We start from the raw sequence: 230,686 nt of genomic DNA, 5'->3' as shown, positions 1-230,686 counted from the left end.
ATACGGATAACCCTGCGTCGCAAGGCTACCGGAACGTTGCCCGGCGCTTAGAAGGGGAAACCGTGCCGTTGATGAAGTTAGAGGACCAAGAGGAACCCGGATACTGGCATCGCGTCAGCAACTGGTTCCACCGTGGATAAAAATTAAACGGAAGGCCGGGACCGTACGGGTGCCGGCCTTTTTGCGTGGTTGGTGACGGTTAGTCTGGGTGCGGTTCGCCGGTGATTTTTAAAATGGGGCTTGACGCTGTTCGCAAAAAATCGTAGTATATTGGCAATGAAACAAAACGTTGAGCGGAAGAGTAGCAGACCAGTTAGACGACAGAAAGCCCGGATGATGGAAGCGGGTGTCGCTGGTGATGTGAAACACATCTGTGAGTTGGTCGTCTGAAGATTGAGTAGGATGATTCGGGTTAGCCCGTTATCGCTGGAGTTGCTTGCAACTCACTGAGGTTGGTTTAGTGATAGATCAACGAACAGAGGTGGAACCACGATGTGATCGTCCTCTTAGGCCTACGGGTCTAGGAGGGCGATTTTTTAATTCGGGGGTCCGTCAGTGCGAGCAACTCCCTGAGTCGGCGTGGTGTGAGCCCGTCGAAAATTGAGGTGGCACCGCGGTCAAACGTCCTCTTGGATTAAGTTCCAAGTGGGCGTTTTTTAGTAGAGAAGGAGGAATAGGCATGCACTACGTTAGCGAAATTTTACCCTCACTGATTTCCGGTACCGGAATGACGTTATCGATATTCTTTTGGACCATTATCATTTCCATTCCCTTGGGGATCTTGGTGGGACTTGGGATGATTACCAAGTTTAAGCCCTTAACTTGGGTGATTAACATTTACGTCTGGTTGATGCGGGGAACCCCATTGTTACTGCAATTAATTTTTGTTTTTTATGGATTACCGATTATTGGGGTGGTCTTTCCCCGTTACGAGGCGGCGTTGTTCGCCTTTATCCTGAACTACACGGCCTATTTCGCCGAAATCTTCCGGGGCGGCCTTCAAGCCATTCCCGTGGGTCAATACGAAAGTGCGCGGGTGCTGCGGTTAACCAACTGGCAGACGTTACGTAAAATTGTGATCCCGCAAGTGGTCAAGATCGTGTTACCGTCGATCGGTAACGAAGTCATTAACCTGGTTAAGGATTCTTCATTGGTGTACGTCATCGGTCTCGGCGACCTGCTACGAGCGGGCAACGTGGCCATGGCACGGGACGTCACGCTGCTACCGATGGTCTTAGTGGCCATTATCTACTTGCTGTTAACGGCGGTTTGCACGTTGGTTCTGCGGCGGTTGGAAAAACACTACAGCTATTGGCGTTAGAGAAAGGATGGTCAGCATATGCTGGAATTAAAAAATATTTCTAAAAAATTTGATGGCAAGGTCATCCTGGACAACGTGAATTTAACCGTGAAGGATGGTCAGATCCTAACCATCGTGGGGCCGTCCGGGGCCGGGAAAACCACGCTACTTCGGTGTATCAGTGGCCTGGCCACGGTTGACGATGGGCAATTTTTGCTCGATGGTCAGGCTTTTGATCCCGCCACTAACCGGGACAACGATGCCGTGATTGGGGTGGTTTTTCAGGACTTTCAATTGTTCCCAAATTTAACGGTCTTACAAAACGTGACCTTGGCGCCGACCATGGTGTTGAAGAAGGACGCCCAGACCGTGACCACCGAGGCCCGTAACCTGTTAAAGCGGTTGAACTTGGATGGTAAGGCGGACCTCTATCCCTACGAATTATCCGGGGGTCAGAAGCAGCGGGTGGCCATCGTGCGGGCACTGGCCATGCACCCTAAACTGCTGTGCTACGACGAACCCACGTCGGCATTGGATCCGGACTTACGGCACGAAGTGGAACAGATTATTTTAAACTTGAAGCAGGAAGGCATGACCCAGATCGTGGTGACTCACGATATTCCGTTTGCGGAAAACATCGCCGATCAGATGCTGCGGGTGGAACCCAAGCAAAACTAAGGAGGACGCCATATGAAGATGAAACGATTAATTCGCTTGGTCTTAAGTCTCGGCCTCCTGATCGGGTTGAGCTTGAGCCTAGCGGGGTGTAGCAACGTGACCCAGCGCGCCAACACCCAAGATACCTGGTCGAAGCTGCAAAAGCGCGGTCACGTGGTGGTCGGTCTTGACGACACCTTCGTGCCCATGGGCTTTCGGCAAAAAAGCGGTAAGCTAGTGGGGTACGATATCGACCTCGCCCGAGCCGTGTTTAAGCTGTACCACATCAAGGTCGATTTTCAGTCCATCGATTGGTCGATGAACGCGACCGAGTTGCACAACGGGACGATTGATTTGATCTGGAACGGCTTTTCTATCACGCCGGAACGGGCCAAAAAGGTGGCCTTCTCCGATGTTTATCTGAATAACGACCAGGTCTTGGTCACCTTGAAGAAGGATCACATCACCTCGTTTGCCGGGATGACGGGTAAGGTCTTAGGAGCCCAGAGTGGCTCGTCCGGATATAATGATATCGATACCTACCCGCAGGTCTTGAAAAACCGGATTAAGAACCACAGTGCGATTCAGTACGATTCCTTTACCAACGCCTTTATCGACCTGAACTCGGGCCGGATCCAGGGGTTACTGATCGACAGCACCTACGCGAACTACTACGTTAAGCACCAAGCTCATCCCGAAGACTACCGGGTCATTCAGGGGAGTTTTCCCAAGGAACAGTTTGCGGTGGGGTTACGAAAGGGTGACGTGACCATGCGCCGAAAGATTAACCAAGGTCTGCAGCGCTTAGCTGAGAACGGCACGCTCGAACAAATCAACGAAAAATGGTTTGGGAGTCACGTTGATACGCCACTCTTGAAAAATACCGAAAAGTAATTTAAAACCGGGTGAGACCGTGCGTCTCCCCGGTTTTGTATTGGGGAGATTGCTTGTATTTACGGGAGGCTTCCCTTATCATTAAACACCGTTAGGCTTTTTGCGAAGGAGGCAATTGCGCGTGCATTTACGCATTAAAGACGGGGTAACCTTGGACTTGTTACCCACTAAACAATTTAAAACCGTTGGGATTAAGGTGGATTTTGTGACCCCCTTACGCGCCACGGCGATTACGGCGCGAGCCTTACTGGCCCAAGTCTTAGAAACTAGTACGGCCGCGTATCCCACCCAGACGGCCTTGGCACGACAACTGTCTGCCATGTACGGGGCTAACTTTGGCATTACCGTCTTGAAGGCTGGGACGCAGCACATTGTACGGCTGACCTGTTCGGTGGTTGACGAACAGTACCTGACCAGCTATGCGGATCAACAACCGTTGTTTGAACGGGGGATGGCGCTACTTAAGGCCGTCTTATTTGCACCGTTGTTACCGCAGGGGCATTTCGACCCAACGACTTTCACCCAGCAACGGCAGAACTTACTGACGGCCATCAAGTCGTTAGACGACGATAAACAATATCTGGCCAACCGCCGACTTCAAGAACTGCTCTTTGCCGGGCAACCCACCCAGGCCATGAGTGCCTTGGGTGATGTGACCACGTTAGGAGAACTGACGGCGGATGATATCTTGGCGACGTACCACGAAATGTTGGCACACGACGCCGTCCATATTGCCGTCATTGGCGATGTCACGGTTGAACGGGCCCAAGCGGCGCTCGCCACTTGGCCGTTAGTTGACCGAACGGTACCGGACACCTTACCGTATTACCATTGGACGGCTAAGACGACCGTTCAAACGGGGGACGACGTGGCCCCGGTTACCCAAGCGAAGTTGAACCTGGCTTACCGGGTACCGGTCTACCGCAATGACAAGGATTTCATGGCCACGGTGGTCTTTAACGCGGTCTTTGGCGGAACACCGTTATCGTTACTCTTTACGAACGTGCGGGAAAAGGCTAGCTTGGCCTATTATGCCAGCAGCAGTTATAGCTCGTACACGGGAACCATCAGTGTCCAAACGGGCATCCAAGCGCAGAATCAAACTCGGGTCTTAGCCATTATTGCCGATCAATTAGCGACTTTACAGCGCGGTGAAGTTCAACCGGAATTGTTGGCCGAAATCAAGGCTAGCTTGTTGAATGCGCGGCTGACGGTCTTGGATAGCCCGCAACGCTTATTGGCCGGTCGGTTGAATGCGCAATTAACCCACGTCACCACGTCACTTACAGACTGGCAGGCCGCACTGAACGCCGTCACGGTGGCCGACATTCAACGAGTGGCCCAACAGGTCACCTTGCAGGCCACGTATTGTTTACACGGAGGTGAGCACTAATGTTGACGCAGCAAGCTTACGATCGCCTTGGCGAAACGGTCTATCGGACCACTTTGGCTAACGGGTTACAGGTTGTGTTAGTCCCTAAGGCGGGATTTCATAAGACGTTTGCCATTATGACCACCGATTACGGCTCCATTGATAACCACTTCGTTCCCCGGGGACAAACGCAGCCCGTGCGGTTCCCGGATGGCATTGCGCACTTTCTGGAGCACAAGCTCTTCGAAAAAGAGGACCACGATGCTTTCGATTTATTCGGTAAGTATGGGGCTAGTTCTAACGCCTTTACCAGTTTTACGCAGACCAGTTACCTCTTTGCCACGACCAGCCAGTTACACGCCAACCTAGATATCCTGCTGGATTTCGTGCAGGAACCGTATTTTACGCCGGCAACGGTCACTAAAGAAAAGGGAATCATCGGTCAAGAAATTCAGATGTATGACGACGATCCCGGTTGGCAGAGTTACTTCGGGATGATCGGAAATCTGTACCCCAAAGAACCACTGAGTATTGACATTGCCGGCACTGTTGCGTCCATCGATCAGATTACCGCCGCCGACCTTTATGCGGCTTATCGGACCTTCTACCATCCTAGTAATATGAGTCTCGTGTTGGTGGGAAAGCTCGATCCAACCGAGACGTTGGATTGGATTAGTGCTAATCAGGCCAAGAAAACCTTTACGCCGGCTAGCCCCTTACAGCGGATTGCCAGTCCGGTCACGGCACCGGACCAGGTGATTGCGCACACCACACGGTACTTAGCCGTAACGCGTCCCAAGGTTAGCTTGGGAATCCGGGGGTACGATGCAGTTCCCGCGGGCCGTGCGGGATTACGGTATGATGTGTCCCTTTCGTTGGTTTTTGACCTATTATTCAATGACACCAGCGATAACTATTTGCGCTTGTATAACGCGAATGTGATCGACGATAGTTTTGGGTATGATTTCTTAGTCCAGCGGGGGGCTCACTTTGGTCAGCTAGCTAGTGATACGGACAATCCGGAGCTCTTTATTGGGGAAATGCAGGCCATCTTAGCGGATGTACCGGCGCAGTTGCGAACGGCCCAACCTCAGTTTGAATTGGTCAAGCGTGAAGCCATTGGGCGGTTGATTGGGGCCGTAAATTCGGTCGAAGCCATTGCCAACCAATACTCGGGTCCGCTATTTGCGGGATCCACATTATTTGATGAACTAACTATTTTGGAGGCTCTCCAGTTTGACGACCTCTTACCACTGGCCCAGAGCTTCTTTGGGGCGGGCCGCCAGACCGTGGCAACCATCCTGCCGGAAGGTTTAAGAAACCGTTAAATCCAGAATTCTGGGCGCTGACGCTGAAAATGACGCGGTGCCTATGCTATACTGCAATAGAGAAAACTGAAATCAGATGGAGAGTTTACAACATGAGTGAGAACAGTAAAATTACACTGGGAAAGACGTTAAAGGACGCGCGGATTGCGAAGGGCTACACGCTGGATGACCTCCAACAGGCCACGAAGATTCAAAAGCGCTACCTGATTGCGATTGAAGACCAGCAATTTGATGAATTACCGGGGGATTTTTACGTCCGGGCGTTCATCAAGCAATACGCCGATATGGTCGATTTGGATGGGGCCGAACTGTTAAAGCAGTTTGATAGTGCGCTTCCCAGCACGCAGACGCAAGAATACGTCGATAAGGTCAACGAAAATAATCCGGAGACCCGGTCACAACAACGGAAAGTGGACGATCGGTCGTTACGCTTACGGCGCTTGATTCCGATTACCGGGATCGTGGTCGTGGTACTGGCGGTTTTGATTGGGATTTGGGTGGCGGCTGCCAAGAGCGGACACTCAACGGCCAAGCAGAACGTGGATAGCAGTTCGGTGAGCGTTTCGGGCAGCAGCTCGTCAAGTTCGTCGAGTAGCTCGTCGTCGGCGAAGAAGAAATCGTCGTCTAAGAAGAAAACGACGGCCACGTTTAAGCAGTTAAGTGCAACCACGTCCGGCTCGACTTGGGAAATGAAGAACGCCCCCAGCAAACGGACGGTCAAATTAGCCGCCACTGGTAGCAGTTGGATGTCTGTGACGGTGGGAGGCTCAACGACTTGGCAAGGGACTTTGTCGGCTAACACGTCGCACACCTTGACGATTCCGAGTTCCGCGACGAGTGTGACCTTTAGATTTGGGAACGCGCCCGTGACGACGGTGACCGTGAACGGCAAGAAGTTTGACTTTGGTTCGGCAACGGCAACGAGTACGACCACTAGCAGTAGTTCTAGCACTACGACGGGAACCACCACGACTAGTAGTTCCAGTACGAATACCACGCAGGTTCAAGAAGTCACGTTGGAATTTAAGTAACCATTAAAAAGCGGGTCGGTCCGTCACGATCGGCGCGCTTTTTTTGTGAGTGAGTTGTTTGAAGGAGGAAGAAGTTTTGAACGTACCCAATCGTTTAACCATCATGCGAATCATCCTGATTCCCATCTTTTTATTGGTGTTAGTGTTGCCCCTGAATTGGGGGACGGTCACCTGGTTAGGGACCCCAATTCCCGTCACTCAGGTCTGGGGGGCGTTAATCTTTGCGATTGCGTCAATTACCGACTTTTTGGACGGTCAGATTGCCCGGCGACAACACCTGGTCACCAACTTTGGTAAGTTTGCCGATCCGTTGGCCGATAAGATGATTGTGATGACGGCATTTATTTTGCTGGTCGCGATGAATGCCGTGCCGGCTTGGGGCGTGGCCATCATCGTCTGTCGGGAGCTCGCCGTTACGGGCCTGCGCCTGATTGTGGTGGAAACTGGGGGCCGGGTTCTGGCTGCCGCCTGGCCGGGGAAAATTAAGACCACGACCCAGATGATCGGGATTATTTTGTTATTGTTGAATAACGTCGGTTTTGGGACCATCCACGTCCCGATGGCGTTAATCTTCTTCTATATCTGCCTATTCTTTACGATTTATTCGGGTATCGATTACTTTGTCCAAAATCGGCAAGTCTTTGCGGATTCGTCGGCAGAATAACCGGTATTAATGGGGCCTTCTCAGGTTGTGAGTGACTTGAGAAGGCTTTTTTAACGGTCGGTGAAAAAATAATGGTATGCTTGACGGAGTTACTTAAGATTGCTGAGGAGGGGTGACCATGCAAGCGGAAATTATTGCAGTGGGAACGGAAATTTTATTGGGGCAGGTCGTCGATACGAACTCGGCCTTTATCGCCCAAGAGTTGGCGAGTGCGGGGATTGAAGTGTATTACCATTCGCTCGTGGGCGATAATGCTGATCGCTTGACCACCGTCGTGGAACAGGCCCGTTCTCGTAGTGATTTGGTGGTCATCAGTGGCGGCCTGGGGCCTACTAAAGACGATCTGACCAAGCAGACGGTTGCTCAGCTCTTAGGGGTCAAGCTGGTCGAAGATGCGGCGGCCATGACCAAGATTCAGGCCCATTTTGCCACGACGGGCCGGCCACTAACGCCCAATAACCGGCTCCAGGCGTTGTATTTGGCCGGGAGCCAACCGTTGAAGAACCTGACGGGGATGGCGGTCGGGGCCTTCTATCAGGACCCCCACGGCGCGGATATGATGTTATTACCCGGGCCGCCGAGTGAACTAGAACCAATGTTTATTCACGAAGCGTTACCGGCCTTAAAGCACGCCTACGAACGGCACGAATACCTCACGTCGCGTGTGCTGCGGTTCTTTGGCATCGGGGAGAGTCAACTGGTGACCCAGTTAAGCGACCTGATCGATGGGCAGACCAACCCGACGATTGCCCCGTACGCTAAACGCAATGAGGTGACCTTGCGGTTAACGGCTCAGACCACGGCGGCGGACTCGGCAGAAGCGTTATTAGATCGACTGACGGCGACCATTAAAGAACGCGTCGGCGACTACCTCTACGGCTACGGCGACGACAATAGCTTGGCTAACGTGGTGGTCCATCAATTGATTGCGCAGCACCTGACGATTACGGGGGCCGAGAGCTTAACGGCCGGTGAATTTCAGAGCACGATTGGGAGTGTGCCGGGCGTTTCAGCCGTCTTTCCCGGCGGCTTCGTGACTTACGCGAATCGCGCTAAACACCAATTACTCGGGATTCCGCAACACATCATCGACACCCAGGGCGTGGTCAGTGAGGCCACGGCCAAGGAAATGGCCGAACGCGCCCGGCAATTGCTGGATACCGATCTGGCGTTGAGCTTCACGGGAGCGGCCGGGCCGGATAGTTTGGAAGGCCACCCCGCTGGGACCGTTTGGTTAGGCTTAGCCCAACGGGGACAAGCCCCCCAGGCGAAGCTAATGCACTTTGCGGGCACCCGCAGCGACGTGCGCATGCGGTCCGTTTTGAGTGGCTTGGATTGGTTACGGCGAACGCTCCCAACCGAAAAATAAGGGGAACTTTTGTTCTCTTTTCACTTGCATTCTGGGAACAAAATCGGTATAGTATTACTTGAATATTTAAGAGCAACTAAAGGAGGATTTGGATGGCTGACGAACGACAAGCGGCGTTAGATAAAGCGCTGAAAAAGATCGAAAAGGACTTCGGTAAGGGGTCCATCATGCGGATGGGCGACGATACCAAGATGCAAATCTTGACCGTCCCATCTGGCTCGTTGGCTTTAGACGTAGCCTTAGGAGTCGGCGGTTACCCCCGGGGACGGATCGTAGAAATCTATGGTCCCGAATCGTCTGGGAAAACCACGGTGGCTTTACACGCGGTTGCCGAAGTGCAAAAGCGAGGCGGCACGGCAGCCTATATTGATGCCGAAAACGCCTTGGACCCTGCCTATGCGACGGCGCTGGGTGTCGATATCGATAATCTGCTACTGTCCCAACCGGATACCGGTGAACAGGGACTACAGATTACGGATGCCCTGGTGTCTTCCGGTGCCGTAGACATCGTGGTGGTCGATTCTGTGGCGGCCTTAGTACCACGGGCCGAAATCGAAGGCGAAATGGGTGACGCCCACGTGGGGTTGCAGGCTCGGTTAATGTCGCAAGCTTTGCGGAAATTATCGGGGACCATTAACAAAACCAAGACCATTGCCCTGTTTATTAACCAGATTCGGGAAAAGGTCGGCGTGATGTTCGGAAATCCTGAAGTAACGCCTGGTGGCCGGGCTCTGAAGTTCTACTCGACGATTCGGTTGGAAGTTCGTCGGGCCGAACAAATCAAGAACGGCACGGACGTCATTGGGAACCGCACCCGGATCAAGGTCGTGAAGAACAAGGTTGCGCCGCCGTTTAAGAAGGCCGAAGTGGACATCATGTACGGTCACGGGATTTCCCAAACCGGTGAACTGCTCGACATGGCGGTGGAAAAAGACATCGTTGATAAGAGTGGCGCCTGGTACTCGTACGGTGAAGACCGGATCGGCCAAGGCCGGGAGAATGCCAAGCAATACCTGGCGGATCACCCGGACATGATGGCGGAAGTCAATCAACGGGTTCGCGCTGCGTATGGGGTGGCCGATGAGGACGCGTCAACAGCCGACCCGAAGGATGCTAAGGCGGATAAGTCCAAGGACGGTGCTAAAGCCGATGCCAAGGCAACGCCTAAGGATGCCGCGACGAAACCGGCGTCCAAGGTGGATACCACGCCCGGGACACCCGGCAACTCCGGTGCCACGGTGATTCAGCCGAACCATCATAAATAACGTAAGAATTGGTTTGAGCCGGTGAGCTCAAGCCTTTTTTATTGGAAAAATTGCCCCCATGGGTTGATCATGAGTCAGATTCGGGAGATTCAGTCGTAGAATCGCGAACTAGCGGTGAACTTCGTGCGGCTTTCTGGTGAGTTTAGTTGACAGGCTTGGTGGCAACTATTAAAATTGAATTTGTGTCAGTTATCATACAAACATCTTAAAAAGTCTGATTTTTAATTAGTCATTTTTGATGATGCGGAGGTGGAATCATGAGTGTTCCAAGCATAATCCTCGCAATCATCGCTATCGTTGTTGGTGTCGTGGGTGGTTATTATCTACGGAAATCCGTCCATGAACGTAAGTTAGATGCTGCTAAGTACACGGCCAAGGGTGTATTGGCAGAGGCTCACAAGCAGGCCGAGACGGCTACCAAAGAAGCGCTATTAAGTGCTAAAGAGGACAGTCATCAGTATCGTGCGGAAGTTGAACAGGAGCTCAAGCAACGCCGAGCCGAAGTTCAGAAGCAAGAGGATCGGTTGATTCAGCGGGAAGAAACGCTGGATCGCAAAGACAACTCGTTGGAGAAGCGTGAGAACGCCTTGAATCGACGGGATAAAAAGTTAAGCGCTGAAGAGCAGAATTTGACTAAAAAGCAACAACAAGCAGACTCACTGATTGAAAAACGGCAAACGGCGGTTGAATCCGTCGTTGCTCTCTCCCAGGAAGATGCACGAGACCTGATTATTTCCGAAGCCAAAACGGCTTTGGCCGGGGAACGGGCAAAAATGATTAAGGAAAGCGAAGAAACTGCGCGCAAGACGGCCCAGGCCAACGCTAAGGACCTGATTGTGTCGGCCATTCAACGGAGTGCCGCCGACATGGTGACCGAAACGACGATTACCGTGGTGACGCTCCCGAACGACGATATGAAGGGACGAATTATTGGTCGGGAAGGCCGGAATATTCGGACCCTAGAAACGTTGACCGGTATCGATTTAATTATCGATGATACACCGGAAGCGGTCGTCTTGAGTGGGTTTGATCCGTTACGACGTGAAGTCGCGAAGATCGCGCTAGAGAAGTTAATTCAAGACGGTCGGATTCATCCGGCGCGGATTGAAGAAATGGTGGCTAAGGCGAAGAAGGAGCTGGGCGAACACGTCCGCGAACTTGGAGAACAGGCGACCTTTGATTTGGGAATTCATTCCATGCACCCCGAGCTGATTAAGCTGGTCGGGCGGTTGAATTTCCGAATTTCTCATGGGCAAAATGCGTTAGCCCATTCCATTGAAGTGGCGAAGATCACTGGGGTCTTAGCCGCCGAACTCGGTGAGGATGTTACGTTAGCAAAACGTGCAGGATTACTACATGATATTGGCCGCGCTGCAGAGCACGAGGATGACAGTTCGTACATCACGCTTGGAACGGACCTGGCGAAGAAGTACCGGGAAAGTTCGACCGTGGTGAACGCCATCGCCGCTCAAGCAGACCAGACGGCGCCGCAATCCGTGATTGCGGAACTGGTCAGTACCGCGGATACGATTTCCGCGACCCGACCAGGCGCACGGTCGGATTCCCTGGAAAGTTACATTCACCGCTTAGACAAGCTAGAAACGATTGCCAACCAGTTTGATGGCGTCGATCATAGTTTTGCCATCCAAGCGGGCCGGGAAGTTCGCGTGATTGTGCGGCCGGAGAAAATTTCCGATACGGATGCCGTGGTCTTGGCCCGCGACATCAAGAAACAAATTGAGGGTGACTTGGATTATCCAGGTCACGTCAAGGTTTCCGTGATTCGGGAAGTACGGTCAGTTGAATATGCAAAATAAGTCAGAGAAGCTAGGCCAATTGGTCCTAGCTTTTTTACGTCATGGACGAAAAAAGCATGGTAAAATAGACAATATTTATAACGACGGGGGTCGCCGCTAGAGTGGCCCGTCAAGATAGGGGTACAAAGATGCGTATTTTGTTTGTTGGTGACGTGGTTGGAAACGTTGGCCAGGCCATGATTCACGAGTATTTACCACAACTCAAGCGGGATTTGAAGCCGCAGGTCACCATCGTTAACGGTGAAAATTCAACTGCGGTCGGTCGGGGGATTAGCTACAAGATTTATAAACAACTTTTAAAGGACGGGGCCGACGTGGTCACCATGGGGAACCACACCTGGGATAACGCCGAACTGTTCGACTTCATCGATGACGCCAACCGCTTGGTCCGACCCGCTAACTTTCCGGGACCAACGCCCGGTCAAGGGTGGACCAAGATCAAGGTCAACCAACAGACGCTCGCCGTGGTCAACTTACAGGGCCGGGTCTTCATGAACCAGCTGGTCGATGACCCGTTCGCCATGATGGCGGAGCTGGTGGATGACCTCGACACGCCGTTTGTCTTCGTCGATTTTCACGGCGAGGTCACCAGCGAAAAGCGGGCCTTTGCCATGCGCTTTACCGGCGACGTGTCGGCGGTGGTTGGCACCCACACCCACGTGCAGACTAGTGACGCCCAGGTCTTGGACCACCAGACGGCCTTTCTGACCGAGGTGGGGATGACTGGTCCGGCCGATAGCATCTTAGGCATGCAGGCCGATAGCGTCATTACTAAATTCGAAAACCAGCGCCCGGCGCGGTATACGGTCCAAGAACAGGGGCCCGGGCTCCTCTCCGGTTGTGTGATCGACCTTAACGATAAAACGGGCCACGCGACCGCCATTCACGAGATTCTAATCGGCCCCCAACACCCGTATCAAGGTTAAGCGCTAAAAATGGAAGGATGACACATTTTTCATGAGTAGTACACCAAAACAAACGCCAATGATGGCCCAGTACCAGAAAATCAAGGATCAATATCCCGACGCCTTTCTGTTTTACCGGCTGGGAGACTTTTACGAAATGTTTAACGAGGACGCCGTCAAGGGCTCCCAACTCCTGGAACTGACTCTGACCACCCGGAGCCATAGCGCGAAGAATCCGATCCCCATGTGCGGGGTGCCGCACAAGGCCGTGCAAAACTACATCGATATCCTGGTAGACCAGGGGTATAAGGTCGCCATCTGCGAACAGATGGAGGACCCGAAGCTGGCCAAGGGGATGGTCAAGCGCGAGGTTATTCAACTGGTCACCCCCGGAACCCAGACCGATACCGGGGCGGCCGGCGCCAAGCGCAACAACTATTTAACGGCGCTGATCATGCCCCAGCCCGACCATTACGGGTTGGCCTACACCGACCTGTCGACCGGGGAACTGAAAGTGGCCGCCATCGACAATCTGACCACGGTGATGAACGAACTCATGAGCCTGCAGACCAAGGAAGTCGTGGTGGACGCCAGCATCCCGACCGACCTCACGGAGCGGCTGAAAAAGCTGGGCCTGTTGGTCTCCCAACAGTTGGCCGTGCAACCGAGTTCGGAAGTCAGCTACGTGGAACAGGACCTGACCGACCCGCGGCTCATCCAGGTTGTGGGCTTGCTGGTGACCTACGTGACCGTGACGCAAAAGCGCAGCCTCGCGCACCTGCAACGGGCCGTGGCTTACCGCCCGACGGCGTTTTTAAAGTTCGACCACTCGTCGCAGGTCAATCTGGAACTGACCCAGAACTTGCGGACCAAGAAAAAGTCCGGGACGTTGTTGTGGTTATTAGACGAGACCAAGACCGCGATGGGCGGCCGGCTGCTCAAGCAATGGTTGGACCGTCCTCTGATCGACCGGGCCCAGATCGAAGACCGTCAAGCCAAGGTCGGGGCGTTACTCGACCACTATTTCGAACGTAACAGCCTCCAAGACGAACTGGTCAAGGTCTATGACCTGGAACGGTTAGCCGGGCGGGTGGCCTTCGGTAGCGTCAACGGTCGCGACCTGATCCAACTGCAAACGTCGCTGGAACAGGTTCCTCAAATCAAACACACCCTAGAAGAACTCGACGAAGCCGTCTTTGACCCGATGCTCGACCAACTCGACCCGGTCAGTGACGTGGCCGCGGCGATTCGTGCGGCCATCGTGCCGGAACCGCCACTGTCGGTGACCGACGGTGGGGTGATTCGCGACGGGTATAATGACCAGCTCGACACCTACCGCGACGCCATGCGGAACGGTAAGAAGTGGCTGGCCGAGATGGAGGCCCACGAACGCGAGGTCACGGGCATTAATAACCTGAAGATCGGATACAATCACGTTTTCGGTTACTACATCGAAGTCACCAAGGTTAACCTGAATAAGCTACCGGCCGACCGTTACGAACGTAAACAAACGTTGGCCAACGCCGAGCGGTTCTCCACGCCGGAACTCAAGGACAAGGAACGCCTGATCTTAGAGGCCGAGGAAAAGTCGGTTGCCTTAGAATACCAGCTGTTCGTGGACCTGCGCGAACAGGTCAAGCAGGCGATCACCCGGCTACAAACGCTGGCCGCCGCGATTGCCAGCTTAGACGTGCTCCAAAGTTTTGCGGTGGTCAGCGAAGACTACCACTTCGTGAAGCCGACCTTTACGCCGGACCACGTTTTGGATATCCAGCAGGGCCGGCATCCCGTGGTCGAAAAGGTACTGGGCCGTCAATCCTACGTGCCCAACGACGTGACCATGCCCGACGATACCAATATTTTACTGATTACCGGGCCCAACATGTCCGGGAAGAGTACCTACATGCGGCAGCTGGCCTTGACCGTGATCATCGCGCAAATGGGGTGTTTCGTGCCCGCCGAAAAGGCGCAAATGCCGATTTTTGACCAAATCTTTACGCGCATCGGGGCGGCCGACGACCTGATTTCGGGCCAGAGTACCTTCATGGTCGAAATGCAGGAAGCCAACCGAGCGTTAAGCCAGGCCACGGCCAATAGTCTGATCCTGTTCGACGAGATTGGGCGGGGAACGGCGACCTACGATGGGATGGCGTTAGCCCAGGCCATCGTGGAATACGTCCACAATAAGGTCCACGCCAAGACCCTGTTTTCGACCCACTACCACGAACTAACGGCGCTGGACACGGTCCTCCCGCAATTGAAAAACGTGCACGTGGGGGCCGTGGAACAAGATGGCGACCTGGTCTTCTTGCACCAAGTACAGCCCGGCCCGGCCGACAAGTCCTACGGGATCCACGTGGCCAAGTTGGCGGGGATGCCGGATTCGCTCCTGCACCGCGCTGACGTGATCTTACAAGAGCTCGAACAACAGGCGGCCGCGGCGCCGACCGTGACCAAAGCTGTGATTACGGGACAGGAGACTGCGGCCATTGCCCCGGCAACATCGCCGGTAAAGCCGCCGGCCGTCTCGAGTTCGGCGGCGCCAGAACCAGTGGCCACCGCTCCTGAACCGGCTGCTCCAACCGCCGGGGCCGACCAACAGTTGTCGCTATTTACGGACGAACCGGAACTCAACCCCACGCAGGCCAAGGTCTTGGACCAATTGAAGGACCTGAACCTGATGGGGATGACGCCGATGGCCATTATGAACCAGGTTTATCAGTGGCAACAGAAGCTCAATAAATAAAGTTTAACGACACGAAAGGAAGGGTCACAATGGCGAAAATTCATGAATTAGCCTCGGTGTTAGCCGATCAGATTGCGGCGGGTGAAGTGGTGGAACGCCCCGCCTCCGTGGTCAAGGAATTAGTGGAAAACGCCATTGACGCCCACAGTACCCAGATTGACATCACGGTCGAAGAGGCCGGTCTCAAACGCATCTCGGTGGTCGACGACGGCGACGGGATCGCCGATGACGACACCGAAATGGCGTTCAAGCGGCACGCGACCAGCAAAATCACCGACCGGCGCGACCTGTTTAAGATCCAGTCTCTGGGCTTTCGAGGCGAAGCGTTACCCAGTATCGCTTCCGTGGCGGACGTGACGCTGACCACCTCGACCGGCGGCGTGGGGACCCTAATCCACAACGTGGGCGGCCACATCGTCGCCCACGAACCCGCGGCGGCGCGGAAGGGGACCGACATCACGGTCACCGACCTGTTCGGCAACGTGCCGGCGCGGTTGAAATACCTGAAGTCGCCGACTACCGAACTGTCGAAGATCACCGATATCGTTAACCGCATCGCGCTGAGTTATCCCAACATCGCGTTTTCACTGGTGCACAACGGCCGGGAGCTGACCCGGACCAGTGGGCGCGGCGATCTCCAACAGGTGATCGCCGGTATCTACGGGGTGCAGAGTGCCCGGAAGATGGTGGCAATTGCTGGGGAAAATCCCGATTTTAAGGTGACCGGTTACGTCAGCTTACCCGAATTGACGCGGGCCAGTCGCCAGTACATCTCCATCCTGCTCAACGGCCGCTACATCCACAACTACCAGCTCAGTAAGGCCTTGGTGGCGGGGTACGGGTCGAAACTCATGGTTGGGCGTTACCCACTAGCGGTGCTCGCTATCACCATGGACCCGCTATTGGTCGACGTGAACGTGCACCCGACCAAGCAGGAGGTTCGGATCAGTCAGGAACCCGAGTTGACCCAGTTGATTCAAGAAACGGTCTTCGATCGGTTATCCCAGGAGAATTTGATTCCGGACGTCTTCAACGAGTTGCCGCAGACCAAGGCGCACGAAGCGGCTAGCGACCAGCTGACCATGGCGTTAAACGATGCGTCGCAGAAATACACGCCGACCACGGGACCGACTCTGACACACCGCGAGTCGGCGCCGCTATCGGCCGCAACGCCCAGGTCTCAGCCGGCCCCCGCAACCGCACAACCGACGCCATTAGCACCGACTGCGGCGGGACCGGCCCCGTTGAGTACCCCGGCGACCAGCCCGGTGGAACCCGTGATGGTGCAGAAGAAGGCGGAACTAAGCTTACCGCTGGTGCAGCAATTTGACGCCAAGTACCAACACGAGGGGAAGGTCTGGGCGTTGGGCGCGCCGGATCAGGCGCCGACTGCTCCGACGAAGAGCACGGCCGCATCAACTTCGGCGACCCCACGCTTTCCGCAGTTGCGTTATCTGGGACAGGTCCACGGCACCTACCTGTTGGCCGAGGCCGACGATGGGTTGTATCTGATCGACCAACACGCCGCGCAAGAACGGGTGAACTACGAGTTCTACCGGCAGGCGATTGGGGAGGTCAGCGACGACGAACAGAAGCTGTTAGTGCCCATCGTGCTGGATTACCCCACTACCGACGTTTTGGCCTTAAACGACCACCTAGACACCTTAGCCAGCGTGGGAGTTAACCTCGAATCGTTTGGTCCGAACAGCTTTATCGTTCACGAACATCCGACCTGGTTTAAGGCGGGGCAGGAGACCGACACCATCAAGGAAATGATCGACTGGGTCTTACGTGACGGTAAATTAACCGTGGCGGCCTTTCGGGAGAAGACGGCCATCATGATGAGCTGTAAACGCGCCATCAAGGCCAACCACCACTTAGACGATCAGCAGGCCCGGGCCTTACTGGTCAAGCTGGCCACGGCCGAAAACCCGTTTAATTGCCCGCACGGTCGGCCCGTGTTGGTCCACCTAACCGACCAGGACCTGGAACGTCTGTTCAAACGCATCCAAGATCCGCACCACAGCGGAGATGACTGGGGCGAGTAGTCCCTCTTAATTTTTTCTAGAGTTATGGTACAATTTAAATGCAAACATACGTTTTCTTAAAGGAGCGAAACTGGCATGTATGAATACCTGCGGGGAACCGTGGCGGCGGTGACGCCCGACCATATCGTGGTGGACGTTCAAGGCGTCGGCTACCTGGTCAACACGGCCAACCCTTACCGCTACACGGTCGATGACCAAGTGACCATTTACGTTTATCAGGCTGTTAGCGATTCGGCCCAGACCCTTTACGGGTTTAGTGACTACGCGGAGAAACAGCTCTTCTTGAAATTAATTGCGGTCAGCGGGATTGGACCGAAGAGTGCCCTGGCAATTCTTGCTAATCCGGATCATCAAGGGTTGATGCTGGCCATCAAGACCAACGACGTCAGTTTCTTGACCAAGTTTCCCGGGGTGGGGAAGAAGACGGCCGGCCAGCTGGTCTTGGATCTGCAAGGCAAGCTCGATGACTTGGCCCCGGCCGCTACGCCGGAGCTCTTCGAACCGGAGACCGTCACAACCGGTGAGGGCAACGCTCAACTCGACGACGCCTTAGCCGCGTTACTGGCGTTAGGGTACCGTGAAACGGCCATCAAGAAGGTGACCCCCAAGTTGCGGCAGTTTGCGGGGCACGATACCAACGATTATCTCAGTGAAGGTTTACGTTTATTGACCAAGTAAGGTCAGAAAGGAGGGGTCGGTCATGGCAGACGACGACCGGATAGTGTCACCAGAACCGGAGGACGCCAGAGAAGATTCCGTGGAGAAATCCTTACGACCCCAAACACTGGGGCAATACATCGGGCAAGCACCGATCAAACACGAATTAAACGTCTACATCCAAGCGGCGAAGCAACGGGAAGAGTCCCTGGATCACGTGTTGCTCTATGGCCCGCCTGGCTTAGGGAAGACCACCCTGGCGTGGGTGATTGCCAACGAAATGGGGGTCCAGATTCGGACCACCAGTGGCCCGGCCATTGAAAAGCCGGGGGACCTGGTGGCGTTATTAAACGAGCTACAACCCGGAGACATTTTGTTTATCGACGAGATTCATCGGCTACCCAAGGTGGTCGAGGAAATGCTGTACTCGGCAATGGAAGACTTCTACATCGATATCGTGGTGGGCCAAGGGCCGACCGCTCATCCGGTGCACTTCCCGTTGCCGCCATTTACGTTGATTGGGGCCACAACCCGGGCGGGACTGTTATCGGCACCGTTACGGGATCGGTTCGGCATTGTCGAACACATGGCCTACTACAACGCCGACGACCTGGAAGAGATTGTCCTGCGATCGGCCGACATCTTCCAGACACCGATCGCCCCGGCCGGTGCGCACGCCATCGCACTGCGTTCTCGCGGAACGCCGCGAATCGCCAACCGGTTATTGAAGCGGGTTCGTGACTTTGCGGAGGTTTCTCCGGATCACGATACCATTGATCCGGAAATCGTGGAGCACGCGTTGACCCTGTTACGGGTGGATTCCGCGGGCTTAGACTCGACGGATATCAAGCTGCTGACGACCATGATCGACTACTATAACGGCGGTCCGGTGGGGCTCAACACCCTGGCGGCCAACATCGGTGAAGAAACCGAAACGGTGGCGGCCATGTACGAACCCTATCTGTTACAACGCGGATTTCTGAAGCGCACGGCCAAGGGGCGCGTCGTCACCGAGGCCGGTTATCGTCACTTAGGTCGGTCGTTACCAACTGACGATTAAGTCATTTTAAAAGGAGCGAAAGCCATGGCTTACACCTTAGAGGATTTTGACTATGAGTTACCACCCGAGTTAATTGCTCAGACGCCGATTAAGCAACGGGACACGTCCCGCTTACTGGTGCTTGACCACCAGACCGGTGAGTTGGCCGATAAGCATTTTTACGATATTTTAGATGAACTGCATCCCGGGGATGCCGTCGTGATGAACAATTCGCGTGTGATGCCCGCCCGGTTGTACGGCGTGAAACCCGAGACTGGGGGCCACGTAGAAGTGCTCCTCTTACACAACGTCGAAGGTGACGTGTGGGAAACGCTGATGAAGCCCGCTAAGCGACTGCGGGTAGGCACCACGGTCAGCTTTGGCGATGGGCAACTCACGGCGACGATTACCGAAGAGCGCGAAGACGGGATTCGCTTGATTGAATTTCACTACGACGGAATTTTTATGGAAATCCTGGAACGCTTGGGGGAAACACCGTTACCACCCTACATTAAGGCTAAGCTCGACGATCCGGACCGCTACCAGACGATTTATGCCAAGGAAAATGGGTCGGCCGCCGCACCCACGGCCGGCCTGCATTGGACGCAAGAGCTGCTCGATAAGGTAGCCGCCAAGGGCGTAAAGCTGGTTTACCTAACGCTGCACGTGGGGTTAGGAACGTTTCGGCCCGTGGAAGAGCGTAACATCGAGGACCATAAGATGCACAGTGAATTCTACCGTCTCGATGCGCAAGCTGCTCAGACGTTAAACGACGTCCGGGCCCACGGTGGCCGGATCGTGGCGACTGGAACCACGTCGATTCGCACGTTGGAAACCATCGGGACCAAGTTTCACGGTCAGCTACAGGCCGATTCCGGCTGGACCGATATTTTTATCAAACCAGGGTATCAGTGGCAGGTGGTTGATGCGTTTATCACTAACTTCCACTTACCCAAGTCCACGTTGGTGATGTTGGTTGCCGCTTTTACCGGGCGGGAGCGCATCTTAAACGCTTACCAACACGCCATTAATGAGAAGTACCGCTTCTTTAGCTTTGGCGATGCCATGTTTATCAAGTAATTGGAGGAAGTTATGGAACCCGCGATTAAGTATCATTTGATTAAAACCGAAAAGCACACGGGCGCCCGGTTAGGAGAGGTCATTACCCCCCACGGGACTTTCCAAACGCCGATGTTTATGCCGGTGGGCACTCAGGCGGCAATGAAGGGGGCCATCAGTCCCGAAGAGCTCGAGGAGATGGGCTCTCAGGTGGTTTTAGCCAACACTTACCACCTTTGGCTCCAACCGGGTCCTGACCTGGTCGAAGAAGCAGGAGGGTTACACCAGTTCATGAACTGGCCCAAGGGCATTCTCACCGATTCCGGTGGCTTTCAGGTCTTTTCGTTAGCCAAGCACCGAAAGCTAACCGAAGAAGGCGTGCATTTCCGTAACGAAATCAATGGCGATAGGCTCTTCTTGTCGCCCGAAAAGGCCATTAACATTCAAAATAAACTGGGGCCGGATATTATGATGAGTCTCGACGAATGCCCGCCGTTTTTTGAAAGCTACGACTACGTTAAACGCTCCGTGGAACGCACGTCGCGCTGGGCGGAACGGGGACTTAAGGCCCACGCCCATCCCGATTATCAAGGCTTATTTGGGATCGTTCAGGGGGCCGGTTACGAAGACTTGCGGCGGCAATCGGCCCACGACTTGGTGAGCTTGGACTTTCCGGGTTACTCGATTGGGGGCTTGTCGGTGGGAGAATCCAAGCCGGAGATGAACCGGATCTTGGAATTAACGACGCCACTATTGCCGACCAACAAACCCCGGTATCTGATGGGCGTAGGCACCGCCGATTCCTTGATTGACGGGGTAATTCGTGGCGTCGATATGTTCGACTGTGTCTTACCGACGCGCATTGGCCGCAAGGGGACCTGCATGACTAGCCACGGTCGGTTGGTGGTTAAAAATGCCGCTTACGCGCACGATTTTCGGCCGATCGATCCCGAGTGTGATTGTTACACCTGTCGGCACTACACGCGGGCCTACCTTCGGCACCTGTTTAAAGCGGACGAAGACTTTGGCCGTCGCTTGACTAGCTATCATAATCTGTACTTCTTACACCACCTGATGAAGCGGGTTCGGCAAGCAATTCTGGATGATAATTTGTTAGATTTGCGAGCAGAAGTTTTTGAAAAGTACGGCTACAATGCCGAACATCCCAAGAACTTCTAGAAATAATTGGACGGATTCCCTGGAGTCTGGTAAAGTTGTTCATTAGAGTAAGTTACAGAAGGAGTGAACAAATGTGTTAAGTAATTTGGTAGTTGCTGCGGCCAGCCAATACTCCACGTTGATCATCTTAGTGGTCTTCTTGGCGTTGATGTATTTCTTGATGTTACGGCCACAACAAAAGCAACAAAAGAAACACCGGGACATGATGAGCGAACTGAAGAAGGGTGACCACGTGATCACCATTGGTCGCTTACACGGTGTGATTGACGAAATCAACCAAGCCGACAAAACGGTGACCCTGGATTGTGACGGCATTTACTTAGTCTTCGACTTACGGGCGATTGCCCAGGTCACGGCGCAAGCTCCACAAGCAGTCACGGCGCCAGCCGCTGAAGACGTGAAGGATCAAGACGATGCAGCTAAACCAGCTGATGATGCTCAGACCGACACGAACGATGCCGCTGCGCCAGCCGATTCAGCTAAGGCGGATGACACCAAAGCAGACGACGCTAAATAAGTTGGCTACGTAACGACTCCCTTGGGGGGTCGTTTTTTTTTCGGTATCGGGGGGATGCAAACGAACAAACGTTCCGTTATAATGGAGCTAATTACCATGAGCGACCTGAAGGGGGCGGGGGATGTGCCACAACCGGCGGCAAAATTTACACAACGGAAAATCATCCATGTGGACATGGACGCCTTTTATGCGTCCATTGAGATGCGGGACCACCCCGAGTTTCGGCATCATCCGTTAATTATTGCCAAGGATCCGCGCACGACCGGCGGCAGAGGGGTGGTCACGACCGCCAACTATCTGGCCCGGCAACACGGGGTCCACTCGGCCATGAGTGCTAACGAAGCGCTGAAACTGTGTCCGCAAGCCATCTTTCAGACCCCGAACTTTCCCCATTACCGGGAAATCTCCGAGCAGATTCACCGGATTTTTCACGAGTACACCGATAAGATTGAGCCGGTGGCCTTCGATGAAGCTTACCTGGACGTCACTGAAAATAAGCACCACCTCCACTCGGCGGTCCAGGTGGCCCACGAACTACAGGCCGAAATTTACGATCAGACCCACCTGACTTGTTCGACGGGGATTTCCTACAGCAAGTTCTTGGCCAAGGAGGCCTCGGATTTCCGCAAACCGGTGGGCGTGAGCGTAATTCTGCCCGAAGACGCCCACGATTTCTTGATGGCACTGCCCATTGAACGGTTCCGGGGCGTGGGGAAGAAAACCGTCCCCAAGATGCACGACCTGGGGATTCAGACCGGTGCCGACCTGTACCAACGGTCGCAACTGGAGCTGATCCACGACTTTGGCAAGTTCGGTTACGTCTTGTACCAGCGGGTCCGCGGCATCGACGAGCGCCCCGTCGAGTACCAACGGGAGCGTAAGTCGATCGGTAAGGAGCGGACGTACGGGCCGCCGCTGACCACGGCGGGCGAGGTAGAAAATCAGTTGCGCCGCCTAGCAACCATGGTGGCGCAGACGGTCGCCCAGAAGCAACGTCACGGCAAAACATTGGTGTTGAAACTGCGGACCAGCGACTTCACCACGGTCACTAAGCGCATCACCCAGGAGGACTTTTTGGCCAACGAAGCGGCGAACTATTACGAATTGGCCCTCCAGTTGTACCACGAGGTGGCCACGGCCGACGAACAGATTCGCCTGCTGGGCATCACCATCACGGGGCTAGCCGCCCAGAGCTTTGAAAACGTCCGGCTACCTTTATGGGGCGATTAGACAGACTTTCTTTGAAATTACCCCCCAAAACTTGTATACTGAAACGCAGTATTGCGGCGGGTTATCCCGCCAATCGGAAAGAACGGGTGAGCAGCATGGCCATTGAACACGCCATTTTAGAAGAAATTAAACACTACCAAACCATTATTATTCACCGACACCAGCATCCAGACCCGGACTGCGTGGGGGCCCAACTGGGTCTGCGCGAAATCTTGCGGGCCAGTTTTCCCGATAAGACCATCTTAGCGGTCGGCAAACACTACGCCGGCTTTGATTGGCTGGGCCAGGCCGATACCGACGTGGCCGACGACCAGTACGCCAACGCGTTGGTAATCGTGGTCGACACGGCCAACCAACCCCGCGTCGATGACGACCGCTGGCACACCGGGAAGGCCGTCGTGAAGATCGACCACCATCCTAACGACGATGCCTTCGGGGATTTGCAATGGGTCTTAGACCAGGCGTCGAGTACCTCGGAAATGCTGTACGACTTTTACGCAGCCAACGCTAGCGAGTTAACGTTGCCGCAAGAAGCCGCCCGGCTATTTTACGCCGGCATCGTGGGTGACACGGGCCGCTTCATGTACCCAGCCACCTCGGCCCACACCATGGCCGTGGCGGGGAAATTGATGGCGACCGGTTTTTCGGCCAGCGACGTCAACCAAGCCGAAGACGAGGTCTCACCAGCGATGGCCCGGCTGTCGGCCTACGTTTACCAGAACTTGACGATTTTACCCAGTGGGGCCGCTTACCTGAAATTAAGCGACGCCGACCTCGAACCGTTCGAGCTGGGCGAGACCGACTCGACTTCCGCGGTCGTGCCGTTACCCGGTAAGATCACCACGGTCGTGGCCTGGGCCTTCTTCGTGGAAGCCAAGGATCACACCTACCGCATCCGGTTACGGTCGAAGGGCCCGTCGATCAACGGTCTCGCCAAGGCTCACGGTGGGGGCGGCCACGCCTTAGCCAGTGGTGCCACGGCCCACGACCAAGCAGAAATTGACCAGGTGATCCACGAGTTGGACGCCCTGGTCGCGCAAGACAAAGGAGAATAGCATGACCGCAACATTTAACGAGTTTCATTTGCAGCCATATTTAATGACGGCGTTACAGAAGATTGGGTTCAAACAACCTACGCCCGTTCAAGAAAAACTGATTCCCATCATCGCCGCCGGCAAGGACGTCGTGGGTCAGTCCCAGACGGGGAGTGGGAAGACCCACACCTTTTTACTGCCAATTTTTAACCAATTGACCAGCGACAACCAGGTTCAGGCCGTGATCACCACGCCTAGCCGGGAACTGGCCTACCAGATTCACAGTGCGGCCGAACAGTTAGCCGCCGAAGCGCCGTTTGAGATTCGCATCGGTAACTACGTCGGGGGAACCGACAAACAACGGCAGTTAAATAAGCTGCGTAATTTCCAACCGCAACTGGTTATCGGGACGCCCGGGCGGGTCATGGATTTGATCCAGTCCGACGCCTTAGACGTCCACACGGCGCGGCAATTTGTGGTGGACGAAGCCGACATGACGTTGGACCTCGGGTTCTTGGACCAGGTCGACAAGATTGCCAGTCGGATGCCGAAGAAGCTCCAAATGATGGTCTTTTCGGCAACGATTCCGCAAAAACTCAACCCGTTCTTACGGAAGTATCTGAACCATCCCGTGATTGAAGAGATTCCGGCGTCGGCCATTATTAGTGACAGCATCGATAACTGGTTGATTTCGACCAAGGGTCAGGACCGCAACCGGTTGATCTACCAACTGATTACCATGGGCGAACCCTACCTGGTCTTGATCTTTGCCAACACCAAGACCCGGGTCGAAGAATTACACGACTACCTGAAGAATCAGGGCTTAAAGGTCGCCATGATTCACGGGGGTATCAAGCCGCGGGAACGGAAGCGGGTTATGCGTGAGGTCAAAAATCTGCAATATCAGTACGTCGTGGCGACCGATTTGGCCGCGCGGGGAATCGATATTGAAGGGGTCTCGCACGTGATCAACGACGATATTCCCGAAGATCTCGACTTCTTCATTCACCGGGTCGGTCGGACGGGCCGGCAGGGGATGCCGGGCACGGCCATCACCCTGTACTCGCCGGGCGAAGAAAAGCTGGTCTCCGAGATTGAAGCGTTGGGGATTCACTTTGAACCTAAGCGCATCAGTAACGGTGAGATCGTCGATTCGTACGACCGAAACCGCCGGACCAAGCGGCGCAAGTCCACGCAACATCTGGACCCGACGCTGATTGGGATGGTCAAGAAGAAGAAAAAGAAGATTAAGCCAGGGTACAAACACCAAATCAAGCAGGCCATCCACGCCAAGAAGGACCAGGACAAGCGGATTGCTGCCAGAGCGGCCGCCAGAGCGGAACGCAAGCGGCGCAAGCGCGATTCGGATCGCTATCAATAAGAATTGACAACCGGTAGCGTCCCACCTATAATTTTAAGTGGACAATTAAATATTAGTAGAGGATATGCCGGTCGTTGTCGACTTTCAGAAACGTTTTGGTCGCTGTGAAAAACGAATCGTGGTGATCGGTGCTCCCTCGTGAAACATCGCGACTCAGCGTTATGAGTTTAAGAGGTTAACGACTAAACATCGTTGCAAGTAAAGTGGTACCGCGCTTCGGCGTCTTTACGGGCAACGGTGTTTTTATCTTTTTTTGGAGGTTTTTAGAGATGAAAGAGCTCAGTAGTAGTCAAATTCGACAGATGTACCTCGACTTTTTCCAGTCAAAGGGTCACACCATCGAACCCAGTGCATCCTTAGTGCCTAAGGACGACCCGTCCTTACTGTGGATCAACTCCGGGGTTGCCACGATGAAGAAGTACTTTAGCGGCCAGGTGGTTCCCGAGAACCCGCGCTTGACCAGCTCACAAAAGAGTATTCGGACCAACGATATTGAAAACGTGGGTCGGACGGCACGGCACCACACGTTATTTGAAATGCTCGGGAATTTCTCGGTCGGCGATTACTTCAAGAAGGAAGCCATCACCTGGGCCTGGGAACTGTTAACGTCGCCCGACTGGTTCGGTTGGGATCCCGACAAGCTGTACATGACGGTCTACCCTAAAGATACCGACGCCAAGATGTACTGGGAAAAGGCCGGCGTGGCGCCGGACCACATCATCCCGGTCGAGGACAACTTCTGGGATATCGGTGAAGGGCCTTCGGGTCCCGATTCCGAAATCTTCTACGACCGGGGCGAAAGCTTCAACAACCTGGCCGCCGATGATCCCGAAAATTACCCGGGGGGCGAAAACGAACGCTACCTCGAAGTCTGGAACATTGTGTTCTCCCAGTTCAACCATGAACCAGACGGCAGCTACAAGCCGCTGCCCCGGAAGAACATTGATACGGGGATGGGCCTCGAACGGGTGGTTTCCATCTTCCAAAACGCCAAGACGAACTTTGAAACCGACCTGTTCTTGCCGTTGATCGAAAAGACACAGGCCTTAAGTGACGGAAAAAAGTACGGTGCCGACGCGGAAGACGACATTTCCTTTAAGGTGATTGCCGACCACGCGCGGGCGATTACCTTTGCCATCGGCGACGGGGCCTTACCAGGCAACGAAGGTCGGGGCTACGTCATCCGCCGGTTGATTCGGCGGGCGGTCGTCAACGGCCAAAAGCTGGGTATCCAGGGCGCCTTTTTGGACCAACTGGTCCCCATCGTGGGCGAAATCATGCAGTCCTACTACCCAGAAGTGCTCAAGCAAAAGGACTACATTGCAAAGATCGTTCGTTCCGAAGAAGATCGGTTCGGCGAAACCTTGACCGGTGGGTTGGACCTGTTGAACGGTCTGATTGCCGATCTGAAGAAGACTGGCGGCAAGCAGATTGCGGGTCCCGACGCCTTCAAGCTCTACGACACCTACGGCTTCCCGGTTGAATTGACGCAAGAATACGCCATCGACCAAGGCGTCACGGTCGACCAGGACGGGTTCAAGGCTGAAATGCAAAAGCAAAAGGACCGGGCTCGTAACGCCCGGGGGAAACAAAAGGCCATGGGCTTACAACACGACCTTTTGATCAACGTCAAGACGCCTAGCGAATACGTGGGTTACACCCAACTGGAAACGCATAGCAAGTTGACCGAATTGGTCGTCGACGATCAACTGGCGGACGAAGCCGTTAGCGGCACCGCCGAAGCCATGTTCGACACCACGCCGTTCTACGCCGAAATGGGGGGCCAAGTGGCCGATCACGGGGACATCTACGACCTGGAAGGTCACGTGGTGGCCCACGTCAAGGACGTGCAACACGCCCCGAACGGCCAAAATCTGCACACCTTAGACGTGGTTTCGCCGTTGAAGAAGGGCGTCACCTACGACTTGAAGGTCGACCAAGTCTTCCACAGCAAGGTCGAAAAGAACCATACCGCAACCCACCTGTTGGACAAGGCCTTACGCGAAGTCTTCGGTGAACACACCCAACAGGCTGGTTCCCTAGTCGAAGGCGACTACCTGCGGTTTGACTTCACCCACTTTGGTCAAGTTGACCCGGCAGACCTGGAGAAGGCCGAAGCCATTGTCAACCAACAGATCTTTGCGGAACTTCCCGTCAAGACCGTGGTGACCGACATCGAAAGTGCCAAGAAGATGGGCGCCATTGCACTGTTTAGCGAGAAGTACGGGAAGACCGTGCGGGTCGTCAGTGCGGGCGATTTCGTTACCGAATTCTGTGGGGGGAACCACGTCAAGAACACCAACGAGATTGGCTTGTTCAAGATTACCTCCGAATCCGGGGTCGGTGCCGGGGTCCGGCGGATCGAAGCCGTAACCTCCGCGGCGGCGTACAAGTACCTGAACGACCGTAGCGCCATCTTAGACGCCGTGGCCGCCGACTTGAAGGTTACCCAGACCAACGATATCGAAACGCGGGTCCAGGCCTTACAAGCCCAGGTCAAGGAGCTGCAACAGAAGCAGTCGGCCTTGGAAGGCAAGTTGGCCGGACAACAGGCCGGGGCCGTCTTTGACCACGTGGCAACGGCAGGCAATTACACGCTGATCAGTGGGACCGTGCAAGTCTCAAAGATGGATCAGCTGCGGGCCTTAGCCGACACCTGGCGGGACCAGGCGTTATCCGACGTCTTGGTCCTAGGGGCGGAAGTCAACGGCAAGGCCAACCTGATCGTTGCGGTCAGTGCGGACAAGCAAAAGCAGGTTAAGGCTGGCGACTTGATCAAAGCCATTGCGCCTAAGATCAACGGGGGCGGCGGTGGCCGACCAAACCTGGCACAAGCCGGTGGGAAGAACCCCGCTGGTTTGCCGGACGCCATGAGTGCGGCCAGTGCTTGGCTGCAGGAACAAGACTAACGGGATGAGCCGTTGGTTTGGTTGCAGGCAAGTCACTAACTCGAGTCATTAATTAAATGAAGCGCGATCCCGCTGGGGGGTCGCGCTTTTTGGATTGGTTCGGTTCGAGTAGATTAGCAAATGCCTATAAAAAACCAAATGGTTGGATTATTGGTCCGTTAATGGTATAGTAGGCTTTCCTAAAAGTAAATGACCTGACAGAAACGGCGAAACCAGTCGCTGATTTGTATTACGAAAAGATTACATTGGGGGCCGGTCGTTGTAGTTTGTGAGGCAATCGAGTAAAATTAACACTAAGTGAGGAAGTGCGGGGGTGTTATATAGTGAGTTCATTAGACAAAACGATGTATTTTGACTTTGGCGCTAATCAACCGAAGGATGTCCACGATACGCTGGTCACGGTTTATCGGGCACTAGAAGAAAAGGGTTATAACCCAATTAATCAGATTGTCGGGTACCTGCTATCGGGCGATCCTGCGTACATCCCGCGAATCAATGATGCGCGGAATTTAATTCGCAAACACGAACGTGACGAGATTATTGAAGAACTCGTGCGTTTCTATCTTAATCAGAATGGACCGGTGAAACCTTCATGAAGTTAATGGGATTAGATGTCGGATCTCGCACTGTCGGGATCGCAATTAGTGATGCGCTGGGCTGGACGGCTCAGGGAATCGAAATCATTCCGATTGACGAAGAAAATGAAGTGTTTGGCCTAGACCGAGTCGCTGAATTAGTGAAGGCCCATGACGTTGAAGGCTTTGTGGTCGGGTTGCCTAAGAATATGAATAATACTTCGGGGCCCCGGGTTGCGGCGTCACAACGTTACGGTCAAATGCTGACGGATCGGTTTCATTTACCGGTTGACTATGAAGATGAGCGGTTGACAACGGTTGAAGCAGAGCGTATGTTAGTGGAACAAGCTGACACGTCACGGCGGAAACGCAAGCGCGTCATTGATAAATTAGCAGCTGGGTTAATTTTGCAGAACTACTTGGATCGCAAGGGCAAGTTAACCCGAGAAAAGTGAGGTTTCCCATGAACGAAGACCAAGAACAAATTACGTTAGTTGATGAAAATGGCAACGAAGAATTATACGACGTGTTATTCACGTTTGAATCCGACGACTTTGGTAAGTCTTACATCCTGATTTACCCGGCTGGCAAGAGTGACGACGAAGAAGTCGACATTCAGGCCTACGCCTTACCAGCAGACGATGATCCGGCGAACCCTTCCGGTGGCGATCTACAATTGATCGAATCCGATGAGGAATGGGATATGGTTGAATCTGTTTTGAACACGTTCTTAGCAGACGGAACGATCGATCCTAACGCGGGCAAAAAGTAAGCAAGCACCAAGGGCGGATTTCCGCCCTTTTTGTTTGCCCTAGTTTTCAAGCGGGCCTAAAATTAGGCCGGCCCTGGGATTAATGGTAAAATAAGACGTTGTGAAAATTAGGGGGAATGATGAGATGACGGAACAAACCCACCGTTTCAAGGCGGTTATTGCGGGTAAGTCGTACACGATTGTGGGCCAAGCGACCGATGATCACATGCGTGCCGTAACGACCCTATTAAACGAACAATTTAAGCAATTAAAACAAGTGTCACCAGACATGAGTAAGGAAGACGCCGCCGTGTTGATGGCGTTTAACGCGATTTCAGATCAACTGAAGATGGCGGCCGCTGCGGATGCTGCGGAAAGCAGTTTGTCGGCAGAACAGCCGCAGACACCCACTAAGGAAACGGGGGAGTAGCGTTTGCTGCTAAGCATCGGTATCGTGTTAATCCTGACCTGGGGATTCTACCGCGGTTTTCACCGGGGACTAGTCTTACAACTGCTCCTAACCGTGGGGTACCTGGTGGTCTGGATTGCTGCCCGTTTCGGGGCCCGACCCTTAGCCAGTGGGTTAGGGCAATTTTTCGGTAATCTGTCGCTTAATAGTTCACTTAGCACGGTCACGGCCAGCCAAAGTAGTAGTTTCTTCTTAAATGGACTGGCCTTCTCTGCCATTTTGACCGTGGGGTACTTCGTGGTGCGCCGCGTGTCCTATGGGTTGAACAAGGTGACTTGGTTACCAGTCATTCACCAGGTAAATTCCTTGGCGGGTGGCTTGATCAATTTAATTATTCGTTACGTTATTATCTTTTTACTACTCAATTTACTCATCCTATTGCCAATTGACAGTTTCCAGGCGACCTACAAAACGTCCACCGTGGCACAGTGGATTGTCAAGGAAACGCCGGTGCTGTCCCATCAGGTCTATAATTGGTGGCTAATCAAGCACTAGGATGGCGTTTTAACAAAGGAGTTCTCCATGAATCAAAAAACACTTACCATCATGGAATATGGGCGCATCAAGCAAGCCATTCAGGGTTACCTGGTCTCAGCGGCTGGGCAACATGAATTAGCACAGTTGCAACCCACAGCCGACAGTCAAAAATTACAACGGTGGTTGGATGAATCACAAGATGGGGCGGACATCTACCGCCTGGAAAGCGGGATTCCGTTACCCAAGCTGGATGATATTCGGCCGCATCTAAAGCGTCTGGCCCTAGAGGCAGTACTGAACGGTCTTGAACTGGCCCAAATCAGTCGGGTACTGTGGACCACCAGCGCCGTAGTCAAGTTTTTCGACCAACTTGCCGAAAAACAGTTGACGTTGCGGTTACTGAATCGCGAAGTCCGGGAACTGGTCACGTTACCGGATGTGACCCGACGGCTCCGGACGTCGCTGGAAGGGGACGGCCACCTTACCGATGACGCGTCACCCGAATTACGCCAGATTCGGCAACACATTGCCCAGACTGCCGCGGCAATCCGCGAAAGTATGGATCAATACACCCGGGGCAAGGATGCCAAGTATCTGAGCGAAACCATCGTGACGATTCGTGATGACCGGTACGTGATCCCCGTACGGGCAGAATACAAGCAACACTTTGGCGGCATTGTCCACGATCAAAGTGCTAGTGGTCAAACGCTGTTTATCGAACCGCAAGCGGTTGTGAGCCTAAACAACCGGTTACGGCAAAACCAGATGGATGAACGGCACGAAGAACAACGCATTCTGGCCGAATTAACGGCCTTACTGGCGCCGTACCAAGATGAAATCTTGCGGAACGCTGAGATTTTAGGCCACTTAGACTTTATCAACGCTAAGGCCCGTTACGCTCACCAGATTAAGGCCACGGAGCCTAAGTTATCGTTGACGAACCAAGTCAACTTGCGCCAGGCCCGGCACCCCTTGATTGACCCCAAGAAGGTTGTGGCCAACGACATTGCCATTGGCAAGGACTACAAGACCATTATCGTGACGGGACCGAACACGGGTGGGAAAACCATCACGTTAAAGACCTTGGCGCTGGTCCAACTGATGGGCCAGTCCGGGCTATTTATCCCGGCCAACGAAAATAGTGTGATTGGGGTCTTCGACGACATCTTTGCCGATATCGGGGACGAACAATCTATTGAACAAAGCCTGAGTACTTTTTCCGGGCACATGGAAAATATTGTCAGTATCTTAAAGCAGGCCGACGAGCGTAGCCTGGTGATTATCGATGAATTGGGTGCCGGAACCGATCCGCAAGAAGGGGCGGCTTTGGCCATCGCCATTTTGGACCAGATGGGGACGTTGGGCAGTTACGTGATGGTCTCGACCCACTACCCAGAACTGAAGGCTTACGGGTATAATCGGCCAGAAACGATCAATGCCAGTATGGAATTCGATGCGGAGAGCTTACAGCCGACGTATCGTTTGCTGATTGGTATTCCAGGGCGAAGTAACGCCTTAGACATCGCCGCTCGGTTGGGAATGCCCAGCCAGGTGGTTGCGGCTGCTCGGGGGCTGACCAATCAGGATAGTCAGGACCTGAACGCCATGATCAGTGACCTGACCGAACAGAAGCGGCGCGCCGATAGTCATGCTGCCAAGCTGGAAAGCCAACTGACCGAAGCGACAGAGCTGCACGACCAGCTCCAAACGCAATTCGATCAGTACCAACACCAAAAAGATCAGTTAATGTTGGACGCTAAACGTGAAGCGAACCGCATTGTGGACGAATCCCGTAAACGGGCCAATCAAATTATTAGTGACCTCCGCAAGAAACAACTGGCCGCTGGTAAGAGTGTCGTCAAGGAAGACGAACTGATTGCCGCTCAGGGCGCGTTGAACGCCTTGCAGCAAGATACTGGCTTGAAGAAGAACAAGGTCTTGCGGCGGGAAAAGGCCAAGCACACCTTTAAGAAGGGGGACAGCGTCCTGGTTAAGTCTTATGGGCAGACCGGGGTGCTGATGCAACAACTCGACGAGCAGCACTGGGAGGTTCAACTGGGGATCTTGAAGATGAAGATCGCCACGACCGACCTCGAGAAGGCCGCCGATCCTGCCAAGTCCAAGCAGCAACCACGGGCGTCGATTCGGCGTACGGGCTCCAATGGTATGTCACCGACCCTGGACTTACGGGGACACCGGTACGAAGAGGCCATGGCCGAGGTCGACCGCTATATTGATTCGGCCTTGCTGGCGGGCTACCCGTCCGTGACCATCATCCACGGAAAGGGAACCGGCGCGTTGCGTAAGGGTGTGACCGACTATCTGAAACGTAGTAAGCGTGTGAAGAGCTTTGGTTTTTCACCAGCCAACGCCGGGGGCGACGGGTCAACCATCGTGCGGTTGCAGTAACCGCACCGAAAAACTGGTTGTGAGCAATTCAGTTGTCATTTGACCCAATTCTGGTAGACTAATGTTTGTAGACATTAACGCGCTACTGGTTATTAATCATGGATTTAAGGAGGCAGCATTATGGTAGCAGAAACAACGGACAAGACCTTCGAACAAGATACGGCGACGGGCGTCACGCTCACCGACTTTTGGGCAACGTGGTGTGGTCCTTGTCGCATGCAATCACCAGTGGTGGAACAATTAGCCGAAGAGATGGGCGATCAGGTGACGTTCAATAAGATGGACGTTGATGCCAACCCGAACACCCCGCAATCCTTTGGTATTATGAGTATTCCAACGTTATTGGTGAAAAAGGACGGCGAAGTGGTGGACTCCATCGTGGGTTACCACTCCAAGGACCAATTAAAAAAGATTTTAGCGCAATACACCGAAGCCTAAGGTGAGCGCAAAAAAGCGGACTCCCTGGTCGGAATCCGCTTTTTTTAATGGTTATTGTGGCTGGTCGGTAGCTGGTGTATCCGGTGTCGTGGGGGAAATGACGGCTAACGGCGTTGGTGCGTCGTAATCAGGAATCACGTCACTCGGGTCCGTATAGACGTCAAACGTGACGGCCTGGTTGCGCAATTTACGGGTGGTTTCGACCAATTCGGCCTCGGCACTGATGCCGAGTTGTTGCGCCATCATTTCGGCTAAGAAGCCCGCCTCCAAAGTGAAATCATTATCGGCCTTCAGTTGTTTGCGGAGCTTAACGGGTTCGCCACTGAGTTGCCAACGGCTCATTTCGGCCGTTTGCTTCAGTAAGGTTAACGTGCCAAAGCCCACTTGTTGGAAGAAGACGGCCGCATCTTTGGGGTTCCCCAACGGGAATTTACGGGCTAAGGACTTACCCGCCCAGTAGCCGATGGCCCCCTTATCGTCGCCCAATAATTCCGGAATAAGGGCGTCCCGAATGATGAGTTGTGGCAGGTAAGGCGCCCCCGCAGCGTCGCTCATGACGGTTTGGTATAAATTTTTCACGATGATTGACTCCTTCGTCCAATAATTTTCTCTACGTGTAATGATACTGTCATTATACCGTAAATCCGTTTTAAAAATCCGTTAACATTGATGCTAATTCGCTGCAATCGTTAAGTGACAATTAAAACCAACTCAAAATCAGGTCGGCCGAAGGGATTCAGTGGGGACGATAACGGGTGGCTTGAAACCGGTTTATAAAAAGGCGATAATATAGGGTCAAGTAAATTTGAGGAGGCGTGGCATTATGCGGAATGCACCAATTGGTTTTATGGATTCGGGAGTGGGCGGCTTAACCATCTTAAAGGAAGTTCAGCGGTTACTGCCCACGGAAAAGACGGTCTACTTGGGTGACCAGCAACGATTACCCTATGGTCCCCGGTCCCCCCGAGAAGTCTTAACGTTTACGCGCCAAATTGCGACGTTTTTGCAACGGCATGATCAGATAAAACTACTCGTACTGGCCTGTAACACGGCCACCGCGGCGGCACTACCGGCGTTACAGCAAAGCCTAACCATCCCGGTCGTGGGTGTCATCGCCCCCGGGGCCCGCGCGGCGGTTCAGACCACCAAAACCCATCAGATTGGGGTGATTGCGACGGCGGGGACCGTCAAGAGTCAGGCCTACCAGCGAACCATTACGGCGCAAGATCCACGTAATACGGTGGTGAGTCTGGCGTGCCCCGAACTGGTTCAGCTCGCTGAAGCCAATGACCTCACATCCCCCCACGCACAACGGGTGGTGGCAGACAAGTTAGCCCCGTTACAGGGAACCCAGATTGATACATTGGTCCTCGGGTGTACGCACTTTCCGCTCTTGCGGCAGGTGATCCAGCGAGTCCTGGGGCCCGGTGTACAACTAGTCGATCCCGGAACAGCAACGGCTAACATGGTCACGGCGCTGTTAGATTATTGGAATCTGGCGAATTCAACGGGGCAGCCGCAACCGCAGGCCACTTATTATACGACGGGGGACGTAACGACTTTCGACCGGGCGGCGAATCTTTGGTTAGACACCGCCCCGGTCCACGCACAAGCGATTTCTCTAGCGACGTTAACACAGCTTGATATGGAGGGTGAATAACACTATGGAAGAAACGTTAGTCATTGCAACGACCAACGCCGGGAAAGCCCGGGAATTTCGAGCCATCTTTGAGCCTAAGGGCATCACGGTCAAAACATTGGCCGATTTTCCGCAGTTACCGGCCGTTCCCGAAACGGGGAAGACCTTTACCGAAAATGCCAAATTAAAGGCAACGGCGGTGGCTCAGGCGACGCAATTGCCCGTATTGGCCGATGATTCTGGATTGATGGTTGATGCGCTAGCCGGTGAACCGGGAATTTACTCGGCGCGGTATGCGGGGGATCACGATGACGAAAAAAATAAAGTAAAATTATTAGCTAAGTTGGAAGGGGTCCCGGCCACCCAACGGACCGCGCATTTCCATACCTCACTGGTCTTGGTTAAGCCTAATGGTCACGAGCTAATCACCACGGGCGAGGTCACCGGGACGATTCTAACTGCCCCGCGGGGAACCGACGGCTTTGGGTATGATCCGCTATTCTACGTGCCCAGTGAGCATCAGACCTTCGCGGAAATGCCCATTGCCAAGAAAAATCAGTTGAGTCACCGGGCTAAGGCGACGGCGGCGATGTTGCAGGAATTTGATGCATGGTGGGAGGCGTAAGCATGGCACGGTGGTTAGTAATTAGCGACAATCATGGCGATCGGACCATCTTAGAAACGTTAAGCGCGCAACTGGCTGTCGACGCAACTTTTCATTGCGGTGACTCGGAGTTAGCCGCCGATGATCCCTGGTTTAATGGCGTGGCAGCCGTACGAGGGAACATGGACAGCGATGAGCGCTTTCCACTAGTTCTGACGCCCGAAGTGAGTGGGTGTCGGGTGCTCCTGACGCATGGGCATCACGATGGCGTGAACTGGGATCTGACCCAGTTAGCCTTACATGCGCAGGCCGTAGGGGCTCAGGCGACCTTCTACGGGCACACCCATCAGTTGGCCGTGGAGATGACGGCGGGGGGCTTGTTTCTGAATCCCGGGAGCATCAGTCAGCCCCGCGGTGAGTTTCGCCAGCTAGGCGGGACCTGTGCCGTGGTGACGGTGACGCCGGACCAATGGCAGGTTCAGTATTACACCCGCGATGCCCAGCCCGTACCCAAATTACACTTTACGTTTGACCGTAAGTAAGAAAGGATGACGGTATGCTAGATCCTGCAGTTGCCACGTTATTGCGTCAAAATCCCAAGAGTTATGTGATTTCGGCGGACAAAGTGGCCAACGTTACGGCCACCAATAATCTGGAACATGCGTTAATGGTGCTCTCCAAGGTGGGGTACACCCGCATTCCGGTGCTCTCACCGGACGATCATTTGCAAGGAATGTTGGCGTTGTCGGCCGTGACGGACCGCCTGTTACAGGTTCCCGGTGCGGCCGTTGACCAATTGAGTGGGGTGCTGGTCTCCGAAGTGATGCAGCCCATTCGGCACTGGGTCGATGATGAAACCAAGTTGGAAACCATTCTCAATTTGTTGGTGGATGACCCCTTTATCCCGCTAGTTGACGACGAGATGACATTTCGGGGCATCATTACACGACGAGAAATCTTAAAACGCGTGAATTACTTAGCCCATAATCTGAACAAACAGTATCAGGTTAGCCCCCGGGCCGATGTGGCCGTGGGTGATTCTGAGTAAGAAAGTGATCCCAAAGGTATTAGTAGGTGAGCTTTAACGTAAAAGTGGTCATTATTCCTGAACTTGGAATAATGACCACTTTTGGATTAGACGGTACCGGCCACCTTAAGCCTTGGGAGTGAGATTATGGGTTGGCAGGTGGATCCCGGCCTGCCGAATTGCCTTGAGGTAGGCGGTTAAGAAGGTTGCCTGGAGATTAAATTGGCTGCCATTTTTAGTCATCAAGACGACTTGGTAGACTAATTCCCCGGTGGGCAAGGTCACAATCCCAATAATGGCCGGTTCCTCGATGATGCTGGGGTGTTGGGGCACCAGCTGGGCATTGACCTTGTCGATGATGGGACGCAGCTCTTCTACCGGTGTGGTGGTGGCGATCGGAATGTTCACTAAGGCCCGCATATTGTTGCGCGAGCGGTTGGAGATAATGGTGATGTTCCGGTTGGGGATGAAGTTAATCGTCCCGTCGGCGCTGGTGACCTGAGTGGTCCGGAGCCCAATCGCGGTGACGGTTCCTTCGATGGTCCCAATCTTCACCGCGTCGCCCACGTCGAGTTGTTGTTCCATCAGAATTGAAATGCCAGTGACCAGATCGCTAACAAACCCTTGGGCCCCTAGTCCTAATGCCAGGCTAAAGATTCCGGCCCCGGCAACCAGAGTGCCTACGGGAACCCCCAGGGTAGAGAGAATGGCGTAGATCCAGAAGAAGAGGATGGTGTAGTGAAAGAGGTTCATGGTTAGCATACTGATGGTCTGGAGCCGGTTGCTGGACTGGTCCTTATTCTGGAGGTAACGCTTGAAGCTACGGTTAAGGATTGCTTTACCGACCAGGTTGATCACCAAGAACAGGATCGTTAGCGACAAGAGGGATAAAAAACGGGTGGTGATGAGGTGGAGAAAGGACTCCCAGTTAAACGATTTTAGGTAGTTTTGGAACCACTGATTCGATTTTAACGCCGTAGTAACGGCTGTTTGGATCGTCAAGAGACGAGCCTCCTTTGGCTAAGTTTTGGCGGTGGGCTTAGAAAATAAATCAAATTCTAGTTTAGCAGATTTTGCGGGAAACGCCTACGGTTAGTGGGGAAATTGCGGCGTTAAGGTAGGGTTTTCATTGCACGCCCGACGCGACAATGCTATTCTATTGGTAAGTAACCAAGTACAAGGAGGGGTTGTCATGACCGGTGGACAAATAGCAGGCTTGATTGCAGCGATTGCGTTGTTGATCTTGGTGCTCTTCATTGGGATGTTCTTAGTGAAGTTGAACAAAACGTTGGGCGAGTTGAATCGTTCAATGAAAACCATGACCAGTGATGTGGATACGTTGAGTCATCAGACGGAAAATATCATGGCCAACGCCAATGAATTATTGGCGGACGTGAACCAGAAGGTGGCCAAGATTGATCCCGTCTTTCAAGCGGCGGCTGACCTGGGAGAAAGCGTGTCCGATCTGAACACGGCGACCCGTAAATTAACGGACCGGGTAGGCGAGACCGCTAAGAAATCTGCCACGAGCTCATTAGCCGCTCGGGTGGGTAAGACGGCCTTTGACCTATACCGGAGCCGGAGTCGTAAGCACCAGACGAACGATTAACACGGAAGGGAAGTCATCAGAATGGCAAAACACAAATTATTAGCAGGCTTAGTTTTAGGTGGCGCGGCCTACGCGGCTTACCACGCGTTAGATTTAGAAAAACGCGAGGCGTTAAAGGATATGGCGCGCGAACAATGTGATGCCTTGAAAGACCGGGCTATCGATTACGCCTTCTACGCCGCCGATGCCCTCGACGATTTCAAGGAAAACCTCAGTGAACACATGGGGGAGAAATCCGCGGATGAGAATGAAGAAGACTGGCGGACGGCGACCGATGAGACGGCCGCGGCCACCGATGACGATATCGTGTTAAGTAGCGATGACGTGCCCACCATGACCGCCGAGTCAACCAGTGAAGCGCCAGCCTCTACCACGGCGACCCCCACGGACGGCCCCACGCCTGCGGCCCCAACCGATACCACTGACTCCGAATCTTCAGAAAAATAGCCACACAAAAAACCGTAGCCGTTGCGCTACGGTTTTTGTATGGTTATTTTAGCCTACGTAAGTTAATTCTTTAGACGTGTGGGTGAACGGTAAGCTCCCGTCGGCCGTGACGTGGACGCAGTCTTCAATCCGGACACCGGCGACCCCTGGGATGTAGATGCCGGGTTCGATGGAGAAGCACATCCCTGGTTCTAAGACCAGGTCGTTGCCCACCATGATGGATGGAAATTCGTGATCACTCATCCCCATCCCGTGACCTAACCGGTGAATGAAGTATTCGCCGTAGCCGGCCTTGGTGATGATGTCACGGGCGACCTTGTCGAGTTCGGCGGCGGTCATGCCCGGTTTCACGGCGGCTTGGGCCGTTAATTGTGCTTCGAGGCAGACGTCGTAGATTTCCTTTTGCTTGGCGGTCGGCGTGCCTAGGGCCACCGTCCGGGAAGCGTCGGAGATGTAGCCGTCGTAGACCGTTCCTAAGTCAAACAAGACCAGTTCGTTGTTTTGGAACTTGGTATCGTTGGTGGCGCCGTGCGGTTCGGCGGCGTGGGCGCCGGCTTGCACCAGGCTCCCGAAGGACATTTCCATGATGCCTTCCTTCATTAAAGCGTATTGCAGTTCGGCCACGGCGGATTGTTCCGTCTTGCCCGCCTTGACGGCCGCAAACCCGTGTTCGAAGGCGAAATCGTCCCACTTACCAGCAATTTCGAGCTTTTTGATTTCGTCAGCCGACTTAATCAGGCGCATGTGGTCGATGAAGCTGGTAATGTCGATATCGAAGGCCGGAGCGGTGAATTGGGCGCCTAGGGCTTCCATGCGGGCGACTTGCAGTTGGCCTTTTTCCAACGCGATGTGCGCCGGGTTAACGTGGCGTTGTTTGATTTGGTCACCAATCATGGCCCAAGGATTCTCGTGATCCAGGTAACCGATGACTGGGAAGGCCCAACCCGTTTCCTTGATGACTTCAACTTCTAAGGCTGGTGCGAAGATGAAGGGATCTTGGTCGGGGAAGACCACTAAAGCTAAGACCCGTTCGATGGGGTCGCTCCCAAAGCCGGTTAAATATTGAATCGTTTTGGGATTACTTAAGTAGGTTAGATCCGCGTGTTGATCAGCAGTCCATTGCTGGATCTGTTCGAGTTTTGTCATGTCATCACCCTTTCAAATGTTAGCCCCATTATAGCATAGCTGACCTCTAGGCTTGAAAATTCCATGAAATTAGGGTATTCTTTGATATGAAAGCGTTTTCAACTTGCGTATGAAACTAACTTTTTGTATACTAGTTCAAGTCGCATGAAAACGGATGAAAACAAATCAAAACAGTAAAGAAAGGGCTATCGTTATGGAAAAACAGACAGTAACAATTTACGATGTGGCACGTGAGGCGGCGGTCTCCATGGCTACCGTATCTCGGGTGGTGAACGGCAATCCCAACGTTAAACCAGCTACGCGGAAGAAAGTATTGGAGGTCATCGACCGCCTTGACTATCGTCCAAACGCCGTTGCACGGGGATTAGCTAGCAAGAAAACAACCACTGTAGGGGTTATTATCCCCGACGTGACTAACGCGTATTTTGCTTCCCTAGCCCGCGGGATTGATGATATCGCGATGATGTATAAGTACAACATCATCTTGACCAATTCCGATGAAAATGGTGGCAAAGAGGTCCAGGTGTTAAACACCCTAATGGCTAAGCAAGTTGACGGCATTATTTTCATGGGTAATCGGGTAACCCCCGAACTCCGTGAAGAATTTAAACGTTCGAAAGCGCCAATCGTTTTGGCGGGATCCGTGGATGCTGAAAAGTCGCAACCCAGCGTGAATATCGATTACGTGGCCGCGGTGGCGGAAGCCGTCAAGAACTTGATTGACCACGGCAACCAAAAGATCGCCTTTGTTTCGGGACCAATGGATGAAGCCATCAACCACGATTACCGGTTGAAGGGGTACAAGAAGGCGTTGAAGGATGCCGGCTTGACCTACGATGACAAGTTGGTTTTTGAAACGGACTACACTTACAAGGCAGGGCAGGCCTTAGAACCAGCCCTGACCGCTGCTGGGGCAACGGCCGCTTTTGTCGGTGACGACGAATTAGCAGCTGGGGTCATGAACGGCCTGACGGATGCCAAAATTGACGTGCCAGGTGAGTTTGAGGTCATCACCAGTAACGACACGAAATAAACCGAATTAGTGCGGCCAAAGATGAGCTCCATCACCCAACCCCTCTATGATATTGGGGCCGTGGCGATGCGCTTATTGACCAAGTTAATGAATAACGAAACGGTTGAGGAAAACACCGTCATTTTACCTTACGGGTTAATGAAGCGTAGCTCAACCAAATAAGCGGTTTGTGGGCGGCGAAATTCGGATAAATTTCGCCGCTTTTTGCGTGAACTTAAGGTCGCCTTAATCCTTTACCCAACTAAGTGTGCTACAATGAAAAACAATTAATTTTGTGATGGAGGTGGCTGGGATGAGTGCTGATAGTCGCATGGCGCGCTACCATTTTGCGGATGAAGAGCCGTCACAACAACAGCCGAAACCCACAACGTATCAACGACGACCGGCGTTAGCGCGCTGGGGAGCCTTCTTAGTGCTGCTGTTAACGGTCACGTTAGGGTTAAAATTGACCGTCTTTAACGCCACGTACACGGCGGGGGTCGTCTCCCGCTCAACGGTGGGAGAAAAGGTCATTAACCGCTTGAATAACGATCTCAACGATTTAGGCGTGACGGGTGACCCCGTTACGACTAGTGTGATCCAGCCGTATTTGGCGCAAGGTGTCACGCAGTTGTACGGTCAGGCAACCACCACGGTGGATGCCACGGAACTGACTAATGCTATTAGCGCGCAGGCCAGTTCGGCGGGCGTTTCCGCCAGCTCCACGCTAACCGCGCAGGTGGCTAAGCAGGCGCAAAAGTTAGTAACCCAAGCGTTTAATACGTCAGCTATGCAGGTGGCGGCCGCGCGGTTACAACGGGCCCGTCAGCTAAACTTTTATGGATTGGTTGCCACGTTACTGCTGCTGGTGGTCACGCTGATCTATGCGTTAAGCATTCATCATTTTCTGGGCAGCTTGGGGCCCAGCTTGGCCTTAGGTGGCATCCTCGCCATTGTCGTCGGGTTGGTAGGCTGGTTAGGGTTACCGCTGATGGTGACCACATCGACCGCCAGCGTCACGGCACTGTTAACGGCCATTGGGCATAGTAGTTTAGGCGTGGTGATTTTTGCCGGCGGCGCGGAACTGATTTTGGGTCTCTTGGTCCTCTTGGGTCATCGAACCTTTCGCCAAGCTTAGTGCGTGAGATCAAAGTGTTTAGTTTATGAAGATTAACGTTAAAGTGGTCATTATTCCTGAAGTTGGAATAATGACCACTTTTGAGGTTCAACGGAATAAGTTTCTCTGGGGCACACGTTTCGGGGGCGGCATCTAGGTTAACCCCTAATTTTATGCGGGGGTTCCTGATTTTTGCTACATTTTTAAGTGGTTTGCAAGCGAACGTCGTTCAGAATGTCCTGTAACGAAATGCGGGCCATTTGGGCCTCGGCAGCGGCTTGAACCTCGCTGTAGTAGTGGGTCAACGTTTGTGGCATGGCCACGCCAACCGGGCAGTGCTCGGAGGTGTGCCGGTCCACGTTCAGTAGGGCGGGGTTACCGGGCAAGGTTCGGTAGACGTCCCGCAGCGTGATGGCTTGAGGATCGCGGGCTAACGCCAAATTCGTGGTCCCGTGGGTCTGCACTAAAAGACCGTGTTGCTTGAGGTTGGCCATGATCTTACGCACCAAGCTGGGAGACGTTGCGAGACTGCTCGCCATTTCCTGACTGGTAATCTTCCGCCCCCCAAAATAGGCCACGTAGGTTAGGACGTGGAGGGTATCGCTGAGTTGGGTATTTGCCATGATTTCCGCTCCTTTAAGGTAATTGTGTATTATATTCTATAACACTTTTCACAAAACGTCATCTTGAAGGACCTAATTAATCTTTTTAAAAGCTAATTATTGACAATTTTTCAGAAATCGGTTAATTTATAAGTGTACTTAAAAATAATACACTTTTTTGGAGGGATTGCGTGATGGCAGAGATTACGATTTTTGGTAAGGGTAACATGGGACAGGCAATTGGTGGGTTGATGACTCAGGGGGGCAACCAAGTGACCTACTTGGGCCATGCCGATGCGGTAACGACGTTAGGGACCATCGTGATCTTGGCGGTGCCGTACCCGGCAGCGTTGGCCATTGCGAAGGCTAATGCCACCCAGTTGGCGGGCAAGGTTGTTGTGGATGTCACGAACCCGTTGGACTTTGACACTTGGGACGGTTTAGTGGTTCCGGCCGACAGTTCCGCGACGGCGCAATTGGCGGAACTATTACCTGAATCACAGGTCATTAAGGCGTTCAACACGACCTTTGCGGGAACGTTAGTGGCCAAGCAGGTTGGTGGCGCGGCACCGACTAAGGTTTTAACGGCCGGGGATTCCACCGAAGCTAAACAAGCGTTAGCCGCCGCCTTAGCGGGCAGTGACGTGGCCGTTATCGATGCGGGTTCACTGAAGCGTGCCCGCGAACTCGAGGCTTACGGGTTCTTGCAAATGACGTTAGCTGCCAGCGAACAGATTTCTTGGAACGGTGGTTTCGCCGTCTTAAAGTAAACTTTTATAATTAACGCCCCACCGGTGATCGTCGGTGAGGCGCTTTTTGTTTGGTTAGATTGGCTACCGTTAGAAGTTGATGGGCTAAGGATGTAACCGAGTTCGAAAATACTTGTGATGGGAATTATTATATAGTATAAAATAAAATAGCATTTAAAACTATCGCGGTATTATAAGAATTACCGGCTATGGTTGTTTCGCTTGTAGATAATAGTTGCATTGGTTGGGTTATCGGTTAATATGTGGGGTGAGCAAGAAGCCAGAGTTGGTTTTAAGCTATCGCTTTGGGGGGAATTTAACATGTCAATCACGCGACACGTAACTAAGAAAACGCAAGAAAGTAAGTATCTCATGGCTGCGGCCATCACCGTGGCGACGTTAGGCGTAGGGGCAACGACTAACATGACGGCTCACGCGGCGACCACTGAACCGCAAACGACCACGACCAGCCAGGCATCATCGGCGGCCAATCCGGCACAAACGGTTAGCTTAACGCCGACCAATTCGGCGGCCACGACAACGGTTAGTGCGGCGTCGTCTACGGCCCAGCTTAATCAGGCGGCCAGTAACGCAAGCTCTGCGGTGACCAGTGCGGCGCCAGCCAGTTTCGTAGCCAGTGTAGCAGCATCGGCGGCCCAAAAGACTACGGTTCAAGCGAGTGTGGCGGCTACGGTACCAGCCAATTCCAGTGCGGCGTCAGTGGCGGCGAGTGTTGCAGAAAGCGCCGGCACCAGTCAGGCGACCGGCACGGTCAGTTCCGCTACCAGTGGTCCGACAACCACGGCATTAGCAGCATCGGCGGCCACCAGTAGTGTGGCGCCGGCGAGTGCCAGCACCAGTACGCCGGTGGCTACGACCAGGGCAGTGGCCACGGCCGCTAGTCTTACACCGACTTATACGGATAGCAGCGTCTTTAATTGGCAGCTAAACACCGATGGAACCGCAACGGTTACCGGGTTAAATCAAAAGGTCAGTGGGGTGATGAGCATTCCACCAACCTACACGGTTAACGGGAAGACTTATACGGTGACTAATATTGGCGCGGGCGCCTTTGCTTCGGATACGGGGATGACAAGTGACTTAACCGGTGTCGTTTTCGCTAATGGGTTAACCACGATTGGTGATTCGGCCTTCGCTTATCTGGGGAATCTCCAAAGTGCCGACTTTTCAGCGGACCAGACACTGACCACCATCGGCAACCTTGCCTTTGTTTCTTCCGGACTCAAGCAATTGGTCTTGCCCGCCAGCGTGACGACGATTGGGAACGAAGCCTTTACCTATAATAAGAACTTGACCAGTATAACTTTGCCTGCCGGCTTAACCAGTCTAGGGGATACGGCGTTTGCCAGCAGTGAAGCGTTAACCTCGGTCGACCTGAGTCAAGCAACGAAGCTCACCACATTGAGCGATCACGCGTTTGAAAATGACCCATTAACCAGTTTGACGATTCCGGCCAACATTCAAACGATTGGCGCCAACACGTTTGCCAACAACCTGGCCTTAACCAGCGTCACCTTTGCACCGGACAGTCAATTGACGGGGATTGGCGATAACGCCTTTATTTATGACGGCCAGATTAAGACCCTGACGCTACCTACGGCCCTGCAAACAATCGGTAATCAAGCCTTTTTGGCTAACGTGGGGTTACAAAGCGTCACGCTCAACGGTAACCTGCAAAGCATCGGTGATAACGCCTTTACCTACGATTCCGAATTGAGCTCATTGAACCTCGCCCAAGCCGCACAGCTAAAAACCATTGGCAATGGGGCGTTCGAGTATAATACGCTAACGGGCAATCTGACCACGCCGGCCAACCTGACCAGTATTGGCAATTACGCCTTTGCGGGGAACCCCATTGATGAGTTGACGCTCAACAATGGGTTAACTAGCGTTGGTAATTCGGCCTTTATCTATAATCACTTGACGGGAACGTTGACCATTCCAACGACGGTCACAAGCGTTGGTAACATGGCGTTTTATGGTAACGAATTGACGGGGGTCACCATTCCAACGGGAACCACCATGGGTCAAGATGCCCTGTCGTATAACCGAATTACTAATTTAACGGGTCCCACTACAACCATTCCGTTGGCCAACGAACAGATGGTTACGGCGTTTGAAACGGCGCCGTCCGTCATTCCCCTCACTAACCTGTTTACCTTGAGCTTGGGTGGCCTGACCACGAGTGATCTACAGCTGACAAATCTGAGTAACGGCGTCACACAACAAAATGGTCAGTTAATCATTCCCGAGGGGGTCAACAGCTTTAGCTTCGATTGGACGCTGCCACTCGCAAACAGTACCGAACCGATTTACAGCGGGCACTATACGGTCGTTCTGGACAATCCAGACATTAAGGTGATGGATTCCACGATTTTTGCCGGGACAACGTGGGCACCGAATGATAACTTTGTCAGTGCGGTGACGCCTAGTGGCACGACGGTTCCGCTGAGTGCGTTGACGGTCGATGGGGCGGTTAATCCCGACGTTGCCGGTCAATACACCGTCACTTATCAGTACGGGACGGATCAATCGACGGCCACCGTTACGGTGGTTAAGCGTTCTGGGACCTACACGGTAACTGGGCCGACGCTGACGCAAGTGTACACGGAAAATCCCGTCACGCTAAACGCTGCCAATTACACCATTGTCTTACCAAATCCGGATGGCACCACGATTCAATTGCGGCCCGGCGATCTGGTGACCCCGACGGCTACCAACGTGGGAACTTACGCCATCACTTTGTCGCAGCAAGGAATCGACTACCTGAATCAGCAGCCGGCTTCGCAGATCTATAATTGGACCAATTCGGCTGATACGGGATTGACCTACACGATTACGCCGGCACCGGTAACTATCACGGTAGCGGATCAAACCAAATATGTGGGGGATGCCGATCCCGTCTTAACGGCCACGGTAACGAATACTGCTATCAATGGTGCTCCCGTAGCCTATACGGTAACGCGAGCAGCGGGTGAAACTGCCGGGACTTACGCGATTCAAGCGACGGCTGGTGAGAATCCTAACTACAATGTGACGGTGCAAAACGGAACGTTAACCATTCTGCCATCCCAACAAAGTCTGATGGGGACGAACTACAGCATGACGGTCGGTGACGCTGAGCCGACGTTAGCGGACTTCAACGCGACGGCGACGAATAATCACGGCACCACAATTCCGGTAATCCTAGATCTGAGTCAAGCTGATTTAACTAAGGCCGGAACGTACGATGTTACGTTGACGACTACTGATGGTCAAAGCAAGACGGTCACCTTGACCGTCAATCCGTCCCAACAGAGCTTAACGGGAACGGATTACAGCATGACGGTCGGTGATGCCGAGCCGACGTTGGCAAACTTCAACGCAACGGCGACGAATAATCACGGTGTCGCAATCCCGGTAACCCTGGATCTGAGTCAAGCTGATTTAACTAAGGCCGGGACGTATAATGTCACGTTGACCACCACTGATGGTCAAAGCAAGACGGTCACCTTAACCGTCAACCCATCCCAACAAAGTCTGACGGGGACGAACTACAGTATGACGGTCGGTAACACCGAGCCGACGTTAGCGGACTTCAACGCGACCGCGACGAATAACCACGGCACCACAATTCCGGTAACCATGAATTTAAGCCAGGCCGATTTAGCCAAGGCTGGGACGTATGATGTCACGTTGACCACCACTGACGGTCAAAGCAAGACGGTCACCTTGACCGTCAGTCCGTCCCAACAGAGCTTAACGGGGACGGATTACAGTATGACGGTCGGTGACGCCGAGCCGACGTTGGCAAACTTCAACGCGACGGCGACGAATAACCATGGCACCACAATTCCGGTAACCATGAATTTAAGCCAGGCTGATTTAACCAAGGCCGGAACGTATAACGTGGTCTTAACTACAAGTGACGGTCAAAGCAAGACGGTCACCTTAACCGTTAACCCGTCGCAACAGAGTTTAACGGGAACGAACTACAGCATGACGGTCGGTGATGCCGAGCCGACGTTAGCGGACTTCAACGCAACGGCGACGAATAATCACGGTGTCGCAATCCCGGTAACTCTAGATCTGAGTCAAGCTGATTTAACTAAGGCCGGGACATATAATGTCACGTTGACCACCACTGATGGTCAAAGCAAGACGGTCACCTTAACCGTTAACCCGTCGCAACAGAGCTTAACGGGGACGAACTACACCATGACGGTTGATGACCCAACGCCGACGGCAACTAGCTTCCACGCACAGGCCACCGACAATCATGGCACGATTATTCCAGTTACGGTCGATTTAACTCAAGTTGACTTTTCACAACCAGGAGACTATGCCGTTCGCTTGAGTACGGCTGACGGCCAGCAGTTGACGGTGACGTTGCACGTGGTTGCCGTAACGACAGGGGGTGGCGTCGCACCAATCGATCCGGTTGAGCCAACCACGCCAATCGATCCGACTGCCCCAACTGACCCAATCACGCCGGTCGACCCCGCAACGCCAACGACACCAGTAACGCCGACACAACCTGTGACGCCAACGAATCCTGAGACGGATCACAAGAAGCCGGTAAATTCTGGTCAGGGTGATTATCCGGTCATCCCAGCTCAACCAACGGCTAGTCACACGATTCCGGCGGCTAGCGAGCAGCCGGCTACTAAAACGCCAACTCGCGATCTAATTATTCGGCAAGGCCACGCGGCTGCCCAAGCGGCACCAACCATGCCGACGCACCAGAGCGTGACGGGGAAGACAGCTAACCCAACGGGAACGGGTACGCCACAACAGCGGCCGGTGACCCCAACGGACCAGAAGACAAAGTTACCGCAAACTAATGAACATCCCGCAACCGGATGGTCGTTACTCGGTCTTATCTTAGGTGCGTTAGGATTGAAGACTTGGCGGCGTCGGGATCACGATTAACTGTCAATAACCAGTGTGATACACGAAAAGCCACCACTAGTTTTTTCTAGTGGCGGCTTTTGCTTGACTCCCCTTAATCCAAAATGACCATTATTCCTGAACTAGGAATAATGGCCATTTTGACGTTAACGTTCACCAATTAAACAACTTGTGACTCACTCTGTCTAAGAGCCTTTGAGACTACATCAGAATTTTAGAAAGAAAGTCCTGCGCCCGGGCGGTTTGGGGATGAGCGAAGAAATCGTCGGGGGTACTGTTTTCCTGAATGTACCCGTCGGCCATGAACCAGATCCGGTCGGCCACGGACTTGGCAAAGCCCATTTCGTGGGTGACCACCACCATGGTCATGCCTTGATTGGCTAAGTCCTTCATAACGTTTAAGACTTCACCGACCATTTCGGGATCCAGTGCGGAGGTGGGTTCATCAAAGAGCATCACCTTCGGGTTCATGGCTAAGGCGCGAGCGATGGCGACCCGTTGCTTTTGGCCCCCGGACAGGCTGCTGGGGAAAGCGTCGGCGTGGTCGTCTAGGTTGACTTGTTGCAGAAGCTCGTGGGCCCGTTTAGTGGCGTCGGTTTCGCTGACACCTTTAACCTTCATCGGGGCCAATTTGATGTTTTCGAGGACGGACATGTTTGGGAAGAGGTTGAAACCTTGGAAGACCATGCCCATCTGTTCACGTAACTCGTTGACCCGCTTGGTGTCTAGCGTGGTCAGGTCTTGTCCGTCAAAGGCAACTTGGCCGTTTGTCGGAGTTTCAAGGAGGTTTAGGCACCGTAAGAAGGTACTTTTCCCGCTCCCGGAAGGCCCGATGACCACGATCACTTGTCCAGGATCGACCTGTTCGGTGATGTCCTTTAAAACGACATTCCCGCCGAAGTTTTTCGCGAGGTTTTTGACCTCAATAATTGGTTTAGTCATGTTGCATTCTCCTCTCGAAGTAGTTCAGAATTCGGGACGCGGTAAAAGTCATGATAAAGTATAGCACCATGATGACGGCGATAGGGGCCACTCCCCGGTAGGTATCGGAACGGACAATGTTGCTTTGGAAGATCAGTTCGGAAACCCCGATGATCGAGACGATGGAACTATCCTTGATTAAGGTAATGAATTCGTTCCCCAGTGATGGCCAGATGTTCTTGAGGGCTTGCGGTAAGACCACGTAACGTAAGGTGGCGGTATTGGACAGTCCCAGGCTCCGTGCGGCCTCGGTTTGCCCGGCGTCTACGGAGTTGATGCCGCCCCGAATATATTCGGCAATGTAGGCCCCGGAGTTTAGAGAAATGGCAATGATCCCGGAAGTCAGGGCAGGGAGGTTGACGATCAAGCCCAGGCCAAAGTAAACGAACATGACTTGGACCATCATTGGCGTTCCCCGAATAAATTCGACGTAAGCCGTGGCTAGCCAACGTACGGCGGTCTTGATGACGCCACCGTGAGCCATCCGAGCGAGGGATAAGAGCACCCCTAAGATGAAACCAAAGAAGACGGAGCAGACCGTAATGATCAGGGTGTATTTAACCCCGGTCAGAAAGGCTTTCCAATAGTGCCACATGCTGGTGTTGACCGTGTTGGTCTTTAAGTATTTCCCAGCAGCGGGCAGGTAGTCCTTGTTAACCAGGTCCTGCTTGCGAATCTGATCGACCGATTTATTAGCGGCGGTCACCAAAGCGGTGGAACCTTTCTTGAAGGCTACGGCGGCACTGGTATCGGAAGCACTTAAGTTGAAGTGACTTGGAATCATGGCCAGCTGCTTGTTGTTCGCCACGTAGGCCTGAGCAGAAGGCTTTTCCATCGCAACTCCGGCTAGTTTGTGACTTTGCAACGCTAAAATCAGGTCGGAAACGGAGGTCATCCCTTTGACCTTAGTGTCGGTCGTTTGTTTCTTAGATTCATTGTACATGGTAGAACCAGTTTGCGCCCCGATGGTTTTGCCCTTGAAGGAATCTTTATCTTTGTACAGGCCCTTTTCACTCTTGTTGACCACGATGCTGTAGCCCCCTTGGTAGTACAGGTGAGTGAAGTCCACGTTTTTCTTCCGGGCCGGCGTGGGGTTCATCCCGGAGATGACCATGTCGACTTTGCCAGTTTGTAACGCGACCAGTAGGGAATCGAAGGACATGGACTTGACCACGAGCTTGACGCCCAGGCCCTTGGCAATCTTTTGCCCGACGGCAACGTCCATCCCGACAATCTTACTCTTGCCGTGAACGGTGGCCTGGAATTCGTAAGGTGGATAGTCGGGGGAGGTCCCCATGACCAGGGTGCCCTTCTTCTGAACCCGGGTCAACGAGTTATCCGTAGCGGCTTGCGCCGTGGTAGTGCTGGTGGCCCCCCAGCCAACCAACAGAGTGACGACGAGTGCGAATAGAAATAATAGTCTCTTTTTCATACCGTATAAAGCTCCTCTTGTTTTAAATGATGTCATTCATTATAACGACAAATGTTTATTTATACAAGTTTTATTTTGAAATAATCGTTTTTATACATAAATTATTCTTGAAGGATATCCTGAAAACGTGGTATATCGGGATTTGACGTTTGAATTCTAATGATAAAAACTGTATAAAGTGTAGCGCTTTCTGCATAGGGAGAACCGTCTAGGGCGAGAAATTATAGTTAATCCCGGTAAGACTGCTAAAAAAGGGTATACTGAAACTGGCACGAGGAGGGCTCAAGTGCCCCCATCAAATGTGGCAAGAAATAAATTTAAATGAGGGGTCGTTGGATGAATCAACTAGCAAAGCAGCATAAAACCTGGGCCAAATTTGGCTGGGGAATAATTGGGGGATTATTAGGGTGGGGGCTCATGATGTCGGGAGCCGCCGCTCAGTCTGTGGGATCATTGGGCCCGACGCATCAAGTGAATTATGGTCGGACACTCAAGCGGGTTAGTGGTCAACTGTATCAGGTTTCGGCTGGTAAACTGCAGCCCCAAAGGTCGTTACGGGGGTTTAATCGAACTTTATGGGTCGTTTCTAAGACGGCTACCGTGACCACTGCGGCAGGAAAAACCAGCACGTACGATTACGTGACGGCCGCTGGTCCGGCTAAGCGAACAACCGTTAAGGGCTGGATTCGTCAGCAAGATTTGACTCACCCCACTCGAGTCGCCTTAAACGCGCCGTATATCAGTCAGCAGGCGGTTAAGGCCTGGATGGGGTGTGAATCGGCAGCGTTACTGGAAGGGCTTCATTATAAAGGCGTTAAAGTACATACCGGATTAGTTGCCTTTATGAAACAGCTACCACGGAGCAAAACCAATAATCCGAATAACGGGTTCGCGGGGAGTCCATACCGGGTCACCCCGGGCGTTTTCCAGTCAATCTTTCCCAAGCCGTTGGCCAAGTGGGGCAACCGGTATCACCGGGTGACAAACATTAGTGGGACGTCGGCAGCTGGTTTGCGAGCCCAGTTACGGTTAAACCGGCCAGTGGTGGTTTACGTGACCCTGCACTTCGCCAAGGCGCAGTGGGGACACTACTTCTGGGGCAAGGGGATCAATAACTCACACGTGATGCTGTTGGATGGCTACAATACCAAGACTCACCAGTATCATGTGGCCGATCCTAACCAGGGGAAGTACTGGGTGAGTGCTCAGAAATTTAGCCGCAGCTATAATTATCGGCATTATGCGGTGGCAATCGATTAAGTTCAGGAGGAAAATTATGATTAAGACGGTTAAATGGGGATTAGGACTGATGCTATTGCTGGGCAGTCTGGGCGGTTTGACCACCGTTCATGCGCAAACTACGGTGAAATCGGCGCGTCATTATAATAGTCGGGTGATTGCCAGTCGGACGGCTAAACGGTGGGCGCAACCGGGCAGTCAAGCCATTGGGAATACGGCGAAGCTGCAAGGCAATCTGGTCCAACTCGACCAGATTGCCCACACCACCAAGGGCACTTACTTTAAGGTTAGCCGCCGTGGTCATCATTATGGATGGTTATCGGCGACCGCGTTAAAACGGACAACCCGTTATGTCTTACCGTACACCTATACCAGTCAGTTATACCCGTTACACGCGCCAAACGCGTGTGAGGCAGCTAGCCTCAAGATGGCGTTGTCCGTGAAGGGGCTGGCTACTAAAACCAGTTTAAAGACTATGATTAAGCGAATGCCTAAAGCTAAAACACCAACGAAGGGCTTTACGGGGAATCCGTATACGGAAAGTCGTCCGGGGGAGACCAGAACTATCTACCCGGCACCGTTGACCAAGTACGCCCAAACTTATGATGCGGCAGCCCGTAACCTGACGGGGGCCAGTAAAAAAACGTTGATTCATGAAATTAAACGGGGCAACGCCGTGATCTTTGCTGGGGCTTGGCGGATGCAAGGGCAACGCCCGTATCATGTTTTGACCTTAGTCGGGTACCGTCCCGGTAAGTTCTTGGTGGCCGATCCGTACATGCAAGCAGCGTGGCCCAACAAGGTTTACTGGACCTCAACCAAAAACTTTATGACGGTTTACCACAGTCGTCATTCGCGTGCCGTGGTCATTCGTTAACCAAAGTGTCAATGACCAGGTTAAATTATAGAAGAAAACAGCCATATTAGATGGGGAACGGAAGGCGCTCCGCCGCGGTCTGGCAAGGTGTACGTTTGTCTTGAAAAGGCTGCTAAGTGGTGCTAAAATTAGCATTGTCTGTTTTATATGGATATATAAATTATTAGAAAAGAGGAGTTACGAGATGTCAGGACACTCTAAATGGCATAACATCCAAGGGCGGAAAAACGCTCAGGATGCAAAACGTGGAAAAATTTTCCAAAAGATCTCACGTGATTTGTACCAAGCTGCAAAAGCAGGTGGTGTTGATCCCGACGGTAACCCTCAACTTCGTTTGGAAATGGACAAGGCCCGGGCAGCTAACATGCCGAAGGAAAACATCAAGCGTGCGCTTGACAAAGCTTCCGGTGTTGGCGGTGCCAAGTTCGAAGAAATCACCTACGAAGGTTACGGTCCTGGCGGGACAGCAATCATGGTTGCTGCGTTGACGGATAACAAGAACCGGACGGCTGCCGCTGTTCGGTCTGCGTTCACGCACCATGGTGGCTCATTAGGCGCTGCTGGTTCTGTTTCCTACATGTTTGATCGTAAGGGCTACATTGTTATCTTACGTGATGGCTTGGATACGGATGAAGATACGATGTTGATGGATGCTTTAGATGCCGGCGCGGACGACATGGAGACGACCGATGATGAATTCACCATCTGGACGGATCCATCGCAAGAAACTGCCGTGCGTGATGCCTTACAGGAAAAGGGCTACAAGTTGGATACTGCTGAAGTTCGGATGTTCCCGCAGAACACCACCGAAGTTCCAGAAGCCAAAGTAACCCAGTACCAAGGCTTAATCGACGAACTGGAAAACAACGACGATGTTTCGGATATTTACGAAGCTGCCGTGTTACCAGAAAGCGTTGAATAAAGGTTAATTTGTTTGATGAAGGGTTCTCCTAATTTTAGGGGAACCCTTTTTCTTTACAGAGTTCGTCCCAAGGGGAGTTGATGAGCCTTAACTTAAAGGTGCAACTCATGGTCTGGGACGTACTTTTTAGCACCATTGTGGAAAAATTAAGGGTAACCGACCGTTTTAGCCACGTCTGCCACGACTAAGGCCTGATCCGATTGGGAATGAGACCATTTTTAACAAAAAAGTGGGCGCCATTGACGGAGTTAGGGGTAATCACGTTGGAGGAGGTGGCGAGGATGCCCATCCAAGCCCTAATCACCGAATTATTGCAAACCGCACAACAGCAACACGTGAGCGATATTTACGTGTTGCCCCATGATGACGGGTATCAGGTGCGCCTGCGTCAGGCCCAGTCGCTGAACATTCGGCGGACCCTAGATCAGCTGCAGGGAAACCAGGTACTGACCTACTTTAAATTTCACGCTAACATGGCGGTTAGTGAACACCGACGATCCCAGGTTGGGGCGTTAACTTGGTCGTTAGCAACGGGACACTTGGAGCTACGATTTTCGACAGTGGGGGATTACGCGGGCCATGAATCGTTAGTCATCCGCTTAATCTATCCCTATCAGGACCTACCATTAGATTATCTTGATCCACCACAACAACGGTGGTTGAGTCAGCTGGCCTTACAACGCGGATTGATGTTATTTGCGGGGCCTACTGGTGCGGGCAAGACCACGACCATGTACACCACGGCCAGGCAACTGGCCGATCAGGCGCTGGTCTTAACCATTGAAGATCCCGTCGAAATCAAGGAACCCCGGTTCGTGCAACTACAGGTTAACGTGCCCGCGGGGATGCCCTATGAAGAACTGATTAAAGTGGGCTTACGGCACCGGCCGGATATCTTTATTATTGGCGAGATTCGCGACGCGGTGACGGCTCAGGCCGCCATAAGAGCGGCGTTGAGTGGTCACCTGGTATTAAGTACGATTCATGCGCGTAGTGCGGCGGGGACCATTGCTCGCTTGGTCGACTTAGGTGTGGCGGGAGAACAACTGCGTCAGGTCTTAACGGCGGCGTGTTACCAGCGGCTGATTCCCCGGCGCACACAGGGACCGGCCGTCCTTTTAGAAATCTTGACGGGTTCAGAGCTATGGAAACCCACGGGTCAGACTCAAGAAAGGTGGCGAATGACGCTTGAAAACGCGCACGCAGCGGGCATCCTTACCGCGCAAACGGTGGCGGCTTACGCGGCGGGCTAGGTGGTCGCTAGCCCAGCAGGCCCGGATCTGCCAACTCCTAGGCGATCAACTCCAAAGTGGATTTTCGCTACGGCAAGCACTGGCTTTTCTCCGAACGACGGCTACCGGCTGGCCCGTAGAGCTCGCGGGTATTGAACAACGGCTTCTGGCGGGTGATCCCTTTTTACCAGGATTGGCGCCATATTTGCAGGAAAATATCTATTTTCAATTAACCCTGACCACCCAATACGGTGATTTGGGAACGGGCTTACAACGAGCCGCTAAGCTCTTACAACTCATGGCGACACAGCGCCAACGCCTTCGTCAACTATTAGCGTACCCACTAGGACTGCTGGGAGGCATGGGCTTGTTATTTGTGACGTTACAGTTTGGCATTTTACCGCAACTTAAAACCAGCTTGGCACCCAGTACGGTAGGGCCCCAGTTGAACTGGCACCAGTTGCTTTGGGGCGGAGGCGTGATCGCGGTATTGGGAGGAAGTGGTCTACTGGGACGTTGGTGGTGGTCCCAATCCAGTCTGCAACGGGCCCAAAGTTATCCGCGTTGGCCCTTGGTCGGCGGCCTCTTTCGGGCGTACTACGCCTATTATCTGGCCGATAACCTCACACAGTTGGTCCAAAGCGGATTGAGTGTTAAACAAATGATTCAAATTTTAGAACGCCTGCCGCCCCGGGCATTGCTTCACCAACTGGCGGTAATTCTAGCCCGCCAGTTGGCTCAGGGAACGTCGCCCGTGACGTGGCTACACCGACAACGGTATATTCCGGATGAGTTGGTCCTCTTGTTACGTAAAGGGAGCACCCAGCCCCAACTGGCGCGTGAGTTGGGGGCCTACAGCCGCTTGCAGTATCGTCAGTTGGTCCAACGAGGGGAACGGGGACTTGCCTGGGTGCAACCCGTCTTGCTAACGTTGGTCGCGGGGCTAATTGTGACGGCCTATCTAAACCTATTATTGCCGCTGTATCACAACTTACAGGGGGTCTATTAAAGTGCAGAACGTTCGACATGGTTTCACGTTGGTGGAAATGACCATCGTTCTCTTTATCATCTCATTGCTAATTCTGATTATTTTACCAAACCTTACGGGCCAACGGGGGCGGGCGCAAAACATTCATCGTGATGCGATGGCCACGTTAGTTGAGGGACAGGCTAATGCCTATCTTGACGAACACAACGATGACCGTCACCCGGAAACTCAGGTAGTTTCGTATGAAGTCTTGCAAGCCGAGGGCTATTTAACGCCCCAGCAGGTGAAGCGCGCTCAGGCCGAAAGATTGGAGTTGGGGAGTCATGGACACGTGTACCGGAAAAAGTTGCCAAAGTAGCGGATTTACGTTGTACGAAACGTTATTAGTTTTATTGCTCACCGCGGGTTTGCTGGGCGTGATGAGTTCGCCACGAGCGCCTGCCGCTAAGCTGCTGACGGAACAGGCTTTTTGGCCCGCTTGGCAGCGCTTTTGGACGGCGGGATGTCAGCTCGCCAGTCACCGGCGTCAAGTTCTCTACGTCGCAGTCGATACGGCCCGTCACCAGGCAATTATTCGGCCGGTGAAGCGCCATGCTGGCCCGGTGCCGGCCACGCTGATGACGTTGCCATTGCCCACCTCCTTGCACGTCGCCGCCGATTTTTGGGCCACGGCAATTAGTGCTCATGGCTGGGCCCCGGCGACTACCTTGGAATGGTACAGCCGGCGAACCGGATTATGGTGGTACCAAACTTTTCAACTTAAAGGAGCCTTAACGTATGTTACCTTTTCGGAAACTCGACGACCAGAAAAGCACCGAACGACGTGAGGGGTGGCTGCTGGCAGATGCCTTGATTGCGTTAAGCATCGTGGCGTTAACGTTATTACTTACCCAACAGGCCCTGCTGGTGACCCGACGCGTGGAACTACAACGCCAATTACGCCTAGAGCGGGCTCGTCACCGGCGCGATCGGCGGTTAGAAGCTTGGTTGGACCGATGATCGGGCATCGGGGATTCACTTTAACGGAGGGCATCTTGGCCTTAGGCATCGCGGCGATTATTCTGGGACTAGTCACGGGGTGGTCACGAGTGATGCTGAACCCGTTACGGACGGATAGTAGCGAGTTCTATACGGCACTGACGGAATTGGAACAGGCCGGACGCTTTACGGTAGCAACGGTTAGTCCCCAGTCGTTGGTGTTGGTGGATCACCTGCCGGCTAAGCCCACGGCCGGGGAAAAGCGGGTCGCCATTACCGTTGACCACCAAGGGGTCTTGAAGCTGACTAACCCACATAATCGAGGCTATTCTCCGCTGCTACGTCACGTTCAACAGCTGCGGTTTGCGCGGACCCGGGTGAGTGGTTTAATTCGACTGAAGATTAAGCGGGAGGGAGAAGCATGGCAAAGTACGCTCTTGGATTTTCGCGAGCCCGGTCCGGCTTCTTAACTGGTTGGGCGTTGGCTTTTTTAGCGGCAATGAGTATGGTTTTGAGTATCGTTTTAGCCGGACAGTACGCGCGGATTCAAACTACGAATCAGTTAGTTCGCCAATATGACCAAATCACGACGCGTCTGCCACCAGGCAAGTCGCGGCACAGCCCAGCTCGTTCCCATTTACCCGTTCGCCGACCATCGTCGCCCTAAAGATGGCTTGAATAAGTCCGCGAAAATCGGTACTATAGAGAACGGATACATTGTGTTAGGGAATTTTCACAAGGAGGCGAAACGTACTGTCACAAGAACAGACAGAGACGCTCTTTAAGGTGATGGACGAGTCAACGACCACCTTACAAGCAGCGCTGGCGACATCCTATATGGATGCCTTTATCGAAACGGGAGATAATCTGCTGAACGGTGAAGTTCAAGTGGAGGACGGTCGTCCGGACGCCGCAACGGTCAAGCAGTTGACTACGCTGTACCAGCAAGCGCCTTGGCAGAGCTATGATGCCGAAACGGTTCGCCGTGCGGTACAATTAGCGATGCTCAAGGCCATTCGTGTTGATGAGGTTCAAGCCAATCACCAATTAACCCCAGATACGATTGCCTATATCATGGGGTATCTGGTGACGCGGCTAGAACATCGCAAGCACCATCTGACGTTGCTCGATCTAACCGTCGGAACCGGGAACTTGTTGACGGCGGTCTTGTCCCAATTAAAGGCTGTCGTGGCCGGGCCCATTGCGGCTTACGGTGTGGATAACGACGATACGATGTTGGCCATTGCGCAGTTATCGAGTGAGTTGCAACAGTTGCCAGTCAATTATGTTCACCAGGATGCTTTAGAGTCGCTCTTAGTACCGGCCAGTGATTTGGTGGTGGCTGATTTACCAATCGGCTACTATCCACTCGACGATAACGCGGCCAATTATCAGACTCACGCGGCTGAGGGACATTCCTTTGTGCATCACTTGCTGCTCGAACAAGCCGTCCATCAGTTAACGCCGGGCGGAATTGGGGTCTTCTTAGTGCCGTCGCAGCTCTTCCAGACGGAAGAAGCGAAGGGGCTTTTGAAGTGGCTACCCCAGAACGCTTACCTTCAGGGACTGTTAAACTTGCCGAGTGAGCTGTTTGTGAATACCAACGCCCAGAAAGCAATTCTGATTTTACAGAAGCCGGCGGCGGGAGCTAAGCAGGTTAAACAAGTGATGCTGGGTGAATTTCCATCATTTAAAGATCAATCAGCGTTTCAAAAGTTTGTCGCGGAAATCGTCCAATGGGAAGAACAGAATCTCATGACGGATCGCGCATAAAGGAGAAAAAGACCACATGGGAAAATCTATTGCAATTAACGCCGGCAGTTCGACGTTGAAGTTCAAATTGTTCCAAATGCCTGCCGAAGAGGTCATCGCCGAAGGGGCCATTGACCGAATTGGGTTAGGGAATTCATTAGTTGAAATCAAGTACGGCGATGGTCAGAAGTACGAAACGCACCAAGACGTTAATGACCACCGTGAAGCCATCCAATTGATGTTGGATCAACTGACCGAATTAAAGATCATCACCGACTTTAATGAAATTACCGGAGTGGGTCACCGAATCGTTGCGGGGGGCGAAGAGTTTAAGGATTCCGCCATTATCGATGATGAGGTGTTGAAGAAGATTGAAGGCTTAGCCGAATATGCACCGCTGCACAACCCAGCCGCGGCCATGGGCATCCGGGCCTTCAAGAAGATTTTGCCTAACGTCTTGAGCGTGGCGGTCTTCGATACGTCTTTCCACACCAGCATGCCCGAAGTTAACTACATGTATGGGATTCCTTATGAATACTATGAAAAGTTTGGCGCCCGGAAGTACGGGGCTCACGGTACAAGTCACCGCTACGTCGCTGGTCGGGCTGCTAAGATGTTGGGCAAGCCATTGGAAGACCTGAAGTTGATCACCATGCACCTCGGTGCCGGTGGCTCAATCACCGCCATTAAGGATGGCAAGTCGTTCGATACGTCCATGGGCTTCACGCCACTGGCCGGGATTGAAATGGCGACCCGTTCTGGGGACATCGATGCTTCGCTGGTCGCTTACCTGATGGAGAAGCTGAACATTGATAAGCCAAACGACATGATTAACATCTTGAACAAGAAGTCTGGTTTGCTGGGGGTTTCCGGGGTTTCCGCCGATATGCGGGACCTGGAAAAGGTTCAGGACAAGAATCACAGAGCGAAGTTAGCCCGGGATATGTTCATTAACCGGATTGTGCGTTACGTGGGGGCTTACCTAGCAGAACTAGGTGGCGCCGACGCCATTGTTTACACGGCCGGTGTGGGTGAAAATGATATCACGATTCGTCAAGAAGTGGCCGATAAATTAGGTTACTTCGGGATTGGCGTGGACCCCGAAAAGAACAACATTCGTGGGGTGGAACGTGACTTGAGTAAGGCCGGGTCAAAGATTAAGACCTTGCTGATTCCGACTAACGAAGAATTAATGATCGTTCGGGATATCGAACGGTTACGCAAATAGGGTTAACCCTTGTGGTGGTTCGGTTCAAGGCGGTTTCGCTTTGGAGCGGACCACCTTTTTCATATATAGTTTAATTATTTTCATGTATTAAAGCCTAAGGTGAATTAAACGTGACTATATCAAGGCGGAGTTCGCTTTAATCTACTGAACTAACCAGAGGTGTTGCTGGCATTGTCCCCTTGACCGTGTATAATATATTTCAACGAGGGGGCAGTAAAATGAAAAATACTCAATCAAATACAGACCAGAGCTTTTCACGAGAGCTTAAAAGTCGCCACGTCCAACTGATCGCCTTGGGGGGGACGATTGGGACCGGGTTGTTCTTAGGGTCCGGCCAGGGAATTCACTTAGCCGGTTCATCGATTGTGTTAGCCTACCTGATCACTGGCGTAATGTGTTTCTTGCTTATGCGGGCGCTGGGCGAACTCTTATTATCGGATTTGAACGTGCATTCGTACATTGACTTTATTCAACGCTACCTGGGGGATAACATGAGTTTTGTCGCCGGGTGGACCTACTGGATTTGCTGGATTACCATTGCCATGGCGGAAATCACGGCGGCGGGACAATACATGCAGTATTGGTTCCCGCACCTCCCGCAATGGGTGACGGGGGTCTTCCTACTGGGGATTTTGCTCTTATTGAACTCCGTGACCGTTAAAGCGTTTGGGGAAACGGAATTTTGGTTTGCAATTATCAAGATTGTTGCGATTGTCGCCCTGATTGTCGCCGGAATCTATATGGTGGCGGTTCGTTTCGCAACACCGGTGGGACACGCTAGCGTCGCCAACCTGGCACAAGGTGGTTTCTTCGCCAACGGCTGGAAGGGCTTCTTCCTATCTTTCCAGATGGTGCTCTTTAGTTTCGTCGGGATCGAAATGGTAGGGATGACCGCTTCCGAAACGGCTAATCCCAAGAAGATCTTGCCAAAGGCCATCAACGAAATTCCCATGCGAATCATCTTGTTCTACGTGGGGTCACTCTTAGCCTTAATGTGCATCTACCCATGGCAAGCCATCTCGGCGACGAGCAGTCCGTTCGTTCAAGTCTTCAAGAACGCCGGAATTCAAGCCGCGGCTTCGGTGATTAACTTCGTGGTCTTGACGGCGGCGGCTTCGGCCTGCAACAGTTCGCTATTTACCACCGGACGGATGCTGTTCTCCTTAACGTATCGGGGCAAGAGCCGTTTTGCCAAGCATATGGGAACCCTATCTAAGGCCCAAGTTCCGGTACACGCCTTACGGTTCTCTACCGTGATTATCGCCATCTCCGTCTTCTTGAACTTGATTATTCCGGGCCACGTTTTCGCGTTTGTGGCCAGTGTTGCCACCACTTGTTTCCTGTTCATCTGGGGAGCCATTGTGGTCGCCCACATCAAGTATCGGCGGCAGCTGCAGGCTAATCACGAGCCAACACACGGGTTTAAGATGCCATTATTCCCAGCTTCCGATTATATGATCCTGATCTTCTTAGGGATGGTCGGGGTAGTCCTCTTATTCCGGACGGACACGTTAATCGCGTTGATTGGGTCCGCCATCTGGTTAGTGGCACTGAGCCTGGGTAAAAAACTACGGGATCGCGAAAGAGTTGGTAGTTTAGCCGACACCTCCGATGATTCCGAAGAATTAAAGTAACCGCGTCGTCCGCGGAACCTAACGGACATTAGCATGAAAAACGACCAGAATTCTCGGTGTGGGAATCCTGGTCGTTTTTAGGTTTCAAGTCAACATGGTGGAGAAAACACTAGCGGCTCACCCGAACCCAACGTCATTAGCGGCATGGACGGTGTGAAAGTGCTAGGATAAAAGGGAAGCTTTAGTTTTTGGGAGGGATAGGCATGAAAACTGTAACGTTAGCCGGTCAGACGGTGCCGGCCATTGGCATCGGGACTTGGCACATGGGCGATGATCCACGTCAACGGTCTGCTGAAATTGCCACTATTCAAGCCGGATTAGCCGCCGGAGCTCGGGTAATCGATACCGCAGAGATGTACGGCTCCGGTCGAGCGGAAACCCTGGTCGGTGAAGCTCTGCAAGGAATCGATCGGCAAGGGGTCTTTTTGATCTCTAAAGTGCTCCCCGAAAATGCGTCTCGTGCGCGCATGCGGGCCAGTGTTGAAGCCAGTCTCAGCCGCTTAGGGACCGATTATCTGGATCTGTACCTCTATCATTGGCGGGGGCGGGTGCCGTTGGCCGAAACGGTCACTGAGCTACAGCACTTGCAAGCTGACGGGATTATCCGGGCTTGGGGTGTTTCCAACTTTGACGTGAGCGACCTCGATGAGCTCTGGGCTTTGCCGCAGGGCGCCAACGCTCAGGCGAATGAGGACCTGTATCACTTGGGAAGTCGGGGCGTTGATTACGCCGTATTGCCCTGGCAACGGCAACATCACCTGCCCTTAATTGCTTATTCGCCGGTTGCTCAGGGGGATGCGTGGGGGCAACATCTGACGACTAATCCCGTCGTGCAGCAGCTGGCGGATAAGTATCAGGTCAGTGTTTATCAGATTTTATTGGCGTGGGTGATTCGTCAGCCACAGGTGTTGGCGATTCCGCAGACGAGTTCGGTAGCCCATATGCGGCAAAACCTGGCTGCGGGGGAGTTAACCCTTAGTCCAGCGGATCTAGACGCTCTTGATCAGCAATATCCGGCGCCCACACATAAGCAACCACTCGACGTCATTTAGGAGGTAGACCATGCAATACTTTACTTCAGATACCCATTTCTTTCATAAAGATTTATTGGGAATGAATGATTTCGCGCCCCGGCCATTTCCGGACGTGGAAACCATGAATCAGACCATCATTGACCATTGGAACGCCCGGGTAGCGCCGACCGATACGGTCTATCATCTGGGCGACATCGCCCTGTACTTTACTCACCCGGCGGTTAAATCCGACGAGGCGGTCGCCAACGTGCTATCGCAGTTGAACGGTCATTTGGAATTGATCAAGGGAAACCATGATAGTCGGGCACTGTTCAAGTACCTGGCGGCGCATAATCCGATCGATCACGGCCAACCTAAGTACGCATTTCATGATGTGGGCGTCCTGATCAAGTACGATCACCGGCAATACTACATGACCCATTACCCCATGATGCTGGGCATCGTTAAGCAGATTATTAACTTACACGGCCATATTCATCATTATGCGGTGCCGGTTAAGGAAAATATTAATGTGGGGGTGGATACGCCCGAGCAGCGCTATCTGGCTCACCCGGTACCGTTTGGGACACCGTTTTCCACCACAGAAATCGAAGCGATGGTGACCGGCAAAGCCCGTGAGTTCAAGGACAAACAATAGCTTGACCGAATTAAGGGGATGCCGTACGATTAAAACCAGTGCAGGGGGCGAGACGGCCATGGAACGACTAACTATGTTACACACCAACGACCTACATTCGCACTTTGAGAATTGGCCGCGGATTCGGCGATACTTGTTGACGACCCGTGCTCAGGTACAAGCGACCGGGGCGACCGTGTTGACCTTTGACTTAGGGGATCATGTGGATACCGCCCATCCGGTGAGCGAGGCCACCAACGGTCAAAAAAACGTGCAATTAATGAACCAAATCGGCTACGACGGCGTTACCATTGGTAATAACGAGGGTTTGGGCTTTCTGCGTGCCAAGCTGGATCATCTCTACGATCAGGCCAATTTCCCGGTCATCTTGGGGAACCTACGGCAGGCAGGAACGACTAAATTACCGGCGTGGGCCAGTGATCACCGAATTGTGGTCACAGCGGCTGGTACGCGAGTGCTCATCTTGGGACTGACCGCGCCGTATGAGTTGACTTACCCGTTGGCGGGGTGGGATCCGGTTCAGGCGGTCCCAGCACTGACGGATTTGTTAGCCCGGTATGCGGCTCAGGCCGACGTATGTGTGTTACTGTCCCACTTGGGCTATAACGTCGATCAGAAGTTGGCCCGCCGTTTCCCACAATTGGACGTCATCATCGGCAGTCACACGCACCACTTACTGGTGCATGGTGAGCGGGTCAACCAGAGTTTGTTAGCCGCGGCTGGTAAGTACGGGCAATACGTCGGTCGGATTGATCTGACGGTGGATGGCCATCATCACGTGGTGGCCGCTCAAGCTGGCGTTGTGCGGACGGCGACACTAACGCCGTTATCGGCCGACGCGGCGGAAATTCATGGGTTGACCGCCCTCGGCGAAGGGATCCTAACCGAACAACGGGTAGCTCAGTTACCCGTAACGTTAGACGCCAACCCGACGGGCCACCCGCAGCTAGTTCGTGAGGGGCTCCACGCCATTGCGGAATATGCGGGGACGCAAGCGGCGGTGCTCAACGCGGGGCTCTTTTTACGTGATCTGCCCCGCGGGGTAATTACTCAGAATCAGATTCATCAGCTTTTGCCGCATAGCATGCACGTCATGACGGTGACCCTAGATGGCTACAATCTGTGGCGGTTAGTCCAGGAGTTTGAACAAGCACGGCTCTTTTTACGGAAGTTTCCTCAGAAGGGCATGGGGTTTCGGGGAAAGATCTTCGGGGAGTTGAATTACCTGGGGATTGCCTACAATGCCACTACCCGGCAGGTGACTTGGCGGGGGGAACCGTTATCGCCGAACCGGCAATACCGTCTAGCGGTCGTGGACCATTACTTATTTATTCCCTTCTTCCCGACGATTGCGATTGTGGGAGAAAATCATATTTTATATCACGATTTATTGCGGGAGGTCTTCGCCGGATATTTAAGCCGACATTACCCCCTAGATTAATTAACGGAAAGGATGAAGATGGTGGATCGAAAGGATTTAGAAGCCCTAGTGGCGCAACAACGTGAGAAACGAGAACCCAGTGCCGAAGTGCTCCGGGTTGACGAGACCCACCTGAAGATTAACGGGCACGCTTACGAGTTGGTGACCGATGTCCGACACGGTTTCGATTTTGCGGAGTTTGCCCAGCGGTACAGCACGATTTTAAGTAAGTACGATTACATTGTGGGCGACTGGGGGTTCGAGCAACTACGGTTGAAGGGCTTTTATGCGGCTGATCGGGCGGGAGCAAAGCAAAACCAGATCGACGCTGTGCAGGACTATCTGTACGAGTCGTGTAACTTTGGGTGTGCCTACTTTATTTTGCATAATCTCGAGGTCAAACCGGCCCCGAAGCCGCGGCGCAATCGGTCCCGACGGCATAATAATGGTAACCATCCAACCGGTGCCCAGGCGACTAAGACTGACCAGGCAGCCACAACGAAGTCTACGGGAAACGGCCACTCGCGGCGGCACCGCTCGCGGCATTCTCGGCGGCATAGTTCCAATACGCCGCGTAACCATAACTTTACGGAAGAGCGCCGGAAGACGCCTGCAGCGCCGAAACCGGCAAAGACGGTTACGGTGGCGTCGGGTGGTCAGGGCCGGCGCCACTTTACCATTCGGCAGAAAAAAGAAGAGTAGGGAGAATTAACGGTGAAAGATTATCAAGCATACATGATTGACCTTGACGGGACGGTCTATGCCGGCTCTCAGCGGTACCCAGCGGCTAAGCGGTTCATCGAACGCCTGCAAGCCGCGCAGGTGCCCTTTAAGTTTGTCACCAATAACACCACTAAATTGCCCCGCGACGTGGTTCGGAATCTGGCGGACAATCATGATATTCACGTGACGCCGGAGAATGTCTATACGGCAGGGCTGGCAACGGCAGACTTTTTAGACCAACGGGCCGGGACGACAGGTAAGCGGACGGTCTACGTCGTGGGTGAGATTGGCCTACGCCAGGCCTTGGCCGCTAAAGGGTTCACGGTTGATGAGGAACATCCCGAGTACGTGGTGGTGGGATTGGATAGCGACGTGACCTACGAGAAGTTTGCCAAGGCCATTCTGGCCATTCGCAGTGGGTCGACGTTTATTGGCACCAATTCGGATTCCAATATTCCGAAGGCCCGCGGGCTGATGCCGGGAGCGGGAGCGTTGGTGGATCTCGTGCGGTACGCGACCCAGACGGCGCCCATTTTTGTGGGCAAGCCCGAACCCATTATTTTAAATAACTCACTGGCCCAATTAGGGGTGAGTGCGGATCAGGCATTGATGGTGGGGGATAATTACCACACGGATATTGAGGCCGGAATTCATGCGGGCGTCGATACGTTACTGGTGTATACCGGAGTATCCACCCCTAAGCAGGTTGCCCAAGAGGCTATTCAGCCGACCTATACGGTGTCGTCGCTAGATCATTGGGATCTGCAGGCGGGCCCGCTTGACTAGGCTAAATCGTTGGGGCGGCCTGACCGCCGTAATTTTAGTGCTGATTAGCCTGAGCGTGACGTTAACCATCAATGCCGTCTGGTTGTATCGGTTGGACATTGGATGGTTGCACATCAGTCAGGATGTCCATCTGTCGGCGTCGGTTTTAATGCATAACTATGGTCAATTGCTGGCTTATCTGGAATTGCCCTGGGTGACGGAGCTGAACATGAGCAACTTTCCCACGTCATTTACGGGGATGATTCACTTTGAGGACGTTAAACGGCTCTTTTTGCTCGACCACGTGGTGCTGATCGTGAGTCTAGTCCCCGCCGGCTGGTATTTGCGACAGTTGGCGCGGCGAGCGGAACAGTGGCGTTTACTCCGGCCGATGCAGGTGGCAGCGGTGGTGCCTGTGGCTTTGGCGGGGTGTATGGCCGTTAATTTTAACGGGTTTTTCATTGCCTTTCACCAGGTCCTGTTTCGCAACAACGATTGGTTATTTGATCCGAACCTCGATCCCGTGATTACGGCGCTACCCGATATCTTTTTTCTACATTGTTTTATTCTCGCGTTTGGGTTGTTTGAGTTGGGCGTCGCTCTCCTGTATGGGTGGGGACGGCGTGCCATTCAGCGAGTTTAACTTTATCCCGGACATTAAAAAACCACATCCTCACGGGGGTGTGGTTTTTAAGTCTAATCATCTTCAGATAAATTCTGGACGGAAGCCTGGTGCCGCTCGGGTTGGTGTGGATGCCGCCGGCCACGTAACCAGCCAACCACTGCGGGGATTAGGGAAATTACGATGATCCCTAAGACCACCGCGGAGAAATGCGCTTTGACAAACGGAATATTGCCGAAGAAATAACCCCCTCCACAGCAGATGATGACCCAAGTGAGTGCTGCACTAACGTTGTATTGAAGGAAGCGGCGGAATGGAAATTGAGACCCGGCCGCGGTAAACGGCACAAATGTCCGGATAATCGGCATGAACCGCCCCAGGAAAATTGCTAGGGGGCCATGTTTGCGGAAGAACTTTTCGGATTGAGCCAATTTATCCTTATTAATCAGACGACCGAACCACGAGTGATTCGAGAGGGCGGCCCCGGCGTGGTGTCCTAGATAGAAGTTTAGACTATCACCGCCGATAGCAGCCAAGAGAAACAGTCCCACGAACACCCAGATGTTCAACCCATAGGCGGGGTTAGCGGCTAAGGCCGCTGCCGCGAAAAGTAACGAGTCTCCCGGGAGAAACGGCAGAATCACCGCCCCGGTTTCAACAAAGACGATCGCAAACAAGATGAGATAGGTTGAATGCCCAAAGGTGTTCACGATGTTGACCAAGTGATCATCAATGTGTAAGACGAAATCGATTAAATAGCCCATTAAGGTACTCCTTATTCTAAAATTTATAGACACCCACATTGTAATGGGTTTTAATCCCACCGTCAGCTGGTATGGGTAAACTTAAGGAAATTATGAAATTTGACTAATCAAATGGCGTATCTTGTTCGCCTTGATCGGCGTGGGCTAACCGGGCCGCGGCAGCTGCGGCGACGGCCCCCACTAGGTCGTCTAGGAAGGTATGGATTTTCCCGGGCTCGTGGGCGTTTAATAATTGTAAGATACCGGGTTTGACGCGGTCGATATAGCCGTAGTTGTTAAATCCGATGGAACCGTATAGGTCGACGATGGAGAGGGCCATCGTTTCATCTACACCGTACAGGCCTTCGTCGCGCTCAACGATGGTTTGCAGGGGCTCTAAGAGACTGTGTTGTTCGGCCGCCATGTCCAACTGAATCCCGGTGATGAGGGCGTTTTGGACCTCGCGTTTACGTAGAACGGTCTGGACGCTGTCGCGAGCCATGGCGAGGGTGAGGTCTTGGATGTAATCCTTTTGCAGAAACACCACAAGATTGGCGATGGCTTCTAGGGAAACGCCACGTTGGGCCAGGAGATCGATCGTCCGTTTGTTCAATGATGTGATTGGTTTAGTCATCAGTTTCCTCCTATAGGTAAGTCTTGTCCCCCAGTATAGCACTGAAGTGTTCAGTTGCATTTTTAGTGGTTGGCGGTGATAATGGATACAGAAGTGTTTTGAAAAGATATGGAGGATAATTATGACAAAGTTTCCACAAATTGATTTGGCGAACGCCAAGGGCCCGCAAGTGACGGTTGAAACGTCAATGGGTACGATTTTGCTGCAGCTCTTTCCCGAACAAGCCCCGAAAACGGTTGAAAACTTTGTAACGCACGCGAAGGCCGGCTACTACGACGGGTTAACGTTCCACCGGGTAATTCCTAACTTTATGATTCAGGGGGGCGATCCCACCGGTACCGGAATGGGTGGCGAAAGTATCTGGGGCCAACCCTTTGAAGACGAGTTTTCACCGGAGCTCTATAACTTGCGGGGGGCTCTTTCCATGGCTAATGCGGGTCCTAACACCAATGGTAGTCAATTCTTTATCGTTCAAGATAAGGATATGACGGAGCAGATGCAAGGTCAGATGAAGGATGCTGGGTTCCCCGAGGAAATTGTGAAGGCTTATCAAAACGGCGGGACGCCGTGGCTAGATTTCCGGCACACGGTCTTTGGTCAAGTGATCAAGGGGATGGACGTGGTCGATGCCATTGCCGGGGTCGAGACGGATGCCAGTGATCAGCCGGCAACACCGGTAACCATGGATAAAGTAACGGTTCAAGAATAACCGAATGATTTGTTTCTATATTATGGAGGAGGAATCCCTATGACGTTTAAGATTGGTCAGCGGGTTTCTGGTCGGGTAACCGGCATTCAACCTTACGGGGCATTTGTGAGCCTGGGGGGACATCGCCAGGGTTTGATTCATATTTCCGAATGCCACTGCGGGTACGTTAAAGATATTCACGATTACCTAAGGGTTAATCAGGAAGTGAATGTTGTGGTGCTGGATATTGACGAGTTCACGGGTAAGATTAGTCTATCCTTACGGTGTCTAGAGCATCTGGAACCCGAAACGGCGCCTAACGAGCATCAGCGGCATCACTACTGGACGAACCATCGAGTCGCCATCGGCTTTAAACCGATTGCCGACCGTTTGGCGGGCTGGAAAGCCGAAGCAACTCAACGTTTAAACGATCAGCAGGCCCCGTTATAGGTGGGCCTGTTTTTTTCTTGAAATTTATTCTTGACCTGATTGACGATGATTGGTATGATATTATCTGTTGTCATCAGAGAAGGCAATTGCATAAAAATTGAATTTGTGGATAGACATACAAATTTGAAATTAGTGCTTGACGTTGCTAAAAACTACTGATACAATGATTTATGTTGTCAATAAGGGCAACGACTAAAAAACAATCAGATTTAAATTTTGAATATATATTCAAAATTGATTGAAAAAAGTTGTTGACAAGAAATTGACGACATGCTATACTTTAAAAGTTGTCACGGAGCAATTGCTTCTTATGATAACTTGGTAGACCTTTGAAAACTGAACATTGTTTCGACGAACCAAATATGTGTAGGGCGGTTTGAACTTAGGTTCAAACCCAAACAATATTTGCGAAGTCAATTCGCTTTAAAAATGTAACAACAATCGATGAGCTATTCGAGCTTATCATCTTTTAAGATGAGAGTTTGATCCTGGCTCAGGACGAACGCTGGCGGCATGCCTAATACATGCAAGTCGAACGAGTTCCCGTTGATTGACGTGCTTGCACTGATTTCAACATTGGAACGAGTGGCGAACTGGTGAGTAACACGTGGAAAACCTGCCCAGAAGCAGGGGATAACACTTGGAAACAGGTGCTAATACCGTATAACAACAAAAACCGCATGGTTTTTGTTTGAAAGGTGGCTTCGGCTATCACTTCTGGATGGTTCCGCGGCGCATTAGCTAGTTGGTGAGGTAAAGGCCCACCAAGGCGATGATGCGTAGCCGACCTGAGAGGGTAATCGGCCACATTGGGACTGAGACACGGCCCAGACTCCTACGGGAGGCAGCAGTAGGGAATCTTCCACAATGGACGAAAGTCTGATGGAGCAATGCCGCGTGAGTGAAGAAGGGTTTCGGCTCGTAAAACTCTGTTGTTGAAGAAGAACGGGTGTCAGAGTAACTGTTGACATCGTGACGGTATTCAACCAGAAAGCCACGGCTAACTACGTGCCAGCAGCCGCGGTAATACGTAGGTGGCAAGCGTTGTCCGGATTTATTGGGCGTAAAGCGAGCGCAGGCGGTTACTTAAGTCTGATGTGAAAGTCTTCGGCTTAACCGAAGAAGTGCATCGGAAACTGGGTAACTTGAGTGCAGAAGAGGACAGTGGAACTCCATGTGTAGCGGTGGAATGCGTAGATATATGGAAGAACACCAGTGGCGAAGGCGGCTGTCTAGTCTGTAACTGACGCTGAGGCTCGAAAGCATGGGTAGCAAACAGGATTAGATACCCTGGTAGTCCATGCCGTAAACGATGAGTGCTAAGTGTTGGAGGGTTTCCGCCCTTCAGTGCTGCAGCTAACGCATTAAGCACTCCGCCTGGGGAGTACGACCGCAAGGTTGAAACTCAAAGGAATTGACGGGGGCCCGCACAAGCGGTGGAGCATGTGGTTTAATTCGAAGCTACGCGAAGAACCTTACCAGGTCTTGACATCTTCTGCCAATCTTAGAGATAAGACGTTCCCCTCGGGGACAGAATGACAGGTGGTGCATGGTTGTCGTCAGCTCGTGTCGTGAGATGTTGGGTTAAGTCCCGCAACGAGCGCAACCCTTATTATCAGTTGCCAGCATTCAGTTGGGCACTCTGGTGAGACTGCCGGTGACAAACCGGAGGAAGGTGGGGATGACGTCAAATCATCATGCCCCTTATGACCTGGGCTACACACGTGCTACAATGGACGGTACAACGAGTTGCGAAGTCGTGAGGCCAAGCTAATCTCTTAAAGCCGTTCTCAGTTCGGATTGTAGGCTGCAACTCGCCTACATGAAGTTGGAATCGCTAGTAATCGCGGATCAGCATGCCGCGGTGAATACGTTCCCGGGCCTTGTACACACCGCCCGTCACACCATGAGAGTTTGTAACACCCAAAGCCGGTGGGGTAACCTTCGGGAGCCAGCCGTCTAAGGTGGGACAGATGATTAGGGTGAAGTCGTAACAAGGTAGCCGTAGGAGAACCTGCGGCTGGATCACCTCCTTTCTAAGGAATATACGGAGGCTACACATACTTTGTCGAAACAATGGTCAGTTTTGAGGGGTCTACCCTCAAACTTGTTCTTTGAAAACTAGATATTATCAATTATTTTCCTTTAATTATTAAAGATAATTAAACCGAGAACACCGCGTTTATTTTGAGTTTTTTAATTAGTTTATTCGCTAATACTCAATTAATCAGCGGTCACGAAGTGACCGTTAGGTTAAGTTATGAAGGGCGCATGGTGAATGCCTTGGTACTAGGAGCCGATGAAGGACGGGACTAACACCGATATGCTTCGGGGAGCTGTACGTAAGCTTTGATCCGGAGATTTCCGAATGGGGAAACCCAATCATCTTTACCGATGATTACAACTTGACGAATACATACTCAAGTTGAGGCAGACGTGGGGAACTGAAACATCTAAGTACCCACAGGAAGAGAAAGAAAAATCGATTCCCTAAGTAGCGGCGAGCGAACGGGGAACAGCCCAAACCATCGAGCTTGCTCGGTGGGGTTGTAGGACTGAACATTTGAGTTACCAAAGTTAAGGATAACCGAAACATCTGGGAAGGTGTGGCAGAGCGGGTGATACCCCCGTAGGTGAAATCGTTAACTCTCAGTTCAGGATCCTGAGTACGGCCAGACACGTGAAACCTGGTCGGAATCCGGGAGGACCATCTCCCAAGGCTAAATACTCCCTAGTGACCGATAGTGAACCAGTACCGTGAGGGAAAGGTGAAAAGCACCCCGGAAGGGGAGTGAAATAGTTCCTGAAACCATGTGCCTACAATTAGTTAGAGCCCGTTAATGGGTGATAGCGTGCCTTTTGTAGAATGAACCGGCGAGTTACGTTAATTTGCAAGGTTAAGGTGTTAAGACCGGAGCCGTAGCGAAAGCGAGTCTGAAACGGGCGTTTCAGTAAGTTGACGTAGACCCGAAACCAGGTGACCTACCCATGTCCAGGTTGAAGGTGCGGTAAAGCGCACTGGAGGACCGAACCCGTGTATGTTGAAAAATGCTGGGATGAGGTGTGGGTAGCGGTGAAATTCCAAACGAACTTGGAGATAGCTGGTTCTCTCCGAAATAGCTTTAGGGTTAGCCTCGGATTTAGAATCGTGGAGGTAGAGCCACTGTTTGGACTAGGGGCCCGTCATGGGTTACTGAATTCAGATAAACTCCGAATGCCACAGATTTATATCCGGGAGTCAGACGATGAGTGATAAGATCCACCGTCGAAAGGGGAACAGCCCAGACCACCAATTAAGGTCCCTAAATATGTGCTAAGTGGAAAAGGATGTGGAATTGCATAGACAGCTAGGATGTTGGCTCAGAAGCAGCCACCATTTAAAGAGTGCGTAATAGCTCACTAGCCGAGTGACTCTGCGCCGAAAATATACCGGGGCTAAGCACATTACCGAAATTGTGGACGCGACTATGTCGCGTGATAGGAGAGCGTTCTAAGGGCGACGAAGCTAGATCGCAAGGACTAGTGGAGCGCTTAGAAGTGAGAATGCCGGTATGAGTAGCGAAAGATCAGTGAGAATCTGATTCACCGAATGACTAAGGTTTCCTGGGGAAGGCTCGTCCTCCCAGGGTTAGTCGGGACCTAAGCTGAGGCCGTAAGGCGTAAGCGATGGATAACAGGTTGATATTCCTGTACTAGTTAATATTGTTTGAACGATGGAGGGACGCAGGAGGCTAAAGCAAGCGCACGATTGGAAATGTGCGTTCAAGCGTCAAGTCTGGTGATGAGTCAAATGCTTATCGCTAAGGACAAGGCGTGATGAGGACCGAATTTTAGTAGGGAAGTGCTCCATGTCACACTGCCGAGAAAAGCTTCTAGTTAGATATTAATTACCCGTACCGCAAACCGACACAGGTAGTCGAGGAGAGTATCCTAAGGTGAGCGAGTGAACTCTCGTTAAGGAACTCGGCAAAATGACCCCGTAACTTCGGGAGAAGGGGTGCTACACGCAAGTGTAGCCGCAGTGAAAAGGCCCAGGCGACTGTTTATCAAAAACACAGGTTTCTGCAAAATCGTAAGATGAAGTATAGGGGCTGACGCCTGCCCGGTGCTGGAAGGTTAAGTGGATGAGTTAGCTTCGGCGAAGCCCAGAAATGAAGCCCCAGTAAACGGCGGCCGTAACTATAACGGTCCTAAGGTAGCGAAATTCCTTGTCGGGTAAGTTCCGACCCGCACGAAAGGCGTAACGATCTGGGCACTGTCTCAACGAGAGACTCGGTGAAATTATATTACCTGTGAAGATGCAGGTTACCCGCGACAGGACGGAAAGACCCCATGGAGCTTTACTGTAGCTTGATATTGGGTGTTGACACAGCTTGTACAGGATAGGTCGGAGCCGTAGATATCGGAACGCTAGTTTCGATGGAGGCGTTGGTGGGATACGACCCTCGCTGTGTGAACACTCTAACCCGCGCCACTTATCGTGGCGGGAGACAGTGTCAGGTGGGCAGTTTGACTGGGGCGGTCGCCTCCTAAAAAGTAACGGAGGCGCCCAAAGGTTCCCTCAGAATGGTTGGAAATCATTCGACGAGTGTAAAGGCAGAAGGGAGCTTGACTGCGAGACAGACAGGTCGAGCAGGGACGAAAGTCGGGCTTAGTGATCCGGTGGTACCGTATGGAAGGGCCATCGCTCAACGGATAAAAGCTACCCTGGGGATAACAGGCTTATCTCCCCCAAGAGTCCACATCGACGGGGAGGTTTGGCACCTCGATGTCGGCTCATCGCATCCTGGGGCTGTAGTCGGTCCCAAGGGTTGGGCTGTTCGCCCATTAAAGCGGTACGCGAGCTGGGTTCAGAACGTCGTGAGACAGTTCGGTCCCTATCCGTCGCGGGCGTAGGAAATTTGAGAGGAGCTGTCCTTAGTACGAGAGGACCGGGATGGACATACCTCTGGTGTACCAGTTGTGCCGCCAGGCGCATCGCTGGGTAGCTATGTATGGATGAGATAAACGCTGAAAGCATCTAAGTGTGAAACTCGCCTCAAGATGAGATTTCCCATTCCTTTATGGAAGTAAGACCCCTGAGAGATGATCAGGTAGATAGGTTGGAAGTGGCAGCACCGTGAGGTGTGCAGCGGACCAATACTAATCGGTCGAGGACTTAACCAAGTAATGGTGTTCTCAAAGAAAATCAATTGGTAATATCTAGTTTTGAGGGAATAAGCTCTCAATAGTGTGGTGGCGATAGCCTGAAGGATACACCTGTTCCCATGCCGAACACAGAAGTTAAGCTTCAGCACGCCGATAGTAGTTGGGGGATCGCCCCCTGCAAGGATAGGACGTTGCCACGCGTATATGGAGGATTAGCTCAGTTGGGAGAGCGTCTGCCTTACAAGCAGAGGGTCACAGGTTCGAGCCCTGTATCCTCCATTGAGCCCTTAGCTCAGTTGGTAGAGCATCTGACTTTTAATCAGAGGGTCGACAGTTCGAGCCTGTCAGGGCTCATTCGCCTTTCGGCGATTGAGATTATTATTGAAGATGATACTGACTATGCCGACTTAGCTCAGTTGGTAGAGCACCTGTCTTGTAAACAGGGGGTCGGAAGTTCGAATCTTCTAGTCGGCATTATTTTGCGGAAGTAGTTCAGTGGTAGAACATCACCTTGCCATGGTGGGGGTCGCGGGTTCGAATCCCGTCTTCCGCTTAGTACCGAAAGGTATTAAGTTAAGTCAACAAAGTTATTTTGCACCCATAGCGCAACTGGATAGAGTGTCTGACTACGAATCAGAAGGTTGTAGGTTCGACTCCTACTGGGTGCATAGTAACGGGAAGTAGCTCAGCTTGGTAGAGCACCTGGTTTGGGACCAGGGGGTCGCAGGTTCGAATCCTGTCTTCCCGATTAAATAAAAATATTTTATTTAACACTTCGCGGTGTAGCTCAGCTGGCTAGAGCGTTCGGTTCATACCCGAGAGGTCGAGGGTTCGATCCCCCCCGCCGCGATTTGGACTTGGACTGGACCTTTAGCTCAGTTGGTTAGAGCAGACGGCTCATAACCGTCCGGTCGTAGGTTCGAGTCCTACAAGGTCCATTCGTGGGCATTGTTACAGTGCGATATGGAGGATTACCCAAGTCTGGCTGAAGGGAACGGTCTTGAAAACCGTCAGGTGGGTAAAACCACGCGAGAGTTCGAATCTCTCATCCTCCTTTTCTAATTATCGCGGGATGGAGCAGTCTGGTAGCTCGTCGGGCTCATAACCCGAAGGTCGTTGGTTCAAATCCAGCTCCCGCAATATTTGGTCCGTTGGTCTAGTTGGTTTAGGACGCCTGCCTGTCACGCAGGAGATCACGAGTTCGAGTCTCGTACGGACCGTTTTAAATGGCTCGGTAGCTCAGTCGGTAGAGCAATGGATTGAAGCTCCATGTGTCGGCGGTTCGATTCCGTCCCGCGCCATTGCTTAACCTCATATAAATTGCGGGTATAGTTTAGTGGTAAAACCACAGCCTTCCAAGCTGTTGTCGCGAGTTCGATTCTCGTTACCCGCTTTATATGGGCCTATAGCTCAGCTGGTTTAGAGCGCACGCCTGATAAGCGTGAGGTCGATGGTTCGAGTCCATTTAGGCCCATTTTGGAGAAGTACTCAAGTGGCTGAAGAGGTGCCCCTGCTAAGGGTATAGGTCGCGCAAGCGGCGCGAGGGTTCAAATCCCTCCTTCTCCGTTATATGACCCGTTGGTCAAGTGGTTTAAGACACCGCCCTTTCACGGCGGTAACATGGGTTCGAATCCCGTACGGGTCATTGTAGAGACTTGTCTGCAAACTTAATTTTATATTTTATTATCGCGGGATGGAGCAGTCTGGTAGCTCGTCGGGCTCATAACCCGAAGGTCGTTGGTTCAAATCCAGCTCCCGCAATATTGGTTCGTTGGTCTAGTTGGTTAGGACGCCTCCCTGTCACGGAGGAGATCACGAGTTCGAGTCTCGTACGGACCGTCCGGTAAAGCCTTCCTGTGAGTGGAAGGCTTTTTTGGTACCATTAATTAAAAACCGTTAGGAACCACTACCAACAACAAGGTGGTAGCGTGGCTCCTAACGGTTTTTAGCTAATGTGCCATGAGGTAGAGGTTAACGGTGCTGTAAAAAATGACGTAAGCGGGGATCATGGGCGTACAGGTACAGCCCGCGGACGCCCCGTTTCATGAGAACGTTCACCGAGTTAAGGACTAACTGTTGCTTAATAGCAGTTAGCTGATCGGTGGCGAGATCGGTGCGCCGCTTAAAGGTTTCCACGTCGGTATACTTGTCAAGATCGACCGTTAGTCCCTGGTCCGTCAAGCAAATGGGAGGACCGAGAATTACCCCTACGTAATTTAGATCAAACCCCTGGCAGGTATAAATGGAACCCACCTCATCAATGGTCCGGGGCAGTTCCGCCCAAGGCGTGGCCGTGTAATTATACTGGTCCCAGGGAAGGTGAAATCGGCCCTCCGTAATATAGTGGCGGCCGCCGTCGAGAGTGGAGGGGTAGCCCGACGTAGAGACAATTCGTGATAATCCCACGGCCTGGTTACGGGCCACAATGGCTTGGCGCATGGCTTCGGCATCATCGAAGACGCGTAAATCGTAATGCGGACCACCCGTTGCGGGGAGGGGGCGTAACTCATGATGCGTAAACGCGTTAATCCACCGGACCAGCGCATCACTCGCCTGCATGCGGAATTGGTGGGTTAGCCGGTAGCTTTGATGGGGGTAAGGGGCTAGGAGCGTCTCTAACCGGTCTTCCGTCCAGAAACTCTTGAAGCGCAAGACCTGAGTTTCGTCAAAGACCAGGATAATGACCTTAGCGCTGGTTAATAGGGAACCAAGTTGGTTGGTCCCGTAGAAGTTGTTGTAATGGTCCGCTTGAGAGAGCAGCAGGTGGGCCTCATCGATCACCAGCACGTCGGCAGTGGTCTTCCCTTGGGCAAGCCGGTTAATTAACGTGGTCGGTCGCTGAAAGTCCTTTTTGAACAGGTGGGCTTGGTGTCCCGCAATCTCGCGGTAGACTTTGAGAATTTCCGGATGATTCACTAAAAAGTAGTTGGTCGTTCCCCACAGTGGAGAGTCCGGTCTGGTTCGTGCCAGAGTTTGCAGCTGAGTGAATAAGTGGGCTAACACCACACTTTTGCCGGTTCCGGCATCCCCGTAGAGGGTGAAAACGGCAGGATGTGGGGTGGTGAGCTGCGTGGTGGTGAAGTCAATTAGCCGTTGCACTAAGTGGGCCTGCTGTGGCGTTAAGGGTAAGTCTGGTGAAATTTTAGCTGTTGCTGCGTTGGAGGTTGGAAAAGTCACTCCATCGCCACCTTTCTAAACGTGATACGTCCATTGTACCGCGTCAACCGGCCAAGAAAAAAGGGCCGCGGCAATGAACCGGACCCTAGTTGATTAATTATTGAACGGCCTTGATAGTTGCTCGCTTGTAGCCGGCTGAGTGGAAGTGGTTGGCACTCGTGGCATACCGGTCAAGTGGTGTGAAGACCGGTGAATGCCGCCACAGCGTGTAAGACTGACTGTTGTCCCATTGGGTCAGTAGAATGTAGCTGCCCCGGTCATTAACCTTGGTGAGTAGGTAGAGTGCCCGTAAACCTGTGGGCAACGGGTTAGCGGCTAAGCGGTTCGCCTTGGCTTCGAAGACGTCGGCGGTGTCTTGATTGAATTCAAAGTAACTAAACTCAAAGAAACCGTGCCAATCGTTGACCCCCTGGTGGCAGTTGACCCGATAGTCAAAGTGCGTAGCAAAAATGCTGGGTTGTCCGGAGACATCCAACAGTTGCAGGCCATCATCATCGCCAGTTGAGTTGGCTAAAAGGACAAATTCACGATCGGGATGAGCGGCCATGAGCTTGGTCAGCACTTCTTCGCTTCCGAACGTTAACGCAATACTTTGTAACATAACGAATCCCTCCTCGTTGACACCTTCATTATACCCCTGTTACGGGTCAGACATGAAACGTTTACACCTTCGTACCGGCGCGCTACACTAAGGAAGAAACGTCTAACGAAAGGGTGAATTTCATGGATTTAACGGTTTTGGGATGTTACGGGGGTTACCCGTACAACGGCATTGGGACCAGTAGTTACCTGATTACCAGCGGACACTATCACCTCTTATTGGATTGCGGGAGTGGGGCGTTAACGGCCTTACAACGGTATTTAGATCCGCTTCAACTGGATGCCGTTTTGTTGACCCACTATCATCATGATCATACGGCGGACGTGGGGGTGTTGCAATATCTGTGGCAACTCGCAGCGGGGAAGAAAAAAGAACCCGTCCTCCCCATTTATGGCCATACCGCTGACGCGGACCACTTTGCGGGACTAACCTGGCCCGGCGCTACGCAGGGGGTAGCCTATGATCCCCAACAGTCACTGGTTTTAGGGCCACTTACCCTCACGTTCGGGGCGACACACCATCCAGTACCCGCTTATGCCCCCATCATTACGGAAAACGCAACGGGGAAGCGCCTAGCCTTTACGGCCGACACGGCGGCCTTTCCGGCTCTTGCCACCTGGGCGCAAGGCGTCGATGTCTTGCTCGCCGACACCAACTTCTACGCCGATCATCAAGGGACCGCCTGGCACTTAACCTCCACGCAAGCGGGGCAGTTGGCCCGTGACGCGCAAGTCAAGCGGCTCCTGTTGACGCACCTACCACAGACGGGTTCGCTAGCTCAACTGCAGGCCGAAGCCCAAGCTGCAGCGGGAGACGAGATTCCGACGGCGGTGGTTCAAGCGGGGGCCACTTACCGTATTTAACGGGCGCCACGATTAAATTTGACACAATGGGTTACTTTTTAACGGTAACCGTGATATAATGGTTATTATAAAATATTAGTTATATAAGGGAGGCTCTCACCATGACTGTGACACTCTATACGACCCCAAGTTGTTCATCTTGCCGCAAAGCGCGCCATTGGCTGGACGCCCACGGTATCGCGTATCGCGAGCAGAATATGTTGACGGCTCCCCTGACGATTGCCGATATTAAGGCCATTTTACGGCTAACCGAAGAGGGAACCGCGGAAATTATTTCCACACGCTCCAAGGCCTATCGGGACCTGGACGTTGCGGTTGATGATCTTCCCCTGCAAGCCCTGTATGAGTTAATCTTACAGAATCCGACGTTGTTGCGGCGACCAATCATCATGGATGATCGACGGCTGCAGGTAGGGTATAATGATGAAGAAATCCGCCGGTTTTTACCCCGTCAGATTCGTGAATTAGCCCGACACCGAGCACGGCAACGGGCTGAGGGGTAAAAGTAAGCTGAATTAGTTGCATCTAACTGGATTTGTGAGAGAATACTACTTGCAGTCCAGTTTTTAGTGAGCATTACTTTACAAGCCATTAAAAACGTTTAGAATGAGTATCAAGGACAATACCCAACCCATGAGAAAGGGGTGTTATTCATGGAAATGGAACGGATCAACGAAAATACGATTCGCGTGGTTATCGGTAACGATGATTTAAGCGAACGTGGGATTACCGTCCTGGATCTCTTGGGTAATCACAAACAAATCGAAAGTTTCTTCTATAGTATTTTGGAAGAAGTCGATGTTGATCACCAATTTCAGGACAACGATGCGGTGACTTTCCAAGTGTTACCAAATCGCAATGGTCTGGAATTGTTCATCAGTAAGAATGTCGACCAAGATGCCGACAACAACGATGATCAGGGGGATGCGAGCGTCGATGTGGACCACCCCGATCAAGTCTCGGATCAGTTGAAGGAACACTTACTCGAAAAAGATGGCCAAAAGGATATTTTCTCGCGGATGAAGATGCCGGCGGCCAGTGAAACGAACGATGTTGCGGATTACCTGAACGATGACGGCCAACCAACGGTGTCGCAAGTCGTTAAGCTACACTCCTTTGAAGACATGGTGAGCCTGGCGCGGGTGTTGCACTTAGATAGTGCTGCATCTAACCTGTACCAGTACAACGGCAACTACTACTTAGAGCTGATTTTCTTCACCAATGAAACTTCGCGGGAGGCCATCAAGGATGATATGGCTGTGGCGTACGAGTACGCAGAGCGGTCGAAATTAGCCGCTGACGTTCTCGCCGAACACGGTGATCTCGTGATGGAGCATAGCGCTTTAGAACTCACGCGGTTTTACTTTTTAGGAGACAGCGCGAAAGCTTAAATGATAATAATTATAAAAACGTTAGGCTGCGGTATTGGCCTGACGTTTTTTGTCGTCTCCAATATTTTAGGACAAATGATGACTGGGTGAAAAAGTCAAGCCGGTTTTACTTCACAAATTCCTTCCCAAACGAATCGTTACTCACTATAATGGTTAATGCTTAATAAATTATCCAATAATTGAAATACCAAGTTAATTTATTGTATAACCACAAAATGGGCCCACAATCGGGCGGAAAGGGGGTCCCCGCATGAGCTTGGACCAGTTGACTCATTGGTTGTTCTGGATTGCCGTCGTTGCAGCGCTCCTATTTACCGGATTGGTCACCTTTTATTTCTGGTATTCGCGGCGGCAGTCGAACAATTATCTGGAGAATCAAGACTTCGATCTGCGGTACTTTATTCAAAAACAGGTCGATTACCGGGGGCGGGTGACCGGTTACGAATGCCTCTTACGGCAACGCCAGGACGATGGCAGTTGGCGGCTCCCTAAAGAGTTAGGCTCATTACCATTACAGCGGGTAATTTTCCTGCTGGAAGACACGTTCAAATCGTTACCCAGCGAGCCTATTACCTTATCCATCAACCTCGAATACGAACAAATCGTGAGTCCCGAGTTTCGCTATTTCGTTCGTTGGGCGTTGTCGAAGATCGAACCCATGAACCTGGCGGTGGAATACACCGCGCGCAAACCCACCCAGGCCTACCAAAAGCCGTTATTTTTGCGGCGTGTCCACGAAGCCCGTCAGTACGGGATGCATTTTGATATCGACAACGTTGGGGCCGATTTGGACAACCTCCGCAACATTGAGTGGTTATTGGACGAGGTGGACACGCTAAAGTGCTCCATGCGGGTCTTTCGCAAGACCGACCCCAACGTCTGGTTGGACCTGAACCTTCAATTCTGGAATCAGCTCTCCCAACGCCGCCACATCAACTTGGTTTTAATGGGAATCGAAGACCAGGCCGACGAACATCTGGCCGAGCAACTAAACATTCGCTTACGGCAGGGGTACCGCTTTGGCCGCCCCGTCGACCCGCAAGCCGCGCACACCAAGGAGGTAACCGCCGATGGCCCAACCCATGCCACCCAAGACTGACGCCGAGCAAACGGAACGTCAGCGGCAACAACTGTATACCGACGACTATTTCGCCAAGGGCCACTGGGTCCGTAAAATCTGGCAGACGTTCGTGGCGCTACTGGGGTGGTTAGCCGTCATCATTCCCTGTGGCGTGACCATCACCGCCTTTTGGGGCGCCTATGACCCACGCGTTTGGCACATCTGGTCGTACCGAGAGGGCATCTTCGAAATCAAATTCATCGGGGCCTTGCTCCTGTTTTCCTTCGTGATGGCCAGCATCTTTGCCGTCAGCATGACCATCATTCAGAACCGCAAACGCGATCGTTTGGTCGAACAATGGCCGACCTTTAATCCCATCAACCAACGCAAGCGCAAGAACGTCCTGGACGACTTCATGGATGAGCGCTTTGGGCCGGCCGAGTTCCGGGAAAACGTGAGAACCTGCCAGGTCCAACCCGACCAGAACCTGGATACCGACCAGATTCACGACCTGTACACCCAGCGGGATCTAAACGACTTAGACAAGGAGTAACGCCATGGGAAATTTGTTTATCGATAGCCTCTTCAAGGCCACTTGGGTGGAGACCCTGGCGAATATCTGTTTACTGATCCTGTGCCTGTACCCGGTAGTTGGATCGTTTTTCTGGTTCGCCGGCTCCCTGTCGTACCGGTTCTTAAAGACCAACAAGCGCGACACCGACTGGCAGAATATCCCGGCCAACCGCCAACCAATGATCACCATCATGATCCCGGCACACAACGAAGAGGTCATGATCGAAGAGACCATCACCTACCTGTTTGAAAAATTAAATTATCAAAACTTCGAGGCCCTGGTGATGAACGACGGGTCGACCGACCACACCGCCGAAATCATCGCCCGGCTACAGGACCGTTACCCGCGGTTACGAACGGTCGAAATCGTCAAGAACAAGGGCAAGGCCCACGCCTTTAACATCGGCATGTACTTCGCCAAGGGGGAGTACATCCTGAGTAACGACGCCGATACGATTCCGGAACCCGACGCGCTGATGAAGTACATGAACTTCTTCACCCACGCGCGCGACATGAACACCTCGGCGGTCACGGCCAACATGGACGTGCAGAACCGCACGACGTTACTGGGGAAGTCCCAGACCGTGGAATTTTCCAGCATCGTGGGGGTCATCAAGCGGAGTCAGACCTCGGTCAACGATTCGATGTACGCCTATAGCGGGGCCAACACGCTGTACCGCAAGCAATTTCTGATCGACGTGGGGGGCTTTCGGCAAAACCGGGCCACCGAGGACATCAGTATCGCCTGGGATCACCAGATGATTGGCGCGGTCCCACGGTTTGCGCCCAATGTGGTCTTTCACATGAACGTCCCCGAGACCTTACGCGACCTGTATCACCAGCGCAAACGCTGGGCGCAGGGGGGCACGGAGGTCTGGCTGACCAACATCAAGAAGTTCCTGCGCCACCCGATTGCCCACCGCTACCAGTTGTCGATGTTCGTGGATTCGACGTTGTCGATCGTCTGGTCGTTTTTCTTCGTGATTACCGGCGTCGCGTTTTTACTGCTCATGGCCTATTTTGCGCTGACCGGCAACGACGAGCGGCTGTTTCACGGGTTCGTGATGTCGTTTATCTTCGTGACCTTTGAACTGTTTGCCGGGTTTATGCAGCTGTTGGCGGCGCTGATTTTAGACCACCACGGTGCCAAATTGAAGTACCTGATCTTTGCGCCGCTGTACATGTTATTTTATTGGATGGTCAATCCCATTACCGTGGTGATGACCTTCATTCCGGCCCTAAAAACCATCCTAGGCTTTGGCTCGGGTACCTGGGTCAGTCCCAAGCGTCGGTCGCTACAGGGCCAGGAGAAAACCAAATAGCCGATTGCTCGGGTGAGCAGTCGGCTATTTTTGAGGCTAAGCAGATTATTTGATAATTTTAGTCTTGATCCGGTCGGCCGGAATTTGGCGGGGCGTAAAGGGCTGCGTGGTTTGGCCCAGGGTCAGGCTAAAGACGGCCGTAAATCCGGCCGGCAACACCGTGTGCGGGATGCTGGCCAGGCCGGCCAGGTTATAATTGGCGCCTAAGCCTAAATCTTCGGCAGCCAGTTCCAGATTGTGGGCGATGATCCCGGCCGATAGTAGGGCCATGTGGTCCGGCTGGCGAGTGGCCACCACGATGACCGTGGGCGCTGCATAGATTTGAGACATTTGTTGTAGAATCTGCGGGTCCTGAATGACGATGAGGCGATAATCGGCATACTGGCCCATGCCGACCGGGGCGGCGTTGCCCGCCGCTAGGATCGTCTGTAGTTGCTCGTCGGTCAGTTGCCCCGTGTATTGGCGGACCGCTTGGCGTGCGTGCAGTAATTTTAACGTTTCCATGGTAAAGACCTCCCACGTTTTAGTTTACGCGTTTGGCACGAAAACGGGTCAAAAGAGCATCGCGGTCTACCGGTAGGTTTGCTGTAGTTGCCGGAACCACTGCAGGTTGACCCGGTGGTGTTTGACCGTGTTGGCCAGAATTCGGGAATAATTATTGGGCAGGTCGGGCGTGGTTTGCAGCGATTCCTCCGTGAGCCGAATCTTCTTTTTGGTCGCAGTGATTTGAAAGGCCAGTAACGCGGGCATCAAGTCGGGTGCCTGGTCGGCGAAGAGTAGGACCGCGTAGAAGGCCATGGCGGTGGTGTCGTTGACCCGACCATATTTTTCGAAAAGTCGGCGAAATTCCGTCTCCCCGGCGGCGGTCAACTGGTAACGCGTCTCCTTGGTCCCCGGCGTGGCGGCGGGCAGTTGTTCCAAGAGGGCCTTGGCCTCCAGTTGCTGGAGGTTGTAATAAAACGACCCCTTGGTGTAGTGGATGACGTAGTCGAAGTGCCGTTCGCGCATGTAGGTCAGTAGTTCGTAGCCGTAGGAGCCGGCTTCTTCTTTTAATAAGCCTAGGATCAAGAAGGGAATCATGCATCGGCCTCCCCGCTGCGACTGGCTTGCACGGCGGCCATGAACTCGTCAAAGGTGGTTTGACCCAGCGCAAAGCGTTTACTCTGCAGGTACAGGGCCTCGGCGGCGGTCAACGGGTGAGCGGTCAACGCTGCCACACGCTGGGTTTCGTCGGCCAATGGCGCTAAGACGTCGGCCCGTTGGTGGAAGGCCTGGTAGTAACGGACCCCAAAGCGCCGTTGCGACGGGGCGTTGAGGTGGATGCCATCCGGGTTAGCGGTCAAATCAGCCGCCGTTACGAAGTAGGCCTGGGGCAGGTCGGCGGCGGTTTGGCGAATCAGGGCATCAATCTGGGGCGCTTCCGTTGCGCTTAACCCGAAGCCGTGCTGGCCCAGAAAAGCGGGAAGCCCGCCTAAAATAATGGGAACGGCAGGTAAGTTGAGCGCCGTCCGAAGATGGGTCAGGGTGTGGGTGAGTTGGGTCTGGTACGTGCGGTAATGTTGATCAAGACTGTCATTTTCGCCCTGGTGCCAGAGAATCGCGATGATCTCGCTGGTTTCTTGCGCAAAGCGGGCTTCGCTAATGGCGTGGCGCATCAGTGGCGCATCCGGCGCCCATTCGGCGAGCGCGCTGCCACCCTCGGCACAGGGAATCAATCCCAGCGTTTCGGTGGGGTGGTCGGCGGACCAGGCTTGCGCAAAGGCGGGGGCGAGTCCCACGCCGGCGACTTCGCGGTCGACGTTGACTGGTTCGGCGAGCTGTTGCCAACGCCCGTTACGCAACATGCGTAGGTGGTCGTTTAAGATGGGGGGAACGGCGGTTAAAAAGCCGCGGCCGGCCATGTTCGATTGGCCGACCATTAAGATGGATTTCATAAATAAAAACTCCTTTAGTCTAATTGGACTAAATCATCATAGTCTAATTAGACTAACATGTCAAACCCCATTTTTAACGCATGACGAACAACGAAAAACCAGGCTCAGCCACTCGGAAATGACGAGTAGTTGGGCCTGGCTTAGTTGAGACAAATTATTCGGCTTGGTGAATTGCGCCAAGAATATCATCTTGGCTGAAGTCGTGAGCCATGTAGGCGGCGCTTTGCGTTGGCAGGTGTTGGGCCAAACTGTCGAACTGTTGCCAGGTGATTTCGCCGTCGACCGTGGCGAAATCCAGGATGTGGCCGCCAAAGTCGTGGTCGGCGGACATAAAGTGGCTGTGGAACCCGCCGACGGCCACGCCATCGAAGATTTGGGGAGAATAGTAGCTAAGCAGGGTTCCGGTGACCGTCTCCCGGGTAAAAATGCGTTGGGTCGCCGCTGTCTTGGCTAACGACTGGTAAGGCTGTGCCGATTTTTGCACGGCTCGCGTTCGCATTTGGGTGAACGTTCCCGTAATCTTCACGGAGAAGAAGGTGTTGGCACTCCGGGTTTCGGCCATGATTTGGGCCGGCAGGTCGGCCTGCCGGGCGTTTTCGACCGTCATCAGTGGCTGATAAGCGGCGAAGTGACTGTTGGCAAAGGGGAGGGTAAAGTCGGCGGAGACCAGGTTAACCTGTCCGTGACTATCGACCTGGTAGGGTGTGCCCTCTAAAATAATGAGCTCGCCGTCCAGACCTTCCCCGGTCCCAATGCCCGTGTCACCATGGGCCAATAGGTCTTGCATGGTGATGGTTCCATCGAGGAGCCCCGGTACCAGTAGGGCCAGGGTCCCGTGTTGGTATAAAGTGGTGGTGTTTGACATGACATAAGCCTTCTTTCGATTAGTTCAAGACGTCTTTGAGTAACGTTGACGCGAATTTGAGATTATCGCGGTAGTCCACGGGGATGTCAATCACGGTCGGCCCGTCCGTGGCAAATGCCTGCTTGAGCGCCGCCGTGACTTGTTCCGGCGTTTCGGCGTGTAACCCGGTAGCCCCGAAGCTTTCGGCGTACTTGGCGAAGTCGACGTTGCCGATGTTGACCCCGGAATCACGCCCGTATTTAGCTTGTTCTTGGAATTGAACCATGTTGTAGTGCCCGTCGTTCCAGATCAATTGCACGATGTTGAGGTGCAGCCGCACGGCCGTTTCCAGTTCCTGACTGGAAAAGAGAAAGCCCCCGTCGCCAGCCACGGAGACGACGTGTTGGTCGGGCCGTTCGAGTGCGGCCGCAATGGCCCAGGGAAGGGCCACGCCTAGCGTTTGCATGCCGTTACTAAAGAGCAAGTGCCGTGGCTTGTAACTGCGGAAGTGCCGGGCCATCCAGATGTAGTGACTACCGACGTCGACCGTGACCGTGGTGTCGTCGTTGACCTGGTCCTGTAAGGCCCGGACGATAGCCAAAGGATGCACCCCGTGACCCGCAGTGGTGGCGGGGACGGCGTCTTGAGAATCGAAGTGATCGCGTAAGTGGTGCAGGTGAGCAACCATCTCGTCACTAAGGGTCATGGCAGGCAGGCTCTGGCTAAGCGCCGTTAGGGTCTTGGCAATGTCGGCCTGGATGACTAGGTCGGGTTGGTAATCGTTAGAAATTTCCGGTGCGATACTATCGAGGTTGATGATGTCGCCGGTCCGATCGAGGTTCCACAGGCGGCCTTCGTATTCGACGGGGTCGTACCCCACGGTGATGACCAGGTCGCTTTCCCTTAAGATGGCATCCCCAATCTGATTACGGAAGAGCCCCACCCGACCAAAGTAGTCTTTTTCCAGGTCACGGGAGATGACCCCGGCGCCCTGGAAGGTCTCAACCACGGGGATGGAAAATTTCTGGAGTAACGCGTGAATCGCCGCGGTCACGGCGGTGCTCGACGAACGCATACCGGCTAAAATCACGGGGAGTTTAGCGGCTTGTAGTTTGGCGGAAACTTGCGCGAGGGTCGCCGCGTCGGCGCTCCCCTGGGCGATGGGGGCCAACGGCTGAATCGCCGGGGTGGTCACCGCATCGTCCAGAACATCCTTGGGAAGGGAAATGAACGTCGCACCAGCCTTGGGGGCCACCGCCGTCTGATAAGCGTTGGCAAAGGTTTCGGAGAGGTTGTTGGCGTCTTGGACCTCGACACTATCCTTGGTCGCGGCGGTCAAGAGTTCTTTGCTAGGGATGCTTTGGTGCGTGAGCCGGGCCACGTCATTGCGGGGCACCTGACCGCCTAAAGCAATCACGGGGTCTCCTTCGGACGTGGCGGTGATGAGACCAGTCGCGAGGTTGGAAACGCCGGGGCCCGAGGTTGTCGCAACCACGCCGGGTTTGCCGGTCAGTCGGCCAATACCGGCGGCCATGAAGGCAGCGTTTTGCTCGTGGTGGGTAATCACGAGTTGGGGGGTCCGGGGATCCTGGCTGTAGGTGAGGAGGTCGAATAGTTGGTCGACCTTGGCCCCGGGGAGGCCAAACACGTATTTAATGCCCTGATTGATCATGGATTGTAGTAGCGCTTCAGCACCGTTAATTGTCATGAGTAAAGTCGTCTCCTTGTTTAAGCAGTGATCACATGTTATGGTTTAAAGATAGAACGCTTATGTTGATTTGTCAACACGCAAGCAGCAAAAGAGGCAAAACGATGAAAAATATCGGCTATTTAGCGCAGGATATTTCGATCCTGCATCGGCAATACTACAAGGATACCAAGCAACAGTTTGACGATCTTAATCTAAATCCGACGGCAGCCTGTATTCTGTTAACGGTGGGCGATTATCCTACTATTACGCAGAATCACGTGGCACGGTTATTGGTCGTTGATAAGGCCCTAGCTACCCGGGAGATTAATAAGATGGAAAAGTTGGGTTATCTGAAAAAAACTAATGGCACGGGGAAGACCAAGTTGTTAACCCTGACGGTTGCGGGGCAACAAGTGGTCACCACTATCCAGCGGATTCGGGTCGGGTGGTGGGAACGGCAATTTGCAACCACGGGGATCACGCCGGAAAGTCCTTTAATTGCGGCAATTGAAACGGTGGTGGGAACCATCGTGGGGCCGGATATCGCGGCGGCCCGGCAGTTAGATGATCAAGATTAGTAGGTCACACTAAATAGGCTGCCACGACCGCTGAGCGGTCTGTGGCAGCCTATTTTTAGGTTAGTTAACGTCGTTCAATGGCCAGGAGATAGGGTGGTTGGTGCACTTGGTTGATGAATCCGTACTGGAGTACCTGGTAGGTTTTCTGCGGCAACGCAGTGCAAAAGTCGCGGACGGCTTGGGCTTCGGCGGCACCCCCGGGATGGCCGGAATACACCACTAACAGCAGGCGTCCGCCCCGCATCAGGTGTGGGAGCAGTGCGTTGATGGCCGTTAACGTGGTCGTTGCCTGGGTAATGCGGTGCTTATCGCCCCCCGGTAAGTAGCCCAAGTTGAAGACGGCGCCCGCTAGTTGGGTATTGGCGAGATATTCGGCGGCGTGTTCGTGGCCGGTTAAATGGAGGTCGACCCTAGCACTCAGACCAGTGAGGGTGAGTTGGGTTTGCGTGTGTTGCAGGGCCACCGCCTGGACGTCAAAGCCAATGACGTGGCCAGCGGGGCCCACCAGTTGGGCGAGAAAAACGGTGTCGTGACCGTTGCCTACCGTGGCATCGACAACGGTGGCTCCCGGATAAACGCATTCTTTGAGGAGAAAATGACTATAGGTTAAGGCGTTGGGTAAATTCATCTAAAGTTCGCTTCCTTTGCGGGTGAGAGCCCACTGTGTCAGGGTCAAACAACAGAACCCCAGTAACCAACCGCCCAGAACGTCGGTGGGATAATGGACACCCACGAAGACGCGGGAAACGCCAATGGCGACAATCCAGAGACTGGCGAGGCTAATGATCACCGATTTCCACACGGGATGATTGGCCAGATAGTAGGCGGTCAACACGATGACGGCACCCCACAGCAGCATGGCGGTAACCGAGTGACCGCTAGGAAAGCTGTAGGAACTGGCGGCCACTAGTCGGTGGACGGTCGGTCGGGGGCGTTGCACTAGGTTCTTAATCACGGTGTTACCTAATCCGGCCCAACCAGCGACGTTGATCAGAATCATTAAGGCCGCTCGGAACCGGCGGGCAATGACCAGAACGGCAAGTAACAATAGGGTGATCCAGACGACGCACCGGGGATTGCCCGCCGAGGTGATCATGATCATCCCTTGGGTTCCAGCTGGGGCTAGGGGCTGACGAATCAGGTGAATGAGGTGAGTATCGACGACAGTCACCCAGGCTTGGTGAGTCGTGACGCCCCATAAATCAATCAAGAAGAGTAAGCCGGCGATCCAGGTGAGACCCCAGCGCCAACGGGAAATTTTCGGCACAATCATCGATCCTTTAGGTTAAATTTGATGAGTCAAGTATAGCATAATCGATTCAAGAAATTTGCCGGGAAAACTACCGGTGTCGTCTTGCTTTTCCCGGGGGGGTTTGCTAAGATTAGGACAATTACCGATTAACACTGAACGTTGACGAGAAGTAGTAGCAATGCCGGGGTATCTAGAGAGCGGATGGGGCTGAGAATCCGTTACCCGGGTGGGCGAACTTATCTCCGAGTGGATCTGCCGTAAGGTGGGCGTCTGGCGCCGTTATCCGCCACTGAGTCCCAGGTATTGGGAAAACGTAGGTGGTACCGCGCTCAAACGCCCTACAGAAATTGGCCAATTGGCGATTTCTGGGGGCTTTTTTTGACACACAACGTTGACTTAGAGGAAAGGAAGCGTCATTTTGGCATACAAACACCAAATTATTGAACGTAAGTGGCAACATTACTGGCGGGTCAACGAAACCTTCAAGGCTTCGGATAACACGACCAAGCCCAAGTATTACGTCTTGGATATGTTCCCTTATCCATCCGGACAAGGCCTGCACGTGGGGCATCCTGAAGGGTACACCGCAACCGACATCATGGCCCGTTACAAGCGGATGCAGGGCTTTAACGTCTTACACCCCATGGGGTGGGACGCGTTTGGTTTACCAGCCGAACAGTACGCGTTAAAGACGGGGCACAACCCCAAGGACTTTACCGCCCACAACATTAAGAACTTCAAACGTCAGATTCGCTCGTTAGGCTTCTCCTACGACTGGAGTCGCGAAGTTAATACCACCGACGAATCCTATTACAAATGGACGCAATGGATTTTCGAACAACTCTATAAGAAGGGTTTAGCCTACGAAGACAAGATCATGGTTAACTGGGCACCCGACTTCATGGGGGGAACCGTCGTGGCCAACGAAGAAGTCGTCGACGGCAAGACTGAACGGGGCGGTTACCCCGTTTACCGCGTGCCAATGCGGCAATGGGTCTTACGGATCACGGCTTACGCCGACCGCTTGTTGACCGACCTAGACGACCTGGATTGGCCGGAAAGCATCAAGGAACAGCAACGTCACTGGATTGGTCGTTCCGAAGGGGCCAGCATCTTCTTTAAGATCGCCGACCACGCCGATGCGCAAATCGAAGTTTACTCGACGCGGCCCGATACGTTGTTTGGGGCGACCTACATGGTCTTAGCGCCGGAACACAAGCTGGTCGATGAGATCACCACGCCGGAACAACACGACGCCGTACAAGCCTACAAGGAAGCCATCGAAAGCAAGTCTGACTTGGAACGGACCGACCTGAACAAGGATAAGTCCGGGGTCTTCACCGGGGCCTACGGGATCAACCCGATCAACGGCAAGAAGTTACCGATCTGGATCGGCGATTACGTCCTGGCATCTTACGGGACCGGGGCCATCATGGCCGTTCCCGCCCACGATGACCGGGACAACGACTTTGCCAAGAAGTTCAAGTTGCCGATCGTTCAGGTCATCGCGCCCGCAGACGGCAGTGACGTGGACGTGCAAACGGCGGCCTACACGGGCGACGGTAAGCACATCAACTCCGACTTCTTAGACGGGATGGACAAGGCCGAAGCCATGACCGCGGCCACCGACTGGTTGGAAGCCCACGATGCGGGCCACAAGCAGGTCAACTTCCGGCTACGGGACTGGATCTTCTCACGGCAACGTTACTGGGGCGAACCGATTCCCGTTATCCACTGGGAAGACGGCGAAACCACGTTGGTTCCGGAAGATGAATTACCGTTACGCCTGCCAGCCGCTAAGCAACTCGAACCTTCGGGAACGGGTGAAAGCCCGCTGGCGAACCTGGATGACTGGGTCAACGTGGTGGATAAGAACGGTCGTAAGGGGAAGCGCGAAACCAACACCATGCCACAATGGGCCGGGAGTTCATGGTACTTCTTACGTTACGTCGATCCGCACAACGACAAGATGATTGCCGATCCGGAGAAATTAAAGTACTGGATGCCCGTTGACCTTTACATTGGGGGCGCCGAACACGCCGTCTTGCATCTGCTGTACGCGCGGTTCTGGCACAAGTTCTTGTACGACCTGGGTGTCGTGCCAACCAAGGAACCGTTCCAGAAGTTGGTCAACCAGGGGATGATTCTGGGGACCAACCACGAAAAGATGTCCAAGTCCAAGGGGAACGTCATCAACCCCGACGAAATCGTGGAACAACACGGGGCCGATACCTTGCGGCTGTACGAAATGTTCATGGGACCGTTGGAAGCTTCCAAACCGTGGAGCACGGAAGGTATCAACGGCTCTCGCCGGTGGTTAGACCGTGTCTGGCGACTGCTGATCGATGACAACAACCACTTACGGGATCGCGTCACCATGATTAACGACGGTCAACTAGATAAGATCTATAACCAAACGGTCAAGACCGTGACCGAAGATATCGAAGCCATGCGCTTCAACGTGGCCATTTCCCAGTTGATGGTCTTCGTCAACGAAGCCTACAAAGTGGACAGTCTGCCATTGATTTACATGGAAGGCTTCGTCAAGTTGATCTCGCCAATTGTACCGCACATCGCCGAAGAGTTGTGGTCCCTGATGGGTCACGACAACACGATCGCCTACGCCAAGTGGCCGACTTATGACCCGAAGCAATTGGTCGAAGATGTCGTGGAGATGGTGGTTCAGGTTAACGGTAAGGTCCGGGCACACCTAAAGGTGGCTAAGGACGCCGATAAGGATACCATTGAACAGGCCGCTTTAGCGGACGACACGGTTAAGACCCACGTGGATGGCAAGACCATCCGCAAGGTCATCGTGGTGCCCGGTAAGCTGGTCAACATCGTTGCTAATTAAAAATTAACGTCAAAAAAACACCACTTTTCGCCGAAGGACGCTTCGGTTAAAAGTGGTGTTTTTAATGATTTTGAGGTTACCGCCGCCGGTGACGAACGAACGTAAAGAAGTGTAGCAATCCGGCGAGTAAGACGTAGAAGATGACGACAAAACTGATGTAGGTCAGCCAGAATTTTCCGGGCGTGAAGACGCCTAACCACCAGGCTTGTAGGCCCATGGTCACTAGCGCCATGGCGGCAATCATCACGAAAAGCAGTATGTAGCGTTTCAAGGTATTATCATCCTTTCGTGGGCGGTGTGCAATCTTGTGCCCCCACCGGGTGCATTCACGCAGCTTCTCCGGACGGGGGGTCGCCGTTCCCCAGGTGCCGGTCCCGACAAACTCACCCACCTTAATCAGCCCGGCGCCGGTCAAAATTCGGTCGATCGTCACGAAAGTTTGATCGGTGATGCCGGTAAAGAAATTGTCTAATGAACTAATGAAGCAGGTGGTCATGCTCAGGTAATGTTTGTTCTGGTACTTACCGGGCAACGTATCGCCCACCGAGTTCATCTTCACTAACCGAAACCGCATACAATCGAAGAATTGCTTCATGACCCCGGGCAATCCACCCCAATAGGTGGGGGTACAGATAATCCAAAAATCGCTGGCTGCCAACTTGGCCTCTAGGGTATCTAAGGCCGGACACGTTTTTTCGGGCGTATCCGGGTAAATCTCGTAGTCTCGTAAGAAGACCGTTTCCACCTGGGCGTCGGCGGGTAAGGCGGCGAGCACGGCCTGTAAGTAACCGGCAGTAATCCCCGTTTCTTCGTGGCTCCCCAGTAAAGCTAGGTAACGCAAGCTCATCCCCCCATTCGTTAAGACTGTAACTAGTCTACTACAAAAACGGTGGCTAGCGCAATGAAGAAGACCCTACAAAGCCAGTGTTATCAAGCGATTAGCGAATCTTTAGTTCCCAAAGGTAGGATGAAAAAAAGACCGAGTCGCCCCGGTCTCTCATCTATTTTTTATTGGAACAGTTCCGTGATGATGGCAAAGAAGCGGTGTCGAACCACGTCGTCTTCACCAGCCTTAGAGAACTGGTAATGTAGCAAGTGACGGTCAAATTCACGGAAGAAAACGTTGGCCATCTTGTGATAGTCGCTATCACTGGTCTGGTCGATCCGCTTAAAGCTCCGCCAAGTTGCGTAGAGTAACTGCTCGTCAGGGACGTCCTTTAATTCCGGGAATCCGCGACGAATTCGCTTAGTCATCTGAATGACTTCATGTGCACGCTCCGGGGACATTTGCATCTTCGGGGACATTTGCATCTTCGGGGTAGCAGTTGCTCCAGATACTATTTGTGCCATACTGGTCTGCCTCCTAAAAAAACGCTCAGTGTGTCTAACAACTAACTTCCTATACTCTAGAATACCACTGTTGACGCGATTCGGTAAATTGAAGGCCGCTGAAGACCGACTTTTCTCGGCGGATTTACTTAAGTATTACATGAAACTTAACCGAAAGCTGAGGCTTGCAAGAAATCCGCTATGGTATAATATTGGTTTGACTACCGCGTCTTTCATGGGGGAGACGTGGTCACTAAACGACGAAATTTTAATTAAGTGAAAGTAGGGTGTCAAATGGCGACAAAGTCTGATAATCCGGGTAACCAGAGCGTGAACGCCCAGGAACAAATGGTGGCGGGTTCGGCGTGGATGACGGCAGGCAGTATTTTTTCACGAATCCTAGGTGCAGTATACATCATTCCCTGGAGTATCTGGTTTGGCACCTTTTTCTTACAAGGTAACGCCCTTTACGGGAAAGGGTATAACATTTACAGTTTCTTCTTAATCGCGGCGATCGCGGGGGTCCCCTCGGCGATTGCTAAGCAGGTCGCCCACTATAATGCTTTGAACGAATACGGTGTCAGTGTCCGCTTGTATCAACGGGGATTGGTGATCGCGTTAGGAACCGGCGTGGGGATTGCGGCGTTGATGTTCTTCGGAGCGCCGCTATTTACCGGGGGCGATCAGAACCTGATCCCGGTCCTTCATTCATTAGCCTGGGCGATTTTGATCATCCCGACCATGAGTCTGACCCGGGGGTACTTCCAGGGATTCCAGCAGATGGCGCCCTCGGCTATTTCCCAGTTCGTCGAACAATTGGCCCGGGTGATCTATATGCTGGTCACGGCCTTTCTGATCATGCGGGTGCTCAAGGGAAACTGGGTTACGGCCGTGGCCCAATCGACTCTAGCGGCGGCCGTGGGGGCGTTGTGTGGGCTATTGATCTTAGGGGTCTACTACTGGCGGCGCCGGGGCTATTTCCGTTCCCTGGTCCGGAACAGTAACAACCAGTTGGTCGTGCCGGCTAACCAGTTGTACCGCGAAATTGTGACCCAGGCGGTGCCGTTTATCGTACTGGGGGCGGGGATCACCATCTTCCAGCTGATTGACCAGTACACCTTTGCGCCGATTATGCATTGGGCGGGGCACTACACCGAGGCCTACTTAAACGACCTGTTCGCGTTATTTGGGGTGAACGCCAACAAAATTATTATGATTACGATTTCGCTGTCCTCAGCGTTGGCCATTACGGTGGTGCCGTTGCTGTCCGAGGCCTATACGCGGGGCCATAAACGCGAAATCTCTAGTCAACTGACCAACGCCTTTTTGATGTTCGAGTTCGTGATGATTCCCAGTGCCTTGGGGATGTCGGCGGTTGCCCGGCCGTTAAACATCGTCTTTTACGGTCACGCCCAAGAAGCCTTGGGCGCGTCGATTCTAGCGTTCTCATCGTATCTGTCCATCATTTTGGGCCTGTACACGGTGGTGTCGGCTTTAATGCAGGGAATTTCGCAGAATAAACGGGCGGTGAAGTACTTTGCGGTGGGGACCGTCGTTAAATTCGTGGTTCAGTGGCCGCTGGTGTACTTTCTGGGTGCGTTCGGCCCGTTGGTGGCAACCGGTATCGGTTTTCTGGTGACCTGTTATCTGATCATCCATTCACTCAATTATCAGTTTGGGATTAACTACGCCACGATTGCCAAACGGACTAACGGGATTTTGCTGTCTTCAATCATTACCTTTGGTTTGGCCAGAGCGGTGGTTTGGGGCGGCACCTGGCTGTTAGGCGATAGCCGGATCATGAGTTTCGTCGTGGTCGCCGTAGCGGCCGTGGTAGGCGGCTACTTCTACGTCTATACCATGTTGCACAATCGGTTGGCCGACGACATCATGGGTCCCCGGGTCGCCGGATTACGCCGCCGGTTGCACATTCGTTAGGAGGAAATCAGCATGAATTTGGAGCGCTACTTAACCGAACATCATCAGGGAACTCGCCGGCAAATTGTCCGGCTGTTGCGTCAGGAACGGGTGACCGTTAACGATGCCGTGGTGGTTACGGGACATACGCCGATTAGCGTCACGGATCAAGTACGCGTTGACGGGCTCACCGTGACGGGGCGCCAGCCACAATACCTAATATTTAACCGACCCTTAGGCTTTCAAGACGACCTGACGCCGACCACGCCACGAAGCCTGGGTAGCTTATTGAACGACTTTGACCGGCAGTGGCAGTTGGCGGCCTTAGCGGATCTGCCGAAAGAGGCCACGGGACTGGTCTTGGCCAGTGATGATGGGCACTTTTTGACGGACCTGCAACGGGTAACGTGGGCCAGTCAACTGACCGCCCAACTTATGGGCCCCGTTGCGCCCGACCTGACAGCGCTGCGAGCGGCAGCAACCTGGCAGGAGCTTACCGTAACCCCGGATGCCGTCCGGCAAACCACCACTATCGTCGGGACGACTAAGGGAGTGGCCGCCGCGGTCATTGCCCTGAACCAGCTGCCAGGCTTGATTGGTCCGGTTGTGCGGACGGGAGTGGGGCCCCTCTTGCTTCCCGGCGACCTACCCGTTGGGACCTACCGGGGCCTACTACCCACGGAAATTGACGCGTTGGTGGCACCGCTGGAAACGACGGCGCGTCAGCAGAATTAGAAAGTTAATCGACGGGGATGGCCATCCAGAAAAACCGCCCATGATTCCTAAAAGTGGAATCATGGGCGGTTTTGGCGTTTAAGACTGGTTAACAATTAGTGGGCCTCGTGAGCCTTCATAAATGCAGGAAGCTGCTCCGTGATCTGGTGAGGCAAGACCACGTATTGGGTGCGAGCCAGTTCCTCGGCAATCGCACTGTGACTGTAGACGGCCGCCAGCACGGCACGAGTGGGATCGCTGAATTGGGCGAGAAAGCCGCCAACCATTCCAGCCAGCGTGTCGCCCATGCCCCCGGTGGCTTGGGCGGGTGTCCCGAGGGGATTTTCGTAAGTCGCGGTTGCCGTGTAGATTTCGGTACGGTGTGACTTGAGGACCACCGTAGCGTGTAGGCGGTCGACGGCCTGGCGGTTAGCCGTCTCGGTCTGATCCGCAATCCGAATCCCACTGATCCGTTGCCATTCCATCTGGTGGGGCGTTAAGACCAGTGGCACGCTGGGAAGGGTTAGCTGGTGTTCGGCTACCAGGGTGATGGCCGAACCGTCCACCACCAGGGTTTGTTGCGGCGTCACCAGGGCGAAGACTCGTTGTAGGGTGGCCAATGCCGGGGCATCCGTCCCCAGCCCGGGGCCAATCACGATGACGTTGGCCCCCGTGACCAGTGAAGTCAGCAGGGCGTTGTCGTGATAGTCGGCAAACATGGCTTCGGGGAGCCGGGCGTGCAAGCTCCCCTGGTTACTCGGATCGGTGAGGGTGGTGACCAATCCTGCACCGGCATACACGGCGGCGGCACTGGCCATGATGATGGCGCCACCGAAGTTAGAATTGCCACCAATTAAGACGATGCGTCCGTAGGTTCCCTTGTAACTATCGGCCGGGCGTTGCCGAATGGTTTGCGATAAAATAGATGCGGTCAGGGTTTGCATCCTGAGGACTCCTTTCGGGTTAAATTAATTTCAGTATAGCATGGTTGAAAAGTTCCGGTGAAAACGTTCTCCCGGTATGCTAGAATGAGGGATAAGAAAACTGCGGCGTAGTCCGCTAGACATTTACGAGGAGGTTCAATCATGGCAATTGATTGGCAAAAATTAGCACAACAATACCGCGACGCTTACCTTGCGGATCTTAAAACGTTGGTGAGCATCGATAGTTCCCGTGACGATTCACAGGCGACGACCGATTATCCGTTAGGCCCGGGGCCAGCCCAGGCGTTGATCGCCTTTTTAGACCTTGCCAAACGCGACGGCTTTACGGTCAAAAACTTAGATAACCTGGTGGGTTATGTCGAATACGGTACCGGAAAAGACACCCTGGCCATCCTGGGACATGCCGATGTGATGCCGGCGGGTAAGGGGTGGTCAACCGATCCCTTCACGTTAACGGCTAAAGACGGTAACCTTTATGGTCGGGGAACGTCCGACGATAAGGGACCGGCATTAGCGGCTTACTACGGGCTGAAGATGCTGAAGGACCAGGGGATTGACCCGAAGATGAAGATTCGGTTTATTATCGGTACCGACGAAGAAAGTGATTGGACGGGGATGAACCACTACCTGGACCTAGAACCGGCGCCAACGTTAGGCTTCTCACCGGACGCGGAATTCCCGTTGATTAACGGGGAAAAGGGAAACGTGACGTTTGAAACCCACTTCGGAGGCACCAATGAAGGGGCCTTTACCTTACAAGCCTTTGACTCCGGTTTACGGATGAACATGGTGCCCCGCGACGCCGAAGCCACGGTTACGGTACCGGATCCAGCCAAGTTACAAGCCAGCTTTGACATGTTCTTAGCCCAGACACCGGTGAGTGGTGATTTGACCCTGGACGGCGCTACGGCGCACCTGCACCTGGTAGGGAAGGCCGCTCACGGGATGGAACCTAAAAACGGGATTAATGCCGGGACCTATCTGGCGACCTTCCTGGGGCAGTTTGAATTTGGCGGCGATGCAGCTAACTTCCTGCACCTAATTGCTAACGACCTGCATGACGATTCACGGGCTCACCGGTTGGGCTTGAATTACACGGATGACGTCATGGGGGATTTGACCATGAACGTCGGCATCATGACCTTCAAAGCCCAAGAAGCGGGCTTGGTCAACACCAACTTCCGTTACCCAACCGGGACGGGGGCTGCCCAAATTCTTTCCGGGTTACAACGGGCGACCGCACAAATGCACGTGACGGTTGAACAGGGGCGCGAGATGGTGCCACACTATGTCGATCCGAGTGACCCGATCGTGGCAACGTTGATGGACGTCTACCGGCAACAGACGGGCGACACGACGGCCCAACCAGAAGTGGTAGGTGGTGGAACGTACGGCCGGCTGATGAAGCGTGGGGTGGCCTTCGGGGCATTATTCCCCGGCACGGCGGACACCATGCATCAAGCTGATGAGTTTCAACCGGAAGCCGACCTTTTGAAGGCCATGGCGATCTACGGCCAGGCCATCTATGAATTGACAAAGTAGGTGTGAAGGGGGAATCAGGATGACACAACCATACCAACGAATTCTCGTGGGGGTTGATGGATCGCGCCCGTCGAAACGGGCGGCTGAAAAGGCTATCGCGGTCGCGCGCCGTAACCATGCTGAGTTGGTCATTGCGGCAGTGATGAGCGGTGGTCGATACGTGGGTCTGGGGACCACCGAGGTCGGGTTTGGCTACGTCGACCAGAAGGTGATGGATGCGGCCCGGCAGGAGTTTAACGACATCGTCGACGGTTATCGGCAAAAGGCGGAGGCGGCGGGCGTTAAAAACGTGACGACGTCGGTCTATTACGGACACGCCAAGGTTGATCTGGCGCGGACCCTTCCACAGGAGTTTGACATTGATTTGATCATGTTGGGCGCAACGGGGGCCAACGTGGTGGAACGGATGATGTTGGGTTCGACGGCCAGTTACGTGGTAGCTAACGCCATTTGCGACGTTTTGGTGGTGCGGACCGATGAGCATAACCGCGCAGCTAAAATCAAGGTTAGCCAATTAAAATAAGCATTAATCGCCAGTAAACGACCACGCTTCGCCATTCGGTGCAACGTGGTCGTTTTTTATCATGGTAGATTTAGAAGCGTTGGCTGAGGGGGCAGAATTAGTGACCATAAGAAAAGCAGCCATCTCGGGTGAGCCCCGACACAGCTGCTGAATTTATCAGTCGATGAAATTAGAGACGGTGGATATCCAAGACGCTACCGGTTTTAGCATCGGCAATGAATTGGTATTGGACCAATTGGTCATCCTCGTAACGGGTGATACCACCATAATAGACGCGGGTCTTCACCGCAAACTTCTGGAAGGGCACCGTTTGCCGCTCGATCCAAGCCCCTTCGATGGGCGATTCTTGCCGGAATTGGTGTTTCACCTGATCCAAGATCGTATCCGGATCCAAGTGGGTGAGACCGCTGAACAAGCGGGTGATGAAAATGCCCATGATGCCGCCGAGTACCCCGCCGAGACTTAATTGATAAAGTTGACCATTTTTAGCAGCCATACGACCGCCTCCTTAAGCAATAGTTTATTGGGCAATGTTACCACCACTTCCATCTTTAGTATAGCAATGATTGGCGGGAAGTTCCCGTAAAAAGCTAGAAAAACGTGAAAAAGTTTGTGGTTCGGTCTTTAGGTTGTCAACGGTACGAGAATTGCGCGGGAGCGGGGGCTCAACAACCTTAAAACCACTAGTTGATGTTATAATCAATTAACAGTGATATTAAAATGGCATAATCTTCAAGGAGGCGACTCGAAATGCATTGGCAAGCACTGAAACGAGCCTTATTAGTTGGTTTGGGGTTCGGTATCGGACTACTGGGGAGTTTAGGTGGGCGGGCAGCCCCGACCTACACGCTGAGTGAGGTCGAAAGCCCTTATATTTTAATGGTGGAGAATGGCCAGGAACGCAAACAGTTTTACCATCAAGCGTTTCCCGAAATTGTGACGAAAGCGCAGTATCAAGATGATCAATTCTGGATCGATTTGCAGGCTCAACAGCCGGAAGAAGTCGACGTGGACAACATGCGGCAGTCCCTAGAACCGTATCTGACGGATCCCCTTGAGATTCCGACAGGGCAGACCCTTTATAGCTTCGTTTACCAGCTGGGGGTGGCACAAGGGGATGAACTGCCGACTTCGGAGGAGGACATGCGCCAGGCGCTGCCCCTTGACGCCTATAACGTGGCGTGGTGCGTGAGTCGAGTTGCCCAGTACCAGGCGGGGACCCGGACGTTTGCGGAGATTGCGGCGGACTATCAGGAAACTTTACGACCGAGCCTGGAGGAAATCGTTCAGTATGTTGCGCTCGAAGGCGTCAGTCCCGAGCTCTTCTTGGCAATGTACGATTACATGTTTTCGACCGAACAGGCCTTCAATAGTCTGTACGTGACCCAATTCTACGACCTATACGTGGCGACCTACCGCTTTGACACCTTGTCATTAAAACAGCGTGGTGAACTCAACCCAACGGCGACTAAGAAACAGTGGGAACAGAAAATGGATCAGCCGATGACGACGATGCTCAAACCGCTGGGGGACGGCACTTACCGGTTAGATGGCCTGGCGTTGACCATTATGGCCTTTGCACTGGGGGAGGACGTTGACCCTGTGCCACCGGTGAATGAATTGGGGCAGCCCATTACCGTCCGGTATCAGACCGAAACCGGGGAAACGCTAGCGGCCGATCAAACGCTGGTTGGTCCGGTGGGGGCCAGTTACCAGACCACGCCTAAAGCCTTTACGGGGTACTGGCTGAGCCGCACGGCTGGTCCCGCAACGGGTCGGTTTACCGCACAACCCCAGACGGTCACCTACGTCTATACGCCCGTTACGACGGGGGGCTCAGGAGACCAGGGCGTCGCGGCTAAGGGGGAAGTGATCTTGGCCACGAAGAAGATTGGCCTGTACCGGCAGGCTACGTTTACGGCCAAGGCTCGCCAGCAGTGGTATCAAGCTAAGGCCCGGGTGCACCAACCCATGTTCGTGGTCACGGGATATGCCCGCTCGACGCAGGGGCGCTTACGCTATCAAGTTAAGGACGTGAATCACCGCAGTCGCACGGCCGGAAAACGGGGCTACGTGACGGCCAAGACGGGCTACGTGACGCCCACCTATTACCACCGACTCGCCAAATCGATTACGGTGATCAATCCCGCCGGAATTAACGCTTACCGGCACCGAAATCTGACGGGGAAAACGGCCCATTATCGTCAGGGACAGATCCTGCGTGTTCGCCGAGTGGAACGGCATAACCTGACGACCCGGTTTGTTTTAACAAACGGCCGGTATGTGACGGCCAATAAAAAGTTGGTGACCTCGGGGCGGGTGTCGCGGCCAACGCGGGTGCAGGCCAGAGGTGCCGTGAATCGGTACGCGGACGTGAATCTGACGCGGCGGGTTCAACATTACCCAGCGGCGGCGCGGGCGCGCTTTACGGTTCGGGGATATGATTACAGCGATCCGCATGACTTTACCCGGGGCAGTCGGTTACGCTACCGCGTTGCCGGTAGCTACGTGACGGCGAATCGCCAGGTGGTGCGTCCCGTGAAATAGGGCGGCGGTGTACGCTTGTAAACATAAAGTTCGACAAGTCGCCTAAAAATGCTATAATGGTGGGCGTATATTTTTAAGCTTAAATAAAGGAGTGTTGCGTCATGGAACAATTACCCAAGATGTCAGCGGCGGACCTACAAGATGTTGTGAAGTCCGGTAAGACCATGTTATTCTTCTCAGCCACTTGGTGCCCCGATTGCACGTTCATTAAGCCAGCGATGCCGGCGATTGAAGCCGAATATCCCGATTTTAAGTTTGTGGCGGTCGATCGTGATGAAAACATCGATTTAGCTGCCGAATTAAACGTCTTTGGGATTCCTAGTTTTATTGCCTACGCCGACGGACAAGAAATTGGTCGGTTGGTAAACAAGGATCGCAAGACCAAGGCGGAAGTGGAAACATTCATCAATTCCTTATCCACGCCTGCCGACTAAAACCCGTTTGAAAGGATCCCGACATGTTAATTGCTAGTTACAATCCCCGTGAGTTAGGGGATACCCTGATTGTCATCGTTGCCCAAGACACCCCAGAACAAGCCCATACGGTTCGCGACGGTATCGCCCGGATTTATGATCCGGCGACCGAAAAGACCCTGGGGTATAACTTCCTGGCGGCTACTGATATCTTACCGAACCTCACAGGGCAGGGCCAGGTGGCCTTGTCTGCTAGTGACGTTGCGGTGTTAAATCAGGCATTGGAAAAGGCCGGTTTCGCCGGTGAATTAGTGGCCGAAACCAGTTCGCGCTTCGTGGTGGGCTACGTTAAGACCGCCACGCCACATCCCGATTCTGATCACTTACTGGTGACCGAAACGGTGGTTGACCACGAGCAAACGTTACAGATTGTGAGTGGTTCTCCCAACATGCAGGCCGATATTAAAGTGGTCGTGGCCAAGGTGGGAGCGATGATGCCTAACGGGTTGATCATTTGGCCCGGAGAACTCCGGGGCGTTCCCAGCAATGGGATGATTTGTTCAGGACGGGAGTTAGGCTTAGCCAACGCGCCACAGCGTCCGGGAGCGTTAATCTTACCGGACGAGTATCAAGTAGGGGACGACTTTGACTTCGAACGGGGCCAAAGCATCTTTGCTGCCAAATAATGTGGCGGGGATGGTTCACCACCAAACTGTCTAAGAAATATTAGGGAAAGCGGGTCAGGCCTTGTCGCCAACCCGTTTTTTTGTGTACAATAGGGAAGATTAGCAATTCAAAATTGCCAATAGAATCGGGGAATGCGTCTTTACGACGCCCGCTCCTCTGGAAAGACAAAACTGACGCGCGTTTGGCGTCAAGGAGGATGCCACATGGAACACTATGATGGGCCGGCGTTTTACCGTAAATTTCCGGTGAAACCAACCCCCGTACAACACGAAGAGCCATTGACCCAGCGGGCGACCTCGCAGGTTAAACACCGGCAGGAGCGAAACGCTCGCACGCAGCGAGAAGCTCAAGCAGCCCATGCTGCGGTAAAAAACTTACAACCCACAACTTCAACGACGGCTAAGTCTCAGCCGAGTCAACCGACTAACGGCAGCTACCGGCCGTTTCAAGTAACCGAGGTTCCCCGGCAATTACACTGGTCATCACAACACGCTACACCGCAACGGCAGCGCTACCAGCGCCTAATTGAGCGGTTACGAAAACCGTTAGCGTCATTCTTGACCCTGGCCCAACCAGGCGCCACCGACTCACCGAAGACGGCCGTAACGGCCCCAACGGTCGTGTTGATGCCTAGTCAGTCGACAACCGCCGCGATGACGTCAGCGACCACCACGACACCCGCTACCAGTCTAGCAACGAGTACCAGTCTGACGACCACACTCACCAGTACCACGGTAACGACGGAGGACATAGATCAGTCGGAGCAAACCAGTACTAGCGCCATCACGGTTGCTAGTCCAGCTGAGTCGCGAGCCGTACCAACTGCGAGTGTCTCGACGAGTACGGTGACCGCCGCCGAATTGGTTGAGCCGGCCCCTACCGAGATTATCTACCCGAGCGCCCAAGCCTCGCAGAGCTTATCAACGGTGACCACGCCGGTTGCCGACGCAACGGCGGCGGATGCTAGTGTGTCGGACGTCTCGGCCAGCACTTTGGCCTACCGACCGGTCGACTACCTACCGGTGGGGACTCCCGTCACGACAAGTGAGTCGCTGAGTGCCGCGACAAGTAGTCAGGTTGATCGTGATGTTCAGCGGTTACTCGACCGGACGTCTGCCGCGAAATCCACGGTTAGCGAACGACCCACGACACCCACGAGTCTTACCGCCCCGACAACCACGACTAGCGCAACTCAGAGTGGTGCCGCCACTAGCAGTGCTACTGCGGCCACTGCAGCCGTTACGTCCGTAACAGCGACGATTGCGACTGCCAGTGCAGCGCCCGTCGCCGCTAAACCCAAAGCAAAGCCCAGTCGGGGATTGGGATTGGCGTTAGGTGACATCATGCAGGAAGAGGGGAACGACCAACGGAATCTGGCCCTCTTTGCCGATGCGCCGACGACACCGACTGAGTCGCAGCCGAGTGCCGCCACCCGGGGCTACCATTTTCCGGAGCTGAGCCTGTTGCCCAAACCAGTGGTGCCAGACGAGGCCGCCCTAGACGAGTGGATTGAACATCAGGCCGAGGTTTTGGACGCGACCCTGAGTGCCTTTCACGTGGACGCCCACGTCACCGACTGGACCATCGGCCCCACGGTCACTCAATTTCAAATCAGCTTAGCGCTAGGCGTCAAGGTCAATAAGATTACGAACTTAAACGACGACTTGAAACTGGCGTTAGCCGCTAAAGATATCCGGATCGAAGCCCCAATTCCGGGGAAGAGTACGGTCGGCATCGAAATTCCGAACCTGAAATCCCGGCCGGTCATGTTGTCCGAAATCCTGAACTCGGCCGCCTTTAAGAATAGCGATTCACCGTTGACCGTGGCACTCGGGGTCGACCTTTTTGGTAAACCCCAGGTTACCGACTTACGGAAGATGCCGCACGGGTTGATTGCCGGGGCCACGGGTTCCGGAAAGAGTGTCTTCATCAATTCTCTGTTGCTCTCGATTCTCTATAAGGCCAATCCGCACCAGGTTAAGCTGCTGTTGATTGACCCGAAGGCCGTAGAAATGGCGCCGTACGACGGCTTGCCACACTTGCTATCGCCGGTGATTTCTGATCCGAAGGCTGCGGCGGCCGCATTGAAGTGGGTCGTCACCGAAATGGATCAACGTTACGAAAAGCTGGCCGCCGCGGGAGTCCGCAACATCGAGCAATTTAACGACCGGGCGGACGCCAACGACGAGCCAAGCTTGAAGATGCCATACATTGTGATCATCATCGACGAATTAGCCGATCTGATGATGATGGCGGCCAGTGAGGTTCAAGATTACATCGTGCGGATTACCCAAAAGGCCCGAGCCGCCGGGATTCATCTATTAGTCGCGACCCAACGGCCGAGTGTCGATATTGTAACCGGGACCATCAAGAACAACATCCCGACGCGGATTGCGTTCATGGTGTCCAGTCAGGTCGACTCCCGGACGATTTTGGACACGACGGGGGCCGAAAGCCTGCTGGGACGCGGCGATATGCTCTACTTGGGTAACGGGGCCAGCCAGCCAATGCGGTTGCAAGGGGCCTACGTCGAAGCCGAGGTGGATCGCGTCACCGACTTCGTGCGCACGCAGGGAAAGCCGCAATACGCTTTCGAGCCGAAAGGTTTGTTACAAAAAGAAACCAACGAAGAGAACCAAGATGAACTGTTACCGGAAGTTCTACAATATATTTCCCAGGAAAAAACCGTTTCGACTTCCAAGCTTCAACGGGTCTTTTCCATCGGGTATAATCGGGCCGCAAACCTCATTGATGACCTGGAACAACGGCATTACGTGTCTCCTCAACACGGGTCCAAACCGCGGGAAGTTTACCTGACACCGGACGATTTGGGGAAGGATCTCCCCGAACCTCATGATCAGGATGCACCCTTTTCATCTTAAAATGAATAGTCCTCACCGCCTTTAAGGGACGAGTTCTTTTATGGGGGTGGGGGATATGCTAAAATATAAGAAGAGCGACTCGTCAGGAACTTTAGGTATTGGAGTTGAACCGAGTTGAGTAGAAAAGAGGATCATTTAATGGATAACGCAACGGTGTACCATTTTGTCGGAATTAAGGGATCAGGGATGAGTGCCCTCGCCTTGATCTTACATGATAAGGGGTTTAAGGTTCAGGGATCAGATATCACGCAATATACGTTTACCCAACGGGGACTGGAACAGGCGAAGATTAAGGTCATGCCTTTTGACGCCGCCAACATTCACGATGGCCTGACGGTGATTGCGGGGAACTCTTTTACGGATGACCATCCCGAAATCAAAAAGGCTCGCGAAATGGGCCTGCCCGTCTACCGTTACCACGAATTCTTAGGTCACCTGATCGAAGGCTACACCAGTATCGGGGTCGCCGGGGCCCACGGGAAGACCAGTACCACGGGTCTGCTATCCCACGTCTTAAGTGGCGTGGCGCCGACGTCATACCTGATTGGTGATGGGACCGGGAAGGGGACGCCGAACGCACGGTTCTTCGTCTACGAAGCCGACGAATACCGGCGGCACTTCCTGGCCACGAAGCCAGACTACGCCATCATGACCAACATCGACTTCGATCACCCCGATTATTACAAGGGCATCGATGACGTCTACAGCGCCTTTGAAACCTGGGCTAACCAGGTCAAGAAGGGCATCTTTGCCTGGGGTGACGATCCCGAATTACGGAAGCTCAAGACCGACGTACCGGTTTACTACTACGGGACCAAGGATCGCGACGACTTTCAGGCCAAGAACATCAAGCGCTCGACCACGGGTTCGAACTTCGACGTTTACCATGACGGTGAACTCTTAGGCAACTTCGAGATTCACCTGTACGGCGAACACAACGTGCTGAACAGCTTGGCCGTGATCGCCGTGGCCTACTTCGAAAAGGTCAACATGGACGAAATCAAGCACGAATTGGCCGATTTCAAGGGGGTCAAGCGCCGGTTCACCGAACGGAAGATGGCCGACATGACCATCATCGACGATTACGCGCACCATCCATCCGAAATCAAGGCTACGTTGGATGCCGCACGGCAAAAGTACCCGGATAAGGAAATCATTGCCGTCTTCCAGCCACACACCTTTAGCCGGACGATTGCTTTGATGGACGACTTTGCCAAGAGCCTGAACTTAGCGGATAAGGTCTACCTGACCAACATCTTCAGTTCGGCGCGGGAAAGTCACGGGGCCGTGTCCAGTAAGGACCTCGCCGCGAAGATCTCTAAGGGTGGCGAAATCTTGACGGTTGACAACATGTCGCCGTTACTGGATTACCACGATGCCGTGGTGGTCTTCATGGGTGCCGGTGACGTGCAAAAGTACGAACGGTCCTACGAAGAATTACTGAGTCATTTATCACTGAAAAACAACTAAAGTTAACTGACGAAGGGGGATGGCTGCGGCCGTCCCTTTTTTGACCAGTGGAACCCGCACCGGGCGTCACGTTGAGAAACCGGCAAGTCCGGTGCCTGGTACCCGGCGCTCAGTAGGTCAACGACCTAACTGGCTGGCCATTTTGTGACTAATCCTGACCAATAATCGCACAATCCAGATAGATTATTGGCCCTTTGCGATTGAATTTGGTAGAATGTATCTTAGTAAATTTAAAGAGTGGCTACTGGTTTACTCAGTAGCTAAGTCGGGAATTGATTTGAAAGAAGGAGCGCTTTTATGAACAATTTTCAACAACAGCCCCGTGAAACGATTAATACCCAAGTCGGCCTGAACGCCTTTTTGACCCGGATGTTCGGTTGGATGGGGGCTTCAGTCTTAGTTTCCGCCTTGACGGCTTACCTGATGGTGGCTAGCAACGTGCGGATGAGCAGTGGCGGCATGTTGATCGCCCTGATTGCTTGGTTTATCTTACCGTTTGTGATCTCGGGTCAGTCCATGAAGCGGCCAACCACCGCTATCGTCGGGTTGATGATTTACGCGGTCTTGACCGGGGCGGTCGTGTCGATGTACGCCTACGTGTACACCGGCGCCGCGATGGCTGGGGCGTTCGTCTCCAGTGCCGCCGTGTTCTTAACCATGGCGACCATCGGGTTGACGACGAAGCGCGACTTATCCCGGATTGGGACGCAAGCCACGGCCGCGTTGATCGGGTTGATCGTGGCCATGATCATCAACATGTTCTTACAGAACAACATGGTTGCGTTGATCTTCTCGTTTATCGCCGTGATTATCTTTGCGGCTTTGACCGCTTGGGACACGCAGAAGATGCAAAAGATGTACTTGCAATACGGGGATCAGGTATCCATGACGGGACTCGCCATTAACGGGGCCTTACAACTGTACCTGGACTTCGTCAACCTGTTCTTACAACTGTTACAAATCTTCGGAATCTTTGGTGGCAGTCGCGACTAAGGCCCGTTGAAATGAAGGATTAAGAGTCTCGGCCGCGGGCCGGGGCTTTTTTTATCGCGCGACACTTAGGTTTTGTTTCGGGTTTGCCCGTTTTTTTGGTAAAATAGACCCAGAATATGCGAACGCGACGGGCGGTTAAGTCGCGTGAAAGGAGCCCATTATGGCGGAGAAACGATTATTATTGATCGACGGGAACAGTGTGGCCTTTAAGGCGTTTTTTGCCTTGTATAATTCCCTGGGCCGGTTTACCAACGGTGAGGGATTACACACCAATGCCATTTACGGCTTCAATACGATGTTGGAGACCATGTTAGACAACGTTAAACCCACGCACGTGCTGGTGGCTTTCGATGCCGGTAAGGTGACGTTTCGAACGAAAATGTATGACAACTATAAGGGCGGCCGAGCCAAGACGGCCCCGGAACTGTCCGAGCAATTTCCGTACCTCAAGAAGCTGTTAACGGCGCGGGGCATCAAGACCTACGAACTGCCTAACTACGAAGCCGACGACATCATCGGGACCACGGCCAAACGCGCCGAGGCGGCCGGTTTTACCACTACGATTGTGACCGGAGACCGGGATTTGACCCAACTGGCCGACGAGCGGACCACGGTGGCGATTTCGAAGAAGGGCGTTAGCGAAATTGAACACTACACGCCAGCCTATGTCAAAGAAAAACTGGGCGTGACGCCCGAACAAATCATTGACATCAAGGGTCTACGGGGCGACACGTCCGACAACTATCCCGGCGTGACCGGGGTGGGGCCGAAACGGGCCGTCGACTTGATTGACAAGTACGGCAGCGTCGAGGGCGTTTACGATCACATTGACGAGATCACCGCCAAGAAGCTCAAGGAACACCTCATCGAAGATCACGATAACGCCGTGCTGTCGAAGCAGTTGGCAACCATCAACCGGGACGCACCGGTCGAACTAACGTTAGACGACCTGGTCTACAACGGCCCTGACATGGACGCGTTAGTGGCCTTTTACCAACAGATGGACTTTCGTAAGTTCTTACAGGGTTTATCCGTGGACGGTGAAACGCCCAGCGCTTTACCCGGGTTACAAGACATCGCCTACACCGAGTTAACAGCCGCGAACCTCAGTAGCGTTCAGCTGGACGGCGAGTGTGCCTTCTACCTGGAAATGGACGGGGATAATTACCACCTGGCCGAGTTTGCCGGGTTCGTGATTGGCGCTCAGGACCACTGGTGGGTCAGCCGCGACGTGCAGTTGTTACAAGAAGACCCCCTGAAGGGCTACCTGGAAGACGCCCAACGGCCTAAGCAGGTCTTTGACGCCAAGCGGACCTACGTGGGCTTAAACCGGCTGAATATCACCTTAGCCGGCGTCGACGGGGACCTCTTGTTGGCTTCGTATCTGCTGAACACCTACGATAACAGTAACGACCTGGGCCGAGTGGCCGCCGAACACGGCTACGATCAGGTCGAGACCGACGAAGACGTCTACGGGCGGGGCGCCAAGCGCGCAATTCCGACCGACGACACCGTTTTCTTCACCCACTTAGCCCGCAAGGCCCGGGCCATCGAACACCTCAAGGCCCAACTCTTCCAGGACCTGGAGACTAACGACCAGGTCAAACTGTACCGGGAGATCGAACTCCCGATGGCCTTCGTGTTGGCCCGGATGGAAATCGCCGGGATCACGGTGGACGCCAGCGAACTCGAGGCCATGGGCAGCAAGTTCAGCGAACAACTCGCCGAGATTGAACAAACGATTTACAACGAGGCCGGCGAAGAATTCAACATCGGTTCACCCAAGCAACTGGGCCACATCTTGTTTGAAAAGATGAGCTTACCGGTGATCAAGAAGACCAAGACCGGATATTCCACGGCCGTGGGCGTCTTGGAGAAGCTGGCGGCCGACGCGCCAATCGCCGAGAATATCTTGAAGTACCGCAAGATTGCGAAGATCCAGTCGACCTACGTGGAAGGCCTGCTGAAGGTGATTCACCCCGACGACCACAAGGTCCACACCCGCTACCTGCAGACGCTGACCCAGACCGGCCGGCTGTCGTCCGTGGACCCGAACTTACAAAACATCCCGGTCCGTAGCGAGGAAGGGAAGGCGATCCGCAAGGCCTTCATTCCGCGGCATCCGGGCTGGCAGATCTTCTCGTCCGACTATTCGCAGATCGAACTACGGGTGTTGGCCCACATGAGTCACGACGCCAACATGCAGGAAGCCTTCCGTGAGGGCCAAGACATTCACGCGGCCACCGCCCGGCGGATCTTTAAGTTGGGTCCCGATGAGGAAGTCACGCCGAACATTCGGCGGCAAGCTAAGGCGGTCAACTTTGGGATCGTCTACGGCATCAGTGATTTTGGGTTGTCCCAAAACATTGGCATTCCCCGCAAACAAGCTAAACAATTTATTGACACCTACTTCGAGGAATATCCGGGCGTCAAGGCCTATACAGAACGGATGGTCCAGCTGGCGCACGAACAAGGCTACGTTGAGACCATCGCGCACCGGCGGCGGTATTTGCCGGATATCAATTCCCGGAACTTTAACCAACGTTCCTTTGCCGAACGGACGGCCATGAACACCCCCATCCAGGGGAGTGCCGCGGACATCATCAAAATTGCGATGATCCGAATGGAAGACGCCATCAAGGATCTTCAGGCCACGATGCTCTTACAGGTCCACGATGAACTGATCTTCGAGGCCCCTGCCGAGGAAATGGCGACGCTGGAAAAGCTGGTTCCGAAGATCATGGATTCGGCCGTGCAACTGGAGATTCCGTTGAAGGTCGACAGCCACTATGGGCCGACCTGGTACGACGTGAAGTAGGCGGAAAGAAGGAAAACGTATGCCAGAATTACCAGAAGTTGAAACGGTTCGGCGCGGGCTGACCCAGTTGGTCGCTGGCGCCACCATTGACCACGTCGAGGTTCTTTACCCCAAGATGGTCACGCCCGAGCCGGAAGTTTTTACGGCCGAGCTGATCGGTCGCCAAATTGAAAAAATTGACCGGCGGGGCAAGTACCTGCTGTTTCGGTTCAGCGGTGAGTTGACCATGGTGTCGCACCTACGGATGGAGGGCAAGTACGACGTCCAACCCGAGGGTAGTCCCGTGACCAAGCACACCCACGTGATCTTTCACCTGACCGACCAGCGGGAGCTGCGCTACACGGACACCCGCAAATTCGGCCGGATGCGGTTAGTCAAGACCGGCACGGAGGCCGAAGCGCTGCCGTCGTTAGCCAAGATGGGCCCCGAGCCCACGGCCGATACCTTGACGTTAGCCTACATGCAAAAGATCTTCGGCAAGTCGCATAAGATCATCAAGCCGTTCTTGTTGGACCAGTCGCGCATTGCGGGGTTGGGCAACATCTACGCCGATGAAGTGCTCTGGTTAGCCAAGATTAATCCGCTGACCCCGGTGGACACGGTCACGACCGACCAACTGGAAACGTTGCGACAGGCCATCATCGCCGAAATCAAGAAGGCCATTGCCGGGCACGGTACCACCGTGCACTCCTTCTCGACGGCTTTCGGGGAAGCCGGACAGTTCCAAAACGATCTGCACGTCTATGGTCGGGAGGGCGAACCCTGCGATCGGTGTGGCACCGAAATCGTGAAAATCAAGGTTGCCCAGCGAGGGACGCACTATTGCCCGCACTGCCAGCCCTTACCACCATCGGCCGAGGGGATGTTTGACGATGACTAGAGTCTGGGGATTGACCGGTGGGATTGCCACCGGAAAGTCGACTGTGAGTGCCTGGCTGAAACAAGCCGGCATTCCCATTATCGATGCGGACCTGATTGCTCGCGACGTGGAAGCCCCCGGGACGTTGGGGCTAGAAGAGATTGCAGCGGCCTTTGGCGACGACTATCTCCAGGCCGATGGGACGTTAGATCGGCACAAGTTGGGCCGGTTGGTCTTTAGCGATCCGGCCCAGTTAGCCCGGCTTACGGCGATCACCACGCCGCGGATCCAAGCCGAGATTCGCCGTCAACTGGCCGAGTACCGTCGGCGCGAAGCCCCGTTAGTGGTGGTCGACGCGCCGACCCTATTTGAGGTGGGGTATCTGCAAGACTGGGTCGATCAAATCATGGTGGTCGTGGCCACGCCCGCGCAACAAAAGCAACGCCTGATGGCCCGTAATGGGTTGTCGGCGGCCGAAGCGCAAGCCCGCATTGACCGGCAATGGCCGCTTGCCCGGAAGGTGGCGGCGGCGGACACGGTGATTGATAATCGCGGGGACATTACCCAAACGCACCAACAAGTGGTAAAATGGCTTGACGCGAATAAATTTTAACCAGTACACTTAAAGTAAAATGAGGTGACCAATTATGCAGTGTCCGCACTGTCATCACAATGGCTCCCGGGTCGTAGATAGTCGTCCCACCGACGACGGCCGGGTGATTCGTCGCCGTCGGGAGTGCGAGAGCTGCGGCTTTCGGTTCACGACGTTCGAACGCGTGGAAGTTACCCCGTTACTTGTGATTAAGAAAAACGGGACGCGCGAAGAGTTTAACCGCGAAAAGATCCTACGGGGCATTATCCGTTCGGCTGAAAAACGACCGGTGGGCATGGACGCCATGACCGCCATCGTCGACGAAGTGGAAAACAAGATTAGAGCACTAGGCGTTAACGAGATTTCAAGTCAGGTGATTGGCGAGTACGTCATGAACCGGCTGGTCGACGTGGATGAAATCGCCTATATCCGGTTTGCTAGTGTTTACCGGCAATTCAAGGATACCGGGGTGTTCTTCAACGAATTGAAGGATATTTTGGATAAGGACAAACTGAAAGCAGATCAAAATCATCACCAAAAGGGGCAAAGTGAGGCGAAGTAGGCAATGGAGGATTCTTGGCACCAATTAAGTCCCAAAACGGGCTTCGTGGTTCGCTTAGCCGATCGCCTAACGGAACAAAGCTGGCAGACGTTAAGTCAGCTGTATCAACCCGTGATTGGACCGCTGGCCGCTGGAGCGTTTAGCGGTCTCTTTTGGTTACCCCAACGGGAGCACCTCCACCGCCACGCGGTCTTGTTAGCGACGTTGGGCGTGGACTTGGCGCACTTTTATGATGCTCGAATTCGCTTGGAGGCCACGGGCTTACTGACCACCACGGTCGACCGGGTAGATGAGCTCACCACGTTTACCTATACGCTGCACGCCCCGTTGTTACCGACGGCCTTTTTTAACGACGATTTGTTAAGCGTGCAACTCTTAGACGCCGTGGGGGAGGACTTTTACCGGGAGTTGGTGACCCAAAACACCCTAGCCAGTGCGCCAACTTCCGGTCAAGATATCACCAAGACCTTTTTGGACGTGTTTCAGGTAGTGGGGGGAGAGCTCAAACAGCTACCCGCTGCGGTGACGAGTAGTCGCCAACACTTTCAGGCCACACCCGCGACCCCACAACTGGGGGACGTGGCCACGGACTTTGATTGGCAATTGCTGGGCCAAATTCTCGAACATTCGTACGTGGATACGCGGGCCTTACAGACTCACCGAGCGTTATTTTTAACGGAACACGCCACTTACGGGATCGATGAACCCACCATGGCACGGTTTATTGGAGAAGCGACTAATCTGGCGACCAACCAATTTGACGCGGAACAATTCAAACGCTTAATTGCCCAGCAGTTTGGACAAGCTCACCGTGGGCAAACCGTTAAGGCGGCTGTGACACCGCCGGCAGCCGCGACCACCACGACGTCCGCCCAGCAGGCGTTGATTCAGGTAGCCACGGCCACACCCCCCGTCAATTTTTTACAAGCGATTAAGAAGCAGACCGGGGGCTTTATTACCGATGGCGAGCAGCGCATCGTGCGGGACCTAGTGAGTCGACAATTATTTCCCACCAGCGTACTTAACCTGATGATTTACCACGTGTTGGTCGACGAGGACCGGGCTACGCTGAATAAGAATCTTTTGGATACCATCGCAAACGATTGGAGTAAGGCGGGAATTCAGACGCCCACGCAGGCCATTGACAAGATCCGTGACCGACAGAGGGCGGCGCAACAGCCTAAATCCCGCCGGACGGGCAGTCGGCGCGGGACCCCGACGGTTAAGGAAACGTTGCCGGATTGGGCGAAAAAACCGACGAAGGACAATCCGGTACCGACGGGCAAACCAGCCCAGTATACGGCCCAACAGAAGCAAGAACTCGCCGACCGGATTGCCCGGTTTAAACAGCGGCGTGAAGGAAAGGAGGAATCCTGATGGAAGATATCAGCAAAACGATGCAAGACATGATGAGTAAGCGCCATTTGAATCGTAATTACCGGCAGTTGATGGACCAGGCGTTTGCCGATCCGGAGGTCACGGCTTTTATTCAGGCTAACCAGGCCGACCTTGCGGAGGACGTTTTGGTCCGTTCGGCTTCAAAAATCTACGAGTTTGTCACGGAACGCGATAAAGTGCGGCAGGGTGGTCAGACCTTTGCCACGGGGTACGAACCCCGGTTGATTGTTGCCAACCATCTGCTCGACGTCGCCTACGTCCCGACGGCAGCAACCATGGAAAAACAGGCGCAGCAGCAGTTACAACGCCGTGTGCGGGCCATTGCGATGCCGAAAGATATCCGTAATGCGGAGCTGGATAATTTCGATAACGATAACAACCGTATGGAAGCCTTAATGGCAGCGACGGAGTTTATCGATAATTACGAGAACAGTCCCCACCATCGCCACCAGGCCCTGTACCTGTCGGGGAGTTTTGGCGTCGGGAAAACTTACTTACTAGCGGCGGTTGCCAACCAATTGGCCGCCGATGGGTTTTCCAGTACGCTGGTTCACTTTCCGAGCTTTGCGGTCGAAATGAAAAACGCCATCTCCAAAAACGGGGTCGGTGACAAACTGGATGCAATTAAAAAAGCGCCCATCCTGATGATCGACGATATCGGGGCCGACGCCATGTCCGCGTGGGTCCGCGATGACGTGCTGGGCGTGATCTTAGAGTACCGGATGCAGGAGGAGTTGCCGACGTTTTTCAGTTCGAATTTCTCCATGGCCCAGTTGGAAAACGAACACTTACGAATCTCCACGCGCGGGGATGACGAACCCCTGAAGGCCCAACGATTGATGCAACGGATTCGGTTCTTAGCGCGAGAAATCGTCATGGTGGGAGCAAATCGCCGGCCACAATAAAAATGACGACTTATCCTTGACAAGGGGTAGCCGCGAGTGTTTAATAGACGTTGAGGCAACAAATGCTTAGACAAGAGATACGATTTTAGCGGTGACGTTTCCAGGAAGAGGGAACCTTGATTGGAAGTTCCCTTAAACGCCCGCTAGGATTACCGCTCTTGTAGCAGTCGAAAGGAAATTTTCGGCCGGTCCGTTCCGTTATCGACGACTAGAGTTCACGGGGGCGCAGTCTCCGTGAAGAAGATCGGGTGGAACCACGTTATTGACGTCCCCAGTGTCCTTAATTGGATGCTGGGGACTTTTTGCGTAGCTACTCAAATACAGAAGAGGGAGATCAGATATTATGGCAGATATTTCTATCAAGTTCCCCGACGGCAAGGTACAAGCCTTCGCCGAAGGGACGACGCCGCAAGACGTTGCCAAGTCCATTTCAATTAGTTTAGCAAAGAAGGCCGTTGCCGCTAAGTATAACGGTGACTTGGTCGACTACCTGACCCCACTGAAGGGCGACGGCGACATCGAAATTGTGACGAAGAGCGACGCCGCGGGCTTAGGGGTGTTACGCAACACCGCCGCAGCCTTGCTCCGGATTGCGTTAAAGAAGGACTTCCCAGGAATCCGTTTGGGGGCTGCTAGTGCCGAAGAAGACGGCTTCTACGTGGATACCGACAAGGACGACCAACAAGTTAGTGCCGACGAACTGGACGCACTGGCCGTGGTCATTGAAAAATTAGCCAAGGATAAGTTAGACATCAAGCGGATCTCCTTAAGCAAGGACGATGCTTTGGCCCAAGCCAAGGATGATCCGTTCAGCACCGAGTTGATCAAGGCGGTTGCTGGCGACCAAGTACCGTTCTTACAGATTGGGGATTACCAAGTCTTAAGCGATGGGGCCCAACTCGCCAACACCGGCGACGTTAAGCACTTTAAGCTATTGTCCGTTGCCGGCGCTTACTGGCAAGGCAAGTCCTCAAACCCAATGCTCCAACGGATTTACGGGACCGTCTTCTTCAAGGATGGCGACTTAAAGGACGACTTAGCTAAGCGGCAAGAAGCTCGCGAACGGGATCACCGGGTCATCGGGAACCAATTGGACTTGTTCTTCGTTGATCCTAAGGTCGGGGCCGGCTTACCTTACTGGATGCCAAACGGGGCCACGATTCGGCGGACCATCGAACGTTACATCATCGACAAGGAAGTCGCTAACGGCTACCAACACGTGTACACCCCAGTGCTAGCTAACCTGGACCTTTACAAGCAATCTGGTCACTGGGCTCACTACCGTGAAGACATGTTCCCACCAATGGACATGGGTGATGGCGAAATGCTGGAATTGCGGCCAATGAACTGCCCAAGCCACATTCAGATTTACAACCACCACATCCGTTCTTACCGGGAATTGCCATTACGGATCGCTGAACTTGGGATGATGCACCGTTACGAAAAGTCCGGTGCCCTGAGTGGGTTACAACGGGTTCGGGAAATGACGTTAAACGATGGACACACCTTCGTGGCGCCAGACCAAATCCAAGACGAATTCAAGCGCATCTTGAAGTTGATGGTTCAAGTCTACGCGGACTTCGACATCAACGATTACACCTTCCGCTTGAGTTACCGTGACCCGAAGAACACCGAAAAGTACTTCGACGATGACGAAATGTGGAACAAGGCACAACACATGTTGAAGGGTGCCATGGATGACCTGGGCTTGGATTACGTCGAAGCCGAAGGGGAAGCAGCCTTTTACGGTCCAAAGTTGGACGTGCAAACCAAGACGGCCATGGGGAACGAAGAAACGTTATCCACCATTCAATTGGACTTCATGTTGCCAGAACGCTTTGACTTACACTACGTTGGGGCCGATGGTGAAGAACACCGGCCAGTCATGATTCACCGTGGGCTGGTTTCCACGATGGAACGGTTCACCGCTTACCTGACCGAAATCTACAAGGGAGCCTTCCCAACCTGGTTGGCACCTAAGCAAGTGACGATCATCCCCGTTTCCGAAGAAAAGCACGGCGCTTACGCCGATAAGTTAGCTGCTGCAATGAAGGCGGCCGACATCCGGGTTAACGTCGACAAGCGGGGCGAAAAGATGGGCTACCTGATCCGGGATGCCCAGACGCACAAGATTCCGTACACCTTGGTTGTTGGGGAACAAGAAATGGCCAACAACAGTGTCTCCGTGCGGAAGTACGGTGAAGACGAGGCCGTTTCAATGAGCAGTGACGCCTTCATGAAGGAAATCTTGGCCGACATCGCTTCTTACAGTCGTGAAGGCGACGCGAAGGGCGAAGAAAGCAAGGTTGAAAAGAAGCTGGATCAAGATAAGTAACACAAAAGCTGGACTAAAAAGTGCGATTTAAGGGTTGTTGTGATGACCGTTTCTCTGCCAGGCTAAACGGTGATCTACCGGAACCATTAAAGCTGTAGTCGCAATTAACCGCTAAAAGGTGGTTGACAAGCTCAATCGATCCTGATATGATGGTTGAGTTGAGAAATTAAGCAGAGGCTACCGCTTCTCGCCTAGTGACCCCATGTTGCTGGGCTGGATATGCACGTTAATTCCGTCATTTAGACTGGAATTTCTTGCGGGAGCCGTTTGATTTTCATCAAAGGTTCCCGCATTTTTTGTCTCATGTGATTCTCAAGATTATTTTGGAGGTGGATTACCATAGCAAACGACACGATTGTCAACGAGGGAATTCGCGCACGCGAAGTTCGGTTGATTGCCGACAACGGTGACCAATTAGGAATCAAGTCCAAGCGAGATGCATTGCAGATTGCCGAAGACGCCAACCTCGATTTAGTTTTGGTTGCACCGAAAGCCAAGCCACCAGTAGCCAAAGTTATGGACTACGGAAAATACCGTTTTGAGTTGCAAAAGAAGCAACGTGAAGCGCGTAAGAAACAAAAAGTGGTTAGCGTTAAGGAAGTTCGGCTGAGCCCGACCATCGATACCAATGACTTTAACTTTAAGTTGAAGAACGCTAAGAAGTTCTTGACGAAGGGTGAAAAGGTTCGGGTGTCGATTCGGTTTAAGGGCCGGGCAATCACCCATAAAGACATTGGTCGTGAAGTGTTAAACCGGATGGCGCAGGAAACTTCTGACGTCGCCACGGTGGAACAACGGCCTAAGATGGACGGTCGGAGCATGTTCTTGATGCTGGCGCCCATCGCTGAGAAAAAGTAAGGATTGATGCGGTAATCATTTGCGATTACCGACACAAGGAGGATATTTCGTACTATGCCAAAGATGAAGACTAACCGTGCTGCAGCCAAGCGTTTTAAAGTAACTGCTAAGGGCGGTATCAAGAGTGCCAACGCTTACACGTCTCACCGTTTCCACGGTAAGACCAAGAAGCAACGCCGGAACCTTCGTGGGACCCGGATGATGGACCAAACGACTCTCAAGACTTACCGGAGTTTATTACAAAAGTAATTCGGTCGTTAAAATTTCGGGTTGACGAGTTAATCGTCGCCATAATGTTTGAATTGATTTAGGAGGAAAAGATTATGCCACGAGTTAAAGGCGGTACTGTTACACGCGCACGTCGTAAGAAAGTTTTAAAGTTAGCCAAGGGTTACCGGGGCTCTAAGCACCGTTTATTCAAGGTTGCCAAGGACCAAGTTCGGAAGGGTTACCAATACTCCTTCCGTGACCGGAAAGCTACGAAGCGTAACTTCCGTAAGCTTTGGATTGCCCGGATCAACGCCGCAGCCCGGATCAACGGTCTGAGCTACAGCAAGTTGATGCACGGTTTGAAGTTAGCCAACATTGACGTTAACCGGAAGATGTTAGCCGACTTAGCAGTGAACGATGCTGCTGCTTTCAAGGCCTTAGCTGACCAAGCTAAGGACGCATTGGCTGCTTAATTCAGTTAATGAGAAAAAGACTTCGCTGGCGATCAGCGAAGTCTTTTTTATTAAGAGAGACCACCCCTTAAGCACGGGAGGGGTGGTGAATCACGCCGGGTCCAGTGAAGGGGTCGGAGTGGTAAATTACGCTGAGATTGCGTATAATATAGTGCTAGATATTATTGGGACGAAGGGAGGAGTCACCCGCATGGTTGCTGGATTAAAACCCACGTGGATGGTTACCAACATTTATGATTTGACCCCTAAAGACTTACGGGCCCAGGGGGTGCGGGCGGTTCTAACGGATTTGGATAACACGTTAATCGCGTGGAACAATCCGGACGGGACCCCCGAGCTTCGTCATTGGCTAAATTTATTAGAGTTAGCGGGGATCCGGGTGATTGTGGTGTCTAACAATAGTCGGCAACGGGTCGATCGGGCCGTGGCCCCGTTTCAGCTGCCCTATATTCACCGGGCGTTAAAACCCTTTCCGTGGGGACTGAACCGGGCACTACGGCGGTGGCATTTTCGCCGCGATGAGGTGATCATGGTCGGCGATCAGCTGATGACCGATGTTTGGGCGGCAAATCGCAGTGGCGTTCGCAGCGTCTTGGTGAAGCCTATTTTAAAGTCGGACGCGTGGATTACCAAGGGGAACCGGCTACTCGAAAAATTTGTTATGTGGCGGTTACGTCACGTTTACCCAGAATTAACTTGGCAGGAGGATTTGAATGAACGCAAAGCACATTGACCCCGTACTGGTTGACGGGGAACCCTTACGGTGTATTGGCTGTGGTGCCGTGCTCCAAACGACGGACAAAACGGCACCGGGTTACACGCCCCAATCGGCGTTAGACAAGGGCCTAGCGACGGAGACGCAAGAAGTGTATTGTCAACGCTGTTTTCGGCTGCGGCACTACAACGAAATTGTTCCCGTTGGCCTGACCGACGACGATTTCTTACAACTACTGACTCAGATTCAGGACGCGAACGCCCTGATTGTTTATGTCGTGGATATTTTTGACTTTAATGGAAGTCTGATTCCGGGGCTACACCGGTTCGTGGGGGAAAACCCAGTCTTGTTAGTCGGCAACAAGGAAGACTTGATGCCCAGCTCACTCAAACGAAGTAAGCTGCAGGATTGGTTACGTCAACGCGCCAACGAGGCGGGCTTGCGGCCCATCGATGTGACCCTGCTGAGTGCTAAGACCAATCAATCGGTCGACGATCTGCTACAAAAGATTGACAAGTACCGTGGCGATCGTGATGTTTACGTGGTCGGCGTTACCAACGTGGGGAAGTCCACGTTAATTAATCAAATTATCCGACAGAACACCGGCGTGAAGGATTTAATTACCACGTCCCGGTTCCCGGGAACCACCCTAGACAAGATCGAGTTACCGTTGGACGACGACCACGTGTTGGTGGATACCCCTGGGATTATCCAAAACCAACAAATGGCACACTTCTTAACGGGCAAGGACCTGAAGATTGTGACCCCGCAAAAGGCCATCAAGCCGAAGGTCTACCAGCTAAATGACCAACAAACGCTTTTCTTGGGCGGGGTCGGCCGGTTTGATTATAACCAAGGCCCGAAGACGGGCTTTACGGCCTACTTCGAAAATAACCTGTACCTTCATCGGACCAAATTGGCCAACGCCGATGAGTTCTATGACCGGCAACGGGGGGACCTGTTAACCCCACCACAAGCGGATAATTCCGATTTTCCACCATTGGTGGCCCACGCGTTCAAGACCACGGTCAAGAGTGATTTGGTCTTTGAAGGGTTGGGATGGATTACCGTGCCCGCCGGCGTTAACGTGACCGGTTGGGCCCCCGAGGGCGTTGGGGTGTTGTTACGCCGAGCGATGATTTAATATAATGGAGGAAACTAATTTGTTACGAGGCAAACAGAAACGCTATTTACGGGCTCAGGCCCATAGTTTACGCCCCATCTTTTCCGTGGGGAAGAATGGCCTGACCGAGGTCTGGTTGGACCAACTGACCGGTGCGTTAGAAAAACGGGAGTTAATCAAGATTAACTTGCAACAAAGTGCCGAGGTTACGGTGGCCGACACCAAGACCTACATTGAAGACAATACCGATATTCAGGTCGTCCAAACGATTGGGCGGGTGCTGGTCCTGTACCGGCCCGCAACGGACGCCGACAACCAGCGCTTTTCACCAGTGGTTGAAGATATGTAGGGAGGTTTGACAACGTGGTCAAGATTTCAGAACGGACGAGTACGCAAACGGTGACCCAAATGGCGGCCACCGCGAAGAAACGCCGCATTGGAATTTTAGGGGGGACCTTCAATCCGCCGCACCTGGGACACCTGGTGATTGCGGATCAAGTGGCCACCCAATTGGGGTTAGACAAGGTGCTGTTCATGCCCGATGCCGAACCACCCCACGTTGATCGGAAACTGACAATTCCCGCGGCCGACAGAGTGGCGATGGTCAAGGCGGCCATTGCGGACAACCCGCAGTTTAAGCTGGAACTGACCGAGGTGCAACGGGGCGGATTGAGCTACAGCTACGACACCATGTTGCAGCTGACCCAGCAGCATCCCGAAAACCAGTACTACTTCATCATCGGCGGGGACATGGTGGCCTATCTACCCAAGTGGCACCGCATCGATGAATTGGTCAAACTGGTCCAATTCGTGGGCGTTTGCCGCCAAGGATACGCCCATGAGTCGCCGTATCCGGTGCTGTGGGTCGATGTCCCGAACATTGGTATCAGTTCGACCATGGTGCGGCAACGGGTCCGTAACGGGCAGTCCGTGCGTTACCTGGTACCGACCTTAGTGGATTTATATATAAAGGAGCATCTGTTGTATCGTGACTGAGATGACCTATACGCATCACTGGTTTCCCGGAACCCGAGCGGAGCTATTAGCCCGCTTACGGGAACAGTTAAATGATAGTCGCTACCAACACGTCTTGCGGGTGGAAGCCACGGCAATTCAGTTGGCCCAAGCCAACGGGGTTGAGCTGGAAAAGGCCAGCGTTGCGGGTTTAACCCACGATTATGCCAAGCAGCGACCGGATCAGGACTTTATTGCCGCGATTCACCGCTACGGGCTGGATCCGGCCCTGTTGGCCTATGGCAATCCCATCTGGCACGGGGCGGTGGGGGCTGAGTTGATTAAGCGCGAGCTACACATCACCGACGAGGACATCTTAAATGCGACGCGTCACCATACCACCGGGGCCGAGTACATGACACCGTTGGAACAGATTGTGTACATGGCCGACTTTATTGAACCAGCCCGCGATTTCCCTGGGGTGGATCGCGCCCGGGAATTAACCGCCAAAGAACTCGGTTTAGGCGTGGCGTACCAAGCTAAGCATACGTTGGCGTATCTCATCAACAACGGCAAGGTCGTTTACCCCAAGTCGTTAGTGACGTACAATGCTTGGATTCAACGTTATCCCAATGTTTGAGAGGAGAACAACATTTATATGGAAAGTAAAGCACTATTAGAAATCGCGGTTAAAGCCGCCGAAAGCAAGCGGGCCGAAAACATCGTGGCCTTGGACATGCAAAAGGTCAGTTTGATGGCCGATTACTTCTTGATCATGGAAGCCAACTCGAGCCGCCAGGTCAAGGCGATTGCCGACGAAATCAACGACAAGTTGGCCGAAAACGGCGCCACGGTCCGCGACATCGAAGGGAAGAACGATGCCAGTTGGATCCTGTTGGACTTGGGTGACGTGGTCATTCACGTCTTCCAGAAGGAACAACGGGCCCATTACAACCTCGAAAAGCTCTGGTCCGACGCGCCGCTCGTCGACCTGAGTGCTTGGGTAGAAGCTTGATTTACCAATCCTTCGCGCAACTTTACGACGATTTATTCGATCCAGCCATGTACACGCAATGGCTGGATTTTGTCGCCTCACGCGTCGATCCGGCTAGCGGCGAACTGCTGGATCTGGCTTGTGGGAGCGGACGACTAGGTGTGCAATTGGCACAAAAGGGGTACCAGGTCAGCGGTTTAGACCTATCCGAAGAGATGCTGGCCCTAGCCGCTAAGCACGCCCAGGAGGCCGACGTGACGTTTCCGCTAATGGCCGGAGACATGTTGGACTTAAGCGCCATCGGGCAGTACCAAACGGTGACCTGTTTTGCCGATTCGTTTTGTTACTTACCGGATCTCGACGCCGTGACGCAGGCCTTCACGCAGGTACACGACCACCTCAACGTGGGCGGAACCTTCCTGTTTGACGTGATTACGCCACACCAGACCGACGACGTGTACCCGGGGTACATGTACAATTACGTCGACGATCACCGGGCCTTTATCTGGACCAGCTACGGGATCGAAGACGAGGCACACGCGGTCGACCACGACCTGACCTTCTTTATTCAGGATACGGCCGACGACGCCTACCGGAAGGTGACGGAACTCCATCACGAACGAACTTACCTGTTACCGGACTACCGGAAGGCGTTGCGGTTAGCGGGGCTGACGTTGAACCGGGTCAGTGCAGACTTCGGGCACGCCGAGGTCGACGACCAGACCACGCGCTGGTTCTTCGAGGTCACACGGGAGGCGTAAACATGACGTTACAGGCGGCCGGCATCATTGCCGAATACAATCCGTTTCATCACGGGCACGCCGATCAACTCCGCCGGGTCCGCGAAACGACCGGGGCCGACGTCTTGGTCGTAGCGCTGAGTGGTAATTGGGTTCAACGGGGCGAACCGGCCCTGCTGGACAAGTGGCAACGCGCCCGGTTGGCCTTGGCGGGGGGCGCCGATTTGGTGATTGAGCTCCCCACGGCCAGCGCCTTACAGCCGGCCCATTTGTTTGCGGCGGGCGGCGTTCAGCTGTTAAGCGCGCTGGGGTGCCGTTGGCTGGCTTTTGGGACCGAACACCCGGACCTGGATTACGACCGCCTGATGGCGCATTTACCCACGGATCCGGCGACGTTTAAACGCTTTGACCAGACCTACGCGACGTTGTTTCAGGGTTACCTGCGCGACCATACGGGGATTACCTTAAGTGCCGCTAACGACATTCTGGGGTTCTTCTACGCGTTAGCGAACCGCCGGCAGGGCGACCCGTTAACGTTGGTGCCGTTGAGTCGGCGGGGCAGTCAGCATAACGACGCCACCATCAAAGCGGGAACGGCGTTTGCTAGTGCCACGGCGATCCGCACGGCGGCCTTAGCGGGCGATTGGGCGACCGTGGCCCCAGTGGTGCCACCGACGACCCTCACGGCCCTGCAAACGGCGCAGTTGACCAGCTGGGACGATTTCTGGCCGTTGCTGCGGTACCAATTGGTCAGTAGCGACGTGGCGGACCTCGGGCAGCTGTACCAACTCACGGAGGGCGTCGAATACCGTCTGAAGAAAGCGGCGCTCACGGCGACCAGTTTTGCGACGTTTATGCACGCCGTGAAGACTAAGCGCTACACCTACACGCGCTTGCAGCGCCAGGCGGCGTCGGTGCTCTTGCAGACCAAGCCGACCGAGATGTTGACCGGACCGCAGTATCTGCGGGTGCTGGGCTATCGTCCGGTGGGCCAAAACTATTTACATCAAATTAAAAAACACGTGACTTTACCGTTAGTCAGTCGAGCGGACCGGGATTGGCAGCGAGGCGTGGGGGCCCTGGACACCCGGGCCGGCGCGCTGCGGACGCTGGTCACCGGGATCGGCCAAGACGATGGGCGAATTCCGGTGAAGTTTCCGGTTTCTGAATGACTATCAAGGAAATTCCCTTGACATCATTTCGCTTGACAGGTATAATTTATCACGTTGCATTGGAGGGATAACGATGAAATGGTCGTTGACCGAATTACGTAAGACTCACCGAAGCGAACCGTTAGCCTTCGAGGAGACCTTGGATTTAAAGGCGGACTTGATGGCCCGGTACGGTGATGAGGTCTTAGACCTCACCCCCGTTAAAGTTAAGGGTCTCGTGTCCGTGGTGAGCGAAGGGGACGTTGTGGTGGTGGCTCAGATTAAGGCCACCCTCACCGTTCCGTCAAGCCGGTCGTTAGCACCGGTGACTTTACCAGTCGATTTTCAGATGACTGAGTACTACGTATCGGACGCTGCCGCCACGCAACGGTTTGAAAAGACCGACGTGGTGATGGTGGTTCCCGACGACGTTATCGATTTCGATAAGGCCGTGGGCGATAACCTCATCCTGCAGATTCCGATGCACATTCTGTCCGATGCCGAAAAGCAGGGGGCCGCAATGCCGGAAGGTAATGACTGGCAGGTTGTCAGTGAAGCGGACCTTGCGAAGGTTGAGGCGGAAAATCAAACTGTTGATCCACGTCTTGCAAAGCTCAAAGACTTCTTCCCTGATCAGGATGATAAGTAGTCACTTTGTAAGCCTTAAAAATTTTTTCACTAGTGGATAATTTTAATTAAAGGAGGTGTTTTCTTTGGCTGTACCAGCACGGAAAACGTCTAAGACGAAAAAGCGTATGCGTCGGGGTCACATTAAGTTGAATGTTCCTGGTTTGACACCTTGCCCAAACTGTGGTGAACTTCGTAAGTCACACATGGTTTGCCCTAGCTGTGGCTTCTACGATGGCCGTCAGGTCGTTGCAAAGGCATCTGCAAACAACTAAACCTAAATGAAAAAACTCCTATGAAGTCCGCGGCTTCTAGGAGTTTTTTTGTATGTTCATGCCGACAACCAGTTGCCGTGGCGCTGAGGATGGCACCACCAGACCGTTAAACGGGGAACCTTTACCATTAATTTAACGAAGAAGCAGGCGAAGGCGTTGAACCGGGACGGGAAGTACTAAAAGCATCACCGGATTTACACACGCAAATATACGATTCACTAATGACTTTGAAGACCGCTAACGTTAGCCCGGTAAGGGGACGTTAGCGGTCTTTAGTTAGCGACAATCAGAAAGGTAGTTATGGTTAACGAGACTGGGGCGTTAATCGTAGTGCTAGTTCTTGACCCATTGTCGCGACCAAGGGTTGGAATGGTTGAAAGTCATCAGCGACCGTTTCAGTGGTTGTGGTTGAACGAAGCCGGAGACCAACATTAGTCGTAAGTTGATGCATTCCTAGTCCGGCCAAAACTAAACGGATGGCAATATCCGCCTGAATTGAGTGGTTACCGTAGATAAGGGTACCTACTGGTTTATCTTGCCATTCAGCCAAAAGCGTGTCGAGCGCGTTTTTAAGCACTGCAGGATAGCCCCAGTTATATTGCGGAAATACAAGAATAAAACCGTCACAAGCGGCAATAGACTTTGCGAAAGCAATAGTACTTGCGTTTTGATAATGACCATGTGCCGGGATATCCGGCTCATCAAGAAAGGGTAAATTGATTGCGGCTAGGTCAATCAGTTTAAGATTATACTCATCACGGCGGAGGGCGTTCATCGTCCAATCCGCAACCGCACCTCCAAGTCGGGCCGTGCGATTAGTACCCAGAATTACGCCAATTACAGGTTTGCGTGTTTCACTAGTCATGTTAATTCCTCCAGGAAAGTTGTTAAATTATTGATTCACGTGAATACATTTGGTATTATATTAGTAGACAAGCTAGATGTCAAATTTTAATTCACGTGAATGGAAGTGAAAAAATGCTCGACAACATTTTCCAATCGCTTAATCAATTGCTAGCGATGGACAGTTCCGAAGACGACGAGAAACAAAGGTTAATTTCTGAAAACCCAGACGCTACCATTCGAGCGTTGGCTGGCAAGCTGTCAACAAGAGATGTTTTGATTGTAGCAACAGTGCATAAAAATTCTCCGTATCCGCAAAAAGAGTTGCCTGCAGCTGTCAATACTTCGCAGCCAACGGCAAGTAGGGCAGTTGAAAGGTTAATAGACCTTGGCTTAATGGTGCGTACCCGATTACCAAACAATAAGAAGCAGTGGCAGCTGGTACTGACGGTTTTGGGACAGCAGATTGCTGAAGCCAAGGTTAAGTATGATCGGGACTTGAAAGCACAGGCCAGGGTCATTGCCAGCCATTACTCCGCACAGGAATTGTCCCGGTTCAATGACTTTCTCACAGAGATTCTTGAAATAAAAACCAAGACTCAATAGCTACTTTGCGGGATAAGAACTAAATAATAGCAGGAGGCAAATTACAAGTTTAATCCGAACAAGCCCGGAATCTTTCAATGGCAGTCTGTTGATGATGTATTTTTAATGGTCGTTGATTAATTAGTTCAAGTGCTGCTAGGATCTCATCAGTCGTTACTTGGCTAAAATTGGTCTTTTTCGGGAAGAACCAGCGTAACCGTCTATTAAAATATTCATTGGAACCTCGCTCCCATGGTGAATATGGATGGCAAAAATAAACTTTGATCTGATAATCCTGTTCTAAGGCCTGATAATTGGCAAACTCTTTACCATGATCAACAGTAATGGATTTTACTTGGGGACCGAAGGCCCCCATAAACTTGCCAAAGGCGGTGTTTAGAGCCTTAGCCGTTCTATTAGGGGCTTTGATGGCCCATAGAAGTCGGGTCTTACGTTCTACGAATGTAACCAGACATGATCGTGACTCACTTCGACTAGAAAGCACCGTATCTACTTCCCAATGACCAAAAGCTAACCGTTGATTAACAGTTGTTGGCCGTTGTTCGATGGAAGTCCCACTTGTAAATTTCCCACGATTTTCGCTCACTCGGTGCTGGCGGACATTCCGATTGGGTAGATCAGTCAATTTGAAGGGGAGCCAGCCACGATTAAGCCAATTATAAATTGACGCAGTGCTCAAGTTATAAGCGGCCGCAATGGTTTCTGGTGACCAGGTTAATCGTAAGTGATTGGTAATTAAAGTCGCTAATGCTGCCGTCAGCATCGAACGACGACCGCAATTCCGCCTTTTGCGATCTGCATCTTGCTGAGCTAATTCTGGATCATAAGGTTTAACCCGGTCCAACTCATAGCTAATCGTAGCTTTGGCGACGCCTAAGGCGTCAGCCATTACTTGGTAAGATTTATTCCCCTCATTGACCAGTTGTGCTAGTGCGCCACGTTGAAAACGTGATAAAGTAGATGTACCCAAAGTAATCACTCCCTATATTGGTTGGAATTAGCTACTACCATTGTAAGTGATTGCTTTGGGCTTTTTAATTTCTGTTCGGATTAATTATAGAATTTGCCAGGACAAAAGAAAAATTAATTCTTGGTATCCAAGACCATATTCACGGTCGCTCTCATTTTGAGGCAGGTTAATTGACGGTTAAGCCTGTCGCGGTCCTTTGTCCTAGCTACCGCATTCGCATGAAAACCGCGATCACATCCGAAAACGGGGGAAAGGACGCGGTCATCTGTTGCAAGTCATGGCTCTTAGTTTAGTGGGGAGCACCATTTAAAGCATAAACGACATCAGTCTCAACGAGGGCATCCGGAACCGGTGGCGTTAAGAAAATAGTTAACTGAAATAGAAGGCTTACCGATTGGTAACCATTAGTTATTCATAATCGATCTGACCACAAAAAAGCCCACCGAGCAACGAGCTCGGTGGGCTTTGTGAAACTTATGTTTTTAATTAGGGATTACTTCGTGAAATCAACAACCATCCGGCCAACGATGGAGTTAGCCTTCATTTCGTCGATGATGTCGTTAACTTCGTCCAAACGACGAGTCTTAACGATTGGGTGAACCAAACCTTCAGCCCCGAATTGGAAAGTTTCGGCTAAGTCTTGACGAGTCCCCACTAAGGAGCCTCGAACGGAGATACCGTCCAGCACCGTCTTGGCGATGTTCAATTGCATGTCACCTTGTGGTAAGGCCACGGCAACTAACTTCCCATCTGGACGCAAAGCGTTAACACTTTGCGTGAAGGCGTCTGGCGTAACGGCCGTAATTTGAGCGTTGTTTACGCCGCCGACCTTCTTTTGGATTTGTTCGGCTACGTCACCGTCATGCCGGTTGATCAGGACTTCAGCACCGTCCTTCTTGGCAGCAGCTAACTTGTCAGGGTTCCCATCAACGGCAACCACGTGGGCACCAAAGACGTTGTGAGCGTATTGAACGGCTAAGTTCCCTAAGCCCCCACAACCAACGACTTCAACCCATTGGCCAGGCTTAGTTTCGCCGACCTTCAAGGCCTTGTACATGGTAACCCCGGCACAGGTCAAGGAAGTGGCTTCGATTGGGTCCAGGCCTTCTGGCACCTTAACGGCGTAGTTGGCATCAACGATACATTCTTCAGCCATGGCACCGTCAACGGTGAACCCAGAGTTTTGAACGTTACGGCAAAGCGTTTCGCGGCCGGTCAAGCAGTATTCACAGTGGCCACAGCCCTTGAAGAACCAAGCAACGGAAACCCGGTCACCAATCTTTAAGTTGTCAACATCGTCGGCAACTTGGATGACTTTCCCGACACCTTCGTGACCGATAATCCGGCCAGGTTGCTTACCGAAGTCACCGGCAGCAACGTGTAAGTCGGTGTGACATAACCCACAGTATTCCATCTTAACTAAGGCTTCACCGTGCTTAATTGGACGGAGCGTAACATCCTTAATATCAACGTAACCATCAACAGAATCGCGAATAACAGCAGCTTTCATGAAAAGAACCCCTTTTCTTTTTTGTCTACAATCTCAGTATACTTAAAAAGTGAGCAAATACAAGTGAAAAAATGAACAAAAAATAAAAATATTTTTGAATCGCAATTAATTAGGGGCCACACGATGCCAGAACAACGGAAGTTGACCGACCTTTCTTGTGAAAGAAACCGTTGGCTAACCTTTCATGAACTTTTTAAAAAACGGGTACAACCGGTTGCATTTCATAGAATTAGGTAATTGGCTGGGAATGAGGGTTTCTCTCAGGAAGGTCGGGTAAAACCCGCACATTTAGGTAGAAATATGATAAAATTAAATATTGGAATGAATCACGGCTGTTCGCGGGCTGGCAAGTCTGGTCCCGGTGAACACAGCTAAATCGCCCTAGAGGAGTTAAAGAGTAATGAGTCGAATTTTAATTATTGAAGATGAAAAGAATCTGGCCCGCTTTGTCGAGCTAGAACTCAAGCATGAAGGTTATGAAACTAACGTTCAATTTAATGGTCGCACAGGACTGGAAGCCGCGTTGTCGCAAGATTTTGACGTGATTTTGTTGGATCTGATGTTACCCGAGTTAAACGGGATCGAAGTGGCTCGGCGGGTACGCGAGGTCAAGAGTACGCCCATCATCATGATGACGGCTCGTGATTCCGTGATCGACCGGGTTTCCGGCTTGGATCATGGTGCGGACGACTACATTGTAAAGCCGTTTGCCATCGAAGAATTACTGGCGCGGGTGCGGGCGTTGCTGCGGCGGATTCACCTGGAAGGTGAGCAGAAGAACACCAAGCAGACGACGGTGAAGTTTAAGGACCTGACCATTGAGAAGGAAAGCCGGATTGTACGGCGCGGCGACGACGTCATCAACCTGACCAAGCGGGAATACGAACTTCTGTTGGCTTTGATGGAAAACGTCAACGTGGTTTTGGCCCGCGATGTGCTGTTAACCAAGGTTTGGGGTTATGAATCCGAAGTTGAAACCAACGTGGTGGACGTCTACGTCCGGTACCTGCGTAACAAAATTGATGTTCCTGGCCAGAAGAGTTACATCCAGACGGTTCGGGGGACAGGGTACGTGATGCGGTCGTGAGAGAGCCAGAAGCCGAAACCGATGAAGCGAAACCCCAAACCTTTCGTTTTTCATTAAAGTGGAAGTGGTCGTTGTCGACGGCCGCCGCGGTGTTGGTCATCTTTGGCGTGATCACGCTACTAATCTTTAATAGCTTTATGACGGTTTTGATGCGCCAAGAACGCAACCACGTCAGCGATACCTTAGGTGTAGTAGTGGAGAAATTAAACACGCAAAAGCAAGAGTTGACCGGGGAAACGGTGAATAACCTGTTACGTCCCCGGAACTTTACGGTGGTCAATAAGCAAGCTAAGCGGCCAAGTAATCCCTACAGTAACGTGGTGATTACCAGCTTGGCGCGCGATAGTCAAACCGTGACGGTCTATGATCGAGCGGGTAACTTATTGTTTACCAGCCGGAATACCCCGACGTCGGCGTTTAAACGCTCGACGCAACAGAGTATTCGCACCCAACAAATTAACGGGCGTTCCGGACTGATTGGGCGCTCGCCGATTCGCGCTAAGCAAGGGAACCGCATCTTAGGGTACGTGCAGGTCGTCGACAGCTTGCAGGATTACCACGAAACCCAGGCCACGTTATTACAGGTGGTCGTCGTTTTGGGCTTGATTGCCGCGTTAGCCGCTGCTATCTTGAGTTACATTCTCGCGTCGTTTTTACTGCGACCAATGGATGCGATTCGCGATACGATTCACGCGGTACGCGACGATCCCCAGACGGATCAACGGGTTCCCGAATCCAAGCGTAACGATGAGTTGGGGGATCTAACTCAGTTGTTAAACGACATGATTGATACTACCCAACGCTATATCGACCAACAGCAGCAGTTCGTCGAAGACGTGTCACACGAATTGCGAACGCCGGTGGCCATCATCCAGGGGCACATGGAGATGTTGGATCGGTGGGGGAAGGACGATCCCGAGGTGCTCAACGAATCGATTAAGGCGTCGTTACAGGAAACCAAGCGGATGAAGAGCTTGGTTCAAGAGATGCTGGATCTTCAACGGGCGGAACAAATCGAGATTACCTTTACCAACGAGGTGACCGACGTGACCGAAGTGGTGACGCAGGTTTACGACAATTTTAAGATGATTCATCCGGACTTTGTCTTCATTTTAGATGACGATGTGCACCAATCGGTTCAGGCTCAGATTTACCGGAACCACCTTGAACAAATTTTAATTATCTTATTGGATAATGCGGTTAAGTATTCCACGACCCGTAAGGAAGTGCACGTGTCCTATGAACGGGATTCGCGCAACGTGGAAATTGCCGTTCAGGACTTCGGGGAAGGTATTTCGCAGGCTAACCGGGACCGCGTCTTTAACCGGTTCTACCGAGTAGATAAGGCCCGGTCACGGACTAAGGGTGGCAACGGCTTAGGCTTAGCCATCGCCAAGCGGTTGATTGAAGGCTATCACGGTTCGATCGCCATCGAGAGTGCCGTGGGTCACGGCTCGGTCTTTCGGATTTCGTTACCCATTTTGTCGGCCGAAGCGGCTCAGGTATTAACCCGTAAGAAGGAACAGGTCCAGGCTGAAAACAACGAAATTCCGGGGATCAAGTCGGCCCTCTTGGAGGATGACTCTAAGGACGATCCTGATCAACACTCCCAAGCTTAACCGGGAACTAAATTAGTCAAAAAGCGCTGCCAAACCAAATTAGGTTTGACGGCGCTTTTTGGGACGATGACGAACGGCGGTTTAACTGTGAAAGATGGAAGAAGTTGGCACGGTGGCATCTGGGTGATGGTGCGCCCTTTGACAAAGTTGGCGGTTTCCGGTAAAGTGAATGCTCAGAAATGAGGTGACACCATGAATTACAATCACATTCTGGTGTGCGTGGCCGTAGATGGCCCAGGACGTTTTTCCGCAAATTAACTTTTAAAGGAGAAATTGTTGTGAGAAACGTCCAAAAGAAAACCCCGACTTTGTGGTTAATCATTGTGTTGGTGGGGTTTCCGCAAATCAGTGAATCAATTTTTACGCCGGTCTTACCGGCACTAAGTCAAGCCCTGCAGGTGAGTGCGAGTCACATTCAGTGGACGATGAGCAGTTACTTTGTGGCGTTTGCCGTAGGAGTCCTGTGGTGGGGGCAACTGGCCGACCGCATTGGGCGCCGGCCCGCCATGTTAGGTGGCGTGGGACTCTACTTGCTGGGAAACCTGGGGTTGTTGTTTAGCCCCAGCTTTGGCTGGCTATTAGGTTTTCGCTTGCTGCAGGCCTTTGGCGCTAGCGCGGGATCCGTGGTGACGCAAACCATCATGCGCGAAAGTTTTTCGGGTGTGGTGGGCGCTAAAATTTTCGCGCAGACCAGTGCCGCCATGGCGTTGTCACCCGCACTGGGCCCGTTAATTGGCGGGGCCATGCAGACGCTTGGTGGCTATTCAGCCGTCTTCGGGACCCTAGTCGTTTTGGCCAGTGCGGTGTTGGGCTATAGTGCGTGTTGCTTGCCGGAAACCCGCCCTAGTCAAGTGGCCCTGACTGGGCGGCAATGGCCGATCGTGCACCGCTTGTTGAGTGATCCGGTGGTCTGGGGGTACGGTATTCTAATCGGCGGAATCAACGGGATCTTGTTCAGTTACTACGCCGAGGCACCGTTTATCTTTGAAACCCACTTCCGTTTCAGCGCATTGGCTTATGGTGCGCTGGGGCTCAGCCTGGCCGCGGCAAGCTTAGGGGGCGCACTGTTGGTGAGTTGGCTACTGAATCGGTGGACGCCGGAACAGCTCGTCATGGGTGGACTGCTCCTTAGCTGCGGTGCGGCATTAGGATTATGGCTCGCGGCGATCTGCGACACGGCCTGGGGCATGGTGGGCGGCTTCTTCCTGGTCTTCTTGGGGCTAAACATCGCGTTACCTAATGCCTTAAACCGGGCACTGATCGGGTACGAAGACGTCATAGGTAGTGCAAGCGGCTGGTTTAGCCTGGGGTATTACCTGTTGGTTAGCGCGCTGACCTACGGGATGAGCCTCCTGCACAGCACCTCAATTCAGCGCTTGCCGGTGTACTGCTTAGTCTTAGTCGGCGGGATGCTTGGCGTCTACGTCGGGTTAGTCCCGCGAACGCGGACTCATCGCTTAAGCGCGGAATCCACGGATTAATTAAATGATCAAAAAAGGCGCCACTAACGATTGGTAGCCAAAAACACCGACCAGGCCCTCGCGGCGTGATCGGTGTTTTTAACGTGGCTGATTAATGATTGTGGTGTTGCTGCTTGCCGGCGTTACGGTTACGGTGTCGGTTCTTATCGTGGACCGCAGCGGCTTTTTCTTGCTTAACTGCCGGTTTCACGGGTTCGGGAATAACGGGGGCCGGTTGGTCCTTCATCTTTTCCTTAATTTCGCGACGAATCCGTGGCCGGTAGAAGTTGATGATCAGGGTTTGTAAGCAGGCGAACAGCCCACCCACGAAGAAGTATAGTCCCAACCCGGCCGGTGAACTCATGGTGAAGAAGAGAATCATCACGGGTGACATCAAGAGGGTGTAGCGCATCTGCTTCTTCTGATCTTCAGGCATGCCCAACATGGACAGGTAACCCTGTAAGAGGTAGGACAGGAAGGATAGAAGCGCCAAGATCCAGCTGGCTTTCCCCAGGGGAATATTCATGAAGACGGCCTTCGATAGCTCCGGAGAATACCGGATAGCGGCGTATAACGCGGCGAAGATGGGCATTTGAATCAACAGGGGGAGACACCCAATGCCACCGGTCATACTGATGCCGTTGTTGCGGTAAAGGGCCATCATGGCCTGACTAGCCGCGGTTTGTTCCTCGGGTGTCTTGGCGGCCTTTTGTTGTTTCTGCAGGGCAGCCAACTGGGGACGCACCATGGAGATCTTTTCTTGCTGCACGGTGGCGTTACGCATCTGCTTCACCATCAGTGGCAGTAAGACCATCCGGACGATCACGGTCAAAATGATGATGGCCCAGCCGTAGCTGTTACCAAAGATACCAGCTAACCAGTCCATCACGTGTTGCCCGGGAACTGCTAAGTAATCGTAAACGAAGCCGTAGGGTTTCCCGTTTTTGGTCTGCACACAGCCACTCAGAATCAGGGCGAGGCTCGCCAAGGCGGCGGTCACCGAAACTTTCTTGGAGATTTTCATATGTTTTCTTGAACCCCTTCACTAATTTAACAATGGCACCGGTCTCCCGGTGCCATGCGGCGTCAACGCCGTGAACAACCAACATCTTACTTGATTTAGCGGTCTTTTTCAAATAATTATTGAAAAGTCGGCAAATCGACGGAAGGGCAGGTCGGTCACATCGAAGCTCACCACTTTAATCCAGGGAGATAATTGGGGGTGCTGCAGGTGGCGGCGAAAATTAGCGAGCGCAGCCGCCGCACCGCTAGCAACGATGGCGACTTGGCCGGTCCCTAGATTCTGCACGGTGCCGGTGACCCCAATTCGGTCGGCAAGCTGTTTAGCGGTCCAACGAAAGCCGACGCCCTGAACCCGACCCGAGATTAAATAACGTTGTGTGTGCACAACCAGACACCTCTTTTCGGAAAACTTTAGTCCTATCATACAGCGACCGTCCCGGTGTGCCTAGGGATATGTTAGAATTAAGCTAAATTTGAAAACGGGAGTAACTAGCGGTGAAAGAAAAAATTACATCAAGTCAAAACAAGCGCGTTAAGCAATGGCGGTCATTAACCACCAAAAAGGGACGGCAACAAACGCAAACATACCTATTAGAAGGTTGGCATCTGGTGCATGAGGCGATTTTAGCCCACCAGCCGTTAACTGCAATTTTAGGAACGGCTGAACAATTAGCGGCGCATGCCGACGTACTGCCCGGTGGCGTGGATTGCTTTGAAGTCACCGATAGCATTGCCAAAACCATCGGGGATGCCAATACGCCGCAGGGAATCTTTGCCACGGTGCCGTTGCCGCACACGGCACCCGTTGATCCGCACACGGCTCAGGGCGGTTGGCTGTTCTTAGATCAGGTCCAAGATCCTGGTAATATCGGGACCATGGTGCGGACGGCCGACGCGGCCGGCTTAACCGGGGTGGTCTTCGGACGGGGAAGTGCCAGTCGTTACCTCCCCAAGGTCCTGCGCTCGATGCAGGGCAGTCAATTTCACGTCCAACTGGTGGAGGCGGATCTCCACGATTGGATTCAAACGTTTACGACGCGGCACCTGCCCGTCTATGGGACCAATTTAGACCCCCAGGCGCAGGACTACCGCAACGTCGATCCACTGACGGCGGGCGCCATTGTGATGGGTAACGAGGGCAACGGAATGGCCCCGGATCTGCAGCGCTTGACGACCCGGAACCTTTACATTCCTATCAAGGGTCAAGCGGAGTCGCTGAACGTGGCAGTCGCGGCGGGCATTGTGATGTTTCGGTTGTTTGGGTGAACGTTAAGAAAGGGTTAATCCCGGGTAAAATAGAACATTTTCATTGCAATTTGGTGAAAAGCCAGTATGATATAGGGTAATTAAAGCATAGTGAGAGAATAGCTAAAATTTAAACGAAAAGGAAGCATTCTATGACCAAACTGACTTGGCGTGATGACCCTGAATATGTTGCTCTGGTAGCGGATTTATTGGCTCAAGAACCGGTTCAACGCTTGGCAAATTACACCCAACATCACCACTCAAACCGCTTGGATCATTCCATTTCGGTTTCATACAACAGTTATTTGATTGCCAAAAAGTTGCATTTAAACACCCGGGCCACGGCACGAAGTTGTTTTAAATAAACGAAGTTTCCAGGCGTAGAATTTTAAGCATCCATGGAAAAAGATATTCCGACGTTGGATTGTTTCCTAAATGTATTGATTGTGTCGTTAGTCGACGACTTTCATAATTTTCCGGGCCGGCGCGACTTGGTGGTTAAAAGATCTAGTCATCATCGCAACAATATGAAAACGATCGACAATTATTTTGGCATTTGGAAATACCAATCTGGCGATATCTTGATAGTAACTATTAAGGTCCAGAGAAACTGTCTTTACTTGCTTTCTAGCGGTGCTGTCAAACTTATTAAAGTAATCAATAATAGTTTGTTTAAAGCGATCCGGTAGGATCTGTTGAATTTCATGATCACCATCACCGTTAATACAAAGAAAGTGGAAATCGCCGCCAACACCACGAAATTCATCCATAGATAAGTGCTCAGGTAAAGAATGATAATTTCTCCGAAATAGATCATCATAGTTGTCTAAATAGCGACAAACGGTACTGGGAGAAACACTATTATCTAAAGCAATACTAGTCTGAGTACGATCATCCTGAAGATGCATGAATATTTTTTGTCTGGTAGCTTTGGAAATATTACAATACTTATTGACGAGGTCTGTTGTTGCCATTACCGAGTTTCCACAATTTTTACAGATTAATCGTTCTTTATGAAGTTCAAGATAGACGGGCTCACTAGCGTTGGCCGACGGATATGAAACGCGTGACACATAGTGTCCGTTATGACTAAAGTTTTCAAAACCACATTGAGGACACCTTGTATAAGTGGCTTTTACATTGGCAACATAGACTTTAGCAGGTTTTGATTTTATGAATTGATGCTTATAACTGAAAAAAATAACATTTGGGTCTTTAATACTGAGTGAAAATTTTATATTATTATCTATAGGGTTCATGGTTTCTCACATCCTTTGATGATGCTGTAGTGGGTGGATTTTTTTGTGTGTGGGGACCTGTGGGCCTCTTTTTTTTTCAAAAAAATCCTGTTAATAGATTACCACATTGGTAGTTCATCAACAGGAAAAAGTATAGAGCCAAAGTTGCATTTAAACACCCGGGCCACGGCACGGGGTGGGTTATTACACGATTTGTTTTACTATGATTGGCGGACCACGAAGTTTGATTTAGGTTCCCACGCCTTTATCCACCCGCGGGTGGCGTTGCGTAACGCCGAGAAGTTAACGGATTTAAGCCCCATGGAAAAAGATATCATCTTAAAACACATGTGGGGGGCGACGTTGGCCGTCCCTAAATACCGTGAAAGTATGATTGTGTCGTTAGTCGACGACTACGAAGCCGTGCACGAGTTTTCCGGGCCGGCTCGGCGACACATGCACACCTGGTGGGCTAAGGTTACGCCTAACGCTTAACGGGTAATTAACTGATAAGGAGGCGAATTGATGATGCAAATGATGTCAACCCAAGATGCCAGTACGCCGGTTGATTTTACGCTTTGTCCGCGCTTTGAACGCACTTTTTCCTTCCTAGGAAAAAAGTGGAACGGCTTGATCATCGACGTCCTCTTGCAGGAGGGGCCCCAGCGCTTTCGAGATTTGGCGCATAAGGTTCCACGGTGTAGTGACCGGGTCTTAGTGGAACGGTTGAAGGAACTAGAAACCAACGGGGTAATTGTGCGGCAAACTTTCCCCGATAATGCGTTGATCGAGTATGAATTGACTCAGAAGGGCCAGGAACTACAAGCCGTGATGACGGCGGTGCACGCGTGGTCCGACAAATGGTCGTGTTCACCGACTCCGGCCGAGAAGTAGTTGACAGGCCGGCGAAAAACCGGTAATCTTAAACCGAGTTCAATAGCTAAAAACGATGATAGAAAAGTAGTAACCGGGCTGTTTTGCCAGGAAGGGTTTTCCACGACTGGAAGAAGACCTCAAAACGGACTCAGTGAATTCAGTTCTGGAGTTGTGGTCGGGACTTACGTGGTGTAAGGAATGACCCACCGGTGAATGACCGTTATCATGTCTGAGTGTGGCGACGCAATGAGTCGCTGAATCAGGGTGGTACCGCGAAACGTTTCGTCCCTCTTAATTGAGGGCCGGGGCGTTTTTTTTATGGCGTCTGCCCATCGTTGGTATGAGAAGAAATGGAGGATGAAACATGTCGTTAAAGGATAAACTCACCGAGCTGCGCCAAAAGGGCTTGACGGATATTCAACACTCTGACGATCTGAAGGATGTCAATCAGATTCGGGTCAGTTTGTTAGGGAAAAAGGGACCCATCACCGAAGTTTTGCGGGGGATGCGCGATCTCGATGCCAGTGAACGGCCAAAGGTTGGGGCGTTTGCTAACGAAGTTCGCGACGACTTGACCAATGCGTTGGCCAAGCGGCGCGAGGAACTGGAAAACGCGGTCTTAAACGCCCGCTTAGCCAAGGAAACTCTGGACGTGACGTTACCAGGGACCCCGGTGGCGAAGGGTGAGCCCCACGTGATTCAACAAATTATTGATCAAATTGAGGACTTGTTCTTGGGCATGGGTTACCAGGTCTTGAGTGGTCCGGAAGTTGAAGAAGACAAGTACAACTTCGAAATGATGAACTTACCCAAGAACCACCCCGCTCGGGACATGCAGGATACGTTCTACATCACCAAGGAAATCTTGATGCGCACGCAGACCTCCCCGATGCAGGCCCGGACGTTGGAAAAGCACGACTTTAGCCAGGGCCCGTTGAAGATGATCTCACCCGGTGTGGTTTACCGGCGCGATACCGATGATCCAACCCACTCCCACCAATTCCATCAGGTGGAAGGCCTGGTCATCGACAAGCACATCACCATGGCCGATCTGAAGGGGACCTTACAAGTCTTGGCCCACGAACTCTTCGGCGACAAGTTCGACGTGCGGTTACGGCCGAGTTACTTCCCGTTCACTGAACCATCCGTGGAAGCCGACATCACCTGCTTCAACTGTGGGGGCAAGGGGTGTAACGTCTGCAAGAACACCGGCTGGATCGAAGTCTTAGGGGCCGGGATGGTTCACCCGAACGTCTTGAAGATGGCCGGCGTGGATCCCGACGTTTACGGCGGTTTCGCCTTTGGGGTCGGGCCCGACCGGTTTGCGATGCTGAAATACGGGGTTGACGACATCCGGAATTTCTACTTAAACGATGTACGCTTCCTCACCCAATTCACGAAGAAAGGATAATCGCCAACCATGAAGATTTCATACAACTGGATTAAAGAGTATCTCAATTTAGACGTTTCTGCCGTTGACCTGGCGGAAAAGATCGAACGGACTTCCGTGGAAGTCGACAGCGTGGTCACGCCCAGTGACGGCTTAAAGAAGATCGTGGTCGGCCACGTCCTCAGTGTCCAGGCCCATCCCGATTCCGATCACTTACACATCTGTGAGATTGACGTTGGGGACGACGAACCGTCCCAGATCGTCTGTGGCGCACCGAACATCGCCGCAGGGCAAAACGTGATCGTGGCACTGCCAGGGTCGCGGATCGCCGACAACGTGAAGATCAAGCGCTCCAAGATGCGCGGGGTCGAATCCGACGGCATGGTCTGTGCCTTACAAGAAATCGGCTTCCCCGAAGAAGTCGTGCCTAAGGACTACGTCGACGGCATTTACGTGTTGCCCGCCGACGTGCAACCGGGGGCACCCGTGTTCGACCTGTTAGGGATGAACGATAGCCTGATCGACCTCGACGTGACGCCTAACCGGGGAGACATGCTGAGCTTAAACGGGACCTTACGCGACTTGGCCGCCATTTACGACCAACCGGTAACGTTAGACACGCCGCACGTGATCGAGGCTGGGGACGCCATCGACACGCAACTTAGCTTGCACGTCGACGACAGCCTGGCACCGCAATACCGGATGCGCTTGGTTCGCGACATCAAGATTGCCCCGAGTCCGATGTGGTTACAGATTCACCTCTGGAACGCCGGGTTACGGCCAATCAACAACGTGGTGGACATCACCAACTACGTCATGTTGAAGTACGGCCAACCTTTGCACGCCTTTGACTACGGAAAGTTCAGCGGTCAGGACGTTTACGTGCGGACCGCTCAGGCCGGTGAAACGCTGACCACCTTAGACGAAAACGACCACGAGTTGGACCCCAGCGACATCGTGATTGCCGACAGCCAGGCGCCCATCGCCTTAGCCGGGGTCATGGGAGGCTTATCCACGGCCATCAGTGATCAGACCGTCACGGTTGCCGTCGAGGCCGCCGTGTTTGAACACGACCACATCCGCAAGGCGGCCCAACGCCACCACCTGCACACCGACGCGTCCCAACGTTTCGAACGGGGCGTTAACCAGGCCGGGGTCCAAGACGCCTTGGACGCCGCCGCTCAGATGCTGACCGAATTAGCGGCCGGCACGGTGCAGACCGGGACGGCCGTGGGCAGTAACCACCAGCCTGAACCAGCCGTGATTTCGTTGACCTTGACGCACGTCAATGCCGTGCTTGGGACCGAGTTGACCATGGACCAGGTCAGTCATATCTTAGAAACGCTCGGCTTCACCGTCAAGGTTACCGGCGATGAACTGACCGTCACGGTACCAATCCGGCGTAACGACATCCATATCCCGGCCGATTTATTAGAGGAAATCGCCCGGATCTACGGCTACGATAACCTGCCTGTGACCTTACCCACGGGCCGGATGACGCAGGGCCGGTTAACCCCGGCACAACGCTTGATGCGCGCCACGCGCAAGTCGCTGGAAGGTTTGGGCTTGAACCAGGCCATTTCCTACGCGTTGACCACCGAAGATAAGGCCAAGATGTTCTTGACCCATCCGGACAGTCAGGTCACCAAGCTGGCTTGGCCGATGAGTGTGGATCACGCGGTCTTACGGATGAACATGGTCACCGGGCTGTTAGACGATATCGCCTACAACACCGCCCGGAAGGTCAAAGATGTGGCCTTGTACGAACAGGGTCGGGTCTTCTACCGTCAGGACGGTCAGGATCGCCCAGCCGAAGAGGAACACATTGCCGGCGCCATCACGGGCCAACTGGTGCCCGCTGCTTGGAACCAACCGGCCCAAGACGTGGACTTCTACCAGTGGAAGGGCATCGTGGCGGCTTACCTGCAAGATATGGCGGTCAAGGGTGACGTGACCTACGAGCCCAACACTGAGATGCCGGAAATGCACCCTGGTCGGACCGCGGACATTCTGATCCACGGGCACAAGATCGGGTTCATGGGGCAGGTCCACCCGACGATTGCTAAGCGCTTTAAGATCGGGGCGACCTACGTCTTCGACTTGAATCTGCAAGCCATCATCGACATGCCTAAGCAAGAAAACCAGTACGATGTGATTTCGCGGTACCCGACGATTACGCGCGATATCGCCATGTTGGTCGACGATGCTGTGACCAACGAACAAGTAGTGGCGTTGATCGAGCGGCGTGGGGGCGCCTACCTCCAATCCGTGAAGTTGTTTGACGTTTACGACGGGGTGAAGGTACCTAAGGGTAAGAAGTCCTTAGCGTACACCCTGACGTACCAAGACAAGCACGCCACGTTGGTCGACGACGCGGTCACGCAAGCCTTCGAGAAGGTCACGAAACGCCTACAGGACGAATTAGGCGCGGAGATTCGCTAAAATTCGTGAAAAACCGGTAAAAACGCGGACGGTCCTTCGGGATTGTGCGCGTTTTTACCGATTTAAAAGATTACATTTTTGTCAAAGTGGGTCTTGCCGGTTTTCGTCGGCCCCGAAGTTCTGTATAATGTAGAAGACTATGGCAGAGAACGGAGGAAAAAAGTTGGATAATGGCACGGATCCTACGCCTACTCGTCAGTCTAAAGGCCCGAAACGCAGCTCGTTCGGTCGGCGGATCATGGTGGGTGTGGCCAGTTTATTAGTCATTTTAGCAGTGGCGATTGGAATTTTTGGTTATCAATTTTTCCAGTCAGCTTTAAAGCCCCTAGACACCAGTAACGAAAACGTGGTACAGGTCCACGTTCCCATGGGGGCAACGTCGAATAAGATTGGACAGATCTTACAAGACAAGAAGGTGGTTCAGAGTGGGATGGTCTTTAACTACTACGTCAAGTCCCATAAGTTCACGAACTTTCGGGCGGGATATTACCAGTTAAAGCCGTCGATGACGCTGAACACCATCGCCAAGCAGTTACAATTGGGGGGCTCAGCCGAACCCATCCAAAGTACGGCCGGTAAGGTCTTAGTCCGGGAAGGGGAAACGGTCGATCAGTTAGCCGCCGAGATTCCAATCCAAACGGACTTCACCAAGAAGGAATTTCTGAACTTGATGAAGAATCAGACCTTCTTTAATCAATTGGCCGCTAAGTACCCGCAATTGTTGGGATCGGCTAAGCAGGCCAAAAACGTCCGGTACCGGTTGGAAGGCTACCTGGCGCCAGCCACGTATCAGGCCGGTAAGAAGATGACGTTGAAACAACTGATTACCGAGATGGTGGCCAAGACGGATCAGAACCTACAGGGCAGCTATAAGACCATTAAGAAGCAAAAGCTCACCGTTCAAGAAACGTTGACCTTGGCGTCGTTGGTCGAACGCGAAGGGGTCAGTCAGACCGATCGTGATAAGATTGCCGGGGTCTTCTTAAACCGGATCGACGCGAATATGGCCCTACAGTCTGATATTGCCGTCCAGTACGCCCTGAAGACGACCAAGAAGACCTTGACCAACAAAGACCTAAAGGTTAAATCGCCGTATAACCTCTACGTGCACACGGGTTATGGGCCCGGACCGTTCGATAATCCGAGTGTTTCGGCCATTAAGGCGGTTCTACATCCGGCGGCTCGCAGTAAGAATTATTACTACTTCATTGCGAATACCAAGACCGGGAAAGTCTACTTCTCGACCACGTACGATCAACATCAGGCATTAACTAGTTCATTAGCAAGCGATAATAAGTAAAGGATGGCGACAGTGTTGGCAGATAAGAAACGACCAATCATCATTGGGGTAACCGGGGGTTCCGGCAGTGGCAAGACGACCGTTAGCCGGGCAATCTTTAATCAATTGGTGGGGCACTCCATCATGATTTTGCAACAGGATTCTTACTACAAGGATCAGGCGGACATGACCATGGAAGAACGTAAGGCGGTCAACTATGACCATCCCTTGACGTTTGATACGGACCTGTTAATCGAACAACTCAAACAGTTGCTGCGGTACGAGCCCATCGAAAAGCCCGTTTATGATTACAATCTATTCACGCGTAGTCACGAAACGATCCACCAAGAACCCCGTGATGTGATTATCTTGGAGGGCATCCTCATTCTCGATGATGAGCGGCTCCGGGACCTGATGGACATCAAGGTCTTCGTGGATACCGACGACGATATTCGGATCATTCGGCGGATTCAACGGGACATGAACGAACGTGATCGGTCCTTGGAATCCGTAATTGGTCAGTATCTGAAGACGGTTAAGCCGATGTATCACCAGTTTGTGGAGCCTACTAAGCGTTACGCTGACATTATCGTTCCTGAGGGGGGCGAAAATCAGGTGGCTATTGATCTGTTAGTCACTAAGATTCGGTCCATTCTGGAAGCACACGGAAATAAAGAAGTTTTTGACAATCAAGATACCACCATTTAAGATGGGGGAGTTAGCGCTGGTGAATGTGTGCCGGCCAAGTGACGGAACAACCGTCAGTCTAAAAAAATTAAGCAGGTAAAAGGGGTGGCCATTGTGGCAGAAGACAAGATGTATCCAATGACTGAAGAAGGTAAGGAAAAGCTCCAAGCCGAATTGGAAGATTTAAAGATGGTTCAGCGGCCCAAAGTGATTGAACGGATTAAGATTGCGCGGTCTTACGGGGACCTTTCGGAAAATTCCGAATACGAATCCGCTAAGGACGAACAGAGTATGTTAGAAACGCGGATCAGTACGGTTGAGCGGATGCTTCAATACGCGCAGATCATCGATAACGATGGGACGGATAAGGACGAGATTTCCGTGGGGAAGAAAGTCACCTTCCAGGAACTCCCCGACGAAGATCCGGAAGAATACACCATCGTGGGTGCGGCGGAAGCCGACCCGATGGCGGGGAAGATCTCCAACGATTCGCCCATCGCTAAGGGCTTGTTAGGCCACCGCGTCGGCGAAAACGTCACCTTCCCGACGCCTGGCGGTGATATGACCGTTAAAGTGTTAAAAGTAGAATAGTGTCACCGGGGGACAGCCACCAGGGGTCCCCTTTTTTGATCTCTAGCAAAACGTTTGTGTCTAATTTAATTGCTAACGATTAAGTGGAGTGTTCTACTTGTCAAACCGCCCCTAAACATGGTATAAAGAGAATTGAAAACGGATTCACAGTCTGGTCAAGAGGAGCATACGAAGATGAAGATTACGGTAACGGATGCAGCAAGCAAGTGGTTCCGTGAAGAAATGGGGATGACGGGACGTGGAATTCGCTTCTTTGGCAAGGTGTACGGGAAGACGCCCGTTCATCAAGGTTTTTCGTTGGGGATGACCCCCGACGATGCGCCCCGTGATCCCGTGGTCACTGAAAAAAAGGATGATGTCACTTACTACATTACCGAGGGTGACGAATGGTTCTTTGTGGGTTACGATCTGACGGTCGATTATGATCCCCAGACGGATGGACCGACGTATCGCTATACGGAAAATGGTGAACTCTAGACAATCAAAAACGCGAGCACACTTGAAGTGCTCGCGTTTTTGATTGGTCATATTAGGCTGAGGGATGGTGACGGCGCAACCAGGCCCAGCTGCCACAGACTAGTAGCAAGGTGATGCCACTAATCAACAGGCCGAGGTTGAGCAATGGGGGCCAGTAGGCGAGTTTGACGCGGTTAGTCCCCTTAGTGAGTTTAACGGCGGTAAACATGCCCACGGTGCGATAGGTCTTGGCCGGGTGACCGTTAACGGTCGCGTGCCAGCCCTTAGAATAAGGAATAGACGTGTTGAGCACTTGGTGGTTGGTTGTGGCGGTGACCCGGCCGGTAAATTGCCGGTTGGACTGTTGCGATAATTGCCAAGGATGTTGCTGCAACTGGGTGACCGCTTGTTTCAGCCGGGAAGTGTTCAGGCGGTAGAGCGTGAAGTTCTGCAGCCAGAGTGAGCCCTTTTTGAGCTGGATGGTGAATTTGATAGTCTGCCCCTTGGCCCGGTCGGCGGCACTCACAATCACCGTGTTGCGGTAGGTGGGGTATTGTGCCAGCGACTTGCCGTTGAGGGTGAAGGTCGCGTTTTGCGGATTGACCGTGGATCCCATCGTGAGGTAGTAGGCCGCGTTGTCCTTAGGCTTAAAGGTAAGCGTGATGCTTCCGGGTTTCAGTAGGTTCTTTTTCTGTAACATGGCGCCGGTAATTTTGCTTTGCTGGTTGATGTTTTGGAAGGCCACCTGGCTGAAATTTTCCGCCGTAAAGAGGTGCTGGTCTTGTGCGTTGCCGGTCAATGCGGCCAACCAGTTAGCCTGGTATTGGGCGGGATCGGCCGTGGTATTCTTCAGCGATAGAATCTGGTCGCTGGCCGCGTAGCCCATGGGGAGGGCGTAGGGGTTCTTGTAGCGGATAGCCCAGTGATCTTGACCGACGACTTGGTAATCGGCCAGGTCGGCCTTATTACTGGAAGCCGGGAGCATACTGGAGCCGCTCAGGGCCCCGGAGAGCTGCTTATCCTTGAAATAGTACTTCATGTTCAGTAGAGAATCGGTCAGCAACGTGCCGTTACTGTATTCCACGAAGCCGTCGCCGTCGGGTACCCCGATGTGTCCCATGAACGTGGGCGTGGTTTTCGGCAGGGCCGATGAGAAGACGGAACCGCCGTTAAAACCGGTCTGAAAGGCATCGCCCTTAGTTCGCAGGAAGGTCTTGCCAATGCGGTAGAAGCCCTTATCCGCTTGCTGGGTCTTATCGACCAGGCGTTGGAGTTCGGCGGTGTAGTTGCCGTATTCACCTTGAGAAACGTAGCTGATGTTGTTTAGATCCAAATAGGCGTTGGCCGTGACCTCCGTCACACCAATGACAAAGATCATTAACGGGTAGGTCCAGTGTTTCTTGAATGGGAAAGTGTAGAGCATTAACGCCAAAACCACAAACAGTAGTCCTAACCAGAACTGGCTGGGTTTCAGGTACTTAAAGGTTTTCAGATTGGCTTCCACGTAGTAGCAGCCCAATGCGACCACGAGGGTGACCAGGCCGATGGCAATGGGACCCGGTCGGAAGTCCAAGGTGAGGGTTTGAGCGGCCAGCCAAATCAGCCAGAAGCAAATCACAAACGAAAAGCGGTAATGGTACCAAACGGGGAATTGGCCCGCGTGCCACAGGAGGTCCAGGGGCTGAACACAGGTGGAGAAGGCCAAGAATAAGGTGACGATCCCGGCGGTTAGGCGACTACGGAGGGAGATTTTTCGGTTCACGAAAAAGAATAACGCCCCCAGAAGGGCCAAGGCCCCAACGAAGACGTTGGCGGGGCCATCGGGCATTTGATCGAAGTTAAAGGCGCCCAGGAAGAACTTGGAAAGGGTCTTCAAGGGGAATAATTCGAAACGCCACTTGAAGGTTTGAATCGTGTACTGGACCTTACTTTGCGTTAGCGACCACCAGGTGGGGAGCAGGACAACGGCGACTAAGGCCCCACTAACTAGCGAGGCCAGAGCAAAGCGTCCCGCTTGTCTGGCCAAGTTCCGCCAGGTTGTAAATTTATCGGCGGCCAGCCAGATAAACGCTAGAATTAGAAATAAGCAGATCATGTAGGCCATATAGTAGTTCACAATCAGCATGATGGGGAGCCAAATCAGGTAGGGTTTCCAGTGGCCGGTGGTCATGAGCTGAATTAGACCGTAGAAAATTAAGGGTAAGAGGATGGTGGCATCCAACCACATGATGTTTAGTTGGTTGGCAATGGCCCACCCCATTAGGGCGTAAGCGGTGGCCAGGGTAATGGCCATTAACCCGTCTTGGCGGGTGACCTTCAGCAGTAGCCAGGCAAAGCTGAGTCCCGCTAGTCCGTATTTAAGAACGGTAATCAAGAAGATGCCACTGGTTAGGTGGGCCCCGGGAAAGGCCAATAAGAGCAGATTCAAGGGACTGAGTAAGTAGTAGGCCCAGTTGCCGACCATTTCACCGCCCAGCCCATTACTGAAGGAATAGAAGATGGCACTGGAATCGTGGAGCAGGGTCCGCCGTAAGTAAGCGAAAAAGTCTACATATTGTTGACCGAGATCGACGGTCAGTAAGCTACTCGAGCCAAAGGGTGCCATCTGCCGGTAGGCAAAATAAACCGTCATAATAATCAAAGGCGTTAGGAAGGCTCCTAATAACGTCCATCGTTTGGGCGTCCAGGCCCAACGCCGTTTTTTTTCTGGCAAAGTTAGCCACCTCAATCTTTAGAAATTATAAAAGGTTCCTGGCGAACCTGTACATTTTGCTTTCAGTTACCTAGAATAGCATAGAATCTGTTGAGGACCTACCAACGACGGTCCACATTTTGTCAAAATCTGTTAGTGGTGATCACCCGTAATTTGCCAACTGGAGGTGCCTGAACTGACGGTGTTGCGGGACTCACGGCCTAGGCTACGGAAATTTGGTTGGTAAAGTTGCTGGCTTAGCTGGGCAGCCTCAGGGAAACTAAAGATTCATTTAAGCGCCTGATTTACAATTCAAGTGCACCACTTAAATAATTGGACCAAAAAGGCCATGAAGACCTATTCTTAAATCAACGACGAATTAAGAAAGAAGTGTCTTCATGACCCAATCTAAGCGTACCACGACTAGTCATTACCAACAACTCCAATCTGCCGAACGGACTCTTATTATGAACTGGCGATTTGATGGCCGTTCTTGCCATCAGATCGCCCAAATGTTGCACCGAAGTCCCAGCACCATCAGTCGTGAAATTCGACGAGGGAGCGTTCACCAGCTAGGCCCTAATCGACGACCTACACTGGTCTATTGGGCTGAGTCTGCCCAATTACTACACAATAAAGCCCGTGAAGCCTGTCACGCCCAGAGCTGGCTTGACAAGGCACCACAATTCTTCCTACAGCTAACTAAAGCGCTCAAAAAACGCCAACGTCTTTTAAGCGTAGATACCTTTGTGCACTATTATCAGGTCAATCACCCGGACGACCGGTGTCCTTCAGTGCCCACTGTCTATCGCTATATCGACGCGGGTGTCCTGAAATTAAAGAATGGCGATTTACCCATGAAGCTGCGGCGACACGCTAGATCCGGTTATCGTTCACACAAACGCCTAAACAAGCGTAACTTCGGGAAATCCATCGAAGAGCTTCCCGTAGAGGCCCAAGAACGTCAGGTCGCTGGCCATTGGGAAGGCGACTTGGTTAAGGGCAAGCGTGAGGCCAGTGAACCAGCACTAATGACCCTTATTGACCGGGCAAAACGGTATGCCATCATTGTCAAGATACCGAATTACCACGCCGATACCTGCCTTAATACGCTTCAGAACATTGTTGACGACTATGGACCGGAGCACTTCAAAACGGTGCTTTTTGACAACGGTTCTGAGTTTTCCAAACTTTCCCAGGTCAAGGGACCGGATGTCTATTTTGCTCATCCGTACTCGCCCTGGGAACGTGGCAGTAACGAGCATCTGAATGGTGAAATCCGTGAGTTCATTCCTAAGGGTAAGTCCATGAAAGAGCTAAGTATTGTGAACGTTCAGGCCATCCAGGATATCCTTAACTCTCGTCCCCGCAAGGTTCTGGGCTACCAGACTGCCATGTCCTTATTACCCGATTTCGACTAAGCTAGACCAACTGATAAGAATGGGTTGTGAGTGTTGCACTTGATTTGACAATTCAGGGATTCATTTAAGCTTTAATTATGGTAGGCTAATGTGTCTTTTGTGACCAGTTAGAAGCGAGAACCACCGCATTTAGTGGCCCAGCTGGTGGCCGGGTAATGGCGGTCAGACCTAAAGATTTTAATTAAATTCGAATGGCAGGATAGTGGAGCTTGCTGAAGTTTGGTAGAATAAGAGCAGTACAATAAGGAGCAGAGCTGTTGTGAAGAATTTTTATAATCGCGTTAGTAACCGCAACCGGCCATCGCGGGGCCCCCAGAAGTCCTCGATCCCGTTTCGGTTAAACTTTCTTTTCATTATTGTTGCCCTGTTATTTGCGGCGCTGATTGGTCAGTTGGCGTATTTGCAGGTCATTTATGGGACGCAATTCAAGGCGGTCGTGAACCAAACGGATACGACCATCGAAACCACTAACGTCCAGCGGGGGATGATTTACGACTCCAACGGTAAGGTTTTAGTGGGTAACCAAGCGCACCAAGCCATTGCCTATACCAAAGGGGTCAATGTCTTGTCCACGGATATGTATACGATTGCTAACCGGCTCGGGAAGTATTTAACGGTTTCGACCAGCTCCCTGACGCCCCGTCAGTCGATCGATTACTATCTGACCAATACCAAGAACTTGACGGCCGTGGAGAAGAAGATTCCGAACATCAAGCAGTATTCGACGACGGAACGGTACAACAAGGCGTTAAGTTACATGGAAAACGACAAGAGCTTTAAGCTGACCGTGACACAGAAGAATGCGGCCGAAATCTTCGCGAAGATGAGTGGCGCCTACGCGTTGTCGACCACTTACATCAAGGACTCCAACGTTTCCAGTCAGGAAATTGCCCAGATTGGGGAACACTTATCCGAGATGCCGGGGATCAAGGTCAGCACCAGTTGGTCGCGTAACTACCCGAACGGTAATTCGATCAAGTCGATCATCGGGACGGTCTCTTCCGAAAAGACCGGGTTGCCCAGCGACGAAATCAATCAGTTGTTAGCCCAAGGGTATTCCCGAAACGACAGTGTGGGTCAATCCTACCTGGAAAAGGAATACGAATCCGTCTTGCGCGGAACTAAGGCCGAAAAACAGGTTGAAGTGGCGGGGAACAACACCATCACTAAGGAAGTTAAGAAGTATGGTGGGCAAAAGGGGGACAACCTCCAATTGACCATTAATTCGACCTTCCAGAGCCAACTACAAAAGCTGGTCCGTTCGGCGGAATCCAACGCCGGTGGTTATTCCACGGGGACCTACGCGGTCGTGATGAACCCCAATACCGGGGCCGTCATTGGGATCGCTGGGGTCGACCGGAATCCGTCGACCGGGAAGCTAACCGATAATGCGCTGGGAACCATCAACAGCGACATCGTGATGGGGTCCGTGGTCAAAGGGGCCATGGTCTCCGGGGCCTTGATGTCCGGAGTCATTACGCCGGAAAACAACACGTTGACCGATGAAGTGATTAACATTGGGGGCGTCAAGAAGTCTTCCTGGTTTAACCACAGTGGGAGTGCCAACATTTCCGTGGATGCGCCGACCGCACTGGAAGTGTCGTCTAACTCTTACATGATGCAGCTGGCCATGAAGGAAGCGGGCTTCAAGTATTCCGCCGGGGCGGCGCTGAACATGAGTACCAAGGCGTTTAGCATCGAACGGGGCTACTTCAACCAGTTCGGACTCGGGGTCAAGACGGGCATCGACTTGCCGGGTGAAAGTACCGGTCTGGAAGGGTCCAGTTCGCGGACCAACATCGGGAGTGCCTTGGACTTGTCCTTTGGGAACTACGATGCCTACACCACCATGCAGGTGGCCCAATACATGTCCACGGTGGCTAACGGGGGAACCCGGATTGCGCCGCACGTGGTTCAAGCGATTCGGGGCACCACGTCCGATGGTAAGCTAGGAACGGTGAAGTCGACGGTCACGCCGAAGGTCTTAAACACCATCGACATGACGGCTGCCGAGAAAAAGCTGGTTAAGGAAGGACTCTATGACGTGGTTCACGGGTCCAACACCTACAAGACCGGGGCCGAATTGGCTTCGATCTCGCCGGGAATCTCCGCGAAGACCGGGACGGCCGAAACCTACTACAAGGGTCATTCGACGGTTACGTTGAGTCTGGCGTCCTACGCACCGTCCAACGATCCCCAGGTGGTCGTGGCCTTAGCTATGCCGAACCTGAGTACCAGTGACGAAGATAATAACATGAAGCTGGCTAAGCAGATTTATGCGGCCTACTGGAAGACGGTGCAGTCGACGTCGACGTTGACTAATCCGACGAAGGCCGGGTCTGCCCAGAATACGGCGGGTTAAAGACGTGTAAAGTAATTTTCCTTAACATTATTTGGATAAGGGCTGGTAATTATGGCCGATTAATGGTAATATATTACGAGTTAAGGCTCAAGCCTGTAATTCTGAACAAGTTGGGAGGTTACCCACATGCGTGTCCACATCACTTTAGAATGTACGGAATGCCACGAACGCAATTACTTATCCAGCAAGAACCGGCGTAATAACCCGGACCGGGTAGAATTCAAGAAATACTGCCCGCGCGAACGGAAAGTAACGTTGCATCGTGAAACTAAGTAAGAGGTACGGGCGAAAGTCCGCACCTTTTTTTGTGCGATTTTTCGCTGGTGAGCTGCCCCACAGTTAACGATGACACCTTAGTGGGGTGAGCAGCTGTCAAGTCAGTTGCTATTCCAACGTGAGCCGGGTAATATCGAAGGCAGCGTTAAGTTTTAGGAGGTAGAGGGCATGGATAAAGCAACCTTGCGCCAACAAACGATTCAGGCACTAACCCGGCTGTCCGCTGAGGAGCGACAGGAAGCCAGTGAACGGCTCTATCAGGCCTTGTGGGCCTCGCCGCAGTGGCGGGATGCCCAAACGGTCGCCACGACGTTGAGTAGCGCGCTGGAGCTGAATACGCAGCCCATCATCGCGCGGGCACAGGCCGAAGGAAAAACGGTGGCGGTGCCCCAGACGCTCCCGCACCGGCAGATGGCCTTTCGTCCGTTAACCGGTGAAACGACGTTGGTAACCACCAAGTTTGGGCTACGGGAGCCCCAAGACGGCCCCGTGATCGCGCCAGATGCGTTGGACCTGATCGTGGTCCCGGGTCTAAAGTTCGCCGCAACGGGTGAACGACTGGGGTTTGGCGGGGGATATTACGACCGTTATCTGCCCCAGACCAGGGGGACCAAGGTGGCCTTGGCGTTGCCGGTTCAGCAAACGGCCCAACCGACTTGGCCGGTAGAGTCCTTTGACGTGTTGCTAGACGTGGTGATTAATGCGTAATGAGGGGAGCACTTTAGCGTGACAATACAACGCCGATTACGGCAATTCAAACAAACTCCGTTTATCACGGTGGGATTGATCGCCATCATGGTGGTGGTCTACCTGGCCATGACGTTGGCGGGGGGTAGCACCAACGTTAACGTCTTGTTGACGTTTGGCGCGAAGGTTAACGTCCTGATTCAGCAGGGACAGTGGTGGCGGTTGATAACGCCCGTTTTCCTGCACATTGGCTTCACCCACATTCTGATGAATATGATCACGCTATACTTTGTGGGGATGCAGTTAGAAGCCGCCTTCGGTCATTTACGGTATTTAGGCATTTTTCTTTTGGCGGGAGTGGGTGGTAACATCGCCAGCTTTTGTTTCTCCGACAGTTTGTCGGCCGGGGCTAGTACCGCCATTTTTGGGCTCTTTGGGGCTTTTTTGATGCTGGGGGAATCGTTCTGGCAAAACGCCGTGATTCGCCAATTAGCCAACACTTTCTTAGCGTTTATCGTGATGAACTTGGCATTTGATATCTTCACGCCGGGTATCGACCTAGCGGGGCACATCGGGGGCTTAGTCGCCGGCTTTTTGGCGGCTTACTTGATGGGCGTGCCGAGAATTGGTAAAGTTAGTGTGATCAAACGACTGATTGCGACGGTTGTTTTGGTAGTGGGTTTCATCTGGCTGTACCTGCACGGCATGGCCCAGTAATTTTGCAAAATGTATCGTGCAATTTGACGGAGGTTGTGGCACAATGAGAACGTTATATGATGTTCAGCAGCTACTTAAAAACTTTGGTATTTATGTTTACGTCGGCAAGCGTATGTGGGACATTGAGGTCATGGCGTTGGAACTCGACCACCTGCGGCAAGCAAAGGTGGTTGATGAACCGACCTTCGTCCAGGCCAAATTAGTGCTCACACATGAACACCGAATCGAGGAACAGCGGGCAAGAGATCAGCACCAATCCATTGGAGGGGTTTAGAATTATGGCACGGAATTTAATTGGGATCGATTTAGGTGGGACCACTACCAAGATGGCCTTTATTACGGTCGACGGGGAAATCCTGACGAAGTGGAGTATTCCGACGGAGACCCACGACGACGGTAGCCACATTATTCCAAATATCATTAAATCAATCAACGAACACATTACGAGCTCGGAGTTTACCACGGCCGATTTCTTAGGCATTGGCATGGGCGTTCCCGGACCGGTCGATATTGAAAATGGAACCGTTCTCTTTGCAGTCAACCTGAACTGGAAAACGCGCCAACGCGTGCGTGACCAAATTCAAGAGGGCTTAGGGCTCCAATTCATCCTTGATAATGATGCGAACGTTGCTTCTTTAGGAGAATACTGGAAGGGCGCCGGTGAAAAGGATGAAGACGTGGTCTTTGTCACCTTGGGTACCGGGGTCGGTGGCGGTGTCATTGCGGGTGGTCGCCTGCTACACGGGGTCAACGGCGGGGCCGGTGAACTCGGTCACGTGACCGTTCAACCGAACGGTTACCTGTGCAACTGTGGTAAGCGCGGCTGTCTCGAACAATACGCGTCTGCTACGGGGATTGTCCACGTGGCCGCCGACATGGCCAAGGACTTCTTAGGCACGTCACGCTTAAAAGAGATGGAAGATAATCAAGAAAGTATCACGTCGAAGATGATCTTCTACTTAGCCGACAACGGCGATATCTTAGCCAACCAAGTGGTTGATCGGGTGACCTACTACTTAGGATTGGCTTTGGCCAACGTGGCTAACATTTTGAACCCAGCGAACATCATTATTGGCGGGGGCGTTTCTAACGCGGGGAACACGTTGTTGCAACCGACGACGCGTTACTTCCAAGAAAATGCATTTCCTGCTGCCCGGGACACGACCAAGTTGCGCTTAGCCCAACTGGGGAACGATGCCGGGGTAATCGGGGCCGCATCCTTAGCTTTGCGGTTCCAAAAAACTAATTAAGCACTAGCTGTTAAGGAAGGACGATTTTGTTTTGGTAATTGCAGTTTCCGGGTGGACAATTTATACCATCATCTTGATTTTGATTTTAGTAGCTTGGGGCGGTTGGCAGTTAAGTACCGTTTTACGCCGTAACCGGGTCGCCACGCTCATCGACGAGAAAACCTTCCAAGAAGGTATGCGGAAGGCTCAAGTCATTGATTTACGGGAAAAGAAGGATTTTGATGCTGGTCACATTTTGGGTGCCCGGAACATTCCTTATTCCACGTTTGCGGCTTATCATAACCAATTGCGGCCGGATTTGCCGGTTTACCTGTATGATCAGGGGAAAGCGTTAAGTACCCGCGCGGCCATCAGATTGGGGAAGGACGACTTCAAGGAGATTTATATCTTGAAGACGGGTTACGCACGTTGGGAAGGTAAAACGAAAAAAACGAAGTATTAATCGTCAAAAAAGGTTCGTCACGGTCGTAAGACTGGACGAACCTTTTTGAGTTAGTAGCCGTGATGAGCGGAGTGGCTCTTGCGGTTGGCTTTTTTGCGGTTTTCTTCGAACCGGGCTTCTTGATCTTCGATCGGTTGCACGACCTTTTTCTTAAAGGAGAAGACGGCACCGGCAACGGCACTGGCCGTCGCGACGACGCCAAATAAGAATCCCTTGGTAAAATGCTTCATGGTCAGTAGACCCCTTTCAATGAGTAAGTTAGTTATCCGCTTCCATTATGCAAGGTTCCGGAGAAAATAGCTAGTGTTTTAGCTTTAAGCGCCGGAAAAATCCGGTCACCCACAGACTTTGCCCGGCACGCGGTCGCCACCTATGGTACCCTTATCTTAGCAATTAACGAGGAGCGACGAATTATGGAGAAAGTGTTAGCGATCGTAGGGCCCACGGCGGTTGGGAAAACCGCGTTAGCCATTGCGTTGGCCCAAAAGTTTAACGGGGAGATCATTTCGGGCGATTCGATGCAGGTTTACCGTCACTTAGACATCGGCACGGCTAAAGCCACTCCCGCCGAACAACGCCAGGCCCCCCACCAACTCATCGACGTGTGCGACGTGACGCAACAATTTACCGTGGCTCAGTTCGTGGCGGCGGCGCGGCCGCTGATTACGGCGATTACGCAACGCGGCCACCTGCCGATTATTGCCGGGGGAACCGGTTTTTATTTACAGGCGCTATTTGATGGCTTAGCGTTGGGGGCCGATGCGCCCGGGGATCCCGCCTTACGAGCGCAATTACGGGCCGAGGCAGACGAACACGGGCCGCAAGCGCTATGGGATCGGTTACACCAGCAAGATCCGCTAGCCGCCGCTAAGATTCCGCCAACCAATGTTCGCCGGACCGTCCGTGCGTTAGAAGTTATCCAGGTTACGGGGCAACTTTTCTCCCATCAGGCGAACGGCGGTCCCGCCTATGATGAACGCTACGTGGCCCTGACGACCGATCGGCAGTTACTCTATCGGCGAATTAACACCCGGGTGGACCTAATGATCCAAAATGGTCTACTTGATGAAGTCCGTTGGTTGGCCCAACAAGGGGGCGCCGCTTTGCCGGCGGCGAGTGGTATTGGCTACCGCGAATTGTTGCCCGTTTTGGATCAACCCGAGCGCTTACCGGCAGCCATTGACCAGGTCAAGCAGGATTCACGCCACTATGCGAAACGCCAATTGACCTGGTTTAAACACCAGACGACCGCGGTTTGGTACGATTTGGTACAGCACCCGGAACAGCGCGCCCTGATTGATCAGCGGGTGGCTCTGTGGTTGACCCATTAGTTATTACGATTAACTAAAGATTGGGGAAAATTAACGATAGATGTCATAAAACATAACATCTCATCTTGACTCCCCCCGGTGGCGTGGTATGATATCGGTATAGTTGAAGGGGGCCGGTAGGTTGAAAGGAAAAGAACTCCGGCGGTCACTGGCTGTCCTGCCGATTGGTACCGTAATGAAGTTAACGAATCTTACGGCGCGGCAGATCCGCTACTACGAAGCGCAGGGGCTAGTGACCCCGCAACGTAACGATGGCAATCGGCGCATGTATTCGTTAAACGATGTTGACCGGTTGTTGGAAATTAAGGATTACCTCGATGAGGGGGTCAACGTGGCGGGCATCAAGGCCATTTATGACCAGCAGGCGAAAGCCGCTGCCGCGCGTAAAGCGGCACAGGAACGTCCCCTGACGGATGCGGATGTCCGGCGAATCCTGCAGGACGAGTTCATTCGCCAAGGGGGATTGGGGCATTCACCCAATAACCTAGATCCGCACCGACCCCTGTAATAGTTGATACTTTGGCATAAAAATTTTGATAGGGAGCGATTTGCATGGCAAAACCGGCATTCACGAAAGATGATATTCGCCAGATGGCCAAGGACGAAGACGTGAAGTTTCTGCGGTTAATGTTTACGGATTTATTTGGCACGATTAAGAACGTGGAAGTACCCATCAGCAAATTAGGTAAATTATTAGACAACAAGTTGATGTTTGATGGGTCGTCAATCGATGGCTTCGTCCGCATTGAAGAAAGCGATATGTACCTGTATCCCGACCTGTCCACGTGGATGATCTTCCCTTGGAGTACGGAACGGGGCAAAATCGCACGGGTGATTTGTGAAGTTTACACGCCGGATGGCCAACCCTTTGAGGGTGATCCACGGAATAACCTGATTCGCGTTCTGGCGGATATGCGCAAGGCCGGCTTTACCGACTTCAACATCGGTCCCGAACCCGAATTCTTCCTGTTCAAGATGGACGAAAATGGGAAACCGACGACGGAATTAAACGATAAGGGTAGCTATTTCGACATGGCTCCGATGGACTTAGGGGAGAACTGCCGCCGCGAAATCGTTTTGACCCTGGAAGAAATGGGCTTTGACGTCGAAGCTGCGCACCACGAAGTCGCACCGGGCCAACACGAAATTGACTTTAAGTATGCCGATGCGTTAGCTGCCGCCGACAATATCCAAACCTTCAAGCTGGTGGTGAAGACCATCGCCCGTAAGTATGGGCTGTATGCGACCTTCATGCCGAAACCGTTGGCGGGCATCAACGGGTCCGGGATGCACCTGAACATGTCCTTATTCCATGATAAGGGGAACGCCTTCTACGATGAAAAGGGCGACATGCAGTTGTCTGAAGATGCTTTCCACTTCTTGGGTGGTTTGCTGAAGCACGCGCGGAGCTTTACGGCGATCTGCAACCCCATCGTCAACAGTTATAAGCGGCTGGTTCCCGGTTACGAAGCTCCCGTATACGTGGCTTGGTCCGGGTCTAACCGGTCACCTCTAATCCGGGTACCAAGCTCACGCGGCCTGTCCACACGGTTGGAATTACGGAGTGTTGATCCAGCGGCCAACCCTTACTTGGCCCTTGCGGCGGTACTCGAAGCCGGCTTGGACGGGTTACGTAATAAGTTAGCCCCACAAGAAGCCGTGGACCGGAACATTTACCGGATGGACGCCGAAGAACGGCAGGAAAATCACATCACCAACTTGCCGGATACCTTACACAACGCACTGAAGGACTTGGCAGCCGACGATGTGATGCGTAACGCCATGGGGCACCACCTCTATCAAAGCTTCATTGAAGCGAAGAACTTGGAATACAATTCTTACCGGACCCAGGTTTCCCAGTGGGAACGTGACCAGTACCTGGAACTGTACTAAACGAGACGTCGCCGTTAGGCTCAGCGTCACGTTCAACCAAGTTAGTTATAAAAACCGTTGGCGGTCTGTGGACCGTCAGCGGTTTTTGATTACTCGGGGGGAGTGGTGTGTGCCGGATGGTGTCGGTGGGCGGCGACGTGGCGTCGCTTACCGGTTTTGCTAAAGCGGTTCGGTGAAAATCAAACGGATTATAAAAAAAGTGTTGTTTTTACTCGAAATTCGCGCAAACTGCTTTATTCTCCGCATTTTTTTGGTAACATAAACGTATAACCAATGTTCACGGCAGTGCCTAAGAACACGAGAATGAGGGATAATTCATGGAAAATCAAGAACAGCAAACAAGTGCTGCCGACGTCTTAACCCAGGCAATCGCCAACAAACTCGATTACTTGAGCACGTTACAGGCAGCGGTTCAACACGGTGACGACCGGCAAGTATACGAATTGCTCGATCAAGTTCGTTACTACCAAGAAGTTAAGAAGACGCGCGCCGCTAGGGCCGTTAACCATCTGGCTGAATTGGTCGATAACATTCATCTCCAGATCAGCCATTATTTAAGTGATAACTTAATTGATTATTTAGGGCATATTTATCCATTTTTCTATTACGAAGAATACACGACCGGTCTGTTTCACATTTACTTTGGAAATTGGTGGGACCGGCGGTTATTCGGGGACCTCGACGTGATTAACGTGAAGTTTAATTTCGATCAGGCCGAATACCAAAAACTTCAAAAATCGTTTGAATTAGAAGCCCAACACCAACGGTTAAACACCGCGAAGATTGAACAAATCTCCAGTGAAAGTGAACAATTACAAAAGCTCATGGATGCTCAATCCGTCCGGGATAACCAGAAGACGCAGTTGCGTGAACAGCTTAAGGAAAACAGTCAAAAGAGTAGTATGCCGTGGGATACCAGTAAGATTAAAGACGAGCGGCAACAAATCGTTGACCAGTTAACCGAGTTGGCCGATCAAGACGAAAAGGCGCTGAACGCCCACAAGGCCATCAAGGAAAACGACGATAAGATTCTGGTGTTATCGAAGGAAGATACCATCTTGAATTACGAAAAGTAGAGTATTCAGGATGCCTTTGATGATTTCGAACACTTTGAAGCGCACAACCAGAGCTTATATGCGGACTATTTAAACAGTCTGATTGGCAAGAGCGAAGGCGGGGTGAAGACTGATGATTAACGAAAACGATCCGTCGACGCTGACTACGAGTGGCCGGTTGTTGAACTATAACGAGGCCATTAAGAGTGGTTTGGAGACCGGTTTGACGTTTACCAAGTTAATGGATCAGTTGATCAAGACCCACGATGCCGACGAGTTAGTCGCGGCCGCCACGCAACTGGCGGATTTCAAGTTGGACTCGGACTACGTGACTTTCCCGCACCAATACAGCAACGCGGATTATTATCTGCTATTCATGGCGCGGATGTTAGAGCTGCACGATCAAGGCAAGCACGTGATGCTGCAGTCGCGCGATCACCACGAAGAGTTGACCCAACAGTTAACGCCGCTGGGTGATCGGGGCACTTTCAATTTCCGGATTGAGCCCTCCGAAAACGGGGGCGTCTTCTACCGGGAAAAGGCGACGGGGCAGTCGCTGTTTTACCTCAACTTAGACCGCAAGATGTTTCGGTTTAACAGTCATGCGCTAACCCAACTGTTCATCATTGATCTGCACGACACGGTTCCAGCCGATACTGTCAAGGCCTCCGTCCAGATTCTGGTGGATTTTGCGCGCTACTTAAAGGAAGACTACGGATACTCCGTGGACTTTAATATTCTGGACGCCGCTAACCAACAAAACTACGCCGTGCGGGCCGCCGATTTGCCGGCGGGAGTGGTCGATCGACTCTTCGTGACGGCCGCCAAGAACGACTTCATGTTGACTAACGGCGTTAACGGCAACGGTGCCCAGATTCAACTGGATAAAAACGTGGTCGTAGATATCTTCAATAACCAGCTCGAAGGCCAACCAGAATGGGTACTAACCGTGCACGACGATGAGCAACGCGTCTCCTGGTTTGACGTTTTGCTGCGTTACCCGTTCATGCGGGATTGGTACTTAGAAAATCTGGATGATTTGGAAATTGTGTCGGATCCGTTGATTTTTGGCTAGGAGGAATTTGGGTGCTACAACTTGCTAAATTGGTACAACAGTCCATTGCTTTAGACGAGCAGATTACCCGTGAGCGCGACATTGAATTGTCCCGACCACGGCAAATCGAAAACGCCTACGTGGCGTTGGACGTGGAATTAGCGGAGGTGGCCAATACCTCTGAGTGGTTCAAGGTCTGGAAGACTCACCGGGGCAAGGCCGATGCCGGTAAGACGGCGCGCGAAACGCTGTTGACTGAGTATACAGACGCCCTCGACTTTTTCCTACTGGTGGCGGCCAAGAAGACCTGGACGCACCTCATCATGTTGACCGAAGAAGACCTGACCACGTTGGCGAAGAGTCGGCCGGCCAAGGATTTAGACCAACAATACTTAATCTTAAAACGAATGCTGTTTAACAGTCACTTCGATCACCGGCAGGACGATTACCGGCACGCGTGGCGGCTGTTTCTCAAGTGGGGGTTCGTCGATCTGGGCTTTAGCCAAGACGAGATCCAAACGGCCTATGAAGCCAAGCGCCAGATTAATCTGGACCGCCAAGCTGGCGACTATTAACGAAATGACAGGTTCGAGGCCATCGTCTCGAACCTGTTTTTAGTCATCGGGCTGCTGGCAGTAGGTCGGCAAAATAATCCTTGACAACCTTACTGGTTTCCAGTACAATTTTCATGTTGTATTTGTGGACTTCCACAGCTGCAACCGCTCGGAACAAGTTCCTAAGTATCGGGTGACCGATCACTTGTCTTCGGCGAGTCTAAGTCTTTTACTTACAAGGAGGTGCACATAGATGTACGCAATTATCGTAACTGGTGGTAAGCAGTACAAGGTCGAAGCAGGCCAAGCTGTTTACGTTGAAAAGTTAAACGTTGAGGCCGGCGCTAAGGTCACTTTTGACCAAGTCGTGTTTGTCGGCGGCGAAACGCCAAAGATTGGGATGCCAACTGTAGATGGCGCAACTGTAACTGGAACTGTTGAAAAGCAGGGTCTGGAAAAGAAGGTTGTGACCTACAAGTACAAGCCAAAGAAGGGCCAACACACCAAGAAGGGTCATCGTCAACCATACACCAAGGTTGTCATTGACGCGATCAACGCTTAAAGTTAAAGCTTAAAAGGAGCGAGTCCGGATGATTCACGCTACGATCCATCACGGATCCGATCGAATCAATTCATTTCAAATCACTGGCCACGCCGACTCCGGTGAATACGGTCAGGACATCGTTTGTGCCGCAGTTTCGGTACTTGCGATCACGACGGTCAACGGTCTACAACGAGTCGCTAAGATTCCGGTAACCGTGGATAATCGTGATCAGGCGGGGGGCTTTCTGGAAGTAACCCTGCCACCAAAGCTGGAAGCACCGGCTGAACTTAAGGGACAAACGCTACTCCAGAGTTTTGCGGATGGATTACGGGACGTCGCGACGAACTACGCCGATTTCGTTGAGGTCAACGAGGTTAGCGACTAAAACCACGGGGGTGAAACAAATGCTGATGAACATGAACTTACAATTCTTCTCTCACCATAAAGGTGGTGGGTCCACTGCTAACGGTCGGGACTCTGCTGGTCGTCGTCTTGGGACGAAGGCTGCTGACGGCTCCACTGTAACGAGTGGTTCTATCCTTTACCGTCAACGCGGGACGCACATCTACCCAGGGGTCAATGTTGGCCGTGGTGGTGACGATACGTTGTTTGCCAAGGTTGCGGGCGTCGTTAAATTCGAACGCTTGGGCCGCGACAAGCGCCAAGTTTCCGTATACCCAGTTGCCGAAGAAGCAGCTAAATAATCACGGGGTTTTCCTCGTACGACTGAAGAGCTTGAGGCGAGACCAATTCGCTTTAGGCTCTTCTTTTGCTTCACAACCTTGAGGAGGGATGTTCCATGCCAGAACGGATTGACCGGCTGCGAGCCCAATTCACAGCCCTAAGTATCGATAGTTTCTTGGTCCAAGCCCCGAGCAATCAACGCTATTTAGTGGGGACGAGCGTGTTGCCCGGCGATGGGTACCTGTTAATTACGGCAAAGCGGGTCGTGTTCATCACCGATGCGCGGTATCAAACTGAGCTCACGACCACGATCCCCACGGTCCCACTGGTGATTACCAGAAATTACCTGCAAGCGGTCAACGACATTTTGCAGGCCGATAACGCCACGGTACTGGGGTTAGAGGATACGTTGAGTCTTCGGGAGTTTGCCTGGCTAGATGAACATCTAACGGCGGACCCGGTGCCGTTGGCTAACGTGGTCGATCACTTACGTCAGGTCAAAGATCCCGCCGAGCTCGCCGCGCTTAAAAAGGCCACGGCGCTGACCAGTCAGGGGGTCCAAGCCTTATTTAAGGTGCTGCGTCCCGGGATGACGGAACGCGCGGTGGCTTTGTGGCTGACGCGATGGATGCAAGACCACGGGGCCAGCGGGGAGAGTTTCCCCACCATCGTGGCCAGTGGGGCCCGTTCGGCCTGGCCACACGGGCAAGCCAGCGACAAGGTGCTCGCAACTCACGATTTGGTCACCATCGATTGTGGGTTTTACGTGGACGGTTACACGTCCGATCTAACCCGCACGGTGGCATTGGGTGACCCAGGAGAATTTCTTAAGCGCGCCTATCAGGCCGTCCAGACGGCCCAGGAGACCATCAAGGCGGCGGTCCGTCCCGGCGTAACGGGTGGGCAACTCGATCAATTGGGACGTGATTACCTGACGGAACAGGGTTACGGCGCAGCCTTTATTCACGGCACCGGGCACGGCATCGGACTCGACATCCACGAAGGGCCGAACATCGGTCGCAACTGGCCGGACGTGTTAGCGGCTAACCAGGTCGTGACCGTGGAACCAGGCGTTTATTTCCCGAATCAAGGCGGGATTCGCATCGAGGACGATTTACTGGTGACCGCTGACGGCCACCGGGAACTGACCACGGTGCCCCGGAATTTAATTATCTTATAAACTAGCCCCCTGTCTTGCTTTTTAGGGGGAAGAATTGATATTATAAAGAGGACATCTTTTAGGAGGCTGACAACATTATGGCAATTTCTACTGCTAATTTTAAAAACGGTTTAACGATTGAAGTGGACCACGCAATCTGGCGCATCTTGGAATTCCAACACGTTAAACCAGGTAAGGGTGGCGCGTTCGTCCGGACGAAGCTGAAGAACTTACGGACTGGTGCCGTGCAAGAAAAGACTTTCCGGGCCGGTGCTAAGATGGAACAAGCGGACATCCAAACTCGCAGTATGCAGTACTTGTACGAAGACGGCGATAGCCGGGTCTTCATGGATACGGATAACTACGAACAAATCTCCGTTCCCGACGAAAAGATTAAGGATCAACTTCCCTTCTTACAAGAAAACATGAACGTGGATTTGGTCCAATACAATGCCGAAGTTTTAGGGATTGACGTTCCGAACACGGTGGTCTTAGAAGTGGCTTCGACGGAACCAAGTATTAAAGGGAATACGGCTTCTGGTGGCTCTAAGCCAGCAACCATGACCACGGGCTTGGTTGTTCAAGTACCTTTCTTCGTTAACGAAGGCGACAAGTTATCCATTAACACCCAGGATTCAACCTACATTTCACGGGCCTAGGGGTTATCTGGCTGAACCAAAGTTTAACCTGTAAGGGAGGGTCAACGAATGGCAGAAGATACGAATATCATTTTAGAATCAAAGGAACCGGCCTTGGGGAAGATTGAAGTCGCACCGCAAGTGCTCGAAATTATTGTCGGCATTGCGGCTAGTCAAACCGAAGGCGTTGCGCGGATGCGGGGCTCTTTGGCTAATAGTGTCAATGAGCTCTTTGGACGTAAGGAACACGGTAAAGGGGTAAAGTTGACGTTTGATGGTGACGAACTCGCCGTGGACGTCTACGTTTACTTGAATTACGGTGTCGCCGTTCCCAAGGTTGCTTTAGCCATTCAAGATAGCGTGAAGCAACAATTGTTGTTCATGACGGACCTTGACTTGCGTGAAGTCAACGTTCACGTGGAAGGCGTCATTCCCGAAAAGACGGCGCAGCAGGTTGATCCGGATCACCTGTTCAACCAGCCAGATGAAGGAGACAGTGAGCAATCGTGACACTTACACGACATCAAATTCGGGAGCGAGCGTTTCAGATGCTGTTCGCCCTTAATGCTAACGCCGACGCTGATCAAGAGGCGTTGTACCAACGAGTGTTAACGGACGACCCCGACCAGATTGTGCCGGTACCCGACTATCTGCAAACCCTAGTAACCGGGGTCTTAGACCACCAACAGGAATTAGACGCGCAGATTGACCAGTACCTGAGCGCGGGTTGGCAACTGCAACGAATTGCGAAGACCGATTTGGTCATTTTACGCATGGCCTTTTTCGAAATCGACCACGTCGCAGCCGTGCCGAATCGGGTGGCCGTTAACGAAGCCTTGGAATTAGCCAAGAACTTCAGTGACGACCGGTCCCGGCGGTTCATCAACGGGGTCTTGGCCCATACGTTGGACGACGACGCGAACGATGCGCAAGCGTAACCTAAGCTTTCAAAATTAAGCGATCACTGCTTTTAGCGGTGGTCGCTTTTTATATTGGCGATGCTTGAGTTTACAGAATGAGTTTTGCGGGAAGAACGCTAGGGGTTTCTGAAACAAATATGCTAAAATTGACCTATGACTTTTGGCGAAGGACCCCGGGATCTGATACGAGATCCGACCGTTCTTTAACCGCAACGGTGGCTTCGTTGCCGACTAATTCAACTAATCAATAGGGGGAGTTCGCGACATGACAACTATTATCGATGGAAAACAACTGGCACGGGCGTTAAACGACCAAACGCAGGCACGTGTGGCCCGCTTGGCCCAACGGGGAGTGGTCCCAGGCTTGGCCGTTATTATGGTGGGGACGGATCCTGCCAGTGCGATTTATGTGCGTAACAAACACCGGAAGGCCGCTCAATTAGGGATTCGTTCCGTGGTACGGGAACTCCCCGCCACGACCACCCAAGCAGAACTATTAGCCGTGGTGGCGGCCTATAACGCCGACCCCACGGTCCACGGCATCCTGGTGCAATCACCGTTACCGGCGCCGCTGGATGAACGGGCCGTGTTTAACGCCATCGATCCGGCTAAGGACGTGGACGGGTTTCACCCGCTCAATACCGGTCGGCTCTTCGGAAATCTGCCGGGCCACTACCCGGTATCCTGTACCCCTCAGGGCATCATGACCATGCTGAAGAGTCTCCACCAGCCGTTGGTGGGAAAACGAGCCGTGGTGGTGGGGCGCAGTAACATTGTGGGCCGACCGATGGGCGCGTTATTGTTAAATGCCGATATGAGCGTCACGGTCACGCACCGTCACGACCCACGGATTCGCGATCTGACCACCATGGCCGACGTTTTGGTGGTGGCGGCCGGGGTGGCGCACCTGATTAAGGCCCCCGACGTGAAGCCGGGCGCCATCGTGATCGACGTGGGCATGGACAGAGACGCGCACGGTAAGTTGACGGGCGACGTCGATTTTGAAGCCGTCAAGGATGTGGCCAGCGCCATCTCGCCGGTTCCCGGCGGGGTCGGGCCCATGACCATCGCGACGTTGATGCAACAGACGGTTGATTTATGTGAGTGGAGTGAACAGCGTGGCAACAACTGATTATCTGACGGTCACAGCGTTGACCCAGTACTTAAAACGTAAATTTGATGTGGACCCGTACCTGGGTAAGGTCTATCTAACCGGCGAAATTTCGAATTTCCGGTTGCGGCCGCACGCCCACCAGTACTTTAGCTTGAAGGATGACCACGCCAAGATTAGTGCCATCATGTTTCGCTCGGCGTTTGAAAAGTTAAAGTTTACGCCGGAAACCGGGATGAAGGTCCTGGTGGTTGGCCGGATCTCGTTATACGAGCCCAGTGGCAGTTACCAGATCTACGTGGAACGCATGGAACCCGATGGGGTGGGCCAACTCTACCAGGCCTACGAACAGCTAAAAAAACAATTGTCTCAAGAAGGCCTATTTACAGCGCCCAAGCGGCCGTTACCCCGCTTTCCTAAGCGTATCGCGGTGGTGACCAGTCCTAGTGGGGCCGTGATCAGAGATATTATCACCACGACGCGGCGGCGGTACCCGATTGCTCAGATTGTGTTGTACCCGGCCTTGGTACAAGGCAACGACGCGGCCGCCGATATCGTCCGGCAAATCCAACGGGCAAACGCTAACGGGACGTTTGACACCCTAATTATCGGCCGCGGGGGTGGTTCTATCGAAGACCTTTGGCCGTTTAACGAAGAGGCGGTGGCCCGCGCGATTGCGGCCAGCCAACTACCCGTGATCTCATCGGTCGGCCACGAGACGGATACCACGATTGCCGATTTAGTAGCCGACGTGCGGGCCGCAACCCCTACTGCGGCGGCCGAATTAGCGGTACCGGTCCTTAGCGATGAACTGGTCAAGCTGCAACAGCAACGGACCCGGCTGGTCAACGCGATGGCCAACCGGATCAAGTTCCAGCAGGAGCGACTCAATCAGCTACTCAGCGCTTACGTGTTCCGGCAACCCCAGCGGTTGTACGAGACCTACGTGCAGCGTTTGGACCGGGCCCAACAGGGACTGACCCAGCAGATGCACACGCAATTGCAGACCTGGCAGCAGCGCACCCAACTGGCCCAACAGCGGTTGAGTAGTCAGTCGCCGTTGCCCCGGATTCACCAGGCCCAACAAACGGTCCAGCAGACCCAAGCGCGGTTACAAACGGAGATGCGCCGGTATCTGACGGCCCAGGAGACCCACGTGGCCCAGCTAGCCAGCGGCCTAGATTATTTGAGCCCCTTAAAGATCATGAGTCGCGGGTACAGCTACGTGACCCAAGACGACCAGATCATTCGCCAGACGGCGGCGTTGAAGCCGGGACCCGCGACGATTCATTTGAGCGACGGGACGGCGACGGTGGAGATTAAGACCATTACACCAGCAACGGAGGAAAATCATGACTGAACAACAACCAACCTTTGAAGAAAACTTGAGTACCCTAGAAAACATCGTGGCCCAATTGGAAAAAGGCGACGTCCCGTTGGAACAAGCCCTAGCCCAATTTCAAAAGGGCGTGGCGTTAAGTAAGGACCTCCAGACCACGCTGCAAGACGCCGAGAAAACGTTGACCACCATGATGACGGACGACGACCAAGAAGTGCCGTTTGAAACGCCACAAGGGGGCGCTTCGGATGCCAAGTAAGGCGCGTCAACGACTCAGTGACTTTGAACACCTCTGGGTGCCACGGTTAAACGCCCCGTTGGCGGTCGCCGTTAAGGAAGACACCACGGACGCCCGGTTAGCCGATGCGATGACCTATTCGCTCTTGGCGGGGGGCAAACGGTTACGGCCGTTACTCACGGTGGCGACGTTGACTACCGTGGGTGGCACGTTTGATGAGGCGCGCGACTGGCGGCCCGTGATGGCCTTGGAGCTGCTCCACACCTATTCGCTGATTCACGACGACCTGCCCGCCATGGATAACGATCCGTTGCGGCGGGGGGAACCCACCAACCACATGAAGTTTGGGGCGGGGATGGCGACCTTGGCCGGCGACGGCCTCTTAACGTTAGCCTTTCAGTGGTTAACGGCCACGGCACTCCCGGCCAATGTGCAAGCCGCCCTGGTGAAGGGCTTAGCCCACGCAGCCGGGCCCAACGGAATGGTGGCTGGTCAAGCGCGGGATATTCAATCTGAACACGTTGACCTGCCCTTAGCCCAGTTACGGACCCTGCACAAAGAAAAGACGGGGGCCTTACTGCATTACGCGGTTCAGGCCGGGTTGATCTTGGGGCAAGTCCCACCAGCACAGTGGGTGCCGTATTTACGGTTCGCCGACGCCTTCGGGTTAGCCTTTCAGATCTACGATGATATTTTAGACGTGGTTGCCACGCCCGCCGAACTGGGCAAGGCCACCCAAAAAGACGCCGGGGAGGCCAAGAACACCTACCCGGGGAAACTAGGATTGACCGGGGCCAACCAGGCGTTGATCGATACCATCGCGGCGGGACAAGCCGCCTTAGCGGACTTACCGGCCGACCAAGACGCCACGTTGTTGGCCGCATTCTTTAGTTACTTCAAGACGGATCGGGTGCAGAAATGAAAAAGAAACGAGTTGCGGATTTATTAGTGGAACAGGGCCTATACGATAATCTCGATGACGCCAAACGAGCCGTCATGGCCGGCGAAATTCTGGGCAATAACGAAGAGCGGCTGGACAAGCCGGGGTCGTTGGTGCCCATCGACACGGAACTGCACCGCAAGGGTCACCCGTTGCCCTACGTGTCGCGGGGTGGGTTCAAGCTGGCCAAGGCCCTCGAGGTCTTTGGCATCGACGTGACTGATCGGGTGGTTTTAGATATCGGATCGTCAACGGGGGGCTTTACCGACGTGATGCTCCAAAACGGCGCGAAATTGAGTTATGCGCTGGACGTCGGCAGCAACCAGTTGGTCTGGAAGCTCCGACAGGACCCCCGGGTCATCGTGATGGAGCATACCAATTTTCGGTATAGTAAGTTGAGCGACTTTACTCACGGTCAACCGACGTTTGCCTCAATCGACGTCTCATTTATTTCGTTAAAAATGATTTTGCCACCGCTCAAGGCCATTCTCAAGGTCGGCGGCGACGTGGCCGCACTGATCAAGCCCCAATTCGAGGCGGATCGTGACCAAGTTGGTGCCCACGGGATCGTGCGAGACCGCGCCGTCCATCTCGCGGTAGTCCAGGCGATTATCGACTTTGCCTTGCAGACCGGCTATAGTGTTTTGGGATTAGATTTCTCACCCATTAAGGGGGGCGAAGGCAACATCGAGTTTTTGATTCACTTGCGATCGGTTGATAAAGATGCAGTTTGTGCGCATACGGTTTCGGTAGAACAGACCGTAACGGCAGCCTATGAGCGCCTAAAACAATAGACTATGAGAAAATTATGAGAATATGCTTTCCAATTCCTTAGCGCTGGTATATGATAGGTTTATGCATTTTTAGCAGCTAAGGGGGGCTAGGTATGAAGAAACACGAACGACAGCAGTTGTTGAAACGGTTGTTGACGACACGGGAGATCGAGCGCCAGGAAGACTTTGTCAGTCTGCTGGCCGCGGAGGGCATTCACGTCACCCAAGCGACGATCTCACGGGACATCAAAGAAATGCAACTGGTTAAACTCCCGGCCGAATCCGGAGGTTATCGTTACAGCTTGCCGGTACAAAAGAAAGTTGATACGCAAAAAAAGTTGCAACGAACCTTACGCAACGCCTACGTCTCCTTTGCCGTTCAGGATCAGTTCACAATTCTGAAGGTCCTGCCCGGCAACGGACCGGTAATTGCGTCACTGCTGGATCAGATGCGTTACGACTTTGTCTTCGGCACGGTCGGAGACGACGGCACAGTTTTGACGATTTGTGTTTCCCATCAGGGTGCCTTACAATTGGAAAAGACGATTGACCGCATGCTTGCGGATTAATCAGAAACGACCACAACTCACGACCAGCTTCCGCTGACGACGTAGCGGTGGTCGTTTAGGTTATAGGGGGCCAAAACGTGTTACAAGAGCTGTCCATTAAAAATTTTGCCATTATCGATCACCTTGATGTGACTTTTAAAAACGGGATGACCGTGCTTACCGGGGAAACCGGGGCCGGAAAATCCATCATTATTGACGCCGTGGGCCTGCTTGCGGGGGGCCGGGGGTCGGCGAGTTTTGTGCGAACCGGGACCAGTAAGGCCGTCATCCAGGGAAGCTTCGTGTTCCCGGAAAACGGGGTCACTTACCGGGTGCTCGATGACCTAGGAATTGACCACGAGGACGGCAGCGTGATCTTGCAGCGCGAGATTCACGCGAACGGCCGCAACGTTTGTCGGGTTAACGGCATGTTGGTTAACACCAGTACGTTAAAGCGCATTGGGGAGACCGCCGTCGACATTCACGGGCAAAACGAGCACCAGGAGCTGATGCAACCAGAGAAACACTTGGGGATGCTCGACGAGTTTGCCGGGACTAAGGTAGCGGCGTTACGCCAGCAGTATCAGGAGTTGTATCAGGCCTATAAAAAATTGAAGGCTACGCTGGAAAATCGGCGGGCCAACGAGAAGGAGTGGGCCCAACACCTCGATATGTTGAAGTTTCAGGTCAACGAGATCGAAGCGGCCCAACTCCAACCCGGCGAGGAAACGTCGTTGGTGGCGGAACGCGACCGGTTGGATAATTTCCAGAAGATCAACGATGCGTTGCAGCGCACCCAGGTCATTTTGACCGGGGAAGACACGGTCCCGGGGGTCAACGACCAGTTGAGTAGTGCCCTGCAGGCGATGCAGGGCATTGCGGACTTGGCACCCGACTTCAAACAGATTGCGACCAGCCTGGAGAATGCCTACTACACGTTGAGTGATACGGTGGGCGACGTATCGTCGCAGCTCGATTCGTTGGAATGGGACGAGGGCCGGTTGGATGAAATTGAACGGCGCTTAGAAGTCATCAACCAGTTGAAGTATAAGTACGGCGACTCGGAAGCCCAGGTCTTAAAGTATTACGACCAGATTGCGGCTGAATTAAAGCAGATGGAAGCCACCGACGAAACGGCCGACGACTTAGAAGACCGGGTGAGCGACCAGGAGACCCGGTTACAGGCCATCGGTGAACAGTTGAGTACGGCGCGCCAAGCCGCGGCTAAGCACCTAGAAACGGCGATTCATCACGAATTAGCCGACCTGTACATGGCCAAGACTGTCTTTGCGGTCCACTTCGATCGGCCCACGGGGCATCCGTTATTGAGCACCGGCTTGGACCAGGTTGAATTCTACCTGCGGACCAATCCCGGTGAAGCCATGCGGCCCCTCGCCAAGATTGCCTCCGGCGGGGAACTGTCCCGGATCATGCTGGCGCTCAAGACGATTTTCTCGGAATCCCAGGGCGTCACGTCCATTATCTTCGACGAAGTGGACACCGGGGTCAGTGGCCGGGTAGCCCAGGCGATTGCCGAAAAGATTAGCGGCATCGCGCAAAATTCTCAAGTTTTATGTATTACCCACCTGCCACAGGTTGCGGCAATGGCCGATCACCACTTCTTTATTGCCAAACAGATCGTTGGCGACCGTACGGAAACCCAGTTGACGCGGTTGAACGCCACCAAGCGGGTGGATGAACTCGCCCGGATGTCGGCGGGGACCCAGGTCACCAAGTTGGCCGTGGAGCACGCGCACGAACTGCTGACGCTGGCTGACGAAGCCAAGGCTAAGCGGCAATAGCTTAAAGCAACGATGACTACTTGGTGGTTTTATCGGGAGTAAAAATTCGATTAAGTTGTTTTAGTGATAATGAACTTATTTATTATATAAAATGCTATTTAATCTAGGGACTGTCTGAAAACTAAAAATTCAGGTATAATCTGAGGAAAAACGAATCGAGGCATTCCGATGACAACACCTAAACGATACGAACTGGAAGATGCTCAGTGGGACCGAATCAAAGGATACTTCCCGCCATACCGGACTGGCCGTCCATCAAGCCTAGACAACCGTACCGCCCTCAACGCTATCCTCTGGCTCATGCGCAGCGGGGCTCCTTGGCGTGATCTACCTGAACGCTATGGCTCTTGGAAAACGGTGTATAGTCGCTTCCGAGCCTGGGTAAGTTCAGGCTTGTTCGAACAGGTTTTTCTCGAATTGATTGACAATCCCGACATGGAAAACTTGAGCTTAGATTCAACGATCGTTCGAGCGCATCAAAAGGCCACTGGGGCAAAAAAAACGCCGAATGTATGGTCGAAAATCAAGCTATTGGACTAAGTCGAGGTGGCCGAACGACCAAGATTCACGCACTCGTTGACGGATTAGGGAATCCCTTGGGTTTTCGCCTAACAGGTGGTCAAGTACATGATAGCCAAGTTGCCAGTGAGTTGCTGGAAGGCTTCGATATTTCTCAATCAAATATTATCGCGGATAAAGCCTATGGCACCGCGAAACTTCGCCAGTATATTAAAGATAAAGCAGCCGTCTATACCATTCCGCCAAAGGAAAATACCAAAGACAAGTGGACCTGTGATTACCACGTTTATTGTGAGCGCCATTTGATTGAGAACTTCTTCAATCAGTTGAAGAACTTTCGTAGGATTGCAACGCGTTATGATAAGCTCGCTCATGTTTATCTGGCTACGGTTTACATTGCCTCAATTTGCATCTTACTTAAGTAGTTTTCAGACGGACCCTAATTCAATTTATGCGGAAACACAGGAAAAAGATGGCACTAAAATTGCTAATTTTCCAATTGAGTCGGTCAGTACGAATGGTTCCGAAATTACGATTGTCTTGAAAAACGTAACGCATCATTTATCGGTGTACTATTCTACGACGACACAGGCTACCCAAATGGGAAACGTATCGTCGGGGGTCTTTTCTAATTATGCAGAAATGACCTCAACTAGTGGATCCAGTGGGTCAACTGGAAGCGGTTCGGGTAGTGGGAACGTGCCGGATGGCTCACTTCAAGGACATGATAATAAGGATGTTCGTTGGGGGGGTCACGGTGATGCCGATGGCGTTTATATCGGTGATGTGACATTGACAAAGACGGCGGCTGGTACCGCTGATAAGTTGTCGGGAGCTGTTTTTGATTTAGAAAAGATGAATTTGGCCACGGGAAAATACGAGACCTATCAAAAAGATATAACCACTAATGATGCTGGTCAAATTTGGTTCTAAAATATCTGTTGTTGGTAATCAAATGAATTTGATTACTGGCAACGGATATTTTTGTATAATCAAAGAATGTAAAAAAATGTACAAAAAAGGGATATAGTCGCAGACCTATATCCATCCACTACCACATTTCAAGAAAGAGAAAGTGACTATATCCTATGACTAATGATACTAAAATTATCCTGGGGATAAAAGACCCCAACATCAAAAAGTTAAAAGTGATGAACCCCTTGGAAATGATGGGCCCACTTAAAGTGCAGGCAATTTTGGACTATCGTCCAAAAGCATGCCCCAAATGTGGTGTCTTAAACCAAAAAAGTATTATCAAATATGGCTGGCGCTGGGCCAATGTTAAATTGCCTCGAACTGCCGAACGGGATGTCCAGCTTCATCTTAAAAAGCGGGACTTCAAGTGTAAGCACTGCCTACAATACTTTCTTGCGGAAACACCACTAGTTCAACGAAACCACACCATCTCTAACACAAGCAAACTTGCCTGTTTTCTAAAATTAAGTGAAACAGTTTCGATGCGTCATGTCGCTACCGAATTAAGCATCTCAAGTACAACGGTCCTGCGAATCATGAGAAGCTATCAGGGCAACGTCAAAACGCGTTTTGACTGGTTACCGGCTGTAATTAACATGGATGAGGTCAAGTCTACCAAAGACGCAAAGGGATCCATGAGCTTTGTATTTATGGATGGTATTCGGTGTGAATTCTTGGACATTCTGGAATCGCGGACACTCTATGATTTGGAGAATTACTTTAAACGTTATACGAAGAAAGCTAGAGAAAGCGTCAAAGTCATTGTGACAGATATGAACTACACTTATCCCAAACTAGCTGAATCTATTTTTCCAAATGCGATTGTGGTAACCGATCGGTTCCACATCGTTAACTCCGTGATGCGGGGATTCACTCGAGTAAGGATTCGTATCATGAAATCCTATGCGCCTTCAAACATGAAATATAAGGCTTTAAAGCGTTACTGGCGACTGTTCTTTAAGCCCAACGAGAAGTTGGACTTAAAGAAGTACTCTAATTACACTAACATTCCTGGAAGCCAAACTGAGAATAGCGTAGTCGAATATCTTCTTGATATCAACGAAGAATTACGCGAAGCATATAACCAGTTACAGACGGTCATGAGTGCCGTTAGGTACCGTGACATCGCTCGACTAGAAACAGTTCTAGACGGAAAAGACAATGGCTCAGAAGAAATGACGAAGGCGTTGAACGCACTGGTTGAGAACCGAGAATCGGTTGATAATGCATTGAGATATGAATTCTCAAATGGTCCAATGGAGGGTATTAATAACAAAATCAAGGTAATAAAGCGAGTTGCGTACGGCTTTGGCTGTTTCACAAGCTTTAGATTAAGGATTCATCTGGCATTTGGGCTCAAAAAAAATTGCCTAATCTCAAAGGATTAGACAATTTTATAAATGGAATTACCAACAACAGTTGACATAGAACCTCAAATTTATAGCGGTGGTCTCCAGGTGGGGGATTATCAGTTTGTTGAAACACAGGCACCACAGGGCTACGCGCTTAGTCAACCAGTCACGTTCAGCATTAATGCAACGGATGCTTCGGCAAATCATACGGTGGCGGTTGAAGATCCGGTATATAAAGGGAACGTGACACTGACTAAACAAGATGCTGAGGATAGTCAACAGAAATTAGCCGGTGCAGAGTATAAGTTGCAGCGAAAGGAAGGAACCGACTATACGGACGTTAAAGGTAAACTAAATTTAACGACGGATGATCAGGGCCAAATTCGGGTAACTGACTTAGACGTTGGTGATTATCGATTTGTCGAGACCAAGGCACCAGCGGGTTATGATTTAGGTGCGTCGGTTTCGTTTAAAATTGACAGCAATCAACCAGTTGAGACGACAGTGACGGCAACTGATCAGAAAACTTACCTGGGCAGTGCAACGTTAACTAAACGCGATGCTAACGATAATAAAAAGGTTTTAGAGGGCGCCCAATATAGCTTAGAGAAAAAGGATGAAGCGACCAACGGCTATGTTGCCGTTAAGGGTAAACAAGATCTAACGACGAATAAGGTTGGTCAAATTAAAGTCAGTGGTTTAACTGTGGGGACGTATCAGTTTAGAGAAACGAAGGCCCCTGAAGGATATGAGCTAGGGGATCCGGTCAGCTTTAACATTTCAGCGACGGATAACCAGGTAGACCAGTCCGTTACGGCCGAGGATACCCCGGTAGCCAAGGGGAGCGTCGTCTTAACGAAGATTGATGGCACCAGTAAAAAGAGCTTGTCAGGAGCAGTCTTCACACTGCAACGAGCTGATGCGACTGGGGCTTATCAAGACTTTCAGACAAACTTAACGACGGACGATCAAGGTAAGATTCACGTTACCGATTTGGCCGTCGGAAATTACCGGTTTGTGGAAACGACACCGCCAAAAGGGTATCAGCTTAGTTCAGAAAAGAAGACCTTTACGGTCACGGCTAAATCAACGGCGGAACAACAGATAACGTTTGAAGATACGAGCACGCCGACAACCAGCCATTCTTCAAGTTCGAGTAGCTCGTCATCAAGCAGTAGTACACCCAGCAGTAGTTCCACGTCATCCAGTACCAGTACGTCCAGTCAGAAGACCCATAGTAGTACGCCACTGAATTACGGTGGTTTAGGTGGGGATGGCAAGAACGGGGGGTCGTCTACGCCAACGTCAACCGCGACGCACACCAAGCACTTAACGGCAAGCGGTGAGTCGGTCCGGGCAAAAACCACGTCGGCTCGGCGGAACCATGGTCGTTTGCCACAAACGGGCGACCAAAAACTGGCAAGGGGCGTCTTATTGGGATTACTACTCTTCGGTGGTCTCTTGAGTTACCTGGCTTGGCGCCGACAACGGTCCTAAGATTAATCATGATTAACTAAAAATGTCCGCCCAACCATACTCTCAGTTATGGTTGAGCGGACATTTAATTTAGGCTTGAACGCGTTGAATGGATCGGAGTAGTTCCGGGGTGACAATCGTGGTGAACTGTGGGGCGCGTAAAATCAAGTGGCCGGCCGCGTCTTGTTTGAGGTGACCATTAACCGTCATGGGGGCCACTTCCGGCGCCGCTTTAAATTGAAGTTGAACGAAGTAGTGGCGACTAAGCGCCTGCTGGATAAAGTAGGTTAATTGAAATTCTGGCATCTGAGGATAAACGACTTGACCGTTAATCACGGGCAGCTCATTGAAGAGTTCCTTATAGACGGTCGCGACGCGTTCGGTTAGCGTATTTAACCGGGTCGCAGTTGAGTTTTGCATGCTGATCACCTCGAACGTTTGTTTGTATTTTCATTATACGAACATGCGTTCTAAAATGCAAGACTTTTTCTCGGACAAGTTTTTTTGTGAGAAATCCGGGTGAACGATGCCATCCGACCCGAAATAGTGGTAAGATAGTAAACTATAGATTAAATGCCGGTAAGGCGTGATGGCGTTGCCGACCGTACTAGAATTCAAATAATGAAGGGATTTTTAGACAATGGCGAAACGTGGAATGCTCATTGTACTCTCGGGTCCTTCGGGAGTCGGTAAAGGAACTGTGCGCAAGGCGCTCTTTGAAACGGGCGCGACCGACTTTTCCTACTCCATTTCGATGACCACTCGGAAACCTCGTAAAGGGGAAGTTAATGGCGTCGACTATTATTTTGTTTCTAAGGAAGAGTTTGAAGAAAATATTCGGAACGGGGAAATGCTCGAGTACGCCAAGTATGTTGACAACTACTATGGTACCCCGTTAAAATATGTAAATGAGACCCTCGATCAGGGAAAAGACGTCTTCTTGGAGATTGAAGTCAATGGCGCGATGCAAGTGCGAGCAAATTGCCCGGACGCTGTTTTTGTCTTCTTAACGCCGCCTGATTTGATGGAATTAAAGCACCGTTTGATTGGTCGGGGCACGGATGCCATGGACGTGATCAACAAGCGGATTAAAAAGGCTGTGGGTGAGATTCGGATGATGCGCAACTACGACTATGCCGTGGTTAACGACGAGGTCAGCAAGGCCGTTGAACGCATTCAAATGATTATTCGCAGTGAACGGTTACGGGTAACCCGGGTGATGCCGGATTACGAACAGATGATTGGAGACGAATAGACAATGCTACTTTATCCTTCAGTTGATGATTTATTAGCACAAGTGGATTCACGGTATTCTTTGATTATGTTAGCCAGCAAGCGTGCCCACGAACTGGACGCCGGCGCTAAGCCATTGCTGACCGACTACAAGTCGCCGAAGACCATCGGCCGGGCCTTAGAAGAAATTGCGGCCGGCGCCTTGATGATTGATCCGGACGAAAAGGATTTGAACGCCTAAGTTAGGGGCTGAGAAAAGACCAGGTTGCCGTTGGGTGATCTGGCCTTTTTGTTCAGAATGGGAGGTTTAGCGATGCTTCAGGATAAACACGTCACGTTGACCGTCAGCGGTAGCGTGGCCAGTTACAAGGGCGCCGCGTTGGCGCGAGAACTGCAACGCGCCGGTGCCACGGTCCGAGTGGTCTTGACCGCCGCGGCCAGCCGGTTTGTGACCGCCGAAACGTTTGCGGCGCTGACCAAGGCCCCGGTCTTGACCGACAGCGGCTGGTGGCACGCCGACGGGAAAATCGACCACATCGACTTAGCCGACTGGACCGACTTAGCGTTAGCCGCCCCAGCCTCGGCCAACCTGATGGCTCAGTTGGCTAACGGGTTAGCCGACGATGCGGCCAGTGCCACCTGGTTAGCGACCGCGGCTCCTAAAGTCGTGGTTCCGGCCATGAACACCCACATGTGGCAGGCCGCCGCCACCCAGCGTAACCGGCAACAATTGTTAGCCGACGGCGTGCAGGTGCTGACCCCGGCCACCGGGTTATTGGCGGAAGGTTATGCCGGGCAGGGGCGCTTCTTGGAACCCACCGACATCGTGAGCCAATTGGCGACGCTACCATTAGACAACCAAACGACCACCGCCCTGAGCGGCAAGCGCCTGTTGGTCACGGCCGGCGGGACCCGCGAGCGGTTGGACCCCGTGCGGTTTTTGACCAACGACTCCTCGGGAAAAATGGGTTACGCGGTCGCCGCGGCGGCCCAGCAGGCCGGGGCGGACGTGACGTTGATCACGGCGCCAACCAAGTTGCCGGTTCCCAGTGGGGTGACCGTGGTGCCCATCGAAAGCACCCAGGATCTGGCCGATGCCGTCTTGACCCGGTTACCAACGGCCGACGGGTTGGTCATGGCCGCCGCTGTCGCGGACTTCCAACCGATTACGGCCGCGGACCAGAAGATCAAGAAAACTAACGATAACGACGAGCTGGTCTTGCGACTGAAGAAGACCCCCGACATCCTCCAGGCCGTGGCCGCCAGCAAGCGACCCGACCAGGTGGTGGTGGGCTTTGCCGCCGAGACCCAGCATTTGCTCGAAAATGGCCGCCAGAAGCTGACCAAGAAGCATTTAGACCTCTTGGCCGCTAACGACGTTTCCCGGGCCGATATCGGCTTTAACGGGGACAATAACCAGGTGACCTTCCTGTTTGCCGATGGTCACAGCGATCAGACACCGGTGACCAGTAAACGGGCCATCGCCACGACGCTAATTAGTCACGTGGCCGAAATCTTTAACCAGAAATGAGGGCGGTATTGTGGCGCAAATCGCCCAAGTGATCGTCGATGTGCCAACCATGCAAACTAACGAGCCGTATTCCTACGCCATTCCGGACGCCTTACGCGACCAACTCCAATCGGGGATGCGCGTGACGGTCCCCTTTGGCCACCGGGTGGTCTCGGGGTTTGTGGTCGGGATTACCGACGACACGCAATTTGAGGGCCAGCTGAAGCCGATTCAAGCGGTGTTGGACCTGGCCCCCGTATTAAATTCAGAATTACAACAATTAGCCGATTGGCTGGCGACTACCACCTACGCCTTTCGGATTACCTGCATTCAAACGATGTTGCCCAACCTGCTCAAAGCCCAGGTGGAACGCGAGATTGCGCCCACCGACGAGCTGACGGCCCAAGAACGGGCCACCTACTTTCCGGACGGGGGCGCCCGCGAGTTTGACAGTACCAAGCTCGACGCGGCCACGCTATCTGGCTTGTTGAAACTGCGGCAGGCGGGTAGGGTCACGGTGACCTATCAGGTCAAGGACAAAGCGGCGGTGAAGACCACGCCGGGCATCACCACCACGTTGCCGACCAGCCAGTTACAGGACTTAGCGGCTAGTGTGGCCAAACGAGCGCCCAAGCAGGCGGCGTTATTGACCTATTTACAGCAGCTGCCCACCCAGCCGGTGCCTCAGGCCAAGGTAATCAAGGACGCTGGGGTGAGTGCCGAGGTGATTCGGGCCGGCGAGACCAAGGGCTGGCTCAAGCGCCAACCGTTAGAGGTCTACCGCGACCCGTTCCAACAACCGGTCGCTCCCACCCAGCCATTGACCTTAAACGACCAACAACGGGCCGCCGTGAGTGCCATCAGCACGGCGGTGACCCAGCATAACGCGCAGACCTTTTTGGTCGAAGGCGTTACCGGAAGCGGGAAGACGGAGGTCTACCTGCAAAGCATCGCCACGGCCTTAAAGCAGGGCTGCAGTGCGTTAATGCTGGTCCCCGAAATCGCGTTGACCCCGCAGATGACTAACCGCGTGAAGTCGCGGTTTGGTCACCAGGTGGCGGTCCTGCATAGCGGCTTGTCCAAGGGGGAACAGTACGATGAATGGCGCCGGATCGACCGCGGCGAGGCCACGGTGGTGGTCGGCGCCCGTTCGGCGGTGTTTGCCCCGATCCACCACTTGGGCCTCATCATCATGGATGAGGAACACGAAAGTAGCTACAAACAAGATGAAAATCCGCGCTACCACGCCCGTGACGTGGCTCTGTGGCGCGGTCAGTATCACGATTGTCCGGTGGTCTTGGGGAGTGCCACGCCATCACTAGAGACCAGAGCGCGGGCGGCCAAGGGGCTGTATACTCGGCTACTACTCGATCACCGGATCAATCACCGGCCACTGCCCACGGTGCACATCGTGGACATGCGTGAAGAGGTCAAGCAACACAGTGGCGACGACGATTTCTCGGCGCCACTGATGACCGCCATCCAGGAGCGCCTCGACCGCCACGAACAGGTGGTGTTGATGCTGAATCGCCGGGGCTTCTCGTCATTTATGATGTGTCGGGACTGTGGCTTTGTCTTGAAGTGCCCGAACTGTGACATCTCGCTGACCTACCACGTCAATCCGCGGCTGATGAAGTGCCATTACTGTGGCCACGAGGAGGCCGTGCCGCAGGTCTGCCCCAACTGTCATAGTCGGAAGATCCGCTACTACGGGACCGGGACGCAGAAGGTTGAAGAGGCCTTACAAAAGCGCCTGCCGGCCGCCCGCATCTTACGGATGGACGTGGATTCCACCCGGCGGAAGGGCGCTCATGAACGGTTGCTCAAGCAATTTGGGCGGCACGACGCCGATATCTTGCTGGGGACCCAGATGATCGCCAAGGGACTGGATTTTCCCAACGTGACGCTGGTCGGGGTCCTCAACGCCGATACCGCGCTGGGGTTACCGGACTTTCGGGCCAGTGAACGGACCTTCCAACTGCTGACGCAGGTCAGTGGCCGGGCCGGTCGCGCCGAGAAACCCGGGGAGGTCTACATTCAGACCTTTAACCCGGACCATTACGCCATTCAACTGGCCCAGACGCAGGACTACGAACGGTTCTTCGTGACCGAGATGCACATGCGTCACCAGGGCAATTATCCGCCGTACTACTACGCCATCCAGCTAACGGCCAGCCACGAAGACGAACAGGTCGCGGCTAAGGCGATGTACCAGATCTTAGCGGCCGTGAAGCAGGGCTTAAGCGACCAAGCCATCGTGCTGGGCCCGACGCCCAAAGCGATTGCGCGGGTCAAGCGGAAGTATTATTATCAAGTAGTCATCAAGTATAAACACGAACCAAGATTAAAAGCGGTCTTAGACCAGATTCGACAGGGGTCCCAGCGCGCCGCTCGCGGCTTAGCGGTGACCATCGATGCCGAACCCATGAACTTTATGTAGCTCCTTAAATTAAGAAAGTATGGTGTCAAAATGACTTCAGTGATCTTTATGGGGACGCCGAAATTTTCCGCGCCCATCTTACAAAGTTTAATCGACCACGACTACGACGTTTTAGCCGTCGTCACCCAACCTGACCGACCCGTAGGCCGCAAACACGTGTTGACTGCCTCACCCGTCAAGCAGGTGGCCGTGGCTAACGGCTTAGAGGTCTTACAACCCGCCAAGTTAGGTGGCAGTCCCGAACTGGCGCGAGCCATTGAACTGGCGCCCGATTTGATCGTCACGGCAGCCTTTGGCCAGTTCTTACCGACCAAGTTACTGAAGGCGGCCAAGGTCGCGGCGGTCAACGTCCACGCTTCATTACTGCCGAAGTACCGCGGTGGGGCGCCCGTGCATTACGCCATCATGAACGGTGACAAGGAAACCGGGGTCTCCATCATGTTTATGGAAAAGAAGATGGATGCCGGCGACGTCTTAGCGCAACGGGCCATTCCCATCACGGACCAAGACGACGTGGGCAGCATGTTCGACAAACTCAGTGACTTGGGCCGGGATCTCTTATTAGAGACGTTGCCGAAGTTACTAGCCGGCGAGATTACCCCGGTCAAACAAGACGACCAGCTGGTGACCTTTGCGCCGACCATCAAGTCGAATGAAGAACGGGTCGACCTCAACTTGAGTGCCCATTTGATCGACTGCAAGGTCCGCGCGTTGCGACCGTTCCCGACGGCCCACATCTACCTTAACGGGGTGCGGACCAAGTTGTGGCAGGTCCGCGTCTTGGACCAGACGACCGACCTTAAGCCGGGCCAACTGGTCAGCAAGGACAAGCACCATTTGGCCATTGCGACCGGCGAGAACGGCGTTTTGGCAATTGACGAACTACAACCGGCCGGTAAGCCCAAGTTAAGTATCACGGACTTTCTGAACGGTTCAACGGATGCGCTCACAGTGGGCGAACAGGTGGCTGAATAATGACAATCGATAACGCACGTTCCTTAGCCGTTGAAAGTTTGACCCGTGTGGCTAACGGCGCTTACTCCAACTTACAACTTGATAAGACCATCGCGCACAGCGACTTAAACGACGCGGACCGGCGTCTGTTGACCAATCTGGTCTACGGAACCATCCAACACCGCTTGACGCTGGATTATTACCTGCGCAGTTTTGTGAAACCCGGCGAAAAGCTCGAACCCTGGGTGGAAAACGTCCTCTTAGTGGCGTTGTACCAGATGCTATATTTGGACCGGATTCCCAACCGGGCCATCTTTAACGAAGCCATCCAGTACGCTAAGGACCATGGCCACGAAGGCATTCGGCGCTTCGTCACCGGGGTCTTACACGCCATCGACCGCGAAGGTGTGCCCGACGTCGCCAAGATTAGCGACCCGCTCAAGCGGATGAGTGTGACCTATTCGATGCCCGAATGGCTAGTCACGCGGTTGATCGACCAACTGGGTGAGGACAAGACCGTCAGCATCTTAGAAACGATCAACCAACCCGCCGCCCAATCCGTACGGGTCAACACGGCGGTGACCACCAAGACCGAGGCCAAGGCCGAACTCGAAATCGCCGGCTTTTCGGTCGAGGAGAGCCAGGTTGCCGGTGCCGGCTTACGGTTGGACGGCCAACCCGCCAGCCGCAGCGAGCTCTTTAATCAGGGCCAAATGACCATTCAAGACGAAAGTGCCATGTTGCCGGTCGAAGCCTTACAGATCCAACCCGGTGACCAGGTCTTAGACGCCTGTGCGGCCCCGGGGGGGAAGACCACCCAGATCGCGGCGGCCTTAGATCCCGACCAGGGGGGGCAGGTCACGGCACTGGACCTGCACGAAAAGAAGGTTAAGCTGATTGCCCGCAACGCCGCGCGCTTACAGGTTGCCGACCGGGTCAACGCCATGGCGTTAGACGCCCGGAAGGTGGACCAGAAGTTTGCCAACCAGACCTTCGATAAGATTCTGGTGGACGCGCCGTGTTCCGGGATCGGCCTGATTCGCCGCAAGCCCGAAATTCGCTACGACAAGACGCCGGAAGACAGTCAGCATTTACAAACAATTCAGCTGGCCATCCTAGACGCCGTCAGCCGGAAACTGAAACGCAACGGGTTACTGGTCTACAGTACCTGCACGATTCTGGACACCGAAAACGCGGACGTGGTGGCCCAATTCTTGGCGACCCACGATAACTTCGAGAGTGTCCGGGTCAAGACGACACTGAACGTAAAGGGCGATAGAACAACGGATACGTTAGCCATCTATCCCGATGATTTTGACACGGATGGGTTCTTTGTCAGTGCCCTACGGCGTAAGAATTAGGGGTGGTGAACCATGGAAGTTGCTTATCGGACAGCCATTGGTGAACAACGGGCCGATAACGAAGATTACGTGGACGTTTTTACCAACCGCGCTGGTCAGCATCTCGCCATTCTGGCGGACGGCATTGGTGGTCACCAGGGAGGTGACGTCGCTAGTGCCATGGCGGTGTCTCACTTAGGCCATAAGTTTGAGGCGACCAGTTGGAAGACGGCCGCGGATGCCCGGGCTTGGATCAGTGGTCAGATTACGGTCGAGAATCGCTCGATTATTGAAAAATCCAACCAGTTTGCTGACCTTAACGGCATGGGGACCACGTTGGTCGCGGCGGTCTACTTCACCACGGAGGTCGTGATTGCCAACATCGGGGACTCACGCGCTTACCTATTGCGCGACCACAAGCTCCGGCAGTTGACGGAGGACCATTCACTGGTCAATGAACTGGTCAAACGGGGGGAGCTGAGTCGACAAGCGGCGCGGCACCACCCAAAAAAAAACATCATTGTGCGGTCGTTAGGAATTTCGGCCGACGCTAACTTTGATTTAAACACCTATCCGCTGACGGCTAACGACCAGTTGTTGCTGTGCACCGATGGATTGACCAATATGGTCGACGATGCCCAGATTCAAGACGTGCTGGAAAGTGACCAGACGGCGGCGGAGAAGTGTGACCACCTGGTGGCCCTAGCCAACGCGGCGGGGGGGCTCGACAACATTACCGTGTTGATCGTAGTGAACCACGGGAAGGTGGCGAGCTGATGCGAACCGGATACACCTTGAGTGGTCGCTACCGGATTATCCGAGCGTTAGGTGAGGGTGGCATGGCCAACGTTTACCTGGCCCACGACCTGATCTTAGACCGTGACGTGTCCGTCAAACTCCTGCGGCTGGACTTGCGTGACGATCCGAACACGGTTCGGCGCTTCCAGCGTGAGGCGTTAGCCGCCACGGAATTGTTGCATCCCAACATCGTGCAGGTCTATGACGTGGGCGAAGAAAACGGGATGCAGTACCTGGTGATGGAGTACGTGAAGGGAACCGACCTGAAGGCCTACATTAAGGACCACTTCCCGATTGCCTACCAAGAAGTGATCCAGATTATGACGCAGATCCTTAGCGCCGTGAAGTTGGCGCACGAACATAACATTATTCACCGGGACTTAAAACCACAAAACATCTTGATCGATCCCCAGCGAGTCGCCAAGATTACCGACTTTGGCATTGCGGTGACCCTCTCCGAACACAGCTTGACCCAGACCAATACGGTGTTGGGCTCCGTCCATTACCTCTCACCGGAACAGGCCCGGGGGGGAATGGCCACCAAGCAATCGGATATCTATTCACTGGGAATCATTCTTTACGAAATGTTGACGGGCACCGTGCCGTTTGAGGGTGAAACTGCGGTCAGCATTGCGTTAAAACACTTTCAGTCGGAGATTCCATCGGTGCGCGCCGTGGATCCACAGATCCCGCAGGCGCTAGAAAACGTGGTCTTTAAGGCGACGGCTAAACGCCCGCAGGACCGCTATCCCGACGTGGCGGCGATGGCCACCGACTTACAAACCGCACTATCGCCGAGTCGGGCGGGTGAAGATCGCTTTACCCCCGCCGCCGATGACGACGGGGAAACCAAGGTTTTGCCGTTGAGTGCGTTGAGTAGTCTAACCACGGCCGAAAAGCCCACGACGGCTACCGCTAGTACGCCGCCAGCCCAGCCGGTTGCAGCACAGGCTGCCGCCGAACCGGTCAAGCCCAAGGACCGCTACAAGAAGCGGCACCCCCGGCGGTACCGGTTCATCTGGGCGGCCGTCATCTTGTTCTTCTTATTGGTGGGCATCTTGATTGGCGTGGCACTGTTTCGGCCCCAGATGACCAGCGTACCTAACGTGGTTGATCGCCGCCAAACTAGTGCGCAAACGACGCTCCAGGCGGCTCATTTGCGGGTTGGGACGGTTCATCAGACGGCCAGTGCTAAGGTCAAGCGCCACCGGGTCATCCGCACGGAACCCCGGTCAGGTACCCAACTGAAGCGTAACACCGCAGTCGATCTCTGGATCAGTACGGGTCCGAAACGGTATCGAATTGGTGATTACAAGGGGGATGCGTACACGAGCACCGCGGCTAAGCTGCAGGCCCTAGGGTTTAAGGTGCATCGCGAGTCGGTGCACTCGACCAGTGTTCCGGCCGGCCGGATCATGCAACAAAGTGTGACGGCGGGCCAAAAAGTGGTGCCACAAGACACGGACCTGACCTTTACGGTGTCGACCGGTTCACAAACGGTGACGCTAAGTGATTTGACCGATAAGACCAAGACCCAAGCTCAAAACTATGCGGCCGGTCATAACCTGAACCTCGCCTTTCGTTACGCTTACTCCAACGACGTCGATAAGGGGAAGGTCATTCGGCAGTCACCGGGTGAGGGGGCCGTGGTCCAGGAAGGTGACGAAATCACCTTGACGCTTTCGCGGGGACCTGAAAGTAAGGGGCCGCAGACCGACCAGTTTAACGTGCGGGTGCGGATTCCCTTTGACAGTAATTCGTCGAGTACCAGTGGCGCGACGGGGGATGACAGCAGTGCGGTCACGTCGTCGGCCACGGAGAACTTGATTCAGATTTATCTGAAGGATCAGGATCACCAACTCAGTTCAATTTATAAACAAATGACCATTACCAGCGATGCGACCGTGACCTTACCGTTTACGGTGGCTAGTGGGAAGGCTGGAGCTTATAAGATTGTTCGGAACGGGACCGTGATTGCCGAAGATAAGCACGTCACGAAAGATTAAGAAAAAAACCTGCATTTATGGCTCAGTTCTTTTATAATAAAGAAGAACTGAGCTTTTTTAGTAAAGGAGGTGCATCTGCATCATGGAGGGACAAATTCGTCAATCGTTAAGCGGGTTTTACGACGTGTTTAGCGAGGGACAGCTCTACCGCACCCGGGCCCGGGGAAATTTCCGCAAGAAGCGGGTGGCCCCGCTGGTGGGCGATCGGGTGGAGTTTGAAAGTTCCACCCCCAAGGAAGGTTACATTCTAAAGATTTTACCGCGGGATAACGCGTTGACCCGGCCACCGGTCGCTAATATCGACCAAGGCGTCGTCGTTACCGCCGTTAAGGCACCGGACTTTTCCACCAACTTGTTGGACCGGCAATTGATCGCCTTGGAGGTCAGTCACATTGCCCCGGTGATTTATCTGACCAAGACCGATTTGATCGACGACCAACGCTACCAGGAGTTTGAGACCCTGGCGGCGGGGTATCGCCGGATCGGCTACCCGGTGATCCTGAGTCGCGAACCATTCGCCGCCGCTGGCTTAGACCAGTTGCGCGGCCTGTTAGCGGGTCAAGAAACCGTGATCATGGGGCAAACCGGGGCTGGTAAGTCCACCTTGCTGAACCATATCGCGCCGGAACTCACGCTAGCGACTGGGGAAATTTCGACCGCGTTGAACCGGGGCCGCCACACCACCCGTAAGGTTAGCTTGATGCCCGTGGCGGGTGGCCTAGTCGCCGATACACCAGGGTTTTCGTCGTACGATACGCTAACCATCGATTACCGTGAATTGGGGCAGTATTTCCCTGAATTCTTGGCGTTGGCTAGTCAGTGCCGCTTCCGGGGGTGTGTGCACCTCAACGAACCGGGGTGTGCGGTCAAGGCCGCACTAACTGCCGGAGACATCTTGCAGAGTCGTTACGACAACTACCTGCAATTACTCACGTTGTTAAAGAACCAAAAACCTGTTTACAATAAAAAGAAATGAGGAAGAGAATTTATGATTAAAGTAGCACCATCCATCTTAAGCGCAGATTATGTGAACTTACAACCAGACATCGAAAAGGTCGACCAAGCCGGGGCAGAAGTCCTGCACATTGACGTGATGGACGGCCAATTTGTGCCCGCAATCTCCTATGGTCCCGGTTGGGTCAAGGCCATTCGCCCCATTACCAAGATGGTCTTAGACGTTCACATGATGGTCCAAAATCCGGAACGCTACGTGGATGACTTCGCCAAGGCCGGCGCCGACATCATCGGGGTCCACGTTGAAGCTACGCCCCACATTCACCGGGCATTACAGATGATTCAAAACGCCGGAGTGACGCCAGAAGTCGTCATCAACCCGGGGACACCCGTAAGTGCCATCGAACCGGTCTTGAGCATGGTCGGTCAGGTCTTGGTCATGACGGTTAACCCTGGTTTTGGGGGCCAAAAGTTCCTGCAGAGTACGGTGGAAAAGATTGCGCAATTAAACGCGATTAAGCAAGCTAAGGGCTACCACTTTGATATTGAAGTCGATGGTGGGGTCAACGACCAAACCGTTGTTGAATGTGCCAAGGCCGGTGCGACGGTCGCTGTTGCGGGATCGTACGTTTTCAACGCCGATGATCCGGCAGCCCGGGTTCAAGCGTTAAAGGACGCGACTAAGTAATGCTACGGGGGGGAACGTTTAATCTGTTGGTGGGGGGTCCCAAGGCCGATTGGCCGGAGGACCTGTCCCAAATCGAAGGGACCTGGATCGGGGTCGATCGGGGGACCTTACGGTTAATCGACCAGCATATCCAGCCCGTCGCGGCCATTGGGGATTTTGATTCCTTACAGGAACCGGAACTCCAGTTAGTTCGGCGCAACGTTAAGGATGTCCGGTCCGCTCAGGCGGAAAAGGATTTCACGGACACCCAGATGGCGGTGATGGTGGCCTTTCGGGACTACCACGCCGAACGTGTTGATATTTATGGGGCCACCGGGGGCCGTTTGGATCACTTTCTCGCCAACCTGTTTTTGGTGCTGGAACCGCAGTATAAGCGTTACGCGGGGCAGATTCGCCTGATTGACCGCCAGAATACAATTTCGTTTTTCTTGCCGGGCCGTTACACGATTCAAAAGGAACCCGATAAGCAGTACTTGGCCTTTGTGCCGTTGACGCCAATCGACCATTTGAGCTTGATCGACGAAAAGTACGAGCTGCACGATGAACCCATCCCGTACGCGATTTCCTTTGCCAGCAATGAATTTGTGGGCGAAACGGGGAGTTTTCAGTTCGACACCGGCTTGTTGTGTGTGATTCAGAGCCGCGACACCTACGAAGCGCGCCATAACTAAATTAAGCGGGGGTTTTAAATAACCTGCAAAAAACGAGTCTGGACTTTTGTCTAGACTCGTTTTTTGCATGCGCGATTAATTTGTTTTTCCTATTAAATAGTCGGGTAAGGTGATTAGGCACAAAAAAATGCACCACCCGGACAAAGCCAAGTCGTGCATTTGTTTTATAAACCGTGTTTAAACTAAACGCGGGTTACCTTACCTGATTTCAAGGTCCGGGCAGAAACCCAAACCCGTTTTGGCTTACCGTCCACTAAGATGCGAACCTTTTGCAAGTTCGGCTTCCAAGCACGACGAGTCGAGTTTAAGGCGTGGGAACGCTTGTTACCGAAGCGCGTCCGCTTGCCGTTGATAAAATCCTTTGCCATGGCGTAAACCCTCCTTTGTGGATTTATTACTTTTTAAAAAGCAGGTGCTTTTTACTCACCTGACTAATTTACCATACAATTTTACGGAACGCAATATTTTCTTTCAAGGATTTTTACTTGACACTTAATTAGCGTCAACTCGTGGTTTTGGGTGTTCCTATTTCTATTTTTCGATAGGTTGTGGTAAGATTAATTTCTGTTAAGCTTACGTATAGGGCGTGTTCGGCCACTTAATGGCTGACGCAGTGGTGCGGGGCCACCAAGAATTGCCGGCACCGACACACCCAGCCGCTCATTGGTCGCAAAACGACTATCAGTAGTTCGCCCTATGCGCGGTGTCAGATTCTATTCTTTGACAAGGAGGCTATTTCCATGGCCGTAAAGATTAAGACTCAGTACGGAACAATTGATATTACCAATGAAGTGATTGCGACCGTAGTTGGGGGTGCCGCGACTGATAATTATGGTGTCGTGGGCATGGCAAGCAAGAATCAGATTCGGGATAACGTCAACGATATTCTGCGGCGAGAAAATTACGCTCGCGGCGTCGTCGTGCGCCAGGAAGATAACGGCGTTGCCATCGACGTGTACATCATTGTGAGCTACGGAACCAAGATTTCCGAAGTGTCCCGTAACGTTCAATCGAAAGTGAAATACAACCTGGAAACGATGCTCGGCGTTACCGCCAATTCTGTGAACGTTGTTGTCCAAGGGGTGCGGGTATTGGCGGATTAGCCAACCGGACGACCGAAAGTCAAGGAGGATACTTAGTTGAAAGTCACAGAAATTACTAATCTTGAGTTTGGTAAGATGGTTCAGGCCGCCTCGCAAAAACTAAACCAAAACGCTGATTTTATTAATTCATTGAATGTCTTCCCGGTTCCCGATGGGGATACGGGGACGAACATGAGCCTGTCACTGGCCAGTGGGGCCAAGTACGAACGCGACGCCGATACCGCGGCGGTCGGTGCGTTAGCCGTGGCTCTGGCCAAAGGCTTACTGATGGGGGCCCGGGGGAACTCCGGGGTCATCTTATCCCAAATCTTCCGGGGTTTTTCGCGGAAATTAGCCGATAAGACCACGTTAACCGCCCAGGACCTGGCCGATGGTTTCGCTGCCGGAGCCGAAACGGCCTACAAGGCGGTCATGAAGCCCACCGAGGGAACCATTTTGACCGTGGTCCGCGAAGGGGCCCAAGCGGGACTAAATGCCGCTAAGGACACCGATGACGTGCTGGTGGTCATGGACGCCGTTCGTAAAGCGGCCGCCGATGCCTTAGCCACCACGCCCGACCTCCTACCCGTGCTTAAACAGGTCGGGGTCGTGGATTCCGGGGGACAGGGCTTGAGCTTTGTCCTGGAAGCCTTCGACGATTCTTTGAACGGTCGGGTGGCGGAAAACGCTGACTACAAGCCCGACGACGCCGAGATGGACGAAATGATTAACGCCGCCCATCACCAAAGCGCCCAAGGCAAGTTGGACCCGGCTAGCATCAAGTACGGCTACTGTACCGAAATCATGGTGCGGATCGGTCGCGGAAAGCAGGTCGACCACAAGTTTGACTACGACACGTTCTACAACTATCTGGCCGACTTGGGCGATTCCTTACTGGTGGTCAACGACGACGAGATCGTTAAGGTTCACGTCCACACGGAACACCCCGGCAAGGTCATTGCTTGGGGCCAAGAGTTCGGGGATCTGGCCAAGGTTAAGGTCGACAACATGCGGATGCAACAGGAAACCATCATGGAAAAAGACGACGAGACGCCGGCAACCGCCACGCCGGCCGTGGCCGAACCGGCTGAAGACACCCCAGACACCGCTATTATTGCGATTGTGGCCGGGGATGGGTTAGCCACGCTCTTTAAGAGCCTGGGCGTCACCCACGTGGTCCAAGGGGGCCAAACCATGAATCCAAGTACCCAAGACATCGTGGACGCCATTAACGCTTCCAAGGCTAAGCGCGCCATCGTCTTGCCGAACAACAAGAACATCTTCTTAGCCGCCGAACAGGCCGCGAAGGTCGCCGATATTCCGACGGTCATCGTCCACGCCAAAACGGTTTCGCAGGGGATGACGGCGATGTTGGGGTACAATCCGGATGCCGAGTTAACCGACAACCAAGCCTCGATGGAAGATAACCTCAGTACGGTCAAGAGTGGCCAAGTCACGCACGCCATTCGTGACACGCAACTGGACGGGTTTGATATTAAAGAAGGTAACTACATGGGGATTGTCGACGGCACCATTCAGGTGACCGCCGCCGACCTCTTAGAAACGGCGGTTGACACGGTCAAAGCCATGCTCGATGACGATAGCGAAATCGTCACGATCATCTATGGGGCCGACGCTAATGCTGATTTGGCGGATCAACTCCAACAACGGGTCACCGATTTAGACGGCGACCTAGAAACAGAAGTTCACGAAGGGGACCAACCGGTTTATCCATTCTTGATTTCGGTGGAATAACCACGATTCCCTTAAAAGATTGGACATCCGTGTCCAATCTTTTTTATCATAGACGGTAAGGAGGTCGAAAACGATGGCGAGTTTAAACGATGCGGTTAGCGAATTAAGCGGGGTGGGACCGAAGCGGGTCCAAGCGCTAAAGGAATTGGACATTGAAAACATCAACGACCTGTTGACCTATTTTCCGTTCCGTTACGAGGACCTGCAGGCCAAGGACCCCAGCGAACTGACCGATCAGGCCAAGGTTACCTTAAAGGGGACCGTGGCGGCCGAACCGGTGTTGACCCGGTTTGGTCGGAAGAAGACCCGCCTGAACTTTCGGCTGTTGCTGGACGACCACAACGTGATCCCGGTGACCTTCTTCAATCAACCGTGGCTTCGCGACCAGATCGAAACGGGTGGCCAACTGGTGGTCTACGGGCGCTTCGACGCCAAGCGCCAAAGCCTGTCCGGCATGAAGATCCTCAGCAGCGCCAACGGGGCCATGGGGTCGATTTACCCGGCCAACAAGGAGATTCGCCAGGCCACGATTAAAAAGCTGGTCACGGCCGCCTACGAGGCCTACGCACCGGTCATCGTGGATTTAATTCCCGCCGCCGTGCGCGATCAGTACCGGTTGCTGCACCGCAAGCAAATGATTCACGACATGCATTTTCCGGCCAATGCGACCGCGGCCGCCGCGGCCCGGCGGACGGCCAAGTTCGAGGAATTTTTCCTGTTCGAGCTGCGCTTACAGATCATGAAGCAGCAGGATCACACCCTGTATGGGCAACAATTAGCCTATGATTTACCACGGTTGAAGGCCTTTATTGCCAGCCTACCTTACGAATTAACCACCGCACAGAAAAAGGTGGTCAATGAGATTTGCTACGATCTGAAGCGGCCGATCCACATGAACCGCCTGCTGCAGGGGGACGTGGGGAGCGGTAAGACCGTGGTGGCCGCCATCGCGATGTACGCCGCCATTACGGCCGGCGCGCAGACGGTGTTGATGGCTCCCACGGAAATCCTGGCCGAACAGCACGCCAATAACCTGGCGAAGCTGTTTGCGGACTTTCCCGTGAACGTGGCGTTACTGACCGGCGCCACCAAACCGGCCGCACGGAAGGTTTTACTCCCGCAAATCGCCAATGGTGAGGTAAACTTAGTGGTGGGGACCCACGCGTTGATCCAACCCGAGGTCCATTACCATCACTTGGGCTTAGCGGTGATTGATGAACAACACCGTTTCGGGGTGAATCAACGCCAGGCCCTGCGGCAAAAGGGTGCCCAGCCCGACATCTTAGCGATGACCGCCACGCCAATCCCGCGGACTTTGGCCATCACGGCCTACGGGGAGATGGACGTGTCGGTGATCAACGAACTGCCGGCCGGTCGCCAACCGATCCAGACCACCTGGATTCGCAGCAATCAGGAAAGTACCATGTTGCGGCGGGTCAAGGACGAACTGGCCGCCGGGTCGCAGGCCTACGTGGTCACACCGTTGATCGAGGAATCCGAGGCGGTTGACATGAAAAATGCCGAGGCCATCTACGAGCGGTTCAAGGCGGAATTTGAACCGCGCTACAAGGTGGGCCTGTTACACGGTCGGATGAAAAACGACGAGAAAAATACCATCATGGCCGCCTTTAAGGCCAACGAATTTCAGGTCTTGGTGGCCACGACCGTGATCGAGGTCGGTGTCGACGTGCCCAACGCCACGTTGATGTTGATCTACGACGCCGACCACTTTGGCTTGGCCCAGTTACACCAGTTGCGCGGCCGGGTTGGGCGGGGCAAGAAGGCCTCGACCTGTATCCTGATCGCCGACCCCAAGAACCAGCTAGCCATCGAGCGGATGACCACCATGACCAGTACCACCGACGGGTTCGTGTTGTCCCAAAAGGACCTCGAACTGCGGGGGGCCGGGGATGTCTTGGGTCGGCGCCAGTCCGGGGTGCCCGACTTTAAGGTTGGCGACCCGGTGGCCGACCTGAACATCTTGAGCGCTGCCCAACAGGTGGCCAAGACCGTGGTCGACGAACCCGACTGGGAGAATCAAGACGCCAATCTAGCCGTGGCGGCGTTTCTAACGACCACGGCGCACCAAACCACCACTATGGATTAAAAAAGGAGACGAACTCTATATGAAAATTGCCGTTGACGCCATGGGTGGCGACTACGCCCCCGCCGAAATCGTCAAGGGAATCGAGTTAGCGCGCGACGCCTACCCCGATTTAGACTTCTTACTGTACGGAAAACCGGACCAGGTTCAACCCCTGCTGCACGACACCACGCGCATTGAACTGGTGCCGGCCAGCGAGGTCATCGAGATGGGTGACGAACCCGTGCGTGCCGTGCGCCGCAAGAAGGACTCGAGCATCGTGTTAGCCGCTACGGCGGTCCGCGAAGGCCGGGCCGACGCCTTCTTTTCGGCCGGCAACACCGGGGCCGTTTTGACCGCCGGCTTACTGATCGTGGGTCGCATCAAGGGCATCGACCGGCCCGGATTGACCACCACGTTACCCGTGTTGCGGAAGCCCGACCAATCGAGCTTTGTGATGCTCGACGTGGGGGCGAACGCCGATACCAAGCCGTTTAACGTGGTCCAATACGCGGTCATGGGCCAGTACTACGCGCAATCCGTGATGCACGTAACCAACCCTCGAATCGGTCTGCTCAACAACGGGACCGAGGCCGACAAGGGCGATCAGAATCACCGGGCGATCCACGACGCGTTAGCTCGGATGGATGAGCTGAACTTCGTGGGTAATGTCGAATCACGCGAACTTTTAAACGGGGCCGCCGACGTGGTGGTTACCGACGGGTTTACCGGTAACGCCACGCTCAAGGCCATCGAAGGCACGGCCCTGTCCATGCTTAAGCTCATCAAGGGCGAGATTATGAGTGGTGGTCTAGGAGGTAAAATTGGGGCCGGGCTCTTGAAGCCGGTTTTCCACAACGTCCAAGCCGCCATGGACTATTCCCAGTACGGGGGCGCCGTATTACTCGGCTTAAAGGCCCCGGTGGTTAAGACTCACGGGTCGACCAAGGCACCGACCGTGAAGAACACGATTGGCCAAATTCGCGAGCTCTTGAAGACGGATAGTGCTCAACAATTGGTGACCTACTTCGACCAACACACGGACCAAATGGCGGAGCTGAAGGCCACGCTCAAGTAGTGGCACAGAATCTGCTAGACAAGGTCGTTAAAAACGGTTAGACTACTATTTGAATACTGTGAGCGAGGGATTGGACATGACAAAAGCAGAGATTTTCGATAAAATTGCGGACATTATTGCGGATCGGTTCGAAGTCGACCGGGATCAAATCAACGAACAGCTCAACTTCAAGCAGGACTTAGACGCGGACTCCATTGACTTCGTCGAATTCGTCTTAGAGTTAGAAGATACGTTCGGGGCCGAGATTTCCGACGAAGATGCCGAAAAGCTAAACACCATTGGTGAAGTGGTCGACTACATCGTCGCCCACCAAGGCGAACAAAAATAAGTACTGAGCGAGTCCGGGCCGCAACCTTTCGTCCCGGGCTTTTTCAATCTAACCAAAAGAAATGAGGAATGGCACGTGATTGCAGGATTAAATCAAGAATTAGCCGATAATTTCGATATACACATTCAGAATCAAGCCTTACTCGACGAGGCCTTTACCCAGGCGTCGTACGTCAACGAACACCCGAATCAAGGGCTGAAATTTTACGAACGGATCGAGTTTTTAGGGGACGCCGTCATGCAGCTGGTGGTCTCCAATTACATCTTCCGGCGCTATCCGCAGATGCCTCAGGGCCGGCTGACCCGGTTACGGGCGGCGATGGTCAACGAAAATAGTTTTGCCAGTTTTGCGCGTGAGTGTCACTTTGACCAATACATTCGGTTGGGTAAGGGTGAGGAAAAGGCTCAAGCCCGGCAACGCGATTCTTTGCTCTGCGACATCTTCGAATCCTTCATCGGGGCACTGTATCTGGACCAAGGTCTGGAAACGGTGGTGCGCTTCGTTACCCAGGTAGTCTTCCCTAAGCTCGACGAAGGCCGATTTGACGAATTTTTCGATCATAAAACGGAGTTACAGGAGCTGGTCCAACAACACGGTGCCGTCAATATCGACTACCGCTTGCTCGACGAAGAGGGACCGGATAACGACCTGGCCTTCAAGGTCGCGGTCTACGTCAACGATAAACTCCTGGGACAGGGGACGGGGCATTCCAAGAAGCACGCGGAGCAAAACGCCGCCCGTCACGCTCTAGAAAACTTAAAAGCAGAAGAATAAGGATGGCTCACGATGCGGTTAAAGACACTAGAAATTAGCGGGTTCAAGTCCTTTGCGGACAAGACCCGAATTGACTTTTTGCCGGGGATGACCGGCATCGTCGGTCCGAACGGTAGCGGGAAAAGTAACATTGCCGAAGCGGTACGCTGGGTTCTAGGCGAACAATCAGCCAAGAGCCTGCGGGGCACCAAGATGCCCGATATCATTTTCGGGGGCTCCTCAGATCGCCACGCGCTCAACCGGGCGTCGGTGGCCATCACGCTGGACAACAGTGACCACTATCTCAAGAGCGCCTACACGGAATTAACCATCAGTCGTCGGCTCTACCGTACCGGGGAAAGTGAGTACCTGATCAACGGCCAAAACTGCCGGTTAAAGGATATCACCGAATTGTTGATGGATTCGGGGATGGGACAAGATTCCTTTTCGATCATTTCGCAAGGGCGCGTGGCGGCCATCTTCAATAGTAAGCCCGAGGATCGGCGCAGCATCATCGAGGAAGTCGCCGGCGTGTACAAGTACCGTAAGCACAAGGAAAAGGCTGAACGTGAACTCGATGAGACCATGGGTAACTTACACCGAGTCGAAGACATCATTGCCGAACTCGAGGGACGACTAACGCCGCTGGAACAGCAAAGTGACTTGGCACAAGATTATTTGGCCCAAAAGAAACGGTTCGAAGTTCTAGACCGAACCCAGTTAGTCCGCCAACTGCACACCGAGATGGCGCAAAAGGCCGACTTGGATAAGGCGGTGCGGCAAAAGAAGGGGCTAGTTCACGAACAACAATATGCCCAACAGCAACACGGGCAAAAGGTTCAAACCTTACAGCGGCAACAAAAAGCGTTATTGGCCCAAAAAGACGACCTGCAAGCCCAACTAGTTACGGCCACGCAACTGGTGGAACAACGGCAGGGTCAGGTCAATTTGTCCGGTGAGCAGCGGCGTAACCAGGCGACCCAACAAGCCCGCTTAGCCCAGGAGCTTGCCACGACCGAACAGCGGGTGGCGGACCTCACTGAAAGCATTGCGGCCGAAAAGACCGCGTTAAGCGATTTACAAGCGACCATTACGACTCATCAAGCCGAGATCAAGACGCTGCAGGACGCGACCAGCGATCAGGTTATCGACCAATTACGTGACCGCTTGGAAAGCCTGCGGACGGCCTATTTCGACCAGAAGCAACAGGTCGCCGCGTGGCGGAACCAACGGCAATACCTGCAACAGGACCAGGAGCGCCAACAGCAACGGGGTAAACGTCTGAGTGCCCAATTGGCCGAGTTGCAGGCGACCGCGCAAACGACGAAGCAAACCGCTGCCGACTTACAGGTCCAGGCAACGGCGGCCCACGACCAACTCAGTCAGGCCGAACAAGCCAATGACGCCGAGGCGGGCCAATATCAACAGCATCAACAGCAGTACCACCAACTCCAACGCAATTGGCAGGCGGCTTTAGAGGTCTACCAACGGGCCAAGACTAAGGTGGCCAGTCAACAGGCGGCACTCACGGAATACGGTGGGTTCTATCAGGGCGTGCGGGCTATCTTACGCCAGCGCGACCGGTTCACCGGCCTTTTGGGCGCCGTCTCGGAGCTACTACAAGTGCCGCAAGACTATACCACCGCGATCGAATATGCGTTGGGCGGTCAGCTGCAACAGGTCGTGGTGACCGATGAAGCCACGGCGAAGCAGGCCGTGCAGTATCTGCGCGAGCACCGCGCCGGCCGGGCGACCTTTCTGCCCGTGACCACGGTGCGCCAACGCCAACTCGACGCCACCACGCGTAACCAACTCGCTCGGCTGAACGGTTTCGTGGGGGTCGGTAGTGACCTAGTGACTATCGCCAGCGACGCCCAACCGATCCTCAACTACCTGTTGGGGACCACCATCTTAGCGACCGATCTGGACTCCGCGGTGGCCATCAGTCGTCAGATTCACCACCGTTACCGGGTGGTCAGTCTGGCCGGTGATGTGGTCAGCGCCAGCGGGGCGATTACCGGGGGCCAAGCCCGTCAATCGCACACCAGCGTCTTGCGGCAACGCCAAGAACTTGAGCAACTGCAAGCGTCGTTGACCACCATGGCCGACCAGTTGCGCGACCAGGAAGCTAAGGTCAAGGCCCAACGCGACGCCTTACAGGCCAGCGAACAACGAACACAGACGCTTCAGGCTCAGCTCAATGACCTGCACCCGCAGTGTCGCCAACTCGACGACCAACTGGCCGCTGCCCAGACCGCGGCGCAGCAGGCGCAACGGCAGTTACAAGCCGCACAGGTGGAACTCCAGCAAACGGCCGGGGCGGCACCGGGAACCACCGATGCCGAACTCCAGGCCAAGATTACGCAGGGCCAGGCCGCCATCGCGCAACAGGAGACCGATTTAAAAACGCTCCAGGCGCAAATCAAAACGGCCAGCGACCAGCAAACGACGCAGCGTGAAACGCTAACGACCAAGCAGACTTGGTTGGCCGGGGCCCAGGAACGCCAGCAACAGCAACAACAAACGTTGCGCCAACATCAAGCCGATTTACAAACGGCTCAGTCGAACCAACAGCGGCTGGTCAAAGAGCAAGCACGACTGGTCCAACAAAAGGGCCTGACGCCTGCCGAGGCCACCAAACAACTCAAGGCCGCTCAGGACCAGCAGCAAGCCACTCAGCAGGCGTTGACCGCGGCCGATGACCAATTGACCCAGGTCAACGACCAGCTGGCGAGTGCCAACACGGCTAACGACCGAGCGACCGGCTTGTTGCAGGTGGCGAACGACGATCTGAAAACGGCGCAGGTCAACCAGACACGCATCGACGCGTTGATCGACCAGCAACAAAATCAATTATCGGAAAAGTACCAGCTGAGTTTGGCCGCGGCCGAAAAAGACCTCAGCGACTTACCGGCCGACCAGTTGGCCGTCCAATTGAAGTTGTTGAAGCGTGGCTTAGCCGAGATTGGCACGGTCAACTTAAACGCCATTGATGAGTATCACGAAGTGCGCAAACGCTACGACTTCTTGACCCAGCAACGGGACGATTTACTGACGGCCAAGGACCAATTGACCGCTACCATGAGTGAATTAGACGACCAGGTTAAGCACCGGTTTAAGACTAGTTTCGACCAAATCGCCAAGAAGTTTACGGCCACGTTTAAGCAGATGTTTAACGGGGGAACGGCCGAGCTGGTCTTGACCGCTCCGGACGATCTGCTGACCACCGGGATCGACATTATGGCCCAGCCACCGGGTAAGAAGTTCCAGAACATGGGCCTTTTGTCCGGGGGTGAACGGGCGTTAACGGCGATTACGCTGTTATTTGCGATTCTACAGGTCCAACCCGTGCCGTTTTGTATCTTAGACGAGGTCGAAGCGGCACTGGATCCGGCCAACGTGACCCGGTTTGCGCGCTACATTCATCAATTCCAGGCACAAACTCAATTCATCGTGATCACCCACCGGAAGGAAACCATGGTGCAAGCCGACGTGCTGTACGGGGTGACGATGCAAGAATCCGGGGTCTCCAAGATGGTGGCCGTGGATTTGGACCAAGATTCTGAAACCACTGCGGAAGGGAAGCAAGCATAATGGGATTATTTGATATTTTCCGCCGGCGGGCCAAACACCCGGCGAGTGAAACACCGACCAGTGAAACGGTCACCAGTGAAACCAGCACATCCAGCGAGAGTGTGAGTGTGAGTGCGGCCGAGACCAGTACCAGTGAGACTCAAGCGACCGCGGCCGTAACGTCCGCCACGCCCGCGAGTCTGACCAGCGTGGCGTCTGAATCGACAATTTCGGTTAGTGCGGCCAGTGAAGACAGCGAAACCAGTGTGTCCGCGGCTACGGCGACGCCTAGTTTGACCAGTACGGTCACGGCGAGTGCGCAACCGACCTCGGTGACGAGTGTGGCCTCGACGGCAACGTCCACGGTCTCCACGAGTAGTGCCTCCGCGAGCGATGCCGCGAGCCTGACCACGACCAGTGCGGCCGCCGTTTCGGCGGTGACCCCAAGCTTGGTCAGTGCGACGAGCAGTACCAGCACGGCGTCACTAAGCACCAGCACCACGCCGGCTGAACCGACGGCAACCAGTGACGCCCAACCGGCCAGTGACGAACAGCTCTACGATCAAGGCCTCGCGAAGACCCGGCACACGTTCGGGGAACGACTGAACGCGTTATTGGCAAACTTCCGTCACGTCGATGAAAGCTTCTTCGACGACTTGGAAGAAACGCTGATCGGCGCCGACGTCGGGTTTGACATGGCCGTTAAGCTCAGCGACGAGTTACGGGATGAGGTCAAGCTGCAAAACGCCAAGAAATCGGCGGACGTCCAAAACGTGATCGTCGAAAAGATGGTCGAAATTTACGACCAGGCCGGTAGTCAAGAAGAAAGCAACGCCCTGAACTTTGCCAAGGAAGGGCCGACCGTGATCCTGTTCGTCGGGGTTAACGGGGTCGGCAAGACCACGACCATCGGGAAGATGGCCAACCGTTACCACCAGGCGGGCAAGAAGGTCCTCTTGGCGGCGGCCGATACCTTTAGAGCCGGGGCAACCGAGCAATTGGACGTCTGGGCCAAGCGCGCCGACGTCGACATCGTGACCGGCAAACCCCAGTCCGATCCGGCGGCCGTGGTGTTTGATGCCGTGCAAAAGGCCAAACGTGACGACTACGACATCCTGTTCGTGGATACCGCGGGTCGGCTGCAAAACAAGGTCAACCTGATGAACGAGCTGGCGAAGATGAAGCGGATCATCACCCGCGAGATTCCGACGGCGCCGCACGAAGTGTTACTGGTCCTGGACGCCACGACCGGGCAAAATGCGTTGACGCAGGCCAAACTGTTCAAGGAATCCACCGACGTGACGGGGATCGTCTTGACCAAGTTGGACGGAACCGCCCGTGGGGGGATCGTCCTGGCCATCCGCAACGAACTGCACGTGCCCGTGAAGTTTATCGGGCTGGGTGAGCAGATTGGTGACTTACGGCCATTTGACCCCAACGAGTTCGTTTACGGCCTGTTCAAGGGCTTGATCGACGTATCGGCGCTGGATAAGGCTAAATAAGGCTGAGTACCGGTTGATTGCCGAACTGAATATGGTTAACAAAGTGTGCATTGACTGATGACAGTCATTGGAAAAGGGCGTGGCCGTGGGCTGCGTCTTTTTTGATGACTATGGTTTTTCGTGAAAAAAATTGACGAAAGCGCTAAAAATCGGTACTCTAATAGAGTGTGACACTACTTAAGGGGGCGTTGGGTTTTATGGAACTAGAGAAGAATTATCGGATCAACTCCCTCTTTGCGTTCTATCAACCTTTGTTGACCGCTAAACAGAATAATTATATGCAGCTGTACTACGGTGACGACTTTTCCTTGGGGGAAATTGCCGAAGAGTTCAACGTGAGCCGGCAGGCGGTTTACGATAATCTCCGGCGAACTGAGAAAATCTTAGAGTCCTACGAAGCAAAATTACATTTATATCAAGAATTCACCGCGCGCAACCAACAGGCCGATGAGATTCAAACCTACGTGGCGCAGCATTATCCGCACGACGCGACGTTGAACCGGTTGGTGGCGGGCTTAGAACATCTCGAAGAACAATGAAAGTTAGGTGGCAAATTTAATGGCGTTTGAAGGATTAACCGAACGACTACAAAACGCAATGCGGAAGTTGCGGGGTAAGGGGAAGGTTTCCGAAAGTGATTTACGGGAAACCATGCGTGAGATTCGCCTGGCCCTCTTAGAAGCCGACGTTAACTTTACGGTGGTCAAAGACTTTGTCAAGCAGGTCCGGACTCGGGCCATGGGCGCCGCCGTCCTCGAAGGCTTGAATCCCGCTCAACAGATCGTCAAGATCGTGGACGAGGAACTGACCAAGACCATGGGGGACGAAGCGGTTCCCTTAAACAAGTCTGATAAGATCCCGACAATCATCATGATGGTCGGGCTGCAAGGGGCCGGGAAAACCACCACGGCCGGGAAACTGGCGTTAAAGCTGAAGAACGAAGAAAAGGCGCGGCCGTTAATGATTGCGGCCGACGTTTACCGGCCAGCTGCCATTGACCAGTTGGTTCAGGTGGCCCAAGGCATCGATGTGCCGGTCTTTCAATTGGGGACCGACGTTAACCCCGTGGACATTGTCCGCCAGGGGTTAGCGCAGGCCGCCGAAAACCATAACGATTACGTGATCATCGATACCGCTGGGCGGTTGCAGATCGATGAACAACTGATGGACGAACTGGCCAACATCAAGGAATTGGCGCACCCCGACGAAATCTTACTGACCGTCGACGCCATGACCGGGCAAAACGCCGTGGCTACGGCCGAAGGGTTTAACAATAAGCTCGACGTCACCGGGGTCGTTTTGACCAAGTTGGACGGGGACACCCGGGGCGGGGCCGCACTATCGATCCGTGCCGTGACCGGCAAGCCAATCAAGTTTATCGGGCAAGGCGAAAAGATGACCGATTTGGACGTCTTCCACCCCGACCGGATGGCGTCGCGGATCTTGGGCATGGGGGACATGCTCTCCCTGATCGAAAAGACCCAGAAGGAATACGATCAGAAGCAGGCCCAAGAACTGACCGAGAAGATTCAGGAGAACTCGTTTGACTTTAACGATTTCGTGGATCAGATCAGCCAGATCCAAAAAATGGGGCCGATGGAAGATCTGATGAAGATGATTCCGGGGATGGCCAACAACCCGGCCCTAAAGAACGTGCAAATGGATCCCAAGGACATCGAGCACTTGAAGGCCGTGGTTTACTCCATGACCGAGCAAGAACGGACCAATCCCGACGTCTTGAACCCGTCGCGGCGGCGGCGGATTGCGGCCGGATCTGGTCGCCCAATTCACGAAGTTAACCGGATGATCAAGCAGTTCAATCAGATGAAAAAGATGATGAACCAGGTCTCCAAGGGGAACATGTCCGGCATGGAACAGTTGATGGGCCAGACCGGTATGGGCGGCGGCTTAGGTGGCCGGATGCAGAAGATGGCCATGAACCGCATGTCACGGCAGATGAAGAAGAATAAGCGTAAACGTTTGAAACGTAAGCGTCGCAAATAGTAGACAGGCTGGCCGGTTTCCGGTATACTAAGTTTAATCATAAGGGAGTAACTAGCAGCGAGTCTGTGGCCATTTCGTCAGCAAGAAGACGTTCCGGGATGGTCTTAAATAGTGAGACTTATGTGTATTCACCATGGGGTGGATGCGCGTAGGTCTCATTTTCTTTTACCGGAAAATGGGGCCCCGCGGTAAGGTTTTGTTCAACTTTAGGAGGATTTGTGATGACCAAAATACCGCTCTATCAACAAACTGTCGCGGCACTTTACCAGCGGCTACAGACCAGTGACCAGGGATTGAGTACCGCTACCGCGCAGGAACGCTTAGCGCGCAACGGCCGTAACGCCTTGGCCCAACAGAAAAAAACAACCCTACTTCAGCGTTTCATCGGCCAATTCAAGGACCTGATGATCATCGTATTACTGGTGGCGGCTATCGTTGCCGGGATGACCGGGGAACTGGTCGATGCCGTGATTATTCTCTTAGTGGTGATTTTAAACGCCATCTTCGGGGTCTTTCAGGAGGCCAAGGCTGAGGAGGCCATTAACGCCCTAAAGGACATGGCCGCACCCAACGCCACGGTGCGTCGTGACGGTCAGGTTCTGACCGTTAAGAGTGACGAGTTGGTCGTCGGTGACAGCGTCTTATTAGAAGCCGGCGACGTGGTGCCCGCCGATCTGCGACTGGTCGATGTGGCGGGCCTGAAGGTCGAAGAGTCCGCGTTGACCGGGGAATCCGTGCCAGTTGAGAAGACTAGCGCCGTGTTGACCGGTGATAACTTGAGTCTGGGGGACCGGACCAACCTGGCGTTCATGAACAGCAACGTGACATACGGCCGGGCGACCGGAGTGGTCGTGGCGACGGGGATGGCCACCGAGGTGGGCCGCATCGCCGGGATGCTCGAAGCCGCCGACGAGACCACCACGCCGCTACAGGCCAATCTGGTTCAGCTGGGGAAGGCGTTGACCGGACTAATCTTAGTGATTGCTGCCGTGGTCTTTGGTTTAGGACTTTGGCGCGGGACGGCTAACGTCATCGACATGCTACTGACGGCCATCTCGCTGGCCGTAGCGGCGATTCCGGAAGGCTTACCGGCCATCGTGACCATCACGCTAGCGTTAGGGACCCAACGCATGGCTAAGCGCCACGCGTTGGTCCGCAAGCTCCCGGCGGTCGAAACGCTGGGGAGTACCGACATCATCGCCTCGGATAAGACCGGGACGCTGACGCAAAACAAGATGACCGTCGAACAAGTCTACCAAAACGGCCGCTTGGTACCGGCCACCGCTAATCCACTCCGTGACGATGATCCGTTGGCCCGCATCATGTTATTGAGCAACGATACGCAACAGCTGGCTGATGGTTTGGCCGGTGATCCCACGGAAACGGCGTTGGTCCAGTACCAACTCGACCGCCAGTTCCCGGTGGCCCAAACGCTAAAGACGTATCCGCGAGTCGCCGAGATTCCGTTTGATTCGGAACGGAAGTTGATGACCACGGTTCACCCTCTAAGTGACGGCCAGTTTCTGGTGGCCGTCAAGGGGGCGCCCGACGAGCTCTTAAAGCGGGTTACGCGCGTCGATCTGGCTGGTGAGATCACGGCCGTCACGGCGGCGCAACGCCAGGCCATTTTAGCCACCAACCACGACCTGGCAACCCAGGCGATTCGGGTGTTGGCCTTCGCCTACCGCGTCGTGCCGGCCGTGCCGACGCCGCTAGACTCGGCTACCGCCGAACAGGACCTGATCTTTGCCGGGTTGGTGGGGATGATCGATCCCGAACGCCCGGAAGTGGCCCAAGCCGTCGCCGAAGCCAAGGGCGCGGGGATTCGGCCCATCATGATCACCGGGGATCACCGTGACACCGCTGCGGCCATCGCCCAACGGTTGGGCATTATCACCGCCAAGCAGACCGACGCCGTGTTGACCGGGGCGGAACTCGACGCCTTAGACGACGCCACGTTCCAAAAGACGGTCGACCAATACGCGGTCTACGCGCGGGTGGCGCCGGAGCACAAGGTCCGCATTGTGAACGCTTGGCAGAAGCGCGGGAAGGTCGTGGCCATGACCGGCGACGGGGTCAACGACGCCCCGGCGTTGAAGGCCGCCGACATCGGGATCGGCATGGGAATCACCGGGACCGAGGTCGCCAAGGGGGCCAGTGACATGGTCTTAGCCGATGACAATTTTGCGACCATCGTGGTGGCGGTCGAAGAGGGGCGGAAGGTCTTTGCCAACATTCAAAAGGCCATCCAGTACCTGCTCTCCGCCAACCTGGGAGAAGTCTTGACCCTGTTCATGATGACCATGCTGGGCTGGCAGATCTTAGCCCCCGTGCATATCTTATGGATTAACCTGGTGACCGATACCTTGCCGGCCATCGCCTTAGGGGTGGAACCGCTGGAACGCAACCTGATGAACCGCCCACCGCGGGGCCGCAAGTCGAACTTCTTTTCCGGTGGGGTCCTAAGCGGGATTCTCTACCAAGGGTTCTTAGAAGGGGCGTTAACGCTGGGCGTCTACTGGCTGGCGATTACCTTCCCGGTTCACGCGAGTGCGAGTCTGGCTCACGCTGACGCACTGACCATGGCCTTTGCCACGTTGGGACTGATCCAACTCTTCCACGCCTTTAACTCCAAGTCGATCCACGGCTCGTTGTTTAAAATCGGCGTGTGGCGCAATAAGTTCTTCAACTGGGCGATTGTGATTGCTTTTGGCTTACTGGCCATGACGATTCTGGTGCCGGGCTTAAACGGGATCTTCCACGTGACGACGTTAACGTTAGGTCAATGGGGGATCGTAGGCTTGGCCGGCCTCTTGATGGTCGTCATCGTCGAAATCGTTAAGTTCTTTCAGCGCCGGGCCCTACCGCAAGTCAAGGGTTAAGCCGAGTTGATTGGGCTAATTAGTTAAACTAGACGCTAGCGGGCTCACGAGATCTCTCGTGGGCCTTTTGCGTGGAATATAGTAAAATAGACTATAATTACGACTGCCAGAGAGATGCTCGTTCATGGCAGTTCACGAAGGGAGTCGGACAAGGTGGCTTTAACCTACCAACAATGTTTACAGGCGGTGCAGGTGGTCTTAGCGAGTGGGAGCGTCCCCACCCTCGTGGGGGAAGCCGGTATCGGCAAGTCCGCGCTGGTGGCCGACGTGGCCCAGCAACGCCACGCTAAGCTCTTCACCACGGTGGTCAGCCTGGTGGAAAAAGGGGACCTGGTGATCCCCGTGCCGCCACTAACCAGCGACTCGTTTATCCAAACGGCCCACTACGGGCGCTTGGCCGACGTGCAATTCGGCTATTCGCACACCCTGGTGAGTCTGATCCAGTACGCCGAGGCCCATCCCGATGACGAAATCATCTGGTTTCTCGACGAGTTCAACCGGGGCACCCAGGCGGTGCAAAGCGAACTGATGAACCTGGTCTTACAGCGCCAGATCAATAGCCTGGTCTTACCGCAACAGGTCCACCTGATCTTAGCGGAAAACCCGGACGCTACCATGCGGGGATTTGCCAGCAGTCATTACGGCGTGACCCCCGGGGATGCGGCCATCGCCGATCGGACCACCCGTTTGGTCCTGCAGGCCGACACGCCGACCTGGTTGGCCTGGGCCCAAGCGCAGGTCAACGGGCAACCCCGCATTAGTCCGTTGGTGACTAACTACCTGACGGCCAATCCCAGTGATTTGTTCACGGCCCCGACCAGCGACCAGGAAGACGCCGACTTACAGCCAACGCCCCGGGCCTGGGCGCGCGTTTCGCGGCTATTGCGCGAGCTCGATCGGCAGGACTTGCTGGGGACGACCGCCGTGGCCCGCGAGTTATTGGTGGGGAACCTGGGTGCCACGGTCGGGACGGCCTTTGCCGGTTACGTGCAGACCAAGCGCCCCACGCTGACCGTGGCACAGCTGTACACCCAAGATGCGGCGGCAACGACCTTTCGCACGTTAAATCCGGCCCAACAGCAGCGCTTGCTGACTCAGTGTCTTCAGAACGTGGACGCTTGGCCGTTGACGAAGACGGTTAACGCCGAACGCTTCACGCAGTTATTGATGCTGTGCGCCCCGGACGGGCAATTTGCGGTGGCTCGGACCATGGCCCAACAACCGGGACTCTTAGAGGCCCTGTATCAACAGGTAGCGACCACGACGGCGGTGAGCCAACTTTACGCGGTACTGACCCAGATTGGCAAACGTGGCAGTCAAATCGAGGTGTAGACGATGTTGAGTCTTTCAGCACGATTAAGCCGGTTAGCGACCCTGCCAGCTAAGCAACAGGCATCAGCGACTAGGGAGCTCTGTCAAGCTAGTGTGATGTATCTTCTGCAACACGACCCGTTTTATGGCCGGGTGTTAAGCCAGTTAGCCGTGACCCTGCAGGCGCGCCCGACGCCGCTAGGGTTACGGGCCCGCCCAACGGATTGGCAATTAATAGTCAGTCCCGCTGCCCTGGCCCAAACGGCTTGGACGGGGGCGCAATGGTTAGCCATGCTGCGCCACGTGGTGTTGCACTTGGTCTGGGATCACCCGGACCGTTACGCCGCGGCGCTGCGGACACCTCAACAGGCGCCGCTGGTACGCTGGGCCACCGATGCGGCGGTCAACGACTACCTCGACGACTTGCCGGCGGGGGCCGTAACCAGTCAGACGTTACACACGTTACTGGACCAACCGGTGGCAGCGAAACAGGATTCAGCCGTTTATTGGCGGTTACTGCGCCGGTGGCAGACTCAGCACGCGGCTACGACGTCGGTAACGCCCCATCCGGTACCCAATCAAGAGGTGGGCGATCAGTTAGTGGAACAACTGGCCACGGCAACGCCCCAACCCGGCCAACGCGACGGCCATCGGGGGTGGGCGACCGGCCAACTGAGTGATCAGGTCGCTAGAGACCAGTGGCGGCGGCAGGTCCTCACCACGACGGCTGAAACGCTCAGTGCCAAGCAGCGGGGGACCTTACCGGGCAAGGTCCAGGCGGCTTTGACCATGATGCCGCTGACTCACCCGCTGAACTGGCAGGGGCTGTTACAGCGTCAATTAGGCCAGGTGCCGGCGGGGCGGCAACCGGCCTATGGGCGGTTTAACCGGCGCCAACCGCAACGCATGGAGTTGCCGGGCCAAACGGTACAGACCTGGCAGACCATCCGCATTTTCGTGGATGAGTCGGGATCGATGGGAAACCAAGAAATTGCCTATCTACTGAGTCAACTGACCCGCTTGTTGGCGATTTACCCGGCCAGTATCCGGGTCTACCCGTTTGACACCGTGGTTCACAGCCGCCAGAGCTTTACCCTGACCGGTCGGGTCCCCGACCTAAAGCGTGTCGGTGGGGGCGGGACCCGTTTTCAAGCGGTTTTTGATAGCTTGCCGCGATTAATGGCCGGTCAACCGGGGCAATTGGCGATTCTACTGACTGACGGTTACGGCGAGGCTCGGGTGACCTGCCCGGTGGCCTTAGACGTTATCTGGTTATTGACCAGTCCCGTGGCCCAATTTTCGGTGCAGCACGCGCCCGGCCAGGTGATTAGTCTGGCCAGCGATCCACAACTTCAAGCCCTAAGGGGGAATCTGACATGAGTACAGTCTTAACGGCCGACGAACTGCGGGCGCTCCTCTTACAAACGCCAGCATATCGTAATGCCTTAGCTATTTTAAACGACGAATGGGGGAGTCACGCCCAGGAAAATCCGTTGTACCAAGCGCCGATGAGTATTGCGGATTTACGATTCGTGGCCCACTTACAGGCGGCGGGGGTGCACGCGCCCGTCCTAGACTTTAACGATTACGGGGCGGTTTCCGAGTGGATCATTACCCATCAAGCGGCGTTAACGCCCAACGTGATTGCCTGGTTACGCCGTCCGTTCGATTAATTTTAAGGTGTAAAGAAAAAACTCTTTACATCATATCTAGAAACTGGTATATTATTACACGTTGAAAGAAATACAGGAGGTGTCTACATGTCAGTAAAGATTCGCTTAAAGCGGGTGGGTTCTAAGAAGCGCCCATTCTACCGAATCGTGGTTGCCGATTCTCGGAGCCCTCGGGATGGTCGGTTTATCGAAAACGTTGGGACTTACAACCCAGTGGTAAACCCAGCCGAAGTTAAGTTAAACGAAGAATCCATCATGAACTGGTTGAACAACGGTGCTCAACCTTCAGATACGGTGAAGAACTTACTTTCGAACGCCGGAATCATGAAGCAATACCACGAAGCTAAGTACACTAAGAAGTAGTGATTAGCCATGACCGATTTTAAGGCATTAATTCTTGCAATTGTCAGCCCCCTCGTGGAACATCCGGATGATTTGGTCGTCACGACCACGGAAACGGAGCGGTTCTACGAATATCGGTTAGCCGTGCACCCGGACGATGTTGGCCGGGTCATCGGTAAGCAAGGCCGGGTCGCCCAAGCTATTCGGACAATCGTCTATAGCGTGCGCGTCAACGGCAATAAACGGGTTCGGCTCATCATTGATGACCACCCGACAAAGACTCTCGAGTGAGGCGGCAACGTTTCCCTCGAGTTTTTTGTATCATTCAAGCAGTTAACTAGCCGGTGGTCTAGTGCGAGACGCCGGCCCATCAAAGACGCACGAAACCAAAATAGATGGGAGTATAACCATGACGTATTATACGGTGGGTACCATTGTGAACACTCACGGCATTAAAGGAGAGGTGCGGGTCATCGCCACCACCGACTTTCCTCAGAAGCGCTTCGCCAAGGGGGCCGTTTTGTGGGCCTTCTTGCCCAACGCGACGCAACCCACGAAGCTGACCGTGGCCACGGTGCGCCAGCATAAGCAATTTTATTTGTTAAGTTTCACCGGTTACCCGTCAATCAATGACGTGGAGGGCTTCAAGACCGCTACGCTCAAGATCACGGCCGACGAGTTACAAGCCGATGATTTAAAGCCCGGCGAATACTATTACCACCAGATTGTGGGCCTACACGTGGTGACGGAATCGGGAGACCAGCTGGGTACCATTAAAGAAATCTTGTCGCCCGGCGCTAACGACGTGTGGGTGGTCCAACGCACCGGGAAAGCCGACCTCTTGTTACCGGTGATCGACCAGGTGGTCAAGCACATCGACCTCGACTCGCAGCAGGTCACGGTTGATTTAATGGAGGGACTCGACTAATGCGAATTGACGTGTTAAGTTTATTTCCCGATATGTTTAGCGGGCCGATGCACGATTCCATCGTGGGTAAGGCCATCGAAAACGGCCATTTGACCATGCCGGTGACCAACTTTCGGGACTACTCGACCAATAAGCACGGTAACGTGGACGATTATCCCTTTGGTGGGGGGGCGGGGATGCTGTTACAGCCCCAACCCATCTTTGATGCCTTAGCTGCTACGCAGGAACAGGCGGCCGCTGAGGGACTGCCCAAGGGCCGAGTGATTCTGACGGATCCGGCGGGCGTGACCTTTGACCAGCACGTGGCCGAGACCTTTGCCCACGAGGAACACCTGACCTTCCTGTGCGGCCATTACGAGGGCTATGACGAACGGATTCGGCAGCTGGTGACCGATGAGGTGTCGTTGGGCGACTTCGTGTTGACCGGCGGGGAATTGCCAACCATGGTGATGATCGACGCTACGGTGCGGCTCCTACCCGGGGTACTGGGTAACGCCGAGTCGGCGCCCGGTGACTCGTTTTCGTCCGGATTGTTGGAATACCCGCAATACACGCGGCCAGCTGATTTTCGGGGGATGACCGTGCCGGACGTGTTGATCAGCGGGAACCACCAAAAAATCGACGAATGGCGGCAAAAAGAAGCGTTACGGCGGACTTATCTGCGCCGACCGGACTTGATTGACCACCAGCACCTGACCCAACAGCAGAAGCATTTATTGGCCGACGTGCGTATCGAAGAAGAGGAAAAGCGTGACCAGCAGTCAAGAAGTTAACCTTTACAGGGCTTGATAGATATGCTACACTTATTTTTGGCTGTTTAGCCACAGAAACAACATTCCGCTGTCGAATTCTGAGAATGAATGTTGGCGAAAGGAAAGAAAAAATATGCGCCAAAATCAATTAATTGCCAAGATTAACCAAGAACAATTACGTGACGATGTGCCGGACTTCCGTGCCGGGGATACTGTTCGCGTTCACGCCCGGATCGTTGAAGGGTCCCGCGAACGGATTCAGTTATTCGAAGGTGTCGTTATCAAGCGTAAGGGTGCGGGCATCCAAGCTACTTACACGGTTCGTAAGATCAGTAACGGTGTCGGTGTGGAACGGATCTTCCCATTACACTCCCCACGAGTTGCTAAGATCGACGTTATCCGCCAAGGTCGGGTACGTCGGGCTAAGCTCTACTACTTACGTGATCTTAATGGTAAGGCTGCGCGGATTCCAGAACGCCGTCGTAACTAAGCACGTGATCAAAAAACACCAACCCATGGCGGTTGGTGTTTTTTTGTGGATTTTAGTTAGCGCTTTCATTTAAACGAATAGACTCATGCCCATGACCAGTAGCAAGCCAACGATCCCCGAGAGGGAGCTCAGTAACGTCCAGGTCTCAAAGGTTTCTTTAATGGTGAGGCTAAAGTATTGATTGACCATCCAAAAGCCGGCATCGTTGACGTGTGAGCCAAAGCTGGACCCCGCGCCAATGGCTAAGACCAGTAAAGCCAAGGGGACGGTCAGGTGACCGACGATGGGTAGTAACAGGCAGGCCGCCACGGTCGTGGACCCCAGCGAGACCCGAATCAATGCCGCCATAATCCAGGCGAGAAGCAGCGGTGATAAGCCGGTGTGTAGCATGAAACCGGCGATTTGATTGGCCAGGTGACCGGCTAACATAACCTGTTTGAGACCACCCGCCGCCCCGATGATCAGTAGCAACATCCCAATACTACTGATTGACGATTCAATGGACGACAAGACGGCCTGGTTGGTCCGGTGTTGGTGCCAGCCCATGGCCCATAGCGCGAACATCAACGCGAGAAACATGCTGAAGCTGGAATTGTTCAGCGCGGTGACCGCCCCATTTTTCACGCCCAGTGCGGTGAATAGCGTCCCTAGCGACATGAGAATGACGGGCATTAATGCGGTTAACAGTGATAGACGTAGGCTCGGTAACGGCCGATCGGCTGCCGGTGCGGGCGACAAATCGCCGACGCCGGGTAAAAATTTGATTTGCCGAAAGCTCTGGGGGAACCAGTGTTGGATCAACTTAGGAATCAGGACCGCCGTTATCAAAAGATAGGGAACGGCGAGGCACAACCCGTAAGCTAACACCTGGCCCAAATTAGCGTGGAGTAACTGGCTGATGGCCACGGGAGCGGGGTGTGGCGGCAAGAAGGCGTGCGCCGTTCCTAACCCCATTAGCATGGGTAATCCGAGTTTCAACATGGGTTCGTGAACCTCGAGTGCCACGGCAAAGACGATGGGAATCATGACGACCATGCCGACTTCAAAGAACAGCGACAGCCCGATGATAAAGGCGGCTAAGGCCACGGCCAGTTGAATATGTTGGTGCCCAAATTTCTGGGTCAACGTGTCGGCAATTTGTTTGGCCCCGCCGGCGTCGGCGACCAGTTTGCCCAGGATGGCCCCAAAGGCAAAGACCAGCACCAGACCACCCAGTTGGTCGCCCATCCCGGTGCCAATCAGGGTCATGGTCTTATCAACGGGTAAGCCCAGGCAGGTGCCCAGAAAGATGGACGCCATGACGATGGCCAGAAAAGAATTCATCTTGCAAACAGTGACTAATAAGATTAAGACGATCAGGCTTAACGCTAAGATTAATAGACTCATACGGCTTGCCCCCCTTGATTTAGCGGTAACCAGGACATGATCCGTTCCAACCGGGGCGTCCAGAAGTTCCAATTGTGGCCGTTCGTGCCGGGTTCCCAGGTGTAATGGGTACCGAAAGCCTGGGCAAACTTAGCCCGGTAACGCAGGTTATCGGCGTTTAAGAAGTCAGTGGGTCCGCCGGCCGTGGTGTAAACGTTTAGGTCGGCCGTGGCGGCGCTGGGGTGGGCGAGCAGCCAGTCGAGGTTTAAATCGGAGTGGTGGACGTCCTGCCCGCCCCAAATCGCCGTGGGATTAGGCGCGTCGGGATAACCCAGGGTGCCGTCCTTTAACCCCTGAATGAACTTAGGTAAATCCACGATGGCGGACATGGCGGCCACGGCCTTAAAGTGTTCGGGTTGGGTCAACGCCCAACGTAACGCCCCGTACCCACCCATGGAGTAGCCGGCAACAAAGTTATCGGCACGGTCGGCGGCCAGGGGAAACGTCAAGCGCATGCGGGCGGGCAGTTCCTGGGTGAGGTAGGTCCAGTACTGGCCGCCATAAGTCATATTCGCGTAAAAACTGCGGTCGACGGCTGGCATGACCATGGCGACGCCAAAGTTATTGGCGAGGCGTTCGACCCCGGCCCGCCGGAGCCAAACGGTATCATCGTCTCCGAGACCGTGGAGTAACCACAGGGTTGGGAAACGGGTTCCCAGCGGCAATTGGGGGAGCTTCATTTGAGCGTTTTTAATCTCGGGGAGTACGACCTGGACGCTGACGGTGTGCCCTAAAGCATTGGAGAAGAATCGATTAGCATGAAGTGACATGGTAAAACTTCCTTTTTTAAATGTAATTATGTATCCGCTTACATCATTTAGTATGACCAATTTGGCGGCGGAAAATGGCCAATTAAGGGCGCCAAAATGGTAAATTTCGGCAGGTTAATGGCGGAATTGGTGGCGATAGTGGAACGGCGTGGTGTGATAAATGGCACGAAAGGCCGTAATCAGGGATTTTTCGTTGGGGAAGCCCACCAGGTCGGCGATGACGCCCACGGGCTTATTTTGAGTCATGAGTAGCTCGTAAGCCCGGGCGAGGCGTTGTTGCCGTAAGTAGGTCTGCACGGACTGGCCCATTTCGGTGTGAAACAGGTGGGTTAACTTGCTGACGGAGATGTGGTGGTGTGCGGCGATGGTCGCGTTGTCGAGTGGTTCTGCTAGGTGCTGGTCCAGATCGGTCAGACATCTCGCCAGCAGTTGACTATCGGGGGTGGTCAGTTGACGGGGGTGCCCGGAGATGAGAAAGGGGGGCTGGAGTAATGTGACCAAAGCGGCATAGCTGAGTGCACGTAACTGGAGCCGCGCGAGGGCCCGATCAGGTTGATGGTCGTGTACGGTGCGCATGCGCGTCAAGGTCGTTTGCAGGTGTTCATAGGCCCGAGTCTGCGAATTGGGTAACGTCAACACGTGCTGGTTTAGCGGTGGATAGAGTGCGGTGAGTCGTTGATAGGGGTAAATCAAGGTGACCGCGTCGTAGGCGTGACGGTCGCTAGCCGGTGTAAAGGCGTGGGGGACATTACTGTTGATGATCAACGTGTCGCCCGCTTGGGGCCGATAACGTTGACCGTTAACGGTGACCCAATCTTCGCTGCCCGTAAAGACGTAGTTTACCTCGATAGCGGCGTGGAAGTGCAGGGGCACCAGGTGAAAGTCGTTATGGTGAAAGATGACTTTACAGGGGGCGCAGGGTTGCGTTTCAAAAAATTCGTACTTCATGAGTAGACCTCCCTTTACCCCGAGTGTAGTGGCCTCGACGTCTGGGATAAGGTCGGCAAGACTGGAACGGTCAGTGATTAAGCAAACACGGGGTAACTAGTTAATTAATAGATTAAATAATTAGTTAATGATTCTCTGGTTCAGTCAACTGGTAAACCATGTACTTTGGCGGGCCTTTAGCGGGTAAATTGTTTAAGATGGAACGCGAAGAAGGTGGATGCTATGCGGAAAACGACGCAGGTATTATCCGGCGCGGGGATGTTGATCACCTTAGGAATCGTGTACGGGGACATTGGCACGTCACCGTTATACGTGATGAACGCCATCTTAGCCTCTGCGCGTCAGCCCGGGGCACTACAGCCCACGGTTCTGTTGGGGAGTATCTCGCTGATTTTTTGGACGTTGATGTTGATGACGACCCTTAAGTACGTGCTATTAGCCATGCACGCCGATAACCATCAGGAAGGGGGAATTTTTGCCCTTTTCGCGTTGGTGCGTAATCAGGCGAAGTGGCTGATTTGGCCCGCCTTGTTGGGGGGCGCGGCCCTGTTAGCCGACGGGACGTTGACCCCGGCGGTGACGGTGACCTCGGCCGTTGAAGGCCTGAAGGGGCTACATCTGGGGCCACTGACCATTAGCTCGCACCAGGGAATGGTGCTAGGGATTGTGACCGGAATCTTATTAGGCCTGTTCTTAATTCAACGTTTCGGAACGGTTTCCATCGGCCGCTCGTTTGGCCCCATCATGTTTCTATGGTTTAGCTTCATTGGCGGGGTCGGGTTCTGGAATCTCCTGGCGGCTCCCAGCATGCTCAAGGCCCTATCACCGGTCTATGCTATTCGGTTGCTAACCAGCCCGCTGAACCATCAAGGGATCTTCATCCTGGGCAGCATCTTTCTGGCTACGACCGGCGCGGAAGCCCTGTACGCGGATATGGGGCAGGTGGGTCGCGCCAACATTTACGCGACCTGGCCGTTCGTTTACGGCATGTTGATGTTGAGCTACTTGGGTCAGGGGGCGTGGTTGATGACCCACGCGTCGTTGACCACGGCGCAGTTGCACAGCCTTAACCCGTTTTACGCCATGGTTCCCGCTGGCGGACAGGTCGTGGCGATCTTACTCGCAACACTGGCGGCAATTATTGCGTCGCAGGCGTTGATTACGGGGTCCTACACCCTGGTTCATGAAGCCATTGGGCTCAAATTATTGCCGAAACTCCGGATCAAGTTTCTGGGAAACTCCGCCAGTCAGATTTACGTCGCGACGGTCAACTGGTTACTGTGTCTGGTCACGTTGAGCATCGTCTGGTTCTTTAAGACCTCGGCACACATGGAAGCGGCCTACGGGTTAGCCATTGTGCTCACCATGCTGATGACCACGCTGCTGTTACACGCCTTCTTGAAGCCGCAACACCCGTGGTTAGCAACGGTCTTTGTCATTGGTTTTGGGGCCTTGGAAAGTCTCTTCCTGGTTGCCAGTCTGGTGAAATTCTGGCACGGTGGGTACGTGACGCTGTTCTTGACCTGCGTGATCTTACTCATCATGGTGGTCTGGTACCAGGGGAACCGACGGCTGGATGCCAACCTGCAGGAGACCGAGGAAGTTTATCTACCAACGTTTCTGCCGCAGTTACAGGCCCTCAGTCACGATGACGGGGTGCCAACCTTTGCGACCAATCTGGTTTACGTCAACCGGGTTCGGCCCGATCAGACCATTAAACGGTCGGTCATTTACTCGATTTTGGACCAACAGCCTAAACGCGCGAAGGTTTACTGGTTTATTACGGTGAACGAAACGGACCAACCGGCGGACTGTCACTACACGGTCAACCTGCACGGCACGCGCAACGTGGTCGATATTCAACTCTATTTGGGGTTCAAGAAGTCCCAGCGCTTGAACGTTTATTTGCGGCAGATCGTCAACGAACTACTAGCGAAGGGCTTGATCGACGACCAAACACCGGAATATTCTAGTCAATTACACCGGCGGGTGGGTAACTTCAAGTTTGTCATCTTAAATCAGCAGTTTCAGGATCTCAGCGCCCACGACCTCTCGACGCTTGACCGGTTGTTGATTGGGGGACGCCTGTTGCTGCAGCGCTGGTCGGTCTCGACGTCGCGTTGGTACGGGTTGGAATTTAGTGACGTTATTGAAGAACGCGTGCCGTTATTTATCGGTCAACGACCAGATCCACAATTAAAATTGACGCGCGTCAAACACTAACAGGTAGAAAAACGGTGGGTGGCTGCTCATCGTTTTTCTTTTGAAAGCACTAACACAAAAAATACTTTAACTTTTAATACTTAAACTAAACGTGGTTCAGGGGAAGGCCAGCTTTCTCAGATTAGCGCCGTCACCCGAATATGATTGGACAAAAAAGGAGCCTGGACGTTGATCCAGACTCCCTTGCGGCGCCCGCTTACTGCCTTTTGCCGGGCAGTAATCAGGCGTCATCCAATTCGATTAATGGTTTAGTGGCGGAAGTGGCGGTGGCCCGTAAAGACCAACGCAATGCCGTACTTGTCGGCCATGGCGATAGAATCCCGATCGCGAATACTGCCTCCGGGTTCAGCGATGGTCGTGATCCCGTGTTGAGCGGCGTATTCGACGCAGTCGTCCATCGGGAAGAAAGCGTCGGAGACCAGCACGGCTTGGTCGTAGTGCGGTTTGCTCTCGGCCTTACCCACGGCAATTTTAACCGCATCAATCCGGTTCATCTGACCGGGGCCGATGCCGAGTGTTTGGCTCGGGGTGTTGACCACGATGGCGTTACTCTTGACGAACTTAATGGTCTTCAGGCCGAAGAGAACGGCTTGCAGCTGTTCGGCCGTGGGTTGTGCTTGGCTAACCACCTGGAAGTCGGCCGGATCGTCAAGGACGTGGTCCCGTTCTTGACGGAGGAGACCACCACGAATACTAATGAGTTCATCCGGTTCGGGGTCGGCCGCGGTAGTAAAGTCGACCGTTAACAGGCGAAGGTTCTTCTTTTTAGCCAGGACGGCGTAGGCCTCGTCATCAAAGCTAGGGGCAATGATGATTTCGAGGAACAATTGGTGCATCTTGGTGGCCGTGGCCAGATCGACCGGCCGGTTCAAGACGATGATTCCCCCAAAAATCGACATCGAATCGGCCGCGTAGCATTCATCCCAGGCCGTTTCGAGGGTTGCCGCCGAACCGACACCGCAAGGGTTCATGTGCTTTAGGGCGATGATGGTGGGGGCGCTAAATTCGCGGATGAGGCCCAGTGCCGCGTCGGCGTCCTTGATGTTGTTAAAGGATAATGGCTTACCGTGCAGCTGCTTGGCCGCCGGAATGGAGAAAGGCGCCGGTTGGTTTTCCCGGTAGAGGGTCGCCGCCTGTTGTGGGTTTTCACCGTAACGTAAAGCCTGTTGGCGTTGGTAGGTGACGGTTAAAAGTTCGGGGGCCGCATCCGACTCAGCGGTCAGGTAGTCGGCAATCAGAGTGTCGTAGTGGGCTGTGTGTTGGAAGACCTTGGCGGCTAGACGTTGACGTAAGGCCATGGTGGCGGTGTCGTCACTGACGGCCTGACCAACGGTAGCGTAGTCGGCGGGGTCACAGACCACCAGGACATCGGCATAGTTCTTGGCGGCTGCACGGATGAGTGACGGCCCGCCGATGTCGATTTGCTCCACGGCCGCTGCTAACGTGACGTCGGGCTGACTGATGGTTTGGGCAAAGGGATAAAGGTTGACGCACACGAGGTCAATGGGGGTGATTTCGTGCTCCTTTAGGGTTTGCTGATGGACGGGGTTATCCCGTTTGGCTAAGATCCCGCCAAAAACTAAGGGGTTCAGGGTCTTGACCCGCCCGTTAAGCATTTCGGGAAAGTGGGTCACGGCTTCGATTGGCGTGACCGGCACGTGGGCGGCGGTCAAAGCGGCTTGGGTCCCGCCGGTGGAAACCAATTCGTAGTCGTTAGCGATCAGCGTCTGGGCAAAGGCCACTAGGCCGGTTTTATCGGAAACACTCAGTAAAGCACGTTTCATAAAAATCCTCCTCGTAGGTTATAACGGAAATAACGGTAGTTCCGCCAAAAATTCAATATCGGTTCGCTTAGCGGCAGCGCCTTCGGCTAAGATGGCGACCTGGCCGACCACGGTGGCTTGGGCCTGTTGGACCAATTCGCGCGCGGCCTTGAGTGAGCCGCCACTGCTAATGACGTCGTCGACGATGACCACCCGTTTATGGGCAATGTTTTGGGCATCTAAGCCGTCGAGAAACAGGTGTTGTGGGACACTGGTGGTGATGGCGTTAACTGGAACCGATAAGGGGTCTTGCATGTAATCTTTTTGCGACTTGCGTAACACCACGAACTGGGCGTGGTTGATCAGGCGGCTCAGCTCCTGGGCCAGCGGGATGCCCTTACTTTCCATGGTGATGAGGTAGTCGAAATCGGTGGGCACCTTTTGGGCCAAAGCGCTAGCGGCGTAGTCGGTGAGCTCGGCGTCGCCCAACAGCACGAAGGATGCGATGGCCAGGTTGGCACTAATCGGAATAATCGGTAACTGACGGGTTAATGGGCCTAAGGTTAAGGTATAAGTCTGTGACACGGGATTAAACCCCCAATCCAAGTAGTGGTAAAACAAATTTCAACACGGCCCCGGACATGAGCCCGGCAAAAGGGTCGGCGATGGCGGTTACCACCAGGGTGATGGCGGCCACGGTACTGTTAGCGCCGTGCAGGGCGGTTGCGGCGTTGGCCGGGAAAATGACGGCGACGCCCAAAATCAGCAGAAAGCCGGCGATCGAGGCACTAGGCACGTACTTCCCCAGCTTGCCCAACCACCCCAAAGCCAGGATGGCGGCCATGATCAACATCATCATGATGCCGGCAACTACGGGTTCGGGGGCACTCCCGGTGGCGGAGATGATGGCTTCAACCGGCGCCCCGCCTAGAAGACTGGTTCCCATGTCGGCTAAGGCTTGCGTACCGGTCAACAGGTTTAAGTTCACCGGATTTGGTTTTTGTCCGGTCATTTGCCCGGTAATCAACCCGTAGGAGATGTTAGCGCCGATGTTCAGACAGGCCAAGCTAAGTGCGCCGCGCAGCACCCGGACGTTGAATTGAGGCTTGGTGAACACGAAACGGCGGGCCGTCACGTGTGCTGGTAGGTCGGCGCGGTAGTGTTGCAGGGTGACGGCGGTGAGACTAGACCCAATCACCGAAAGGACGATGGTCCAGACCAGGTCCTTGGTGATCAGGTAGACCACGATGGCGATCGCGATGGACAGCCAACCAGTTAGCCGCTGGTCCTTGGCCATCCCCAGGGCGATCTTGGCCAGCATGATCCCCACGCCGGCCATCATGCCCGCCATGATGTTGTTGCCTAGGATGTCGACGATCTTGGTCAAGGTCCCAGTGACCCCAATCACCAACATGATGACGGAGCCGCCGAAGATGATGGACGTTCGTTCACGTAAATCGCGCCCGAGCTTTCCCGTTAAGGCCAGCGATTCAGCCTGAAAGGATAAGGGGGCCACGGCACCAAACGCCCCGTTGACCGCTGAAGCGAAAATAAAGGAAAACAGGGTGGGGAAAATAGCGAAACCTAACGACATGGCCATGATTCCTTGGGGAATGCCGTTCAACACGACCCCAATGGCCGCGAGTAAGTCGGTTAACCAGTGCACATTACTTCCTCCTCAGTTAAATAATATTCGTCTTTCATGCTGATTATAGCTAAAAAAAGCCGGATTAGTCTATATAAAATCGTAAATTAATTAAATTCGATATAAAAATCGTTATATTTAGCTTTGAATTTGTGCAAAAAGCGAACGAAAATTATTTGGGTGCACACAAAAAGGGCCTGAGATAAAAGTCTCAGGCTCTTAGTGTCTCCGAATATTTAGTGTCGAAACGTGCGCCAAAAGGCAGCTGGTTCCGCTTAACCCCGCAAGTCAGATAATCCAAGTCCAGGATTATCTGACTTACGAACCGTCGTTCATGCTCACCAGCTAACCGCCTTTTGGCCCACTCTCTTCGTAAGGTTATTAACCGATTTAATCTTCGCTAGTGATTTGGTCATCCGCCGAACGCTTTTGGGCGTTGCGGTAGAAGATCCAGGCCACGGCGCCGAAGAAGATGGGGCCGATGATGGTCCAAAAGGCGGTGATGTAATCGTGTTCTAGGATTGGTTGTAGGCAGGTGAATCCAATTCCACCGACCAACACAATCAAGACCAAAGCGACGATCACGTTAGTCCACAACCGGCTGGTGAAGACCTCAAACGGTCGGTCCAAGTTGGTACGCTTCTTGAAGAAGGGGAAGGCCCCAATCAAGAAGAGGTATGGGAAGGACGTTGACACGTTCCCCATGTCGGTCAAGATGAGGTAGAACTGCTTGGCCGCAGATCCCCCGAAGGCGACCAGAAAGACGAAGACCGCCACGATGATGGCTTGCAGCCACATCGAGTAGGCCGGCATGCCCACCTTGTTGAGCTTGGTCATCTTCTTAGGCCACAACTGTGGCGATGAGCCTAGGATAAAGGACTTGAGTGGGGAGTAGACCAAGACAAAGAAGGATCCTAAGTACCCCATAAACATGCTTAACCCGGTTAAGCGTGCGAAGAAGTGACCGAGTCCCGCGGCCGTTCCAGCGGATAGGTGCAGGGCGTGTCCTAAGACCAGCCCCAGGTTGTTCATTAACACGTAAGTAATGTTACCGAGGTTGACGGTGTTCTTCCCCAGAATGTCGTGCCAGTTGGTACTGATCCCCCAGAGGAAGATCGACAGGGAGTACATCAACGTGATGGCCACCGTCGAAATGATCAGCCCCTTCGGGAAGGTCTTTTCGGGATGATCCATGGAGTCGGTGATGCCCCCCATGGATTCCATGCCGGCGTAAGCGAAAACCGCGTACGTCACGAACGACATCAGTGCCATTGGTGAGGAGAATTGTGGGTTCGGGGAAACCACGAAGCTGTGAATGCCGTTGATGGGTTCCGCTAAGTGCCCGCCGTTAGCAATGACAATCACGATGCTGGCCACGAAGAAGAGGGCGGTTAAAAACATCACGAAGATTCCGCCGAGTGACGAAATCTTGGCGATAGAGTTGACCCCACGCGTGGCAAAGAAGGTTACCACTAGGATCCAGGCGATTCCCAGTAAGCCCACGGTCTGAGTGGAACTCAGTCCGAACAGTGACCAGGTTTGCGTTTGGTCACTGCCGGAGATCAACGTGGAGAGTGGAATCCAGACCTTGGAGGACGTGGAGAGCATCCAGATGATCCACGAAGATAACCAGATGAAGGTCCCGATGAAGGCCCATTTTTCGCCAATCGAGCCGGCTAGCCAGGAGTAAATTCCTCCTTTAGCCTCTTTGAAGGCGGATCCGTATTCGGCCAGCATTAACGCGCTGGGTAAGAAGAACAATAAGGCAGCGAGGATGTACCAGATGATACTGGCATACCCCATTTGGTCGTAAGCGACCGTGGTGTTAGCAAAGCCATAGATGGCCGTAAAAATCATTAAGATTAAAGTTGATAGTTTAATCTTCTGTTGTTTTTCCATATGTCTAATAATCTCCCATTTGGTGGGGCGAACGTCCCAGCCAGTCTACAAATTCAAATCTTGATGATAGTTTAGTGGTCCCAAGTCAGTTGCCTGGGTGATGAATTGCGCCGCTAAATCACGGTACCGCTGGATTCCCAATGCAGCGGCACGGTTGGATTGAACGGTGAGGTAGTGCGTGAGTTCTAACCCGGTTAGGTGTTGGGCAACCGCGTCGGTCTGGCGAACCAGGTGGGCTAGCTCGCCACGCAATTGTTTCTGGGCGGCGTTTAAGGCCGTGATGGTTTCGTGGTAGTGGGCGTCATTTAGGACACCGACGAGCTTATAGGTCCAGTAAGCCGATTGGCGATCGTAAGTGGCTTGCCCCAGGTGATACGCCGTGGGGGTACTGTCGATACCCGCGTAGAACGGGACGTAGACGCTTTGAGCGCCCACGCCCATGGCCAACCACTGAATCCCCGCTAAGGCCGGCTCAAAGTCGGGCCGCAACTGTAAGACGTGTGATTCCTGCGTTTTGGCCAGACTAACGGGTCGAAAGCGAGTACGTTCGGCCGGACTCCCCGCACCCACGGGATCGTACGGCGTGCCCTCGTAGTGGCTACTCAAGTAATCCTGAGCGTCGGTGACGGCGAGTTGACGATCGGCATATTGGATAAAGGGTAAGTCGAATGACTGTGGTTGTGCACTGACCTGGGGGGTGAACCGTTGTTGACCGTACCAGACCCGCGGCGTGTTGTAATAGAGATCCGATTGATCGCGGGTCCCGAAGATTTCGCGCCAGTTAAAGTGATCCGGGTGCGGATTCAGGTGGTTTTCACGGACGAAAGCCTGCAGGTTTGGCGCAAACAGGAAGTTCGCCGGATCGTGAAAATCGATGGTTTGGATCGCCATCTGATTGGCGACGACGGCGTAGGCGTGATCCGGGATGCGTTGAGCGACCCAGAAGTGGCCGGCACCGGTTTCTAAGTACCAAGCCTCCGTCTGATCGGCGAATAAGATGCCGTTAGACTCGGCGGTCCCGTAGTGTTCGACGAGCTGGCCGAGGCGCTTGACGCCTTCTCTAGCGGTGTGAACGTATGGTAAAACCACGGTAACCATGGCTTCTTCGGCGATCCCATTTGCTACCAGCGGATCACAGCCTAAGACGCGGTCGTTAGAGTACGTACTTTCGGTGGCACTCATGGCCACGCCGAACTCGTTGATACCGGCCTCTTCGAAGAGACCGTACTGATCCGTCCATTCGGGGGTGGCGGTGTACTTGGCCGCGTGAGACGGTAACGGCAGGGTAAAGCCGTTGTCTTGGCTGACGAACTGAGCTGCGGGGGTCTCTTGCGCGGGATGAACCACGAAGTGCTTGGGCCAGGCGGCTTTGGCGTCTTCATTGCGACCGATCATCACCGAACCATCGATGGAGGCCTTAGCCCCAATTAAAATACTGGTACATGCGGAATAATTCATGGCGACACTCCTTTCAGTTTATGCATAAATTTACGTCTCTTATTCTAGCATTTTTTAAAGAAAGCGACGTCATTAGGAAGAAACTCTCATTAAATTGTTTATTATTCTCATGTAAGTAAATATTTATGCATTAACCGTATAAACTGAACGGCTAGTTGGCCACGGAGCAGGAAACGGTAAGGCCCTAACTTACGGTATTTTTGGGCTAGTCAGGGCCCCGGCGATGTGGTTAAATAGTGACAATAAACACTGCCGGGAAGGGTGGAAAATGAGAATGGCATTAGAATTAAAGCAGCGCGGTCGCCAACTAGCGGTCGCCATTGGTGCGTCCGTGATCAACGCGGTGGCCTTAAACGATTTTTTGACGCCGGGGAAAATCTTTAGTGCGGGAATTAACGGGATTGCGCAGATTGCCGCGTTGGTTAGCGAAACCATGGGGGTTCAGATTGGAACGGGGTGGTTTATCATCCTGTTCAACATTCCTATCGGGTTGTTGGGGTGGTTCAAGGTTGGCCGGGGCTTTACGGTCTATTCGATCATTGTCGCGGGCTTGACCGCCGTGTTATCGATTCTACTGCCGGTGGCCTCGATTGCGCATAATGCGTTGCTCGCGGCGCTTTTTGGGGGCATTCTAACTGGCGTGGGTGTGGCCTACTCGCTGAAGTACGGCTTTTCAACCGGGGGGATGGATATCGTCGCCGTGGTTTTGGAAAAGACGACGGGACGAACGATTGGGACCCTGATGATGCTGATTAACCTATGTATCGTGTTGCTAGCCGGGGCCTTGTTTGGCTGGGAGAGTGCGCTATACACCATCATTTCCATCTACGCGATGTCGCGGGTGGTCGATAGCATTCACACCCGGCACCAGAAACTGACGGCCTTTATCGTGACCACCCAACGGGATCAGGTGATTCACGAATTACACCAAACGTTGATTCGCGGGATCACGATCATGCCGTCGGTCGGGGCCTATCGTCACCAGGTTAGTGCCGTTCTGATGGTGGTTATCTCCCGTTACGAGCTGTATGACCTGGAGCACGCGGTTAAGGAGACCGCCCCCAATGCGTTCGTCAACCTGGTCAGTACCGTGGATATCGAAGGTAAATTCTACAACGAAACCGAACAATTGCGGATTCGCCAGGGCGATCAGCGGCGGGATTAAAATTGCCTTGGACCAGGCTAATCGGTATAATGGGGACTATCCTCAGTGAAGAAGGGAACGAGAAATATGCCAATCGTCAACATTGATTTGATTGCGGGCCGTTCACAAGCCCAATTGAAGGCGTTAGTCGCCGATGTCACGGCGGCGGTGACCAAGAACACCGGTGCTCCGGCCGAACACGTTCACGTTATTTTACGCGAAATGCAGCCGAACCGTTACGGCGTTGCCGGCGTGTTAAAGAGCGACGAAAAGTAAGGTTAGTCACGAAGAGGTCGGTCATTTCCAGTGGGGTTACCCGCGCGCGAGATGACCGATCTTTTGTTTGGGCCACTTAGGGGCGCAAAACCGCCGCGCAAGAAAAATTTATAAACCGGCACCAACACCGTGGTTATCACGATGGTAACGGTTTTATTAAGGGTTTTTGTTGGCGTAACCGTCGCTTTTCGGTATACTAGACATAATTGTGACAGCACGGTGCCTTGTGCCCGTAGTTAATGAACGTATGAATGGAGATTCTGACGATGGATGATCAACAATACATGATGGCAATTGACGAAGGGACGACCAGTACCCGCGCGATTTTATTTGATCGAAACGGTCAGATTGCGGGGCAGGCCCAACGGGAGTTTCATCAGTACTTTCCGCAACCTGGCTGGGTCGAACACGACGCCAATGAAATTTGGAACGCAGTGCAGTCCGTGATTTCTGACGCGCTGATTGACTCTGAGATTCAACCCTATAAGGTTCGCGGAATTGGGATCACAAACCAACGGGAAACTACGGTGGTCTGGGATAAGAAGACCGGCGAACCCATTTATCATGCGGTGGTGTGGCAATCCAAGCAGACCAGCGCGATTGCCGATCAGTTGAAGGCGGACGGTTATACCGACGCCATTCACGATAAGACCGGTTTAGTGATTGATTCGTACTTCTCGGCGACTAAGATCAAATGGATTTTAGATCACGTCGACGGGGCCCACGAGCGGGCTAAGAATGGCGAATTACTGTTCGGGACCATTGACACCTGGATTTTATGGAAGTTGACCGGCGGCCGGGTCCACGCCACGGATTACACCAACGCCAGCCGGACCATGCTCTTTAACATCAATAGTTTGAGCTGGGACCAGGATATCTTGGACTGGTTGGACATTCCAGCTGCCATGTTGCCGGAAGTCCGGTCATCATCGGAGATCTACGGCTACACGGCCGGTTACACCTTCTCCGGGGTTCAGGTACCGATTGCCGGGATTGCGGGGGACCAACAGGCCGCCTTGTTCGGTCAAACGGCCTTTGACCGTGGGATGGTTAAGAATACCTACGGAACCGGGGCGTTCATCATGATGAACACCGGGACCAAGCCCACACTATCGCACAATGGCTTACTGACCACGATTGCTTACGGACTCAACGGTGAGATCAACTATGCGCTGGAAGGGTCGATCTTCGTGGCCGGTTCGGCGGTGCAGTGGTTGCGTGATGGGATGCGGTTCTTTGAACATGCCAGCGAATCGGAAAAAATGGCGGTCGACGCCGAAACGACCGGCGGGGTGTACGTGGTTCCGGCCTTTACCGGTCTGGGCGCCCCGTACTGGAACCAAGAAACGCGCGGAGCCGTCTTTGGTCTGACCCGGGGGACCACGCGCGAACAGTTCGTGCGGGCCACGGTTGAGGCCATTGCTTACCAGACGCGTGACGTGGTCGACACCATGACCAAGGAAACGGGGATGACTTTAAAGTCCCTGAGCGTCGACGGTGGGGCGGCCAATAACAACTTCTTGATGCAGTTCCAGGCCGACATCTTGAAGACGCCGATTAAGCGGGCGGCCATCAACGAAACCACGGCACTGGGAGCGGCTTATTTGGCTGGTCTAGCCGTGGACTTCTGGCCTAACATTGACAGCATTCGCCAGATGCACAAGTTACGCGACGAATTTACGCCCCAGATGGCGGACGATCGGCGCGAGAAGTGCTACGCGGGCTGGCAGGCAGCGATTAACGCGACACAGGCCTTTCACCAAGATTAATCAGGTAACGCAAAACTCCTGCGACCTTAACCGGCGCGGGAGTTTTTTAATTGACGGCAGATCCTCCGGTGACATCTACGGGTAAGGGCGCTAAAAGATATAAAGCGCTTACGCTATTTAACCGATTAATCAGGTATAATAAGGGTAAATCCCTTTAGAGAGTGGGCACTACCATGAAATTGCACCACGCACCGTTATTACGACTATATCGACTAGGAATTGCGCCGCAGGAACGTTCCGAATTTGTCCAGGCGGGCGCCCGTAATTTACTGACCTCGATTGTTCAAGAACCGGGAACCCTAGCGATGGGGGCCACCCACCAAGACGTTTTTGGCGCGACCAACTACATCTTTGAACTGTATCGCGATGAGGCGCATTATCAGGTGCATGCGCAGTCACCTCAGTTTCAACAGTACCAGCAAGTGGCCCGCCGAATTGTTCAGGACAAGATGCGCCTGGAGTTGACGCCGCAGGTCTTACGGAGCCAAGCAGAGGCCTTGCGGATCAGCGGGCCCAATGATCTGGTTGTCCGGGGACTCTTTTTAACGGCTAAGCCGGGGCAAACCGCTACCATTCGTCAACGGGTGACCGAACGGGTTGAACGCTTGGCGTTTAACGAACCGGATACGTTAGCGGTTTATGCGGCCACGGTAGCCACGGACCAGACGCAATGGGTGATCCTAGAGGTCTACCGTAACGTTCACGTCATCGCTACGGGCGACCACGACTTGACCCACACGCTAGCCGATGTGGTTAGCCAGCAGTTTAGCCGCCATCTTGCGCCGGATGTCCTGGTGACGCAGGGGTCCTTAACTTTCGAGTAACTCAAAATACGCACTCAACGATCAGCGGCATAGCGTTGGGTGCGTATTTTACTTTACATAACTTAAATTATCTTTAGCTTTCGGTTAACGGCGCACCGTTATGCACGGACAGGCTTTGGTTGGGGTAAGCGTTGTGAAACAGGGCGTTGGCTGCGGCCCGGGCAAAGGTGGTGCGGTTGATATCGAATTCGTTGGCTCGAATGTCGTGATAGTCCGGGGTATGGGTGATCAGTTGCGTTTCCGGACCGTCTTGAATCAAACCAGGACGAAAAATGGTGAAGGCTAAACCTGAGTCGCGATACCAGTCTAACTTGTGGCGTTGATCCCGAGTGTATTGGGGATACATAGTTCGTACGGCTGAAAGGTAGGGGCGCAAACCGGAGCGAAATTCGCCGTAAATGCCGCCCGCGGAAATGTCGACCACGTGTTTGATTGGGGCGTGGGTTTCCCGGATGGCTCGCAAGAGCAGTTGGGTCCAGGCTCCGGTGTGCACGCCGCCGACCGAATTGTAGACGTAGGTAACGTCCGGCAAGGCCCGCAGATAGTCAGCATAGTTCGCGGCGTCACCAACGATTACTGGAAAACGATCGCGTTGATCGGCGGGTAATTTAGCGGGGTGCCGCACAAATAATTTTAATTGAACGGTGGGATAATCGTGGGTCATCAAGCTGATAAAGGCTTGCGCGGTGGGCGACGTGGCCCCCAAAACGAGTACGGTTTCCATGATAGACAAGACTCCTTAGTTGGTAGGATGTTCAGCCAGAAAGTTTTCGATAAAGGTGATCTGAGCGGCAGTCTCGACCTGGCGCTGCTTGAGGTGGGCCAGGTGGTGAGCGATGATGGCGTTTTGCTGTGGCGCCGTTTGCTGTTTACCGGCCAGGACTAGGGTCGTTAGTCGCTGAATATCCTTCAGTGGCATGCCCGAATCGATGAACACCATGACCTGCGTTAACCAAGTCACGTTTGCGTCGGTAAACTGACGGTAACCGTTAGCGGTTCGTTTCAGGTCGGGGATAATGCCCAACTGATCATAGTATTGAAGCTGAGAAACGCTCAGGTTTAAACGGTCGGCGACTTGTTTGGTGGTGTAGGTGGTCATGGAACTGCTCCCTTTTGAACTGACAAGCAATCAGTATAAACTATCAAGTTAACTTGATAGCAAGCGATTAAACGACTTTTCATCAAAAAAACGGTTCACGCCACCAATGGGGGTGTGAACCGCGTTGTACGATTATTCGGCAATTTTGAGTTGAAGATAGTCGGCTAAGTAGTCGGCCATACCATCGTGGGCGTTATCTAACGGCGTCACGTCGTTGGCTAAGCCCTTGATGGTCGGCGTGGCGTTTTGCATGGCGACGCCCCAGCCGGCGTAGTCCAGCATGGCGGCATCGTTATGCTCGTCCCCGAAGGCCACGATGTTTTGCCGTTGCACGTGGTAGTGGTGCGCCAGGATTTCCACTCCGGTGGCCTTTTGGACGCCCTTGACGCCGAGTTCGACCACGGAATCTGGGCCGCCCCACGGTGCCGCATCGATTTGGTCGCCGAAGTTGTGTTGTAGGTAACTTAGCAGGTGCTCCTGGTGACTCCGGGCGACCGCAATGGTCAGGCTGGTCGGATTCTGGGTCAACGATTGATGGTTTAAAATTTGATTGCTCTTGAGGACCGATGGGAAGAAACCAATTTCACGGGGTTGATCCTGCATGGCGAGAAACAGATTCTTACCTTCGGCCGCCAACATCTCGATCCCAAGTTCGCGTTGGTGGTTGAGTAAGTCAAAGGCGATTTCGCGGTCAAACGTGTATTGGTATTCGTCCGCCCAATGTTGGTGGGGGATATGGCCTAAGCTGCCGTTAAAGTTGATCATCGGCCCAGCTAGCTGCAACTCATCGTAGAAGTCTGCCGAAAGGCGATTGGGTCGACCGGTGACGATGCTGACGACGTGGCCCGCTTCACGGGCGGCCCGTAAGACGGTTTTGGTTTTGGGACTGAGCTGCGCTTGCGGATTCAGCGTCGTGCCGTCCAGATCTAGGGCAATTAACTTCCGTTCCATAATTCCGAACACCTCACAAGATTAGAATGACTAAGTCTTTCTAATCTAACATAAACCCAGCAGGATTGCGACTATTTCTCCCTAGTGTGTCCCGCACGAAACGGGTATAATGGGAACGGTTGAATCCAGAGAAACAGAATATATGTAGAATACAAATGGTTAGTTGTAGCTAACAAGATGGGAGCATAACGGTGAATTTACCAGATGACTTTATAACCAAATATCAAGGGCTGTTGGGCGACGAAGCCCCGGCCTTTTTCGCGAGTCTGACCACGGACGAAAACACGGCCGGCTACCGGGTCAATCCGCAACGGCAGGTACCGGCGAAATTGACCGCCGCTCCCGGTGTCCCATATGCGCAGTGGGGGTACTTTGGTGGCGTCAAGGGTCGTAGCCTGGCCCATCAGAGCGGGACCATCTACAGCCAGGAACCCAGCGCCATGTTTGTCGGGGCCACGGCGGCCCCCCAACCCGGTGAACGGGTCTTAGACCTCTGTGCGGCGCCCGGGGGCAAGACCACCCATTTGGCCAGTTATTTGCAGGGCCGCGGGCTGTTGGTGACCAACGAAATTAACCGGAAACGGGTGCGGGTCCTCGCTGAAAACGTGGAACGGTTCGGGGTGCCCAACGCCTTGATCCTCAACGATTCGCCGGACACGTTGAGTCCCGTTTTTCCCGATTTCTTCGATAAGGTCTTAGTCGACGCACCGTGCTCGGGTGAAGGGATGTTCCGCAAGGACCCGGCGGCTATGGACTATTGGTCCCTCGACTACGTGCAGGATTGTGCGGCTCGCCAGCGGGAAATCTTAACGGAAGCCGTCAAGATGGTTAAACCCGGGGGTCAATTGATTTACTCCACCTGCACGTTTGCGCCGGAAGAAGACGAACAGATGATGGCCTGGTTACTCCAGACCTTCCCCGAGTTTTCCTTAGTGCCCGTTGCCAAGAGCGGCGGCGTGGTGGACGCCCGGCCGGATTGGGCAGACGGCAATCCGGACTTGGCCAAGGCCGCCCGGTTATTCCCGCAGTTGTTGCGCGGTGAAGGACACTTTGTGGCCAAGCTCCAACGGACCGCGGACGCCCCGGCGG

219 protein-coding genes, 18 tRNA genes, 3 rRNA genes, 4 pseudogenes and 2 other annotated features (2 of these 246 only partly in view) are annotated in these 230,686 nt (G+C 53.3%); of the genes and pseudogenes, 202 read left to right on the top strand and 42 right to left on the bottom strand.

The features are described from left to right. The 30 genes from minD to trxA form a co-directional block, all read left to right on the top strand. Positions 1-140: the 3' end of a septum site-determining protein MinD gene (gene minD / locus RI501_RS09265; protein WP_313821960.1), read on the top strand. It extends 667 nt beyond the left edge of the window; the window shows 140 of its 807 coding nt (coding positions 668-807); its start codon lies beyond the left edge, outside the window; the stop codon is at positions 138-140. A 140-nt stretch (positions 141-280) separates the two neighbouring features. Beyond that, positions 281-509: a binding site (T-box leader), on the top strand. Positions 510-679: 170 nt separating this feature from the next. Then, a complete protein-coding gene (locus tag RI501_RS09260) occupies positions 680-1,321 on the top strand; it encodes an amino acid ABC transporter permease (protein ID WP_313821958.1) in 642 nt (213 codons plus the stop codon). An 18-nt stretch (positions 1,322-1,339) separates the two neighbouring features. Next, positions 1,340-1,978 carry an amino acid ABC transporter ATP-binding protein gene (locus tag RI501_RS09255; RefSeq protein WP_313821956.1) on the top strand — a complete coding sequence of 213 codons (639 nt, stop codon included), beginning with the start codon at positions 1,340-1,342 and terminating at the stop codon, positions 1,976-1,978. 18 nt (positions 1,979-1,996) lie between these two features. Then, the gene (locus tag RI501_RS09250) at positions 1,997-2,851 is read left to right on the top strand and encodes an amino acid ABC transporter substrate-binding protein (protein WP_396442537.1); all 855 of its coding nucleotides are present in this window, start codon (positions 1,997-1,999) and stop codon (positions 2,849-2,851) included. A 121-nt stretch (positions 2,852-2,972) separates the two neighbouring features. After that, the gene (gene yfmF, locus RI501_RS09245; RefSeq protein ID WP_313821952.1) at positions 2,973-4,244 is read left to right on the top strand and encodes an EF-P 5-aminopentanol modification-associated protein YfmF; all 1,272 of its coding nucleotides are present in this window, start codon (positions 2,973-2,975) and stop codon (positions 4,242-4,244) included. Further along, positions 4,244-5,551, top strand: a complete 1,308-nt coding sequence (gene yfmH / locus RI501_RS09240; RefSeq protein WP_396442520.1) for an EF-P 5-aminopentanol modification-associated protein YfmH — start codon at positions 4,244-4,246, stop codon at positions 5,549-5,551. Before yfmF ends, yfmH begins: the two co-directional genes overlap by 1 nt. A gap of 92 nt (positions 5,552-5,643) precedes the next feature. Next, complete coding sequence (locus tag RI501_RS09235; RefSeq protein WP_313821950.1) at positions 5,644-6,582, top strand: helix-turn-helix domain-containing protein; 939 nt, start codon at positions 5,644-5,646, stop codon at positions 6,580-6,582. A 76-nt stretch (positions 6,583-6,658) separates the two neighbouring features. Further along, a complete protein-coding gene (pgsA, locus tag RI501_RS09230) occupies positions 6,659-7,246 on the top strand; it encodes a CDP-diacylglycerol--glycerol-3-phosphate 3-phosphatidyltransferase (RefSeq protein ID WP_313821948.1) in 588 nt (195 codons plus the stop codon). 118 nt (positions 7,247-7,364) lie between these two features. Then, positions 7,365-8,615 (top strand): competence/damage-inducible protein A, encoded by a 1,251-nt coding sequence (locus RI501_RS09225; RefSeq protein WP_313821946.1) that lies wholly within the window; start codon positions 7,365-7,367, stop codon positions 8,613-8,615. A gap of 92 nt (positions 8,616-8,707) precedes the next feature. Next, on the top strand, positions 8,708-9,880 hold the full coding sequence (recA, locus tag RI501_RS09220; protein ID WP_313821944.1) for a recombinase RecA: 1,173 nt from the start codon (positions 8,708-8,710) through the stop codon (positions 9,878-9,880). A 257-nt stretch (positions 9,881-10,137) separates the two neighbouring features. After that, positions 10,138-11,697: a ribonuclease Y gene (gene rny, locus RI501_RS09215; protein ID WP_313821942.1), complete on the top strand. Its 1,560-nt coding sequence runs from the start codon at positions 10,138-10,140 to the stop codon at positions 11,695-11,697. A gap of 128 nt (positions 11,698-11,825) precedes the next feature. After that, positions 11,826-12,623 (top strand): TIGR00282 family metallophosphoesterase, encoded by a 798-nt coding sequence (locus RI501_RS09210; protein ID WP_313821940.1) that lies wholly within the window; start codon positions 11,826-11,828, stop codon positions 12,621-12,623. Positions 12,624-12,654: 31 nt separating this feature from the next. After that, positions 12,655-15,348, top strand: coding sequence for a DNA mismatch repair protein MutS (mutS, locus tag RI501_RS09205; protein ID WP_313821938.1), 2,694 nt, complete (start codon positions 12,655-12,657; stop codon positions 15,346-15,348). 29 nt (positions 15,349-15,377) lie between these two features. Beyond that, positions 15,378-17,396 carry a DNA mismatch repair endonuclease MutL gene (gene mutL / locus RI501_RS09200; protein WP_313821936.1) on the top strand — a complete coding sequence of 673 codons (2,019 nt, stop codon included), beginning with the start codon at positions 15,378-15,380 and terminating at the stop codon, positions 17,394-17,396. A gap of 75 nt (positions 17,397-17,471) precedes the next feature. Then, entirely contained in the window at positions 17,472-18,074 is a 603-nt protein-coding gene (gene ruvA, locus RI501_RS09195) for a Holliday junction branch migration protein RuvA (protein WP_313821933.1), read from the top strand. A 22-nt stretch (positions 18,075-18,096) separates the two neighbouring features. After that, entirely contained in the window at positions 18,097-19,113 is a 1,017-nt protein-coding gene (ruvB, locus tag RI501_RS09190) for a Holliday junction branch migration DNA helicase RuvB (RefSeq protein WP_313821931.1), read from the top strand. Between the two features lie 24 nt (positions 19,114-19,137). Next, on the top strand, positions 19,138-20,172 hold the full coding sequence (gene queA / locus RI501_RS09185) for a tRNA preQ1(34) S-adenosylmethionine ribosyltransferase-isomerase QueA (protein WP_313821929.1): 1,035 nt from the start codon (positions 19,138-19,140) through the stop codon (positions 20,170-20,172). Positions 20,173-20,184: 12 nt separating this feature from the next. Then, positions 20,185-21,330 (top strand): tRNA guanosine(34) transglycosylase Tgt, encoded by a 1,146-nt coding sequence (tgt, locus tag RI501_RS09180; protein WP_313821927.1) that lies wholly within the window; start codon positions 20,185-20,187, stop codon positions 21,328-21,330. A 73-nt stretch (positions 21,331-21,403) separates the two neighbouring features. Next, on the top strand, positions 21,404-21,847 hold the full coding sequence (gene yajC, locus RI501_RS09175; RefSeq protein WP_313821925.1) for a preprotein translocase subunit YajC: 444 nt from the start codon (positions 21,404-21,406) through the stop codon (positions 21,845-21,847). A 96-nt stretch (positions 21,848-21,943) separates the two neighbouring features. Then, positions 21,944-23,077: a DNA polymerase IV gene (dinB, locus tag RI501_RS09170; protein ID WP_313823194.1), complete on the top strand. Its 1,134-nt coding sequence runs from the start codon at positions 21,944-21,946 to the stop codon at positions 23,075-23,077. 95 nt (positions 23,078-23,172) lie between these two features. Beyond that, complete coding sequence (locus RI501_RS09165) at positions 23,173-24,132, top strand: DHH family phosphoesterase (RefSeq protein WP_313821923.1); 960 nt, start codon at positions 23,173-23,175, stop codon at positions 24,130-24,132. A 1-nt stretch (position 24,133) separates the two neighbouring features. Further along, positions 24,134-25,492, top strand: coding sequence for a DEAD/DEAH box helicase (locus RI501_RS09160; RefSeq protein ID WP_313821921.1), 1,359 nt, complete (start codon positions 24,134-24,136; stop codon positions 25,490-25,492). A 269-nt stretch (positions 25,493-25,761) separates the two neighbouring features. Further along, positions 25,762-28,401, top strand: coding sequence for an alanine--tRNA ligase (gene alaS / locus RI501_RS09155; protein WP_313821919.1), 2,640 nt, complete (start codon positions 25,762-25,764; stop codon positions 28,399-28,401). Positions 28,402-28,724: 323 nt separating this feature from the next. Next, the gene (locus RI501_RS09150) at positions 28,725-28,997 is read left to right on the top strand and encodes an IreB family regulatory phosphoprotein (RefSeq protein ID WP_313821917.1); all 273 of its coding nucleotides are present in this window, start codon (positions 28,725-28,727) and stop codon (positions 28,995-28,997) included. After that, entirely contained in the window at positions 28,994-29,431 is a 438-nt protein-coding gene (gene ruvX / locus RI501_RS09145) for a Holliday junction resolvase RuvX (protein ID WP_313821915.1), read from the top strand. The genes RI501_RS09150 and ruvX overlap by 4 nt, the downstream gene beginning before the upstream one ends. Positions 29,432-29,439: 8 nt before the next feature. Next, positions 29,440-29,748, top strand: a complete 309-nt coding sequence (locus tag RI501_RS09140; protein ID WP_129031260.1) for a DUF1292 domain-containing protein — start codon at positions 29,440-29,442, stop codon at positions 29,746-29,748. Positions 29,749-29,872: 124 nt separating this feature from the next. Continuing rightward, complete coding sequence (locus tag RI501_RS09135; protein WP_313821910.1) at positions 29,873-30,157, top strand: cell division protein ZapA; 285 nt, start codon at positions 29,873-29,875, stop codon at positions 30,155-30,157. Positions 30,158-30,160: 3 nt separating this feature from the next. Continuing rightward, on the top strand, positions 30,161-30,691 hold the full coding sequence (locus tag RI501_RS09130) for a CvpA family protein (protein ID WP_313821909.1): 531 nt from the start codon (positions 30,161-30,163) through the stop codon (positions 30,689-30,691). Positions 30,692-30,718: 27 nt separating this feature from the next. After that, positions 30,719-33,082, top strand: a complete 2,364-nt coding sequence (locus tag RI501_RS09125; RefSeq protein ID WP_313821907.1) for an endonuclease MutS2 — start codon at positions 30,719-30,721, stop codon at positions 33,080-33,082. A 120-nt stretch (positions 33,083-33,202) separates the two neighbouring features. Further along, complete coding sequence (gene trxA, locus RI501_RS09120) at positions 33,203-33,520, top strand: thioredoxin (RefSeq protein WP_313821905.1); 318 nt, start codon at positions 33,203-33,205, stop codon at positions 33,518-33,520. A gap of 51 nt (positions 33,521-33,571) precedes the next feature. On the opposite strand, the gene RI501_RS09115 is transcribed toward trxA, so the two are convergent. Further along, positions 33,572-34,099 carry a YslB family protein gene (locus tag RI501_RS09115; RefSeq protein ID WP_313821903.1) on the bottom strand — a complete coding sequence of 176 codons (528 nt, stop codon included), beginning with the start codon at positions 34,097-34,099 and terminating at the stop codon, positions 33,572-33,574. 244 nt (positions 34,100-34,343) lie between these two features. Between RI501_RS09115 and racE the strand changes: the two genes are divergently transcribed. Genes racE through cbpB form a run of 4 tightly spaced genes read left to right on the top strand, consistent with a single transcriptional unit; the run spans position 34,344 to position 36,811 of the window. Continuing rightward, complete coding sequence (racE, locus tag RI501_RS09110; protein ID WP_313821901.1) at positions 34,344-35,180, top strand: glutamate racemase; 837 nt, start codon at positions 34,344-34,346, stop codon at positions 35,178-35,180. A 4-nt stretch (positions 35,181-35,184) separates the two neighbouring features. Beyond that, positions 35,185-35,784 (top strand): XTP/dITP diphosphatase, encoded by a 600-nt coding sequence (locus tag RI501_RS09105; RefSeq protein WP_313821899.1) that lies wholly within the window; start codon positions 35,185-35,187, stop codon positions 35,782-35,784. Positions 35,785-35,786: 2 nt separating this feature from the next. Continuing rightward, positions 35,787-36,305 (top strand): metallophosphoesterase, encoded by a 519-nt coding sequence (locus RI501_RS09100; protein ID WP_313821897.1) that lies wholly within the window; start codon positions 35,787-35,789, stop codon positions 36,303-36,305. A gap of 14 nt (positions 36,306-36,319) precedes the next feature. Beyond that, the gene (cbpB, locus tag RI501_RS09095) at positions 36,320-36,811 is read left to right on the top strand and encodes a cyclic-di-AMP-binding protein CbpB (protein WP_313821895.1); all 492 of its coding nucleotides are present in this window, start codon (positions 36,320-36,322) and stop codon (positions 36,809-36,811) included. A gap of 105 nt (positions 36,812-36,916) precedes the next feature. Here cbpB and RI501_RS09090 read toward each other — a convergent pair whose 3' ends face one another. Then, a complete protein-coding gene (locus RI501_RS09090) occupies positions 36,917-37,786 on the bottom strand; it encodes a mechanosensitive ion channel family protein (protein ID WP_396442536.1) in 870 nt (289 codons plus the stop codon). 196 nt (positions 37,787-37,982) lie between these two features. Here RI501_RS09090 and RI501_RS09085 point away from each other — a divergent pair, with 196 nt between their 5' ends. Continuing rightward, the gene (locus RI501_RS09085) at positions 37,983-38,399 is read left to right on the top strand and encodes a DUF948 domain-containing protein (protein ID WP_313821892.1); all 417 of its coding nucleotides are present in this window, start codon (positions 37,983-37,985) and stop codon (positions 38,397-38,399) included. A gap of 21 nt (positions 38,400-38,420) precedes the next feature. Beyond that, positions 38,421-38,846 (top strand): hypothetical protein, encoded by a 426-nt coding sequence (locus RI501_RS09080; RefSeq protein WP_313821890.1) that lies wholly within the window; start codon positions 38,421-38,423, stop codon positions 38,844-38,846. Between the two features lie 48 nt (positions 38,847-38,894). On the opposite strand, the gene RI501_RS09075 is transcribed toward RI501_RS09080, so the two are convergent. Then, a complete protein-coding gene (locus tag RI501_RS09075; RefSeq protein ID WP_313821888.1) occupies positions 38,895-39,992 on the bottom strand; it encodes a M24 family metallopeptidase in 1,098 nt (365 codons plus the stop codon). A gap of 193 nt (positions 39,993-40,185) precedes the next feature. On the opposite strand from RI501_RS09075, the pseudogene ccpA reads away from it, so the two are divergent. Next, a pseudogene (gene ccpA, locus RI501_RS09070) lies at positions 40,186-41,187 on the top strand (catabolite control protein A). A gap of 130 nt (positions 41,188-41,317) precedes the next feature. Further along, positions 41,318-42,142 (top strand): hypothetical protein, encoded by an 825-nt coding sequence (locus tag RI501_RS09065; protein ID WP_313821886.1) that lies wholly within the window; start codon positions 41,318-41,320, stop codon positions 42,140-42,142. A gap of 182 nt (positions 42,143-42,324) precedes the next feature. On the opposite strand, the gene RI501_RS09060 is transcribed toward RI501_RS09065, so the two are convergent. Then, complete coding sequence (locus tag RI501_RS09060; protein WP_313821884.1) at positions 42,325-42,744, bottom strand: Rrf2 family transcriptional regulator; 420 nt, start codon at positions 42,742-42,744, stop codon at positions 42,325-42,327. 173 nt (positions 42,745-42,917) lie between these two features. Here RI501_RS09060 and RI501_RS09055 point away from each other — a divergent pair, with 173 nt between their 5' ends. Beyond that, positions 42,918-43,493 (top strand): NADPH-dependent F420 reductase, encoded by a 576-nt coding sequence (locus tag RI501_RS09055; RefSeq protein WP_313821882.1) that lies wholly within the window; start codon positions 42,918-42,920, stop codon positions 43,491-43,493. A gap of 300 nt (positions 43,494-43,793) precedes the next feature. After that, the gene (locus RI501_RS09050; RefSeq protein ID WP_313821880.1) at positions 43,794-48,404 is read left to right on the top strand and encodes a leucine-rich repeat protein; all 4,611 of its coding nucleotides are present in this window, start codon (positions 43,794-43,796) and stop codon (positions 48,402-48,404) included. 180 nt (positions 48,405-48,584) lie between these two features. On the opposite strand, the gene RI501_RS09045 is transcribed toward RI501_RS09050, so the two are convergent. Both RI501_RS09045 and RI501_RS09040 read right to left on the bottom strand, forming a co-directional pair. Then, complete coding sequence (locus RI501_RS09045; RefSeq protein WP_313821878.1) at positions 48,585-49,325, bottom strand: amino acid ABC transporter ATP-binding protein; 741 nt, start codon at positions 49,323-49,325, stop codon at positions 48,585-48,587. Then, positions 49,318-50,796 (bottom strand): ABC transporter substrate-binding protein/permease, encoded by a 1,479-nt coding sequence (locus tag RI501_RS09040; protein WP_313821876.1) that lies wholly within the window; start codon positions 50,794-50,796, stop codon positions 49,318-49,320. Before RI501_RS09040 ends, RI501_RS09045 begins: the two co-directional genes overlap by 8 nt. A 336-nt stretch (positions 50,797-51,132) precedes the next feature. On the opposite strand from RI501_RS09040, the gene RI501_RS09035 reads away from it, so the two are divergent. The 19 genes from RI501_RS09035 (at position 51,133) to RI501_RS08945 (ending at position 66,868) form a co-directional block, all read left to right on the top strand. Next, on the top strand, positions 51,133-52,056 hold the full coding sequence (locus RI501_RS09035; protein ID WP_313821874.1) for a C39 family peptidase: 924 nt from the start codon (positions 51,133-51,135) through the stop codon (positions 52,054-52,056). Between the two features lie 16 nt (positions 52,057-52,072). After that, complete coding sequence (locus RI501_RS09030) at positions 52,073-52,912, top strand: C39 family peptidase (RefSeq protein ID WP_313821872.1); 840 nt, start codon at positions 52,073-52,075, stop codon at positions 52,910-52,912. Positions 52,913-53,096: 184 nt separating this feature from the next. Beyond that, positions 53,097-53,834, top strand: a complete 738-nt coding sequence (locus tag RI501_RS09025) for a YebC/PmpR family DNA-binding transcriptional regulator (RefSeq protein WP_313821870.1) — start codon at positions 53,097-53,099, stop codon at positions 53,832-53,834. Positions 53,835-54,115: 281 nt separating this feature from the next. Beyond that, on the top strand, positions 54,116-55,087 hold the full coding sequence (gene comGA, locus RI501_RS09020) for a competence type IV pilus ATPase ComGA (RefSeq protein WP_313821868.1): 972 nt from the start codon (positions 54,116-54,118) through the stop codon (positions 55,085-55,087). Beyond that, on the top strand, positions 55,023-56,075 hold the full coding sequence (locus RI501_RS09015) for a type II secretion system F family protein (protein WP_313821866.1): 1,053 nt from the start codon (positions 55,023-55,025) through the stop codon (positions 56,073-56,075). Before comGA ends, RI501_RS09015 begins: the two co-directional genes overlap by 65 nt. Before the next feature lies 1 nt (position 56,076). After that, positions 56,077-56,412 carry a prepilin-type N-terminal cleavage/methylation domain-containing protein gene (locus RI501_RS09010; RefSeq protein WP_313821864.1) on the top strand — a complete coding sequence of 112 codons (336 nt, stop codon included), beginning with the start codon at positions 56,077-56,079 and terminating at the stop codon, positions 56,410-56,412. A gap of 10 nt (positions 56,413-56,422) precedes the next feature. Beyond that, positions 56,423-56,881, top strand: coding sequence for a hypothetical protein (locus RI501_RS09005; RefSeq protein WP_313821862.1), 459 nt, complete (start codon positions 56,423-56,425; stop codon positions 56,879-56,881). Next, positions 56,832-57,053: a hypothetical protein gene (locus RI501_RS09000; protein WP_313821860.1), complete on the top strand. Its 222-nt coding sequence runs from the start codon at positions 56,832-56,834 to the stop codon at positions 57,051-57,053. The genes RI501_RS09005 and RI501_RS09000 overlap by 50 nt, the downstream gene beginning before the upstream one ends. Beyond that, positions 57,050-57,502: a competence protein ComGF gene (locus tag RI501_RS08995; protein ID WP_313821858.1), complete on the top strand. Its 453-nt coding sequence runs from the start codon at positions 57,050-57,052 to the stop codon at positions 57,500-57,502. The genes RI501_RS09000 and RI501_RS08995 overlap by 4 nt, the downstream gene beginning before the upstream one ends. Beyond that, positions 57,454-57,699: a hypothetical protein gene (locus RI501_RS08990; protein ID WP_313821857.1), complete on the top strand. Its 246-nt coding sequence runs from the start codon at positions 57,454-57,456 to the stop codon at positions 57,697-57,699. The genes RI501_RS08995 and RI501_RS08990 overlap by 49 nt, the downstream gene beginning before the upstream one ends. 86 nt (positions 57,700-57,785) lie before the next feature. Further along, positions 57,786-58,805, top strand: a complete 1,020-nt coding sequence (locus tag RI501_RS08985; RefSeq protein WP_396442535.1) for a class I SAM-dependent methyltransferase — start codon at positions 57,786-57,788, stop codon at positions 58,803-58,805. A 16-nt stretch (positions 58,806-58,821) separates the two neighbouring features. After that, positions 58,822-60,012, top strand: coding sequence for an acetate/propionate family kinase (locus tag RI501_RS08980; protein WP_313821853.1), 1,191 nt, complete (start codon positions 58,822-58,824; stop codon positions 60,010-60,012). A gap of 218 nt (positions 60,013-60,230) precedes the next feature. After that, entirely contained in the window at positions 60,231-61,646 is a 1,416-nt protein-coding gene (locus RI501_RS08975; protein ID WP_313821851.1) for an amino acid permease, read from the top strand. A 203-nt stretch (positions 61,647-61,849) separates the two neighbouring features. Beyond that, positions 61,850-62,698 carry an aldo/keto reductase gene (locus RI501_RS08970; protein ID WP_313821848.1) on the top strand — a complete coding sequence of 283 codons (849 nt, stop codon included), beginning with the start codon at positions 61,850-61,852 and terminating at the stop codon, positions 62,696-62,698. A gap of 10 nt (positions 62,699-62,708) precedes the next feature. Beyond that, complete coding sequence (locus RI501_RS08965) at positions 62,709-63,317, top strand: metallophosphoesterase family protein (protein WP_313821846.1); 609 nt, start codon at positions 62,709-62,711, stop codon at positions 63,315-63,317. A 58-nt stretch (positions 63,318-63,375) separates the two neighbouring features. After that, positions 63,376-64,758: a bifunctional metallophosphatase/5'-nucleotidase gene (locus RI501_RS08960; RefSeq protein ID WP_313821844.1), complete on the top strand. Its 1,383-nt coding sequence runs from the start codon at positions 63,376-63,378 to the stop codon at positions 64,756-64,758. Positions 64,759-64,770: 12 nt separating this feature from the next. Beyond that, a complete protein-coding gene (locus tag RI501_RS08955; protein WP_396442519.1) occupies positions 64,771-65,439 on the top strand; it encodes a YutD family protein in 669 nt (222 codons plus the stop codon). A 12-nt stretch (positions 65,440-65,451) separates the two neighbouring features. Then, positions 65,452-66,246 carry a TIGR01457 family HAD-type hydrolase gene (locus RI501_RS08950; RefSeq protein WP_313821839.1) on the top strand — a complete coding sequence of 265 codons (795 nt, stop codon included), beginning with the start codon at positions 65,452-65,454 and terminating at the stop codon, positions 66,244-66,246. Beyond that, on the top strand, positions 66,239-66,868 hold the full coding sequence (locus RI501_RS08945) for a TIGR01906 family membrane protein (protein WP_313821837.1): 630 nt from the start codon (positions 66,239-66,241) through the stop codon (positions 66,866-66,868). Before RI501_RS08950 ends, RI501_RS08945 begins: the two co-directional genes overlap by 8 nt. A gap of 53 nt (positions 66,869-66,921) precedes the next feature. Here RI501_RS08945 and RI501_RS08940 read toward each other — a convergent pair whose 3' ends face one another. Then, positions 66,922-67,611, bottom strand: a complete 690-nt coding sequence (locus RI501_RS08940) for a VTT domain-containing protein (RefSeq protein ID WP_313821835.1) — start codon at positions 67,609-67,611, stop codon at positions 66,922-66,924. Between the two features lie 103 nt (positions 67,612-67,714). After that, positions 67,715-68,224 carry a phosphatidylglycerophosphatase A family protein gene (locus RI501_RS08935; protein ID WP_313821833.1) on the bottom strand — a complete coding sequence of 170 codons (510 nt, stop codon included), beginning with the start codon at positions 68,222-68,224 and terminating at the stop codon, positions 67,715-67,717. Between the two features lie 121 nt (positions 68,225-68,345). Here RI501_RS08935 and RI501_RS08930 point away from each other — a divergent pair, with 121 nt between their 5' ends. The 23 genes from RI501_RS08930 to RI501_RS08820 all read left to right on the top strand — a co-directional run bounded on the left by RI501_RS08930 (position 68,346) and on the right by RI501_RS08820 (position 76,349). Next, positions 68,346-68,933, top strand: a complete 588-nt coding sequence (locus tag RI501_RS08930; RefSeq protein ID WP_313821832.1) for a peptidylprolyl isomerase — start codon at positions 68,346-68,348, stop codon at positions 68,931-68,933. Between the two features lie 39 nt (positions 68,934-68,972). After that, positions 68,973-69,362: a CvfD/Ygs/GSP13 family RNA-binding post-transcriptional regulator gene (locus RI501_RS08925; RefSeq protein WP_313821830.1), complete on the top strand. Its 390-nt coding sequence runs from the start codon at positions 68,973-68,975 to the stop codon at positions 69,360-69,362. A 470-nt stretch (positions 69,363-69,832) separates the two neighbouring features. Next, positions 69,833-71,398 (top strand): 16S ribosomal RNA (locus RI501_RS08920). Between the two features lie 215 nt (positions 71,399-71,613). Beyond that, positions 71,614-74,528, top strand: a 23S ribosomal RNA gene (locus tag RI501_RS08915). 65 nt (positions 74,529-74,593) lie between these two features. Next, positions 74,594-74,710 (top strand): 5S ribosomal RNA (rrf, locus tag RI501_RS08910). The 16S, 23S and 5S rRNA genes sit together here with 18 tRNA genes alongside, the layout of an rRNA operon. 6 nt (positions 74,711-74,716) lie before the next feature. Continuing rightward, a tRNA-Val gene (locus RI501_RS08905) sits at positions 74,717-74,789 on the top strand. A gap of 2 nt (positions 74,790-74,791) precedes the next feature. Then, a tRNA-Lys gene (locus RI501_RS08900) sits at positions 74,792-74,864 on the top strand. A gap of 47 nt (positions 74,865-74,911) precedes the next feature. Continuing rightward, a tRNA-Thr gene (locus RI501_RS08895) sits at positions 74,912-74,984 on the top strand. A 7-nt stretch (positions 74,985-74,991) separates the two neighbouring features. After that, positions 74,992-75,063, top strand: a tRNA-Gly gene (locus RI501_RS08890). A gap of 41 nt (positions 75,064-75,104) precedes the next feature. Beyond that, positions 75,105-75,178: transfer RNA gene (locus RI501_RS08885), tRNA-Arg, on the top strand. Positions 75,179-75,184: 6 nt separating this feature from the next. Continuing rightward, a tRNA-Pro gene (locus RI501_RS08880) sits at positions 75,185-75,258 on the top strand. A 28-nt stretch (positions 75,259-75,286) separates the two neighbouring features. Continuing rightward, a tRNA-Met gene (locus tag RI501_RS08875) sits at positions 75,287-75,360 on the top strand. Between the two features lie 14 nt (positions 75,361-75,374). Then, positions 75,375-75,448: transfer RNA gene (locus RI501_RS08870), tRNA-Ile, on the top strand. A 27-nt stretch (positions 75,449-75,475) separates the two neighbouring features. Next, positions 75,476-75,565 (top strand) — tRNA-Ser (locus tag RI501_RS08865). 11 nt (positions 75,566-75,576) lie between these two features. After that, positions 75,577-75,650: transfer RNA gene (locus RI501_RS08860), tRNA-Met, on the top strand. Between the two features lie 5 nt (positions 75,651-75,655). Then, positions 75,656-75,730, top strand: a tRNA-Asp gene (locus tag RI501_RS08855). 8 nt (positions 75,731-75,738) lie between these two features. Then, positions 75,739-75,811, top strand: a tRNA-Phe gene (locus RI501_RS08850). Positions 75,812-75,832: 21 nt separating this feature from the next. Next, positions 75,833-75,903, top strand: a tRNA-Gly gene (locus tag RI501_RS08845). A gap of 6 nt (positions 75,904-75,909) precedes the next feature. Then, a tRNA-Ile gene (locus RI501_RS08840) sits at positions 75,910-75,984 on the top strand. 4 nt (positions 75,985-75,988) lie between these two features. After that, positions 75,989-76,076, top strand: a tRNA-Ser gene (locus tag RI501_RS08835). Positions 76,077-76,082: 6 nt separating this feature from the next. Next, a tRNA-Glu gene (locus tag RI501_RS08830) sits at positions 76,083-76,155 on the top strand. 42 nt (positions 76,156-76,197) lie between these two features. After that, positions 76,198-76,271, top strand: a tRNA-Met gene (locus RI501_RS08825). 4 nt (positions 76,272-76,275) lie between these two features. Further along, positions 76,276-76,349 (top strand) — tRNA-Asp (locus RI501_RS08820). Between the two features lie 132 nt (positions 76,350-76,481). Here the strand turns inward: RI501_RS08820 and RI501_RS08815 are convergent. Both RI501_RS08815 and RI501_RS08810 read right to left on the bottom strand, forming a co-directional pair. After that, on the bottom strand, positions 76,482-77,687 hold the full coding sequence (locus tag RI501_RS08815; RefSeq protein WP_313821828.1) for a DUF2075 domain-containing protein: 1,206 nt from the start codon (positions 77,685-77,687) through the stop codon (positions 76,482-76,484). 97 nt (positions 77,688-77,784) lie between these two features. Continuing rightward, positions 77,785-78,288: an antibiotic biosynthesis monooxygenase family protein gene (locus RI501_RS08810; protein ID WP_313821826.1), complete on the bottom strand. Its 504-nt coding sequence runs from the start codon at positions 78,286-78,288 to the stop codon at positions 77,785-77,787. Between the two features lie 122 nt (positions 78,289-78,410). Here RI501_RS08810 and RI501_RS08805 point away from each other — a divergent pair, with 122 nt between their 5' ends. From RI501_RS08805 to RI501_RS08780, 6 genes are all read left to right on the top strand, one after another. After that, positions 78,411-79,151, top strand: a complete 741-nt coding sequence (locus RI501_RS08805; protein ID WP_313821824.1) for an MBL fold metallo-hydrolase — start codon at positions 78,411-78,413, stop codon at positions 79,149-79,151. 101 nt (positions 79,152-79,252) lie between these two features. Next, complete coding sequence (gene spxA, locus RI501_RS08800) at positions 79,253-79,654, top strand: transcriptional regulator SpxA (protein WP_313821822.1); 402 nt, start codon at positions 79,253-79,255, stop codon at positions 79,652-79,654. A 150-nt stretch (positions 79,655-79,804) separates the two neighbouring features. Further along, positions 79,805-80,542 (top strand): adaptor protein MecA, encoded by a 738-nt coding sequence (locus tag RI501_RS08795; protein WP_313821820.1) that lies wholly within the window; start codon positions 79,805-79,807, stop codon positions 80,540-80,542. Positions 80,543-80,792: 250 nt separating this feature from the next. After that, a complete protein-coding gene (locus tag RI501_RS08790; RefSeq protein ID WP_313821819.1) occupies positions 80,793-81,641 on the top strand; it encodes an EAL domain-containing protein in 849 nt (282 codons plus the stop codon). Next, entirely contained in the window at positions 81,625-82,155 is a 531-nt protein-coding gene (locus RI501_RS08785; RefSeq protein ID WP_313823192.1) for a hypothetical protein, read from the top strand. Before RI501_RS08790 ends, RI501_RS08785 begins: the two co-directional genes overlap by 17 nt. A gap of 4 nt (positions 82,156-82,159) precedes the next feature. Next, positions 82,160-83,497, top strand: a complete 1,338-nt coding sequence (locus RI501_RS08780; protein WP_313821817.1) for a glycosyltransferase family 2 protein — start codon at positions 82,160-82,162, stop codon at positions 83,495-83,497. A 45-nt stretch (positions 83,498-83,542) separates the two neighbouring features. Here RI501_RS08780 and RI501_RS08775 read toward each other — a convergent pair whose 3' ends face one another. From RI501_RS08775 to alsS, 5 genes are all read right to left on the bottom strand, one after another. Then, positions 83,543-84,001: a nitroreductase family protein gene (locus tag RI501_RS08775; RefSeq protein WP_313821815.1), complete on the bottom strand. Its 459-nt coding sequence runs from the start codon at positions 83,999-84,001 to the stop codon at positions 83,543-83,545. 66 nt (positions 84,002-84,067) lie between these two features. Then, positions 84,068-84,577, bottom strand: a complete 510-nt coding sequence (locus RI501_RS08770; RefSeq protein ID WP_313821813.1) for a PadR family transcriptional regulator — start codon at positions 84,575-84,577, stop codon at positions 84,068-84,070. Next, positions 84,574-85,431, bottom strand: coding sequence for a sialate O-acetylesterase (locus tag RI501_RS08765; protein WP_313821812.1), 858 nt, complete (start codon positions 85,429-85,431; stop codon positions 84,574-84,576). The genes RI501_RS08770 and RI501_RS08765 overlap by 4 nt, the downstream gene beginning before the upstream one ends. Positions 85,432-85,585: 154 nt before the next feature. Next, a complete protein-coding gene (gene budA, locus RI501_RS08760; protein ID WP_313821810.1) occupies positions 85,586-86,296 on the bottom strand; it encodes an acetolactate decarboxylase in 711 nt (236 codons plus the stop codon). Positions 86,297-86,315: 19 nt separating this feature from the next. Next, complete coding sequence (gene alsS, locus RI501_RS08755) at positions 86,316-87,983, bottom strand: acetolactate synthase AlsS (RefSeq protein WP_313821808.1); 1,668 nt, start codon at positions 87,981-87,983, stop codon at positions 86,316-86,318. Between the two features lie 104 nt (positions 87,984-88,087). On the opposite strand from alsS, the gene RI501_RS08750 reads away from it, so the two are divergent. Then, positions 88,088-88,543, top strand: a complete 456-nt coding sequence (locus RI501_RS08750; protein WP_313821806.1) for a MarR family winged helix-turn-helix transcriptional regulator — start codon at positions 88,088-88,090, stop codon at positions 88,541-88,543. A 64-nt stretch (positions 88,544-88,607) separates the two neighbouring features. On the opposite strand, the gene mnmM is transcribed toward RI501_RS08750, so the two are convergent. Further along, positions 88,608-89,171, bottom strand: coding sequence for a tRNA 5-(aminomethyl)-2-thiouridylate-methyltransferase MnmM (mnmM, locus tag RI501_RS08745; RefSeq protein ID WP_313821804.1), 564 nt, complete (start codon positions 89,169-89,171; stop codon positions 88,608-88,610). Continuing rightward, entirely contained in the window at positions 89,172-89,816 is a 645-nt protein-coding gene (locus RI501_RS08740) for a phosphatase PAP2 family protein (RefSeq protein ID WP_313821802.1), read from the bottom strand. 397 nt (positions 89,817-90,213) lie between these two features. Between RI501_RS08740 and leuS the strand changes: the two genes are divergently transcribed. Next, on the top strand, positions 90,214-92,649 hold the full coding sequence (gene leuS, locus RI501_RS08735) for a leucine--tRNA ligase (RefSeq protein WP_313821800.1): 2,436 nt from the start codon (positions 90,214-90,216) through the stop codon (positions 92,647-92,649). A gap of 76 nt (positions 92,650-92,725) precedes the next feature. On the opposite strand, the gene RI501_RS08730 is transcribed toward leuS, so the two are convergent. Both RI501_RS08730 and RI501_RS08725 read right to left on the bottom strand, forming a co-directional pair. Beyond that, on the bottom strand, positions 92,726-93,490 hold the full coding sequence (locus tag RI501_RS08730) for a flavodoxin family protein (RefSeq protein WP_313821798.1): 765 nt from the start codon (positions 93,488-93,490) through the stop codon (positions 92,726-92,728). Between the two features lie 167 nt (positions 93,491-93,657). After that, positions 93,658-93,999 (bottom strand): hypothetical protein, encoded by a 342-nt coding sequence (locus tag RI501_RS08725; protein ID WP_313821797.1) that lies wholly within the window; start codon positions 93,997-93,999, stop codon positions 93,658-93,660. Between the two features lie 273 nt (positions 94,000-94,272). Here RI501_RS08725 and RI501_RS08720 point away from each other — a divergent pair, with 273 nt between their 5' ends. Then, complete coding sequence (locus RI501_RS08720; RefSeq protein ID WP_313821795.1) at positions 94,273-95,916, top strand: putative polysaccharide biosynthesis protein; 1,644 nt, start codon at positions 94,273-94,275, stop codon at positions 95,914-95,916. 12 nt (positions 95,917-95,928) lie between these two features. Beyond that, a complete protein-coding gene (locus RI501_RS08715; RefSeq protein ID WP_313821793.1) occupies positions 95,929-96,630 on the top strand; it encodes a pseudouridine synthase domain-containing protein in 702 nt (233 codons plus the stop codon). 95 nt (positions 96,631-96,725) lie between these two features. On the opposite strand, the gene RI501_RS08710 is transcribed toward RI501_RS08715, so the two are convergent. Further along, positions 96,726-97,553: an NAD(P)H-hydrate dehydratase gene (locus tag RI501_RS08710; protein WP_313821791.1), complete on the bottom strand. Its 828-nt coding sequence runs from the start codon at positions 97,551-97,553 to the stop codon at positions 96,726-96,728. 141 nt (positions 97,554-97,694) lie between these two features. Here RI501_RS08710 and pepV point away from each other — a divergent pair, with 141 nt between their 5' ends. Both pepV and RI501_RS08700 read left to right on the top strand, forming a co-directional pair. Next, complete coding sequence (pepV, locus tag RI501_RS08705; RefSeq protein ID WP_313821789.1) at positions 97,695-99,095, top strand: dipeptidase PepV; 1,401 nt, start codon at positions 97,695-97,697, stop codon at positions 99,093-99,095. Between the two features lie 19 nt (positions 99,096-99,114). Next, positions 99,115-99,618, top strand: a complete 504-nt coding sequence (locus RI501_RS08700; RefSeq protein WP_313821787.1) for a universal stress protein — start codon at positions 99,115-99,117, stop codon at positions 99,616-99,618. A gap of 169 nt (positions 99,619-99,787) precedes the next feature. Here RI501_RS08700 and RI501_RS08695 read toward each other — a convergent pair whose 3' ends face one another. Beyond that, complete coding sequence (locus RI501_RS08695) at positions 99,788-100,114, bottom strand: hypothetical protein (protein ID WP_396442518.1); 327 nt, start codon at positions 100,112-100,114, stop codon at positions 99,788-99,790. A gap of 254 nt (positions 100,115-100,368) precedes the next feature. Between RI501_RS08695 and RI501_RS08690 the strand changes: the two genes are divergently transcribed. From RI501_RS08690 to rpmF, 26 genes are all read left to right on the top strand, one after another. Further along, positions 100,369-102,165 carry a DUF5776 domain-containing protein gene (locus tag RI501_RS08690; protein ID WP_313821785.1) on the top strand — a complete coding sequence of 599 codons (1,797 nt, stop codon included), beginning with the start codon at positions 100,369-100,371 and terminating at the stop codon, positions 102,163-102,165. A 101-nt stretch (positions 102,166-102,266) separates the two neighbouring features. Continuing rightward, on the top strand, positions 102,267-102,599 hold the full coding sequence (locus RI501_RS08685; protein ID WP_313821783.1) for a thioredoxin family protein: 333 nt from the start codon (positions 102,267-102,269) through the stop codon (positions 102,597-102,599). 23 nt (positions 102,600-102,622) lie between these two features. Then, positions 102,623-103,264, top strand: a complete 642-nt coding sequence (gene ytpR, locus RI501_RS08680; protein WP_313821781.1) for a YtpR family tRNA-binding protein — start codon at positions 102,623-102,625, stop codon at positions 103,262-103,264. Between the two features lie 204 nt (positions 103,265-103,468). Next, entirely contained in the window at positions 103,469-106,147 is a 2,679-nt protein-coding gene (locus RI501_RS08675) for a DNA translocase FtsK (protein WP_313821779.1), read from the top strand. 138 nt (positions 106,148-106,285) lie between these two features. Next, entirely contained in the window at positions 106,286-107,617 is a 1,332-nt protein-coding gene (murC, locus tag RI501_RS08670; protein ID WP_313821777.1) for a UDP-N-acetylmuramate--L-alanine ligase, read from the top strand. Between the two features lie 297 nt (positions 107,618-107,914). Continuing rightward, on the top strand, positions 107,915-108,610 hold the full coding sequence (locus tag RI501_RS08665) for a Bax inhibitor-1/YccA family protein (protein ID WP_313821775.1): 696 nt from the start codon (positions 107,915-107,917) through the stop codon (positions 108,608-108,610). Positions 108,611-108,770: 160 nt separating this feature from the next. Further along, positions 108,771-111,428, top strand: a complete 2,658-nt coding sequence (gene polA / locus RI501_RS08660; RefSeq protein ID WP_313821773.1) for a DNA polymerase I — start codon at positions 108,771-108,773, stop codon at positions 111,426-111,428. Between the two features lie 19 nt (positions 111,429-111,447). Further along, positions 111,448-112,308: a bifunctional DNA-formamidopyrimidine glycosylase/DNA-(apurinic or apyrimidinic site) lyase gene (gene mutM, locus RI501_RS08655; protein WP_313821772.1), complete on the top strand. Its 861-nt coding sequence runs from the start codon at positions 111,448-111,450 to the stop codon at positions 112,306-112,308. Continuing rightward, positions 112,301-112,900 carry a dephospho-CoA kinase gene (gene coaE, locus RI501_RS08650; protein ID WP_313821770.1) on the top strand — a complete coding sequence of 200 codons (600 nt, stop codon included), beginning with the start codon at positions 112,301-112,303 and terminating at the stop codon, positions 112,898-112,900. The genes mutM and coaE overlap by 8 nt, the downstream gene beginning before the upstream one ends. 34 nt (positions 112,901-112,934) lie before the next feature. Further along, positions 112,935-113,441, top strand: coding sequence for a transcriptional regulator NrdR (gene nrdR, locus RI501_RS08645; RefSeq protein WP_313821768.1), 507 nt, complete (start codon positions 112,935-112,937; stop codon positions 113,439-113,441). A gap of 3 nt (positions 113,442-113,444) precedes the next feature. Beyond that, positions 113,445-114,818, top strand: a complete 1,374-nt coding sequence (locus RI501_RS08640; protein WP_313821765.1) for a replication initiation and membrane attachment family protein — start codon at positions 113,445-113,447, stop codon at positions 114,816-114,818. Further along, positions 114,818-115,744, top strand: a complete 927-nt coding sequence (gene dnaI / locus RI501_RS08635) for a primosomal protein DnaI (protein WP_313821763.1) — start codon at positions 114,818-114,820, stop codon at positions 115,742-115,744. The genes RI501_RS08640 and dnaI overlap by 1 nt, the downstream gene beginning before the upstream one ends. A gap of 343 nt (positions 115,745-116,087) precedes the next feature. Then, on the top strand, positions 116,088-118,079 hold the full coding sequence (thrS, locus tag RI501_RS08630; RefSeq protein WP_313821760.1) for a threonine--tRNA ligase: 1,992 nt from the start codon (positions 116,088-116,090) through the stop codon (positions 118,077-118,079). 354 nt (positions 118,080-118,433) lie between these two features. Further along, positions 118,434-118,937: a translation initiation factor IF-3 gene (infC, locus tag RI501_RS08625; RefSeq protein WP_313823188.1), complete on the top strand. Its 504-nt coding sequence runs from the start codon at positions 118,434-118,436 to the stop codon at positions 118,935-118,937. A 54-nt stretch (positions 118,938-118,991) separates the two neighbouring features. Beyond that, entirely contained in the window at positions 118,992-119,186 is a 195-nt protein-coding gene (rpmI, locus tag RI501_RS08620; RefSeq protein ID WP_313821758.1) for a 50S ribosomal protein L35, read from the top strand. Positions 119,187-119,260: 74 nt separating this feature from the next. Further along, positions 119,261-119,620 carry a 50S ribosomal protein L20 gene (gene rplT, locus RI501_RS08615; protein ID WP_313821756.1) on the top strand — a complete coding sequence of 120 codons (360 nt, stop codon included), beginning with the start codon at positions 119,261-119,263 and terminating at the stop codon, positions 119,618-119,620. A 190-nt stretch (positions 119,621-119,810) separates the two neighbouring features. Continuing rightward, the gene (locus tag RI501_RS08610; protein ID WP_396442517.1) at positions 119,811-120,353 is read left to right on the top strand and encodes a YqeG family HAD IIIA-type phosphatase; all 543 of its coding nucleotides are present in this window, start codon (positions 119,811-119,813) and stop codon (positions 120,351-120,353) included. Then, positions 120,334-121,479 (top strand): ribosome biogenesis GTPase YqeH, encoded by a 1,146-nt coding sequence (gene yqeH, locus RI501_RS08605; protein ID WP_313821754.1) that lies wholly within the window; start codon positions 120,334-120,336, stop codon positions 121,477-121,479. Before RI501_RS08610 ends, yqeH begins: the two co-directional genes overlap by 20 nt. Positions 121,480-121,483: 4 nt before the next feature. Continuing rightward, positions 121,484-121,807, top strand: a complete 324-nt coding sequence (gene yhbY / locus RI501_RS08600) for a ribosome assembly RNA-binding protein YhbY (RefSeq protein WP_313821753.1) — start codon at positions 121,484-121,486, stop codon at positions 121,805-121,807. A 14-nt stretch (positions 121,808-121,821) separates the two neighbouring features. Further along, positions 121,822-122,454: a nicotinate-nucleotide adenylyltransferase gene (locus RI501_RS08595; protein ID WP_313821751.1), complete on the top strand. Its 633-nt coding sequence runs from the start codon at positions 121,822-121,824 to the stop codon at positions 122,452-122,454. Position 122,455: 1 nt separating this feature from the next. Then, entirely contained in the window at positions 122,456-123,052 is a 597-nt protein-coding gene (gene yqeK / locus RI501_RS08590; RefSeq protein ID WP_396442534.1) for a bis(5'-nucleosyl)-tetraphosphatase (symmetrical) YqeK, read from the top strand. A gap of 18 nt (positions 123,053-123,070) precedes the next feature. After that, a complete protein-coding gene (rsfS, locus tag RI501_RS08585; protein ID WP_313821750.1) occupies positions 123,071-123,427 on the top strand; it encodes a ribosome silencing factor in 357 nt (118 codons plus the stop codon). After that, positions 123,424-124,167: a class I SAM-dependent DNA methyltransferase gene (locus tag RI501_RS08580; RefSeq protein WP_087742147.1), complete on the top strand. Its 744-nt coding sequence runs from the start codon at positions 123,424-123,426 to the stop codon at positions 124,165-124,167. The genes rsfS and RI501_RS08580 overlap by 4 nt, the downstream gene beginning before the upstream one ends. A 2-nt stretch (positions 124,168-124,169) precedes the next feature. Continuing rightward, positions 124,170-125,318 carry a nucleotidyltransferase gene (locus RI501_RS08575; RefSeq protein WP_313821747.1) on the top strand — a complete coding sequence of 383 codons (1,149 nt, stop codon included), beginning with the start codon at positions 124,170-124,172 and terminating at the stop codon, positions 125,316-125,318. Between the two features lie 73 nt (positions 125,319-125,391). Continuing rightward, entirely contained in the window at positions 125,392-125,946 is a 555-nt protein-coding gene (locus tag RI501_RS08570) for a DUF177 domain-containing protein (protein ID WP_313821745.1), read from the top strand. Positions 125,947-126,010: 64 nt separating this feature from the next. Next, positions 126,011-126,199 (top strand): 50S ribosomal protein L32, encoded by a 189-nt coding sequence (rpmF, locus tag RI501_RS08565; RefSeq protein WP_313821743.1) that lies wholly within the window; start codon positions 126,011-126,013, stop codon positions 126,197-126,199. Between the two features lie 304 nt (positions 126,200-126,503). Here rpmF and RI501_RS08560 read toward each other — a convergent pair whose 3' ends face one another. Next, a complete protein-coding gene (locus RI501_RS08560; RefSeq protein WP_313821741.1) occupies positions 126,504-127,064 on the bottom strand; it encodes an NADPH-dependent FMN reductase in 561 nt (186 codons plus the stop codon). Positions 127,065-127,177: 113 nt separating this feature from the next. On the opposite strand from RI501_RS08560, the gene RI501_RS08555 reads away from it, so the two are divergent. After that, on the top strand, positions 127,178-127,648 hold the full coding sequence (locus RI501_RS08555; protein WP_313821739.1) for a MarR family winged helix-turn-helix transcriptional regulator: 471 nt from the start codon (positions 127,178-127,180) through the stop codon (positions 127,646-127,648). Positions 127,649-127,697: 49 nt separating this feature from the next. Here RI501_RS08555 and RI501_RS08550 read toward each other — a convergent pair whose 3' ends face one another. Further along, entirely contained in the window at positions 127,698-128,618 is a 921-nt protein-coding gene (locus RI501_RS08550; RefSeq protein WP_011373852.1) for an IS30-like element ISLsa1 family transposase, read from the bottom strand. A 493-nt stretch (positions 128,619-129,111) separates the two neighbouring features. Beyond that, a complete protein-coding gene (adhP, locus tag RI501_RS08545) occupies positions 129,112-130,128 on the bottom strand; it encodes an alcohol dehydrogenase AdhP (RefSeq protein ID WP_313821738.1) in 1,017 nt (338 codons plus the stop codon). A gap of 400 nt (positions 130,129-130,528) precedes the next feature. Between adhP and RI501_RS08540 the strand changes: the two genes are divergently transcribed. The 3 genes from RI501_RS08540 to RI501_RS08530 all read left to right on the top strand — a co-directional run bounded on the left by RI501_RS08540 (position 130,529) and on the right by RI501_RS08530 (position 134,315). Continuing rightward, on the top strand, positions 130,529-131,215 hold the full coding sequence (locus RI501_RS08540) for a response regulator transcription factor (protein ID WP_313821736.1): 687 nt from the start codon (positions 130,529-130,531) through the stop codon (positions 131,213-131,215). Next, entirely contained in the window at positions 131,212-132,834 is a 1,623-nt protein-coding gene (locus RI501_RS08535) for a HAMP domain-containing sensor histidine kinase (protein WP_313821735.1), read from the top strand. Before RI501_RS08540 ends, RI501_RS08535 begins: the two co-directional genes overlap by 4 nt. A gap of 278 nt (positions 132,835-133,112) precedes the next feature. Beyond that, entirely contained in the window at positions 133,113-134,315 is a 1,203-nt protein-coding gene (locus RI501_RS08530; protein ID WP_313821733.1) for a multidrug effflux MFS transporter, read from the top strand. 91 nt (positions 134,316-134,406) lie between these two features. On the opposite strand, the gene yidC is transcribed toward RI501_RS08530, so the two are convergent. Beyond that, a complete protein-coding gene (yidC, locus tag RI501_RS08525) occupies positions 134,407-135,318 on the bottom strand; it encodes a membrane protein insertase YidC (protein WP_313821731.1) in 912 nt (303 codons plus the stop codon). A gap of 108 nt (positions 135,319-135,426) precedes the next feature. Next, the gene (locus RI501_RS08520; RefSeq protein ID WP_313821729.1) at positions 135,427-135,702 is read right to left on the bottom strand and encodes an acylphosphatase; all 276 of its coding nucleotides are present in this window, start codon (positions 135,700-135,702) and stop codon (positions 135,427-135,429) included. Positions 135,703-135,812: 110 nt separating this feature from the next. On the opposite strand from RI501_RS08520, the gene RI501_RS08515 reads away from it, so the two are divergent. Both RI501_RS08515 and RI501_RS08510 read left to right on the top strand, forming a co-directional pair. Next, positions 135,813-136,583 (top strand): TrmH family RNA methyltransferase, encoded by a 771-nt coding sequence (locus RI501_RS08515; RefSeq protein WP_313821726.1) that lies wholly within the window; start codon positions 135,813-135,815, stop codon positions 136,581-136,583. A 131-nt stretch (positions 136,584-136,714) separates the two neighbouring features. Beyond that, positions 136,715-136,912: pseudogene (locus RI501_RS08510) on the top strand (hydrolase); the annotation flags it as partial. A gap of 147 nt (positions 136,913-137,059) precedes the next feature. Here the strand turns inward: RI501_RS08510 and RI501_RS08505 are convergent. Next, positions 137,060-137,821 (bottom strand): annotated as a pseudogene (locus RI501_RS08505) (transposase); the annotation flags it as partial. 93 nt (positions 137,822-137,914) lie between these two features. Between RI501_RS08505 and RI501_RS08500 the strand changes: the two are divergent. The 8 genes and pseudogenes from RI501_RS08500 to RI501_RS08465 all read left to right on the top strand — a co-directional run. Then, positions 137,915-138,295, top strand: a pseudogene (locus RI501_RS08500) (HD domain-containing protein); the annotation flags it as partial. A gap of 30 nt (positions 138,296-138,325) precedes the next feature. After that, entirely contained in the window at positions 138,326-138,694 is a 369-nt protein-coding gene (locus tag RI501_RS08495; RefSeq protein WP_396442516.1) for a winged helix-turn-helix transcriptional regulator, read from the top strand. 346 nt (positions 138,695-139,040) lie between these two features. After that, positions 139,041-140,087, top strand: coding sequence for a phenylalanine--tRNA ligase subunit alpha (gene pheS, locus RI501_RS08490; RefSeq protein ID WP_313821722.1), 1,047 nt, complete (start codon positions 139,041-139,043; stop codon positions 140,085-140,087). A 9-nt stretch (positions 140,088-140,096) separates the two neighbouring features. Further along, positions 140,097-142,508, top strand: a complete 2,412-nt coding sequence (pheT, locus tag RI501_RS08485; protein WP_313821720.1) for a phenylalanine--tRNA ligase subunit beta — start codon at positions 140,097-140,099, stop codon at positions 142,506-142,508. A gap of 163 nt (positions 142,509-142,671) precedes the next feature. Next, complete coding sequence (mltG, locus tag RI501_RS08480) at positions 142,672-143,808, top strand: endolytic transglycosylase MltG (RefSeq protein ID WP_313821718.1); 1,137 nt, start codon at positions 142,672-142,674, stop codon at positions 143,806-143,808. 3 nt (positions 143,809-143,811) lie between these two features. Then, positions 143,812-144,495 (top strand): uridine kinase, encoded by a 684-nt coding sequence (udk, locus tag RI501_RS08475; protein WP_313821716.1) that lies wholly within the window; start codon positions 143,812-143,814, stop codon positions 144,493-144,495. A 93-nt stretch (positions 144,496-144,588) separates the two neighbouring features. Further along, positions 144,589-145,065 carry a transcription elongation factor GreA gene (gene greA / locus RI501_RS08470; RefSeq protein ID WP_313821714.1) on the top strand — a complete coding sequence of 159 codons (477 nt, stop codon included), beginning with the start codon at positions 144,589-144,591 and terminating at the stop codon, positions 145,063-145,065. A 174-nt stretch (positions 145,066-145,239) separates the two neighbouring features. Further along, positions 145,240-145,542, top strand: coding sequence for a HesB/YadR/YfhF family protein (locus RI501_RS08465; protein WP_313821713.1), 303 nt, complete (start codon positions 145,240-145,242; stop codon positions 145,540-145,542). Positions 145,543-145,594: 52 nt separating this feature from the next. Here the strand turns inward: RI501_RS08465 and RI501_RS08460 are convergent, their stop codons facing one another. Next, entirely contained in the window at positions 145,595-148,234 is a 2,640-nt protein-coding gene (locus tag RI501_RS08460; protein WP_313821711.1) for a YfhO family protein, read from the bottom strand. Between the two features lie 377 nt (positions 148,235-148,611). Here RI501_RS08460 and RI501_RS08455 point away from each other — a divergent pair, with 377 nt between their 5' ends. From RI501_RS08455 to RI501_RS08420, 8 genes are all read left to right on the top strand, one after another. Beyond that, positions 148,612-149,634 (top strand): IS30 family transposase, encoded by a 1,023-nt coding sequence (locus RI501_RS08455; protein WP_233742108.1) that lies wholly within the window; start codon positions 148,612-148,614, stop codon positions 149,632-149,634. A 259-nt stretch (positions 149,635-149,893) separates the two neighbouring features. Beyond that, on the top strand, positions 149,894-151,996 hold the full coding sequence (locus tag RI501_RS08450; RefSeq protein ID WP_313821705.1) for a peptidoglycan D,D-transpeptidase FtsI family protein: 2,103 nt from the start codon (positions 149,894-149,896) through the stop codon (positions 151,994-151,996). A 126-nt stretch (positions 151,997-152,122) separates the two neighbouring features. Beyond that, positions 152,123-152,272 carry a 50S ribosomal protein L33 gene (rpmG, locus tag RI501_RS08445; protein ID WP_081721478.1) on the top strand — a complete coding sequence of 50 codons (150 nt, stop codon included), beginning with the start codon at positions 152,123-152,125 and terminating at the stop codon, positions 152,270-152,272. Positions 152,273-152,440: 168 nt separating this feature from the next. Further along, positions 152,441-152,980 (top strand): 5-formyltetrahydrofolate cyclo-ligase, encoded by a 540-nt coding sequence (locus tag RI501_RS08440; protein ID WP_313821703.1) that lies wholly within the window; start codon positions 152,441-152,443, stop codon positions 152,978-152,980. Positions 152,981-153,067: 87 nt separating this feature from the next. Further along, on the top strand, positions 153,068-153,676 hold the full coding sequence (locus tag RI501_RS08435) for a rhomboid family intramembrane serine protease (RefSeq protein WP_313823180.1): 609 nt from the start codon (positions 153,068-153,070) through the stop codon (positions 153,674-153,676). 43 nt (positions 153,677-153,719) lie between these two features. Then, positions 153,720-153,950 (top strand): YqgQ family protein, encoded by a 231-nt coding sequence (locus RI501_RS08430; RefSeq protein WP_313821701.1) that lies wholly within the window; start codon positions 153,720-153,722, stop codon positions 153,948-153,950. A 4-nt stretch (positions 153,951-153,954) separates the two neighbouring features. Then, entirely contained in the window at positions 153,955-154,926 is a 972-nt protein-coding gene (locus RI501_RS08425; RefSeq protein ID WP_313821699.1) for an ROK family glucokinase, read from the top strand. A 31-nt stretch (positions 154,927-154,957) separates the two neighbouring features. Next, the gene (locus tag RI501_RS08420) at positions 154,958-155,368 is read left to right on the top strand and encodes a rhodanese-like domain-containing protein (protein WP_313821697.1); all 411 of its coding nucleotides are present in this window, start codon (positions 154,958-154,960) and stop codon (positions 155,366-155,368) included. Positions 155,369-155,418: 50 nt separating this feature from the next. Here RI501_RS08420 and RI501_RS08415 read toward each other — a convergent pair whose 3' ends face one another. Next, positions 155,419-155,598 (bottom strand): DUF3042 family protein, encoded by a 180-nt coding sequence (locus RI501_RS08415; RefSeq protein ID WP_057734247.1) that lies wholly within the window; start codon positions 155,596-155,598, stop codon positions 155,419-155,421. A 183-nt stretch (positions 155,599-155,781) separates the two neighbouring features. Between RI501_RS08415 and miaA the strand changes: the two genes are divergently transcribed. The 24 genes from miaA (at position 155,782) to RI501_RS08295 (ending at position 176,294) form a co-directional block, all read left to right on the top strand. After that, positions 155,782-156,699, top strand: coding sequence for a tRNA (adenosine(37)-N6)-dimethylallyltransferase MiaA (gene miaA / locus RI501_RS08410; RefSeq protein WP_313821694.1), 918 nt, complete (start codon positions 155,782-155,784; stop codon positions 156,697-156,699). 121 nt (positions 156,700-156,820) lie between these two features. Continuing rightward, complete coding sequence (locus RI501_RS08405) at positions 156,821-157,207, top strand: MerR family transcriptional regulator (RefSeq protein ID WP_313821692.1); 387 nt, start codon at positions 156,821-156,823, stop codon at positions 157,205-157,207. Positions 157,208-157,251: 44 nt separating this feature from the next. Continuing rightward, entirely contained in the window at positions 157,252-158,592 is a 1,341-nt protein-coding gene (gene glnA / locus RI501_RS08400) for a type I glutamate--ammonia ligase (protein ID WP_313821690.1), read from the top strand. A 317-nt stretch (positions 158,593-158,909) separates the two neighbouring features. Continuing rightward, a complete protein-coding gene (locus tag RI501_RS08395; RefSeq protein WP_313821688.1) occupies positions 158,910-159,668 on the top strand; it encodes an exonuclease SbcC in 759 nt (252 codons plus the stop codon). Between the two features lie 112 nt (positions 159,669-159,780). Further along, the gene (locus RI501_RS08390; protein WP_313821686.1) at positions 159,781-160,722 is read left to right on the top strand and encodes a hypothetical protein; all 942 of its coding nucleotides are present in this window, start codon (positions 159,781-159,783) and stop codon (positions 160,720-160,722) included. Positions 160,723-160,733: 11 nt separating this feature from the next. Continuing rightward, positions 160,734-161,276 (top strand): dUTP diphosphatase, encoded by a 543-nt coding sequence (locus RI501_RS08385; protein WP_313821684.1) that lies wholly within the window; start codon positions 160,734-160,736, stop codon positions 161,274-161,276. A gap of 132 nt (positions 161,277-161,408) precedes the next feature. Beyond that, positions 161,409-161,487, top strand: a sequence feature (ribosomal protein L21 leader region). Positions 161,488-161,508: 21 nt separating this feature from the next. Continuing rightward, on the top strand, positions 161,509-161,817 hold the full coding sequence (gene rplU, locus RI501_RS08380) for a 50S ribosomal protein L21 (RefSeq protein ID WP_057734261.1): 309 nt from the start codon (positions 161,509-161,511) through the stop codon (positions 161,815-161,817). Between the two features lie 28 nt (positions 161,818-161,845). After that, positions 161,846-162,184, top strand: a complete 339-nt coding sequence (locus RI501_RS08375) for a ribosomal-processing cysteine protease Prp (RefSeq protein WP_313821680.1) — start codon at positions 161,846-161,848, stop codon at positions 162,182-162,184. 25 nt (positions 162,185-162,209) lie between these two features. Continuing rightward, positions 162,210-162,503 (top strand): 50S ribosomal protein L27, encoded by a 294-nt coding sequence (gene rpmA, locus RI501_RS08370; protein ID WP_313823178.1) that lies wholly within the window; start codon positions 162,210-162,212, stop codon positions 162,501-162,503. A gap of 95 nt (positions 162,504-162,598) precedes the next feature. Continuing rightward, complete coding sequence (locus RI501_RS08365) at positions 162,599-163,663, top strand: M24 family metallopeptidase (protein ID WP_313821677.1); 1,065 nt, start codon at positions 162,599-162,601, stop codon at positions 163,661-163,663. 77 nt (positions 163,664-163,740) lie between these two features. Continuing rightward, positions 163,741-164,301, top strand: coding sequence for an elongation factor P (gene efp, locus RI501_RS08360; protein WP_313821675.1), 561 nt, complete (start codon positions 163,741-163,743; stop codon positions 164,299-164,301). A gap of 48 nt (positions 164,302-164,349) precedes the next feature. Further along, complete coding sequence (locus RI501_RS08355) at positions 164,350-164,790, top strand: Asp23/Gls24 family envelope stress response protein (protein WP_057734269.1); 441 nt, start codon at positions 164,350-164,352, stop codon at positions 164,788-164,790. Then, positions 164,787-165,218 (top strand): transcription antitermination factor NusB, encoded by a 432-nt coding sequence (gene nusB / locus RI501_RS08350; protein WP_313821672.1) that lies wholly within the window; start codon positions 164,787-164,789, stop codon positions 165,216-165,218. The genes RI501_RS08355 and nusB overlap by 4 nt, the downstream gene beginning before the upstream one ends. Before the next feature lie 247 nt (positions 165,219-165,465). After that, on the top strand, positions 165,466-166,332 hold the full coding sequence (locus tag RI501_RS08345) for a bifunctional 5,10-methylenetetrahydrofolate dehydrogenase/5,10-methenyltetrahydrofolate cyclohydrolase (protein ID WP_313821670.1): 867 nt from the start codon (positions 165,466-165,468) through the stop codon (positions 166,330-166,332). Beyond that, positions 166,319-167,671 (top strand): exodeoxyribonuclease VII large subunit, encoded by a 1,353-nt coding sequence (gene xseA, locus RI501_RS08340; protein ID WP_313821668.1) that lies wholly within the window; start codon positions 166,319-166,321, stop codon positions 167,669-167,671. The genes RI501_RS08345 and xseA overlap by 14 nt, the downstream gene beginning before the upstream one ends. Beyond that, positions 167,664-167,909 carry an exodeoxyribonuclease VII small subunit gene (locus RI501_RS08335; RefSeq protein WP_057734278.1) on the top strand — a complete coding sequence of 82 codons (246 nt, stop codon included), beginning with the start codon at positions 167,664-167,666 and terminating at the stop codon, positions 167,907-167,909. Before xseA ends, RI501_RS08335 begins: the two co-directional genes overlap by 8 nt. Beyond that, positions 167,899-168,810 (top strand): polyprenyl synthetase family protein, encoded by a 912-nt coding sequence (locus RI501_RS08330; RefSeq protein WP_313821664.1) that lies wholly within the window; start codon positions 167,899-167,901, stop codon positions 168,808-168,810. The genes RI501_RS08335 and RI501_RS08330 overlap by 11 nt, the downstream gene beginning before the upstream one ends. Next, a complete protein-coding gene (locus tag RI501_RS08325; protein ID WP_313821663.1) occupies positions 168,807-169,622 on the top strand; it encodes a TlyA family RNA methyltransferase in 816 nt (271 codons plus the stop codon). The genes RI501_RS08330 and RI501_RS08325 overlap by 4 nt, the downstream gene beginning before the upstream one ends. Positions 169,623-169,714: 92 nt before the next feature. Then, positions 169,715-170,170: an arginine repressor gene (locus tag RI501_RS08320; protein WP_313821661.1), complete on the top strand. Its 456-nt coding sequence runs from the start codon at positions 169,715-169,717 to the stop codon at positions 170,168-170,170. Positions 170,171-170,247: 77 nt separating this feature from the next. Beyond that, a complete protein-coding gene (gene recN, locus RI501_RS08315; RefSeq protein ID WP_313821659.1) occupies positions 170,248-171,951 on the top strand; it encodes a DNA repair protein RecN in 1,704 nt (567 codons plus the stop codon). Positions 171,952-172,119: 168 nt separating this feature from the next. Further along, positions 172,120-172,895 (top strand): IS5-like element ISLpl3 family transposase gene (locus tag RI501_RS08310; RefSeq protein ID WP_096109514.1). Its coding sequence is split into 2 segments (ribosomal slippage): positions 172,120-172,444 and positions 172,444-172,895, totalling 777 coding nucleotides; the frame shifts between segments, so codons are not numbered across the junction. Further along, a complete protein-coding gene (locus tag RI501_RS08305; protein ID WP_313821657.1) occupies positions 172,843-173,403 on the top strand; it encodes a hypothetical protein in 561 nt (186 codons plus the stop codon). Before RI501_RS08310 ends, RI501_RS08305 begins: the two co-directional genes overlap by 53 nt. A gap of 155 nt (positions 173,404-173,558) precedes the next feature. After that, entirely contained in the window at positions 173,559-174,833 is a 1,275-nt protein-coding gene (locus RI501_RS08300; RefSeq protein ID WP_313820033.1) for an ISL3 family transposase, read from the top strand. Between the two features lie 12 nt (positions 174,834-174,845). Beyond that, positions 174,846-176,294 (top strand): SpaA isopeptide-forming pilin-related protein, encoded by a 1,449-nt coding sequence (locus RI501_RS08295; RefSeq protein WP_313821655.1) that lies wholly within the window; start codon positions 174,846-174,848, stop codon positions 176,292-176,294. 69 nt (positions 176,295-176,363) lie between these two features. Here the strand turns inward: RI501_RS08295 and RI501_RS08290 are convergent, their stop codons facing one another. Further along, positions 176,364-176,693 (bottom strand): hypothetical protein, encoded by a 330-nt coding sequence (locus RI501_RS08290; protein ID WP_313821653.1) that lies wholly within the window; start codon positions 176,691-176,693, stop codon positions 176,364-176,366. A gap of 220 nt (positions 176,694-176,913) precedes the next feature. Here RI501_RS08290 and gmk point away from each other — a divergent pair, with 220 nt between their 5' ends. From gmk to RI501_RS08235, 11 genes are all read left to right on the top strand, one after another. Next, positions 176,914-177,528: a guanylate kinase gene (gene gmk, locus RI501_RS08285; protein WP_057734291.1), complete on the top strand. Its 615-nt coding sequence runs from the start codon at positions 176,914-176,916 to the stop codon at positions 177,526-177,528. 3 nt (positions 177,529-177,531) lie between these two features. Beyond that, on the top strand, positions 177,532-177,747 hold the full coding sequence (rpoZ, locus tag RI501_RS08280) for a DNA-directed RNA polymerase subunit omega (protein ID WP_020089007.1): 216 nt from the start codon (positions 177,532-177,534) through the stop codon (positions 177,745-177,747). A gap of 72 nt (positions 177,748-177,819) precedes the next feature. Further along, the gene (gene coaBC, locus RI501_RS08275; RefSeq protein ID WP_313821649.1) at positions 177,820-179,037 is read left to right on the top strand and encodes a bifunctional phosphopantothenoylcysteine decarboxylase/phosphopantothenate--cysteine ligase CoaBC; all 1,218 of its coding nucleotides are present in this window, start codon (positions 177,820-177,822) and stop codon (positions 179,035-179,037) included. Positions 179,038-179,047: 10 nt separating this feature from the next. Then, complete coding sequence (gene priA / locus RI501_RS08270; protein WP_313821647.1) at positions 179,048-181,456, top strand: primosomal protein N'; 2,409 nt, start codon at positions 179,048-179,050, stop codon at positions 181,454-181,456. Between the two features lie 30 nt (positions 181,457-181,486). After that, positions 181,487-182,431 (top strand): methionyl-tRNA formyltransferase, encoded by a 945-nt coding sequence (gene fmt, locus RI501_RS08265; protein WP_313821645.1) that lies wholly within the window; start codon positions 181,487-181,489, stop codon positions 182,429-182,431. Then, positions 182,431-183,771: a 16S rRNA (cytosine(967)-C(5))-methyltransferase RsmB gene (gene rsmB / locus RI501_RS08260; protein WP_313821643.1), complete on the top strand. Its 1,341-nt coding sequence runs from the start codon at positions 182,431-182,433 to the stop codon at positions 183,769-183,771. Before fmt ends, rsmB begins: the two co-directional genes overlap by 1 nt. Before the next feature lie 12 nt (positions 183,772-183,783). After that, positions 183,784-184,527: a Stp1/IreP family PP2C-type Ser/Thr phosphatase gene (locus RI501_RS08255; RefSeq protein ID WP_313821641.1), complete on the top strand. Its 744-nt coding sequence runs from the start codon at positions 183,784-183,786 to the stop codon at positions 184,525-184,527. Then, positions 184,527-186,554, top strand: coding sequence for a Stk1 family PASTA domain-containing Ser/Thr kinase (gene pknB, locus RI501_RS08250; protein WP_313821639.1), 2,028 nt, complete (start codon positions 184,527-184,529; stop codon positions 186,552-186,554). The genes RI501_RS08255 and pknB overlap by 1 nt, the downstream gene beginning before the upstream one ends. A gap of 79 nt (positions 186,555-186,633) precedes the next feature. Beyond that, positions 186,634-187,530, top strand: coding sequence for a ribosome small subunit-dependent GTPase A (gene rsgA / locus RI501_RS08245; protein WP_313823176.1), 897 nt, complete (start codon positions 186,634-186,636; stop codon positions 187,528-187,530). A gap of 12 nt (positions 187,531-187,542) precedes the next feature. Then, positions 187,543-188,196 (top strand): ribulose-phosphate 3-epimerase, encoded by a 654-nt coding sequence (gene rpe, locus RI501_RS08240; RefSeq protein WP_313821637.1) that lies wholly within the window; start codon positions 187,543-187,545, stop codon positions 188,194-188,196. Beyond that, on the top strand, positions 188,196-188,867 hold the full coding sequence (locus tag RI501_RS08235; protein WP_313821635.1) for a thiamine diphosphokinase: 672 nt from the start codon (positions 188,196-188,198) through the stop codon (positions 188,865-188,867). The genes rpe and RI501_RS08235 overlap by 1 nt, the downstream gene beginning before the upstream one ends. 182 nt (positions 188,868-189,049) lie before the next feature. Here the strand turns inward: RI501_RS08235 and rpmB are convergent, their stop codons facing one another. Beyond that, positions 189,050-189,235: a 50S ribosomal protein L28 gene (rpmB, locus tag RI501_RS08230; protein WP_313821633.1), complete on the bottom strand. Its 186-nt coding sequence runs from the start codon at positions 189,233-189,235 to the stop codon at positions 189,050-189,052. A 372-nt stretch (positions 189,236-189,607) separates the two neighbouring features. Here rpmB and RI501_RS08225 point away from each other — a divergent pair, with 372 nt between their 5' ends. The 19 genes from RI501_RS08225 (at position 189,608) to rplS (ending at position 211,403) form a co-directional block, all read left to right on the top strand. Beyond that, positions 189,608-189,970, top strand: a complete 363-nt coding sequence (locus tag RI501_RS08225) for an Asp23/Gls24 family envelope stress response protein (RefSeq protein WP_313821631.1) — start codon at positions 189,608-189,610, stop codon at positions 189,968-189,970. Between the two features lie 36 nt (positions 189,971-190,006). Continuing rightward, positions 190,007-191,704, top strand: a complete 1,698-nt coding sequence (locus RI501_RS08220; RefSeq protein ID WP_313821629.1) for a DAK2 domain-containing protein — start codon at positions 190,007-190,009, stop codon at positions 191,702-191,704. Positions 191,705-191,777: 73 nt separating this feature from the next. Beyond that, positions 191,778-193,811 carry an ATP-dependent DNA helicase RecG gene (recG, locus tag RI501_RS08215; protein WP_313821627.1) on the top strand — a complete coding sequence of 678 codons (2,034 nt, stop codon included), beginning with the start codon at positions 191,778-191,780 and terminating at the stop codon, positions 193,809-193,811. Between the two features lie 19 nt (positions 193,812-193,830). Beyond that, a complete protein-coding gene (gene plsX, locus RI501_RS08210) occupies positions 193,831-194,865 on the top strand; it encodes a phosphate acyltransferase PlsX (protein WP_313821625.1) in 1,035 nt (344 codons plus the stop codon). Positions 194,866-194,941: 76 nt separating this feature from the next. Further along, positions 194,942-195,193 carry an acyl carrier protein gene (acpP, locus tag RI501_RS08205; protein ID WP_057734320.1) on the top strand — a complete coding sequence of 84 codons (252 nt, stop codon included), beginning with the start codon at positions 194,942-194,944 and terminating at the stop codon, positions 195,191-195,193. A gap of 75 nt (positions 195,194-195,268) precedes the next feature. Then, a complete protein-coding gene (gene rnc / locus RI501_RS08200) occupies positions 195,269-195,967 on the top strand; it encodes a ribonuclease III (protein ID WP_313821620.1) in 699 nt (232 codons plus the stop codon). Between the two features lie 12 nt (positions 195,968-195,979). Further along, the gene (smc, locus tag RI501_RS08195) at positions 195,980-199,540 is read left to right on the top strand and encodes a chromosome segregation protein SMC (protein WP_313821618.1); all 3,561 of its coding nucleotides are present in this window, start codon (positions 195,980-195,982) and stop codon (positions 199,538-199,540) included. Beyond that, a complete protein-coding gene (gene ftsY / locus RI501_RS08190) occupies positions 199,540-201,021 on the top strand; it encodes a signal recognition particle-docking protein FtsY (protein ID WP_313821616.1) in 1,482 nt (493 codons plus the stop codon). Before smc ends, ftsY begins: the two co-directional genes overlap by 1 nt. 197 nt (positions 201,022-201,218) lie before the next feature. Then, positions 201,219-201,560: a putative DNA-binding protein gene (locus RI501_RS08185; RefSeq protein ID WP_313821614.1), complete on the top strand. Its 342-nt coding sequence runs from the start codon at positions 201,219-201,221 to the stop codon at positions 201,558-201,560. A 19-nt stretch (positions 201,561-201,579) separates the two neighbouring features. After that, positions 201,580-203,025, top strand: a complete 1,446-nt coding sequence (gene ffh, locus RI501_RS08180) for a signal recognition particle protein (RefSeq protein ID WP_313821612.1) — start codon at positions 201,580-201,582, stop codon at positions 203,023-203,025. 221 nt (positions 203,026-203,246) lie between these two features. Next, on the top strand, positions 203,247-205,907 hold the full coding sequence (locus RI501_RS08175; RefSeq protein ID WP_313821605.1) for a cation-translocating P-type ATPase: 2,661 nt from the start codon (positions 203,247-203,249) through the stop codon (positions 205,905-205,907). A gap of 153 nt (positions 205,908-206,060) precedes the next feature. Next, positions 206,061-207,239 (top strand): ATP-binding protein, encoded by a 1,179-nt coding sequence (locus tag RI501_RS08170; protein WP_313821603.1) that lies wholly within the window; start codon positions 206,061-206,063, stop codon positions 207,237-207,239. A gap of 3 nt (positions 207,240-207,242) precedes the next feature. Beyond that, a complete protein-coding gene (locus tag RI501_RS08165; RefSeq protein WP_313821601.1) occupies positions 207,243-208,598 on the top strand; it encodes a vWA domain-containing protein in 1,356 nt (451 codons plus the stop codon). Next, positions 208,595-208,891 (top strand): hypothetical protein, encoded by a 297-nt coding sequence (locus RI501_RS08160; RefSeq protein ID WP_313821599.1) that lies wholly within the window; start codon positions 208,595-208,597, stop codon positions 208,889-208,891. Before RI501_RS08165 ends, RI501_RS08160 begins: the two co-directional genes overlap by 4 nt. Before the next feature lie 87 nt (positions 208,892-208,978). Next, positions 208,979-209,254 carry a 30S ribosomal protein S16 gene (gene rpsP / locus RI501_RS08155; RefSeq protein WP_313821598.1) on the top strand — a complete coding sequence of 92 codons (276 nt, stop codon included), beginning with the start codon at positions 208,979-208,981 and terminating at the stop codon, positions 209,252-209,254. A 9-nt stretch (positions 209,255-209,263) separates the two neighbouring features. Beyond that, positions 209,264-209,524, top strand: coding sequence for a KH domain-containing protein (locus tag RI501_RS08150; protein WP_313821597.1), 261 nt, complete (start codon positions 209,264-209,266; stop codon positions 209,522-209,524). A 118-nt stretch (positions 209,525-209,642) separates the two neighbouring features. Next, positions 209,643-210,161: a ribosome maturation factor RimM gene (gene rimM, locus RI501_RS08145; RefSeq protein ID WP_313821594.1), complete on the top strand. Its 519-nt coding sequence runs from the start codon at positions 209,643-209,645 to the stop codon at positions 210,159-210,161. After that, entirely contained in the window at positions 210,161-210,934 is a 774-nt protein-coding gene (trmD, locus tag RI501_RS08140) for a tRNA (guanosine(37)-N1)-methyltransferase TrmD (RefSeq protein ID WP_313821592.1), read from the top strand. The genes rimM and trmD overlap by 1 nt, the downstream gene beginning before the upstream one ends. Positions 210,935-211,046: 112 nt before the next feature. Further along, a complete protein-coding gene (rplS, locus tag RI501_RS08135) occupies positions 211,047-211,403 on the top strand; it encodes a 50S ribosomal protein L19 (RefSeq protein ID WP_313821585.1) in 357 nt (118 codons plus the stop codon). Between the two features lie 69 nt (positions 211,404-211,472). On the opposite strand, the gene RI501_RS08130 is transcribed toward rplS, so the two are convergent. The 3 genes from RI501_RS08130 to RI501_RS08120 form a co-directional block, all read right to left on the bottom strand. After that, positions 211,473-212,789, bottom strand: coding sequence for a gluconate:H+ symporter (locus RI501_RS08130; RefSeq protein ID WP_313821583.1), 1,317 nt, complete (start codon positions 212,787-212,789; stop codon positions 211,473-211,475). After that, entirely contained in the window at positions 212,786-213,598 is an 813-nt protein-coding gene (locus RI501_RS08125; protein ID WP_313821581.1) for an alpha/beta hydrolase, read from the bottom strand. The genes RI501_RS08130 and RI501_RS08125 overlap by 4 nt, the downstream gene beginning before the upstream one ends. A 114-nt stretch (positions 213,599-213,712) precedes the next feature. Further along, the gene (locus tag RI501_RS08120) at positions 213,713-214,546 is read right to left on the bottom strand and encodes an AraC family transcriptional regulator (RefSeq protein WP_313821579.1); all 834 of its coding nucleotides are present in this window, start codon (positions 214,544-214,546) and stop codon (positions 213,713-213,715) included. 222 nt (positions 214,547-214,768) lie between these two features. On the opposite strand from RI501_RS08120, the gene RI501_RS08115 reads away from it, so the two are divergent. Continuing rightward, positions 214,769-216,769: a KUP/HAK/KT family potassium transporter gene (locus RI501_RS08115; protein ID WP_313821577.1), complete on the top strand. Its 2,001-nt coding sequence runs from the start codon at positions 214,769-214,771 to the stop codon at positions 216,767-216,769. Between the two features lie 248 nt (positions 216,770-217,017). Here RI501_RS08115 and purH read toward each other — a convergent pair whose 3' ends face one another. The 5 genes from purH to RI501_RS08090 form a co-directional block, all read right to left on the bottom strand. Next, positions 217,018-218,553: a bifunctional phosphoribosylaminoimidazolecarboxamide formyltransferase/IMP cyclohydrolase gene (purH, locus tag RI501_RS08110; RefSeq protein ID WP_313821575.1), complete on the bottom strand. Its 1,536-nt coding sequence runs from the start codon at positions 218,551-218,553 to the stop codon at positions 217,018-217,020. Positions 218,554-218,571: 18 nt separating this feature from the next. Further along, on the bottom strand, positions 218,572-219,117 hold the full coding sequence (locus tag RI501_RS08105; protein WP_313821573.1) for a phosphoribosyltransferase family protein: 546 nt from the start codon (positions 219,115-219,117) through the stop codon (positions 218,572-218,574). 4 nt (positions 219,118-219,121) lie between these two features. Then, positions 219,122-220,198, bottom strand: a complete 1,077-nt coding sequence (locus RI501_RS08100) for an NCS2 family permease (protein WP_313821565.1) — start codon at positions 220,196-220,198, stop codon at positions 219,122-219,124. A gap of 369 nt (positions 220,199-220,567) precedes the next feature. Further along, positions 220,568-222,076, bottom strand: a complete 1,509-nt coding sequence (gene yjeM, locus RI501_RS08095) for a glutamate/gamma-aminobutyrate family transporter YjeM (RefSeq protein ID WP_313821563.1) — start codon at positions 222,074-222,076, stop codon at positions 220,568-220,570. Positions 222,077-222,121: 45 nt separating this feature from the next. Beyond that, complete coding sequence (locus RI501_RS08090) at positions 222,122-223,534, bottom strand: C69 family dipeptidase (RefSeq protein WP_313821561.1); 1,413 nt, start codon at positions 223,532-223,534, stop codon at positions 222,122-222,124. A 268-nt stretch (positions 223,535-223,802) separates the two neighbouring features. On the opposite strand from RI501_RS08090, the gene RI501_RS08085 reads away from it, so the two are divergent. The 4 genes from RI501_RS08085 (at position 223,803) to RI501_RS08070 (ending at position 227,547) form a co-directional block, all read left to right on the top strand. Beyond that, on the top strand, positions 223,803-224,699 hold the full coding sequence (locus RI501_RS08085) for a YitT family protein (RefSeq protein WP_396442515.1): 897 nt from the start codon (positions 223,803-223,805) through the stop codon (positions 224,697-224,699). A 66-nt stretch (positions 224,700-224,765) separates the two neighbouring features. Next, complete coding sequence (locus tag RI501_RS08080) at positions 224,766-224,954, top strand: 2-hydroxymuconate tautomerase (protein ID WP_057803292.1); 189 nt, start codon at positions 224,766-224,768, stop codon at positions 224,952-224,954. Between the two features lie 266 nt (positions 224,955-225,220). Next, complete coding sequence (glpK, locus tag RI501_RS08075; RefSeq protein ID WP_313821554.1) at positions 225,221-226,723, top strand: glycerol kinase GlpK; 1,503 nt, start codon at positions 225,221-225,223, stop codon at positions 226,721-226,723. A gap of 173 nt (positions 226,724-226,896) precedes the next feature. Beyond that, positions 226,897-227,547: an antibiotic biosynthesis monooxygenase gene (locus RI501_RS08070; RefSeq protein ID WP_313821552.1), complete on the top strand. Its 651-nt coding sequence runs from the start codon at positions 226,897-226,899 to the stop codon at positions 227,545-227,547. A gap of 73 nt (positions 227,548-227,620) precedes the next feature. Here the strand turns inward: RI501_RS08070 and RI501_RS08065 are convergent, their stop codons facing one another. The 3 genes from RI501_RS08065 to RI501_RS08055 all read right to left on the bottom strand — a co-directional run bounded on the left by RI501_RS08065 (position 227,621) and on the right by RI501_RS08055 (position 229,597). Next, positions 227,621-228,271 (bottom strand): NAD(P)-dependent oxidoreductase, encoded by a 651-nt coding sequence (locus RI501_RS08065; protein ID WP_313821550.1) that lies wholly within the window; start codon positions 228,269-228,271, stop codon positions 227,621-227,623. A 15-nt stretch (positions 228,272-228,286) separates the two neighbouring features. Further along, entirely contained in the window at positions 228,287-228,646 is a 360-nt protein-coding gene (locus RI501_RS08060; RefSeq protein WP_313821548.1) for a MerR family transcriptional regulator, read from the bottom strand. Between the two features lie 132 nt (positions 228,647-228,778). Continuing rightward, positions 228,779-229,597 (bottom strand): Cof-type HAD-IIB family hydrolase, encoded by an 819-nt coding sequence (locus tag RI501_RS08055; protein WP_313821546.1) that lies wholly within the window; start codon positions 229,595-229,597, stop codon positions 228,779-228,781. Positions 229,598-229,788: 191 nt separating this feature from the next. Here RI501_RS08055 and RI501_RS08050 point away from each other — a divergent pair, with 191 nt between their 5' ends. Further along, on the top strand, positions 229,789-230,686 hold the 5' portion of the coding sequence (locus tag RI501_RS08050; protein ID WP_313821544.1) for an RsmF rRNA methyltransferase first C-terminal domain-containing protein. It continues 473 nt past the right edge of the window; only the first 898 of its 1,371 coding nucleotides appear in the window; it begins with the start codon at positions 229,789-229,791; its stop codon lies off the right edge, out of view.

Origin of the sequence: Levilactobacillus zymae, from assembly GCF_032190635.1 — a bacterium.
In the GTDB taxonomy this organism is placed as follows: domain Bacteria; phylum Bacillota; class Bacilli; order Lactobacillales; family Lactobacillaceae; genus Levilactobacillus; species Levilactobacillus zymae_A.
This window is presented reverse-complemented; position numbering and strand designations above follow the sequence as displayed.

Coding starts and splice junctions, on each gene's coding strand:
- RI501_RS09260 (WP_313821958.1), top strand. CDS start 680: ATGCACTACGTTAGCGAAATTTTACCCTCACTGATTTCCGGTACCGGA.
- RI501_RS09255 (WP_313821956.1), top strand. CDS start 1,340: ATGCTGGAATTAAAAAATATTTCTAAAAAATTTGATGGCAAGGTCATC.
- RI501_RS09250 (WP_396442537.1), top strand. CDS start 1,997: ATGAAACGATTAATTCGCTTGGTCTTAAGTCTCGGCCTCCTGATCGGG.
- yfmH (WP_396442520.1), top strand. CDS start 4,244: ATGTTGACGCAGCAAGCTTACGATCGCCTTGGCGAAACGGTCTATCGG.
- RI501_RS09235 (WP_313821950.1), top strand. CDS start 5,644: ATGAGTGAGAACAGTAAAATTACACTGGGAAAGACGTTAAAGGACGCG.
- RI501_RS09225 (WP_313821946.1), top strand. CDS start 7,365: ATGCAAGCGGAAATTATTGCAGTGGGAACGGAAATTTTATTGGGGCAG.
- recA (WP_313821944.1), top strand. CDS start 8,708: ATGGCTGACGAACGACAAGCGGCGTTAGATAAAGCGCTGAAAAAGATC.
- rny (WP_313821942.1), top strand. CDS start 10,138: ATGAGTGTTCCAAGCATAATCCTCGCAATCATCGCTATCGTTGTTGGT.
- RI501_RS09210 (WP_313821940.1), top strand. CDS start 11,826: ATGCGTATTTTGTTTGTTGGTGACGTGGTTGGAAACGTTGGCCAGGCC.
- mutS (WP_313821938.1), top strand. CDS start 12,655: ATGAGTAGTACACCAAAACAAACGCCAATGATGGCCCAGTACCAGAAA.
- mutL (WP_313821936.1), top strand. CDS start 15,378: ATGGCGAAAATTCATGAATTAGCCTCGGTGTTAGCCGATCAGATTGCG.
- ruvA (WP_313821933.1), top strand. CDS start 17,472: ATGTATGAATACCTGCGGGGAACCGTGGCGGCGGTGACGCCCGACCAT.
- ruvB (WP_313821931.1), top strand. CDS start 18,097: ATGGCAGACGACGACCGGATAGTGTCACCAGAACCGGAGGACGCCAGA.
- queA (WP_313821929.1), top strand. CDS start 19,138: ATGGCTTACACCTTAGAGGATTTTGACTATGAGTTACCACCCGAGTTA.
- tgt (WP_313821927.1), top strand. CDS start 20,185: ATGGAACCCGCGATTAAGTATCATTTGATTAAAACCGAAAAGCACACG.
- dinB (WP_313823194.1), top strand. CDS start 21,944: ATGAGCGACCTGAAGGGGGCGGGGGATGTGCCACAACCGGCGGCAAAA.
- RI501_RS09165 (WP_313821923.1), top strand. CDS start 23,173: ATGGCCATTGAACACGCCATTTTAGAAGAAATTAAACACTACCAAACC.
- RI501_RS09160 (WP_313821921.1), top strand. CDS start 24,134: ATGACCGCAACATTTAACGAGTTTCATTTGCAGCCATATTTAATGACG.
- alaS (WP_313821919.1), top strand. CDS start 25,762: ATGAAAGAGCTCAGTAGTAGTCAAATTCGACAGATGTACCTCGACTTT.
- ruvX (WP_313821915.1), top strand. CDS start 28,994: ATGAAGTTAATGGGATTAGATGTCGGATCTCGCACTGTCGGGATCGCA.
- RI501_RS09140 (WP_129031260.1), top strand. CDS start 29,440: ATGAACGAAGACCAAGAACAAATTACGTTAGTTGATGAAAATGGCAAC.
- RI501_RS09135 (WP_313821910.1), top strand. CDS start 29,873: ATGACGGAACAAACCCACCGTTTCAAGGCGGTTATTGCGGGTAAGTCG.
- RI501_RS09125 (WP_313821907.1), top strand. CDS start 30,719: ATGAATCAAAAAACACTTACCATCATGGAATATGGGCGCATCAAGCAA.
- trxA (WP_313821905.1), top strand. CDS start 33,203: ATGGTAGCAGAAACAACGGACAAGACCTTCGAACAAGATACGGCGACG.
- racE (WP_313821901.1), top strand. CDS start 34,344: ATGCGGAATGCACCAATTGGTTTTATGGATTCGGGAGTGGGCGGCTTA.
- RI501_RS09105 (WP_313821899.1), top strand. CDS start 35,185: ATGGAAGAAACGTTAGTCATTGCAACGACCAACGCCGGGAAAGCCCGG.
- RI501_RS09100 (WP_313821897.1), top strand. CDS start 35,787: ATGGCACGGTGGTTAGTAATTAGCGACAATCATGGCGATCGGACCATC.
- cbpB (WP_313821895.1), top strand. CDS start 36,320: ATGCTAGATCCTGCAGTTGCCACGTTATTGCGTCAAAATCCCAAGAGT.
- RI501_RS09085 (WP_313821892.1), top strand. CDS start 37,983: ATGACCGGTGGACAAATAGCAGGCTTGATTGCAGCGATTGCGTTGTTG.
- RI501_RS09080 (WP_313821890.1), top strand. CDS start 38,421: ATGGCAAAACACAAATTATTAGCAGGCTTAGTTTTAGGTGGCGCGGCC.
- RI501_RS09075 (WP_313821888.1), bottom strand. CDS start 39,992: ATGACAAAACTCGAACAGATCCAGCAATGGACTGCTGATCAACACGCG.
- RI501_RS09065 (WP_313821886.1), top strand. CDS start 41,318: ATGAGTGCTGATAGTCGCATGGCGCGCTACCATTTTGCGGATGAAGAG.
- RI501_RS09060 (WP_313821884.1), bottom strand. CDS start 42,744: ATGGCAAATACCCAACTCAGCGATACCCTCCACGTCCTAACCTACGTG.
- RI501_RS09055 (WP_313821882.1), top strand. CDS start 42,918: ATGGCAGAGATTACGATTTTTGGTAAGGGTAACATGGGACAGGCAATT.
- RI501_RS09050 (WP_313821880.1), top strand. CDS start 43,794: ATGTCAATCACGCGACACGTAACTAAGAAAACGCAAGAAAGTAAGTAT.
- RI501_RS09045 (WP_313821878.1), bottom strand. CDS start 49,325: ATGACTAAACCAATTATTGAGGTCAAAAACCTCGCGAAAAACTTCGGC.
- RI501_RS09040 (WP_313821876.1), bottom strand. CDS start 50,796: ATGAAAAAGAGACTATTATTTCTATTCGCACTCGTCGTCACTCTGTTG.
- RI501_RS09035 (WP_313821874.1), top strand. CDS start 51,133: ATGAATCAACTAGCAAAGCAGCATAAAACCTGGGCCAAATTTGGCTGG.
- RI501_RS09030 (WP_313821872.1), top strand. CDS start 52,073: ATGATTAAGACGGTTAAATGGGGATTAGGACTGATGCTATTGCTGGGC.
- RI501_RS09025 (WP_313821870.1), top strand. CDS start 53,097: ATGTCAGGACACTCTAAATGGCATAACATCCAAGGGCGGAAAAACGCT.
- comGA (WP_313821868.1), top strand. CDS start 54,116: ATGCCCATCCAAGCCCTAATCACCGAATTATTGCAAACCGCACAACAG.
- RI501_RS09000 (WP_313821860.1), top strand. CDS start 56,832: ATGTTACCTTTTCGGAAACTCGACGACCAGAAAAGCACCGAACGACGT.
- RI501_RS08995 (WP_313821858.1), top strand. CDS start 57,050: ATGATCGGGCATCGGGGATTCACTTTAACGGAGGGCATCTTGGCCTTA.
- RI501_RS08990 (WP_313821857.1), top strand. CDS start 57,454: ATGGCAAAGTACGCTCTTGGATTTTCGCGAGCCCGGTCCGGCTTCTTA.
- RI501_RS08980 (WP_313821853.1), top strand. CDS start 58,822: ATGGGAAAATCTATTGCAATTAACGCCGGCAGTTCGACGTTGAAGTTC.
- RI501_RS08975 (WP_313821851.1), top strand. CDS start 60,231: ATGAAAAATACTCAATCAAATACAGACCAGAGCTTTTCACGAGAGCTT.
- RI501_RS08970 (WP_313821848.1), top strand. CDS start 61,850: ATGAAAACTGTAACGTTAGCCGGTCAGACGGTGCCGGCCATTGGCATC.
- RI501_RS08965 (WP_313821846.1), top strand. CDS start 62,709: ATGCAATACTTTACTTCAGATACCCATTTCTTTCATAAAGATTTATTG.
- RI501_RS08960 (WP_313821844.1), top strand. CDS start 63,376: ATGGAACGACTAACTATGTTACACACCAACGACCTACATTCGCACTTT.
- RI501_RS08955 (WP_396442519.1), top strand. CDS start 64,771: ATGAAGATGGTGGATCGAAAGGATTTAGAAGCCCTAGTGGCGCAACAA.
- RI501_RS08940 (WP_313821835.1), bottom strand. CDS start 67,611: ATGGGCTATTTAATCGATTTCGTCTTACACATTGATGATCACTTGGTC.
- RI501_RS08935 (WP_313821833.1), bottom strand. CDS start 68,224: ATGACTAAACCAATCACATCATTGAACAAACGGACGATCGATCTCCTG.
- RI501_RS08930 (WP_313821832.1), top strand. CDS start 68,346: ATGACAAAGTTTCCACAAATTGATTTGGCGAACGCCAAGGGCCCGCAA.
- RI501_RS08925 (WP_313821830.1), top strand. CDS start 68,973: ATGACGTTTAAGATTGGTCAGCGGGTTTCTGGTCGGGTAACCGGCATT.
- RI501_RS08810 (WP_313821826.1), bottom strand. CDS start 78,288: ATGTTACAAAGTATTGCGTTAACGTTCGGAAGCGAAGAAGTGCTGACC.
- RI501_RS08805 (WP_313821824.1), top strand. CDS start 78,411: ATGGATTTAACGGTTTTGGGATGTTACGGGGGTTACCCGTACAACGGC.
- spxA (WP_313821822.1), top strand. CDS start 79,253: ATGACTGTGACACTCTATACGACCCCAAGTTGTTCATCTTGCCGCAAA.
- RI501_RS08795 (WP_313821820.1), top strand. CDS start 79,805: ATGGAAATGGAACGGATCAACGAAAATACGATTCGCGTGGTTATCGGT.
- RI501_RS08790 (WP_313821819.1), top strand. CDS start 80,793: ATGAGCTTGGACCAGTTGACTCATTGGTTGTTCTGGATTGCCGTCGTT.
- RI501_RS08785 (WP_313823192.1), top strand. CDS start 81,625: ATGCCACCCAAGACTGACGCCGAGCAAACGGAACGTCAGCGGCAACAA.
- RI501_RS08780 (WP_313821817.1), top strand. CDS start 82,160: ATGGGAAATTTGTTTATCGATAGCCTCTTCAAGGCCACTTGGGTGGAG.
- RI501_RS08775 (WP_313821815.1), bottom strand. CDS start 84,001: ATGGAAACGTTAAAATTACTGCACGCACGCCAAGCGGTCCGCCAATAC.
- RI501_RS08770 (WP_313821813.1), bottom strand. CDS start 84,577: ATGATTCCCTTCTTGATCCTAGGCTTATTAAAAGAAGAAGCCGGCTCC.
- RI501_RS08765 (WP_313821812.1), bottom strand. CDS start 85,431: ATGAAATCCATCTTAATGGTCGGCCAATCGAACATGGCCGGCCGCGGC.
- budA (WP_313821810.1), bottom strand. CDS start 86,296: ATGTCAAACACCACCACTTTATACCAACACGGGACCCTGGCCCTACTG.
- alsS (WP_313821808.1), bottom strand. CDS start 87,983: ATGACAATTAACGGTGCTGAAGCGCTACTACAATCCATGATCAATCAG.
- RI501_RS08750 (WP_313821806.1), top strand. CDS start 88,088: ATGAAAAATATCGGCTATTTAGCGCAGGATATTTCGATCCTGCATCGG.
- mnmM (WP_313821804.1), bottom strand. CDS start 89,171: ATGAATTTACCCAACGCCTTAACCTATAGTCATTTTCTCCTCAAAGAA.
- RI501_RS08740 (WP_313821802.1), bottom strand. CDS start 89,816: ATGATTGTGCCGAAAATTTCCCGTTGGCGCTGGGGTCTCACCTGGATC.
- RI501_RS08725 (WP_313821797.1), bottom strand. CDS start 93,999: ATGGCACAAATAGTATCTGGAGCAACTGCTACCCCGAAGATGCAAATG.
- RI501_RS08720 (WP_313821795.1), top strand. CDS start 94,273: ATGGCGACAAAGTCTGATAATCCGGGTAACCAGAGCGTGAACGCCCAG.
- RI501_RS08715 (WP_313821793.1), top strand. CDS start 95,929: ATGAATTTGGAGCGCTACTTAACCGAACATCATCAGGGAACTCGCCGG.
- RI501_RS08710 (WP_313821791.1), bottom strand. CDS start 97,553: ATGCAAACCCTGACCGCATCTATTTTATCGCAAACCATTCGGCAACGC.
- pepV (WP_313821789.1), top strand. CDS start 97,695: ATGGCAATTGATTGGCAAAAATTAGCACAACAATACCGCGACGCTTAC.
- RI501_RS08700 (WP_313821787.1), top strand. CDS start 99,115: ATGACACAACCATACCAACGAATTCTCGTGGGGGTTGATGGATCGCGC.
- RI501_RS08695 (WP_396442518.1), bottom strand. CDS start 100,114: ATGGCTGCTAAAAATGGTCAACTTTATCAATTAAGTCTCGGCGGGGTA.
- RI501_RS08690 (WP_313821785.1), top strand. CDS start 100,369: ATGCATTGGCAAGCACTGAAACGAGCCTTATTAGTTGGTTTGGGGTTC.
- RI501_RS08685 (WP_313821783.1), top strand. CDS start 102,267: ATGGAACAATTACCCAAGATGTCAGCGGCGGACCTACAAGATGTTGTG.
- ytpR (WP_313821781.1), top strand. CDS start 102,623: ATGTTAATTGCTAGTTACAATCCCCGTGAGTTAGGGGATACCCTGATT.
- RI501_RS08675 (WP_313821779.1), top strand. CDS start 103,469: ATGGAACACTATGATGGGCCGGCGTTTTACCGTAAATTTCCGGTGAAA.
- murC (WP_313821777.1), top strand. CDS start 106,286: ATGGATAACGCAACGGTGTACCATTTTGTCGGAATTAAGGGATCAGGG.
- RI501_RS08665 (WP_313821775.1), top strand. CDS start 107,915: ATGAACAATTTTCAACAACAGCCCCGTGAAACGATTAATACCCAAGTC.
- polA (WP_313821773.1), top strand. CDS start 108,771: ATGGCGGAGAAACGATTATTATTGATCGACGGGAACAGTGTGGCCTTT.
- mutM (WP_313821772.1), top strand. CDS start 111,448: ATGCCAGAATTACCAGAAGTTGAAACGGTTCGGCGCGGGCTGACCCAG.
- coaE (WP_313821770.1), top strand. CDS start 112,301: ATGACTAGAGTCTGGGGATTGACCGGTGGGATTGCCACCGGAAAGTCG.
- nrdR (WP_313821768.1), top strand. CDS start 112,935: ATGCAGTGTCCGCACTGTCATCACAATGGCTCCCGGGTCGTAGATAGT.
- RI501_RS08640 (WP_313821765.1), top strand. CDS start 113,445: ATGGAGGATTCTTGGCACCAATTAAGTCCCAAAACGGGCTTCGTGGTT.
- dnaI (WP_313821763.1), top strand. CDS start 114,818: ATGGAAGATATCAGCAAAACGATGCAAGACATGATGAGTAAGCGCCAT.
- thrS (WP_313821760.1), top strand. CDS start 116,088: ATGGCAGATATTTCTATCAAGTTCCCCGACGGCAAGGTACAAGCCTTC.
- rpmI (WP_313821758.1), top strand. CDS start 118,992: ATGCCAAAGATGAAGACTAACCGTGCTGCAGCCAAGCGTTTTAAAGTA.
- rplT (WP_313821756.1), top strand. CDS start 119,261: ATGCCACGAGTTAAAGGCGGTACTGTTACACGCGCACGTCGTAAGAAA.
- RI501_RS08610 (WP_396442517.1), top strand. CDS start 119,811: ATGGTTGCTGGATTAAAACCCACGTGGATGGTTACCAACATTTATGAT.
- yqeH (WP_313821754.1), top strand. CDS start 120,334: ATGAACGCAAAGCACATTGACCCCGTACTGGTTGACGGGGAACCCTTA.
- yhbY (WP_313821753.1), top strand. CDS start 121,484: ATGGAGGAAACTAATTTGTTACGAGGCAAACAGAAACGCTATTTACGG.
- yqeK (WP_396442534.1), top strand. CDS start 122,456: ATGACCTATACGCATCACTGGTTTCCCGGAACCCGAGCGGAGCTATTA.
- rsfS (WP_313821750.1), top strand. CDS start 123,071: ATGGAAAGTAAAGCACTATTAGAAATCGCGGTTAAAGCCGCCGAAAGC.
- RI501_RS08575 (WP_313821747.1), top strand. CDS start 124,170: ATGACGTTACAGGCGGCCGGCATCATTGCCGAATACAATCCGTTTCAT.
- RI501_RS08570 (WP_313821745.1), top strand. CDS start 125,392: ATGAAATGGTCGTTGACCGAATTACGTAAGACTCACCGAAGCGAACCG.
- RI501_RS08560 (WP_313821741.1), bottom strand. CDS start 127,064: ATGACTAGTGAAACACGCAAACCTGTAATTGGCGTAATTCTGGGTACT.
- RI501_RS08555 (WP_313821739.1), top strand. CDS start 127,178: ATGCTCGACAACATTTTCCAATCGCTTAATCAATTGCTAGCGATGGAC.
- adhP (WP_313821738.1), bottom strand. CDS start 130,128: ATGAAAGCTGCTGTTATTCGCGATTCTGTTGATGGTTACGTTGATATT.
- RI501_RS08540 (WP_313821736.1), top strand. CDS start 130,529: ATGAGTCGAATTTTAATTATTGAAGATGAAAAGAATCTGGCCCGCTTT.
- yidC (WP_313821731.1), bottom strand. CDS start 135,318: ATGAAAATCTCCAAGAAAGTTTCGGTGACCGCCGCCTTGGCGAGCCTC.
- RI501_RS08495 (WP_396442516.1), top strand. CDS start 138,326: ATGATGCAAATGATGTCAACCCAAGATGCCAGTACGCCGGTTGATTTT.
- pheS (WP_313821722.1), top strand. CDS start 139,041: ATGTCGTTAAAGGATAAACTCACCGAGCTGCGCCAAAAGGGCTTGACG.
- pheT (WP_313821720.1), top strand. CDS start 140,097: ATGAAGATTTCATACAACTGGATTAAAGAGTATCTCAATTTAGACGTT.
- udk (WP_313821716.1), top strand. CDS start 143,812: ATGGCGACAGTGTTGGCAGATAAGAAACGACCAATCATCATTGGGGTA.
- RI501_RS08465 (WP_313821713.1), top strand. CDS start 145,240: ATGAAGATTACGGTAACGGATGCAGCAAGCAAGTGGTTCCGTGAAGAA.
- RI501_RS08455 (WP_233742108.1), top strand. CDS start 148,612: ATGACCCAATCTAAGCGTACCACGACTAGTCATTACCAACAACTCCAA.
- rpmG (WP_081721478.1), top strand. CDS start 152,123: ATGCGTGTCCACATCACTTTAGAATGTACGGAATGCCACGAACGCAAT.
- RI501_RS08440 (WP_313821703.1), top strand. CDS start 152,441: ATGGATAAAGCAACCTTGCGCCAACAAACGATTCAGGCACTAACCCGG.
- RI501_RS08435 (WP_313823180.1), top strand. CDS start 153,068: ATGGTGGTGGTCTACCTGGCCATGACGTTGGCGGGGGGTAGCACCAAC.
- RI501_RS08430 (WP_313821701.1), top strand. CDS start 153,720: ATGAGAACGTTATATGATGTTCAGCAGCTACTTAAAAACTTTGGTATT.
- RI501_RS08425 (WP_313821699.1), top strand. CDS start 153,955: ATGGCACGGAATTTAATTGGGATCGATTTAGGTGGGACCACTACCAAG.
- RI501_RS08415 (WP_057734247.1), bottom strand. CDS start 155,598: ATGAAGCATTTTACCAAGGGATTCTTATTTGGCGTCGTCGCGACGGCC.
- miaA (WP_313821694.1), top strand. CDS start 155,782: ATGGAGAAAGTGTTAGCGATCGTAGGGCCCACGGCGGTTGGGAAAACC.
- glnA (WP_313821690.1), top strand. CDS start 157,252: ATGGCAAAACCGGCATTCACGAAAGATGATATTCGCCAGATGGCCAAG.
- RI501_RS08395 (WP_313821688.1), top strand. CDS start 158,910: ATGGAAAATCAAGAACAGCAAACAAGTGCTGCCGACGTCTTAACCCAG.
- RI501_RS08390 (WP_313821686.1), top strand. CDS start 159,781: ATGATTAACGAAAACGATCCGTCGACGCTGACTACGAGTGGCCGGTTG.
- rplU (WP_057734261.1), top strand. CDS start 161,509: ATGTACGCAATTATCGTAACTGGTGGTAAGCAGTACAAGGTCGAAGCA.
- RI501_RS08375 (WP_313821680.1), top strand. CDS start 161,846: ATGATTCACGCTACGATCCATCACGGATCCGATCGAATCAATTCATTT.
- rpmA (WP_313823178.1), top strand. CDS start 162,210: ATGAACATGAACTTACAATTCTTCTCTCACCATAAAGGTGGTGGGTCC.
- RI501_RS08365 (WP_313821677.1), top strand. CDS start 162,599: ATGCCAGAACGGATTGACCGGCTGCGAGCCCAATTCACAGCCCTAAGT.
- efp (WP_313821675.1), top strand. CDS start 163,741: ATGGCAATTTCTACTGCTAATTTTAAAAACGGTTTAACGATTGAAGTG.
- RI501_RS08355 (WP_057734269.1), top strand. CDS start 164,350: ATGGCAGAAGATACGAATATCATTTTAGAATCAAAGGAACCGGCCTTG.
- RI501_RS08345 (WP_313821670.1), top strand. CDS start 165,466: ATGACAACTATTATCGATGGAAAACAACTGGCACGGGCGTTAAACGAC.
- RI501_RS08335 (WP_057734278.1), top strand. CDS start 167,664: ATGACTGAACAACAACCAACCTTTGAAGAAAACTTGAGTACCCTAGAA.
- RI501_RS08330 (WP_313821664.1), top strand. CDS start 167,899: ATGCCAAGTAAGGCGCGTCAACGACTCAGTGACTTTGAACACCTCTGG.
- RI501_RS08325 (WP_313821663.1), top strand. CDS start 168,807: ATGAAAAAGAAACGAGTTGCGGATTTATTAGTGGAACAGGGCCTATAC.
- RI501_RS08320 (WP_313821661.1), top strand. CDS start 169,715: ATGAAGAAACACGAACGACAGCAGTTGTTGAAACGGTTGTTGACGACA.
- RI501_RS08305 (WP_313821657.1), top strand. CDS start 172,843: ATGTTTATCTGGCTACGGTTTACATTGCCTCAATTTGCATCTTACTTA.
- RI501_RS08300 (WP_313820033.1), top strand. CDS start 173,559: ATGACTAATGATACTAAAATTATCCTGGGGATAAAAGACCCCAACATC.
- RI501_RS08295 (WP_313821655.1), top strand. CDS start 174,846: ATGGAATTACCAACAACAGTTGACATAGAACCTCAAATTTATAGCGGT.
- RI501_RS08290 (WP_313821653.1), bottom strand. CDS start 176,693: ATGCAAAACTCAACTGCGACCCGGTTAAATACGCTAACCGAACGCGTC.
- gmk (WP_057734291.1), top strand. CDS start 176,914: ATGGCGAAACGTGGAATGCTCATTGTACTCTCGGGTCCTTCGGGAGTC.
- rpoZ (WP_020089007.1), top strand. CDS start 177,532: ATGCTACTTTATCCTTCAGTTGATGATTTATTAGCACAAGTGGATTCA.
- coaBC (WP_313821649.1), top strand. CDS start 177,820: ATGCTTCAGGATAAACACGTCACGTTGACCGTCAGCGGTAGCGTGGCC.
- fmt (WP_313821645.1), top strand. CDS start 181,487: ATGACTTCAGTGATCTTTATGGGGACGCCGAAATTTTCCGCGCCCATC.
- rsmB (WP_313821643.1), top strand. CDS start 182,431: ATGACAATCGATAACGCACGTTCCTTAGCCGTTGAAAGTTTGACCCGT.
- RI501_RS08255 (WP_313821641.1), top strand. CDS start 183,784: ATGGAAGTTGCTTATCGGACAGCCATTGGTGAACAACGGGCCGATAAC.
- pknB (WP_313821639.1), top strand. CDS start 184,527: ATGCGAACCGGATACACCTTGAGTGGTCGCTACCGGATTATCCGAGCG.
- rpe (WP_313821637.1), top strand. CDS start 187,543: ATGATTAAAGTAGCACCATCCATCTTAAGCGCAGATTATGTGAACTTA.
- RI501_RS08235 (WP_313821635.1), top strand. CDS start 188,196: ATGCTACGGGGGGGAACGTTTAATCTGTTGGTGGGGGGTCCCAAGGCC.
- rpmB (WP_313821633.1), bottom strand. CDS start 189,235: ATGGCAAAGGATTTTATCAACGGCAAGCGGACGCGCTTCGGTAACAAG.
- RI501_RS08225 (WP_313821631.1), top strand. CDS start 189,608: ATGGCCGTAAAGATTAAGACTCAGTACGGAACAATTGATATTACCAAT.
- recG (WP_313821627.1), top strand. CDS start 191,778: ATGGCGAGTTTAAACGATGCGGTTAGCGAATTAAGCGGGGTGGGACCG.
- plsX (WP_313821625.1), top strand. CDS start 193,831: ATGAAAATTGCCGTTGACGCCATGGGTGGCGACTACGCCCCCGCCGAA.
- acpP (WP_057734320.1), top strand. CDS start 194,942: ATGACAAAAGCAGAGATTTTCGATAAAATTGCGGACATTATTGCGGAT.
- smc (WP_313821618.1), top strand. CDS start 195,980: ATGCGGTTAAAGACACTAGAAATTAGCGGGTTCAAGTCCTTTGCGGAC.
- ftsY (WP_313821616.1), top strand. CDS start 199,540: ATGGGATTATTTGATATTTTCCGCCGGCGGGCCAAACACCCGGCGAGT.
- RI501_RS08185 (WP_313821614.1), top strand. CDS start 201,219: ATGGAACTAGAGAAGAATTATCGGATCAACTCCCTCTTTGCGTTCTAT.
- ffh (WP_313821612.1), top strand. CDS start 201,580: ATGGCGTTTGAAGGATTAACCGAACGACTACAAAACGCAATGCGGAAG.
- RI501_RS08175 (WP_313821605.1), top strand. CDS start 203,247: ATGACCAAAATACCGCTCTATCAACAAACTGTCGCGGCACTTTACCAG.
- RI501_RS08165 (WP_313821601.1), top strand. CDS start 207,243: ATGTTGAGTCTTTCAGCACGATTAAGCCGGTTAGCGACCCTGCCAGCT.
- RI501_RS08160 (WP_313821599.1), top strand. CDS start 208,595: ATGAGTACAGTCTTAACGGCCGACGAACTGCGGGCGCTCCTCTTACAA.
- rpsP (WP_313821598.1), top strand. CDS start 208,979: ATGTCAGTAAAGATTCGCTTAAAGCGGGTGGGTTCTAAGAAGCGCCCA.
- RI501_RS08150 (WP_313821597.1), top strand. CDS start 209,264: ATGACCGATTTTAAGGCATTAATTCTTGCAATTGTCAGCCCCCTCGTG.
- rimM (WP_313821594.1), top strand. CDS start 209,643: ATGACGTATTATACGGTGGGTACCATTGTGAACACTCACGGCATTAAA.
- trmD (WP_313821592.1), top strand. CDS start 210,161: ATGCGAATTGACGTGTTAAGTTTATTTCCCGATATGTTTAGCGGGCCG.
- rplS (WP_313821585.1), top strand. CDS start 211,047: ATGCGCCAAAATCAATTAATTGCCAAGATTAACCAAGAACAATTACGT.
- RI501_RS08130 (WP_313821583.1), bottom strand. CDS start 212,789: ATGAGTCTATTAATCTTAGCGTTAAGCCTGATCGTCTTAATCTTATTA.
- RI501_RS08125 (WP_313821581.1), bottom strand. CDS start 213,598: ATGTCACTTCATGCTAATCGATTCTTCTCCAATGCTTTAGGGCACACC.
- RI501_RS08120 (WP_313821579.1), bottom strand. CDS start 214,546: ATGAAGTACGAATTTTTTGAAACGCAACCCTGCGCCCCCTGTAAAGTC.
- RI501_RS08115 (WP_313821577.1), top strand. CDS start 214,769: ATGCGGAAAACGACGCAGGTATTATCCGGCGCGGGGATGTTGATCACC.
- purH (WP_313821575.1), bottom strand. CDS start 218,553: ATGAAACGTGCTTTACTGAGTGTTTCCGATAAAACCGGCCTAGTGGCC.
- yjeM (WP_313821563.1), bottom strand. CDS start 222,076: ATGGAAAAACAACAGAAGATTAAACTATCAACTTTAATCTTAATGATT.
- RI501_RS08090 (WP_313821561.1), bottom strand. CDS start 223,534: ATGAATTATTCCGCATGTACCAGTATTTTAATTGGGGCTAAGGCCTCC.
- RI501_RS08085 (WP_396442515.1), top strand. CDS start 223,803: ATGAGAATGGCATTAGAATTAAAGCAGCGCGGTCGCCAACTAGCGGTC.
- RI501_RS08080 (WP_057803292.1), top strand. CDS start 224,766: ATGCCAATCGTCAACATTGATTTGATTGCGGGCCGTTCACAAGCCCAA.
- glpK (WP_313821554.1), top strand. CDS start 225,221: ATGGATGATCAACAATACATGATGGCAATTGACGAAGGGACGACCAGT.
- RI501_RS08070 (WP_313821552.1), top strand. CDS start 226,897: ATGAAATTGCACCACGCACCGTTATTACGACTATATCGACTAGGAATT.
- RI501_RS08065 (WP_313821550.1), bottom strand. CDS start 228,271: ATGGAAACCGTACTCGTTTTGGGGGCCACGTCGCCCACCGCGCAAGCC.
- RI501_RS08060 (WP_313821548.1), bottom strand. CDS start 228,646: ATGACCACCTACACCACCAAACAAGTCGCCGACCGTTTAAACCTGAGC.
- RI501_RS08055 (WP_313821546.1), bottom strand. CDS start 229,597: ATGGAACGGAAGTTAATTGCCCTAGATCTGGACGGCACGACGCTGAAT.